Annotated in this window: 210 protein-coding genes, 1 pseudogene, 1 riboswitch and 1 other annotated feature (2 of these 213 cut by a window edge); of the genes and pseudogenes, 116 read left to right on the top strand and 95 right to left on the bottom strand. The window is 55.5% G+C overall.

The features are described 5' to 3' along the window. The 3 genes in view from ACMGG1_RS11355 to ACMGG1_RS11345 are tightly spaced (at most 9 nt apart) and all read right to left on the bottom strand, a layout consistent with a single transcriptional unit that may run on beyond the window. On the bottom strand, window positions 1-856 hold the 5' portion of the coding sequence (locus ACMGG1_RS11355) for a hydroxyacid dehydrogenase (RefSeq protein ID WP_130015776.1). Its footprint begins 125 nt before the window's first position; 856 of the gene's 981 nt are visible here — the first part of the coding sequence; it begins with the start codon at window positions 854-856; its stop codon lies off the left edge, out of view. A gap of 1 nt (window position 857) precedes the next feature. Continuing rightward, a complete protein-coding gene (locus tag ACMGG1_RS11350) occupies window positions 858-1,673 on the bottom strand; it encodes an HpcH/HpaI aldolase family protein (RefSeq protein WP_046373492.1) in 816 nt (271 codons plus the stop codon). Between the two features lie 9 nt (window positions 1,674-1,682). Beyond that, a complete protein-coding gene (locus ACMGG1_RS11345; protein WP_414161395.1) occupies window positions 1,683-3,116 on the bottom strand; it encodes an NAD-dependent succinate-semialdehyde dehydrogenase in 1,434 nt (477 codons plus the stop codon). 355 nt (window positions 3,117-3,471) lie between these two features. Here ACMGG1_RS11345 and ACMGG1_RS11340 point away from each other — a divergent pair, with 355 nt between their 5' ends. The 4 genes from ACMGG1_RS11340 to ACMGG1_RS11325 all read left to right on the top strand — a co-directional run bounded on the left by ACMGG1_RS11340 (window position 3,472) and on the right by ACMGG1_RS11325 (window position 8,144). Continuing rightward, window positions 3,472-4,413: a MurR/RpiR family transcriptional regulator gene (locus ACMGG1_RS11340; RefSeq protein ID WP_046373490.1), complete on the top strand. Its 942-nt coding sequence runs from the start codon at window positions 3,472-3,474 to the stop codon at window positions 4,411-4,413. A 148-nt stretch (window positions 4,414-4,561) separates the two neighbouring features. Next, window positions 4,562-6,406, top strand: coding sequence for a 3D-(3,5/4)-trihydroxycyclohexane-1,2-dione acylhydrolase (decyclizing) (iolD, locus tag ACMGG1_RS11335; RefSeq protein WP_414161394.1), 1,845 nt, complete (start codon window positions 4,562-4,564; stop codon window positions 6,404-6,406). 14 nt (window positions 6,407-6,420) lie between these two features. Beyond that, a complete protein-coding gene (gene iolE / locus ACMGG1_RS11330; RefSeq protein WP_128865241.1) occupies window positions 6,421-7,335 on the top strand; it encodes a myo-inosose-2 dehydratase in 915 nt (304 codons plus the stop codon). After that, the gene (locus ACMGG1_RS11325; RefSeq protein ID WP_170868559.1) at window positions 7,332-8,144 is read left to right on the top strand and encodes an SDR family oxidoreductase; all 813 of its coding nucleotides are present in this window, start codon (window positions 7,332-7,334) and stop codon (window positions 8,142-8,144) included. Before iolE ends, ACMGG1_RS11325 begins: the two co-directional genes overlap by 4 nt. A 42-nt stretch (window positions 8,145-8,186) precedes the next feature. Here ACMGG1_RS11325 and ACMGG1_RS11320 read toward each other — a convergent pair whose 3' ends face one another. The 5 genes from ACMGG1_RS11320 to ACMGG1_RS11300 all read right to left on the bottom strand — a co-directional run bounded on the left by ACMGG1_RS11320 (window position 8,187) and on the right by ACMGG1_RS11300 (window position 13,687). Next, entirely contained in the window at window positions 8,187-9,365 is a 1,179-nt protein-coding gene (locus tag ACMGG1_RS11320; RefSeq protein WP_414161393.1) for a 4-hydroxybenzoate 3-monooxygenase, read from the bottom strand. A gap of 10 nt (window positions 9,366-9,375) precedes the next feature. Further along, a complete protein-coding gene (locus ACMGG1_RS11315; RefSeq protein ID WP_414161392.1) occupies window positions 9,376-10,731 on the bottom strand; it encodes an MFS transporter in 1,356 nt (451 codons plus the stop codon). A 373-nt stretch (window positions 10,732-11,104) separates the two neighbouring features. Next, a complete protein-coding gene (locus ACMGG1_RS11310; RefSeq protein WP_130015781.1) occupies window positions 11,105-11,983 on the bottom strand; it encodes an ATP-grasp fold amidoligase family protein in 879 nt (292 codons plus the stop codon). Between the two features lie 45 nt (window positions 11,984-12,028). Next, the gene (locus ACMGG1_RS11305) at window positions 12,029-13,339 is read right to left on the bottom strand and encodes a lysine N(6)-hydroxylase/L-ornithine N(5)-oxygenase family protein (RefSeq protein ID WP_414161391.1); all 1,311 of its coding nucleotides are present in this window, start codon (window positions 13,337-13,339) and stop codon (window positions 12,029-12,031) included. 120 nt (window positions 13,340-13,459) lie between these two features. Next, window positions 13,460-13,687 (bottom strand): hypothetical protein, encoded by a 228-nt coding sequence (locus tag ACMGG1_RS11300; protein WP_414161390.1) that lies wholly within the window; start codon window positions 13,685-13,687, stop codon window positions 13,460-13,462. 953 nt (window positions 13,688-14,640) lie between these two features. Between ACMGG1_RS11300 and ACMGG1_RS11295 the strand changes: the two genes are divergently transcribed. Both ACMGG1_RS11295 and ACMGG1_RS11290 read left to right on the top strand, forming a co-directional pair. Continuing rightward, complete coding sequence (locus tag ACMGG1_RS11295) at window positions 14,641-15,270, top strand: TetR/AcrR family transcriptional regulator (protein WP_122079422.1); 630 nt, start codon at window positions 14,641-14,643, stop codon at window positions 15,268-15,270. Window positions 15,271-15,293: 23 nt separating this feature from the next. Continuing rightward, window positions 15,294-16,127 carry an IclR family transcriptional regulator C-terminal domain-containing protein gene (locus ACMGG1_RS11290; protein WP_400826589.1) on the top strand — a complete coding sequence of 278 codons (834 nt, stop codon included), beginning with the start codon at window positions 15,294-15,296 and terminating at the stop codon, window positions 16,125-16,127. Here the strand turns inward: ACMGG1_RS11290 and ACMGG1_RS11285 are convergent. The 4 genes from ACMGG1_RS11285 to ACMGG1_RS11270 all read right to left on the bottom strand — a co-directional run bounded on the left by ACMGG1_RS11285 (window position 16,124) and on the right by ACMGG1_RS11270 (window position 20,066). Beyond that, window positions 16,124-17,461 (bottom strand): D-serine ammonia-lyase, encoded by a 1,338-nt coding sequence (locus ACMGG1_RS11285; RefSeq protein ID WP_142815166.1) that lies wholly within the window; start codon window positions 17,459-17,461, stop codon window positions 16,124-16,126. The two genes, ACMGG1_RS11290 and ACMGG1_RS11285, sit on opposite strands and share 4 nt — an antisense overlap. 210 nt (window positions 17,462-17,671) lie before the next feature. Continuing rightward, window positions 17,672-18,142: a VOC family protein gene (locus ACMGG1_RS11280; RefSeq protein ID WP_130015785.1), complete on the bottom strand. Its 471-nt coding sequence runs from the start codon at window positions 18,140-18,142 to the stop codon at window positions 17,672-17,674. A gap of 14 nt (window positions 18,143-18,156) precedes the next feature. After that, entirely contained in the window at window positions 18,157-18,510 is a 354-nt protein-coding gene (locus ACMGG1_RS11275) for a DUF1428 domain-containing protein (protein WP_414161389.1), read from the bottom strand. A gap of 113 nt (window positions 18,511-18,623) precedes the next feature. Beyond that, window positions 18,624-20,066: a diguanylate cyclase gene (locus ACMGG1_RS11270; protein WP_176983540.1), complete on the bottom strand. Its 1,443-nt coding sequence runs from the start codon at window positions 20,064-20,066 to the stop codon at window positions 18,624-18,626. A gap of 495 nt (window positions 20,067-20,561) precedes the next feature. Here ACMGG1_RS11270 and ACMGG1_RS11265 point away from each other — a divergent pair, with 495 nt between their 5' ends. Continuing rightward, window positions 20,562-22,598 (top strand): TonB-dependent siderophore receptor, encoded by a 2,037-nt coding sequence (locus ACMGG1_RS11265; RefSeq protein ID WP_414161388.1) that lies wholly within the window; start codon window positions 20,562-20,564, stop codon window positions 22,596-22,598. Between the two features lie 55 nt (window positions 22,599-22,653). Here the strand turns inward: ACMGG1_RS11265 and ACMGG1_RS11260 are convergent, their stop codons facing one another. The 6 genes from ACMGG1_RS11260 to ACMGG1_RS11235 all read right to left on the bottom strand — a co-directional run bounded on the left by ACMGG1_RS11260 (window position 22,654) and on the right by ACMGG1_RS11235 (window position 30,079). Then, on the bottom strand, window positions 22,654-24,348 hold the full coding sequence (locus ACMGG1_RS11260; RefSeq protein WP_414161387.1) for a glycoside hydrolase family 13 protein: 1,695 nt from the start codon (window positions 24,346-24,348) through the stop codon (window positions 22,654-22,656). Window positions 24,349-24,368: 20 nt separating this feature from the next. Further along, window positions 24,369-25,484, bottom strand: a complete 1,116-nt coding sequence (locus ACMGG1_RS11255; protein WP_046373482.1) for an ABC transporter ATP-binding protein — start codon at window positions 25,482-25,484, stop codon at window positions 24,369-24,371. Window positions 25,485-25,548: 64 nt separating this feature from the next. Next, complete coding sequence (locus ACMGG1_RS11250; protein WP_046373481.1) at window positions 25,549-26,910, bottom strand: alpha-glucosidase; 1,362 nt, start codon at window positions 26,908-26,910, stop codon at window positions 25,549-25,551. A gap of 32 nt (window positions 26,911-26,942) precedes the next feature. Then, window positions 26,943-27,788: a carbohydrate ABC transporter permease gene (locus ACMGG1_RS11245; protein ID WP_261135380.1), complete on the bottom strand. Its 846-nt coding sequence runs from the start codon at window positions 27,786-27,788 to the stop codon at window positions 26,943-26,945. Then, entirely contained in the window at window positions 27,785-28,780 is a 996-nt protein-coding gene (locus ACMGG1_RS11240) for a carbohydrate ABC transporter permease (protein WP_414161386.1), read from the bottom strand. Before ACMGG1_RS11240 ends, ACMGG1_RS11245 begins: the two co-directional genes overlap by 4 nt. Before the next feature lie 33 nt (window positions 28,781-28,813). After that, window positions 28,814-30,079: an ABC transporter substrate-binding protein gene (locus tag ACMGG1_RS11235; RefSeq protein WP_414161385.1), complete on the bottom strand. Its 1,266-nt coding sequence runs from the start codon at window positions 30,077-30,079 to the stop codon at window positions 28,814-28,816. Between the two features lie 123 nt (window positions 30,080-30,202). Here ACMGG1_RS11235 and ACMGG1_RS11230 point away from each other — a divergent pair, with 123 nt between their 5' ends. Beyond that, on the top strand, window positions 30,203-31,138 hold the full coding sequence (locus ACMGG1_RS11230; protein WP_048758812.1) for a LysR family transcriptional regulator: 936 nt from the start codon (window positions 30,203-30,205) through the stop codon (window positions 31,136-31,138). Here the strand turns inward: ACMGG1_RS11230 and ACMGG1_RS11225 are convergent, their stop codons facing one another. Continuing rightward, window positions 31,139-31,408: a PTS transporter subunit EIIB gene (locus ACMGG1_RS11225; protein WP_261158917.1), complete on the bottom strand. Its 270-nt coding sequence runs from the start codon at window positions 31,406-31,408 to the stop codon at window positions 31,139-31,141. 174 nt (window positions 31,409-31,582) lie between these two features. On the opposite strand from ACMGG1_RS11225, the gene ACMGG1_RS11220 reads away from it, so the two are divergent. Next, the gene (locus ACMGG1_RS11220) at window positions 31,583-31,756 is read left to right on the top strand and encodes a hypothetical protein (protein ID WP_020826993.1); all 174 of its coding nucleotides are present in this window, start codon (window positions 31,583-31,585) and stop codon (window positions 31,754-31,756) included. Window positions 31,757-31,777: 21 nt separating this feature from the next. Here the strand turns inward: ACMGG1_RS11220 and ACMGG1_RS11215 are convergent, their stop codons facing one another. Then, the gene (locus tag ACMGG1_RS11215; protein WP_338092921.1) at window positions 31,778-32,065 is read right to left on the bottom strand and encodes a rhodanese-like domain-containing protein; all 288 of its coding nucleotides are present in this window, start codon (window positions 32,063-32,065) and stop codon (window positions 31,778-31,780) included. Between the two features lie 39 nt (window positions 32,066-32,104). Further along, window positions 32,105-34,531, bottom strand: coding sequence for a DUF3772 domain-containing protein (locus tag ACMGG1_RS11210; RefSeq protein ID WP_020826996.1), 2,427 nt, complete (start codon window positions 34,529-34,531; stop codon window positions 32,105-32,107). Between the two features lie 485 nt (window positions 34,532-35,016). Between ACMGG1_RS11210 and ACMGG1_RS11205 the strand changes: the two genes are divergently transcribed. Together ACMGG1_RS11205 and ACMGG1_RS11200 are read left to right on the top strand one after the other, a co-directional pair. Further along, window positions 35,017-36,744 (top strand): ABC-F family ATP-binding cassette domain-containing protein, encoded by a 1,728-nt coding sequence (locus ACMGG1_RS11205; protein ID WP_414161384.1) that lies wholly within the window; start codon window positions 35,017-35,019, stop codon window positions 36,742-36,744. 45 nt (window positions 36,745-36,789) lie between these two features. Further along, window positions 36,790-37,242, top strand: coding sequence for a GNAT family N-acetyltransferase (locus ACMGG1_RS11200; RefSeq protein ID WP_116690421.1), 453 nt, complete (start codon window positions 36,790-36,792; stop codon window positions 37,240-37,242). Between the two features lie 13 nt (window positions 37,243-37,255). On the opposite strand, the gene ACMGG1_RS11195 is transcribed toward ACMGG1_RS11200, so the two are convergent. The 5 genes from ACMGG1_RS11195 to ACMGG1_RS11175 all read right to left on the bottom strand — a co-directional run bounded on the left by ACMGG1_RS11195 (window position 37,256) and on the right by ACMGG1_RS11175 (window position 42,269). Further along, window positions 37,256-38,638, bottom strand: coding sequence for a cation diffusion facilitator family transporter (locus ACMGG1_RS11195; protein ID WP_414161383.1), 1,383 nt, complete (start codon window positions 38,636-38,638; stop codon window positions 37,256-37,258). Window positions 38,639-38,664: 26 nt separating this feature from the next. Beyond that, window positions 38,665-38,844: a hypothetical protein gene (locus ACMGG1_RS11190; protein WP_020827000.1), complete on the bottom strand. Its 180-nt coding sequence runs from the start codon at window positions 38,842-38,844 to the stop codon at window positions 38,665-38,667. A gap of 110 nt (window positions 38,845-38,954) precedes the next feature. After that, on the bottom strand, window positions 38,955-39,047 hold the full coding sequence (gene mgtS, locus ACMGG1_RS11185) for a protein MgtS (protein ID WP_020827001.1): 93 nt from the start codon (window positions 39,045-39,047) through the stop codon (window positions 38,955-38,957). A 142-nt stretch (window positions 39,048-39,189) separates the two neighbouring features. Further along, a complete protein-coding gene (locus ACMGG1_RS11180) occupies window positions 39,190-40,212 on the bottom strand; it encodes a magnesium transporter (protein WP_082144822.1) in 1,023 nt (340 codons plus the stop codon). Window positions 40,213-40,284: 72 nt separating this feature from the next. Then, a riboswitch (M-box (ykoK) riboswitch) is annotated at window positions 40,285-40,458 on the bottom strand. Window positions 40,459-40,604: 146 nt separating this feature from the next. Next, window positions 40,605-42,269: an ABC transporter substrate-binding protein gene (locus tag ACMGG1_RS11175; RefSeq protein ID WP_414161382.1), complete on the bottom strand. Its 1,665-nt coding sequence runs from the start codon at window positions 42,267-42,269 to the stop codon at window positions 40,605-40,607. Window positions 42,270-42,785: 516 nt separating this feature from the next. On the opposite strand from ACMGG1_RS11175, the gene ACMGG1_RS11170 reads away from it, so the two are divergent. From ACMGG1_RS11170 to fusA, 4 genes are all read left to right on the top strand, one after another. Continuing rightward, window positions 42,786-43,802, top strand: a complete 1,017-nt coding sequence (locus tag ACMGG1_RS11170) for an iron ABC transporter substrate-binding protein (protein WP_414161381.1) — start codon at window positions 42,786-42,788, stop codon at window positions 43,800-43,802. Between the two features lie 34 nt (window positions 43,803-43,836). Further along, a complete protein-coding gene (locus ACMGG1_RS11165) occupies window positions 43,837-45,420 on the top strand; it encodes an ABC transporter permease (protein WP_260628672.1) in 1,584 nt (527 codons plus the stop codon). Beyond that, a complete protein-coding gene (locus ACMGG1_RS11160) occupies window positions 45,417-46,454 on the top strand; it encodes an ABC transporter ATP-binding protein (protein WP_046373473.1) in 1,038 nt (345 codons plus the stop codon). The genes ACMGG1_RS11165 and ACMGG1_RS11160 overlap by 4 nt, the downstream gene beginning before the upstream one ends. Window positions 46,455-46,726: 272 nt before the next feature. Then, window positions 46,727-48,832: an elongation factor G gene (gene fusA / locus ACMGG1_RS11155; protein ID WP_115058760.1), complete on the top strand. Its 2,106-nt coding sequence runs from the start codon at window positions 46,727-46,729 to the stop codon at window positions 48,830-48,832. Window positions 48,833-48,863: 31 nt separating this feature from the next. Here fusA and ACMGG1_RS11150 read toward each other — a convergent pair whose 3' ends face one another. Continuing rightward, a complete protein-coding gene (locus tag ACMGG1_RS11150) occupies window positions 48,864-49,829 on the bottom strand; it encodes a DMT family transporter (RefSeq protein ID WP_020827008.1) in 966 nt (321 codons plus the stop codon). A 104-nt stretch (window positions 49,830-49,933) separates the two neighbouring features. Beyond that, a complete protein-coding gene (locus ACMGG1_RS11145) occupies window positions 49,934-50,761 on the bottom strand; it encodes an AraC family transcriptional regulator (RefSeq protein WP_129940646.1) in 828 nt (275 codons plus the stop codon). Between the two features lie 213 nt (window positions 50,762-50,974). Here ACMGG1_RS11145 and ACMGG1_RS11140 point away from each other — a divergent pair, with 213 nt between their 5' ends. Beyond that, window positions 50,975-52,408 (top strand): NAD-dependent succinate-semialdehyde dehydrogenase, encoded by a 1,434-nt coding sequence (locus ACMGG1_RS11140; protein ID WP_048758792.1) that lies wholly within the window; start codon window positions 50,975-50,977, stop codon window positions 52,406-52,408. 52 nt (window positions 52,409-52,460) lie between these two features. Here ACMGG1_RS11140 and ACMGG1_RS11135 read toward each other — a convergent pair whose 3' ends face one another. Genes ACMGG1_RS11135 through ACMGG1_RS11125 form a run of 3 tightly spaced genes read right to left on the bottom strand, consistent with a single transcriptional unit; the run spans window position 52,461 to window position 55,340 of the window. Next, entirely contained in the window at window positions 52,461-53,369 is a 909-nt protein-coding gene (locus tag ACMGG1_RS11135) for an alpha/beta hydrolase (RefSeq protein WP_130015796.1), read from the bottom strand. Continuing rightward, window positions 53,359-54,255, bottom strand: coding sequence for an alpha/beta fold hydrolase (locus ACMGG1_RS11130; RefSeq protein WP_414161380.1), 897 nt, complete (start codon window positions 54,253-54,255; stop codon window positions 53,359-53,361). The genes ACMGG1_RS11135 and ACMGG1_RS11130 overlap by 11 nt, the downstream gene beginning before the upstream one ends. Window positions 54,256-54,284: 29 nt before the next feature. After that, the gene (locus ACMGG1_RS11125; RefSeq protein ID WP_201896354.1) at window positions 54,285-55,340 is read right to left on the bottom strand and encodes a sugar phosphate isomerase/epimerase family protein; all 1,056 of its coding nucleotides are present in this window, start codon (window positions 55,338-55,340) and stop codon (window positions 54,285-54,287) included. Between the two features lie 140 nt (window positions 55,341-55,480). Here ACMGG1_RS11125 and ACMGG1_RS11120 point away from each other — a divergent pair, with 140 nt between their 5' ends. Beyond that, window positions 55,481-56,065, top strand: coding sequence for a TetR/AcrR family transcriptional regulator (locus ACMGG1_RS11120; protein ID WP_116690403.1), 585 nt, complete (start codon window positions 55,481-55,483; stop codon window positions 56,063-56,065). On the opposite strand, the gene ACMGG1_RS11115 is transcribed toward ACMGG1_RS11120, so the two are convergent. The 3 genes from ACMGG1_RS11115 to ACMGG1_RS11105 form a co-directional block, all read right to left on the bottom strand. Further along, window positions 56,066-56,368 (bottom strand): cupin domain-containing protein, encoded by a 303-nt coding sequence (locus ACMGG1_RS11115; RefSeq protein ID WP_414161379.1) that lies wholly within the window; start codon window positions 56,366-56,368, stop codon window positions 56,066-56,068. It abuts the gene before it with no gap. 102 nt (window positions 56,369-56,470) lie between these two features. Further along, window positions 56,471-58,351 carry a potassium transporter Kup gene (locus tag ACMGG1_RS11110; RefSeq protein ID WP_261107212.1) on the bottom strand — a complete coding sequence of 627 codons (1,881 nt, stop codon included), beginning with the start codon at window positions 58,349-58,351 and terminating at the stop codon, window positions 56,471-56,473. A gap of 84 nt (window positions 58,352-58,435) precedes the next feature. Further along, entirely contained in the window at window positions 58,436-59,344 is a 909-nt protein-coding gene (locus ACMGG1_RS11105; RefSeq protein ID WP_116690401.1) for a LysR substrate-binding domain-containing protein, read from the bottom strand. A gap of 172 nt (window positions 59,345-59,516) precedes the next feature. On the opposite strand from ACMGG1_RS11105, the gene ACMGG1_RS11100 reads away from it, so the two are divergent. The 9 genes from ACMGG1_RS11100 (at window position 59,517) to ACMGG1_RS11060 (ending at window position 66,973) form a co-directional block, all read left to right on the top strand. After that, window positions 59,517-60,467, top strand: a complete 951-nt coding sequence (locus ACMGG1_RS11100) for a branched-chain amino acid ABC transporter permease (protein ID WP_046373461.1) — start codon at window positions 59,517-59,519, stop codon at window positions 60,465-60,467. Between the two features lie 9 nt (window positions 60,468-60,476). Continuing rightward, the gene (locus ACMGG1_RS11095; RefSeq protein WP_142815152.1) at window positions 60,477-61,589 is read left to right on the top strand and encodes an ABC transporter permease subunit; all 1,113 of its coding nucleotides are present in this window, start codon (window positions 60,477-60,479) and stop codon (window positions 61,587-61,589) included. After that, a complete protein-coding gene (locus tag ACMGG1_RS11090; RefSeq protein WP_020827020.1) occupies window positions 61,586-62,356 on the top strand; it encodes an ABC transporter ATP-binding protein in 771 nt (256 codons plus the stop codon). The genes ACMGG1_RS11095 and ACMGG1_RS11090 overlap by 4 nt, the downstream gene beginning before the upstream one ends. Then, window positions 62,349-63,062 carry an ABC transporter ATP-binding protein gene (locus tag ACMGG1_RS11085; RefSeq protein WP_128865217.1) on the top strand — a complete coding sequence of 238 codons (714 nt, stop codon included), beginning with the start codon at window positions 62,349-62,351 and terminating at the stop codon, window positions 63,060-63,062. Before ACMGG1_RS11090 ends, ACMGG1_RS11085 begins: the two co-directional genes overlap by 8 nt. 34 nt (window positions 63,063-63,096) lie before the next feature. Further along, window positions 63,097-64,257 (top strand): branched-chain amino acid ABC transporter substrate-binding protein, encoded by a 1,161-nt coding sequence (locus ACMGG1_RS11080; RefSeq protein WP_176983528.1) that lies wholly within the window; start codon window positions 63,097-63,099, stop codon window positions 64,255-64,257. 28 nt (window positions 64,258-64,285) lie between these two features. Further along, a complete protein-coding gene (locus ACMGG1_RS11075) occupies window positions 64,286-64,777 on the top strand; it encodes an L-2-amino-thiazoline-4-carboxylic acid hydrolase (RefSeq protein ID WP_020827023.1) in 492 nt (163 codons plus the stop codon). Beyond that, the gene (locus tag ACMGG1_RS11070; RefSeq protein WP_142815151.1) at window positions 64,774-66,000 is read left to right on the top strand and encodes a Zn-dependent hydrolase; all 1,227 of its coding nucleotides are present in this window, start codon (window positions 64,774-64,776) and stop codon (window positions 65,998-66,000) included. Before ACMGG1_RS11075 ends, ACMGG1_RS11070 begins: the two co-directional genes overlap by 4 nt. An 88-nt stretch (window positions 66,001-66,088) precedes the next feature. Next, window positions 66,089-66,436 carry an ArsR/SmtB family transcription factor gene (locus ACMGG1_RS11065; RefSeq protein WP_020827025.1) on the top strand — a complete coding sequence of 116 codons (348 nt, stop codon included), beginning with the start codon at window positions 66,089-66,091 and terminating at the stop codon, window positions 66,434-66,436. 3 nt (window positions 66,437-66,439) lie between these two features. Then, window positions 66,440-66,973, top strand: a complete 534-nt coding sequence (locus ACMGG1_RS11060; protein ID WP_046373455.1) for an SRPBCC family protein — start codon at window positions 66,440-66,442, stop codon at window positions 66,971-66,973. On the opposite strand, the gene ACMGG1_RS11055 is transcribed toward ACMGG1_RS11060, so the two are convergent. After that, on the bottom strand, window positions 66,974-68,002 hold the full coding sequence (locus ACMGG1_RS11055; RefSeq protein ID WP_020827027.1) for a transporter: 1,029 nt from the start codon (window positions 68,000-68,002) through the stop codon (window positions 66,974-66,976). A 204-nt stretch (window positions 68,003-68,206) separates the two neighbouring features. On the opposite strand from ACMGG1_RS11055, the gene ACMGG1_RS11050 reads away from it, so the two are divergent. The 4 genes from ACMGG1_RS11050 to ACMGG1_RS11035 all read left to right on the top strand — a co-directional run bounded on the left by ACMGG1_RS11050 (window position 68,207) and on the right by ACMGG1_RS11035 (window position 72,895). After that, window positions 68,207-69,817: an inorganic phosphate transporter gene (locus tag ACMGG1_RS11050; RefSeq protein ID WP_261135394.1), complete on the top strand. Its 1,611-nt coding sequence runs from the start codon at window positions 68,207-68,209 to the stop codon at window positions 69,815-69,817. A 26-nt stretch (window positions 69,818-69,843) separates the two neighbouring features. Beyond that, window positions 69,844-70,758: a polyphosphate kinase 2 gene (ppk2, locus tag ACMGG1_RS11045; protein ID WP_048758773.1), complete on the top strand. Its 915-nt coding sequence runs from the start codon at window positions 69,844-69,846 to the stop codon at window positions 70,756-70,758. A gap of 163 nt (window positions 70,759-70,921) precedes the next feature. Continuing rightward, a complete protein-coding gene (gene pbpG / locus ACMGG1_RS11040; RefSeq protein WP_122079452.1) occupies window positions 70,922-71,755 on the top strand; it encodes a D-alanyl-D-alanine endopeptidase in 834 nt (277 codons plus the stop codon). A gap of 156 nt (window positions 71,756-71,911) precedes the next feature. Beyond that, a complete protein-coding gene (locus ACMGG1_RS11035; RefSeq protein WP_414161378.1) occupies window positions 71,912-72,895 on the top strand; it encodes an MsnO8 family LLM class oxidoreductase in 984 nt (327 codons plus the stop codon). 1 nt (window position 72,896) lies between these two features. Here ACMGG1_RS11035 and ACMGG1_RS11030 read toward each other — a convergent pair whose 3' ends face one another. Further along, window positions 72,897-74,201 carry an aminotransferase class I/II-fold pyridoxal phosphate-dependent enzyme gene (locus ACMGG1_RS11030; RefSeq protein ID WP_414161377.1) on the bottom strand — a complete coding sequence of 435 codons (1,305 nt, stop codon included), beginning with the start codon at window positions 74,199-74,201 and terminating at the stop codon, window positions 72,897-72,899. A 68-nt stretch (window positions 74,202-74,269) separates the two neighbouring features. Here ACMGG1_RS11030 and ACMGG1_RS11025 point away from each other — a divergent pair, with 68 nt between their 5' ends. From ACMGG1_RS11025 to pdxY, 3 genes are read left to right on the top strand one after another with little or no spacing between them, the layout of a single operon-like run. Continuing rightward, window positions 74,270-74,527, top strand: a complete 258-nt coding sequence (locus ACMGG1_RS11025) for a hypothetical protein (protein ID WP_020827033.1) — start codon at window positions 74,270-74,272, stop codon at window positions 74,525-74,527. After that, complete coding sequence (locus ACMGG1_RS11020) at window positions 74,524-75,237, top strand: glutamine amidotransferase (protein WP_142815146.1); 714 nt, start codon at window positions 74,524-74,526, stop codon at window positions 75,235-75,237. Before ACMGG1_RS11025 ends, ACMGG1_RS11020 begins: the two co-directional genes overlap by 4 nt. A gap of 3 nt (window positions 75,238-75,240) precedes the next feature. Continuing rightward, window positions 75,241-76,080, top strand: a complete 840-nt coding sequence (gene pdxY / locus ACMGG1_RS11015; RefSeq protein WP_400826620.1) for a pyridoxal kinase — start codon at window positions 75,241-75,243, stop codon at window positions 76,078-76,080. A gap of 41 nt (window positions 76,081-76,121) precedes the next feature. On the opposite strand, the gene ACMGG1_RS11010 is transcribed toward pdxY, so the two are convergent. The 4 genes from ACMGG1_RS11010 to ACMGG1_RS10995 form a co-directional block, all read right to left on the bottom strand. Then, entirely contained in the window at window positions 76,122-76,835 is a 714-nt protein-coding gene (locus tag ACMGG1_RS11010) for a flagellar brake protein (RefSeq protein WP_020827036.1), read from the bottom strand. 73 nt (window positions 76,836-76,908) lie between these two features. Beyond that, entirely contained in the window at window positions 76,909-77,691 is a 783-nt protein-coding gene (locus tag ACMGG1_RS11005; protein WP_201896349.1) for an N-formylglutamate amidohydrolase, read from the bottom strand. A 99-nt stretch (window positions 77,692-77,790) separates the two neighbouring features. Continuing rightward, entirely contained in the window at window positions 77,791-79,512 is a 1,722-nt protein-coding gene (olsF, locus tag ACMGG1_RS11000) for an ornithine lipid synthase OlsF (RefSeq protein WP_020827038.1), read from the bottom strand. A gap of 168 nt (window positions 79,513-79,680) precedes the next feature. Then, on the bottom strand, window positions 79,681-81,342 hold the full coding sequence (locus ACMGG1_RS10995; RefSeq protein WP_414161376.1) for a DUF4091 domain-containing protein: 1,662 nt from the start codon (window positions 81,340-81,342) through the stop codon (window positions 79,681-79,683). A gap of 465 nt (window positions 81,343-81,807) precedes the next feature. Between ACMGG1_RS10995 and ACMGG1_RS10990 the strand changes: the two genes are divergently transcribed. The 11 genes from ACMGG1_RS10990 (at window position 81,808) to ogt (ending at window position 92,811) form a co-directional block, all read left to right on the top strand. Further along, on the top strand, window positions 81,808-83,061 hold the full coding sequence (locus tag ACMGG1_RS10990) for an ABC transporter substrate-binding protein (protein ID WP_176983520.1): 1,254 nt from the start codon (window positions 81,808-81,810) through the stop codon (window positions 83,059-83,061). An 82-nt stretch (window positions 83,062-83,143) separates the two neighbouring features. Beyond that, complete coding sequence (locus ACMGG1_RS10985) at window positions 83,144-84,082, top strand: carbohydrate ABC transporter permease (RefSeq protein WP_020827041.1); 939 nt, start codon at window positions 83,144-83,146, stop codon at window positions 84,080-84,082. A 12-nt stretch (window positions 84,083-84,094) separates the two neighbouring features. Then, window positions 84,095-84,913, top strand: a complete 819-nt coding sequence (locus ACMGG1_RS10980; protein ID WP_044551448.1) for a carbohydrate ABC transporter permease — start codon at window positions 84,095-84,097, stop codon at window positions 84,911-84,913. Between the two features lie 22 nt (window positions 84,914-84,935). After that, entirely contained in the window at window positions 84,936-86,048 is a 1,113-nt protein-coding gene (locus ACMGG1_RS10975) for an ABC transporter ATP-binding protein (protein ID WP_128865208.1), read from the top strand. Window positions 86,049-86,067: 19 nt separating this feature from the next. Further along, the gene (locus ACMGG1_RS10970; protein ID WP_259218649.1) at window positions 86,068-87,351 is read left to right on the top strand and encodes a Gfo/Idh/MocA family protein; all 1,284 of its coding nucleotides are present in this window, start codon (window positions 86,068-86,070) and stop codon (window positions 87,349-87,351) included. A gap of 18 nt (window positions 87,352-87,369) precedes the next feature. Then, complete coding sequence (locus tag ACMGG1_RS10965; RefSeq protein WP_044551454.1) at window positions 87,370-88,278, top strand: ROK family protein; 909 nt, start codon at window positions 87,370-87,372, stop codon at window positions 88,276-88,278. A 332-nt stretch (window positions 88,279-88,610) separates the two neighbouring features. Next, window positions 88,611-89,381 (top strand): transcriptional repressor AgaR, encoded by a 771-nt coding sequence (agaR, locus tag ACMGG1_RS10960; RefSeq protein ID WP_046373443.1) that lies wholly within the window; start codon window positions 88,611-88,613, stop codon window positions 89,379-89,381. Window positions 89,382-89,406: 25 nt separating this feature from the next. Further along, entirely contained in the window at window positions 89,407-90,573 is a 1,167-nt protein-coding gene (locus ACMGG1_RS10955) for an SIS domain-containing protein (RefSeq protein ID WP_128865207.1), read from the top strand. Window positions 90,574-90,582: 9 nt separating this feature from the next. After that, a complete protein-coding gene (locus tag ACMGG1_RS10950) occupies window positions 90,583-91,437 on the top strand; it encodes a tagatose bisphosphate family class II aldolase (protein ID WP_414161375.1) in 855 nt (284 codons plus the stop codon). Window positions 91,438-91,763: 326 nt separating this feature from the next. Then, window positions 91,764-92,075, top strand: a complete 312-nt coding sequence (locus ACMGG1_RS10945; RefSeq protein WP_414161374.1) for a hypothetical protein — start codon at window positions 91,764-91,766, stop codon at window positions 92,073-92,075. A 211-nt stretch (window positions 92,076-92,286) separates the two neighbouring features. Continuing rightward, complete coding sequence (gene ogt, locus ACMGG1_RS10940; RefSeq protein ID WP_046373441.1) at window positions 92,287-92,811, top strand: methylated-DNA--[protein]-cysteine S-methyltransferase; 525 nt, start codon at window positions 92,287-92,289, stop codon at window positions 92,809-92,811. Between the two features lie 50 nt (window positions 92,812-92,861). Here the strand turns inward: ogt and ACMGG1_RS10935 are convergent, their stop codons facing one another. Then, the gene (locus ACMGG1_RS10935) at window positions 92,862-93,398 is read right to left on the bottom strand and encodes a glycine zipper family protein (protein WP_414161373.1); all 537 of its coding nucleotides are present in this window, start codon (window positions 93,396-93,398) and stop codon (window positions 92,862-92,864) included. An 18-nt stretch (window positions 93,399-93,416) separates the two neighbouring features. After that, window positions 93,417-93,788 carry a hypothetical protein gene (locus ACMGG1_RS10930; RefSeq protein ID WP_414161372.1) on the bottom strand — a complete coding sequence of 124 codons (372 nt, stop codon included), beginning with the start codon at window positions 93,786-93,788 and terminating at the stop codon, window positions 93,417-93,419. A gap of 407 nt (window positions 93,789-94,195) precedes the next feature. On the opposite strand from ACMGG1_RS10930, the gene ACMGG1_RS10925 reads away from it, so the two are divergent. Beyond that, window positions 94,196-94,960 carry an FNR family transcription factor gene (locus ACMGG1_RS10925; protein WP_012145310.1) on the top strand — a complete coding sequence of 255 codons (765 nt, stop codon included), beginning with the start codon at window positions 94,196-94,198 and terminating at the stop codon, window positions 94,958-94,960. 127 nt (window positions 94,961-95,087) lie between these two features. After that, window positions 95,088-96,050 carry a universal stress protein UspE gene (uspE, locus tag ACMGG1_RS10920; RefSeq protein WP_020827051.1) on the top strand — a complete coding sequence of 321 codons (963 nt, stop codon included), beginning with the start codon at window positions 95,088-95,090 and terminating at the stop codon, window positions 96,048-96,050. A gap of 53 nt (window positions 96,051-96,103) precedes the next feature. Here uspE and pntB read toward each other — a convergent pair whose 3' ends face one another. Together pntB and pntA are read right to left on the bottom strand one after the other, a co-directional pair. Then, window positions 96,104-97,498: a Re/Si-specific NAD(P)(+) transhydrogenase subunit beta gene (pntB, locus tag ACMGG1_RS10915; RefSeq protein ID WP_041414583.1), complete on the bottom strand. Its 1,395-nt coding sequence runs from the start codon at window positions 97,496-97,498 to the stop codon at window positions 96,104-96,106. 10 nt (window positions 97,499-97,508) lie between these two features. Continuing rightward, window positions 97,509-99,038 carry a Re/Si-specific NAD(P)(+) transhydrogenase subunit alpha gene (gene pntA / locus ACMGG1_RS10910; protein ID WP_044551475.1) on the bottom strand — a complete coding sequence of 510 codons (1,530 nt, stop codon included), beginning with the start codon at window positions 99,036-99,038 and terminating at the stop codon, window positions 97,509-97,511. Window positions 99,039-99,577: 539 nt separating this feature from the next. On the opposite strand from pntA, the gene ydgH reads away from it, so the two are divergent. Together ydgH and ACMGG1_RS10900 are read left to right on the top strand one after the other, a co-directional pair. Then, entirely contained in the window at window positions 99,578-100,528 is a 951-nt protein-coding gene (gene ydgH / locus ACMGG1_RS10905; RefSeq protein WP_048758739.1) for a DUF1471 family protein YdgH, read from the top strand. A gap of 245 nt (window positions 100,529-100,773) precedes the next feature. After that, window positions 100,774-102,165: an amino acid permease gene (locus tag ACMGG1_RS10900; RefSeq protein WP_414161371.1), complete on the top strand. Its 1,392-nt coding sequence runs from the start codon at window positions 100,774-100,776 to the stop codon at window positions 102,163-102,165. Window positions 102,166-102,193: 28 nt separating this feature from the next. Here ACMGG1_RS10900 and ACMGG1_RS10895 read toward each other — a convergent pair whose 3' ends face one another. Beyond that, on the bottom strand, window positions 102,194-102,610 hold the full coding sequence (locus ACMGG1_RS10895; protein WP_020827058.1) for a hypothetical protein: 417 nt from the start codon (window positions 102,608-102,610) through the stop codon (window positions 102,194-102,196). 126 nt (window positions 102,611-102,736) lie between these two features. Here ACMGG1_RS10895 and folM point away from each other — a divergent pair, with 126 nt between their 5' ends. From folM to ACMGG1_RS10865, 6 genes are all read left to right on the top strand, one after another. Next, on the top strand, window positions 102,737-103,459 hold the full coding sequence (gene folM, locus ACMGG1_RS10890; protein ID WP_414161370.1) for a dihydromonapterin reductase: 723 nt from the start codon (window positions 102,737-102,739) through the stop codon (window positions 103,457-103,459). A 73-nt stretch (window positions 103,460-103,532) separates the two neighbouring features. Next, window positions 103,533-104,258 (top strand): two-component system response regulator RstA, encoded by a 726-nt coding sequence (rstA, locus tag ACMGG1_RS10885; protein WP_041415408.1) that lies wholly within the window; start codon window positions 103,533-103,535, stop codon window positions 104,256-104,258. Next, window positions 104,255-105,559 (top strand): two-component system sensor histidine kinase RstB, encoded by a 1,305-nt coding sequence (gene rstB / locus ACMGG1_RS10880; protein WP_128865202.1) that lies wholly within the window; start codon window positions 104,255-104,257, stop codon window positions 105,557-105,559. The genes rstA and rstB overlap by 4 nt, the downstream gene beginning before the upstream one ends. Before the next feature lie 66 nt (window positions 105,560-105,625). Next, complete coding sequence (locus ACMGG1_RS10875; RefSeq protein WP_048758738.1) at window positions 105,626-107,122, top strand: carboxypeptidase M32; 1,497 nt, start codon at window positions 105,626-105,628, stop codon at window positions 107,120-107,122. 347 nt (window positions 107,123-107,469) lie between these two features. Then, on the top strand, window positions 107,470-107,760 hold the full coding sequence (gene asr / locus ACMGG1_RS10870) for an acid resistance repetitive basic protein Asr (protein WP_142815140.1): 291 nt from the start codon (window positions 107,470-107,472) through the stop codon (window positions 107,758-107,760). A 302-nt stretch (window positions 107,761-108,062) separates the two neighbouring features. Continuing rightward, the gene (locus tag ACMGG1_RS10865; protein ID WP_046373433.1) at window positions 108,063-108,884 is read left to right on the top strand and encodes a trypsin-like serine peptidase; all 822 of its coding nucleotides are present in this window, start codon (window positions 108,063-108,065) and stop codon (window positions 108,882-108,884) included. Window positions 108,885-108,887: 3 nt separating this feature from the next. Here the strand turns inward: ACMGG1_RS10865 and ACMGG1_RS10860 are convergent, their stop codons facing one another. After that, the gene (locus tag ACMGG1_RS10860; protein ID WP_221932189.1) at window positions 108,888-109,025 is read right to left on the bottom strand and encodes a hypothetical protein; all 138 of its coding nucleotides are present in this window, start codon (window positions 109,023-109,025) and stop codon (window positions 108,888-108,890) included. Between the two features lie 85 nt (window positions 109,026-109,110). Beyond that, complete coding sequence (hrpA, locus tag ACMGG1_RS10855; protein WP_414161369.1) at window positions 109,111-112,998, bottom strand: ATP-dependent RNA helicase HrpA; 3,888 nt, start codon at window positions 112,996-112,998, stop codon at window positions 109,111-109,113. Window positions 112,999-113,267: 269 nt separating this feature from the next. Between hrpA and azoR the strand changes: the two genes are divergently transcribed. Further along, window positions 113,268-113,873 (top strand): FMN-dependent NADH-azoreductase, encoded by a 606-nt coding sequence (gene azoR / locus ACMGG1_RS10850; RefSeq protein WP_020827068.1) that lies wholly within the window; start codon window positions 113,268-113,270, stop codon window positions 113,871-113,873. Window positions 113,874-113,999: 126 nt separating this feature from the next. On the opposite strand, the gene ACMGG1_RS10845 is transcribed toward azoR, so the two are convergent. From ACMGG1_RS10845 to ACMGG1_RS10835, 3 genes are read right to left on the bottom strand one after another with little or no spacing between them, the layout of a single operon-like run. Continuing rightward, complete coding sequence (locus tag ACMGG1_RS10845) at window positions 114,000-114,323, bottom strand: YdbL family protein (protein WP_128865201.1); 324 nt, start codon at window positions 114,321-114,323, stop codon at window positions 114,000-114,002. A gap of 8 nt (window positions 114,324-114,331) precedes the next feature. After that, the gene (locus ACMGG1_RS10840) at window positions 114,332-114,529 is read right to left on the bottom strand and encodes a YnbE family lipoprotein (protein WP_020827070.1); all 198 of its coding nucleotides are present in this window, start codon (window positions 114,527-114,529) and stop codon (window positions 114,332-114,334) included. After that, on the bottom strand, window positions 114,526-117,138 hold the full coding sequence (locus ACMGG1_RS10835) for a YdbH family protein (protein WP_414161368.1): 2,613 nt from the start codon (window positions 117,136-117,138) through the stop codon (window positions 114,526-114,528). The genes ACMGG1_RS10840 and ACMGG1_RS10835 overlap by 4 nt, the downstream gene beginning before the upstream one ends. Before the next feature lie 551 nt (window positions 117,139-117,689). Between ACMGG1_RS10835 and ACMGG1_RS10830 the strand changes: the two genes are divergently transcribed. Further along, window positions 117,690-118,682, top strand: a complete 993-nt coding sequence (locus tag ACMGG1_RS10830) for a 2-hydroxyacid dehydrogenase (RefSeq protein ID WP_115058732.1) — start codon at window positions 117,690-117,692, stop codon at window positions 118,680-118,682. 19 nt (window positions 118,683-118,701) lie between these two features. Beyond that, window positions 118,702-119,130 (top strand): heat shock protein HslJ, encoded by a 429-nt coding sequence (hslJ, locus tag ACMGG1_RS10825; RefSeq protein WP_122079466.1) that lies wholly within the window; start codon window positions 118,702-118,704, stop codon window positions 119,128-119,130. A gap of 43 nt (window positions 119,131-119,173) precedes the next feature. On the opposite strand, the gene ACMGG1_RS10820 is transcribed toward hslJ, so the two are convergent. Further along, entirely contained in the window at window positions 119,174-119,434 is a 261-nt protein-coding gene (locus ACMGG1_RS10820; protein WP_046373425.1) for a DUF333 domain-containing protein, read from the bottom strand. A 471-nt stretch (window positions 119,435-119,905) separates the two neighbouring features. Then, the gene (locus tag ACMGG1_RS10815; protein ID WP_044551516.1) at window positions 119,906-120,238 is read right to left on the bottom strand and encodes an SMR family transporter; all 333 of its coding nucleotides are present in this window, start codon (window positions 120,236-120,238) and stop codon (window positions 119,906-119,908) included. A 248-nt stretch (window positions 120,239-120,486) separates the two neighbouring features. Here ACMGG1_RS10815 and nifJ point away from each other — a divergent pair, with 248 nt between their 5' ends. The 11 genes from nifJ to ACMGG1_RS10760 all read left to right on the top strand — a co-directional run bounded on the left by nifJ (window position 120,487) and on the right by ACMGG1_RS10760 (window position 135,940). Beyond that, window positions 120,487-124,020, top strand: coding sequence for a pyruvate:ferredoxin (flavodoxin) oxidoreductase (gene nifJ / locus ACMGG1_RS10810; protein WP_414161367.1), 3,534 nt, complete (start codon window positions 120,487-120,489; stop codon window positions 124,018-124,020). 214 nt (window positions 124,021-124,234) lie between these two features. After that, window positions 124,235-125,392, top strand: a complete 1,158-nt coding sequence (locus ACMGG1_RS10805) for an efflux RND transporter periplasmic adaptor subunit (RefSeq protein WP_046373423.1) — start codon at window positions 124,235-124,237, stop codon at window positions 125,390-125,392. Then, a complete protein-coding gene (locus ACMGG1_RS10800) occupies window positions 125,392-128,577 on the top strand; it encodes an efflux RND transporter permease subunit (RefSeq protein WP_414161366.1) in 3,186 nt (1,061 codons plus the stop codon). Before ACMGG1_RS10805 ends, ACMGG1_RS10800 begins: the two co-directional genes overlap by 1 nt. After that, on the top strand, window positions 128,574-130,070 hold the full coding sequence (locus ACMGG1_RS10795) for an efflux transporter outer membrane subunit (RefSeq protein WP_414161365.1): 1,497 nt from the start codon (window positions 128,574-128,576) through the stop codon (window positions 130,068-130,070). Before ACMGG1_RS10800 ends, ACMGG1_RS10795 begins: the two co-directional genes overlap by 4 nt. A gap of 60 nt (window positions 130,071-130,130) precedes the next feature. Continuing rightward, window positions 130,131-132,671 carry a heavy metal translocating P-type ATPase gene (locus ACMGG1_RS10790; protein WP_414161364.1) on the top strand — a complete coding sequence of 847 codons (2,541 nt, stop codon included), beginning with the start codon at window positions 130,131-130,133 and terminating at the stop codon, window positions 132,669-132,671. Between the two features lie 34 nt (window positions 132,672-132,705). Then, window positions 132,706-133,014 (top strand): glutaredoxin family protein, encoded by a 309-nt coding sequence (locus ACMGG1_RS10785; RefSeq protein ID WP_082100016.1) that lies wholly within the window; start codon window positions 132,706-132,708, stop codon window positions 133,012-133,014. A gap of 34 nt (window positions 133,015-133,048) precedes the next feature. Beyond that, window positions 133,049-133,549: a Cu(I)-responsive transcriptional regulator gene (cueR, locus tag ACMGG1_RS10780; protein ID WP_130015820.1), complete on the top strand. Its 501-nt coding sequence runs from the start codon at window positions 133,049-133,051 to the stop codon at window positions 133,547-133,549. Between the two features lie 59 nt (window positions 133,550-133,608). Then, window positions 133,609-133,809, top strand: coding sequence for a heavy-metal-associated domain-containing protein (locus ACMGG1_RS10775; RefSeq protein ID WP_115058725.1), 201 nt, complete (start codon window positions 133,609-133,611; stop codon window positions 133,807-133,809). Between the two features lie 92 nt (window positions 133,810-133,901). After that, window positions 133,902-134,162, top strand: coding sequence for a multiple stress resistance protein BhsA (gene bhsA, locus ACMGG1_RS10770; RefSeq protein ID WP_201896340.1), 261 nt, complete (start codon window positions 133,902-133,904; stop codon window positions 134,160-134,162). Between the two features lie 306 nt (window positions 134,163-134,468). Then, complete coding sequence (ttcA, locus tag ACMGG1_RS10765; RefSeq protein WP_020827084.1) at window positions 134,469-135,401, top strand: tRNA 2-thiocytidine(32) synthetase TtcA; 933 nt, start codon at window positions 134,469-134,471, stop codon at window positions 135,399-135,401. 140 nt (window positions 135,402-135,541) lie between these two features. Then, on the top strand, window positions 135,542-135,940 hold the full coding sequence (locus ACMGG1_RS10760) for a VOC family protein (RefSeq protein ID WP_128865193.1): 399 nt from the start codon (window positions 135,542-135,544) through the stop codon (window positions 135,938-135,940). Window positions 135,941-136,155: 215 nt separating this feature from the next. On the opposite strand, the gene zntB is transcribed toward ACMGG1_RS10760, so the two are convergent. After that, entirely contained in the window at window positions 136,156-137,139 is a 984-nt protein-coding gene (zntB, locus tag ACMGG1_RS10755; protein WP_020827086.1) for a zinc transporter ZntB, read from the bottom strand. A 146-nt stretch (window positions 137,140-137,285) separates the two neighbouring features. Between zntB and ACMGG1_RS10750 the strand changes: the two genes are divergently transcribed. Next, window positions 137,286-138,368, top strand: a complete 1,083-nt coding sequence (locus ACMGG1_RS10750; protein ID WP_130016717.1) for a hypothetical protein — start codon at window positions 137,286-137,288, stop codon at window positions 138,366-138,368. Window positions 138,369-138,561: 193 nt separating this feature from the next. Next, complete coding sequence (locus tag ACMGG1_RS10745) at window positions 138,562-138,810, top strand: hypothetical protein (protein WP_020827088.1); 249 nt, start codon at window positions 138,562-138,564, stop codon at window positions 138,808-138,810. Between the two features lie 174 nt (window positions 138,811-138,984). On the opposite strand, the gene ACMGG1_RS10740 is transcribed toward ACMGG1_RS10745, so the two are convergent. Together ACMGG1_RS10740 and ACMGG1_RS10735 are read right to left on the bottom strand one after the other, a co-directional pair. After that, complete coding sequence (locus ACMGG1_RS10740) at window positions 138,985-140,619, bottom strand: peptide ABC transporter substrate-binding protein (protein WP_130016718.1); 1,635 nt, start codon at window positions 140,617-140,619, stop codon at window positions 138,985-138,987. Window positions 140,620-140,777: 158 nt separating this feature from the next. Further along, on the bottom strand, window positions 140,778-141,128 hold the full coding sequence (locus ACMGG1_RS10735; protein WP_020827090.1) for a hypothetical protein: 351 nt from the start codon (window positions 141,126-141,128) through the stop codon (window positions 140,778-140,780). 207 nt (window positions 141,129-141,335) lie between these two features. On the opposite strand from ACMGG1_RS10735, the gene mpaA reads away from it, so the two are divergent. Then, on the top strand, window positions 141,336-142,043 hold the full coding sequence (gene mpaA, locus ACMGG1_RS10730) for a murein tripeptide amidase MpaA (protein ID WP_046373415.1): 708 nt from the start codon (window positions 141,336-141,338) through the stop codon (window positions 142,041-142,043). Window positions 142,044-142,048: 5 nt separating this feature from the next. Here the strand turns inward: mpaA and ycjG are convergent, their stop codons facing one another. Further along, a complete protein-coding gene (gene ycjG / locus ACMGG1_RS10725) occupies window positions 142,049-143,020 on the bottom strand; it encodes an L-Ala-D/L-Glu epimerase (RefSeq protein WP_414161363.1) in 972 nt (323 codons plus the stop codon). Window positions 143,021-143,244: 224 nt separating this feature from the next. Between ycjG and tpx the strand changes: the two genes are divergently transcribed. Then, window positions 143,245-143,748 (top strand): thiol peroxidase, encoded by a 504-nt coding sequence (gene tpx, locus ACMGG1_RS10720; RefSeq protein ID WP_020827093.1) that lies wholly within the window; start codon window positions 143,245-143,247, stop codon window positions 143,746-143,748. A gap of 72 nt (window positions 143,749-143,820) precedes the next feature. Here tpx and tyrR read toward each other — a convergent pair whose 3' ends face one another. From tyrR to pspA, 7 genes are all read right to left on the bottom strand, one after another. Then, on the bottom strand, window positions 143,821-145,392 hold the full coding sequence (tyrR, locus tag ACMGG1_RS10715; protein ID WP_020827094.1) for a transcriptional regulator TyrR: 1,572 nt from the start codon (window positions 145,390-145,392) through the stop codon (window positions 143,821-143,823). Window positions 145,393-145,720: 328 nt separating this feature from the next. Beyond that, window positions 145,721-146,782 (bottom strand): YcjF family protein, encoded by a 1,062-nt coding sequence (locus ACMGG1_RS10710; protein ID WP_115058718.1) that lies wholly within the window; start codon window positions 146,780-146,782, stop codon window positions 145,721-145,723. Then, window positions 146,779-148,176: a YcjX family protein gene (locus ACMGG1_RS10705; protein WP_020827096.1), complete on the bottom strand. Its 1,398-nt coding sequence runs from the start codon at window positions 148,174-148,176 to the stop codon at window positions 146,779-146,781. Before ACMGG1_RS10705 ends, ACMGG1_RS10710 begins: the two co-directional genes overlap by 4 nt. Before the next feature lie 122 nt (window positions 148,177-148,298). Beyond that, entirely contained in the window at window positions 148,299-148,547 is a 249-nt protein-coding gene (gene pspD, locus ACMGG1_RS10700; protein ID WP_048758703.1) for a phage shock protein PspD, read from the bottom strand. Between the two features lie 96 nt (window positions 148,548-148,643). Further along, entirely contained in the window at window positions 148,644-149,003 is a 360-nt protein-coding gene (pspC, locus tag ACMGG1_RS10695; RefSeq protein ID WP_020827098.1) for an envelope stress response membrane protein PspC, read from the bottom strand. Beyond that, window positions 149,003-149,230 carry an envelope stress response membrane protein PspB gene (pspB, locus tag ACMGG1_RS10690; RefSeq protein ID WP_012145351.1) on the bottom strand — a complete coding sequence of 76 codons (228 nt, stop codon included), beginning with the start codon at window positions 149,228-149,230 and terminating at the stop codon, window positions 149,003-149,005. Before pspB ends, pspC begins: the two co-directional genes overlap by 1 nt. Window positions 149,231-149,390: 160 nt before the next feature. Beyond that, window positions 149,391-150,056 carry a phage shock protein PspA gene (gene pspA, locus ACMGG1_RS10685; protein ID WP_020827099.1) on the bottom strand — a complete coding sequence of 222 codons (666 nt, stop codon included), beginning with the start codon at window positions 150,054-150,056 and terminating at the stop codon, window positions 149,391-149,393. 184 nt (window positions 150,057-150,240) lie between these two features. On the opposite strand from pspA, the gene pspF reads away from it, so the two are divergent. Further along, window positions 150,241-151,248 (top strand): phage shock protein operon transcriptional activator, encoded by a 1,008-nt coding sequence (pspF, locus tag ACMGG1_RS10680; protein ID WP_020827100.1) that lies wholly within the window; start codon window positions 150,241-150,243, stop codon window positions 151,246-151,248. Window positions 151,249-151,441: 193 nt separating this feature from the next. Here the strand turns inward: pspF and zigA are convergent, their stop codons facing one another. From zigA to folE2, 3 genes are read right to left on the bottom strand one after another with little or no spacing between them, the layout of a single operon-like run. Next, entirely contained in the window at window positions 151,442-152,629 is a 1,188-nt protein-coding gene (gene zigA, locus ACMGG1_RS10675; protein WP_129982772.1) for a zinc metallochaperone GTPase ZigA, read from the bottom strand. Window positions 152,630-152,641: 12 nt separating this feature from the next. After that, window positions 152,642-153,202 (bottom strand): carbonate dehydratase, encoded by a 561-nt coding sequence (locus ACMGG1_RS10670; protein WP_046373410.1) that lies wholly within the window; start codon window positions 153,200-153,202, stop codon window positions 152,642-152,644. After that, a complete protein-coding gene (folE2, locus tag ACMGG1_RS10665; protein ID WP_414161362.1) occupies window positions 153,192-154,121 on the bottom strand; it encodes a GTP cyclohydrolase FolE2 in 930 nt (309 codons plus the stop codon). Before folE2 ends, ACMGG1_RS10670 begins: the two co-directional genes overlap by 11 nt. 205 nt (window positions 154,122-154,326) lie before the next feature. On the opposite strand from folE2, the gene sapA reads away from it, so the two are divergent. The 6 genes from sapA (at window position 154,327) to ACMGG1_RS10635 (ending at window position 161,397) form a co-directional block, all read left to right on the top strand. Then, a complete protein-coding gene (gene sapA, locus ACMGG1_RS10660; protein ID WP_020827104.1) occupies window positions 154,327-155,979 on the top strand; it encodes an ABC transporter substrate-binding protein SapA in 1,653 nt (550 codons plus the stop codon). Beyond that, window positions 155,976-156,941 carry a putrescine export ABC transporter permease SapB gene (sapB, locus tag ACMGG1_RS10655; protein ID WP_046373407.1) on the top strand — a complete coding sequence of 322 codons (966 nt, stop codon included), beginning with the start codon at window positions 155,976-155,978 and terminating at the stop codon, window positions 156,939-156,941. Before sapA ends, sapB begins: the two co-directional genes overlap by 4 nt. Beyond that, the gene (gene sapC / locus ACMGG1_RS10650) at window positions 156,928-157,818 is read left to right on the top strand and encodes a putrescine export ABC transporter permease SapC (protein ID WP_020827106.1); all 891 of its coding nucleotides are present in this window, start codon (window positions 156,928-156,930) and stop codon (window positions 157,816-157,818) included. The genes sapB and sapC overlap by 14 nt, the downstream gene beginning before the upstream one ends. Beyond that, on the top strand, window positions 157,818-158,810 hold the full coding sequence (sapD, locus tag ACMGG1_RS10645) for a putrescine export ABC transporter ATP-binding protein SapD (protein ID WP_020827107.1): 993 nt from the start codon (window positions 157,818-157,820) through the stop codon (window positions 158,808-158,810). Before sapC ends, sapD begins: the two co-directional genes overlap by 1 nt. Before the next feature lies 1 nt (window position 158,811). Next, window positions 158,812-159,624, top strand: a complete 813-nt coding sequence (gene sapF / locus ACMGG1_RS10640; protein WP_020827108.1) for a putrescine export ABC transporter ATP-binding protein SapF — start codon at window positions 158,812-158,814, stop codon at window positions 159,622-159,624. 585 nt (window positions 159,625-160,209) lie between these two features. Next, on the top strand, window positions 160,210-161,397 hold the full coding sequence (locus ACMGG1_RS10635) for a CMD domain-containing protein (protein WP_414161361.1): 1,188 nt from the start codon (window positions 160,210-160,212) through the stop codon (window positions 161,395-161,397). Window positions 161,398-161,400: 3 nt separating this feature from the next. Here ACMGG1_RS10635 and ACMGG1_RS10630 read toward each other — a convergent pair whose 3' ends face one another. Further along, window positions 161,401-162,297, bottom strand: coding sequence for a LysR family transcriptional regulator (locus tag ACMGG1_RS10630; RefSeq protein WP_020827110.1), 897 nt, complete (start codon window positions 162,295-162,297; stop codon window positions 161,401-161,403). 81 nt (window positions 162,298-162,378) lie between these two features. Then, window positions 162,379-163,548, bottom strand: a complete 1,170-nt coding sequence (dacD, locus tag ACMGG1_RS10625) for a serine-type D-Ala-D-Ala carboxypeptidase DacD (RefSeq protein ID WP_149573173.1) — start codon at window positions 163,546-163,548, stop codon at window positions 162,379-162,381. Between the two features lie 280 nt (window positions 163,549-163,828). Here dacD and ACMGG1_RS10620 point away from each other — a divergent pair, with 280 nt between their 5' ends. Continuing rightward, the gene (locus ACMGG1_RS10620; protein ID WP_414161360.1) at window positions 163,829-166,135 is read left to right on the top strand and encodes an FdhF/YdeP family oxidoreductase; all 2,307 of its coding nucleotides are present in this window, start codon (window positions 163,829-163,831) and stop codon (window positions 166,133-166,135) included. A gap of 15 nt (window positions 166,136-166,150) precedes the next feature. Here ACMGG1_RS10620 and ACMGG1_RS10615 read toward each other — a convergent pair whose 3' ends face one another. Further along, complete coding sequence (locus tag ACMGG1_RS10615) at window positions 166,151-167,005, bottom strand: LysR family transcriptional regulator (RefSeq protein ID WP_122079488.1); 855 nt, start codon at window positions 167,003-167,005, stop codon at window positions 166,151-166,153. Between the two features lie 99 nt (window positions 167,006-167,104). Between ACMGG1_RS10615 and gloA the strand changes: the two genes are divergently transcribed. The 3 genes from gloA to ACMGG1_RS10600 all read left to right on the top strand — a co-directional run bounded on the left by gloA (window position 167,105) and on the right by ACMGG1_RS10600 (window position 172,039). Continuing rightward, a complete protein-coding gene (gloA, locus tag ACMGG1_RS10610) occupies window positions 167,105-167,632 on the top strand; it encodes a lactoylglutathione lyase (RefSeq protein WP_020827114.1) in 528 nt (175 codons plus the stop codon). A gap of 185 nt (window positions 167,633-167,817) precedes the next feature. Next, window positions 167,818-169,752 carry an exoribonuclease II gene (locus ACMGG1_RS10605; protein WP_414161359.1) on the top strand — a complete coding sequence of 645 codons (1,935 nt, stop codon included), beginning with the start codon at window positions 167,818-167,820 and terminating at the stop codon, window positions 169,750-169,752. Window positions 169,753-169,981: 229 nt separating this feature from the next. Next, window positions 169,982-172,039 (top strand): carbon starvation CstA family protein, encoded by a 2,058-nt coding sequence (locus ACMGG1_RS10600; protein WP_116690360.1) that lies wholly within the window; start codon window positions 169,982-169,984, stop codon window positions 172,037-172,039. 200 nt (window positions 172,040-172,239) lie between these two features. Here ACMGG1_RS10600 and fsa read toward each other — a convergent pair whose 3' ends face one another. Continuing rightward, window positions 172,240-172,905: a fructose-6-phosphate aldolase gene (gene fsa / locus ACMGG1_RS10595; protein WP_187961436.1), complete on the bottom strand. Its 666-nt coding sequence runs from the start codon at window positions 172,903-172,905 to the stop codon at window positions 172,240-172,242. A 147-nt stretch (window positions 172,906-173,052) separates the two neighbouring features. Here fsa and ACMGG1_RS10590 point away from each other — a divergent pair, with 147 nt between their 5' ends. The 3 genes from ACMGG1_RS10590 to ACMGG1_RS10580 are packed head-to-tail and all read left to right on the top strand — an operon-like array spanning window position 173,053 to window position 177,184. After that, on the top strand, window positions 173,053-173,952 hold the full coding sequence (locus ACMGG1_RS10590; RefSeq protein ID WP_128865184.1) for a glycyl-radical enzyme activating protein: 900 nt from the start codon (window positions 173,053-173,055) through the stop codon (window positions 173,950-173,952). A 4-nt stretch (window positions 173,953-173,956) separates the two neighbouring features. Then, window positions 173,957-176,389: a formate C-acetyltransferase/glycerol dehydratase family glycyl radical enzyme gene (locus ACMGG1_RS10585; RefSeq protein ID WP_414161358.1), complete on the top strand. Its 2,433-nt coding sequence runs from the start codon at window positions 173,957-173,959 to the stop codon at window positions 176,387-176,389. A 48-nt stretch (window positions 176,390-176,437) separates the two neighbouring features. Next, on the top strand, window positions 176,438-177,184 hold the full coding sequence (locus ACMGG1_RS10580) for a DNA-binding transcriptional regulator YciT (RefSeq protein WP_115058708.1): 747 nt from the start codon (window positions 176,438-176,440) through the stop codon (window positions 177,182-177,184). 50 nt (window positions 177,185-177,234) lie between these two features. Here ACMGG1_RS10580 and araD read toward each other — a convergent pair whose 3' ends face one another. Then, window positions 177,235-177,930, bottom strand: coding sequence for an L-ribulose-5-phosphate 4-epimerase (gene araD / locus ACMGG1_RS10575; protein ID WP_122079491.1), 696 nt, complete (start codon window positions 177,928-177,930; stop codon window positions 177,235-177,237). A gap of 352 nt (window positions 177,931-178,282) precedes the next feature. Between araD and osmB the strand changes: the two genes are divergently transcribed. Next, on the top strand, window positions 178,283-178,501 hold the full coding sequence (gene osmB / locus ACMGG1_RS10570; RefSeq protein ID WP_004945176.1) for an osmotically-inducible lipoprotein OsmB: 219 nt from the start codon (window positions 178,283-178,285) through the stop codon (window positions 178,499-178,501). 207 nt (window positions 178,502-178,708) lie between these two features. Here the strand turns inward: osmB and yciH are convergent, their stop codons facing one another. Both yciH and pyrF read right to left on the bottom strand, forming a co-directional pair. After that, a complete protein-coding gene (gene yciH / locus ACMGG1_RS10565; RefSeq protein ID WP_020827122.1) occupies window positions 178,709-179,035 on the bottom strand; it encodes a stress response translation initiation inhibitor YciH in 327 nt (108 codons plus the stop codon). Window positions 179,036-179,045: 10 nt separating this feature from the next. Then, window positions 179,046-179,774, bottom strand: coding sequence for an orotidine-5'-phosphate decarboxylase (pyrF, locus tag ACMGG1_RS10560; protein WP_187961439.1), 729 nt, complete (start codon window positions 179,772-179,774; stop codon window positions 179,046-179,048). 328 nt (window positions 179,775-180,102) lie between these two features. Between pyrF and bhsA (ACMGG1_RS10555) the strand changes: the two genes are divergently transcribed. Both bhsA (ACMGG1_RS10555) and ACMGG1_RS10550 read left to right on the top strand, forming a co-directional pair. Then, window positions 180,103-180,363 (top strand): multiple stress resistance protein BhsA, encoded by a 261-nt coding sequence (gene bhsA, locus ACMGG1_RS10555; protein ID WP_048758666.1) that lies wholly within the window; start codon window positions 180,103-180,105, stop codon window positions 180,361-180,363. A 170-nt stretch (window positions 180,364-180,533) separates the two neighbouring features. Continuing rightward, complete coding sequence (locus ACMGG1_RS10550; protein WP_122079493.1) at window positions 180,534-180,830, top strand: Arc family DNA-binding protein; 297 nt, start codon at window positions 180,534-180,536, stop codon at window positions 180,828-180,830. A 57-nt stretch (window positions 180,831-180,887) separates the two neighbouring features. Here ACMGG1_RS10550 and lapB read toward each other — a convergent pair whose 3' ends face one another. The 3 genes from lapB to pgpB form a co-directional block, all read right to left on the bottom strand. Continuing rightward, complete coding sequence (gene lapB, locus ACMGG1_RS10545; RefSeq protein WP_020827126.1) at window positions 180,888-182,057, bottom strand: lipopolysaccharide assembly protein LapB; 1,170 nt, start codon at window positions 182,055-182,057, stop codon at window positions 180,888-180,890. A 6-nt stretch (window positions 182,058-182,063) separates the two neighbouring features. Further along, a complete protein-coding gene (locus ACMGG1_RS10540; RefSeq protein ID WP_020827127.1) occupies window positions 182,064-182,366 on the bottom strand; it encodes a LapA family protein in 303 nt (100 codons plus the stop codon). Window positions 182,367-182,655: 289 nt separating this feature from the next. Beyond that, window positions 182,656-183,426, bottom strand: a complete 771-nt coding sequence (pgpB, locus tag ACMGG1_RS10535; protein WP_130016736.1) for a phosphatidylglycerophosphatase B — start codon at window positions 183,424-183,426, stop codon at window positions 182,656-182,658. 278 nt (window positions 183,427-183,704) lie between these two features. Between pgpB and ribA the strand changes: the two genes are divergently transcribed. Next, window positions 183,705-184,298 carry a GTP cyclohydrolase II gene (gene ribA, locus ACMGG1_RS10530; protein WP_041415420.1) on the top strand — a complete coding sequence of 198 codons (594 nt, stop codon included), beginning with the start codon at window positions 183,705-183,707 and terminating at the stop codon, window positions 184,296-184,298. 48 nt (window positions 184,299-184,346) lie between these two features. Here the strand turns inward: ribA and acnA are convergent, their stop codons facing one another. Then, window positions 184,347-187,019 carry an aconitate hydratase AcnA gene (gene acnA, locus ACMGG1_RS10525; protein WP_128865181.1) on the bottom strand — a complete coding sequence of 891 codons (2,673 nt, stop codon included), beginning with the start codon at window positions 187,017-187,019 and terminating at the stop codon, window positions 184,347-184,349. Window positions 187,020-187,326: 307 nt separating this feature from the next. After that, window positions 187,327-187,428: a YmiA family putative membrane protein gene (locus ACMGG1_RS10520; protein WP_236591409.1), complete on the bottom strand. Its 102-nt coding sequence runs from the start codon at window positions 187,426-187,428 to the stop codon at window positions 187,327-187,329. A 273-nt stretch (window positions 187,429-187,701) separates the two neighbouring features. Here ACMGG1_RS10520 and ACMGG1_RS10515 point away from each other — a divergent pair, with 273 nt between their 5' ends. Further along, complete coding sequence (locus ACMGG1_RS10515; RefSeq protein WP_414161357.1) at window positions 187,702-188,304, top strand: hypothetical protein; 603 nt, start codon at window positions 187,702-187,704, stop codon at window positions 188,302-188,304. Between the two features lie 105 nt (window positions 188,305-188,409). Here ACMGG1_RS10515 and cysB read toward each other — a convergent pair whose 3' ends face one another. Next, the gene (cysB, locus tag ACMGG1_RS10510) at window positions 188,410-189,384 is read right to left on the bottom strand and encodes an HTH-type transcriptional regulator CysB (protein WP_020827132.1); all 975 of its coding nucleotides are present in this window, start codon (window positions 189,382-189,384) and stop codon (window positions 188,410-188,412) included. A 360-nt stretch (window positions 189,385-189,744) separates the two neighbouring features. After that, a complete protein-coding gene (topA, locus tag ACMGG1_RS10505; protein WP_020827133.1) occupies window positions 189,745-192,342 on the bottom strand; it encodes a type I DNA topoisomerase in 2,598 nt (865 codons plus the stop codon). Window positions 192,343-192,768: 426 nt separating this feature from the next. On the opposite strand from topA, the gene ACMGG1_RS10500 reads away from it, so the two are divergent. Then, window positions 192,769-193,020, top strand: a complete 252-nt coding sequence (locus tag ACMGG1_RS10500; RefSeq protein ID WP_128865179.1) for a YciN family protein — start codon at window positions 192,769-192,771, stop codon at window positions 193,018-193,020. 46 nt (window positions 193,021-193,066) lie between these two features. Here ACMGG1_RS10500 and sohB read toward each other — a convergent pair whose 3' ends face one another. Next, entirely contained in the window at window positions 193,067-194,113 is a 1,047-nt protein-coding gene (gene sohB / locus ACMGG1_RS10495) for a protease SohB (RefSeq protein WP_020827135.1), read from the bottom strand. A gap of 358 nt (window positions 194,114-194,471) precedes the next feature. Between sohB and ACMGG1_RS10490 the strand changes: the two genes are divergently transcribed. Beyond that, a complete protein-coding gene (locus ACMGG1_RS10490; RefSeq protein WP_020827136.1) occupies window positions 194,472-195,233 on the top strand; it encodes a YciK family oxidoreductase in 762 nt (253 codons plus the stop codon). A gap of 13 nt (window positions 195,234-195,246) precedes the next feature. Beyond that, the gene (gene cobO / locus ACMGG1_RS10485) at window positions 195,247-195,837 is read left to right on the top strand and encodes a cob(I)yrinic acid a,c-diamide adenosyltransferase (RefSeq protein WP_187961443.1); all 591 of its coding nucleotides are present in this window, start codon (window positions 195,247-195,249) and stop codon (window positions 195,835-195,837) included. 44 nt (window positions 195,838-195,881) lie between these two features. Here cobO and rluB read toward each other — a convergent pair whose 3' ends face one another. The 5 genes from rluB to rnm all read right to left on the bottom strand — a co-directional run bounded on the left by rluB (window position 195,882) and on the right by rnm (window position 199,987). Beyond that, window positions 195,882-196,778 (bottom strand): 23S rRNA pseudouridine(2605) synthase RluB, encoded by an 897-nt coding sequence (gene rluB, locus ACMGG1_RS10480; protein ID WP_020827138.1) that lies wholly within the window; start codon window positions 196,776-196,778, stop codon window positions 195,882-195,884. A gap of 229 nt (window positions 196,779-197,007) precedes the next feature. Next, window positions 197,008-197,805: an alpha/beta fold hydrolase gene (locus ACMGG1_RS10475; RefSeq protein WP_414161356.1), complete on the bottom strand. Its 798-nt coding sequence runs from the start codon at window positions 197,803-197,805 to the stop codon at window positions 197,008-197,010. Between the two features lie 147 nt (window positions 197,806-197,952). Then, window positions 197,953-198,312: a Rap1a/Tai family immunity protein gene (locus ACMGG1_RS10470; RefSeq protein WP_414161355.1), complete on the bottom strand. Its 360-nt coding sequence runs from the start codon at window positions 198,310-198,312 to the stop codon at window positions 197,953-197,955. Between the two features lie 118 nt (window positions 198,313-198,430). Further along, on the bottom strand, window positions 198,431-199,051 hold the full coding sequence (locus ACMGG1_RS10465; protein WP_414161354.1) for an L-threonylcarbamoyladenylate synthase: 621 nt from the start codon (window positions 199,049-199,051) through the stop codon (window positions 198,431-198,433). A gap of 48 nt (window positions 199,052-199,099) precedes the next feature. After that, window positions 199,100-199,987: an RNase RNM gene (rnm, locus tag ACMGG1_RS10460; RefSeq protein WP_020827150.1), complete on the bottom strand. Its 888-nt coding sequence runs from the start codon at window positions 199,985-199,987 to the stop codon at window positions 199,100-199,102. Between the two features lie 243 nt (window positions 199,988-200,230). Beyond that, window positions 200,231-200,334, top strand: a sequence feature (Trp leader region). Between the two features lie 27 nt (window positions 200,335-200,361). Here rnm and ACMGG1_RS10455 point away from each other — a divergent pair. From ACMGG1_RS10455 to ACMGG1_RS10430, 6 genes and pseudogenes are all read left to right on the top strand, one after another. Next, complete coding sequence (locus ACMGG1_RS10455) at window positions 200,362-201,921, top strand: anthranilate synthase component 1 (RefSeq protein WP_414161353.1); 1,560 nt, start codon at window positions 200,362-200,364, stop codon at window positions 201,919-201,921. Then, a pseudogene (gene trpD, locus ACMGG1_RS10450) lies at window positions 201,921-203,516 on the top strand (bifunctional anthranilate synthase glutamate amidotransferase component TrpG/anthranilate phosphoribosyltransferase TrpD). The gene ACMGG1_RS10455 and the pseudogene trpD overlap by 1 nt, the downstream one beginning before the upstream one ends. A gap of 3 nt (window positions 203,517-203,519) precedes the next feature. Then, on the top strand, window positions 203,520-204,881 hold the full coding sequence (gene trpCF / locus ACMGG1_RS10445) for a bifunctional indole-3-glycerol-phosphate synthase TrpC/phosphoribosylanthranilate isomerase TrpF (RefSeq protein ID WP_172958990.1): 1,362 nt from the start codon (window positions 203,520-203,522) through the stop codon (window positions 204,879-204,881). Window positions 204,882-204,912: 31 nt separating this feature from the next. Further along, complete coding sequence (gene trpB, locus ACMGG1_RS10440) at window positions 204,913-206,103, top strand: tryptophan synthase subunit beta (RefSeq protein WP_020827155.1); 1,191 nt, start codon at window positions 204,913-204,915, stop codon at window positions 206,101-206,103. Further along, on the top strand, window positions 206,103-206,909 hold the full coding sequence (trpA, locus tag ACMGG1_RS10435; protein WP_128864675.1) for a tryptophan synthase subunit alpha: 807 nt from the start codon (window positions 206,103-206,105) through the stop codon (window positions 206,907-206,909). The genes trpB and trpA overlap by 1 nt, the downstream gene beginning before the upstream one ends. Before the next feature lie 220 nt (window positions 206,910-207,129). Next, window positions 207,130-207,444 (top strand): BON domain-containing protein, encoded by a 315-nt coding sequence (locus tag ACMGG1_RS10430; RefSeq protein WP_020827157.1) that lies wholly within the window; start codon window positions 207,130-207,132, stop codon window positions 207,442-207,444. Window positions 207,445-207,488: 44 nt separating this feature from the next. On the opposite strand, the gene ompW is transcribed toward ACMGG1_RS10430, so the two are convergent. Then, window positions 207,489-208,133: an outer membrane protein OmpW gene (gene ompW, locus ACMGG1_RS10425; protein WP_414161352.1), complete on the bottom strand. Its 645-nt coding sequence runs from the start codon at window positions 208,131-208,133 to the stop codon at window positions 207,489-207,491. 283 nt (window positions 208,134-208,416) lie between these two features. Here ompW and ACMGG1_RS10420 point away from each other — a divergent pair, with 283 nt between their 5' ends. Further along, window positions 208,417-208,857, top strand: coding sequence for a YkgJ family cysteine cluster protein (locus ACMGG1_RS10420; protein WP_020827159.1), 441 nt, complete (start codon window positions 208,417-208,419; stop codon window positions 208,855-208,857). A 39-nt stretch (window positions 208,858-208,896) separates the two neighbouring features. After that, entirely contained in the window at window positions 208,897-209,649 is a 753-nt protein-coding gene (locus ACMGG1_RS10415; protein WP_044551674.1) for a YciC family protein, read from the top strand. Between the two features lie 47 nt (window positions 209,650-209,696). Here the strand turns inward: ACMGG1_RS10415 and ACMGG1_RS10410 are convergent, their stop codons facing one another. Then, a complete protein-coding gene (locus ACMGG1_RS10410; protein ID WP_122079505.1) occupies window positions 209,697-211,400 on the bottom strand; it encodes a SulP family inorganic anion transporter in 1,704 nt (567 codons plus the stop codon). A 234-nt stretch (window positions 211,401-211,634) separates the two neighbouring features. Here ACMGG1_RS10410 and ACMGG1_RS10405 point away from each other — a divergent pair, with 234 nt between their 5' ends. From ACMGG1_RS10405 to ACMGG1_RS10395, 3 genes are all read left to right on the top strand, one after another. After that, window positions 211,635-212,174 carry a septation protein A gene (locus ACMGG1_RS10405; RefSeq protein WP_020827162.1) on the top strand — a complete coding sequence of 180 codons (540 nt, stop codon included), beginning with the start codon at window positions 211,635-211,637 and terminating at the stop codon, window positions 212,172-212,174. Window positions 212,175-212,249: 75 nt separating this feature from the next. After that, window positions 212,250-212,678, top strand: a complete 429-nt coding sequence (gene yciA / locus ACMGG1_RS10400) for an acyl-CoA thioester hydrolase YciA (RefSeq protein ID WP_020827163.1) — start codon at window positions 212,250-212,252, stop codon at window positions 212,676-212,678. A 247-nt stretch (window positions 212,679-212,925) separates the two neighbouring features. Beyond that, a complete protein-coding gene (locus tag ACMGG1_RS10395; RefSeq protein ID WP_128864676.1) occupies window positions 212,926-213,951 on the top strand; it encodes a LacI family DNA-binding transcriptional regulator in 1,026 nt (341 codons plus the stop codon). 3 nt (window positions 213,952-213,954) lie between these two features. Here the strand turns inward: ACMGG1_RS10395 and ACMGG1_RS10390 are convergent, their stop codons facing one another. The 4 genes from ACMGG1_RS10390 to ACMGG1_RS10375 all read right to left on the bottom strand — a co-directional run bounded on the left by ACMGG1_RS10390 (window position 213,955) and on the right by ACMGG1_RS10375 (window position 218,113). Beyond that, window positions 213,955-214,929 carry a nucleoside hydrolase gene (locus tag ACMGG1_RS10390; RefSeq protein WP_414161351.1) on the bottom strand — a complete coding sequence of 325 codons (975 nt, stop codon included), beginning with the start codon at window positions 214,927-214,929 and terminating at the stop codon, window positions 213,955-213,957. Next, on the bottom strand, window positions 214,926-216,137 hold the full coding sequence (gene tsgA / locus ACMGG1_RS10385) for an MFS transporter TsgA (protein ID WP_410528759.1): 1,212 nt from the start codon (window positions 216,135-216,137) through the stop codon (window positions 214,926-214,928). The genes ACMGG1_RS10390 and tsgA overlap by 4 nt, the downstream gene beginning before the upstream one ends. Before the next feature lie 337 nt (window positions 216,138-216,474). Continuing rightward, window positions 216,475-217,221, bottom strand: a complete 747-nt coding sequence (gene tonB / locus ACMGG1_RS10380; RefSeq protein ID WP_142815109.1) for a TonB system transport protein TonB — start codon at window positions 217,219-217,221, stop codon at window positions 216,475-216,477. A 238-nt stretch (window positions 217,222-217,459) separates the two neighbouring features. After that, a complete protein-coding gene (locus ACMGG1_RS10375) occupies window positions 217,460-218,113 on the bottom strand; it encodes an epoxyqueuosine reductase QueH (RefSeq protein WP_020827168.1) in 654 nt (217 codons plus the stop codon). Between the two features lie 180 nt (window positions 218,114-218,293). On the opposite strand from ACMGG1_RS10375, the gene ACMGG1_RS10370 reads away from it, so the two are divergent. The 4 genes from ACMGG1_RS10370 (at window position 218,294) to ACMGG1_RS10355 (ending at window position 221,321) form a co-directional block, all read left to right on the top strand. Continuing rightward, the gene (locus tag ACMGG1_RS10370) at window positions 218,294-218,590 is read left to right on the top strand and encodes a YciI family protein (protein ID WP_020827169.1); all 297 of its coding nucleotides are present in this window, start codon (window positions 218,294-218,296) and stop codon (window positions 218,588-218,590) included. A gap of 220 nt (window positions 218,591-218,810) precedes the next feature. Then, on the top strand, window positions 218,811-220,781 hold the full coding sequence (locus ACMGG1_RS10365) for a hypothetical protein (RefSeq protein WP_238387464.1): 1,971 nt from the start codon (window positions 218,811-218,813) through the stop codon (window positions 220,779-220,781). A 276-nt stretch (window positions 220,782-221,057) separates the two neighbouring features. Then, window positions 221,058-221,180 carry a hypothetical protein gene (locus ACMGG1_RS10360; RefSeq protein WP_414161350.1) on the top strand — a complete coding sequence of 41 codons (123 nt, stop codon included), beginning with the start codon at window positions 221,058-221,060 and terminating at the stop codon, window positions 221,178-221,180. A gap of 18 nt (window positions 221,181-221,198) precedes the next feature. After that, window positions 221,199-221,321 carry a hypothetical protein gene (locus ACMGG1_RS10355; RefSeq protein ID WP_414161349.1) on the top strand — a complete coding sequence of 41 codons (123 nt, stop codon included), beginning with the start codon at window positions 221,199-221,201 and terminating at the stop codon, window positions 221,319-221,321. Window positions 221,322-221,394: 73 nt separating this feature from the next. Here ACMGG1_RS10355 and ACMGG1_RS10350 read toward each other — a convergent pair whose 3' ends face one another. After that, window positions 221,395-221,949 carry a TetR/AcrR family transcriptional regulator gene (locus ACMGG1_RS10350; protein WP_130016744.1) on the bottom strand — a complete coding sequence of 185 codons (555 nt, stop codon included), beginning with the start codon at window positions 221,947-221,949 and terminating at the stop codon, window positions 221,395-221,397. Between the two features lie 124 nt (window positions 221,950-222,073). Between ACMGG1_RS10350 and ACMGG1_RS10345 the strand changes: the two genes are divergently transcribed. Next, the gene (locus ACMGG1_RS10345) at window positions 222,074-223,546 is read left to right on the top strand and encodes an MFS transporter (protein WP_414161348.1); all 1,473 of its coding nucleotides are present in this window, start codon (window positions 222,074-222,076) and stop codon (window positions 223,544-223,546) included. A gap of 196 nt (window positions 223,547-223,742) precedes the next feature. Next, entirely contained in the window at window positions 223,743-224,234 is a 492-nt protein-coding gene (locus ACMGG1_RS10340; RefSeq protein WP_020827174.1) for a Dps family protein, read from the top strand. Window positions 224,235-224,282: 48 nt separating this feature from the next. Here the strand turns inward: ACMGG1_RS10340 and ACMGG1_RS10335 are convergent, their stop codons facing one another. Continuing rightward, entirely contained in the window at window positions 224,283-224,459 is a 177-nt protein-coding gene (locus ACMGG1_RS10335) for a YciY family protein (protein WP_071827036.1), read from the bottom strand. Window positions 224,460-224,712: 253 nt separating this feature from the next. Here ACMGG1_RS10335 and cls point away from each other — a divergent pair, with 253 nt between their 5' ends. Further along, window positions 224,713-226,173, top strand: coding sequence for a cardiolipin synthase (gene cls, locus ACMGG1_RS10330; RefSeq protein WP_041414608.1), 1,461 nt, complete (start codon window positions 224,713-224,715; stop codon window positions 226,171-226,173). Window positions 226,174-226,229: 56 nt separating this feature from the next. Next, complete coding sequence (locus ACMGG1_RS10325) at window positions 226,230-226,553, top strand: HI1450 family dsDNA-mimic protein (RefSeq protein WP_004945300.1); 324 nt, start codon at window positions 226,230-226,232, stop codon at window positions 226,551-226,553. A 59-nt stretch (window positions 226,554-226,612) separates the two neighbouring features. On the opposite strand, the gene ACMGG1_RS10320 is transcribed toward ACMGG1_RS10325, so the two are convergent. Further along, a complete protein-coding gene (locus ACMGG1_RS10320; RefSeq protein ID WP_020827176.1) occupies window positions 226,613-227,377 on the bottom strand; it encodes a DeoR/GlpR family DNA-binding transcription regulator in 765 nt (254 codons plus the stop codon). Between the two features lie 294 nt (window positions 227,378-227,671). Between ACMGG1_RS10320 and ACMGG1_RS10315 the strand changes: the two genes are divergently transcribed. The 3 genes from ACMGG1_RS10315 to ACMGG1_RS10305 all read left to right on the top strand — a co-directional run. Continuing rightward, complete coding sequence (locus tag ACMGG1_RS10315) at window positions 227,672-229,114, top strand: FGGY family carbohydrate kinase (RefSeq protein ID WP_414161347.1); 1,443 nt, start codon at window positions 227,672-227,674, stop codon at window positions 229,112-229,114. 23 nt (window positions 229,115-229,137) lie between these two features. Then, window positions 229,138-230,385, top strand: coding sequence for an ethanolamine utilization protein EutH (gene eutH / locus ACMGG1_RS10310; RefSeq protein ID WP_020827178.1), 1,248 nt, complete (start codon window positions 229,138-229,140; stop codon window positions 230,383-230,385). 73 nt (window positions 230,386-230,458) lie between these two features. Further along, a protein-coding gene (locus ACMGG1_RS10305; RefSeq protein WP_128864684.1) for a DUF1937 family protein crosses the window boundary here: on the top strand, window positions 230,459-230,686 show its 5' portion. Its footprint extends 129 nt past the window's final position; 228 of the gene's 357 nt are visible here — the first part of the coding sequence; the start codon lies at window positions 230,459-230,461; its stop codon lies beyond the right edge, outside the window.

Genomic DNA, 230,686 nt, shown 5'->3' with positions numbered 1-230,686 from the left:
TGAGCCCGGCAGAGTGTGGCGTGAGGATCAGCCGTTCAGTTTGCGCTAACAGTGTCGAACCCAGGTTTGCCGGCTCCTGTTTCAGCACGTCTAAACCGGCGCCGCCGAGATGTCCGCTTTGCAAGGCTTCCGCGAGCGCCTCTTCATCGACAATTCCCCCTCGTGCGGTGTTGATCAACAGTGCGCCTGGTTTCATCATCGCCAACTGCTGTCGGCCAATCAGCGGTTTCTCGTCACTGAGTGGAAGGTGAACAGTGACCGCATCGGCGGTCTTCAGCCCTGTGCTGATGTCACCCATTCGTTCAACGCCGAGCTGGGTAAACACCTCGTCTGGAAGATAGGGATCGTAGGCAGTAACCCGCATGCGGAAACTTTTAGCCAACCGGGCCACCTCCCTGCCAATACGGCCGAAACCCAGGATGAACAGCGTCCTTCCGGCCATTTCCATCGCGGAAAACCCGTTGCGTCTGTTCCATTCACCTTCACGAATACTGCGGTCGAAGTAACAGAGACGTTTAGCCAAAGCCAACAGCAAGGAGAAGGTATGTTCAGCTACCGACAGTGAATTGACATCGCCGATAATGGTCAGTGGGATCTGTCGTTCGGTCAAAGCCGCCACGTCCACCGAGTCATAGCCCACGCCATGGCGCGAAACGATCCTGAGTCGCCGAGCCGTCTGGATTTCTTTCGCGCTCAAGGGTTGGGTGCGAATCAACAATGCATCGGCCTCGGCAAGATAAGGCGCGTAACTTTCCACGCTCACTTCCGCCACCAGCTGTACCGTAAAGCCAGGTGCGTTGCGTAAGATGGCCAAACCGGCATCGTGGATTTTTCCGGCCACCAGTACATGCGGCATTTCAGTACCCTCCCCGAACGGCGTGCTCTGCGTCTTTGACTTCGCCATTCAACTGACGAAACTGCGCCACGCTGGCTGAAGCCGCGGACCGCAGCAGTTGTACGTCGTTGGATACCGTCACCAGGTCAAAGCCCCATTCAGCGGCTTGCGCGGCATAGGCGGCAGTGCCGTTATGCAACCCTGCCTTCTTGCCTGCACGATGCGCAGTGGCCAGGATATGCTTTATGGCTTCGATGATTTCGGGCTCGTCTCGGTCAAACCCGGTACGGTATTTTCGACCGGTCAAGCCAAGCGTCAGATCCGCCGGGCCGATGTAAACGCCGTCCAGACCTGGCGTAGCCACAATGGATTCGATATTTTCAACGGCCTCGGCCGTCTCGATCATAGCCAGACAGACCACCTGCTCATCGGCGAATTGACCATAGTCCGCGCCGGCAGAAATCACCGCACGGGTCGGGCCGAAACTCCGGCTGCCAGTGGGGGGATAACGCACGCAGGAAACCAGGGTGCGGGCCTGCTCGGCAGTGTTTACCATCGGGCAGATAATGCCCCAGGCCCCGGCATCCAGCGCTTTCATGATCATGCCCGGTTCGAGCCAGGGCACCCTGACCAGCGGGGCTATTCCGCTGGCGCGCATTGCCTGCAGCATATGGGTTGCCTGCTCGTAACCGACAAACCCATGCTGGAGGTCTATCGTGAGCGCATCGTACCCCTGCTCAGCCATAATCTCGGCGGTAAAGGCGCTGGCAACGCTCAGCCAGCCGTTCAACACCGTTTGCCCCTCATCCCAACGCTTTTTGACGTTATTGCGTTTCATTGCGGCTCCTTAAACCACGATCTGTGCAAGTTTGGTGTTCATGTAGTCGTGGATACCTTCTGAACCCCCTTCACGTCCCATACCGCTGGCCTTGATCCCCCCGAACGGCACTTCAGCCGCTGCCAGCGCATAGCTGTTGATCCCCACCATGCCGGACTCGAAGCGAGAAACGGCTTCGCGGATCCGAGCCGGATCTCGCGTAAAGGCATAGGCCGAGAGAGCAAAATTGGAATTGTTAACCCTGTCCCATAAGGCTTCGCTGTCGCTAAAAGAAGTGATTGCCGCAATGGGGCCGAAATTCTCCTCAGCCATTGCGAGCGCATCGTCGGGTAAATCGGCAATCACCGTGGGCGCATAAAAATAGCCCCCGCCAAGTTCAAGACGATGCCCGCCAGTCACCACTCTTCCGCCTTTGGCGCGCGCGTCGGTAACGATGTCTTCGATCGCGTGAAGCCGTTTCATGTTGATAAGCGGCCCCATGGTGGTGCCTTCATCGAGCCCATAACCCACATTCAGCTGGCTGGCTCGCCGAGCAAAGCCTTCCACAAAGGCCTGATAGCAGTGTTCATGAACATAAAAACGATCGCCGGTTACACACACCTGACCACTGTTGGCAAATTTCGTGGCAACTGAGAGATCTAGCGCTTTATCGATATCGGCGTCGTTAAAAATGACTACTGGCGCATTGCCGCCCAACTCCATGCTGAGCCGCTTGATGGTTGATGCAGAATCGCGGATCATCTGCCGACCGATTTGCGTAGAGCCAGTCAGGGAAACCTTCCTGACCGTTGGCGATGACATTAAAGGCCCATAGGTGGTTGCGGTCGGCCCCACCACCAGGTTGGCGACGCCGGCCGGCAGCCCAGCCTGACGCAAACATTCGAAGATCAGCATCGCGGAACCCGGTACTTCACTCGAAGGACGCAACACCACCGTACAGCCTGCGGCAAGTGCGGGGGCCAGTTTGCGAGCCACCAATACCACCGGGAAATTCCAGGCGGTGAACGCCGCCACCACGCCGATCGGCTCATGCAGGACTTCGCAGCGGCCTGCGGGAACGCGACTTTCGACAATTCGCCCATAGATGCGCCGCGCCTCTTCCGCATGCCAAATAAACTGATCGACAGACAGCTCCCATTCACGTTTTGCCTGCGCCAAGGGTTTGCCACTTTCTTTCGAAACCATCACTGCAGCTTCTTGCGTTATCGCCACCATGGCACGCGCTACCGCCTGAAGCAGATCCGCGCGTTGCCAGGCCGGTGTGTTTTTCCAGCCGGGAAATGCTCGATCGGCACAGTCCAACGCAACCAGCGTATCCACCGCAGACGCCGCCTTAATCTGACCCAACTCGCAGCCCTTGCCCGGGTCGATCACCGTTATCCTTTCGGTGCCACGGCCGGTACACCACTCACCGTTGATAAACTGTCCAAAATTTTCATACATGATGGGTTGTCCCTCAGCATTTTGCTTCGGCAGAGTGCCGCTAAAGCATCAATATTTGCAATACTAGACACACAGCAATAAAAGTTGCAACAACATCACCTTGGGCAAAAAATCATTATTAAAATCGATTTAAACTCAAATATATCAAGACATTAAAAATTATTTTGGTTTGAAAATTTCAATGCACACCCGTAATTGAAATAAATATTTTAGAGATGAATCACAAATCTCACGAAGAATTTTTCCCAGCCCAAGGCAAATGAGATAGAAATAATTGCATGTGAGTTTTACTTGCAATTTTTATTGCTGTAGCGTGCTGGAAAATGACTGGCTAATGCCTGGAAAGGAAATTCTGATGGTGAAAAAAACAGACCCAACTCTGGCCGCGCTGAAACCGCTACCTCATGACAATTACGAGCAGGTCGTCAACGAAATCACCCGACGCTATCCGCAGTTGTCGGAGCGCTATCAGCAGGCGGCACGCTACATAACCCAGAACCCCAATACGGTTGCTCTGGAGTCGATTAACGCCGTGGCGGCCAAATGCGGATTACATCCATCGGTGTTGGTGCGTTTTGCCCAGGCTTTTGGTTATAGCGGTTTTAAACAGATGCAGAGCGTTTTCCAGACGCGGTTGGCTACGGCAGCGCCCGGTTACAACGAGCGGATCACCGCACTGGAAAATGATCTGCGAAAAAATGATGAAAAAGGCAGCTTGGGTTTCCTGCAAAGTCTGGTCATTCGTGATATCGCAACGCTGCAGGAGTTATTGAATAACATCACCGAACAGGATCTCGATGAGACCGCCCATCTGCTGAAGGAGGCTGAAACTGTCTATATTGCCGGCCAGTTGCGCTCGGAACCTGTCGCGTCGCTGATGCGGTACCTTTTAACCATGCTCAATCGTCGCGTGATACTGCTGGATGCTGCCGGGGGACTGGCACCGCAAATGGCCAACAATATGCGGGAAAATGATGTGCTTATTGCCATAGCATTTCGCCATTACGCGAAAGAAGTGATCGCCATTGCGGATGATGCCGGTGCGCGTGGCATCCCTATTGTGGCCATTACTGACAGTCAGCTTTCACCACTGGCGAAAAGTGCAAAAGTGCTGTTTACCATACCGGAAGAAGAATACAGTTTTTCGCGATCTCTGGCGGCGCCGGTGTGTCTGGCGCAGAGCATTGCGATGGCATTGGCTGCGGCATTACAGCCGGAAAAAGCCCAGCCCTGCATTGAAACCATTACCGAGCGTGAAAAGCGCACTGAGGGGAACCGCAAGCGTCATCGCAGTTGAGTCACGTTTAAAACAGACTTCTGCCCTGTCGGGATGGGAGTCTTGTCGTTTGAATTTGCAATTTTTATTGCCAAGTAAAATAAACAGCAATTTAAAATGCAAAAAAAATCATGCTGCTTTCAGGCGTCCAATCCGAATGGGGGAAGATATGGCCAAGATTCGTTGTACAGCGGCTCAGGCAGTCGTTCGTTATCTGAGCAACCAGTTTACGGAAATCGAGGGCGAACGCGTCCCGCTTTTTCCCGGCGTGTATGGGATTTTTGGCCATGGCAACGTCACCTGTCTGGGTGAAGCGCTGGAAGCAGTTCAGGATATATTGCCAACCTGGCGCGGCCAAAATGAACAATCGATGGGTTTTGCGGCTATTGGTTTTGCCAAGGCGATGGTTCGCAGGCAGATCATGGTGGTTACCGCGTCGATCGGGCCGGGTACCGCCAACCTGCTAACCGCTGCCGGCGTCGCGCACACCAGTCGTTTGCCCATGCTGATGATTTGCGGCGACAGCTTTGCGCGGCGGCATCCGGATCCGGTAATGCAACAGATCGAGCATTTCAACGATCCGACACAAACCATCAACGATGCTTTCAAAACGGTAAGCCGCTATTGGGACCGCATCACCTATCCTGAACAAATCATGTCCTCGCTGCCGCAGGCCGTGGCCACCATGCTGGATCCGGGCGACTGCGGCCCGGCCTTTATCGGCATGTGTCAGGACGTGCAGGAAATGGCCTGGGATTACCCGAAAGCCTTTTTCGCCCCGCAGTTGCATCTGATGCCTCGTCCACGGCCCGATCGCCTTCAGCTTGCTCACGCAGCACAATGCCTGATGAACGCCAAACGCCCATTGATTATCTCTGGTGGAGGCGTGCGCTACTCTCAGGCGGAAGCTGAACTGGAGGCTTTCGCGGTTCGCCATGGCATACCCGTCGTGGAAACCATTGCCGGTAAAGGCGCTTTTACGCACGACCACCCTATCCATATGGGGCCAATTGGTATCCTTGGTTCCACCTCAGCCAATGAGTTGGCTTCCCGAGCCGATGTCGTGGTCGCCATAGGAACCCGGTTGATGGATTTCGTCACCGGTTCATGGACGGTATTCGATCAACAGGCACAGTTCATTTCACTCAATGCTGCGCGCTTTGATGCGCATAAACACCGCGCTATTCCGCTGGTGTGCGATGCCCGCGAAGGGATCATCGAGCTAAATCATGCACTGGGCGAATGGGTGGCCGCGCCCGCCTGGTTGGCTAAGGGACGAGCGGCTTTTGCTGACTGGAACGCACTGATTGCAAAAACCCAAGAACCTGGGGTCACCACCGATGTCCCCAGCTACGCCCAGGTGATCGGCGTGGTGAATGCAGTGGCGGCGCCGGAAGATTACATCATCAGTGCCGCCGGCGGGCTGCCTGGCGAGTTGGTGAAAGGCTGGCGTGTCAAAGATCCCGGCACCTTCGATTGCGAGTTCGGTTTTTCCTGTATGGGTTATGAGCTCTCTGCAGGCTGGGGAGCCGCCATGGCGGGCAAAAAACAGGATGTCTTCGTCATGATTGGGGACGGCACCTACATGATGATGAACTCAGATATCTATTCGAGCGTACTGTCCGGTCATAAATTTATTTTACTGGTGTGCGACAACGGCGGTTATGCGGTGATCAACCGTTTGCAGAACGCCAAAGGCGGTGCTTCCTTCAATAACCTGCTGAAGGATTGCCGCGTGAAAGAGCCTTTCCCGGTGGATTTCGTCGCCAATGCCGAGTCGATGGGGGCTGATGCCCGCAAGGTGACCTCGCTCGAACAGCTTGAAGACGCCCTTAAATGGGCTAAAGGCAACGATCGTACCACGGTAATTTCCATTGCCACCGACGCCCACCACTGGACGCCCGGAGATGCATGGTGGGATGTCGGCGTGCCGGAGGTGAGCGAGCGCGAGAGCGTTAACCAGGCGTATCGCGAACATCTCGAAGGACGAAAAAATCAGCGTATCGGCATTTAAAGAAGGGGCAGAACATGGTTCTTAAAGCAAAGCTTGGCATCGCGCCTATCGCTTGGTCGAATGACGATCTCCCTCAGCTAGGGGGCGAAACTTCGTTGGCAACCTGCCTGTTTGAAAGCCACCTTGCGGGGTTTCAGGGCGTTGAAACGGGCGGCAAATTCCCAAAAACCAGTGAGGAGCTCAAACCTACCCTGAAATACTTCCAGCTTGAACTGGTCTCGGGATGGTATTCGGGCACGCTGCTTGATAACAGCCTGAACGAAGAAATCAGCCGCTCGCTGCCACAAATGCAACTTTTCCGCGACTGCGGTGCCGCCTGCCTGGTTTACGGAGAGACTGCCGGTACCATCCAGAACCGGCAGAACGTCCCCCTGGCTGAACGACGTCGGTTGTCCGACGCAGAAATCAGCGAGTACGGCGACAAACTGTCTCGATTCGCCGCCTTCTGCAAGGATTTCGGCGTGCCGCTCGCCTTCCATCATCATATGGGCACGGCAATTGAAGATGAACAGGATATTGACCGCTTAATGGCGGCAACCAGTAAAGACGTTGGCCTGTTATTTGATACCGGACATTTGGTGTTCGCCGGCGTGGACCCTGTCAGGGTGCTGGAAAAACATGGCGATCGCATCATCCATGTGCATACCAAAGATGTCCGTTCGGATGTGCTAAACGGTATCGACCGCCATAAAGACTCTTTTCTGGATGCCGTATTGAAGGGGGTTTATACCGTACCGGGTGATGGATCCATCGACTTCACCGCCGTCATTAATAAGCTTGCCGCTATAGGTTATCAGGGATGGTTTGTGGTTGAAGCCGAACAGGATCCGGCCAAAGCGCCGCCCCTTGAGTATGCCCGTCTCGGCTATAACACCCTGTGCAAAGCGCTCAGCGCGGCAGGCTATCGCTATACAGAAGGAGATATATGATGGATCAGTTAGTCGGAAAAGTGGCCGTCATCACCGGTGGCACGCAGGGGCTGGGGGCCGCAATCGCGCGCCATTTTAGCCAGCAAGGGGCTGCTGGAGTGATTATTTGCGGAAGAAACCAGGCAAAAGGCGCAGAAATCGCTGAGAGGTTAAATGCAGAAACTGACACCCCAGTGATTTTTGTACGCGCCGATTTATCTTCCGTGGAAGACTGTCGCCAGGTTATCGCTAAAACAGATGAATTATTTGGCCGCGTCGATGTTCTGGTCAACGCCGGGGGCATGACCGATCGCGGCACCATCATCGATACGGCACCCGAGCTGTTCGACAAGATGTTTGCCACCAATGTTCGCGGGCCGTTTTATCTGATGCAAGAGTCGATAAAAATTATGCGTCGTGAAAATACGGCGGGCAGCATTGTTAACATCTGTTCCATGTCAGCGTTGGCCGGGCAGCCTTTTATCTCCGCCTACTGTTCGTCGAAAGGTGCATTGGCTACGTTGACACGCAACACCGCCTACGCCCTGTTACGCAACCGGATCCGCGTCAATGGTCTGAACATCGGGTGGATGGCATCCGAAGGGGAAGACCGCATAATGAAGCAATATCATGGTGCCGAGGATAATTGGCTGGAAAAAGCCGCCGCCGAGCAGCCTTTTGGTCGTCTGATTCAGCCAGAAGAAGTGGCACGTACCGTCGCTTTCCTGGCCAGCGATGAATCCGGCCTGATGACCGGTTCTATCGTTAACTTCGATCAGTCAGTCTGGGGGGGGTACGATCAAACGGCATCCCCCTCCGCCCCGCTCTGATCCCTTCCACCATGGCGGGCTCCGGCCAGCCATGGTGTTCACTCACATCATCTGAAAGGGCGAACCGACGTAGTTTTCCGCCAGCACCGTCATGGCGCTGCGTGACTTCACGGTGTATTGCAGTTCCGAAAGCTGCAGGCGTTGCTGGAATGCGCTGTCGTCCTGGTGGGTGTGCAGCATATTGGTCATCCACCAGGAAAAATGCTCGGCGCGCCAAACCCGTTGCAGGGCATCATCGCTGTAGCTGTCCAGTCGCCGCCAGCTCTTATGCCGGTAAAATGCCTCAAGCGCCTGCGACAACAGGCAGACGTCCGCCATTGCCAGGTTCAACCCCTTTGCCCCGGTCGGCGGCACGATATGCGCCGAGTCCCCGGCCAGCAGCAGGCGTTTGCAGCGCATAGGCTCAGTGACGAAGCTGCGCATGCCAACCACGTTTTTCTGGAAGATACGTCCCTTTTTCAGCGACCAGCCATCGTGATTTTCCAGCCGGCTTTCCAGTTCGTTCCAGATGCGATCGTCTGACCAGTGGTCAACATTCTCCGCCGGATCACATTGGAAATACATGCGCTGCACGCCCGGCGAACGGGTGCTGATCAGCGCAAATCCGCGTGAATGTCTGGCGTAGATCAGTTCGTCGCTGGACGGCGGCGCGTCCACCAAAATGCCGAACCAGCCGAAGGGATAAACCCGGGTATAGTCCTCACGCAGCCCACCGGGCATCGCGGCCCGGCTGATGCCATGGAACCCGTCGCAACCAATGACAAAATCGCAGTCAAGCCGTCGTTGTTCGCCGTTGTGGCGGTAATGTACCTGCGGCCTTTCGCCGTCCAGCCCCTTCAGTGCCACCTCCTCCACCTCAAAATGGAGTTGCCCCTGCGCGGCCTGCCGTGCGGCAATCATATCTTTCAGCACCTCGTGCTGAGCATAAACGGTGATCGCCCGATCGGTCAGTTCCGTCAAGTCGATCCGGTATTGTTGGCCACCAAATGCCAGCCGGATGCCATGATGTTGCGCCCCTTCTCTGCGCATGCGTTCGCCCAGCCCGGTTTGATTGAGCAAATCCACCGTTCCCTGTTCGAGTACCCCGGCGCGAATGGTCGATTCCACCGCCTGTTGGCTGCGTGACTCCAGCACTACCGACTCGATGCCTTGCAGATGCAGCAGGTGCGACAACATCAATCCGGCTGGACCGGCACCAATAATCGCTATTTGTGTCCGCATGATTATCTCCTTATAAGGCTTTGTTGAGCGAACCGGGCAATGCCGCCGCTTTGCTGGAAAAGTGTTTGGCTACCAGCGCCAGTGCCGCCACCAGTGCAGGGATCGCCAACAGCGTAAAAATGGTGCTGAACGACAGCTGCATTTGCATCAGTACCCCGCCGCTCATGGCCCCCAGAATGCCGCCGAAGCGTCCCAGCCCCAGCATCCAGGCGACACCGGTCGCTCGTCCCTGGGTGGGATAGAAACCGGCGGCCAGTGCAGGCATCGAAGACTGAGCGCCATTCATGCAGGTTCCTGCGATAAAGACTGTCACGGCCATCAGCAACGGATCGGTGTAGACATAACCAATCGCGCAGACGAACACTCCGGTCAGCAGATAGCCCACCGCCACCACCTTGTGCGGGTTCATGCGATCCATTAGCCAACCGATGATCAGCACGCCGATACCGCCGCCCAAAGGAAACAGCGCGGTAATCAGCGATGCCTGACGGATAGAAGCCCCGGTTTCACGGATCAGCAGCGGCAACCAGCTGGTCAACAGGTAGAAAATCATCAGTCCCATAAAATAAGTCAGGCACAGCATCAGCGTCCCCAACAGATAACGAGGGGAGAAAATCACCCCCAGCGCCGACTTGTTCTTTACCTGCCCGTCTTCACTCAGGCTAAAGTGCAGCGGTTCGGCGAGATTGAGCGGTGCAATACGCTTAAGTACGGCAGCGATACGCTGCGCCGGGTAGCCGCGCACCACCATAAATCGCGCGGACTCCGGCAGCGCGACAATCAACACCACCGCCAGCAGCAGCGGCATTACCCCACCCAACACCATCACGCTCTGCCAGCCGAAATGCGGGATCAGCCAGGCGGAGACGAAGCCCCCCATCGACGATCCCAGCGGAAAACCGCAGAACATCAGGTTTACCAACAGTGCCCGTTTACGCTCCGGTGCATATTCCGACATTAAAGTGGCTGCGTTCGGCATCGCTGCGCCCAATCCCAGGCCGGTTAAAAAGCGCAACAGCGTCAGCATCGGCAGCGTGGTGGCAAAGGCCGTCAATAAACTGAAGCCGCCGAACAGGATCAGCGACAGTACCAGCACCTTCTTGCGGCCGATACGATCCGCCAGCGGTCCGGCGGTAAGCGCGCCAACCGCCAGGCCAACCAGGGCGGCACTCATTACCGGCCCCAGCGAGGTTTTCTCAATCCCCCAGTCCTGTACCAGTGAGGTAGCGATAAAACCGACGATTGCGGTGTCGAAACCGTCCAACGCCACGGTCAAAAAGCACAGAACCAGGATCAACCACTGGTAACGTGAGAAAGGGTTTTCATTGATAAACGACTGAATTTCTAACGTGTTTGGCTGGGACATAGAGCGTTTCCTGGGTTGGTCTGGCGAAATAAACCCTGCGGATACGACCAGGCGTTCCCCTGGCAAAGCCGCTAATTGTGCGATTATCGAAACTTGGTTCGTTAATCGCCTAATTATCAAAGCATCGGCAGCTATAAGTTTCAATATTGTTAAATCAATTAGCGTGCGATAACCGAACGAGAAAAGAGGGACATTCACATAACCAGATTAGTTTCAGAAAGATACGTCGCATTCACGTAAGGCGATGGAGCATGGATTCTGTGAGCCGATTAACATTGAAGAAACAAGACTGGCTGCGCACCAATAAAAACACCCTGCGGGGCCACAGGGTGTCGGGGGGACTTCTCTTGCGAGCTATTGAACACACACGCGGTTATTTCAGTTTAAGCATCTCCCCAAGCAGAATATCCGTGGGTTCGAGGATATCCGTATCAATCCCGGCTGAGGGTGTGAAGGTCAACTCGCCAAAGATGACTTTGCCATTGGAGATATAGAAATCGACACGGACAAACTCAAACGGCGCCGAAAGCTTTCTGGCGTAGTCAAAAAGGTCATCGTAACCTTCCGGCTTAACAAAAGCCGCAATCTCTTCTGGGCCTAGGGCCAGACAGTCTTGGCTGTAGCACAGAAACTTGAAGTCCTTATCGAAAAAGTAATATTTCGGCATGCCCTTGTCCCTGCCGACACAAAGTAACGTGCAGTATGGAACGCCATTGAAGCAGTATATTTTGTAGTCTTCGGGGCCATGACCGCCCGCTGACTCTATATACTTCTCACCGATTATCTTTTTATTGATTTTCTTGTAGTTTAATTCCGCGTAGACCTTCCAATAGTCCTCCCGCATCCAGTTATCTATGATTTTAGAGGCGCGCCCGATGTCCAGCTTGCTTTTATCCTGGCAAATCAGGTTGTAACCGGAGCCATGGTTGCCTTTGATGACAAACTTGTCGGGCAAAGAATCCCAAGGGATCTCATCGACCGAGTCGCAGGCGAAGTACAGCTCATTGAGAATCTCTTCGCATCCCTGCGCCTTCAAATACTCGCGCACGGCGTATTTGTCCGCACACTGCGTGACCAGCGCATTTTTGCTGTAACCGTTCAGTTTGAGGTAGTTGATTTTTTCGTTCCACGTCACCGGCGGATTAAGGTTTAATTTTTTTCCAAATGCCTTTTTATAGATAAATTTCGTCTTGAACGTCGGCGTAAATGTCGCCAGTTGATTCATGATAAATTTATTAATGTTTTTTCTCATACGCCCTGTCTCATCATTATGACGAAAATATTAAAACGGTGACGGTTAGACACCAAAGGAAGCTGAAGCGGTGGCTTTTTCTTGCTCACTGCGCCACTGGATCATCGCCGGGGTGGTGCTTAAATCAAACTGGTTGCGGCCTAAGGCGCGATTGAGAATGCAGGCCGAACGCCAAGCCATCAGGCTCAGTTGGGGATCGGCAATGCCGTGGTGGTGCATGCTGGCGTTGACGGCAAACAAACAGTTCCCCTCGGCTCCTGATCGTGCCAGGGTAAAATCAGAGGCAATGCGGTATTGTCCATCAGCGGTGGTTGATAAAACGCCGGCCAGGGAGTCAAGAAAAGCCGGGCGTGCCTGTTGATAGCCGGTCGCAAAAATCACCACGTCGGCGTCAAAGGTTTCCCGACCTTGATCAAGGTGATGCTGCGTCTCCAACCGATAGGCATTGTCTTTGGTGCTGAGGGCGGTCACTGAACGGCTGGGCAACAGTTGGACCCAGCGCTTCTCACGGAGCACATCGAAGCGATGATACATGGCGCGATAAATCGCCAACAGAGACTCGCTGGTAATGCCATCAGAGGTCATTTTTTGCTCGTGCAGCATGTGCCGTTTGGCCTCATTGCCCAGCGTGCAGAACTTCTCGACATACTCAGGCGTAAAATACTCGTTAGCAAATGCCGCTTCATCCAGAGCGTTGTAATTGTTGCGCCGGGACAGCCAACTCAGGTGTTCTGGCTGACCCCATTCCCCTTTAAAAATGTTCAGGAACAGATCGGCACCGCTTTGCCCCCCGCCCACGATGGCCACGCGTTTTCCGGTAAGATTCGGCTGGCGCAGCATCATTTCGCTGGCGTGGAAGCATTGATCATTTTGCTGCGTCACGCAGTCAGGCAGTTTGATCTGCTTGCCAATCCCCACGCACAGGTGTTTGGCGTAGAGCACATCATTCTGGGTGGTGACGACAAAGTGTCGTTGCTGGTCATCAAACGCCACATGCTGGACTTCCTGGTTGAACGCCAGTGAGTCCAAACCCGTTGCCGCCCAGTTCAGGTAGTCGGCGAACTCTTCGCGCGACGCAGTGCGTTGCTCGGTAGTCAGGAAACGGTAGAACTTTTTCCGCTTCACCAGATAATTGAGAAAACTATAAGGGTTGGTAGGGGCAACGGCAGTGACCAGATCCTTTAAAAAATTCGTCTGCATGCTGCTCTCTGCCAGGATCATGCCTGGATGCCAAGAAAAGTGCGGTTTGCGCTCGAGGAATTTGCAACTGAATCCCTCGATTTCGCTAGCAAGCGCAGCAATACTGAGGTTGGACGGACCGATGCCAATACCGATAAAGTCCAAACGCTGGTTCATTGAGTGTGCTCCTGAATAAGTAAAAATATTTACCAGATATATAATATTGGCCCGGTAAAATACCGTAACGAAACTTAACCCCGACATGGGAATGATAGAACCTCTCTTGAACGAGTGTTCCTATCGAAAGTACCCTGCATTATCGCCGTCGAGAATCAGCGCATTAGCCATGACAATAAAAACAACCGAATCACCAGGGAAATTTATTTTTCTGGGGTTTTGAGCGCAATATTTCAGCCGGGCATTCTTCCGTGAAAGTAAAAAACGTTTTACAGCATTATATAAAGAGAGTGTTTTGGGAGAGGCTTTTAAGATAATAAAACCCAATGAATTAACAGAGTAATTCATAACATATCCCTATGTTAATCTGCATACCACGCATGGCATCTTCCTTGATCAGACATTGCCAAATGAGAGTAGCGCTAAAGTTGCACTCTGGCATGTGAAAAAAAATAATATTGAAGTCAAAACCCGCGTTGTTAATGTAAAATTAAAAGTGAAATCGTAAAAAATGCTAAAATTTCACCTTGGTTTAGCTACCGTTGCAGGTGGGCTTTATCAAGTGAAACCCGTGTCAAAGCGGCTCTGGGCCTGATGTTCCCGTTCACCGAGCATACCAAATGGAGCAAGTCAGCCTGAACCAGGACATTACGCTGGCTTTTGCAACCCTCCGGCTTTTTTTGTCTGTCTGGCTTCAATATTTCACCTGCTATTGTGCCATTAACCGCGGATACCCAATTCGACTTGCCGATAATATCCTTGCTTTGGCATCAATGAAGACACTTCCGACATTGAAGTTTCTTGCCCTCTCCTCCACTTTGTTCAGATCGCTTCCTTCTTAATCATCTTCATAACAATGAATATCAAAACCGTAGGAGGCTAGAAAAGACAGTGAAAACGAGCATCAGTACAAATCACCGTCAGCGGCGGGTGGCTTACTTTTTCTCCTCTGAATTAAGATTTTTATGCAAAAATGTCATATCTAAAGAATTAATCAGCTCGCCCACGCGGCGGAAATTAAAAATTAACACCAAGCTTTTGTATTTCCTTTTCGGTACGTTATTTAACCTCCCCTATTCCATGTTCTGTTGCCTAAACTTTAAAAAAACCAGAGGGGATATATCATCACATACAGATATAATCCCGATGCGCCATTATTATTACTGCGTAATCTGACGGTGGTTCAACATGATGAGCTTCGCAAAGCGCTAACGCGCCAGATTGTATTGCCGGCGAACCCCGGTTAATCTTAACCGGTGCCCTCCAAAAGATAAGTGACTGATGTTTTGAAGAATGACGAGATGCCCGCCACCAAGCGCAAAAATGACCCCGTTGGCCTGAAACAGCGCATTTTCGCTGCGGCGCTGAGCGAGTTTGCTGAAGCCGGCCTTAAAGGCGGTCGCATGGAGAACATCGCCGAGCATGCGGCCACCACCAAACGTATGGTGGTATATCATTTCAAGAATAAGGAGTCACTCTACATAGAGGTGTTGGAGCATGTCTATCAGCATATCCGCGCGCATGAATCGGGCCTGGATCTGCACGCATTGCCCCCGGTTGAAGCCATGGCCCGTCTGGCAGAGGAAAGCTTCAATTACCATGCTGAGCATCCTGACTTCATCCGCGTTATCTGTATGGAGAACATGATGCGCGGCCAGTACATTCGCCAGTCGCTCCGCATCAAGGCGCTGAATCAAAGCGCACTGACCTTGCTTGAGGATATTTTGCAGCGAGGTAAACAAGCGCAACTGTTTATTGCGGACGTCAGCGCTACAGATGTGCACCGTTTGATCAGCAGCCTGTGTTTCCACTATGTGGCCAACCGGTATACCTTCAATACGCTGTTCGAAAGCCATGAAGCTGCTGAAGATCAGGTGATCCGTAATCGTCGATTGACCGTCATGGCAACGCTGCGCTATGTAACACTGTAAGTGCCAACCAGGGAGCCTGTGTGATGACCAAAACCGCTGGCGGAGAAGAAATTTCCGCACCTGATGCTTTACTGTCCCCTGCCAGTGGCGATCCTTTCAAGGGCGATCCCAATTTTATGGCGTCGCTGGCGCGCGGTCTTGAGGTGATCCAGGCTTTTACCCCGCAGCGCCGCCTGATGTCCATTTCCCAAATCAGCCAGAAAACCGGTATTCCGCGCGCGGCGGTGCGCCGCTGCCTGTATACGCTTAACAAATTAGGCTTCGTCTACGCGCAGGACGGCAAGAATTTTGAGCTGCGTCCGCGCATTCTGACGCTGGCCCACGCCTATCTTGGCGCCACACCGCTGGCTAAAGCCACCCAGCCGGTGCTGAAACACATCAGCCAGTTGTTGAATGAGTCCTGCTCCATCGCCACGTTGGACGGCGACAATATTCTGTATATCGCTCGCGCCTCTGCCGAGCGTATTATGACAATTGATCTGAACATAGGCAGTCGCCTACCGGCATTCGCCACCTCAATGGGCCGCGTGCTATTAAGCCATTTGCCACCCGATAAGCTTGATGATTACCTGCAGCGCATCAGCCTGGTGCGCTATACGCAATACACTATCGGTTCGATCGACAAACTGCGCGACGAACTGGATAAGGTTCGCGCGCAGGGTTATGCGATAAACGATCAAGAACTGGAGATTGGTCTGCGTTCAATTGCCGTGCCAATCGCCTCGATGGGTGGGCGGGTCACCGCCGCATTAAACGTGGGTGTGCAGGCCGGTCATGTCCCGCTAAGCGAGCTGACCGACCGCATCTTGCCGATCCTGTTGGAAGGCGCGCAGGAGCTTTCGTTACTGAGCCATTAAAGGGATTGCTGAGCCGCAGCCAAATATTTCGCCATCTCCGCTTCCGGCACCATGCCGCCGCCGGTTGCCCACACCAGGTGGGTAGCATGGTTCATCTGCTCCTCATTCAACCCCTGGCTCGCCAACCACTCCGCATCGGCCGCTACGCGCCATGGCCCCGGCATGCCGGCTAATGCCGAAGGCTCAAGCTGAATATGTTCATGTCGATCCAACAGGCCTAACAGCGCAAACATCTCCACATCGCTCAGGGTATAGAACCCCGCAAGCAGACGTTCCATCGCACGGCCGACAAAACCCGAGGCGCGCCCCACCGCCAATCCATCCGCGGCAGTCTGGTTGTCGATACCCAGATCCTGGACCGAGATACCGTCGTGCAGCCCGGTATGCACACCAAGCAGCATGCAAGGCGAATGCGTTGGCTCGGCAAAGATACAGCGTACGTGGTCGCCGAAGGCCAGTTTCAAGCCAAATGCCACTCCGCCAGGACCGCCGCCGACGCCACAGGGCAGATAAACAAACAAAGGATGCTGTGCATCGACCCGAATGCCGCTCTCGGCAAACTGGCGTTTCAGCCGCCCACCGGCCACGGCATAGCCCAGGAACAGCGTTTGCGAATTTTCGTCATCGATGAAGAAGCAGCGTGGATCGCTCGCCGCCTGCAAACGACCCTGTTCAACGGCGACCCCATAATCTTGTTCATATTCCACCACGTTGACGCCGTTATCGCGCAGCTTTTGCTTTTTCCATTCGCGGGCATCCGCCGACATGTGCACGCTGACGCTAAAGCCGAGGCGAGCGCTGATAATGCCGATTGACATGCCTAGGTTACCAGTCGACCCTACGGCAATGCGATAGCCACCGAAAAACTCGCGGAACTCCGGCGAAAACAGCTTGGCGTAGTCATCCGTCAGCTGAAGCAGCCCGGCTTCCAGAGCCAGCTTTTCCGCATGCGCCAGCACCTCGTAAATACCCCCGCGAGCCTTGATCGAACCGGAGATCGGCAGATGGCTGTCTTTTTTAAGCAGTAACCGCCCGCCCAGCGTCAGGCCATAGCGTTGATTCAATGCCGTTTGCATCGCAGGCAGAGCGACAACCTCAGACTCGATTACCCCTTTAGTGGCTTGAGTTTCGGGGAAGGCTACGCTCAGGTAAGGCGCAAAACGCGCCAGCCGCTGTTCTGCCTCAGCGACGTCTTCAGCGCCCAGCCCGACGAAGGGCAGCCCGACCTGCAAAGTTGTCGCTTGCGGGTTGAACCAGGTCACCGGCTTAAGGTCGATCAGCTCCTGCACCAGCGGGAATTGCGTCACTAATTGCTGAATCTGTGTCTTTTCCATTGTTTTTCTCTGCGCTGCAAAAAGGTTAGCCCTAGAGTGCAGCGATTCGCCTGAGCTGACAAATGATAAAAAATCAGCTTTAGATGAGCAGTATTGATGCAATAAGGTGATTTACGTCAATTTATAAACTTTTGGTAGGTTTTGAATGACAGGCAATCATCTAAAACGCCCCGCAGGCGTACCTTCTGCGGGGCATTTGCCAAGGCCATATTACTCACGAGCCGCCGCTTCCAGCCCGGCGATATCCAGCTTGACCATCCGTAGCATCGCTTCGGTGACCCTTTTCACCTTCAGGCTATCGGGGTCAGCCATCAGCTCCGTCAGCCGTTTGGGCACAATCTGCCAGCTCAATCCCCAGCGGTCGCGCAGCCAACCGCACTGTTCAACGCTGCCACCGTCGCTCAGGGCTTCCCACAGCCGATCCACTTCCGCCTGATCCGCACACTCGACCATGATGGAAAAGCTGTGATTGAACGGATCCAGGGGCCCGGCTTCAATCGCCGCATAGCGCTGGTCGCCGAGAACAAAAGTCGCCAGTTTGACGCTGCCAGCCGGGCCGCTGGGAGTATCGGCGGGCAAGCTAGAATGCCAGGTCAGGGAGGAGCCGGGGATCAAATCTATGTAGCACCGCAGCGCCGCATCCATATCTTTTTCAAACCATAAGTGTTGGGTGATTTTCACGATATCCCCCTCCGCTACTGATCCAGGATCGCTTCGAAACCGCCGAAAATCATGCGTTTGCCGTCAAAGGGCATTTGGTCACCCAAGGCTTTCATGCGCGGATCGGCCATCATCTTCTGGTTGGCATCGTCACGCGCCGCCTTGGAGGGGTACTCAATCCAGCTGAAAACCACCACTTCATCGGCTTCGGCCTTCACCGCACCACGAAAATCGGTAAGTTTGCCGTCGGGGACATCATTGCCCCAACACTCAACAACGCGTGTGGCACCGAATTCCTTAAACAGAGGAGCTGCCGCAGCAGCCAGTTTTAGATACGCCTCCTTATTGGCGGCCGGCACCGCCACTACAAAGCCATCAACATATTTCATAGGAGATTCCTCTTGTCGATTCGACAGTCGGGGTGGCGCCGGCGGAGTTGCCGGTGCCCTCTACCATTTTAGACCCCATTAGTGGGGTCAACCATTCACAGGGCGCAGGGGTTTCAGAGGTCGGTATAAGCGCGGGAGAGTAATTCTGGCGTGGCGACCCGATTGCGGCCGCTGTTTTTAGCTTTGTAAACCGCCAGATCGGCGATTTTCAGCAGGTTGTCCAGGTTTTGGCCTGACCCACCAATGCAGGTAACCATGCCGATACTGACGGTAATTTGCAACGAGGTTCCGGCGGGCATGGTGATGGATTCGATTTCCACACGACGGCGCAGCCGCTCGGCCAGTGACAGTGCGTCCTGCTGCTGGGCTATCGGCGCAACAATGGCAAACTCTTCCCCACCCATGCGACCAAACAGGTCCTGATCGCGTAGATCAGCGGTAATGGCTCGCGTAAAGGACAGCAGCGCCGCGTCACCGCCGGCGTGGCCAAAACGATCGTTGATCGACTTAAAGTAGTCGATATCCAGCATCATGATGCAGACGTGTTCCCCTTTCTGGCTGACCAGCTTGGTACCGCGCTGCATAAACGCGCTGCGGGTTAATACGTGGGTCAATGCATCGTGATTCGCCACATGTTCCAGCCTGCGCAACAATGCATTGCGGGCATAGTTCATGCTGGCAACGGCGATCGGGCCCAACGCCAACAAAGCCACGCCAAGCCGCATCGACACCGTATTCTGCAACAGCTTCATGTCGAGATTGGTCGCAATCAGCCCCATGTCGATGGCGAAATGGCACCACAATACATAGGCCAGCACCGCGATCATGGTGCTGAACAAGGAGAAGGTCATTGCCAGCCACAACAGGATCGGCATCGGGAAAATCACCGCACCGGGGCCGCCGATCAGGACGCTGCAAATGCACGCCACCAGCAGCAGGATTAACACCCCCATTTTTCTACAGATGCTGTACCACTGGCTACGGCGGAACACCGCCTGGTTAAGGCTATGCAGGTAGCCTTTCCAGTCGGTGGGGAAAGTCAGGATAAACGGCATCAGGGTAATGTAATGGGTAAACTCCGAAGATAGCCACAGCGCCATGGCGGGCAGGAATTGGCGGTCGAAAAGCAGCACCGAAGCCCCGGCACCGACTAACCCCGTGGCGGTCGCGCTCGTCAGGCAGATGGCGAACAGAAAAATGCTGGACGAGGTGCGTTCCAGCGTTCTGACCTGCGGCGACAAACGCATAAACAGGAAAAAACCGACCGCGACACCGGTAATGTTGGCGCCATTGAGCAATGCGGCTTTCACGACCGTGCTGCCGGTGATCAGATCCGCCGCCATATAGCCCAGAATCGCCATCAGCCAACCCTGAGGGCTGGCCAGCGCCGGATAACGCACCAGCAGCGCCAGCAGCACCGCATTGGCCGGCCAAAACGAGGACAACAGCCCGGTGGGACGGCTCACAATGCCAAACAGGCACAGGCCGAACACCAGCAGGAATACGATTAATGCGTGCTGTAATTTTGTGGCACCAGGTAACTCAGTGGTGTGCATCTTGCTTCCAGAAGCTTGCAAAAAATACGAAAAATCCTGTCTGCATGACGGCGTCCAACCCACTGGCCGACATGCCTGACGTTGCACGCAAAATGTGCTGTCAGACAGATATTATTGCCAGTTTTCACCGGACTGGCATCAGCTAATTGAAAATTTAAAAATATTATTATGTTTCAAGCTGTCACCTCTGCGGCAGCCTGAAGAGCAAGGGAGCGGATATCGCTATCTTGGCGATTAATCTTCAGATAAAAACACCGCCGACCGAATCCAACACGGAACAATGTGGCCAAATTCCCCCACCAGTGCCCGCTTGATAAACATTCACTACACAAACCCTACACATGCAAATTATAATAATAATGATAATCGTTTTTATTTATTAATTTGATATGGAATGGTATGCATCAGGTAGAAAACCCACGTCCGACTAAAACAAAAAAGCATCCGGCGCTTCGTACACTTCCCCTCCTCGTCACCGTTTTACCGGGGCTGGCCATGACCACCGTCTGGGCCGAAGATGACACGCTTACCGTGACCACGCGCTCACTTCCCACTGAGGGTTACAATGCCGACACGGCCTCAACGGGGAGTAAAACAGCCACTCCGCTCAGTGACGTGCCGCAGTCCGTCAGCGTCGTCACGCCTGAGATCATTAACGACTTTCAGGTTAAAAGCGTCAATGATGCGATGAAATTCGTCAGCGGCGTGACTCAAGGTAATACCCTGGGCGGCACGGAGGACGGCTTTGTCAAACGCGGCTTTGGCGTCAACTCTGACGGCTCGGTATTTGTCGACGGTGTCCGCAGCAATCAGGGGTTGAGCATGGATGCCACCACCGATCGCGTTGAGGTGTTGAAAGGCTCTGCCTCTTTGCTGTACGGAATTCTCAATCCCGGCGGCATCATTAATCTGATCAGCAAAAAACCGCAATACGACTGGAATACCCGCATCAGCGGTGCCACCAGCAGCTTTGGTGGCGGCAGTGGTACCCTCGACGTCACCGGCCCTTTGGGAAACGGTTTTGCTTTCCGTTTTATCGCCGAGCGTCAGCATCAGGATTACTGGCGCAATTTTGGCACCAATGAACATACGCTGTTAGCACCCTCACTCAGTTGGTATGGTGATAAAGCGGCCTTCAACATAGCCTACAGTGAGTATAAGTACGATATTCCTTATGATCGCGGCACTGCCTTTATCAATGGCACGCCGGTCGATGTCCCCTATAACCGCAGGCTGGACGACTATGCCAACCACGCCTGGGGCAAAAACAAACGCCTCAATACTCATTATGAGTACGCGCTGGACAGTACCTGGACCACCCGTTTTAACTATGCCTGGATGCAGCGACGCTATGACAGCAACGAAGTGCGCGCCACCGCCATCAACACTACAACCGGTGTGGTTTCACGCAGGGCGGATGCCAACCGCGGCTTCAACCATCAAACCTCTTACTATTCCTGGGACGTAAACGGGTCGCCGGTGGTATTGAGCATGCAGCATGACCTGCTGGTTGGCGTTGACTATGAAAAAAATGAAACGTACAAGGCCTACTCTTACCGCGGCAAGGTGTCGAATACCTTTAATATGTACGATCCGGTCTACGGCGAAACGCCGATAACCAACAGCAGCACTTACAATGATGCGTTAAGTAATCTGCGCAGCCGCTTATATAGCCGCTCGGTCTACGCCAAAGACAGCATTCATTTAACTGACCAGTGGATTGCCGTCCTGGGCGCACGCTACCAGTCGTACTACCAGAACAACAGCAACGGATTCCAAAACCCGCAAAACACACTGAATGACAAAGGCAACAAATTCCTGCCGCAGGCTGGCGTGGTATATAAGTTGACGCCGGGCGTTTCTCTGTACGCCAACTACAGTCAGTCCTTTACCCCCTCGACGGCGGTGGATGACAACGGTAACGTCGCGACGCCTGAAACTGGTACGACCTATGAAATGGGCGGCAAATGGCAAATCACTCCGGCGGTGGATGCCACGTTGGCGCTGTACCGTATAGATGAAGAAAACATGTCGATCTTCATCAACGGCGTGACCCGCAGCATTCCTAAGGCTCGCTCCACCGGCATTGAGCTGGAACTCAACGGTGAAGTGGCCCACGATTGGGATCTTACGGCCAATTACAGTTACGACAAAACCCAGATTGTCGAAGACAACCTCAATCCGGATAACGTCGGTAACCGGTTGGTCAACGCCCCAACCAATATGGGTAGCCTGTACCTCAGCCATCGCATCACTGTGCCGTTAGTGCCTGGTGATGTGCGCCTTGGTGGCGGCGGACGCTATGTCGGACGCCGCGCCGGCGATCCGGAAAACAGTTTTACCATGCCAGCATATACCGTGGCGGATGCGTTTATTGCCTGGGACAGCAAACTGGTGGGTAAACACACCCAGATTAAGCTGAACGTCAAAAACCTGTTCAACCGTGAATATTATGAGTCCAGTGCAGGGAACCTGCGTGTGATCGAGGGCGAACCCCGTAGCCTGAGTTTGCAGGCTACGGTAGATTTCTGATCCTGTCTCCTCGGATGCAGCCAGCTGCATCCGAGGAGAGCGAACACCGCCGGGATTAAATACAGCTGAGATTTTTTTGCCGCTGATAGACTCGAGTTTCATATGGGCGCAGCCTTTGCAGCTCACCGCTGTCCTGATAATTCCCTAATGCCAGCTGCCATTCACCCAGCGCTAATACCTGTGAATTTATCCGTTGCGCCTCGTTGCTCAAATTACAAAGCACCAACCTCCGCTGCGTACCCAGGGTGCGGCTATAAGCGTAAATATGCGGATGTTCCGCCAGTTGTAACTGATAGCGACCTTCGATCCACACTGGATCCTGCTTGCGCAGACAGATTAGCGCCCGATAGAAATTCAGTACCGAATCGGCTTCTTCGCGCTGACGCGCCACGTTGATCTGCGGATAGTTGGCATTGACCGCAAACCAGGGCGCGGCTGAGCTGAAACCGGCGTTGGCGCTGTCGTCCCACTGCATTGGCGTGCGCGAATTATCGCGTCCGCTACGGCCCAGAAACGCCAGGATCTGCGCCTCGTCCATGCCCTGCTCGCGCAGCTTGGCAAAACGGTTTCTGGCGGCAATATCGTTAAAATCGGCCAGGCTATCGAAGCGAGTATTGGTCATCCCCAACTCCTGCCCCTGATAGATAAACGGTGTTCCCTGCATCAGGAAATACATCGCGGCGATGGCAGTGGCGCTTTCGCGCCAATACTGCTTATCGTCGCCCCATTTCGACACCACGCGCGGGATATCGTGGTTTTCAACATACAGAGCATTCCACCCCTTGCCCTCCAGCAGCGTCTGCCAGCGGGTAAAGATGTCTTTCAGGCCCAGCACGTCTGCTCCGGCATGCGGCGAATGCTGGTGGTTGTTTTCCCACAGCTTGACGTGCTCGAACTGGAAGATCATGTTCAAGCGGCCGTGCTGCTCGCCCACCCAGTCTTCACCCTGCTCCGCCGAAGCCCCGTTCATTTCGCCCACCGTCATGATGTCATAGCGATTAAACACCTGTTCGCACAGGTCATCGACATACTCCAGCAGGCCCTCATAGTTCAGATGCCGCTCGAAAGACGGCACGTAACGCAGCCCAAGCGGATTGGGCATGTCGGTCAGCCCCGGCTGCTTTTTCATATGGCAGATGGCGTCGATGCGGAAACCGTCAATGCCCTTGTCCAGCCACCAGCGCATCATGTCGTACAGCGCCGCACGTACCTGCGGGTTTTCCCAGTTCAGGTCCGGTTGACGCTCCGAGAACAGATGAAGGAAGTATTGCTCGCTGCCGGGGTCATATTTCCAGGCCGAGCCGTTGAAAATACTCTCCCAGTTGTTGGGTTCCGCGCCATTTTTACCGTCACGCCAGATATACCAATCGCGTTTGGCGCTGGCTTGAGATGATCGGGACTCAATAAACCACGGATGTTCGTCAGACGTGTGGTTAACCACCAGATCGAGTATCAGCCGCATTCCCCGGGCGTGTACTTCGGCCAGCAGGCAGTCAAAGTCGTCCATGGTGCCAAATTCAGTCATTATGGCCTGATAATCACTGATATCGTAGCCATTGTCGTCGTTCGGCGAGCGGTACATCGGACAGATCCAAATCACGTCGATACCCAGCCACTGCAAGTAATCCAATTTGGCCGTAATGCCATTCAGGTCACCTATACCGTCACCGTTGGAGTCCATAAAGCTGCGCGGGTAGATTTGATACACCACCGCCTGCTTCCACCACTGTACTGTCTGCCCACCGCTCATGGCTGTGCTTCCTTAATAAATTAATGCGCCTGCGCCGAGGTCAAAATGCGCTGAAACGCCCGACCTTGACGGTCAAACAGATAACAACACTCTACCGGCAGCCGCACGCCGACGGTATCGCCGGCCTGGATGCTGGAGCGCTCGGGATTGCGCAGCACCCAGGGTTCACCGGCGTTGCCGTTGTCCAGATAGAGGTAGGTTTCATTCCCCATGTGTTCGACAAACATCACCTCGCCCTGAAACTCGCACTCCGCGCGTTCGCCCCCCCGAATATGCTCCGGGCGGATACCAACGTTGACGCTCTGGCCTTCCGCCTCGGTCGGCGTGGCGATCGGCAGTATCAGCGCCTTGCCGTTGTCCAGCTCGACCACGCTTTGCTGCTCACCGGCACGCCGCAAAATCGCCGGGATCAGGTTCATCTTCGGTGAACCGATAAACTGCGCGACAAATTCATTGGCCGGTTGGTCATAGAGTTCCAGCGGCGTGCCGACCTGCTCGACATGGCCTTGGTTCAGCACCACGATGCGATCCGCCAAGGTCATGGCTTCAACCTGATCGTGGGTAACATAAATGATGGTCGACCCCAGCCGCTTATGCAGCGACGCCACTTCCATACGCATTTGCACCCGCAGTGACGCATCGAGGTTGGACAGCGGTTCGTCGAATAAAAACAGCTTAGGCTCGCGCACGATGGCCCGACCAATCGCCACCCGTTGCCGCTGCCCGCCCGAAAGATCCTTCGGGCGGCGTTCCAATAGCGGCTCGAGCTGCAAAATGCGTGCGCTCTCGCGCACCCGGCTGTCGATTTCAGCCGCGGAATGGCCCGCCAGCTCCAGCGCAAACGCCATGTTTTTATAGACGCTCATATGCGGATAGAGCGCGTAGGACTGGAACACCATGCCAATACCGCGTTCAGCCGGGGTATCGTCGTTAACGTAGTTGCCATCGATATACATGCCGCCGCTGCTGATCTCCTCCAGCCCGGCGATCATCCGCAACAGGGTTGATTTACCGCAGCCGGAAGGTCCGACGATCACCACAAATTCCCCACTGTTGATGTGCAGATCCAGCGATTTAATCACCTCTGCGTTAGCGCCATAGCGTTTTTGCAGTTTTTCAAGCGTAAGTTGCGCCATATTCCCCCCGTTCTCACCCCAGTTGGCAGTCTGCGGGGCGCCAATGTGCGCCCCGCTATCCGGCTTATTTCAGATAATCAAGCCACGGACTCTGGCGTGAGATCATCACGTCGACCAGCTCAGGGATCGCACGGCATTTGTCGTTGACCGAATCCACCAGCAGCGCCTGGATCACCAGATCGCGCGAGCCTTCAATCACCGCATCGGCGGTTAAATCGTGAATGGCGATCTGGTTGCTGAGCAGCCCGCCGATACCGGCCGGCATATCCACTTTAATACCGTGCACGCCTTTGCGATCGATAATCGCCGGCACCTCCACCGCAATAAAGTCCGGCAGCTGTTTGATAAAGCCCAGGTTCGGTATATTGACCGCCGACTCCTCATAGCCGGAATCGGTCAGGATCCCTTCCATGATCGGCACCACGCGCTCTTTCAGCTTCAATTCGATTTTCGGCTGCACGTGCCCCAGGTAATTGCGATAGAAGGTATAAAAATCGAGAATGCCGCGATGATCGCTGACCTCGCTGGCCCAGCGGATATACTCGCCAAAGTGGCTGTCGCCGGTGATTGGCAGGTGGTGGAATTTCTCCAGAATCTCCTTGAACAGCGTGCGGTCAGCCCAGGGATAAGCGCTGTCTTTGCCGCCCAACGCATCACGCTCAGTGCTGCCTTCGGTCTGCACCAGTTTACCGTGGGTGCGGGTATACGCCAGGATATCGCTGTAGCCCGGCAGGCGGGAGAAATAGTCCGGTGCCTTGGCGCGCACGTCGCCATAGGCATCCTTGCCGCTGTCTTTGTAACTGGCCTCCAACAACACGCTGAAGTGGTTAAGCCCAGCGGCGCGCAGGTTTAGATTCTCGAACGACGTGCCGAGCATTTCCGGTAAATAGCGCTCAAGTGAGGCGATTTCATGACACATGCCGACAAAATTGAGCTGCGGAAAGCGACGATGCACGGTGGTGCAAATGCGGCTCATCGGGTTGGAATAGTTAAATATCCAGGCGTTGGGACAGATGTCGGCGACGTCGGCACAAATGTCGAGGATCGGCGGAATAATCCGCAGCGAGTGGAACAGCCCGCCAGGCCCACCGTTTTCTCCGTATACCTGCTGGATGCCGTATTGCTGCGGGATCTGCCAGTCGAGATCCCACAGTGCGAAACGGTCACCCACTTCGATGGAGATAATCACGAACTCCGCCCCTTTCAGCGCAGTTTTACGATCGGTAGTGGCGCTGACGGTAAACGGCAGATCTTCAGCAGCCAGAAAGTCCCGGGCGGTTTTCTCGGTCACTGCCAGTGCAGACGGGTTGATGTCGTGCAGCACAATCTCGCTGCCGTACAGCGTTTTGCTTTGGAAGATATCCCCCAGCGTGCCATAGCCGAATTGCGCACTGCCCGCACCCACTAAAACGATTTTTGTAGCCATTACTTTTCTCCTGCTTCAGGGTTAATCGAAAATCAGCCTTTTACTGCGCCGTTGGTTAATCCGCTGACGATGCGACGCTGGAATATCAGGACCAGTGCGATGATCGGCAGTGTGACAATGACCGAGGCCGCCATGATGGTGCCCCAGGGAAGTTCGAACTGAGAGGCGCCCTGCAGCATGCCGATGGCGACCGGCACGGTGCGCTTGCCGCTGGAAATGACAAACGTCAGGGCGAACATGAATTCATTCCAGGCGCCGATAAAGGCCAGCAGCCCGGTGGTCACCAGCGACGGCCCCATAATTGGCGCGAAGATGCGGGTGATGATGGTCCAGGTGCCGGCACCGTCGACGATCGCCGCCTCTTCCAGCTCCGCCGGGATCGCCTTCATAAAGGTGGTCAGCACCCAGACGGTAAACGGCAGCGAGAAGGTGGTATAGGACAGCACCAGAGCGCCCAGGGAGTCGTACAGCCCCATAAAACGCACCAACTCAAACATGCCGGACAACACCGCCACCTGCGGGAACATCGAGACGCAAAGAATGGTGAACAGCAGATACTTACGGCCGCGAAAACGGATACGCGCCAGAGCAAAAGCGGCGGTGATCGACACCAGCAGGCAAATGCCTACCGTCAGCGTCGCCACGAGAATGGAGTTCAGCAGGCTGCGGGCAATGCCATTTTCCATCAATGCGGTCAGATAATTGCCCCAGTGCAGATTGCCCGGCAGATAAGCAACCTGGAACAGATCCTGCCCGGAACGCAACGAGGTGATCAGCGCGTAGTAGAACGGAAACAGGCAGATCACACTGGCCAAGGCGGCCGCGGCGAAGATCAGCGTTTTATGGCCATATTTCTGCTGTTGGCGGCTCAGTTTCATGCTTGTTTCTCCTTGTCGTTCAGGCGGCCCAGCGTAAGGAAGCAAGCGGCGATCCCCGCCACCATCATAAAGACCAGTACCGATGCGGCCGAGCCGGAGCCCATTTCCTGATAGCTGACCATGCGATCCCGGGCGTAACCGGACACCGATACCGTGGCTTCGCTGTTGGAAGTCAGCACGTAAATCAGATCAAACACCCGTAGCGCATCCATCACCCGGAAAATCAGCGCGACGATCATTGCCGGCATAATCAACGGCAAGGTGATGCGGCGGAACCGTTGCCAGGCATTGGCACCGTCGACGCGGGCGGCCTCATACAGATCGCCGGGGATCAGTTGCAGCGCCGCCAGCAACATCAAGGCCATAAACGGCGTGGTCTTCCACACGTCGGCAATCACCACCGCCCACATTGACAGCCCCGGCTCCGCTACCCAGGCCAAGGGCGTGGCGATAATGCCGGTTTTAAGCAGCAGGTCGTTCACCACGCCGTACTGATCGTGGAACATCCAGCCCCACATTTTGGCGGACACGATGGTCGGAATGGCCCAGGGCACCAAAATGGCGGTGCGCACCAGCCCCTGGCCGCGGAATTTTTGATTCATCAGCAGCGCCAGCAGCACGCCGAACACCAGTTCCAGCGATACCGACAGCAAACTGAAGCGCAGCGTATTGCCTACCGCCAGCCACCAAAGCGGATCCGCCAACACCCCGTAGTGGTGGCCACCCTCGGTCAGATCCAGATAGTTGGCGAAGCCGACAAACCGATAATCGTCCGGCGCGTCCAGCATGGCGTCGGTAAAGCTGTAAAACAGGGTGCGCAGCAGCGGCCAGCCGGCTACCACCGCCAGCAGCAACATCGCCGGCGCCACCAGTAACCAGGCTATGCGGCTGCGCCGCTGCTGGTGATTAAGCTTGCTGCGCCTGGCCGGCAGCACCTGGGCTGACTCATCAGGGGTAGCCGTCAGGGATAAAGCGTGCGTATCGCGTTTCATGCATCAGACTCCGGCGGTTAATGGGGAGATGATTCAGCGCCATCCTCTGGCTTTGATCCGTTCCAGTCGCTGCTGTAAATCCGCCACGGCGGTGACACCGTCACTGTCACCGCGCAATACGTTAAAGGTGGCGTTGTAGATGGCTCGGGAAACCTGCGCGTATTGCCGTTTGGTTTGAGTGGCCGGGCGCGGCATGGCCTGCGCGAATATGCCCTTGAAGTCTGCCAAATAAGGCGCCTGCGCCAATACTTGCGGATCGTCGTACAGCGCGGTGCGCGAAGGAGCCTGACCCAATAACGCCAGCGCCCTTTTTTGCGATTCGGCATCGCTGACGATTTTCAGCAGCGCGATGGCCGCCTCGGGGTGTTTGGTATAGCCGTTGATCGCCCACTGCCAACCGCCCAACGCGCTTACCGAATGGCCGTCAGCCCCTTTCGGCAACGGCATCACACCCACTTTGCCGCGGATCCCGCTGCTACTGTCCTGCGCTAGCACGTAGGCGTAGGGCCAATTGCGCATAAATAACGCATCGCCGTTTTGGAATACTGCCCGCGACTCTTCTTCCATGTAGCCAAGTGTGCCTTTCGGCGTGATTTTGCCAATCCAACCGGCGGCCATATTCAGCGCTTGCGCCGCCTGCGGGTTGTTAATGGTGATATTGCCCTGAGCATCAATAAAACTGCCGCCGTTTTGCGACGCTACCCACTCCAGGGCGTTGCAGGTCAGCCCCTCATAAGATTTTCCCTGAAACACCAGCCCCCAAAAGTTTTTGTGGCCGGCAGCACGCTCTGCTTGCTGAATGTGGGTTGCGACGCGGGTCAGATCGGCCCAGGTCTCAGGCGGTTGTTCACCGTATTTCTCCAGCAGATCCTTGCGGTAGTAGAGCGCACCGCTGTCCAGATAGGCCGGCACCGCTTTGACCCGGCCATTAACCACGTTGTTTTGCCAGGCGGCGGGGAAGAAATCCTGTTTGATGTCGCTCACGCTGTCGGTCAGATCCAGCAGGTGTTTGTTCAATACGCCGATCCATACGGTGTCGGCCTGAAACAGATCGATGGCGCTGGCGTCTTTGGCGGCAAACAGTTGCTGGAACAGCGACAGCTTTTCATCGGAGGCAGGAGGCAGATCGATAAATTCCAGGGTATGGCCAGTCTGAGCCTCAAAGCGCTGTTTGATCTCGTTGCAGTATTGGCGCCCTTCTTTGCTTGGCGCGCATTGCATACGCAACGTGTCGGCCAAGACTTGCCCGGACATCAACGCCAGTGCGACGGCAACCATACTCGGTATCAATCTTCTCATTGCATCCTCTCTGGTGGCGGCTGGGAATACCGGCATAGGAGCAAGCTATCGAAGGCAGGTCATTGGCGGAAATCGTTTTTCACCGCTACGATATAGAAACTTTCTATACCACCAGTGGAAAATATGATCGTGGACAAAATTCTGCGGCAGTTTATCGAAGTGGCGATGTTCAAAAATGTGAGTCATGCAGCAAACAAACTTTGCCTGAGCCAGCCGACGCTGACCCACAACATGAAGAAACTGGAAGAGAACCTCGGAGTACAGCTGCTGGAGCGAACCTCAACCGGGGTAAAAACCACCGAGTACGGCGATCTGCTGTTGGAGCAGGCGCAGATGATGCAGCGTATCTACGACAACACGCTGATCAAACTGGCGTTTATCAAAGCACGTCAGGAGCAGAGCCTGCGTATGGGCACCGGTCATGCCTGGTGGTATATGTTTGTACGCGACAGCTTCAATGCCTACCGCAAGCTGCATCCGATGGTGAATATCCATATCGATCTGGGCAACCACCTGCGCCTGATGGACCTGTTATTGGGCGGGGATATCGACTTGTTTATCGGCCATGAAATTCAGGGGCTGAACCCTAAAGCAGGCATCAGCTTTCTGCCGCTGTTTGGCACCACCGACAGTATGTTCGTGCGGCGCGGACACCCGCTGCTGGGACAAACGGTGGGCCCGGATGCGCTACTGGACTACCCCTGCGTTGAGCTGACCCCGGATGAAAGTCGTTATCATCATATGGTGGAAGATATGCAGCCGAAAAAGCTGGCGCGAAACCGCCTGCATCTGGCGGAGCGGGTAATTTGTTCGACCAATTCCATGATGTCGGCTGTAGACATGATCAACGATTCCGATGCGGTACTGCTGAGCTACCCCTCCTGTATGGCGGGTTATTTTGCGGATTACGGCATTGAACCCCTGCAGCTGATCCAGCCGGGACCACGTTGCACCGTCGGTATCTATCTGATGCGTGAAAAGGCGGATGCCCCGCATGTGGTGCAGATGCAAACACTAATGCAGCAGCACCTGGAACAGATCCGCCCGCTGTTGTCGTAGCTACTTCTCGCCGGTCAGCGCCACCAGCGCCTGGTACAGCGGTCGGGCATTGCCCGGCCCCACCACCAGCTGATATTCGGTAGTCAGGCGTGGGGTCTCGACCTCCAACAGCGCTTTAACACCGTTCAGGTCTTCGATGCCCGGTCGATCCAGCCGCCCGGCATCGCGCAGTTCCACCCTGATACGGCTGGCGCAGTAGCGTATTTTGGTCAGGTTTTCCGCTCCGCCAAAGGCGGCCAGCACCGACGCCGCAAGCTGATGTGTTTCCATTGTGCCTCCAGAAAAAGATTGCCTATGCAACAACAGCATAGAGCCGGCGGCAGGCCGAAGTGAAATTGGTTTCACCCGGTGCAATATAGACCCTGTCTATAACGCATCATTCGGCGCCCTCAATCTGTTACAAGGCATATACTTAACGGAGTGTACAGATAGGAGGTAATTGAGATGAAAGCGATAATTCCCCTGTTTTTGATGCTGATGCTTTCCGGCTGCCTTGGCCGGGGCGGCCCACAGGATGTGCCGCCACCGCCGGTGCATAACGATCCACAAACCTGCAATAATTCCTCCGCCAGCGCCAACAGCGACTGCTCTCAGTCCGTGGTACCGGCGATGCACTAACGCAAGCCATGCGGGCCGCGATCAGATCTCTATACGCAGGCCCGCCGCTTTCCAGTCAGGAAATCCGTCTTCCAGCCTGCGGGCCTCGCGACCTTTGGCGCGCAGCGCAGCAACGGCGTTAACCGAAAGCACGCAGTAAGGGCCGCGGCAATAGGCGACCACTTCACGGCCTTCGGGTAACTCGGCCAATCGACGCTCAAGCTCTTCCAACGGAATGTTCAATGCGCCAGGCAAATGCCCCAGCGCATACTCTTCATGCGGGCGTACGTCGAGCAAAAGGCCCACGCCGTGTTCGGCGTAGGCCTTTATCTCAGCGCTGTCCTTTGCGCCGGGCTGTGGTAATCCCAGCTACGAAGATTGTTCTTCTTCGTTGGCCAGATTTTTCGCCTGCTGTTTCATAAACACCACTTCCTGCGGGCTCGACATGTTGACACGGTGCGCCCGCAGCAATTTGAGAATATTGAACAACAGTTCGCTCTTGGTTGAACCGACCATGCGCGGGCTGGCGACATAACCGGTCACGCTGAGGATAATGCCGTCCGGGCCGAGCTGGCTGAAGCGCACATAGGGCGCCGGGGCATCCAGAATGGCTTCATATTCCTGATAAGCGCTCAGCAGGATGTTGCGAACCTGCTCCGGATCGATATCCGTCGGGAAGGTCAGCGCAATGGTTACCACCCCCTGCGCATTGCCCATGGTGGCATTACGCACGTTTTGCGAGATAAGTTGAGAGTTAGGTACGATCATCGTCGAGCGATCGCTAAGCTGGATCTCGGTGGCGCGCACATTGATACGACGCACGTCCCCCTCTACGCCGCCGATACCGATCATATCGCCGACTTTCACCGGGCGTTCGGTCAACAGAATCAAACCGGAAATAAAGTTCTTCACGATTTCCTGCAAACCAAAACCGATACCCACCGACAAGGCACTGACGATCCAGGCCAGGTTGTTCCACTGAATGCCCAGCGCCGCCAGGGTAATCAGGATCAACAGCACGTAGCCCACGTTGCTGAACAACGTCACCAGCGACGCACGAATACCGATATCTGCAATGGTTTTTGGCAGCAGTTCCTGGCTTAACCAGCGCTGGGTAACTCGCAGAATATAGATGCCAATGGCCAGGCAAATCACCGCATTGATCAGGTTGCCGGGCACAATGTTCAGTTGTTTCAGCCCTTCGCCGCTAAGAATGGCGATGATCTTTTCCAACAGCGAGTTGGGCGTCGTGGTGCCAAACGAGCCGTTAAACAACGAGACAATCATCAACAACAGCAGCGAACACTTGGCGATGGCGGTGAAGATGATCGCCATCTGCTCCAGGTGGCGATCCTTAAAATTAAGCGACTTCTTCAGCATCTTGCCACTGGCGGTTTGCGGCGAGAAGATTGCCGCGCACAGGTCAGTGGCGAACAGCACCAGGAAATAGAACGTCATTAACACCAGCGCGATCCAAATCACCTGATAGGTCAGGAAACGGGCAAAAGCGATATACCCTATCAGCAGCGAAAGCAAGATCACGCTTGAACACACCAGGGTGCTCATATGCAAAAGCCCACTGATGGTGGAGCGCTTCTCTACGTGTTCGCCCTGCTGCTCCAACTGACGGCGGATACGCTGAGAACGCAGTGGCATCGCCAGCAACACCATGCCAATCAAGCCGGCAACCAGGCCGTTACCGAAAATGGTGGTGCTCAAACTGGCGCTGACGGCATTATTAATAAGTTCTACCGTACCAAATGCCAATGCCAGCCCGGCCAACAGCGGCGAGAAATAGCGCAGACCTGAGGCAACGGCATTATCCAGGGTGCCAAGGCGCCACGAAGGGCGATTAAGTGACAGCGTTGCGCGCCCCAGTCCGGCAATCAGCGCGCAGAAAATCCCTAACTGATAAAAACTCCCGGCGAAATCCTCCAGCATCACCGGTAAGGGTTGTACGCGTGTGAAGGTGAGGAACAGCAGGTTCAACGCAATGCTGGTAGTAACAACCGTGACGGTGACGGTCATGATTGCCATAAAACTGCGGCGCAAACGCCCGTCCGGAAGATAACGGATGCTCACCCACGCCAGGAAACGCTCGGAAAAATAGCGCCCCCACGACCAGATAACCACCGCCAATACCAACAGACCCAGGGTGCCGTAACGTGAATCTTCCTGCCAACTGGCGTCCCAGGTCTGTTTCATTGCGGCGTTGAACTGATCCAGGCGCTGCACGTCGTCATCGGCAGGCTTTATCACCGGCGTCCAAAATTTGGTGCCCAACACGCTACCGGTGTTCAACGCCAACTGACTTTTGAACGCGACGCGACGTAAGTCACTGATTTGTTGCCCCAGATCGAGCACGCCAGCTCTCATCGCCTGTGCGCGTTGAACCGCTTCGTCGAGCTGCTTCTTGCTGTTATTCAAGGCATTGCGCTGTTGTACCACTGCCGCGTTTTCCGCCAACGCACCTGCCGCCGGTTGCGGCCCCAACACGTCCAGCTGCGCCTGCAGCTTCTCTTGCGCCGGTTGCAAGTCGGCCGCCAGCTTTTCCAGCTTGGCGGCCAGATCGTCAGTGGTCAATTTCAGCTTGCTGAGCTGGGTATCGTTACTGGCTTTGGAAACCTGCTGTTTGATGCTGTCCAACTGCTTCTGGTAGTTTTTCAGGGCGGTCGCAGGGTCCGGCTGGCTTTCGGCTACCGGGCTGTCATCCTGTGCGGCCACGCTGGTCAGCGGCGCCAACTGCAAGCCAAACAGCAGGAACAGGAAAAGAATAATTTGACGGGGCTTTAACATAAATTCGGGGCTCAGCCTTTACATGATAGACAAACGAAACAGGCGGGCCGGTAGTCACCGACCCGCCTGGCTAATCATAAACTGAGATTATGATAACTGCTTAATCTCCGCTTAAATATCAGTATTACTCCCATTCAGCACGATTCTCATGGTGACAACGTCACTAAAAACAATGAAAAATTACCGCTTACCGCACTGATAACGCTGCGAATTTACACTAGCGCAACCTGCCAAAGCCCCCTATACTCAGCTCATTCATTAACCTACGTTATAAAAGGAGGATTACTATGCCGATGTGTGAATTGTTTTTTTACTCACACTTCTATAGTAATTGCCGCTGCTCAAGCATTACCGGTATCGTGCTGCGATAACCCAGGCTTGAGCGAAGCTTACTAACATTTGAGTCCCTTCCCTCCGGCTTACCGGGTTGTCGTCAGCGATGTTTGACGATAGGCATACGCATGCCTGTAACTCTTGAGTAAGCAATGAGCACATTACTTTCTGCATTATCTGTCGGCTACGACAACAATTTCGGCCCTCTGCTGGTTGAGGTTTCCTTTAGCCTGAAAAAAGGCGATCGCATCGGTTTAATCGGCCACAACGGCTGCGGTAAAAGCACCCTGCTTAAAATCCTCAGTGGCGATCTGCCCGCCAGCGTCGGCAGCGTAACCCCTGCCCACCAGTGCCTGATGGCGCGGGTGGAACAGCACCTGCCCGAAGCTCTGCACGACTGCAGCCTGCTGGATGCGGTCATGGCGCGACTACCGGAAAACCAACGCGTCAGTGAAAGCTGGCAAGGCGAAGTGCTGCTAAGCAGCCTGGGCTTTGCGCCAACGTCATGGACACTGACTGCGGGCACACTGAGCGGCGGCCAGCATACGCGCTTGCTGTTGGCGCGCGCGTTGATTCGCCAACCCGACCTGCTGCTGCTGGATGAGCCGAGCAATCACCTGGACCTGCCGACCCTGCTGTGGCTGGAGCAGTTTCTGCAAAACTGGTCCGGCAGCTTCGTACTGGTATCTCACGATCGGCATTTGCTGGATCAGGTCACCAACTGCACCTGGATCCTGCGCGATAAAACTCTGCAGTTTTTCCGCCTGCCCTGTACCGCCGCACGCAAGGCACTGGAGGAACAGGATGAAGCGGACGCACACCGCCGTCAGGCGGAGCAGAAAGAGATCGACCGGGTGGCGAAAAGCGCCCAGCGGCTGGCCGTGTGGGGTCGGGTTTACGATAACGAAGACCTGGCTCGCAAGGCCAAGCAAATGGAAAAACGCGTTGATCGGCTGAAAGAAGAGCAAACCACGTTGAGCGCAGGCAGCCAATGGCGGCTCAGGTTAAAGGGCGAGGCACTGGATGCCGATCGCCTGCTGGCCTTGCCGCAACTGGACGTGCGCCCGGCGGCGGAGGCTCCGGTTCTGTTCAGGCTTGCATCGTTGCGGGTTAAAAGCGGGGATCGCATCGCCATCGTCGGGCGTAACGGCTGCGGTAAATCTTCGTTGCTACATCATCTGTGGCGCGAATACCAAGACCCAAACCAACGGGAAGCCGTGTTCCACCCGCGAGTCCGCATCGGCTATTACGATCAAAGCCTGCAGCAACTGCGTGACGAGGATACGCTGAGCGAGGCGTTGTCGCATTTCGCGCCGCTGACCGAGGAACAGCGGAAAATGGCGCTGATTGGTGCCGGATTCCCTTACCTGCGCCATCAGCAGCGCATCAGCACCCTGAGCGGCGGCGAGCGTTCGCGCCTGCTGTTTGTTGGGCTGACGCTGGCCAACTACTCTCTGTTATTGCTCGACGAGCCGACCAACCACCTGGATATGGAAGGCAAAGAAGAGCTGGCCGAGACCCTGCGGCAGTTTGAAGGCGCAGTGATGCTGGTCACCCACGACCGGATGCTGATCGAAAATAGCTGTAACCGCTTCTGGTTGATTGACCAGCAAAGGCTGGAAGAGTGGCAGGATCTGGAGCCGGTCTACCACCGATTGGCACAAGCGACGGAGGCCGTGCCAATGACCACCTCGTCCCAGCAGCCTGCCTGTCGCGAATTGCAGCATGCAGACGAGGAGCGACTGTTGGCCGCGCTGTTTGAACTGGAAAGCAAACTGCAAGAGGATCTGGCGCGTAAACCCAAGCATCAAAAAGTGCAGCTGCAGCAGCAATGGCGAAGTGAAATCGCGACCATTACCGCACAGTTAAATCTGGACTAACCTGTACAGGCCGCCTGCGGGCGGCCTTTTTCGTAGGGAGGTGGTATGAATATTCATCTCAGGTTGGCAACCCGTGAGGAGCAACCCTTGCTGGCGGCGATGCTGCCCAACTATTTGCGGGAGCTGGCTGCGGATACTGACTATCCACACCTGGCTCGCTATTGGCATGAAAACGGCAGGTACCCGTATCTGATAGTAAACCAGGCACAACCGGTGGGATTTGCCTTGGTCAGAACGCTGCTGCCAGCTACCACTATGGAAATGGCGGAGTTTTATGTCGCTAAACCCTGGCGAAAATACGGCATAGGTAAAAGTGCCGTGCAGGCACTGTTTGCCCTGCATCCCGGTCGTTGGCAGCTGTCGGTGCTGGCAGACAATCCGGGCGGCCTCGCCTTTTGGCTGTCGGTGGTACCAGCGACGGCTTACCGGGCCTGGGTTGAAAAACCGGGGATCCGACCTCACTGGGCGCTGTCATTTTCCGTCGGCAGCGCCCAGTGATAAGCACCAGAAACTAGATGCCGGGTTTAGGCTTAATCGGCTCCACGTGCCCTACTGCCCGCGATATGCTGGGATAAAGTGCGCGTAACTGGCGTTCGATGCTGTCTACCGCAGCATGCGCGGACACAATAGAGGCCGCCGGGGAAACCCGGCAGTGAAAGTTGACGATAATGCCGTTCGCGGTTTTGCGTGCGCGAATGTTATGCACGTCCTGCACCATTTCACCGTTCTCTACCGCCACATGCAGGATCTGACGAATGTGCGCCAGCTCTTCCGGTGCAACATCTTCACTGGCTATCCAGTGGTGCGTCTGCGGTTCAAGATGAGTTTCAATTTCAGTCTCCTCGCCAATCGCCTCACGCAGCAAGGTTTCAATCTCACTGGCGATATCGTGAGCCTGTGCCACGCTGGCGCTGGCAGGTACGGCCAGATCCAGACTGATCGACATGCGTTCCGGCAGCTGTTGCAGGGCCAAATTTTGCACCACCGCGCCGTGGTTGGCGGCGATCACCCGGATACGGGTCGCCATGTCTTCGTCGCTGCGGGTTTGCGGGTTGGCAATCACCGTGGCTTCGGCATTGGCATATTGCCGTTCCAGACGTTCGGCAATCGACTTTTTCAGCGCGTTGATACGCTCCAGCGGCAAGGTGCGACACACGGCGACGGTGACCTCAATGAACAACATGGCACCGGCGTTGCGGATGCGAATATTCTCGGTGGCCAGTATTGCGGGGAAACTCTGGAGCAAGGCATCGATTTCTTCCTTGGCACCGGCAGGCGCGGTATCCATCAGCGAATCGAATGAACGTTTCCCCAGTTTCACCGCCGCGACCACAATAAAACAGGCTACGATCAACGCCGCGATGGCGTCTGCACGGTTGAAGCCGAGCATGACGAACACCATGCCCAACAGCACCACGGCGGAAGCCAACATATCTGAGAAGAAATGCAGCGCATCGGCCTCTAGCGCCGCACTGTCAGTGGCCTTTGCCACGCGATTCAGCGCCCTGACGCGGAAAAAATCGACCACAATCGAGATCAACAGCACCGCAATGACCACAGGGGCAGCGACAATTTCATGCGCCTCCCCGAGCAGGCTTTTGCCGGCCTCGTAAACAATCCAGACGGCAGCCCCCAACAGCAACAGTACTTCAAACAGCGCGGCCAGATTTTCGACCTTGCCATGACCAAAATGATGGTCGTCATCAGCGGGTTTGTCGCTGATGCGCACCGCCAGCCAGGTAATACTGGTGGCAATAAAATCGGTGAAAGAGTGGATCCCTTCAGAAATAAGACCAATACTGCCGGTAAAAATGCCGGCAATAAATTTCCCGGTCGCCAATAGCCCGCTGGCTATCATCGAATTTCTGGCAACGGATTGTTTTTCATTTTGCATATTACGGCTCACATTCAAAGGGGCATTTATTTCTTTATTTTAGTCGAGTATTGCCAGGCAAAAGCAACCAGCAGCATACTACCCGAGAATGTCAGCATTAAACTAGACAGAAATTCTGATTTTCCGGTTGAATAAAAATAAATCTCATTCACACCCACGGCAATCATCAAAATGGCATAGAGCAGACCAAGAATAGAAATAATCATTATCGTTATACTCCACAAAGCTGCATCAGGCGGTCAGAGTTTAATCGCATCCTCCCCGTCGTAATAAAACACTTCGGGGAGGATGCATCCAGGCGGATCTTTAGCGTTCATTAATCATCCCATTTAGAGCTCATATAGGCGGCGAACAGGCCCAGTGAGCTGATGATGCTCAGGAATCCTACAAAGAAGATCATGTTTCCCATTATTTCGTCCTCGATTAATTATTGTCGATAAAAGCCTCTTTAATTAAAAAGTGGATAATCTCATTATTCATGAATATTTACGCACCTCCTGTTTACTGAGAATTAATTTCCGCTCCGGCAACCACACGGAGCGGAAGCCCATTTATATCCCCAGCACGTGCTGGGCGATTTTGAAGTAGATAATCAGCCCGGTACCATCAATAAAGGTGGCGATAAACGGCGCCGACACTACCGCCGGATCAATGCCCACACGCTTGAGCAGCATCGGGATAATGGATGAAACAATGGCGCTCCAGACGGTAATCGCCACCAGCGACAGGCTGACCACCATAGTAACGTCCATACCCACGCCCATGATCCAGGCGCGCGCCCAGGCTGCGATGCCGATGGTAGCGGCTATCAGCAGCGAGGTAGACACCTCTTTGCGGATCACCGCGCCCAGGTTACGCAGGCTGACCTCTCCCAGCGCCATGGCACGTACCAACGTAGAAGTGATTTGAGTACCGCTGTTACCGCCGGTACCGATCAGCAACGGAATGAAGAATGCCAGTGCTATCGCCGCTTCCAGCTGTTCTTCAAAGGCCTTTAACACATTGCCGGTATAGGCTTCGGCGACAAACAGCATCAGTAACCACACCGAACGCTTGCGCCACAATGCCCAGGGGCTGGTTTCGAGATAAGGCTTGTCCAGCGGCAGGCTGGCGCCCTGGCGTTGCGCATCCTCGGTATTTTCGTCTTCAATCAGCCGGGCGATTTCTTTTTCGCCCAGCACGCCCACCAGCGTTTTATTCACCACCACCGGTACTACGTCCAGCCCGCCCTTACCCAATAAATGGGCAACGTCATTACGGTCGTCATCGGGAGAGACCTGGAAATAGCTGTGATTGATCATCACGCCAACGGGTTTATCATCGTCTTCGCACTGCAATAATTTTTTTACCGACAGCGTACCGCGCAGATGATAATCATCAGCAGTGACAAACAGCTGAGCGGGAATTTCATCCGTTTTTAACTGAGAAAGAAAATATTCCTTGGCTTTGTTGACCGTCATATTGCCGGGAACGGTAATAAAATCGGCGTTCATATAGCTCGCAATCGAAGACTCGTCTTGAGTTTCAGCATGGGCCAGCGCCGGTGAGAGGTAATTTTGATGTGACTTCATTATGTTAGTCCCTATTTCTGTTTAAACTTCAACAGCGAATCGCATAGGGGCGTTAACCACAGAGGGAGTGCAGAAAGCCTATCTCCGCGTCCAGGTTTTAGCACTATACAACGTATCTGATGTGTTAATCAGAAGTTACTTTGGGCTGAACCTTAATCCGATAAAGCCTGTCTTAACCTTGGGCATCTCTCGATGTCGTCAGATCAGTAACCTGTGTTTGTATAGGAGCCTCGCCAAACGAGATACTGCATATAAACTACGGGGGGCAGTATAGGCAGGGTTTTTAATCGATGGGCAAAAATCTGGCTTGCCGTTGATGAAACATTTAGAAAAAACATTTTCGGTAAAAATAATAAAATGTGGGACGGAACAATCCTAACCCACATTATTTACCGTCAATGCGCGAGGATATACACGTTTTTGTCGTACAACGGCCCCTGGCGGGTAAAGTCGATGCCTTTCACATAGGGTTTGACCAGCGTGGCGTTAGCCTCGTAGTACACCGGTGCCACCGGCGTATCCACCGCCAACACATCTTCTGCCTGCTGGAAGGCCTGCTGCACCTGTTCCGGGCTTTGCGCCGCGGTAGCCTGGTGCAGTAGCCGATCGTAATGCTCATTGGCATATTTGGCCGAGTTCTCGCTGCTGGTAGAGCGGAATACATTCAGGAAAGTGGAAGGATCGTTGTAATCCGCCAACCAACGGCTGAACGCCGCACTGTATTGACCGTTGTTGATATTGTCCAATACCACCTTGCGCTCCTGATTTTGCAAAGTGACCTCTGCTCCCAGGTTCTTTTTCCACATCGCGCTAGCGGCGATCACAATTTTCTTGATGGTGGCGTCGTTGCTGTACAGCAAAGTGAAACGTAACGGATGCTGCGCGTTAAAACCGGCTTCCGCCAGCAGCTTTTTCGCTTGGGCAATGCGTTGCTCTTGCGACCACCCCGCCGCCACTCCGGCCTGCAAGGTAAAGCCGCCGGCACCGGTTGGGGTAAAGGTCCAGGCCGGCTGTTGACCATAGCCCAAGACCTTGCCGGCAATCACCTGTTTATCCAGCGCCAGATTCAGCGCCTGACGCACACGCACGTCGTTAAAGGGCGGCTGCCGGTTATTAAAGGCAAAGTAGCTGGTCGACAGCAGCGGATAAGTCACCAGTTGCTCATCGCCCAGGTTTTTTTTCAGCTGTTGGTATAACTCTGGCGGCGCGCTGTAACCCAGTTCGATCTCACCGGCGCGAAAACGCGCCACTTCCGGGAACCCTTGCAGCGGCAGGAATGTCACCTTATTGAGCACCGTGTGGGCGTTATCCCAATACTGGGTATTTCGCTCTAGGACCACTTTTTCATTCACCACCCACTGTGCCAGTTTGAAAGCTCCGTTACCGACGAAGTTTTGCGGTTGGGTCCAGTTTTTGCCGTATTGCTCCACCACTTTCCGATTTACCGGCAGCACCGGAAAATGCACCAGTTGTTTAAGCAAATAGGAGTTAGGTTCAGCCAGCGTCACCTGCAGGGTATGGGCATCCAACGCTTTCACGCCCAGTTCGCTCGGCGGTTTGCCACCGGCGTTAATTTCCGCCGCATTCAATACATAGGCCGACGCCAGATAGCTGCCGTAGGGTGAAGCGGTTTTAGGATCGGTCAAGCGCCGCCAGCTAAAGACGAAGTCATCGGCGGTCACCGGATCGCCATTTGACCATTTCGCTTCTGGACGCAGATGGAAGGTCCAGACAGTCCCCTTAGTTTCCCACTTGGTGGCCAATGCGGGGATCACCTCGCCATTTTTTCCCACCCGCAGCAGCCCTTCAAACAGGTCATTGAAGATATAAAATTCCACGTTGCTTTCCGCCAGGTTCGGATCCAGCGTAGCCGGCTCGTAACCATTGGCCCGCACCAGCTCCTGTTTGGCGGCCAGTTGAACGCCCGCAGGCACCTCGGCGGCCTGCACCGCCACGCCAGCCTGCAAAGACAAGATGATTAGACCAGCCAATCCCTTAAGCTTGAATGAATATGTCACGTCGTTATCCCTTAATGGTGTTTTGTCGACGCCTATATTCATCGAAGCAGTTGAATAAATTAAATCATTAAACGCTATGACTCATAACCAAAATAACTGGGGTGAAACAACATGAATTTCTTTCATTATCAGACTCCTACTCGCCATCCTGATGAGTCTGTTTTTCACCAGGGCTGAAGGAATGTTAACGGCTACCCGGCCAACACTTAATGGCGATGGTTGAATGCATTAAACGACGTCACTCGTGGTTCTGAGGGCAGTTGCACCGACCGCGGAGATGACAGGCCAAACAGCGGGGTTATTGGTTTCATTGCACTGCCAATCGATTAACGCATTATAAATACTGATGAATTAGCGAATAAAAGAATCAATAATACTCAAGCTTAATTTTTCCTTAAGACAAGATAATTAGTGAGCAATTTATAAAAATAAATTAATACGAATCGTTTTCACTATCATTATTAATGTTCTTATATACAATCAGGGCTGCCCGGCATTCGTCAGGCCTTATTCATTCGCTTTTCTTCTCTGCACTCTCTCAATAAAAAGGATGACTGTATGAAGCTGCGTTTCACTTCTCTCGGCCCCATTGCCCTGTTGGCGTCGTCCATGATGCTGGCGTTTTCCGCCAATGCCGCATCTCAGGATGAAGGTATCGTTATTTATAACGCCCAGCATGAAAACCTGGTGAAATCCTGGGTGGAAGGTTTTACTAAAGACACCGGCATTAAAGTGACCCTGCGTAATGGCGGCGACAGTGAGTTGGGTAATCAACTGGTGCAAGAAGGGAGTGCATCCCCTGCCGACGTTTTTCTGACGGAAAACTCCCCGGCGATGGTGTTGGTGGATAACGCCAAACTGTTTGCGCCCCTGGACGCCGCTACCCTGGCCCAGGTTGAACCGCAGTACCGTCCACAGCATGGCCGTTGGATAGGCATTGCTGCCCGCTCAACGGTGTTCGTCTACAACCCGGCTAAGTTGACCGAAGCGCAATTGCCGAAATCACTGCTGGATCTGGCCAAGCCGGAATGGAAAGGCCGCTGGGCAGCCTCACCTTCAGGTGCGGATTTCCAGGCGATCGTCAGCGCCTTGCTGGAGCTAAAAGGCGAGAAAGCCACCCTGGAATGGCTGAAAGCGATGAAAACCAACTTCACCGCTTACAAAGGCAACAGCACCGTGATGAAAGCGGTGAATGCCGGCCAAATCGACAGCGGTGTCATCTATCACTATTATCCCTTTGTCGACGGTGCCAAGACCGGCGAGAACAGTAAAAATATCAAGCTCTACTACTTTAAACACCAGGATCCGGGTGCTTTTGTCAGCATCTCCGGTGGTGGCGTGTTGGCCTCAAGCAAACACCAGCAGCAGGCTCAGGCGTTCGTGAAGTGGATCACCGGTAAAAACGGCCAGGAGATCCTGCGTACCAACAATGCGTTCGAATATGCCGTGGGCGTTAACGCAGCCTCCAACCCGAAACTGGTACCGCTGAAAGAGCTGGACGCGCCTAAAGTCGACGCCTCCGCGCTGAACGGCAAAAAAGTCGTCGAATTGATGACCGAAGCCGGTTTGTTGTAAGCCAGTCTTGTCCGTAAAGAGAGCTTTTAGCCCTATGTCGAATATAGGTTTCAACGCTGCCGGTGCAGCGCCACGTTACGCTTCAGCCCGACGCCATCAGCGGCCGGGGCTGTTTATCGTGGCGGTCGCCATTTTACTCTCCCTGCTGGCACTGTTGCCGTTGGGGTTTGTCATTAGCGTGGCGTTTGAAACCGGTTGGCCGACGGTGAAAGCTCTGGTTTTTCGCCCCCGGGTGGCCGACCTGCTGCTTAATACTCTGTTGCTGGTGGTCTTCACACTGCCTATTTGTGCCGTTCTTGGGGTGGCATTGGCCTGGTTGACCGAGCGTACCACCTTGCCCGGACGTCGCATCTGGTCATTGTTAGCAACCGCACCGCTGGCGGTGCCCGCCTTTGTGCAAAGCTACGCCTGGATAAGCCTGGTACCTTCGATGCATGGCTTGGGCGCAGGGGTCTTTATTTCGGTCATTGCCTACTTCCCGTTTATTTACTTGCCGGCGGCCGCAGTACTGCGCCGGCTTGATCCCGGTATTGAAGACGTCGCCACTTCGCTGGGCACCCGCCCGCTGGCGGTGTTTTTCCGCGTGGTATTGCCCCAGCTGAAATTGGCGATTTGGGGCGGTTCACTGTTGATCGCTTTGCATTTGCTGGCGGAATACGGCCTGTATGCGATGATCCGCTTTGATACCTTCACCACCGCCATTTTCGATCAGTTCCAGTCCACTTTTAACGGCCCGGCGGCCAATATGCTGGCCGGGGTACTGGTGCTTTGCTGCCTGGTGCTGTTGCTGCTGGAAGCCGGCAGTCGAGGCCGAGCGCGCTATGCTCGCGTCGGTTCCGGCAGCGCCCGCAGCCAGAACGCTTACCGTCTTGGGCCTGCCGCTACCCTGTTCGGCCTGCTACTGCCCTTGGTACTCACCGCGCTGGCGCTGGGCGTGCCCTTTATCACGCTGGCCCGCTGGCTGACCTTGGGTGGATTTGAGGTCTGGCGCAATACCGAACTGCTGCCAGCCCTGCTGCAAACGCTGTCGCTGGCGGCCAGCGGAGCGCTGTTGATCACCTTATGCGCCATCCCAATGGCCTGGCTTTCGGTACGCTATCCGGCACGACTGTATCGGATTTTGGAAGGCTGCAATTATGTCACCAGCTCGCTGCCCGGTATCGTCGTGGCGTTGGCGTTGGTCACCATCACCATTCACAGCTTCCGCCCAATTTATCAAACCGAAATTACCCTGCTGCTGGCCTATTTACTGATGTTTATGCCGCGAGCCTTGATCAACCTGCGTGCGGGCATCGCTCAGGCACCGGTAGAGTTGGAAAATGTGGCGCGCAGTCTCGGCCGATCCCCGGCGCAGGCGCTGTGGAGCACCACGCTGCGACTGGCGGCTCCCGGCGCGGCCGCCGGTGCGGCACTGGTGTTTCTGGCCATCTCCAACGAATTGACTGCCACCCTGCTGCTGGCCCCCAACGGCACCCGCACGTTAGCTACCGCTTTCTGGGCGCTGACCAGCGAGATCGACTATGTGGCGGCGGCCCCTTACGCGCTGATTATGGTGGTGTTATCACTGCCACTGACCTGGCTTCTTTATTCTCAATCCAAACGCACGGCGGGATTATGAGCACGCTTGAACTACAAGGCATCGGTAAGTCCTATAACGCGATCAAGGTGCTGGAGCATGTTGATTTGCAGGTTGCCCCGGGAAGCCGCACCGCGATTGTCGGCCCTTCCGGCTCGGGGAAAACTACCCTGCTGCGCATCATCGCCGGCTTCGAAATACCGGACAGCGGTCGGGTGATGTTGCAGGGCCATTCGATGGACAATGGCAGCGGCTGGGTGCCAGCGCACCTGCGGGGCATTGGTTTTGTCCCGCAAGATGGCGCGCTGTTTCCGCACTTCACCGTGGCCGGCAATATCGGTTTTGGCCTGAAGGGCAGCAAGCGCGACAAGCAACTGCGTATAGATGCGCTGATGGACATGGTGGCGCTGGATCGTCGCCTGGGTGCACTGTGGCCCCACGAACTTTCTGGTGGGCAACAGCAACGCGTGGCGTTGGCCCGGGCACTCTCCCAGCAGCCGAAATTGATGTTGCTGGATGAACCCTTCTCCGCGCTGGATACCGGCTTGCGTGCCGCGACCCGCAAAGCGGTGGCAGAGCTGCTGGCCGAAGCCAAAGTGGCGTCTATTTTGGTGACCCACGATCAGACTGAAGCGTTGTCGTTTGCCGATCAGGTGGCGGTGATGCGCAATGGCCGTCTGGCACAGGTTGGGCCGCCGCAGGATCTTTATCTACGGCCGGTCGACGAACCCACCGCCACATTTTTAGGTGAGACGCTGGTGCTCTCCGCCGATCTGGAACAGGGTTGGGCCCAGTGCGCGTTGGGGCGGATTGCCGTGGACGACTGTAGCCGCCGTGGGCCTGCCCGCATCATGCTGCGGCCGGAGCAAATCCAAATCAGTCAGTCCGAGTCGCAACACTCCAGCCAGGCGGTAGTGACCCACATCGATTTCGCCGGTTTTGTCTCCACCCTGAATTTGCGTATGGCCAACAACGACGCCACGATTGAGCTTAAAACCGTCAGCCGCGAAGGCCTTCGCGCCGGTACTCTGGTCAATCTGAATATCATCGGTCAGGCACATATTTTTGCCGGGTAATACCTGCATCTCAGTCAAACCGGTGCCTGCAGAACAGGCATCGGTATCCCCCGAACCTGGCCTTCGCGTTGCAGTACCCTGGCGTCTCACTCAACTCGCTTAACGATAAAACCTATCGCAGCCATCGTTGAGTAAAAACCCTTTCATCAACTACGATTAGTTTGTGGCCGGTGCAAGCATTCACCCGTCCGGAGATAACCCACAGAGGATTATCATAATTATTCATGCTGCTTAAAGCCGCCCTTCTTTGATGCGGCTAAGAAAGGTTAATTATGTCACGTACTACCCCCCTCGAACGCTACCGCAATATCGGCATCTCGGCGCATATCGATGCCGGCAAAACCACCACCACCGAGCGGATTCTGTTTTACACCGGGGTCAGTCACAAGCTGGGCGAAGTGCACGACGGCGCCGCCACCATGGACTGGATGGCGCAGGAGCAGGAACGCGGCATTACCATTACTTCGGCGGCGACGACCTGTTTCTGGAACGGCATGCAGCATAATTATCCGCAGCACCGCATCAATATTATCGACACCCCCGGGCACGTAGACTTTACCATTGAGGTCGAACGTTCGATGCGCGTGCTCGATGGCGCGGTCATGGTCTACGACTCGGTGGGTGGCGTACAGCCGCAGTCGGAAACCGTCTGGCGCCAGGCCAATAAATACAAGGTGCCGCGGCTGGCGTTCGTCAACAAAATGGACCGCGTGGGCGCTGACTTTTTCCGCGTGCGCAAAATGATGATCGAGCGCCTTAAGGCCAATCCGGTACCGATCGTCATACCCATTGGTGCTGAAGACCACTTCACCGGCGTGGTGGACTTGGTAACCATGAAAGCAATCCTGTGGGACGAAGCAACCCAGGGGATGAGTTTCAGCTTTGAAGAGATCCCGGCGGAACTGCGTGAATCGGCACAGGAATGGCGGGATAAAATGGTCGAAGCTGCTGCCGAAGGCTCGGAAGAGCTGATGGACAAGTACCTTAATCAGGTACCGCTAAGCGAAGAAGAGATCGTTCGCGGCCTGCGCCTGCGCACCGTGGCCGGCGAAATTCAGCCGATGCTGTGCGGTTCCGCATTCCGCAACAAAGGGGTGCAACGCATGCTGGACGCGGTGATTGAACTGATGCCCTCGCCGCTTGACGTTCCACCGATGGAAGGCCACGACGAGCGCGACAATATCGTGATCCGCCGCGCGTCTGACGATGAAAAGTTCTCGGCGCTGGCATTCAAGCTGATGACCGATCCCTTCGTCGGCCAATTGACCTTTGTGCGAGTGTATTCCGGCGTATTGGCCAAAGGCAGCAGCGTATACAATCCGGTGAAGGGGAAGAAAGAACGTATTGGCCGCATCGTGCAAATGCACGCCAACGATCGTAAAGATGTCGAAGAGCTGCACGCCGGTGACATCGCCGCCTGCGTGGGGCTAAAAGATGTTACCACCGGCGACACCCTGTGCGATCCCAACGCGATTATCACGCTGGAGAAAATGGTGTTCCCGGAACCGGTCATCGCTCAGGCGATTGAGCCGAAAACCAAAGCCGATCAGGAGAAGATGGGCATCGCGCTGCAACGCCTTTCCTCAGAGGATCCATCATTTCGCGTGCGTACCGACGAAGAGTCGGGCCAGACCATTATTTACGGCATGGGCGAACTGCATTTGGAAATTATCGTCGACCGCATGCGGCGTGAATTTGGCGTGGCGACCACCACCGGCAAACCGCAGGTGTCCTACCGCGAAACTATCCGCAAGCGCGTGACCGACGTGGAAGGCAAGTTCGTGCGCCAGTCCGGCGGTAAAGGCCAGTACGGCCACGTGGTATTGACGGTGGAACCCAATGAGCCGGGCAAGGGCTTTGAATTTTTCGATGAAATCAAAGGCGGCGTGATCCCGGGCGAATTTATCCCGGCGGTGAGAAAAGGCGTGCTGGAAGCCTTGAATAACGGCGTGCTGGCTGGCTATCAGGTGGTCGATGTCAAAGTGCACCTGACCTTTGGCTCTTACCACGACGTCGACTCCTCGGAGCAGGCGTTCCGCATGGCGGCCATCTTCGGTTTTAAAGAGGCCTGCCGTCAGGCGGATCCGGTGATCCTCGAACCCATTATGTCGGTAGAGGTAGAAACGCCGGAAGATTACGCCGGCAGCGTGATGGGCGATCTGTCGTCACGGCGCGGACTGGTGCAAGGGATGGAAGATATTCCGGGCGGCGGCGGCAAGGAGATTCATGCCAAGGTGCCGCTGTCGGAGATGTTTGGCTATTCCACCACCTTGCGCTCGATGTCGCAGGGGCGCGCCACCTACACCATGGAGTTCAGCCACTACGCCGAAGCCCCGCGCAACGTGGCCGAAGAGATCATTCACCACAGCAAAAAGTAAACTTACCGCCTGCCGCGCTCTGCGGCAGGCGTTACTCCTTGGCCCCAATACTGACCACCACCGGCTGCGGCTTAATCCGCATCGCAGACACCACTCCCACGATCAGGCAGGCAATACCGCCCAACGTCAGCAGCGGTGGCCAGGCCTGGCGCAGCATAAAGGTGTAAGCCAACCCCGCCAGAATTTCGAAGACGATCAGCGGCCCGACCAACACCGTCGGCAGGCGCTGACTCGCCTCATTCCAGCACAATGCGCCAATCCACGAACACAACATGCCAATGGCAATCATTAACGGGACAAATACTTCAGGCCTGGGTCCGAAAGGCAACGCAAACTCCGGCTGGGTAAAAGCCAATTGACCGCAAACCACCACGTAACCGATCAGTGCCAGCGGCAGCGTCACCAGCCCCTGAGCCGTTGCCCAGGTCGCGGACCTTTGCCCCGGGTTCTCCCGCAGCCAGCGGGCATTACGCAATGGGAACCAGGTCCAGCACGCCACCGCCAACACCGCCAGGCCCAAGCCGCTGGTATAACGCCAGACGTCAACCGGGGCCGTATTGCCCTGCAGTTCGGCAACGTTGACCAATGCCAGACCGCAGGCAATCAGCACCAGCGCCGGCGTCAGTTTACGCCAGGAAAGTCGGCCATCGTGCTGGCTGTAAAACAGGTTGGCGGTCACCGAAATGACCACCGGCAGCGTACCGATAATCATGGTAGAAACCGGTGCGCCAGTACGTTGAATGGCACTCGCCAGGCACAGGTAATACAGCAGGTTGCCAATCGCCGTCAGCTTTAACGCCTCCAGCCAATCGTGACGATGTAACTTTTTCAGACGATGACGATCAAACCACGCCAACGGCAAGGCAATCAGCCCAAAGGCCAGATAACGCCCGGTCGACTGCAGTGCCGCCGGGTATTCAGGGATTAACACCGGGCCGACAAAAATCAGCCCCCACATCAGTCCGGCAGACAAGGCAAATAACACGCCGACAAACATAATGACTCCATCAACAACCGGGAACGGCAATGCGAACCCGTGATTAATTCTTGGGGGTCAGCCTAACGAACTCGGGCGGGAAAATATTGTAGCAGGTTGCTGTTTTAGCGGTTGGTGACCTGTTTCTGGTAGCGCACTGGCGTGACACCGTAACGATTGGCAAAGGCGCGCGTCAAATGCGCCTGATCGGTCAACCCCGCCGCTGCCGCCACCTGGGCCGCGGGCATACCGCGCCCCAGCATCAGTTTGGCCTGTGACAGACGGATCGCCATCAGCATCTGTTGGGGGGATACGTGATATTGGGCTTTGAATTTACGCAGAAAATGATATGGGCTGAGCGAAACCAGCGCCGCTAACTGCTCCAGCGTAATGACAGAGGCAAAGTTATCGTGCAGGTAGCTTTTGACGATATCGAAACGGTGCGCCGCCTCTGCCTTCAACGGGCGTGCCGCCTGAATGTGTGGGCGGAAAATGCCGATGACCTGCATCAGCAAGTCGTCGATGGTCAAGGGATCTTTGGCTTGCCACAGCGCGGCCAGGGTGGCGGACAATCGCTGCGCCGCCAATGGATCCTCGCGTACCGCTTCGGTAAACCAGAACCCCTGCTCACCCGACAGCAATTCCAGCGTGTCCGGCTCCAGATACAGCATCCGATAATTCCAGCCGCCGGCGGTTTCCGCCTCGCCGGTGTGCAACTCGTCCGGGTTCATCAATACCAACGAACCCGGCGCCGCCAAATGTTGCGCGCCACGGTAGCGGAAACGTTCAGCGCCAAAATCGACGGTGCCAATGGCGAAGGCATTGTGCGTGTGCGGCTCAAAAACATAGCGCTCTATATGGGCGTGATAAAGCTCAACGCCCGGCACCTGCGGCAAATGCCGAAACTGCGCGCTGTCTTTTTCAAAGGGAAACTGTTGTGGAACACCCTGCACCTTGCCACCCTGCTTCAATTTCGCTGGTGCCGATATGATAGTCAACGCGGCAGGTTTTGAGTAGTGCGTAACGCGGTTCTCTGGACGCTGGTACTCATTCAGCGTAGGGTATTTTACTCAGCGCCCGGCGTCAGCAAGCCGGCACCGGCGTCTTGATTATCCCGCCGCAGAACGGGAACCCCGTTTTTAACCCCTTGAAAGTAAGAGGCAACAATGTATCCAGATACTCAACTCTATATCGACGGACAATGGCGTAACGCAGTCGCCGGCAAAACCACGCCGGTCACCAACCCCGCGACCGATGAGGTGATTGGCAGCGTGGCGCATGCCGCCGCAGCCGATCTTGATCTGGCACTGGACGCAACCGAACGCGGTTTTAAAGTCTGGCGCGACACCTCCGCCTATCAGCGTGCAAACCTGATGCGCAAGGCCGCAGCATTGTTGCGTGAGCGTGCCGAGAAGATCGCCGCCATCATGAGTCAGGAACAAGGCAAACCAGTGGCGCAGGCCAAGGTTGAAATTCTCAATTCGGCGGATGTGATCGACTGGTTTGCCGGCGAAGCCAGCCGCACCTACGGCCAGATTATTCCGTCCCGCAGTCGCGATGTGCAGCAGCAAACCCTCAAGCTGCCGGTTGGGCCGGTTGCCGCCTTTACCCCGTGGAACTTCCCGATTAATCAGATCGTACGCAAACTGTCCGCCGCGCTGGCAGCAGGCTGTTCGATCATCGTCAAAGGCCCGGAAGAAACTCCGGCCTCACCGGCGGAGCTGATCAGAGCCTTTGCCGACGCAGGCGTGCCGGCGGGCGTTATCGCGCTGGTATACGGGACTCCGGCGGAGATCTCCGAGTACCTGATCCCGCATCCAACCATTCGCAAAATCTCGTTCACCGGCTCCACCCGCGTGGGTAAACATTTGGCGGCACTGGCCGGCCAGCACATGAAGAAAGCCACCATGGAACTGGGTGGCCACGCGCCGGTGTTGATTTTTGACGATGCCGATCTCGACGCTGCCGCCAAAGAGCTGGCGTTGGCCAAATTCCGCAACGCCGGCCAGGTCTGCATCGCCCCGACCCGTTTCCTGATCCAGCAAGGCGTTTATGAAGCCTTCGTTGAAAAATTCACCGCCGCGGTGCGTGATATCAAGCTGGGCAATGGTCTGGAGGAAGGCGTCACCATGGGCCCGATGGTTCTGCAACGCAGCGTAGAAGCCATTGATGCCTTTGTGAAGGATGCGATTGCCCAGGGTGCTAAAGCCACGACCGGCGGTCACCGGGTGGCGGGCGTCGGCAATTTCTTCGAACCGACGGTATTACGTGACGTGCCGTTGAGTGCGCGCGCGATGTCTGAAGAACCTTTTGGTCCGGTAGCCCTGCTGCGTCCGTTCACCACTTATGAGGAAGCCATTGCCGAGGCTAACCGCCTGCCATACGGTCTGGCGGCTTACGCCTACAGCCGCAGCATCGCCACGGTGACGGCGCTGGGACGCGATGTGGAAAGCGGCATGCTCAGCATTAACCATATCGGTTTTGGCCTGCCAGAAACGCCGTTTGGCGGGGTGAAAGACTCCGGCCACGGTACCGAAGGCGGCAGCGAAGCGATCGAATCCTATCTGGAAACCCGCTTCGTCACCGTCGCCGGCCGTTAAGCCACTCAGGCCGGTACATATGCCCCGTATCATTCATACGGGGCATTTTTTATCAGCCAACCTTGTCGAACAACACCCGCGCCGCCGGGGTCAAGCCCAGCATGTGAATGCAGGCATGCACCATGCCCGGCAGCCGCTCGCAACGCACCGCTACGCCCGCCTCCTGTAACCGCTTGGCATAAAGCTCGGCTTCATCACGCAACGGATCGTATTCGCAGCTGAGAATGGTCGCCGGGGGTAACCGCTTTAACATTGGGGCATGCAGTGGCTCTGCGTAAGGATCCTGCGGCTTGTCCGCTTCGCCCAGATAGGTGTTCCAGCAAAACGCCATCACTTCCCGCGTCAAATAATACCCTTGCGCGTACTCCTCATAGCTTGCGGTATCCATAGCACGACTCAATGCCGGATACAGCAACAGCTGATGCTCAATCTGCGGCCCCTTGCGGTCTCGGGCCAATAACGCCACCGCCGCGGCCAGGTTGCCGCCTGCGCTGTCGCCGCCTACCGCCATGCGGGCAACGTCAACGCCCCACTCATCGGCCCTTTCCACCACGCCGCACAGGGCCTGATACACGTCCTCAAGCGGCCGTGGATAGGGATACTCAGGTGCCAACCGGTAATCAACCGACAGGATCACGCGCCCGGTGGCATTGGCCAGTGCCTGACAAGGCCGGTCATACAGCGCCAGCGATCCCAGACACCAGCCGCCGCCGTGGGCATACAGCATCGCAGGCAGAGGCTCACTCGGCGTCGCTCCTCCCGGCGTATAGGCACGAATGGCGATAGCCCGCCCGTCGTCAGCGGTCACCCAACCATCACGGACGCCACCACTGGCTTCGGCTTCCCCCTGCAGCGCCAACAAGCCGGCCTGGGCGACCTCCCGCATCTCACTGAGCGATGCAGGCGCTGGTGCCTGCGCAGCCTCCGCCAGAAAACGAGCAATCTGAGGATCAAGCGGCATGGTTCTGGCTCCCTGACAGGAAGGGGATCACCAACGCGATAAATTCCTCGTGACACTCTTCGGTGATGAAATGGCCACAGCCGGCCACGGTTTCTCCTCGCAGATCCACCGCGTTGTCACACAGCGTGACGAATGGCGCGTCGCCAGTAGCATGTTCTGCACCAATGGTCATCACCGGCATGGTTAGCCGGGTCTCTGCCCGCCGCTGGTTTTGGCGGATGGTTTCCGGAATGGCGCGGTAGTAGTCAAAACCGGCGCGCAGGCTTCCCGGTGCTGAATAGGCGGCAATATAGGTTTCTGCCGCCACCCGATCCCGACGATAGGACCAGCGGTTAAAGATATAGCTGAGATACTCCCTCTCACGGCCCAGCGTCAACGTCTCCGGCAGATCCGCCAGTTGGTTGAACATGAAGTGCCACAGGAAAATATTTTGATCTGCCGGGACAAAAATCGGTGGTGCCGGTGCCAGGCCGGGAATAACCGCTTCCGTCAGCACCAGCCCCGTCACCGCCTGCGGAAAGTCGCTCGCCATTGCATAGCCAACCCACATGCCGATGTCATGGCCGATCAGTTGGTAACGTTCATGCCCCAGTTGCAGCATGGTCTGGTGCAGCGTCGCGGCAACGCTGCCGGTGTCATATCCCCCGATCGGCTTGTCCGAATCGCCGATGCCCGGCGGGTCTACCGCTATCGCTTTAAAACCGGCCGCCGCCAGCGCTTGCATGACATGACGCCAGGTAAACCAGGTCTGCGGCCAGCCAGGGATAAGCAATACCGGCTGCCCTTCGCCCAGCGTGACGCAGTGGATGCGGTTACCCTTTACCCGCGCATAGACGTGTTCCGGCTCAGCTCCATTGGTCATGGACCCGTGATTTTGCAGTGTCATTGATGTTCTCCGTCGTGGAATTGCGGGGCTCAGCGCAGGCCGAGCAAGGTATTGATTTGCTGTTGATCAACCGGCGCACCGGCGAAGTCATCAAACACCTTGTCGGTCACGTTGATGATGTGTTCACGAATAAAGGCGGCACCTTCGCGGGCCCCATCCTGTGGATGCTTCAGGCAGCACTCCCACTCCAGCGTGGCCCAACCCTCGTAACCGTGCTGCGTCAGCCGGGAGAAGATGCCCTTGAAATCCACCTGGCCATCGCCCAATGAGCGGAAACGTCCGGCGCGCTCGGTCCATGACTGATAACCGCCGTAAATGCCCTGCCGCCCGGTCGGATTGAATTCGGCATCCTTGACGTGGAACATGCGAATGAAATCCTTATAAATATCGATGTAATCCAGATAGTTCAGCTGTTGCAGCACGAAGTGGCTCGGATCGAACAGTATTTGGCAGCGCGGGTGTCCGCCAACACGCTGATGGAACATTTCAAAGGTCACGCCGTCGTGCAGGTCTTCACTGGGGTGGATTTCATAACACAGGTTCACCCCCTGTTCATCGCAGGCGTTGAGCACCGGCAGCCAGCGTTTGGCCAACTCATCAAACGCGGTTTCGATAAGCCCCGCCGGGCGCTGCGGGAACGGGAATAGATAAGGCCAGGCCAGCGAACCGGAAAAGGTGCCCATTTCGGTCAGGCCCAGTCGCGCTGAGGCTTTGGCCGCCAGCAGCAGTTGCTGGTGCGCCCACTCGCTGCGCGCCTGCGGGTTGCCATGCAATGCCGGTGGCGCAAAGCTGTCGCACAATGCGTCATAAGCCGGATGCACCGCCATCAGCTGACCGAAAATGTGGGTGGTCAGTTCGCTGACTACCAGTCCCTGCTCCGCCAGCATGCCGATCAGTTCGTCACAATAAGTCTGGCTTTCCGCCGCGGTGGCCAGATCAAACAGTCGGCTGTCCCAGGCGGGGATCTGCAGGGCTTTAAAACCGGTTTCTGCCGCCCATTGAGCGATAGCCGGCAAGCTGTTGAATGGGGCTGCGTCGTCACTGAATTGGGCGAGATGCAGGCTTGGACCTTTCAGGGTTTTCATCGTAAACTCCTATTATTTGTCGATTGACAAACAATAGGCTTAAACGAATCTCTCAGCAAGCGAATTTTAAAAACTCGTTGGTATTACAATAGATTTAAGCGATCCTGTTTCGCTGAGGGACAGGCAACAGGAATTGATTAATGGCAGGCAGACCGCGCGAATTCGACCGTGAGCAGGCGTTACTGAAAGCACGAGATTTATTTTGGCGTCAGGGGTACGAAGGCACCTCGATGTCGGATTTGGTGACCGAGCTGGGCATCGCTTCCGCCCGTATCTACAAGGCGTTCGGCTCGAAAGAGTTGCTGTTTCGTGAAGCCATCGAAAGTTACGAAAGCCATGAAGGCGGATTTGCCGATCGCGCATTCAGTGAAGAAAGCAGCGTGCGCCTGGCGATAAAACGCATGCTGGACGATGCAGTGGCGCTCTACAGCCGCGCAGACCTGCCGCAGGGGTGTATGGTGGTTTCCTCTGCCGCCAGCGTCAGCGACGAAAACAGCGGGATCAAAGCCTGGCTGGCGGAACATCGTCTGCTTCGCACCCAAGGCATTATTGATCGCCTGCACGCCGCCGTCGCCAGCGGTGAACTGCCGCCCGATACCGATGCCGATGCTCTTGGCGACTATTTTGCCGCCTTCCTGCACGGATTGTCGATTCAGGCGCGCGATGGCGTTAGCCAGGCAAGATTGGAAGCGGCGGTCAAAATTGCGCTCGCCACGCTGGATTGATCACTCCGGCAAATCAAAAATCACCAGGGTGCCCTGGCTGCCCGCCAGCACCCGATGCGGCACGCCAGCGGCGGCCTGATACAGTTGCCCGGCGTTAACCGTGATTTCCTCACCCTGCACTTCAAGCCGCAGTTGCCCGGCGATCACCAGCAATCCTTCATGATAATCGTGGACCTCTTCGGCAATCTCACACTGATCCATCCGCAACACTTTGATATTGGCCGCGCCTACCTGCCCAAGTACGCTGGAGCGCCATGCCTGCGGCAAATCGGCGGCCAGCGCGGTAAGATCGAATAATGACATAAGCCCTTCATCAGCAAGCAGCGCCCTTCGCTGCCACGGCAATTTACTCCCTCGCGCTCCGACGGCTAAATAACCTTTGCTTTTAACCTATAGCCAGACGGATCAAACCGGCACCCGACGGCTGATCTCCACCACCTGATCGCTGGGCAAATAATAATAATCCGTCACGTGCATGCCGTTACGCACCATCAGCGCAAAAATGTTGCGCTGCCAGGCCGGCAATCGGTCACGGGCTTCACGGCGCACCACGCTTTCATGGCCCAGGTAATAGGTAGCATCGTCAAAGTTCAGCCCGGTTTTCTGCGCCTCCGCATGCTGTAATAAACGCGGAATATTGGGTCGTTCCATAAAGCCATAGCTGGCTACCGCGCACCAGAAACCCGGCGACTGTTGCCTCATCACCAAACGTTCGGCGTTTGCCACCCGCGGTTCGTTAACAATCATGATGTGCAGCGCCAGCACATTGGCGTGCAGCGAACCGTTGCGTTTAACCTGCCATCTCATCACCGGCGGTGTACCATTTAACGTTCGGGTCAGAAAAATGGCCGTGCCTGGCACCCTTGGGATGTTACGTTCTTCAAGATGCGCCAGAAAATCCGCCAGCGGCAGGTTCTTTTCCCCCAGCGTGCGGGAAGCCGCCAGCACCCCGCGATGCCAGATTAACATCACGCCATAGACCAGCGTGGCCATCAGCAACGGGACATAACCGCCCTGCATGACTTTGCTGAGGTTAGCCAACAGGAAGCTGAGATCGACGATAAAAAAGCCGCCGGCAACCAACAGGCTGGCGAGCGCTCCCCAACGCCATACTTCGCGCATGGCCACAAACAAAAGCCCGGTGGTCATGATCATGGTGAGAGAAACCGCAATGCCGTAAGCCGCGGCCAGATTGTCGGAAGACTTGAAAAATACCGTCAGAAAAACCGTCACCGCCATCAGCAACCAGTTGATGGCACCGATATAGATTTGCCCGTAGCTCTCCTCAGTGGTCTGTTTCACCCGCAAACGCGGCAACCACCCCAGTTGGATTGCCTGACGGGTCATGGAAAAGGCGCCGCTGATGATCGCCTGACTGGCGATAATGGTGGCCAAGGTCGCCAGGATCACCAGAGGGATCTGCAGCATCGGCGGGCACAGGCGGAAAAAGATGTTTTGGGTGACGTCGGCGCCGGAGAGGATCAACGCGGCCTGGCCGGCGTAGTTCAGCAGCAGGCTGGGGAAGACGATACCAAACCAGGCCAGCCAAATCGGCTTTTTGCCAAAGTGCCCCATGTCGGCATACAGCGCCTCTGCGCCGGTGACGCAGAGAAACACCCCACCCAGCACTAAAAAGCTGGTCAGCCCGTTGGAAAACAGAAAGTGGATGCCGTACAGCGGATTCAATGCCATCAGCACCGCCGGATGCTGAACGATGCCCCAAATACCCAGCACCGCGATAGAGAAAAACCACAGCGCCATGATAGGCCCAAAGACTTTACCGATACGCGCGGTCCCTAACGGCTGAATGGCAAACAAGCTCACCAGGATCAGCACCGCCGCAGGCAAAATATAGGGTTTCGACTCGGGCAGCACGATGTTCAGCCCTTCCAACGCCGACAGCACCGAAATCGCCGGGGTAATGGCCCCGTCGCCGTAGATCAGCGCCGCACCGAACAGGCCGGCAAACAGCACCATCGGCCGGGCCTTTTTCTTGCTGACCAGTAACGACATCAACGCCATAATGCCGCCTTCACCGCGGTTATCGATGCGCATGGCAAACATGGCGTATTTCAGCGAGGTGACGATCACCAGCGTCCAGAAAATCAGCGACAGCAGGCCCAGGATCACCGGCGCGGACGGCGCATCCCCCGAGAGATAGAGCACGGTTTTCAGGGTGTATAACGGGCTGGTACCGATATCACCAAACACTACCCCCAGTGCGCCACCGGCCAACAGCGGCATGCTTATTTTCGGCGTCTGTTCCTGTTCATTCCCTGTGCTCATCGAAGTTTCCTGAATAAGCCATTGCGATTTATTCAGGATAGTCAATTCAGGCGGTTAGCGCGTGCCGATATTGGGTGAGAACCTTCAGTTCCCCGCCTCTTTCAGCAGCCAGCGCTGCAAGTTCAACCCTTCTGGTGACAGTTCATTGTCTTGCCGCACGCACAGGTAGTAATCGCGCCCATCGTCAATCGCCAGATCAAACAACTTAACCAGCTCGCCGCTGTTGAGATAGGGTTCGATCAGGGGTTCACGCATCAGCGCACAGCCCAGGCCCGCCTGCACCGCCGCCAACGTTAGCAGACCGTCTTCAAACATCGGGCCGGTACTGCGCAGCGGTCGTTTGACACCAGCTGACTGAAACCACTGCATCCAGGTAGCGCGCTCTTCGTCGTGCAGCAACGGCAAAGGTGCAAGTTGCTCCGGCGTGTCCAACAGCCCGTGCAGCTTGATAAAGCTGCGGCTGCATACCGGCACCATTTTGCCGGACATCAGTTTTTCACTGCGATAGCCGCTCCATTGCCCCGCACCAAAGCGGATCGAGATATCTGCGGCATCGCTGAGGTAATTGCGATGATTGGCATACACCACGTTGATATCTATCTCGGGATTTTCGCGCAGAAAGCCGCGCAGTCGCGGAATGAACCAGCCCATGCCGAACAACGGGATCAGGCTGATGGTGACCTGCCGGGAAGCCGACTGCTCGCGCACCTGCTCGGTTGCCTGACGCAATACGTTAAATGCCGAGCGGATAGAACGGTAATAGTCCCGTCCTTCGCTGCGCAATATTAACCGGCGTCCCTGGCGTTCGGTCAGCGGCATTTGCAGAAAGGCCTCCAGCGTTTTGAGCTGATGGCTCACCGCCGAAGGCGATATTTCCAGCTCAAGCGCCGCGGCGCTGATGCTTCCCAAACGCGCGATAGCCTCAAATGCCCGCACGGCGCGCAGCGGTGGATCATTGGGTAACGACGCATTGTATTGTTCTGTTTTTTTCATATGTTGACTATTTTGCTGAAAAATCGCCGCTGATTAAAAATTAATATACAAATAAATCAAACAATTAAAAACACACATTTTCTGTATAAGAAATTATTTTTCCGTATTTTACAATTTTTTTTAATTCTCTACTGTGAGCTTCCTGAATCATTATTTTTCGGGACTCCCTCCTATGGATACGCTGGTACAGCAGACCGTCAACGGACTGATGCTTGGCAGCATTTATGCATTGATTGCCCTGGGTTACACCATGGTGTACGGCATTCTGCGCATCATCAATTTTGCCCACGGCGATGTGCTGATGGTCGGCGCGCTGAGCGCGTTGTCCGCCATCGGTGTGTTACAACATCATTTCCCGACGCTATCACCTTACGTCACGCTGTTGCTGGCGGCGCTGATCGCCATGGCGGTCTGCTCGCTGGTATCGATGAGTATTGAGCGTCTGGCCTATCGCCGTCTGCGCAATGCCCCGCGCCTGGCACCGCTGATCAGCGGGATTGGCGTTTCTCTGCTGCTGCAAACGCTGGCGATGCTGATCTGGTCACGCAATCCCTTAATGTTCCCGCAACTGTTGCCCATGGACCCCATCGCCCTGACGTCTGGCAGCGCCAACCACGCGCCGGCAGTGATCACCGGTACCGGTATTGCCACGCTGGCTATCGCGCTGCTGGTGATGGCCGGGCTGCTGCTATTGGTCGAACACTCGCGCTTTGGCCGCGCCATGCGCGCCACGGCGGAAAACCCGCAGGTTGCCGGCCTGATGGGCATAGACCCCAACCGCATCATCGTTCTGACGTTCGCCCTCGGCGGTGCTTTAGCGGCCGTGGCGGGCATCATGATGGCCAGCAACTACGGCAATGCCGGTTTCTCCATGGGGTTCCTGCCGGGCATCAAAGCCTTCACCGCCGCCGTATTGGGCGGTATCGGCAACCTGCGTGGCGCCATGCTCGGCGGCCTGTTGCTGGGGTTGTTCGAGTCGCTGGGCACCGGTTATCTCGGCGAACTGACCGGGGGCACCTTCGGCAGTAATTATCAGGACGTTTTCGCCTTCCTGATATTGATCGCCGTATTGGTATTTCGCCCATCCGGCCTGCTGGGCGAACGCGTCGCCACCCGCGCCTGAGGATACAAGATGACTGTTTTGACTCACCTACAGCAAACCGATTCCCCTGGCCGCGCCAAACTCGGCGTGGCGCTGTTTATGCTCGGCCTGCTGCTTGCCCCCTGGGTAGCCGGTGCCGCCGGTGGTAACTACTGGGTGCGGGTGATTGATTTTGCCTTGCTCTACCTGATGCTGGCGTTAGGGCTGAACATCGTGGTTGGCCTAACCGGCTTGCTGGACATGGGGTTTATCGCTTTTTACGCGGTAGGCGCCTACCTGACCGCTCTGCTGTCGTCACCCCACCTGACCGAGCAGTTTCCAATACTGTTGCAGTGGTTCCCCGATGGGCTGCATTTGTCTATCCTGCTGCTGATCCCGCTGGCGGCAGTATTGGCAGCGTTGTGCGGCATTCTGCTGGGCGCACCGACGCTGCGACTGCGTGGAGACTATTTGGCGATCGTCACCTTGGGCTTCGGCGAGATCGTCCGCATTCTGATGCGCAATCTGGACCGGCCGCTGAACATCACCAACGGCCCCAAAGGGATCTCCGGCATCGATCCGGTTTCACTGTTTGGCCTGAAGTTTTCGGGCATGCATCAGTGGTTCGGTTTCCGCTTTTCGTCACTGTACCTCTATTACTACCTGTTCGCCGCCCTGCTGCTGCTGATCCTGTTTATCTGTCTTCGCCTGCAACATTCACGGGTGGGTCGGGCCTGGACCGCCATCCGCGAAGATGAAGACGCGGCACGGGCGATGGGCATCAATACGCGTAATTTCAAGCTGTTGGCATTCGCCATCGGCGCCACTTTTGGCGGCATCGCCGGCGCTTTATTCGCAGCATTTCAAGGATTTGTCTCACCGGAGTCCTTTACGCTGCAAGAATCCATCGCGGTACTGGCGATGGTGGTATTGGGCGGCATGGGCCATATCCCCGGGGTGATCCTCGGCGCCTTGTTGCTGGCCGCCTTGCCTGAACTGCTGCGCAGCACCATGGGGCCGCTGCAACAGGCCCTGTTCGGCCAGGTGTGGATCGATCCGGAAATCATCCGTCAGCTGTTCTACGGGCTGGCGTTGATTCTGGTGATGCTGTATCGCCCGGCAGGCCTGTGGCCCGCACGTCATCCACAGGGGGCCACTTTATGACGCCGCTTCTCACGCTCAGTCACGTCAGTAAACGCTTTGGCGGATTAACCGCGGTGGACAATGTCAGTATCAGCATCCGTCAGGGAGAGATTTACGGCCTGATTGGCCCCAACGGTGCCGGCAAAACCACCTGCTTCAACCTGATCACCGGTTTGTACCGCGCCGACAGCGGCGAATTCCGCCTGCATGATCAACGCTACAAGCCGCAGGCTATCGATAAGGTGGCCCAGGCCGGTATCGCCCGCACCTTCCAGAACCTGCGCCTGTTCAATGAGATGAGCGTGCTGGAAAACGTGATGGTCGGCTGCCACTTGCGCACCCGCAACGGCCTGTGGGCAGCGATTTCACGCCATCGGCGCGCCCGACAGGAAGAACAGGCCACGCGGGAAAAATCCCACGCGCTGCTCGACTACGTCGGCATCAGTCAGTTCGCGCATTATCGTGCCGGCGATCTTTCCTATGGCCACCAGCGCCGGCTGGAAATCGCCCGGGCATTGGCGACCGAGCCCAAATTGTTGGCGTTGGATGAACCCGCCGCCGGGATGAACGCGGCCGAAAAAGTGGCACTGCGCGATCTGCTGCTACGCATTCGAGACAGTGGCAAAACGCTGTTGCTGATCGAGCATGACGTCAAGCTGGTGATGGGGCTGTGCGACCGCATGACTGTGCTCGACTACGGCAAAGTCATCGCCGAAGGCGAACCGGCACAGGTAAGGCGTGAGCCTGCGGTGATCCGCGCTTATCTGGGAGGCGCTGCCCATGTCTGAGCCCTTACTCAGCGTTAAAAATTTAAAAGTGTCTTACGGCGGGATTCATGCGGTGAAAGGCATTGATTTTACGGTGAACAGCGGCGAACAGGTGACGTTAATCGGCGCCAACGGCGCGGGCAAGACCTCCAGCCTGCGCGCTCTGACCGGCCTGCAGCCGTTTGAAGGAGAAATCCTGTTCGACGGCCTTTCCATTCGTGGCGTACCCCCGCATCGCTTGCTGCAGCAGGGGCTGGTGATGGTGCCTGAAGGCCGCGGGATTTTCGCTCGCATGACGGTATTGGAGAATCTGCAGCTTGGCGCTTATTCACGCTCTGACAAACCGGCGGTTCGACAGGATTTGGAGCTGGTTTGCGCGCTTTTCCCTCGCTTGCGCGAACGGCTGCGCCAACAGGCCGGATTACTTTCCGGGGGTGAGCAGCAGATGGTGGCGATCGGTCGTGCGCTGCTGAGCCGCCCGCGCCTGCTCATACTGGATGAGCCTTCTATGGGCTTGGCGCCTATCGTGGTTGAGGCCATTTTTGAGGTTATCAAACGCCTGTCGCGTGACGGTGTCACGCTACTGTTGGTTGAACAAAACGCCAGGCTGGCGCTGGCGTCGACCGATCGCGCTTATGTGCTGGACAGCGGCAATCTGAACCATAGCGGCCGCTCTGCCGACCTGCTGGACGATGAAAAAATCAAACAAGCCTATTTGGGCGAATAAACGTTTTTACTTTTAACCACACCGGGAGTTTTACATGCACAACATAACTCGCTTCAAGCCGTTGGCGTTGGCCGCCGCAATTCTGGTCAGCCTGGGTGCCGCCTCGTCGGCGCTGGCCGATGAAACCATTCTGATCGGCCTGGCCGGTCCTTTAACCGGCCCTTCCGCCCGTATTGGCAAAGATTTGGAAAACGGCGCTCAGTTGGCGATCGCCGATGCCAACGCCCAGAAACCCACGCTAAACGGTAAAGCGGTCACCTTTAAATTGTTGTCCGAAGACGATCAATCCGATCCGCGCACCGCCGTCGCCGTGGCACAACGTCTGGTCGACGAAGGCGTGGTCGGTGTGGTCGGCCATTGGAACACCGGCACCAGCATTCCTGCGGCGCGTATTTACCACGACGCCGGTATTGCCCAGGTTGCGCCGGTCGCCACCGGCCATGGCTATACTCAACAAGGGTTTGATACCAGCTTCCGCGTCATGGGCCATGACGACGATGGCGGTAACTACGCCGGGATCTATGCCGTCACACAGCTAAAAGCCAAGCGCATTGCGGTGATTGACGACCGCACCGCGTTCGGGCAAGGACTGGCGGATGAATTCATCAAGTCGTTGGCGGCTCAGGGTATCCAGCCGGTGGCGCGTGAATATGTCGACGACAAGACCGTCGACTTCAGCGCGGTGCTGACCACCGTGCGCAGCAAGAACGCCGATTTGATCTTCTTCGGCGGCGTCGACTCACAGGCAGCGCCGCTGGCGCGCCGTATCAAGCAGTTGGGCATGAACACCCCGCTGATGGGGGCCGGTGGCTTCGTTAGCCAGACCTTCCTGACGCTGGCACAGAAAGAAGGCGAAGGCGTTGTGGCCCTGGAACCTGGCTTACCGCTGGAGCAAATGCCCGGCGGCAAAGCCTTTGAGCAGGCCTATCGCGACCGCTATAAAACCCATATCGAATTGCATGCGCCGTTCGCCTACGACGCCACCCGGGTACTGATTGCCGCCATCGAGCAGGCGGGATCCGCCGATCCGGCCGATTATCTGCCGAAGCTGCGAGCCATTCATTATCAAGGCGTCACCGGCACCATTGCATTCGATTTGCAGGGCAACCTGCAACAGCCGAGCTTCACCCTGTATCGGGTGGTTGACGGCAAATGGCAGCCGCAGACCGTATTGGGCGGCGCAAAAAAACAATAAAAATCCGTAAGCAATGAGGAGCAAGGCGATGAGCGATGCAAAAAACGAGTTGGGTATTCTGGCACGGCGCCGCATAGAAGCGGAAATCATCAAACCGATCTACCAGATCCTGGTGCGCGAAATCGGCAAAGAGCGCGCACAGGCGGTGATTGGCGAAGCCATCGAAAATGCCGCCATTGAAGCCGGCAAAAACTTCGCCGCGCAGGAGCCGAATGGCGCGGATTTGCAAAGTTTCGCCGCCTTGCAGTACCTGTGGGAAAAAGACGATGCGCTGCAGGTGAAGGTGATCTACCAGGACGAGCAGCATTTTGACTATGACGTCACCCGCTGTCGCTATGCCGAGATGTACCATCAGATGGGGCTGGGTGAGATCGGCCATCTGCTGTCCTGCGCGCGCGACAGCCAGTTTATCGTCGGCTACGCGCCCGAGGTCGAACTGCAGCGCACCCAGACCATCATGTCCGGCGCGCCCTGCTGCGATTTTCGCTATGCCGCCAAAGCGCAGGGAGAAAAAAAGTGACGCATCGAGTAAACGGAGAACGCCTGTGGCAAAGCCTGCTCGACATGGCGCAGTTCGGGGCTATCCCGAAAGACGGCGTGACCCGGCTGGCCCTGAGCGAAGAAGACCGCATGGCGCGCAACCAACTGCGCGAGTGGGCCCTGGAGGCCGGTTGCAGTCTACGTATCGACCGCATGGGCAATATGTTCCTGCGCCGTGAAGGCACTCGCCCGGATCTGGCCCCGGTGGTCACCGGCTCCCACGTTGACTCCCAGCCCAACGGCGGCCGTTTCGACGGTATTTACGGCGTGCTGGCCGGGCTGGAGGTGATCCGCACCCTGAACGATCGACAAATCGCAACCGAACGTGCGGTGGAAGTCATTAACTGGACGAATGAAGAAGGCGCACGCTTTGCGCCGGCAATGATCTCTTCTGGGGTATTTGCCGGCGTGTTCGAGCTGGAATACGGCCTGTCGCGCCAGGATGCACAGGGCACCAGCATCGGCGAAGCCTTGCAGCAAATCGGCTACGCCGGCGAGCATCCGGTGGGCAACACGCCGATTCACGCCGCCTTTGAGCTGCACATTGAGCAAGGGCCGATCCTCGAAGCGGAAAACATTGAGATTGGCGTGGTGACCGCCGCACAGGGGCAGCGCTGGTATGAACTGGAGATCACCGGGTTCAGCGCCCATGCGGGTACGACGCCGATGGACAGACGGCGCGACGCCCTGCTCGGTTTCGCCGCCATGGTCAAGGCGGTCAATGATATCGGTAACGACTTTATGCCGGATGCCCGTGCCACGGTAGGTATGGCGCAAATCACACCCAACTCCCGCAACGTGGTGCCGGGCAAGGTGTTTTTCAGCGTCGAGTTCCGCCACCCGCAAGAGGCCGTATTGGCGCAGATGGAACAACGTTTGCTGGCTGCGGTGGCCGAAGTGGGCGTCGATGGGCTAAATGCCCATGCCGAGCGTATATTCCAATATCAGCCGATACGTTTTGATCCAGCTTGTATCGACAGCGTGCGGCAGGCCGCCAAGACCCTGGGCTATTCACACCGGGATATGGTTTCCGGTGCCGGTCATGACGCCTGTTACCTGAACCGGGTAGCCCCTACGGCGATGATATTTATCCCCTGCGTGGACGGCATCAGCCACAACGAACTGGAAAACATCTCCCCGGCGTGGTCGACCGCCGGTGCCAACGTGTTGCTCAATGCCATATTGGCGCAAACTCACGCCTGATCCCATGGCTCCGGCCTGTTTGTCGGAGCCAGAAAAAATATTCAACAAACTGGTTGAATATTAGCCCACCTGTTCTATATTCAACCATATGGTTAAATTATCTTCCTCACAGCTGGACGCCATTTTCCATGCGCTCTCCGATCCGACACGCCGCGCAATATTGCGGTCGTTGGCCGGTGGCGAGCACAGCATTGGCGAACTGGCCGCGCCGTTGCAGATGTCGTTTGCCGGCGCTTCCAAGCATATCAAAGCACTGGAGCTTGCTGGGCTGGTGCAGCGTACCGTGCAGGGAAGAAACCATATCTGCCGGCTTGAACCCGAGCCTATGGCGCAGGCCATGCAATGGCTGCAAACCTACGAGCATTTCTGGACTGAGCGGCTGGACGCGCTGGAAATAGCGCTGCTGCAACCGGAACCGAATCCTCCCAAGGAGTGAACCATGAACGACTACGGCATGATTATTGAAACCGGCACGCTGCGTATTCAGCGGCTGCTGCCCGGCCCTATAGAGCGGGTCTGGGCCTATCTGACGGAATCCGACAAACGCGCCACCTGGCTGGCCGCCGGCGAAATGAAGCTGGAAAACGGCGCCCAGGTAGAGCTGGTGTTTCGCAATTCCGATCTGACCGGCGAACACGAGCAAACGCCGGCCAAATATAAGCACCTAAGCTGCAGCGTCAGCAACGTCGGCCATATCACCTGCCTTTTCCCACCGCGGCTGCTGAGTTTTACCTGGGCTGAACAGGGGCAAAGCCGCCCTTCCGAGGTGACCTTCGAACTGACCGAACAGGGCAAAGCCGTGCTGCTGACGGTAACCCACCGTCGCCTGGCCAACCGTGATGAAATGCTCAGCGTGGCCGGGGGCTGGCATACCCACCTGGATATCCTGGTCGATCGTCTGCACAATCGTCAGCCGCAGCCGTTCTGGAGCACTCACACTCGCCTGGAAGAAGAGTACCGGGCCAGACTGTGATCAGCCTTCATCCCGGCGTCTGAAAGCCAGATAGCCGGTAACCAGCGTAAAGCCGCCGACCAGCAACACCAGCAAAACAAAGCCGTGGTGGTTGCTGGCCAGCGGGATCCCCCCCACGTTCATGCCAAAGAAACCGGCGACGATATTGATTGGCAGTGCCAACACGGTGATCACCGTCAGGGTGTAGAGCGTGCGGTTGTTCTGTTCCATCTGCTTGGCGCCTATCTCTTCCTGTAACAAGCGAATGCGTTCGGTCAAGCTGGCGAGATCGTTTAGCACCACCGTGAACTCTTCGGTAAATTGCCGCAGATCCTGTACCACGTCCCGGCTCAGCCAGGTCGGTGGCCGGTTCAGCAAACGAAACAGCGCCGCGGGCTCCGGCGCCAGCAGACGCTGAAAACGCAGCAGCATACGGCGCATTCTGCCCAGTTCGGTACGGTTGCGTTTCACATGGTTGCTCAGCAGGCGATCTTCAATGGTATCGACGTACTGGTTGGCCTGCCGCACCACCTGCTCCAGCACCTCTTCCTGCTCTTCCAGCAAATGCGCCAGCAATTCGGTAGAAGACGCCAACTGCAGCGGCCCCAGCCGGCCCAACAGCCGCTCAATCAAACGCAGCGGTTTGTGCCGCACCGTGACCACCAGGCCGCTACGGCAATACAGCCATAGCGTCGCAATCTCCGGGTTGTTCTCTTTCGGGTGGAAGATTACATCGTTGAGCACCGCGAACAGATCTTCTCCCTGACGCTCTATGCGCGTGGTATGAGAACCGTGGCGGATCTCGTCAAAGAAAAACTCAGAAATCTCGAAGTGGTTTTTTAGCCATTTTTCCGCCGCGGCATGATTCAGGTTGAGATGCAGCCAGATAAATCCCTCCCCCGGCGACAGCGTCTGATAGGCCTGGCAGGCCTGCTGCGAAGAGACCCGCTGCGGTGGCTCTGACGTACGAAAAACGTGGCCGTAAATCAGCCCGGTGACCTCATCGTCAAAATCAAGTTTGTGTAATTTTTCCGCAACCGTTTGAGCCATAAACCTTTGTCCCGAATAACCGCACGCATGAATTAATCAATCTCAGTCTTTATATCAACCTTTAAATGCCAACGTTAATTATTTTCACTGTTCCCGATGATTAATATTAGCGTCATAAAAAAGTCACATTATTTCCCAATACTTTGATGGCAACACCGTACAGCACCGTCAGTAATCTAATGAAGCCTATCGGGAAGGTCCTTTATGAGCGATAACAGCGCCGTTCAAGCGGGTGCGCCATCTGCGTCAAGCCTGCCAAAAATCTACCAAAAGAACAGTCGACTCACTGTTCTTTTTTTTATTTTATTATTAGTGCTGGGGATAGCTTTTGCTGGCGTAAATCTATTTAACGACGTCAGCGATGCCGGCGCGGTTTATACCAGTTACGTTCCGTTTCTTTTATTGGGAATGGCGTTATTGATCGCGCTCGGCTTTGAATTCGTTAATGGTTTCCACGATACCGCCAATGCGGTAGCCACCGTGATTTATACCCATTCTTTGTCGCCGATGGTGGCCGTGGTTTGGTCGGGGTTCTTTAATTTTCTCGGCGTTTTGCTCTCCAGCGGCGTGGTGGCCTTCGGCATCATTTCGCTGCTGCCGGTTGAACTGATCTTGCAGGCCGGTACCGGCAACGGGTTCGCCATGGTCTACGCCCTGCTGTTCTCGGCGATTATCTGGAACCTCGGCACCTGGTGGCTGGGGCTGCCTGCGTCATCATCGCATACCTTGATAGGCTCGATCATCGGCGTAGGGGTGGCTAACGCCCTGATCCACGGCCGCACCGGCACCAGCGGCGTCGACTGGGGGCAAGCCATTAAAGTGGGGTATGCCCTGCTGCTTTCACCGGTGATCGGCTTCGTATTTGCCGCCTTGCTGCTGCTGGCGCTGAAGGTCTTTGTTAAAAACCGTCAGTTGTATACCGCCCCCAAAAATGACTCGCCGCCGCCGTTGTGGATCCGCAGCCTGCTGATCCTCACCTGTACCGGCGTTTCCTTTGCTCATGGCTCCAATGACGGGCAAAAAGGCATGGGCCTGATCATGCTGATCCTGGTCGGTACCATGCCGATTGCCTATGCGCTGAACCGTTCGATGCCGCCGGAGCAAATCCCCCGCGTAGCGGCATTGGCGGAAGTGACAAAAAACCAACTGCTGCAACAGTTCCCAACGGTCAGCCAGGTTCCTGCGCGTGAAGTCCTTACCGGCTATGTTCGCACCAGCGAGTTGACGCCGGAGGTGGTGCCTGCCCTGGCCCAACTGACCGGCGCCATCGGCGATCAAATTCGCCAGTACGGGTCGGTCGACAAAATCCCTGCGCAGGCGGTATCCAACACCCGAAATGATATGTACCTGACGTCGGAGGTCATTAAGCACCTGAAGACGGAAAAACAACTTCAGATCCCCGCTGACTCGCAACGCAATCTGGACGCGCTGAAAGGCGAACTGGACAGCGCCACCCGCTTTATTCCTTTCTGGGTCAAGGTGGTGGTGGCGATAGCGCTTGGGCTGGGCACCATGGTCGGCTGGCGGCGCATCGTGGTCACCGTGGGCGAGAAAATCGGGAAAAGCCACCTCACCTATGCTCAGGGCGCCAGCGCCGAGCTGGTGGCGATGACCACTATCGGGGCGGCGGACGCCTTCGGCCTGCCGGTTTCCACCACCCACGTTCTTTCATCCGGCATTGCCGGGACCATGGCGGCCAACCGCTCCGGCCTGCAAATGTCCACCCTACGCAATCTGCTGATGGCCTGGGTGTTGACGCTGCCAGCCTCGGTGCTGCTTTCCGCCGGGCTCTATTGGATCTTCACCCATTTTTAAAACCGGGCTAACACGGAGAATCAACTATGGCTATGCATGAATTTAATCACGACGACACCTTCAACCAGCGCCTGCTGCAGGAATTCTACGACAGCTATGACGAAGAGCTGGAAATGGAACTGGACGACCTGCGCTTTGACGACGCCGAGGTGGACAGCGACCAGAAAAAAGCCTGGCGCAAACAGTATTTTCGCGAATTGCTGCGGCTGCAGGGTGAATTGGTCAAACTGCAGGACTGGGTGATGCGTACCGGTCACCGTCTGGTGATCATCTTTGAAGGCCGCGATGCCGCCGGCAAGGGCGGTGTGATCAAACGCATCACCCAACGTTTGAACCCGCGCACCTGCCGTGTGGCCGCGCTGCCCGCCCCCAACGATCGCGAACGTACCCAGTGGTACTTCCAGCGCTATATCGCGCACCTGCCGGCCGCCGGCGAAATGGTGTTGTTCGATCGCAGCTGGTACAACCGTGCCGGAGTGGAAAAAGTGATGGGCTTTTGCAACGACGAAGAATACGAAGAGTTTTTCCGCAGCGTGCCGGAGTTCGAGAAGATGCTGACGCGCAGCGGCATTCAAATCGTCAAGTATTGGTTCTCGATCACCGACGATGAGCAGGAGCTGCGTTTCCTCAGTCGCATTCACGATCCGCTCAAGCAGTGGAAGCTCAGCCCAATGGATTTGGAGAGCCGCCGCCGCTGGGAGGATTACACCGAGGCCAAAGAAGTCATGTTAGCGCGCACTAACATTCCTGAGGCGCCATGGTGGGTGGTTCAGGGTGTCGACAAGAAAAAGGCACGGCTGAACTGTATCAGCCATCTGCTTAAGCAAGTGCCCTACGAAGAAGCCGAAGGCAACGTGATCACCTTGCCACCACGCAAACGCAGCCCGGACTACAGTCGCAGCCCGGTGCCGGATAATATGGTCGTGCCAGAAGTGTATTGATGCCCTGCCAGGGAGGCGCATGGCCGCCTCCCTGCCTTCTCCTCACGCCAGAACGCCACCGCTGAGTTTTCAGATCCGGAAGGGTCACCTTATTTTCTCCACATTTGCTGTGCAGACTCTTGCTGATATTTTTTCATCAGTCAGGAACGTAGTCACGGTTGCCATGCATTTATTGAATTCCCTTTTTCGCTTTTCCACCTCAGGCTTCGGCGTCATTTTGATTCTCACGCTGCTGTTGTTTCAGCCCTCTGCGCAGGCTGCTGCGCCGCTGGCGCTTCACTCTGCTTCGGTATTGGTGGTCAATCAGCGTACCGGTAAAACGCTGTATCAGAAACAAGCCAACCGCGTGTTGCCGATAGCCTCGCTGAGCAAATTGATGACCGCCATGGTGGTATTGGACAGCAAACGCCCGCTGGGCAACCCGATAAAAGTCACTCCTGCCGACCGCGATCTGCTCAAGAAGACCCATTCGCGCCTGACCCTGGGCTCCATTCTCAGCCGGCGCGATATGCTGCACATCGCCCTGATGTCATCGGAAAATCGTGCGGCGGCCGCGTTGAGCCGCGGCTATCCCGGGGGACGAAAAGCCTTTGTGGCGAAAATGAATCAGAAAGCACGCAGCCTCGGCATGAAACACGCCCGCTTTTACGATCCGACCGGCCTGACGCCGCGCAACGTTGCCAGCGCCAGGGATCTGCTGAAAATGGTGAATCACGCCTACCGTTATCAGACCATTCGCCGTTTCAGCACCGACAAGCAACAAATCGTCCGTCCTGGTCGGGGCCAGCTGGTTTATCGCAGTTCCAATGGGCTGATCAACAATCCGGCTTGGAAAATTCAGCTGCAAAAGACCGGTTTCACCAACGAAGCCGGCCACTGTCTGGTGATGCGAACCCTGATCAAGGGGCAGCCGGTGGTGATCATCCTCCTCGGGTCAAAGCAGCGCTACGGCCACTACAGCGACGCTATTCGCCTGAAGGCCTGGCTGGAGTCCTGATGTGAATCGGGCGCGTCAACCACGCGCCCCTTTACCACTCCGCGCATATCTAAATCCGTTTTTTATCAATGGAATATCCTATCTCCAATCAATATTACGCCGCTGGTGTTCTGCATGGTATTTGTCATCAATCATCGATGATAAAGGAACAGGAAAATGGCTTATGCCCTGAGCGTGTTGGAAAAAAGTCCGATTGCCGAAGGAGAAAGCGCCGCCGAGGCGCTCAAACGCACGCTGCATCTGGTACAGCAGGCGGAAGTTTGGGGGTACCGCCGTTTTTGGCTGGCGGAGCATCACAATACCCCGCAGCTGGCTTGCCCTTCCCCTGAAGTGCTGATTGCTTACTTGCTCGGACAAACCTCACGGATCCGTATCGGCTCCGGCGGCGTCATGCTGCAGCATTACAGCGCGTATAAGGTGGCGGAAAACTTCAATCTGCTGGCCACGCTGGCACCGGGCCGGGTTGATTTGGGCGTGGGAAAAGCGCCTGGCGGGCTACCGCTCTCGACTCAGGCGCTGCAGGCCGCGCACGATCAGCAGAATAAGCCTGACTTCCCTAAACAGCTCGCGCAGCTAAATGCCTATCTGAACGATGATGCACAGCCCGGCCTGAGCGCAACGCCACAACCGGTTCAGCCGGCGCAACGCTTTCTGCTGGGCGCCAGCAACGAAAGCGCACAACTGGCCGCCCAACACGGCTGGGCCTTCGTGTTTGCCGCTCATCTCAATGGCAACCCGGAGGACATCCGGCGGGCGCTGGCTCATTACAGTGAGCAAAGCGGTGGCCGAAAAGCCCTGTTGGCGGTGGCAGCGATCGTCGCCGACAGCGAAAGCCAGGCCAAGGATCTGGCAGCCGGGATCCAGCAGTATCGTGTCCACGTGACCGGCGGGCAAAGCGTGACCGTCGGCAGTCTGGAGCAGGCGGAAAGCTTTGTGCAACAGGCTGGCGCTACCGATTACCGTATCGAACCGCGCGAAAGCCACATACTGCTGGGGACCGCCCGGCAGGTGCGTCAACAGCTGGATCAGTTACACCAACAGTACGGCGTAGAGGAGTTTGTGATTGATACCCCCATCAGCCAGCCTGCCGCCCGCCTCGCCTCTCTGCAATTGCTGGCGCTAGCGGGTGATGCTGTTTGATTCAGTTAACCACGGTGCCGGCACCGATGGCGACGGCCAGATCCTGAGCCAGCGTTTCCAGCTGCGCCGGCTCAAGGTTAGCCAGGCTGATGCGGATCGCCGGGCCGCTTTTCAGACGGAAGGGCTCGCCGCTCTGCACCAGCCAGCCACGCTGCGCCATCATTTGGCTGGCGGCGGCTTCTGAACGCACCGGCAACCAGATATGCACTCCCTCTCCCGGCGATACCGGCACGCCGGTCAATGCGCGCAGCCGCTCGGACAAATCGTCACGCCGCTGCTGATAAGTTTGCTGCGCCCGTGCAAACAGCCCCTCTTGCTGGGCCTGCGTCCACAGTTTAACGGCAATCTGCTGCAGGATATGGCTGACCCAGCGTTCACGAATGTATTGATCCGCCCGCATGGTCTGCAGCAGCTGCGGCTTGCCGCAGGCCAGCGCAATACGCAGATCCGGGCTGAGGAACTTGCTCAGCGATAACACATACAGGCCATTGTCTGCGGTAAAGGGCAAATGCAGTGGCCGCTGCGACAGCGGTCCCCAGAAGTCATCGACGATCGCCAGACAGCCGGGGTTTTGCGACAGAAATTCCCGCCAACTCGCAGCCCGGCCCGCGCTTAATGACATGCCGGTCGGGTTCTGTGCCCGAGGCGTCAGGATCACTGCGGCTCCCAAAGGTGCGGCCTCTTTTTCCGGCAAGCGGCACCCTTGTTCATCAACCGGTAACGGCAAAGGCTTCAGCCGCAGATGCCGCAACAGCGTCAGTAGCGGTGGCCAGCAGGGATCTTCCACCCACACCGAGGCTCCCGGCGCCGCATGGATACGCAACGCCTTTTCGATAGCGTCCAGCGCGCCGGAAAACACCGCCGATTCCCCCAACTCTGCGCCCTGCTGGCTCAGCCAGTCGCCGGCAAGCCGACATAACGCCGGTAAATCCCCGCTGACGTCATAACCGGTCTGCTGCGGGAAAACGTCTTCGGCGCCCAGCGACAGGGCCGGCAGCAGCGTGGCATCCAGATTACCACTCGCCAAATCCCCCATCCCCTCAGGCACTTGCCGAACATTGCGCACCGTCATTAAAGGTTGCTCAAGTACCTGAGTACCGGCACGCCCGCGGGTAGCCACCAAACCGGCATCACGCAGCTTGGCATAGGCGCTGGCGACGGTATTGGGGTTGACCCCCAACTCGCCGGCCAATTGACGTACCGGCGGCAGCAGGTCACCCGGCTGCAGATCACCCTGCTTTATCTGCGTGCTGATCTGTTCAGCAATCTGGACAGCGCTGCCGCCTTTTGCATACAATGAGCTCATACATAAAACCTTTTTGTATTAGTTCAAAATAGATTACCTGTTTCGAACGGAAAAGTTAAGGGGTAAAGATGGAAAAACATTACGTACTGGATATTAAACAGGGCGGGAAAGCCTTCGGTCGCTTGCAGATGTTCACGCCATGGGCTGCCGATCAGCTTCAGCAGGCTCAGGCGCTGTTCCCTGCCGATCAGGGCTACCAGTTGAGTATCAGCCAGGTCAAAGAGCGCCGGATAGTTTATCAAAGCGGCATTGGCGGCATCACCATCCTGGGCGATACGCTGGAACTGGAACCTTACCCTCATAGCCAAGAGGTACCACAACAATGAAAAAAGTTGTCGCGATCCGACATGTGAATTTTGAAAACCTCGGCATTCTGGGCTCGCTGCTGTCATTGCGTGGCTATCAGATTGATTATTTCGACGCGGGCCGTGACGACATCCGCACCATCGTTAACGAGGATACCGACCTGCTGGTGGTGCTGGGCGGGCCAATCAGCGCCGCTCAACACTTCGCCGGCCAGCAACACTATGCGTTTCTCAACGATGAGTTAGCACTGGTTACCCAGCGTCTCCAGCAAAAACGGCCTACGATCGGTGTCTGTCTCGGCGCGCAGGTGATTGCCCAGGCACTGGGCGCCGAGGTCGTTTCGCTTGGCGTGAAAGAGATCGGTTACGCTCCCTTAACCTTGACGGATAACGAAGACTCGGTGCTGGCGCCACTGGCGTCCACGCCGGTGCTTCACTGGCACGGCGATATGTTTATGATCCCCGAAGGCGCGACCCGCCTGGCGGGTACCGAAATCTGCCCTAATCAGGCATTTGAGTATCAGGATTTCGCCCTTGGGCTACAGTTCCATCTGGAAGCCGATCACCGCGATCTGGAACGGTGGCTGGTGGGACATGCCTGTGAACTTGAGCTGGCCGGCATCGTGCCGCAGCTTTTGCGCCAACAGGCCGCGCGTTACGGCACAGAATTGGAGCAACGCGCCCGCCAGGTATTTACGCGCTGGTTGGATAAAATCGAACCAAGGAAGTGATAGATGCAACAAATTTCTCAATTACAGCCGCCGCAGATTGATGTCATCAGTATTCAATCTCAGGTGGTGTATGGCAGCGTCGGCAACGGGATAGCCTACCGCACGCTGTTGAAAAAGGGGCTGGAAGTGCTGCAGGTGCCCAGCGTGCTGTTCGGTTGCCCCCCTTATTACGGTGCGCCCAGCGGCGGCGTGATCTCCGCCGAATGGTTCGGCGGTTTTCTGGCGGATTTGCTGGCCCGCGGCGTGATGAATCGCACCCGGGCGGTGATTGTCGGTTATCTGGGCAATGTCGACCAATGCCATATTCTGGATACCTGGTTACAGCGCGTGCGCGCGATCAATCCGCAGATAAAGATTTATATCGATCCGGTGATGGGCGATTACGGCGAAGGGGTTTATGTCGATAAGCGCATTGTCGATTGCTACCGCTCCCCCTTCCTGAAATTGGCCAATGGCCTGACCCCTAACGGCTTCGAACTGGAGCAGCTTTGCGGTCACCCTCTGACCACTCAGGAACAGACGCGGCAGGCTGCACAGGCGTTGCTCAATGACACCACCGAGTGGGTGTTGGTGACCAGCGCACCGGGCGTGGCGGAAAACGACGATCAACTGGGGTTACTGCTGGTCAAGCACGACGAAGTGCAAAGCTATACCCACCCCAGAATTCAATCAAAGGTCAAAGGCACCGGGGATATGTTCGCCGCGTTGCTGGTCAGCCATCTGCTGCATGGCAAAAGCCTCGATGAGGCGATCGTGACCGCCGGGGGGGAAGTTTGTGATGTTCTGACGGAAGCGGAGCATTTCGGCCTGGAGGAAATTGGCAGTCTGCGCGCCTTGAAATAGGCCGGGAGTGACGGGGCAGCCAGCTGCCCCTCGCGTCTTGGTTAGCGTTTTTTCTTTTTATTGAAGTCCAATTCAAACGCAAACACCGCACTCTGAATTTTTCTTTCCATGGCCAAACCCAGTTTCATAAAGCGGCACGACAGGCGTGAAAAATGCACCATGTTGTCGTCGTCATCCAGCTCATGATCGTCGTTGATCACCACCAGCTCCATATTGACCTTGAAACTGCCGTAGCTGCCAAGATCCAACAACGCTTTTTTGAACTGGAAGCCGGGTTGTAGGTTTGGCGGTAACGGACCGTCAACGCGCAGCCCTACACCACCGGCGGACAGATCGTGGATCCTCAGCTGATATTCACTGCCATCGGCGTATTCACCACTGCACAAAAACTGGCGCCAGTGAGGGGTAGTGACACGGAACTGACGGCGGCGCTGGATGTAAACCAGCTGCTTCGGCAATTGGGTTGAACAGACATTGACGCCCTGCTGCTCGATGAATTCGGCCCGACCTACGGAGAACTCGATCTTCGCATCATGGCTTTCAATCACGATGGTGTATTCGCCATCAACCGTCGCATCCACCTCATCGCCGCTAAACACGATGTTGTCCGGCCCGACGCTCAATAACAAACTCTGAAACTGCTGCTTCTCATTTACGACCCGTAGCGGCGTGCGTTGTTTACAAATCTCACGCAGAATCGCCAGTACTTCAAAGCGCTCCTGCTTGATAAACAATCCGTTATCATTCTGCTCCACTTGACGCTCCTGGCACTTCCCAATGACGTTGACACTTTCCTTACAGTTATCATCACTGGGAATATTCCTAAAGTCAAATTTGCCAGCGATGCCAGGCTTGCGGTAACAGTCTGGCGAAGCGTTCTGCCCAGGCCTGTTGACCTTGTTGATCGGCAAGCAGATCCTGGCGGATCTCGATACCGACATAGGGCAATTGCCGGCGCTCAGCATGCACCGGCAGGGTGTAGTCCGTCGCGTCGGTCATGGCATAGGGCTCGTTGATGCCCACCTGCAAATCCCCTTCTTCACGCAGCAGCTCAGCCAGCAACAACGCGAACTCCGGCTGACGGTTGAACAACAGTCCGACCTGCCACGGGCGCGCGTTGCCTTTAAACACCGGCGTAAAGCTGTGCATGGCAACGATCGCCGTCGGCAAGCCGCTACGCTGGCGCGCATCCAGGCTGTCGGTTATCGCCTGATGGTAAGGCAGAAAAATTTCATGCTCGCGCGCCAGCGCCTGTTCGGCCACAATGCCCACGTTGCCGGGGATCGGCGTCAACTCGGACAGTTCTGGTATGGAACTGGGGATGCCGGGTGTACGATTACAGTCGATAACCAAACGCGAATAGCGCTGATGAATCAGCGGAGCGTCCAGCTGGCGACTAAGGTGACGTGAAACGTTCAGTGCGCCGATGTCCCAGCCAATATGACGGTCTATTTCGCCGGGCGGCAGCCCAAGATCGCCCAATTGCTGCGGTATTGCCTGCCCAGCGTGATCGCAAAGCAATAAGAAGGGCGCGAGGCCTTTTGGCGTTTCAATCGCGACGGCGGCGGGATCTTCGGCGGACAACAAAAACGGGGCGAACGGCTGTGGCATGAAAAACTCCGGCGGAGGAACAAAGCCTTATCTTAGGCTATTTTCCCCCGCCGGTGCCAAGCTTCGGATTAGATCAAAAACGCATGAGCGCCACGCCAATTACTCTATGCACGCCTCCTGCGGCTGATGCACTGCGATGTAACGTTGGAAACGCGCAGGTTTAAGCCGAGTGAGATCGACCAGCACCAGCCCATCAATACAGTTATTGAAGGCCGGATCGGTGCCAAAATCGATGAACTGCACCCCTCCCGGCTCACACAGCTCGGTATATTGTTTATACAACGTGGGGATCGAACAGCCGATATTGCTCAACAGGCTTTTTAGCCGCACCAGATCTTCCTGATAGTTATCGCCGGCAAACTGCGCCAGCACCTGAGGTAACGAGGCGGGATACGGCTGCCGCGACTGCGCCAGCGCGCTGTCCGGCGAGAAATACAGCCGGTAGAAGGCGATCAGCAGATCGCGCGCCGTTACCGGCATGCCTCCGGATATAGACACCGGGCCAAAAAGATAGCGGTACTGCGGGTACTTCGCCAGGTAGGCGCCAATGCCCAACCACAGGTAGTCCAGCCCGCGTTTGCCCCAGTAGGCCGGCTGAATGAAACTGCGGCCCAGCTCAATCCCCTGCGCCAGAATAGGTGCCATATCGCGGTCATAATGGAACAGGCTGTTGCTGTAAATGCCTTCCAGGCCCTTGCGTTCCAACTGCTCGGCGGTTGGGATAAAGCGATAGGCACCGACTATCTCCAACTCGTCCGCGTCCCACAGCACCAGGTGGTAATAGTCGTCGTCGTAGCTGTCCAGATCGCGGCGGCGACCGGAGCCTTCCCCCACCGCACGGAAAGCGATTTCGCGCAGGCGTCCTAGCTCACGCAGGATAGGCGTACGCGCTTCGTCCTGACGGCGATACAGGAAGATGATTTTTCCGTCCGGGGTAACCCCCAGCCGCTCACAGTTTGCCAGCGCTTTCTTCAGTTCCAGTCGGTCTTCCGGCAAGGCGATCGGAGATTCGCTGGCAAACAATCCTTCTTTACCCTGCCCCAGGCGATAAACGTGACGGCGGAAACGCTCCGCCAGATCTTTCGCGCTGGTATGGCCGTCGTGCCAATTGGCAAAGGGAATACGGCCACCCACGCGGATTTTAATGCGCCCGCCCTGCTGCTGGAACATTTCGCGCACCAGTAATAGCGTGGACAGAGGTCGATAAACCAGGGAGGTGAAGTAGAATAAATTGCTGTTACGGGCGCTGATGTGGATCGGCACAATCGGTGCGCGCGCCTTGGCCGCCAGACGCAAGAAACCAGTATGCCAATGCCCGTCGCGAATGCCTTTCGGGCTCATGCGCGACACTTCGCCAGCGGGGAACAGGATCAGCGCACCCTGCTTGTCCAATTGCGCCTGCATGCCTTCAATTTGCTTGCGGCTGGTCTTATAGGCGACGTTGTCCACCGGTACGAACAGGCTGCGCAGCGGTTCGATGTAGGTCAGCAGTTGGCTGGCCACCACTTTGACATCCGGCCGCACCGCCGCGACCGCACGCAGCAGCACCAGTCCGTCAAGTGACCCTATCGGGTGATTAGCCACCAGCACCACCGGTCCCTGGCTCGGGATGTTTTCCAGATCGCCATCCACCAGTTCACAACTGAGGTTGAAGTAGTCCACCACCTGCTCGATCAGATCCAGACCTTTCAGATGGGGATAATCGGCGGCAAACTGTTTGAATTCTTTTTCGAAGAGTAAAGTTCTCAGCAGGCTACGCTGCCAGGCAGGGGTATTGCGGTGTGGAAATGCATCATGCAACAGAGAGTCCAAGCTAAACATCGCGTTATCTCCTGGCTTAGTCGCTGCAAAATTAAGCCAGCGCTATGACCCTAACATGTCAGTAACATGACAAAAAAATGAAATCCCTCGACCTATCAGGTATAGCAAATTATTGAAAACTTGGTGGCGACACTCTGCTTGCCGCCCCCTCGCCGCATTTTATGCCAATTAAATCAACGCTTCGATCCGCTGATTCACCGCTTCACGCAGCCGCAGCAGCGGTGCTGCCTGATGCGGATAACGTTTAAAAGTGATACGCATCCCCAGTTCCTGTTCAATCAATGCCTCTACCGTGTTGCGATCCGTCAGGCTTTCCAACAGCTGCAGCGCACGCATGTCCTGCAAGCCCTGATGCAGCACCCGTAACCGCAGCGACTCCACCGGCGTCAGGTTTTCGCCGGGGTAAACCACAAAGGCGTCGCCGGAAGGAAACGCATTTCGGCAATCGGTCACCGCGTAGGGGTTAAGTTTTTCTCGCGAATGGCCGCTGTTATAGAAGTTGAACCCCCAGTGCAGAAAACCGCTGATGTTGTACAGGTAAAGCTGGATGCCCAGAATACGATTACGCGCCGAAGGTTGAGCAAAGAAACGGTTGGCCACCTCGGTCTTTTGCACGCAGCAGTAATAGGCCCACAGGCCCGGAACCTGATGCTCAAGGAAAGCGTCTATATGGTCGGTAGCGGCCACTGGCGTTTCCACCAGTCCTTGCCGGTAAAACGCGTAGTCTGACAGCGCGTCAAAAGTGCGGAACCCGGCCAGCAGCGGGCGCAAGGCTGCAACGGCACGCTGATAAACGGCGATGTTCTCCAGCGTTGGCTCATCCGAGATATGGAACCAGACCTGCTGTTGCAACTGGCGATCGCGGAACCATGCGGTCAACGCCGGCAACAGCGCCTGCAAAAACTGTTGATACTCCTGCGCGTGGGCGTCAGTGTGCCAACCGAACAGCGGGCAAAGTGCGCCGTCGATCTCCACCAGAATTTTTGGCGCATGCGCCGCCCCCCACTGGGTGAACAACGGGGCAATCTCAAAATGTTCAATCCCCTCTTCCTGCGCCATATCCACCCACTGGGCCAGCCGCTGGAAATCAAACCGATAACCCTGCGCGGAACGCTGTACGCCAATCAACTGTACCGTGGTGCGCTCGCCGCCGACGGCGGTATCCAGCGGTGGCGTGAAGATCGGCGTCAGCAGCATGTTGACTCCACTGTTGACCGCACAGCGAACAAAGTTGCGTACCGCCAGCCAGTATTCGGGACTGAACACCGGCACGCGGTAATAATCCGCCAGACAATCGGTATGCACCCATTCGGTGTGCAACAGGGTTTGCGGCGGCAGTTCGACCGGGACAATATGCAGCGTCAGGGAGGCGCTGGCCAGGGCTTCGCCGCTGATAACATCAAACAAGGTCAGGTTCAGCGGGCAATCCCCGCCTGGCACAGGCGTCGACGGCGGTGTATAGGTCAGCCAAAGGCAGCCGTAATAATTGTTGGCGACAAAGAAACGCTGCTCGGTCAGCGGCATCAGCGGATCGGGAAATAACCCCGGCTCGGTACGCAGATAGTTCTCATCGGTCTGGGCATAACAGGGAAAGTGGCTGGGTACCGATTGCACCTGCCGCACGCTGATATACTCTGCCAATGATCCCTCAAGACGGTAGCTTAATTCACGCCGAGTTTCGTTATCTGCCCGGTGAAGGCAATAAACCCCCTGCCAGGAAATCATTTCATTGCTCAGGCCACTCAACTTATTTATTTGATCAATCTGTGGTGCATTATGGCTGTGAAATATCTTTTCCAGACTGTGAGTAAAAGTCAATGAAAGGCGCATAGCAATAATCTCGCTCTAATGGGGAAATACCGATGAGTGATTTTCAGGCTAAACCCTTTTATCGATTCAAACAATAGTGGTCATTCAAAAAACGGCGTTTACGTCGAGGCAAAGCCTGCCGATACAATTTTTTTGTTTATTTGCATCACAAAAATGAAAGATACCCAGACATGCACAATAAAAATGTTTTTAATCCCCATTATGGTGCAAGGGTTATCACTTATTCCTATGACCCCAGCAGCCAGTCATTGCCCAACGGCAGGGCCAAAACCGCCGCAAAAGGTTAACGAATTGTGAACAACTTACGCTTTCGGTTTACGCCCCAACCCTTTCGATCTTAACAACATCGAAACATTCGCGCCCCATTTTTGGGCAGATCGGGGTGTATTGACACATTGAAAGTTAAGGGATAGAAAGAATTCACGTTACGAAAATATTTATTCGTCGTCCACCGAGGGGAAAGCAATGTCACCGATAAAAAATACCGGCCGTCTTCTGGCGCACTCTGCCATTGCGACGGCATTATTATTGCCGACCATGTTATATGCCGCCGATCAAATAACTTTGCGTTATGCCGTATGGGACAGAAATCAATTACCGGCCGAGCAGGAAATCGCCAAACGCTTTGAAAAAGAAAACCCAAACATTAAAATAGCCATAGAATTAACGCCGTCGGCACAATACTTCGTTAAATTGGATTCCGCCGCAGCTGGCGGCGTAGCGCCAGATATATTCTGGATAAATATGCCTTATTTTGTTCAATATGCCAAAAACGGCATTATGCAACCTTTAACACCTTATATTAGCGGCAGCAGCGTCAAGCTAAATGACGTGGTCGCCAGTTCGGTAAAAGCCTATCAGTATGACGGCCAACAGATGGCCATCCCGCGCGACGTGGACTCTATTGCGGTGTGGTACAACAAAAAGCTGTTCGATCAGGCCGGTGTCAGCTACCCCACCAGCGATTGGAACTGGGATGACCTGAAAACCAAAGCCGCAGCCTTGAAAACCGGCTTGAAAGGCAGTGCCTTCCCGTTGGTGATGGACCTTAGCATCGACGGCCAGGACAGCTACATGAACCTGCTGTTCCAGAACGGCAACCACATCGTCCCGAAAGACGGCCAGCCGACCGACATCGCCAACGACAAGTCCATCTGGGTATATCAGCAGCTGCAGTCAATGATGAAAGACGGGCTGATGCCCAGCGCCCAGCAAATGAGCGAAGTCAAAACCGAGAACATCTTCCAGTCCAACCGCGCAGCCATGGTGTATGCCGGCTCGTGGTTAGCGGCCCCGTTCGCCAACAACCCGCTGATTAACGACCATATCGGCGTGGTAATGATGCCGAAAATCGAACGTCAATCCGGTGTGGCGCACAGCCTGGCGTTCGCCATGTCCGCCAACAGCACCCACAAACAAGAAGCCTGGAAATACATCGAGTTTATGAGCACCGAAGCTTCGCAAACCGAGTTGGCGAAAGTGGTGATCCCGGCCAATAAAGTGGCGGCGAAAGCCTGGGCGGCGGAAATCAAGAAGGTCGATGTTACGCCTTATATCGACACTCTCAACGTGACCGAGGCCTACCCGACCGCCGGGACCAACACGCCAAAATGGCAGAACATGTGGATAGCCAGTCTGAAGAAAATCTTTATGGGCGCGGATGCCAAACAGGAGATGGATAAGTCGGTCAAGAAGATCGAACGCATCATGGAGCAGTAATCGCCCCGTGCCGGCTGCGCCTGCCCGAAGGCGCGGCCGGCAACGGAACACCGCAAAGCCGTTACTGGTGAGGAATGGCAACATGTCGCTGGCAGATACCTACGGTGCCCTAAAACAACAAAAAAGCATCCCACGTCCTGCGCTCAGCCGCCTGGAGCGCGCCGAGCGTTTTTGGGGTTGGGTGATGATTTTACCGCTGTTGATTGGGTTGACGGTGTTTTACTTCATCCCTTTTTTGCAGAACATCTTTTACAGCTTTACCGACCTCAATCAGTTTATGCGCTGGAGCACCCTCAGCGTCGATAACTACGTCAATCTGTTTGAAGACGACGATTTCTACACCGCCGCCGGCAACACCCTGTTCTATGTGGTGGTGTGTGTACCGGTCAGCCTGAGTCTGTCGCTACTGCTGGCCATTGGCCTCAACCAAAATATCCGAGGCAAGGCGCTGTTGCGCACCCTGCTGTTCCTGCCGGCGGTCACCATGCCCGCCGCGGTGGCGATGGTGTGGCAATGGCTGTTCAACAAGGACTTCGGCCTGATTAACCAGGCGATTGGCCAACTGGGTATTTCACCGGTGGCCTGGCTATCCGATCCGGACGTGGTGCGCATCAGCGTTTCCATCATCATTATCTGGTCGTCGCTGGCGCTGAAAATCATCATTTTACTGGCCGGTTTGCAGAGCATTCCACGCCAGCTGTATGAGGCCGCCGACATCGATGGCATCAGCACCCTGCGTCGCTTCTTCTGTATTACCCTGCCGATGATGGTCCCGACGCTGTTCTTCGTTTCGGTAATGAGTTTTATCGAGATCCTGCAAATCTTTGACGTGGTGTTTTTGATGTTTGACCGCGCGCTGGTGGAAAGCGACGTGATGACCGTCACCAACCTGTTCTACAAATACGCCTTTTACCTGCAGGAGAAAGGTTACGCCTCCGCCATCACCGTGGTGCTGTTCGCCGTCACCCTGCTGATCACCCTGATTCAAATGATGATTGGCAAACGCCTGAAAGTGAGCTGAGGAGCCGCGACGATGAGCATAAGTAAAAGAACGCTGGTGTATCTGTTTATGGTGTTGGCGGCGTTGGCTTCGGTCGTGCCGTTTATCTGGATGCTGGTCACCTCGCTGAAAACTCAGGCCGAGAGTATCCAGATCCCGCTGACGCTGCTGCCGGCCCACCCCAGCCTGCAGGCCTACGGTAAGATCATGCGCGAAATCCCCTTCGCCGATTTTTACCTGAACTCGCTGTTGGCCACTTTTTTCACCGTCACCCTGCAAATGGTGATCGCCACCATGGCCGCCTACGGTTTCTCGCGCCTGCATTTTCGCGGCCGTGATGCGGTGTTTCTGGTGTGTATTTCCATCCTGATGGTGCCCGGGCAAGCCTTTTTGATCCCGCAATTTCTGGTGGTGCAAAAGTTGGGGCTGGTGAACAGCATCACCGGGCTGGTGTTGCCGGGCATCTTCAGTATTTATGCCACTTTCCTGCTGCGCCAGTTCTTCCTCGCGGTACCGAAGGAGATGGAGGAAGCCGCACTGATTGACGGTTACAGCTACTTCGCCATCTTCTGGCGCATCATGCTGCCGCTGATCCGGCCTGGCATTATCGCCTGCATCATCATCAACGGCCTGTGGAGCTGGAACAACCTGATGTGGCCGCTGATCGTCAACACCACCACCGAGAAGCTGACGCTGCCGGTCGGGCTGGCGTCGCTGTCGAGCCGCGCCGGGGTGGAGTATCCGCTACTGATGGCCGGGGCGCTGATGGCAGTGATCCCCATGCTGATGCTGTTCATTCTTTTCCAACGTTACTTCATCCAGGGCATCGCCAGCGCTGGGGTAAAAGGCTAACCGCGAACACAAGGTAAATAACATGGCCGGTATTCAGTTAAACAATGTGAAGAAGGTATACCCCAACGGTTTCAATGCGCTGCACGGGGTCGATCTGGACATTAAAGACGGCGAGTTTATGGTCTTCGTCGGGCCGTCCGGCTGCGCCAAATCTACCCTGCTGCGCATGATCGCCGGGCTGGAGAGCGTCAGCGATGGCCAGATCCTGATCCACGATCGCTGCGTCAACGACACCATGCCAAAAGATCGCGGTATCGCCATGGTGTTCCAGAACTATGCGCTTTACCCGCACATGACGGTCTACAAGAACATGGCGTTCGGCCTGATCGGCAAGGAAAGCAAAGCCGAAATTGACCGTCGGGTGCGTGATGCCGCCGAAAAACTGGAGATCACCAACCTGCTGCAGCGCAAACCAGGTCAGCTGTCCGGCGGACAGTGCCAGCGCGTGGCGGTCGGCCGCGCCATCGTGCGCAAACCCAAGGTGTTTCTGTTCGACGAGCCGCTTTCCAATCTGGACGCCAAGCTGCGCGTCTCAATGCGCGTCCAACTGATCGAACTGCATAACCAACTGAAACAGGAAGGCGCCGCCGCCACCATGGTGTACGTCACCCACGATCAGGTGGAGGCGATGACCATGGGCGACCGCATCTGCGTGATGAACCGTGGCGCCATTATGCAGGTGGATAAACCCATTAACCTGTACCACCAGCCCGCTAACCGCTTCGTCGCCGAGTTTATCGGCAGCCCGTCGATGAACCTGCACGACATGGCGGTGACTCGTAGCGCACAGGGTATTGGGCTGCGCATCGGCAATGAATATCCGCTCGAACTGCCGCCGGCGCTGCAACAACAGCTGGAAAGTTATCCGCACCCGCGTGTGTGTCTGGGCATCCGTCCGGAGTCTCTGCGGCTGTGTGCGCCCGGCAGCAGCAACTGCTTCCCGGCGAAGATTGTCACCATCGAACGCATGGGCAACGAAGAGTTGCTGCACTGTGAACTGGCTGAACTGCGCTTTGTGCTGCGTATGGCGTCGCAACAAGACTGGGAACCACGTCTGGGAGAACAGATCCATCTGGCTTTCGATCTGACCCGTGCGCACCTGTTTGATGAAATCAGCGGCCAAAACCTCAAATAACAAGATCGGAGAACGAGCAATGTCGTCAGCTAAACAAAATGGTTTTGCCGGTCGCCCGGTTCAGGTTCTGGTGATTGGCGCCGGGGCACGCGGTGAAATTTACTCGCGCTACGCGTTGGCGCATCCGGATTTAATGCAGGTAGTCGCGGTAGCCGAACCGCGTGATATTTATCGGCAGCAGTTCGTCGAACAGCACGGTATTTCGGCGGATAAGGTGTTCACCGACTGGCAACAGGCCGCCGACGCCGGAAAACTGGCCGATGCGGTGCTGATCTGCACCCAGGACACCCTGCACCTGGAACCGGCGCTGGCCTTTGCCAAGCAGGGTTATGCCATGCTGTTGGAAAAACCGCTTTCGCCGGTAGCCAGCGAGTGTCGCACCATCGTTGAAGAGGTGGTGCGTCAGAAGCTGATTTTCTCGGTCGGCCACGTACTGCGCTACACGCGCTACACCCAAAAACTCAAGCAACTGCTGCGCGATAACGTGATTGGCGACATCGTCAGCCTGCAGCATCTGGAACCGGTAGGCTACTGGCATCAGGCACACTCCTTTGTTCGCGGCAACTGGCGCAACGACAATGAAGCCGCCTTTATGCTGCTGCAGAAGTCCTGTCACGACATTGACTGGATCCGTTACATCATGGAACTGCCCTGCGAACAGATCAGTTCGTTCGGGGGTTTACGCCATTTTCGCCAGGAGAACCAGCCTGCCGGTGCGGCTGACAACTGCCTTGACTGCGCCGTGGAAGCCAGCTGTCCTTACTCCGCCAAGCGTATTTACCTTGGCGACGATCACAAGGCCACGCCGGGCTTCCTGCGCGTATTAACGCCCGAGGTCAGCCAATCACACCTGCAGGCGGCGCTGCGCGACGGTCAGTATGGCCGCTGCGTCTACCGCTGCGACAATAACGTGGTCGATCACCAGGTGGTCAATATGCAGTTTGCCGGTGGCCGCACCGCCTCCTTCACCATGACCGCCTTTACCCGACTGGAAGATCGCAAAACCCGTATTTTCGGCAGCCACGGTTGCCTTGAGGGCGACGGTCGCTATATCCGGATCACTTCATTCGTTGACGACAGCGAAAAAGTGTACGACGTCGAAGAAGCCGACGATCTGCATGCCATGTCCGGCCACGGCGGCGGCGACTACTACCTGATGCAGCATTTCATTGACGCGATCCGCACTAACGATCCGTCGCAGGTGCTGTCCGGACCGGCGGAAACGCTGGAAAGCCATCTGATGGTCTTCGCTGCGGAACGCGCACGCCGAGAATCTGCGGTAATTACCCTGAGTGGAGCCTGAAACGTGGAAATATCACAGATGCGTTACGGTTTCGACATCGGCGGCACCAAGATTGAAATGGCGGCCTACGATCGCCAATTGCGGCAGGTGCTGTGCCAACGGGTGAGCACGCCTACCGGCGATTACCGCGCATTTTTGTCCTGTATCCAGCAATTGGTCGATCATGCCGATCGCGAGCTGCACACCCAGGGCAGCATCGGCATCGGCTTGCCGGGCGTGACCGATCCCCGCAGCCGTAAGCAGTTGGCGGTTAACGTCCCCTGCCTCACCGGGCACTGCCTGGCGGACGATTTGGCCCATGAACTGGCGCGGCCGGTTGAAATTGAAAACGACTGTCGCTGCTTCGCCCTTTCCGAGGCCAGCACGCCGCAAACCGAGCATCTGGCGCTGGTCTTCGGCGCCATTATCGGCACCGGTGCCGGCGGCGGGCTGGTGATGAACAAGCAATTGCACAAGGGCCGTAACGGGCTGGCCGGTGAATGGGGCCATACGCCGATCTCTGCTCAGTTGGCGCAGCGTTACGATTTACCGTTGTTTACCTGCAATTGCGGCCTGACCGGTTGTTTTGAACGCTACGTTTCCGGCAGCGGTCTGCTGGCGCTAAGCCGTCATTTCGGCCATCGCGCCGACAGCGTACCGGCGCTGATCGCCCATTACCGGCACGGAGATCCGCTGGCACAGCGGCTGATAGCGATGTACGTCGATATTCTGGCCAGCGCCCTGGCAGGGCTGCAATTGCTGCTGGACGTTGACGCCTTCGTGCTCGGCGGCGGACTGTCGAACGTCGGGGAGCTGTACGCCCTGCTACCGCCGGCCATGAGCGCCTGGCTGTTGCCGGGTACCGAACCGGCGGCAGTCTATCCGCCAGTGCACGGTGACAGCAGCGGCGTACGAGGGGCCGCATTATTACGCCAAAGCTGGCAATAAAAAACAGTGAAACGCCAGACGGGAATAAATGAATGTCGTGGCTTTCATCCTGCTTTCGACAAATTACCTCAGGCGGTGAGTTGCCGCCTGATAAATAACGAATTACCGCTTTTCACTTTATTTTTCGGCCGCTTTCGGTTGATCACCAATCGAAAGCAAAAACAAATATAACCAGTTGATACATATAGATTTTTATAAATTTATCGGTTGCATTTCATTGTTTCGTTTGCTGTAATTTGCCACGAACAACTGAAAGCACTCCTGTCAGATTAGCTGCGACGCATTGCGCCGCGGCAGGGTATGACTACAGCTAAATCGGGAGTCACGCGTTAATGATAAATACCGTAAAACGACGGGAATTAATTATCGACCAGCTTTGTCGCGAAGGCTCGGTGCGCGTCGAGCAACTCAGCGCCCAGTTTTCTGTTTCCAGCGTCACCATCCGCAGCGATTTGCGCCAGCTGGAAAAAAGCGGCTGTGCGGTGCGCGCTTACGGCGGCGCAATGCTCAATAAACAGTTTGCCTTCGACCGCCCGCTGCAAGACAAGGGCCGTATCAATCGCGACGTGAAATACGCCATTGCCTGCGCCGCGGCGGAATTGGTCAACGACGGTGATGCCATCATTCTCGACTCCGGCTCCACCACCAGCCAGATGGCGCAGCAACTGGTCGGCAAGAAAGACCTGGTAGTGATGACCAATGCGCTGAACATCGCGTTCGAACTGGCCAACAACGAACAGGTTGATCTGATGGTGGTGGGCGGCAGCGTACGGCGCAAATCCTGGTCGCTGTATGGCCCGGCGGCGGAGCAGCATATGCGGCAATTTCGTTTCGACAAGCTGTTTCTCGGCGTCGACGGTTTTGACCTGCTCAGCGGCATCACCACGCCAGATCCTGGCGAAGCGCAGCTCAACCGCGCGATGTGCGATGTAGCGCGCGAAGTGATCGCCGTTGCAGACGCCAGCAAATTCGGTCGCACCAGCTTTTGCATGATCCGTGAAATTGGCCAAATCCAGCGTTTGGTCACCGACAGCCGCATCCCGGAAAACTACCTGCATGCGCTGAACCATTTAGGTGTCGACGTGATTATCGCCGACCGTTAACCGAGGCTTTCAAGGAGTTTTCAACATGAACGGTTATTTTGCTTACGATGCGGGCTGGCTGGAACAACGGCATGCGCTGCATACCGCACGTGAGATCTGGCAACAGCCTGATTTATGGGACGCCCTGCACCGACAGCTGCAGGAGCAACAAGCCTTGTGGCAACCTTTCCTGGCACCGCTGTTGGCCAATCCTCGCCTGCAGATTGTGCTGTGCGGTGCGGGCAGCTCGGCCTTCGCCGGCCGCGCGTTAGCCCCCTGGCTGCGTGAAAAAACCGGTCGTGACGTGGTGGCCTATGGCACCACCGATATCGTCGCCAACCCACACCAATATCTGGATCTGACGCGCCCAACGCTGCTGGTTTCTTTTGCCCGTTCCGGCAACAGCCCGGAAAGTGTCGCGACAGTCGAACTGGCCGACCAACTGCTGCCGGAAAGTTATCACCTGATGCTGGTTTGTAACCCGGACAGCCAATTGGCGCACTATGCCCATCAGCGCGAGAATGTCTGTTCGTTAGTGATGCCGCAAGGCTCCAACGATCAAAGCTTCGCCATGACTTCCAGTTTCAGCTGCATGATGCTGTCCGCCGCGTTGTTGCTCGGGCCGCACTCCCTTTCCGAGGCCCAACGCCCACTCGCGACCATGGTGGCGCGCTGCCGCGAACTGCGTGAAACGCTGCAACCGCAGGTAAAAGCGCTCGCTGCCAGCGGTTTTCGACGCTACATCACGCTGGGCGGCAGTTGTTTCACCGGGCTGGCGGAAGAGGCTTCGTTGAAAATGCTGGAACTGACCGCCGGGCAGATTGTCACCCGCTACGACTCACCGCTTGGCCTGCGCCATGGGCCCAAATTTATGGTCGATGACCAAACGCTGGTGCTGCTGATGTTCTCCAGCGGTGACTACGCCCGCCAATACGATCGCGATTTGTGGAACGAACTGCATCGCGATGGTCTGGCGATGCAGATGGTCGGCTTGACCGGCAGTGCGCAGCCGGTATCGGACATGATGCTGAACCTGCACCACGCCGAAGACGACGTCTGGCTGCTGTTCCCTTACCTGTTATTCACCCAAATGCTGGCCTTTGAAAGCTCGCTGGCGCTTGGCATGACGCCGGACAACCCATGCCCGACCGGTGAAGTTAACCGGGTGGTTAAAGGCGTCACCATTTACCGTTATCCGTCTTCTGTGGCGTAAGGAATCTCTATGTACCTGATATCCAACCGGGAAATGCTGCAAAAAGCACAACGCCAGGGTTATGCCGTACCGGCGTTCAACGTCCATAATCTGGAAACCGTGCAGGTGGTGGCGGAGACCGCCGCCGAATTGCGCTCGCCGGTGATCATGGCCGGCACGCCCGGCACATTCAGCTATGCCGGCACCGACTATTTGATCGGTATCTGCCAGGCGGCCGCACGCCGTTACGATCTGCCGTTAGCGCTGCATCTGGACCATCACGAAGAGATGGACGATATCGAATACAAGGTCAAAAGCGGCATTCGTTCGGTGATGATCGATGGCTCACATCTGCCGTTCGAACAGAACATCGCCAAAGTGGCTGAGGCCGTCGCATTGTGCCACCGCTACGGTGCCAGCGTTGAGGCAGAGTTGGGCCGCCTCGGGGGCCAGGAGGATGACCTGATTGTCGACTCCACCGACAGCTTCTTCACCGTTCCGGCCGCCGCGCGCGAGTTTGTCACCGCTACCGGCATCGATTCGCTGGCGGTAGCCATCGGATCGGCTCACGGGCTGTACCACGGCGAACCCAAGCTGGACTTCGACCGCCTGGCGCTAATCCGTGAGCAGGTCGACATTCCACTGGTACTGCACGGCGCATCCGGTATTCCAGAAGCCATGGTGAAACGCGCCATTTCTCTAGGGGTGTGCAAGGTCAACGTCGCCACTGAGCTAAAAATCGCTTTTGCCGACGCGGTAAAAAGCTATTTTTCACAACATCCCGATGCCAACGATCCGCGTAAATACATCGTGCCCGGCAAGCTGGCGATGAAAGAAGTGGTGGCAGAGAAAATCCGTATCTGCGGCAGCAGCGGCATGCTGTAACTCAGCATAAATCACCACGGTTGGCCGTAGTTTCAGTTTCAACTGCGGCCACTCCGCATTTTTTAACGTGATGCGCTTCACAGTAAAACCGCCACACTCCCTCGTCATTCATTAAGCCGACTTCACTATGATCTAAATCATGGTTTTGTCAGCCCCCCCTCCCTATTATCAAATTCATCAAGAATAAACATTAAGAATAGTATATAAACCATTCTACAAGGAGGGCGCGACTAATTCGATTTTTGGCGATCATCAACTTGCCTGATTGATTTTTGTTTAATTGGACTGTTTTATTTTCCTGTTTCATTTTTAAAAAGGAATTAATAATGAACCATTCACTCATGGCATTGATGCTATTGGCCCTGCTACCCGCAACCCTGCAGGCGGCTCAACAAACCAGTCACCACGTGGCTTCCGGTACTATACGCTTTATCGGCGAGATCACCTCACCGGCCTGTACTATCCAACATAGAAATGAAGAAATCATTTCTCGCTGTTCAGGTTTGGTATCGGCTCAGGGTCAACGCCCTATCACTAGCTCATTGAACAATATGCCACCAGAATTAGTTTCCAACGTGACCACCGAGATAATTAATAATAACGACCGGTTGAAGAACATCACCATCAGTTATAAGTAATGGGGGCATTTTATTGTTAACCCTGCTTGGTGTGATAAACATTATTGATATATTATAAATTTTTTTTATAAATAAGCCCCTTTGTACCCCACTCATTTTCCAGTCGTCAGTATGGGCAACCTGAGGTTGCCCATCTTCATGTCCGGAATCCGCCATCGTCCCGCCTGGTTTCGTGCAATAATCTGCCCATCAAACGAGAGGAGTGATCAAAATGCAGACTTTTTTTATTGATCGTATGGCGACGCCGGTGGGTGAGCTGGTGTTGATTGCCGATGAGCAGGACCGCTTGCGCGCTATCGACTGGACGGAACACGAAACCCGCCTGATGAAGCTGCTGAATACCCATTACCGAGCCGATCGTTTTCAACTGGTGGACAAGGCTAACCCCGGGGGTCTTACCGATGCCATGCAGCGCTATTTTTCCGGTGAACTGGATGTGATCAACGATCTGCCGGTCATGACGGCCGGCACTGAGTTCCAGCGCAGTGTCTGGCAGCAACTGCGCCAGATCCCGTGCGGCGAGATCATCACCTACGGTGAACTGGCTAAGCGTATTGGGCGCCCAACGGCGTCCCGTGCGGTGGGGATGGCCAACGGCTCCAACCCCATCAGCATCGTAGTGCCCTGCCATCGGGTGATTGGCTCACAGGGCGCATTGACCGGCTATGCCGGTGGCGTTCAGCGTAAACAGTGGCTGTTGAAACACGAAGGCTACCTGCAAAACGATCTGCTTTAATTCAACCCACCGGAATAGCGCAGCTCACTATGGGCTATTCCAGTGGCTTATTAATGAGGAGCATAATCCGGCGGGACCCCGCTGTCCGACGAAGAGGGAACGTAGTCCGGCGGTATAGTTGATGCAGGCTGTACATCCTCAGAGGTGTAACCGTAACCCACTGGTACCTTATTGCCTTTGGCATACATACACTGGCTGTAAACCCTGTCGTAGCGATCCTGCAAATCGGCGCTACTGCCCGAGGCCGAACTTCCGGCCATTGAACTGCCCACCAGCAATCCGCCGCCGGCACCAATAAGCGCACCAGGTCCAGCATCTCCGAATACCGCGCCGATCAACGCCCCTGCTGCCGCGCCAACCACCGTGCCGGCGGCGGCGGTGCCAGCCGCGTTGTCATTCGCCGTCTGAGCACCGTTTCCTACGCTGTTCTGTGCATAGCCGCGGCACAACGCCTCATCACGGTTGAATTGTTCATAGCTCTTGCCGGTACCCGGCAAGCTCATCACTTCCGGTCCAGCAGGCGGCGTCACGCAACCGCACAGCCCTGATACCAAAGCCAGTAAAGTAAAAACAGGGAGTAATTTCATTACCGATCCGCCTCAGATTTACCGGGACGCCGAGCTGTCTGGCACCACTTTCATCCAGCCGTCAGGACAACGCGCCACCTGCGGGTAGTAACCTGCCGGACGTCGGCAGTAATATGCGTAGGCTGGGGCCCTTTCTATGTAATTCTGTGGCGGTGCCACGTAGACCACCGGTGGCGGAGCATAATAGACCGGCGGTGGCCCCCAGGGGATACCTATTACTACCCGCGGGCCATAATAACCGTGCCCATAATAACCGTGCCCATAATAACCGTGCCCATAATAGCCATGGCCGTAATAGCCATGGCCATAGTAGCCGTGTGCAAACGAGGCCGTGCTTGCCGCCATCAATGCCCCTGTTGCCAGCATTAACAACATGACCTTTTTCATCATTGACTCCTCAACCAATGGTCACCTCACCCAATAACAAGATAACGCTCGTCTGGGAGTTCTCTGCGGCAAAGATTGGGATGAATGCGATCGGTTTTCGCCAACAAATGTGTACAAATATTGGTCTGGAACCGCAAAAAGGCGCTCAAAAGGCAGGGTTAAATGCTGCTTACTGAAAAATACGCTGCGCTACCCCGCATTTCTTGCGGATACGGAGAACCAAGCGCGTCGACCGTCCCTTGGCGTAACTAGCAAATAAATCGAAATATTTCAGCCAGCTACAGAACAATCGGCTGCAAGCCTGCTTAATATTCGCACAGAATGCCCCCGTTCTTATTAATGCTACCCTTATCACCTGCCGGAAAAGATGTTAAAATTGACGCATATCAATTATTGAATGAGCGTAATCTATGATCCCGGAAAAACGCGTGATTCGTCGTATCCAGTCTGGTGGTTGTGCGATCCATTGTCAGGATTGCAGTATCAGCCAGCTGTGTATTCCTTTTACTCTTAATGCGCACGAGTTGGACCAGCTCGACAACATTATCGAAAGGAAAAAGCCTATCCAGAAGGGCCAGACCCTGTTCAAGGCCGGCGATGAACTGAAATCGCTGTACGCTATCCGCTCCGGGACCATCAAGAGTTACACCATTACCGAACAGGGTGACGAGCAAATCACCGGCTTCCATCTGGCGGGCGATCTGGTCGGTTTTGATGCTATCGGCGGTCTGAAGCACCCAAGCTTCGCTCAGGCGTTGGAAACCTCGATGGTATGCGAAATCCCATTCGAAACGCTGGATGACCTGTCCGGTAAAATGCCTAATCTGCGCCAACAGATCATGCGTCTGATGAGCGGCGAGATTAAAGGTGACCAGGACATGATCCTGCTGTTGTCGAAGAAAAATGCCGAAGAGCGTCTGGCTGCATTCGTCTACAACCTCTCGCGCCGCTTTGCGGAGCGGGGTTTCTCACCGCGCGAGTTCCGCCTGACCATGACCCGCGGCGATATCGGCAACTACCTCGGCCTGACGGTTGAAACCATCAGTCGCCTGCTGGGCCGCTTCCAGAAAAGCGAAATTCTCAGCGTTAAAGGCAAATACATCACCATCGAAAACGTCGATGCCCTGTCTGTGCTGGCCGGCACGCCACGCATTAACGTCACCGTAAACGCCTGATCCCTATGCTGGGTTAATCATTCGACAGAATTATTGACCCAGCACACCTCTGCCGCTGTTCTGTTTTTCAATGTTGGGTTACTCTGTAAATTGACAGACTGTTGATTTTCAGCTGTAAGGAGGCCCTATGGCGAAGTATCAGAATCTTCTGGTGGCTATTGACCCCAATCAGGACGACCAGCCGGCGCTGCGCCGGGCGGTATACCTGATAAAACGCAATGGCGGGCGCATTAAGGCCTTCCTGCCTATTTATGACTTCTCTTACGAGATGACGACCCTGCTCTCGCCAGACGAAAGAACGGCAATGCGGCAAGGCGTTATCAGTCAACGCGCCGCTTGGATCACCGAGCAATGTCGTTTTTATCTCGACGAAGGCGTGCCCATTGAAATCAAAGTGGTCTGGCATAACCGCCCTTATGAGGCGATTATTCAGGAAGTGATCGCCGGTAAGCACGATCTGCTGCTAAAAATGGCGCACCAACACGATCGTCTTGAATCCGTCATTTTCACCCCAACCGATTGGCATCTGTTACGCAAATGCCCGTGCCCGGTGTGGATGGTCAAAGATCAGCCCTGGCCTGAAGGCAGTAAAGCGGTGGTTGCGGTTAACCTGGCCAGTGAAGAACCCTATCACGATCCCTTGAACATCAAACTGGTGCAGGAGACCGTTGAGTTGGCGCATAACGTCAACCAAACGGAAGTGCATCTGGTCGGCGCTTACCCGGTCACCCCCATCAATATCGCCATTGAACTGCCTGATTTTGACCCCAGCGTATACAACGATGCCATCCGCGGACAGCATCTGATTGCCATGAAGGCGTTAAGACAGAAATTCGGCATTAACGAAGAATTCACCCACGTTGAAAAAGGCCTGCCGGAAGAGGTAATCCCCGACCTGGCTGAGCACCTGCAGGCGGGCGTCGTGGTATTGGGTACCTTGGGCCGTACCGGCATCTCGGCGGCGTTTATCGGCAATACCGCCGAACATGTGATCGACCATCTGAAATGTGACCTGCTGGTGATCAAGCCAGAAAACTTCAACTGTCCGATCGAAGTTGACGAAGATGATGAGCACGACGACGAAGACTGATGTTTGACGCATAAAAAAACGGGCCCAAGGGCCCGTTTTTATTTGCCTGCGCGTTACGCCTGTAGCGCACGCAGAATCGCTTCCACACTCTCTTTGGCGTCACCAAACAGCATCTGGGTGTTCTCCTTGAAGAACAGCGGGTTCTGGACGCCGGCGTAACCGGTGTTCATCGAACGCTTGAAGGCAATCACATTCTGCGCCTTCCACACTTCCAGTACCGGCATGCCGGCGATCGGGCTACGCGGATCTTCCAGCGCGGCCGGGTTCACCGTATCGTTAGCGCCAATCACCAACACGGTGTCGGTATCAGGGAAATCTTCGTTGATTTCATCCATTTCCAACACCACGTCGTAAGGCACCTTGGCTTCAGCCAGCAGTACGTTCATGTGGCCAGGCAAACGCCCGGCAACCGGGTGAATACCGAAACGTACTTTGATGCCACGCGCGCGCAGTTTCTCGGTGATTTCCGCCACCGGATACTGCGCCTGAGCGACCGCCATGCCATAGCCTGGGGTGATGATCACCGAAGTGGAGTTCTTCAACTGCTCGGCAACTTCTTCCGCGGTCGTTTCGCGATACTCACCCATTTCTTCCGCATTACCGGTCGAAGAACCGTCGGTACCGAAGCCGCCGGCGATTACGCTGATAAACGAACGGTTCATCGCCTTACACATAATGTAAGACAGGATGGCACCCGAAGAGCCTACCAGTGCCCCGGTCACGATCAGCAGATCGTTGCTCAGCATGAAGCCCGCCGCTGCCGCTGCCCAGCCCGAATAGGAGTTGAGCATCGACACCACCACCGGCATATCTGCCCCGCCGATGGAAGCCACCAGATGCCAGCCAAACGCCAACGCGATAGCGGTCATCAGCACCAATGCCACTGCCTGCCAGCCCACGCTGTCGGCACGAACAAACACCACCAGCAGCAGGAAGGAGACGACCAGGGCCGCCAAATTCATTTTGTGGCGATTTGGTAGCGCCAAAGGTTTGGACGAGATGATACCGCGCAGTTTACCAAAGGCGACAATCGAACCTGTGAATGTCACCGCACCGATAAAGATACCGAGGAACACTTCGGTCAGATGGATGTTTTCCATCACCGGCTCCATCGGCGCACCGTGATCCAGATAGCTGTTTAAGCCCACCAGTACCGCCGCCAGGCCGACAAAGCTGTGCAGTACCGCCACCAGCTCTGGCATTTCGGTCATTTCGACCTTCTTCGCCAGATAGACCCCAATAGAACCGCCGATAATCATCGCGATGATGATCCAGCCCACGTTGCCGGAATCCGGCCCGAGAATGGTGGCGATCAGCGCAATCGCCATCCCTGCGATACCAAACAGATTGCCCCGCTTGGACGTTTCATGGCGCGATAAACCCGCCAGGCTGCAGATAAACAAAATAGCGGCAACAATGTATGCAGCTGTAACTAATCCTCCAGACATGTGCTACCCCTTAGTTCTTGCGGAACATCTTCAGCATGCGCTGAGTGACGGTGAATCCACCAAAAATGTTGATGCTGGCGATCAGCACGGCGATGAAGGAGAGGAAACTCACCCAACCGCCGTGGCCAATCTGCAATAACGCACCGACCACGATAATCCCTGAGATCGCATTGGTGACCGACATCAACGGGGTATGCAATGCATGGCTGACGTTCCACACCACGTAGTAACCCACCACGCAGGCCAGCGCAAACACGGTAAAGTGAGACAGGAACTCTTTCGGCGCGGCGTCGGCCAACCAGCCAAACAGAATAATCGCCAACGCCATCAGGCCATATTTCAGCCAAGGTGATACCGGTTTTGCCTCCGGCTTGGCGACCGGGGCCGCCGCCTGCGCCTGTTTCGGCTGGGCAGAAACCTGGATTGGCGGTGCCGGCCAGGTGACTTCGCCACTGCGCACCACGGTCACGCCGCGGATCACGGTGTCTTCGAAGTCGACGTCAATTTCGCCATTTTTCTCTTTCGACAGCAGCTTCAGCAGGTTAACCAGGTTGGTACCGTAAAGCTGCGAGGATTGGGTCGGCAAACGGCTTGGCAGATCGGTATAGCCAATGATTTTCACGCCGTTATCGGTAACGGTCACGCGGTCGGCCACGGTTAGCTCGCAGTTACCCCCGTTTTGTGCAGCCAGATCGACGATCACGCTGCCCGGTTTCATCGAAGCCACCATTTCTTTGGTAATCAGCTTCGGTGCCGGTTTGCCCGGGATCAGCGCCGTGGTGACGATAATGTCAACCTCCGCCGCCTGAGCAGCGAACAGCGCCATCTCTGCTTTGATAAAGGCTTCGGACATCACTTTGGCGTAGCCGTCGCCGCTGCCCGCTTCTTCCTCGAAATCCAACTCGAGGAATTCCGCGCCCATGCTCTGCACCTGCTCTTTGACTTCAGGGCGAGTGTCGAAGGCGCGAACAATGGCTCCCAGGCTGCCGGCAGCACCGATGGCCGCCAACCCGGCGACGCCGGCACCGATGATCATCACCTTGGCCGGTGGAACCTTGCCCGCAGCGGTGATCTGACCGGTAAAGAAACGGCCAAACTCATGCGCGGCTTCAACAATTGCCCGGTAGCCGGCGATATTCGCCATAGAACTCAGCGCGTCCATAGACTGTGCGCGTGAGATGCGCGGCACCGAATCCATCGCCATCGCGGTGACGTTGCGTTCGGCCAGCTTCGCAATCAGTTCAGGGTTTTGCGCCGGCCAGATAAAGCTGACCAGGGTGCTGCCCTCACGCATTAACGCGATCTCGTCCTCAAGCGGCGCGTTAACTTTCAAAATCAGATCCGACTGCCAGACATCGGCAGTGTCGGCGATCTCAGCCCCAGCGGCTTGATACGCGCCATCGTCAAAACTTGCCAGTTTACCCGCCCCGCTTTCAATCGCGACGGTAAAGCCCAGCTTCAGCAGTTGTTCCACCGTTTTCGGCGTTGCTGCGACCCGGGCTTCATTGGCCAACCGTTCTCTTGGTACACCAATACGCATAATGTTCCCTTCTCACCTGTCTTTGATGATGTTTATTATCGTCCTGCCCATAGCGATGGCGCCGGCTGACAGGCCTTTGCTTACGCTTGTCGGCATCGAATTAAGGCACCATCTATAACCTACTGAAAATATGATCGATGATCCATAATTGCTTACGCATTCAGGTCTGTTTTTACATAAAAACCCAGCTAACGACATGACAAATCGCAATTTAAAGTTAAAAAGCCCGTTGGAATGGCGCTTTAGCGGCCAGATTGCGATAGCACCCGGTGCGCGGATATCTGGCGCGACGCGGCTGGCACGCATAAAAGTTATAAAATTGTGAATAATTAACACTTATGACATCAAAGGCTTTATTATTGAAACTTATGGTGATGCTGCGCAGAATGACGGACATCATTCTTCCGGGAATTTGTCTCATGAGATGACATAAAATGCTGAGACACTGCTCGAGATTACATGTAATAATCGGCGGCTGAATTACACCTAAACAGTTCAGCACGTTATAAACGTTAATGCGCTAGGCGAAAGGATTTTTTATGAAGCTGAAGAACACGATCATCGCGTCAGCCTTGTTATCACTCACTGCGCTGTCCGCTCATGCGGCGCAAGAGTTAACTCCTGAAAAAGCAGCGGCGCTGAAGCCGTTTGATCGCATCACGATTACCGGCCGCTTTAATGCCATCAATGAAGCTGCTGATGCCATTTCCCGCCGTGCAGACAAACTGGGTGCAGACGCCTTCTACATCCAGGACAGCAACAACAGCAACAATGGCGGCAACTGGCGCGTTACCGCCGATCTTTACCACAAAGATGCGCCGGAAGTGAGCAAAGAACCGAAATACCGCGTGATTAACGGCGTTACCGAGCTGCCGAAAGAACAAGCCTTCCTGCTGGAGCCTTACGATACCGTAAGCGTCAGCGGTTTCTACCGCAGCCAGCCGGACATCAACGATGCCATCACCAAAGAAGCGAAAAAGAAAGGCGCAGCCTCCTTCTTTATCGTACGTCAGGTTGATGCCAACCAGGGCGGCAACCAGTTCATTACCGCCTACATCTATAAAGCCGATGCACCTAAACGTACCGTTCAGAACCCGGATGCCATCCCGGCCGACTCTGAAGCAGGTAAGGCCGCTCTGGCTGCCGGTGGCGCTGCTGCTGCCAATGTGGAAATCCCTGGCGTAGCCTCTTCAGGCTCACCAAGCCGTGACGTAGGCCGTTTCTTCGAAACCCAGTCTTCAACCGGTAAGCGTTATACTGTCACGTTGCCTAACGGCACCAAGATTCAAGAAGTAAACAACGTGACCGCCGCACAGATGGTGCCGTTTGACTCAGTGACCTTTACCGGCCACTTCAACAGCATGACCGACGTTTCTACCGAAGTGGCGAAACGCGCGGCTGAGAAAGGCGCCAAGTACTATCACGTAACCCGTCAGTGGCAGAACAAGAGCGGCGGCAACCTGACCGTCAGCGCTGATCTGTTCAAATAAGTTTCACTTTGCGGTTTACCATCGGGCAGCCATTGAGCTGCCCGTTTTTTTTGCCCCGCCTGTCGCCCGCCAGTTGAATAATTTTTTGCAAAAATCGCATATTCAATCATTGCATCCGCAGAGATCCATCCGTAGAATTTGCGCGAATTTTTAGGGCTATTGTCTATTTGTTCAGTAATTACCATTACGTTGTTACTGCCGAGCAGTTCCCTCCCAGTTGTTTATTCTGTGTTCAGGATCCGTCATTGGAAAAGAAACTAGGTCTTACCGCGTTAACCGCATTGGTGCTCAGCTCAATGCTGGGCGCTGGGGTTTTCAGCCTGCCGCAAAACATGGCGCAAGTCGCCAGTCCGGTTGCCCTGCTATTGGGTTGGGCGATTACCGGCGTCGGCATCCTGTTTCTGGCTTTTGCCATGCTGTTGCTCACCCGCCTGAGGCCCGATCTGGACGGCGGTATTTTCACCTATGCGAAAGAAGGCTTCGGCGAACTGGTGGGTTTCTGCTCCGCCTGGGGGTATTGGCTGTGCGCCGTTATCGCCAATGTTTCTTACCTGGTGATCGTCTTTGCCGCGCTAAGTTTGTTCACCGATCGCGGCGGCGAGGTCATTTTAGGTGACGGCAATACCTGGCAGGCGCTGCTGGCTGAGTCGCTGCTGCTGTGGATTGTGCATGCGCTGGTACTGCGCGGCGTGCAAACCGCGGCCAGCATTAATTTGGTCGCCACCCTGGCCAAACTGTTGCCGCTAGGGATGTTTGCCGTCTTGGCGGCGGTTGCCTTCAAAATGGACGTATTCACGCTGGATTTCCACGGCGTCGCGCTTGGCAAACCGGTGTGGGAACAGGTTAAAAATACCATGCTGATCACCCTGTGGGTGTTTATCGGTGTGGAAGGCGCAGTGGTGGTTTCGGCCCGTGCACGCCATAAAAAAGATGTGGGCCGCGCCACTATGCTGGCCGTGGTTTCCGCACTGGCGGTTTATCTACTGGTAACGCTGCTCTCATTGGGCGTGGTACCGCGCAGCGAATTGGCTGAGATGCGCAATCCGTCAATGGCAGTGTTGATGGTCGATCTTATTGGGCCATGGGGTGATGTGATTATCGCCGCCGGACTGATCGTCTCGGTCTGCGGCGCTTACCTGAGCTGGACGATTATGGCTGCCGAAGTGCCGCTGCTGGCGGCGCAACACGGCGCGTTTCCGAAAATATTCAGCAAGCAGAACAAGAACCACGCGCCTTCGGCTTCGCTGTGGCTGACCAACCTCGCGGTACAGTTCGCTCTGGTGCTGATCTGGCTGACCGGCAGCAACTACAACTCGCTGCTGACTATCGCTTCGGAAATGATCCTGGTGCCCTATTTCCTGGTCGGCGCCTTCCTGTTTAAGATGGCGATCCGTCGTCAGGACAAGCGGCTGATGTTTGCCGCGACGGGCGCTTGCCTGTATGGCATTTGGCTGCTCTATGCGTCAGGCTTGATGCATCTGCTGATGTCGGTGCTGCTGTATGCGCCAGGGCTGTTGGTGTTTATCTATGCAAGGCGCGGACATGGTGATGTCAAATTGCTGAATCAGCTGGAGAAAGGCAGTATTTTTCTGTTGCTGGTGGCCACGGTACCGGCCGGCTGGTTTATGTTGCAGTAGTGAAAAACGGCCGGGTGGAAACACCCGGTCAGTTAGATTGGGACAGGCCCAGGCTGATGCTCATGCGTTCACCCACCTGAGAGATAATCACTCCCTCAACGCACTCCTGTTGGATGGCTGCCAACTGCTGCTTATCGAGCGCATACGGTAGTTTAATGTCGAACACTGCCAGCCCCTGCTGCTGCGCCAGATCGATCAGACGCACAATGTTGGTTTCGTCGCTGACCTGGGTGGAAACCACCTGCAGCGCCAGCGCCTTCAACTGCTCTTTCCGCGTTTGTGATGCGGAAGCCTGCGATTTCAATACCATGCCAAAAAACGGCATCACACCATAGATTGCATCTACAAAGCGCCAGTGCTTCTTGCACGATGCGGACAGAAAATCCATGTAATCAAAACAGATTTTCTCACTGCGGGCGACGGGTGCAAGGTGACTACTGTTCATCCCTTCCTCTCATTGCCAGTGTATTACATCCTGAAATGGATAATCGATGCGAAGCTTTAACGAATTTCCGCCGTATAATGGCATAATTCCCCTATTGTTTGCCAGTCTGTCCAGGAGCTTTAATCAATGGAACTTCACAACTCTGCGCCGGTCCTGATCACCGGCGGCGCACGTCGGATTGGGCTGGCCCTGGCCAGGTCATTCTTACAGCGCGATATCCCGGTGATCATTGCCTTTCGCAGCACTTATCCGGCGCTGAGCGAGCTGAAAAGACTGGGCGCTACCTGTATTCAAGGGGATTTTTCCACCCATGAGGGCATTTACAGTTTTGCCGAACAGGTGCGCCAAACAGCCCCAAAACTGCGCGCGGTGATCCACAACGCCAGCGCCTGGCAGGCCGAATCCCCAGAGGTGCCGCCGGAGCAGGTGATGGCGGCGATGCTGCAAATTCACGTTTATACCCCCTACTTGCTGAATCAGCTGCTGGAACCCTGCCTGCTGGGCCAGGGTCAAGCCGGGGCTGATATCATTCACCTGACAGATTATGTGGTGGAAAAAGGCAGCGACAAACACATTGCCTATGCCGCCAGTAAAGCCGCCCTGGACAATATGACCCGCTCGTTTGCCCGCAAGCTGGCACCGGAAGTCAAGGTCAACGCCATCGCGCCTGCGCTGATTATCTTTAACCCGGGCGACGACGAACATTATCGTCAGCAGGCGTTGGCAAAATCGCTGATGAAAATCGCCCCCGGCGAAAGTGAAGTGGTCAACCTGGTGAACTACTTGCTGGACAGTCGTTACGTCACCGGCCGTACCCATGGCGTGGATGGCGGAAGACCCCTGCGCTAGCGCATGATCTGCATGGCTTATCGCGGTGCCCCGCGCTATGCTGAATTTCGTTATTCTGATAAAACCGCTGAATATGCATAAAATTGTTTTTGTTGAAGACGATCCGGAAGTCGGCAAACTGATTGCCGCCTATCTGGGCAAGCACGATATTGAGGTTCTGATCGAGCCGCGTGGCGACAGCGCACAGGCTCGCATCGAGCTGGAGCAACCGGATCTGGTGCTGCTCGACATTATGTTGCCCGGCAAGGACGGTATGACGCTGTGCCGCGATCTGCGTCCGACCTTCGCAGGCCCGATCGTGCTGCTGACCTCGCTGGACAGCGACATGAACCATATCCTTTCGCTGGAAATGGGTGCCAACGATTACATCCTGAAAACCACGCCCCCGGCGGTGTTGTTGGCGCGGCTACGCCTGCATCTGCGTCAGCATGGCCATCAGCCAAAGGAAGAATCGACCCAGCCGATCACCCAGCACAACGCCTTGCACTTTGGCTTGTTGTGCATCGACCCGGTCAACCGCCAGGTGACGCTGGGCGAAGAGATCATCACCCTTTCCACCTCGGATTTCGATCTGCTGTGGGAACTGGCCACCCATGCCGGTCAAATCATGGATCGCGAAGCCTTGCTGCAAAACCTGCGCGGCGTGAGCTATGACGGCCTGGACCGCAGTATCGACGTCGCGATTTCCCGCCTGCGTCGCAAGTTGTACGACAACGCACTGGAGCCTTTTCGCGTCAAAACCGTGCGCAATAAAGGTTACCTGTTCGCCCCGAACGCCTGGGAGTTCGTGCAGCAATGAGAAAGCTCTTTGTGCAGTTTTTCCTGCTGCTTTTCGTTTGCTTCCTAGTGATGGCGATGCTGGTTGGCCTGGTGTACAAAGTCACCGCTGAACGCGCCGGCCGCCAGTCGATGGACGACCTGATGAAAAGTTCGCTGTACCTGATGCGCAGCGAACTGCGGGAAATCCCGCTGAAAGACTGGAACAAGACCATCGCCACGCTGGATTTGAACCTGTCGTTCAAGCTGCACATTGAACCGCTGGGTAAACAGGATCTGAGTGAAGACCTGAAGAAACGCCTGCGCCTTGGCGAAATTATCGCGCTCGACGATCAATACACCTTTATGCAGCGCATTCCCCGTAGCCACTATGTGTTGGTGGTGGGTCCGATCCCTTATCTGTTCTATCTGCATCAAATGCGGCTGCTGGATTTGGCGCTGCTGGTGTTTATCGGCATGTCGCTGGCGCTGCCGGTGTTTCTGTGGATGCGCCCGCACTGGCAGGATTTGCTGAAGTTGGAAAATGCGGCGCAGCGCCTGGGTGCCGGGCACCTGGATGAACGTACCCATTTCGATCCTACCTCCAGTCTGAACCGGCTTGGGGTGGCCTTTAACCAGATGGCGGATAACGTCAATACGCTGATCGCCAGCAAGAAGCAGCTCATCGACGGCATCGCCCACGAGCTGCGTACGCCACTGGTACGGCTGCGTTATCGGCTGGCGATGAGCGATAATCTGTCCGATAGCGAGCAACAGGCATTGAATCGCGATATCGGCCAGTTGGAGTCACTTATCGATGAACTGCTTACCTACGCGCGGTTGGATCGTCCCCAGGTGGCGCTCAATATAGAGCCGCTCGACTTGCCCAAATGGTTGGAAGACAAGGCGGATGACCTGCGGCTGATCCACCCGGAACGAGAAATTCAACTGGATATCCCCCACGTCGGCGATTTTGGCGGCGTTGATTTGCGTCTGATGGAGCGGGTGCTGGATAACCTGGTAAACAACGCATTGCGTTACTCCGAACAGCGCCTGCGAATCGGCCTGTGGTTTGACGGCGACAGTGCCTGCTTACAGGTAGAAGACGATGGCCCCGGCATTCCGCCGGAAGAGCGTGAACGGGTATTCGAACCCTTTGTCCGCCTCGATCCGAGCCGCGATCGCGCCACCGGCGGTTGCGGCCTGGGCCTGGCCATTGTGCATTCGATTGCCGTGGCCTATCAGGGCCAGGTTTATGTAGACGCCAGTTCGCTCGGCGGTGCCAGCTTCCGTTTCTGTTGGCCAATAAAGCCCACTTTCGATTTAAAAGCAGACCCGGTGTAACCCTGTTCACGCGCAGCATGACTACGCGAAAGAGTGATCCGGATTAAAATAATATGGAGCTAAACGATGACATCTGCACATACCCCATCCTCATACGACGAGCTGCGCGCCCTGTTCACCCGCCTGTCGCGCTTCGGCCACCTTTCCGCTATTGCCGGTTGGGACATGCAAACCATGATGCCACCGGGCGGCAGCAAAGCACGTTCGGAAGCGCTGGCTGAACTGAGCGTACTGCAACACCAAATTTTGACCGCAGAAAAAACCGGCCGCCTGTTTGAACGTGCACAGCAGGAAACCCTGGATGACATTGATCGCGCCAACCTGCTGGAAATGCGTCGCCAATATGACAATGCGGTGCTGGTGCCGGAGTCGCTGGTCGAAGCCAAGTCGCTGGCCGGCGCGCGTTGTGAACATGCCTGGCGCGCTCAGCGTCCAGCCAACGACTGGGAAGGTTTCGCGGAGAACCTGCGTGAAGTGGTCAAGCTTAGCCGACAGGAAGCGCAGATCCGGGCCGAAGCAGCAGGCACCAGCCGCTACGATGCGCTGCTGAATCTGTATGAACCGGGCATGCGCAGCAGCGATATCGACCGCATTTTTGGCGATCTGAAAACCTGGTTGCCTGACCTGCTGCAGAAAGTGGTGACCAAACAGGCTCAGGAACCTTGCCTGATCCCACAAGGGCCGTTCAATGTGGAGACCCAGCGTCAACTGAGTTTGAGCGTAATGAAACTGCTCGGTTTTAACTTTGATGGCGGCCGCGTGGACGTCAGTGCACACCCATTCTGCGGTGGCGTACCTGAAGACGTGCGCATCACCACTCGCTATAACGATAAAGAATTCCTGACGGCACTGCTCGGTATCGTGCATGAAACCGGCCATGCCCGCTACGAGCAAAACCTGCCGCGTGACTGGCTGGGCCAACCTGTAGCTCAGGCGCGCTCAACGGCCATCCACGAATCGCAAAGCCTGCTGTTTGAAATGCAGTTGGCGCGCGGCAGCGACTTCCTGAAGATCCTGCGCCCGTTGGTGACCCAGCAATTTGGCGAGCAGCCGGCGCTGGAAGAAGCTAACTTTATCCGTCTGAATCAGCGTGTAAAACCCGGCCTGATCCGCGTAGATGCTGACGAGGTGAGCTACCCGGCGCACGTAATCTTGCGTTATGAGATCGAGAAAGCCCTGGTTGAAGGCGAGATCGAGGTGGAGGACATTCCGGCACTGTGGAATGAGAAAATGAAGGGTTACCTCGGCCTGGATACCGTCGGCAACTACCGTAATGGCTGCATGCAGGACATTCACTGGACTGACGGTGCCTTCGGTTATTTCCCGACTTACACTCTGGGCGCCATGTATGCCGCGCAGCTGTTCCACAGCGCACGTGAAGCAATGCCATCGTTGAGCAGCGACATTGCCGAAGGCAACCTGAATCCGCTGTTCCACTGGCTGAAACAGAATATCTGGCGCCACGGCAGCCGCTTCCCTACCGATACGCTGATCGCTAACGCGACCGGCGAAGCGCTTAACCCGGCCTATTTCCGCAAGCATTTGGAAAACCGCTACCTGTAATCCTGTCCCCAGGCACAATGTCCCGTGCCTGGGCATTTTCCCCTGCTTTGCCAGCATGATTCCATAGCGCACTTCCCCTTCCTACGACACTTTGGTCGCAGAGAGTGGGTCAGTAACTCCCCATATGTATGTTGTAACTAAAATGGCAAAATTCAGTGCCTATTGGGCATCCGCTCTAACCACGGTTGTCGCTCGCCGGCGCTTTCATCTCCCTTTTCTGTGGGTTCGTACATTAGGTTACACGCCGAAACCAATCACTCACGGAAAGCATTCTGGCGTTTGCCTACTATCTTTACACCGGCCCCGCAGTGGGCTCGATACATGATGAGTCATTTGAGGAATCTACAATGAAAAAAGTATTAGCTCTGGTTGTTGCCGCTGCAATGGGTCTGTCTTCTGTTGCCTTCGCTGCTGACGCTGCCACCACCACGGCAACCCCTGCTGCGACAGCGACTACCACCACCGCAGCTCCGGCTAAAACCACTCACGTGAAGAAACATCACGCGAAGAAAGCGCCAGTACAAAAAGCGCAGGCGGCTAAAAAGCACCACAAAGCTACTGCCAAAAAAGCGCCGGCTCAGAAAGCCCAGGCCGCCAAGAAACACCACAAAAAAGCCACCAGCACGCCAGCGGCATAATCGCAATCTGAAGTGAGGCTCCCCTCACCAGTCCAGGCTTGAGTTGTCCAACACCCGGTTCGCCGGGTGTTTTTTCATCGGGGGTTCTCATCATGCTGCGTCGCTACCTATTTGAGATCATTTTGGCCAGCCTGATCCTTTGCGGGCTCATTGCCGCCTTTTTTTATCTGTAGCCGCTCAGCCCTTCGGGATAAGAAATTATTGAAAAATCAATCACTGCCCATCCACACTGCGACTAAATCAGTCTATAGTTACCATTCAGTGTGTTTATGGATGACCCGTCATTTCCAGGCAAGAAACCTATGCGCATAACCGTTTTGCTGTTGCTGTGCTCATTCCCGCTCGCACTTTCCCTCTCAGCAAGGGCCGACAGCCCTTCCGATGCATCGATCGCTGAGCAAACACGCCTGTTTTTTGGCAAAGATGAACGCATCAAGGTCACCGAAACCGACGGCTGGCCGTGGCAGGCGATTGGCCAGGTAGAAACCGCCAGCGGTAATTTGTGCACCGCCACGCTGATCTCTCCTCATCTGGCACTCACCGCCGGGCACTGCGTGCTGGCACCGCCGGGCCAATTGGACAAGGCGATCGCACTGCGCTTTGTGGCCGGCAACAAGAGTTGGCAATACCAGACCGACAATATCGAGACGCTGGTTGACCGCAAGCTGGGCAAAAAGCTCAAGGCCGACGGCGACGGCTGGATCGTACCGCCAGCAGCCGCGGCGTATGACTTTGCCCTGATCCGCCTAAAGGATAAAAAGCCGCTGCCGATTAAGCCGTTGCCGCTGTGGCAAGGCGACAGCAAGGCTCTGACTCAGGCGCTGAAACAGGCCAAACGGCTGATTACCCAGGCCGGGTATCCGGGAGATCACCTCGACGATCTCTACAGTCACCAAAACTGTAAAGTGACGGGTTGGGCGCAACAAGGCGTACTGTCGCATCAATGCGATACCCTGCCCGGCGACAGCGGCTCGCCGTTATTGCTGAAAACCGCCGCTGGCTGGAAGCTCATCGCCATTCAAAGCTCCGCACCGGCAGCCAAAGATCGTTACCGTGCCGATAACCGCGCACTGGCGGTGACCGGTATCCGCGATGCGCTGGACGCACTGGCCGCGGGGAAATAAGCGTTATAAGCCGGCGTGGGCTTCTGCGCCGGTTTCCCTTGAGACGTTTCCCGCCATAAAGCCCTTGGGCGTGGTGCCGGTGAACTGCCGGAAGAACGCGATAAAAGCGCTGTCGCTGGAAAAGCCCAAATGCTGTGCCACGGTGCTGACCCTGGGCAAAACCTGCCCGCAACGCTGCTGGTGTGCAGCCTGTGCCTGGTCTGCACAGGCTGCCTGTTCGCGTTGCTCAGCCCGAAAGCTGTTCGATAGTCTGCAAGATACGCTTGTCAGAGATCGGGTAAGGCGTGCCGAGTTGCTGAGCGAACAGACTGACGCGCAGTTCTTCGATCATCCAACGCACCTCTTTCACCTCTTCATCCTGCTGTCGCTTCGGCGGCAGTTTGTTCAGCCACTGTTGCCAGACCTGTTGCACCTGTTCCACCCGCAGCATCTGCGCACGATCGCGATGCGGATCGGTCGCCAGCTTCTCCAGACGGCGCTCAATTGCCTGCAGATAGCGCAACGTATCCGACAGACGCTTCCAGCCGTTGTTGGTCACAAAACCGCGATAAACCAGGCCGCCGAGCTGGTTTTTAATATCTGACAGCGCCAGCGCCAGGGAGATGTCCACCCGGCCTTTCAGCCGTTTATTGATGTTGAATACCGCCGTCAGGATCTGCTCGACCTGTTTGGCTACTCCTACCACCGTTTCATTCAGCTCGGCGCGCACTTTTTCCTGCAGGCGGGCAAAATCCTCTTCCTGCCAAACCGGCCCGCCGTGCTCGGCAATCAGCTTATCGATGCCGCACGAGATGCAGTCGTCAATCAAATCCAGCACCCTGCCATAAGGGTTAAAGTACAGCCCCAGCTTGGCTTTGTTAGGCAGTTTTTCATGCAGATACTTGATGGGCGATGGAATGTTCAGCAGCAGCAGGCGGCGCGTTCCCTGCCACATCGCCTGTTGCTGTTCCTGCTCGCTGTCGAACAAACGGATCGCCACGCTGTCTTTTTCATCCACCAGCGCCGGATAGGCCTTCATCGAATAGCCACCGCGTTTCTGCTCATAAAACTCCGGCAGTTTGCCGAAGCTCCAGATATGCAGATTGCTTTGCTCCAGCCCATCGTCCGCCACCGCAGACAGGGTTTCCTGCACCTTGTCTTTCAGTTGCAGCTTCAGCGCGGTCAGATTTTTGCCTTCCAGCAGGGTTTTGTGTTTTTCCCCCACCACCCGGAAAGTCATTTTAAGGTGATCGGGCACCTGTTCCCACTGCCAGTCATCTCGTGACACCGTCACGCCAGTCATACGGCGCAGCTCGCGCTCCAGCGCATCCAACAGCGGTAATTCCAGCGCGGTGACCCGTCCCAGAAAAGCCTCAGCATAGTTCGGTGCCGGCACAAAGTTGCGACGAACCGGCTTGGGCAGCGACTTGATCAGAGCGATCACCAATTCACGGCGAATGCCTGGAATTTGCCACTCAAAACCCTGATCCTCAACCTGATTAAGGATCGGCAGAGGAATATGCACCGTCACGCCGTCGGCGTCGGTACCTGGCTCAAACTGATAGGTCAGGCGCAGCTTAAGGTTGCCCTGATGCCAGGTATTCGGATAGTCCAGCGCACTGACCTTATTGGCACCGTCCTTGATCAGCATCTCTTTTTCAAAGCTGAGCAGATCCGCGTTCTGTTTTGCGGCGTTTTTCCACCAGTTGTCAAAATGACGCCCGGAGATCACCTCGCCAGGGATGCGCTGATCGTAGAAACTGAACAGGGTTTCATCATCAACCAAAATGTCACGACGGCGCGACTTATGCTCCAGCTCCTCCACTTCCGCACGCAGCTTCAGGTTGGCACTGAAGAATGCATGGCGCGTCTGCCAGTCGCCTTCCACCAGCGCATGGCGGATAAACAGTTCCCGGCACAGCAGCGGATCTATGGTGCTGTAATTAACCTGTCGCGCAGCGACGATGGGTAACCCGAACAGCGTCACTTTTTCGGTGGCCATCACCGCACCCTGAGATTTCGACCAATGGGGTTCGCTGTAGCTGTGCTTCACCAGGTGCTGGGCTAACGGCTCAATCCACTCCGGTTCGATACGTGCGGCGATACGCCCCCACAGGCGGCTGGTCTCAACCAGTTCGGCCACCATGGTCCATTTCGGTGGCTTCTTGAACAGACCTGAACCTGGGAAGATAGAAAATCTTGCGTTGCGAGCGCCCGTGTACTCTTGCTTATCAGCATCTTTCTGGCCGATATGCGATAGCAAACCGGTTAATAACGCGGTGTGTACGCTGCGGTAATCGGAAGGTTCGCTGTTGACCGGCAGCCCCAGCTCTTTCACCACCTGACGCAGCTGGGTATAAATGTCCTGCCATTCACGCACCCGCAAATAGTTAAGGAAATCATTTCGGCACAGCCGACGGAACTGACTGGAGGAGTGCTCTTTCTGCTGCTCTTTCAGCCAGTCCCACAGGTTGACGTAAGCCAGGAAATCCGAATCTTTGTCGGCAAAGCGTCGGTGTTTCTCGTCCGAGGCCTGCTGTTTGTCCATTGGCCGTTCGCGCGGATCCTGTATCGACAGCGCAGCGGTGATGATCATCACTTCACGCACGCTGCCGCTTTTCTGCGCCTCCAGCACCATGCGCGCTAAACGCGGGTCGATCGGCAACTGCGCCAATTGACGCCCCTGAGGCGTGAGCTGGTAGTGGCCATTGTCGGCCGTTTTAATCGCGCCCAGCTCTTCGAGCAGGCGCACACCATCGAGAATATTGCGCTTGTCCGGCGCCTCAACGAACGGGAAAGCGGCGATATCCCCTAGCCCAAGCGACGTCATCTGCAAGATAACCGACGCCAGGTTGGTGCGCAGGATCTCCGGATCGGTAAACTCCGGACGCGACAGGAAGTCCTGTTCCGAGTACAGACGAATGCAAATACCGTCGGAGACGCGCCCGCAGCGGCCCTTGCGCTGATTGGCGGAAGCCTGCGAAACCGGTTCGATCGGCAGGCGCTGCACCTTGGTGCGGAAACTGTAACGACTGATACGCGCGGTACCGGGATCAATCACGTACTTGATGCCGGGCACGGTCAGTGAGGTTTCCGCCACGTTGGTCGCCAGCACGATGCGTCGGCCGTGATGCGACTGGAATACCCGGTTCTGTTCGCTGTTCGACAAACGGGCATACAGCGGCAGGACCTCGGTATGCGGCAAATTAAGACGGTTCAGGGCGTCGGCGGTGTCGCGAATTTCGCGCTCGCCGCTCATGAAGATCAGGATATCCCCCGGCCCTTCGCGGCCCAGCTCATCTACCGCATCGAAAATCGCCTGCAGTTGATCGCGATCGGTATCGTCGGCATCGTCCACTACCGGGCGATAACGCACCTCGACCGGATAAGTACGACCAGAGACTTCGATAATCGGCGCGTTATTGAAATGGCGCGAAAAACGCTGCGGATCGATAGTCGCCGAAGTGATGATGACTTTGAGATCCGGGCGCTTTGGCAGCAGTTCACGCAGGTAACCCAGGATGAAATCAATGTTCAGGCTGCGTTCGTGCGCTTCATCAATAATCAACGTGTCGTACTGCATCAGCAGCCGGTCCTGCTGGATTTCCGCCAACAGGATCCCGTCGGTCATCAGCTTGACCAGGGTGTTTTCGCCGACCTGATCGTTAAAGCGCACCTTATAACCGACGCTGCCGCCTAACGGCGTTTCCAGCTCGTCGGCAATGCGGTTGGCTACTGTACGCGCCGCCAGGCGTCGAGGTTGGGTATGGCCGATCAGCCCTTTTACCCCGCGCCCCAGCTCCAGACAGATCTTCGGCAACTGGGTGGTTTTCCCCGAACCGGTTTCACCGGCAACAATCACCACCTGATGGTCGCGGATGGCCTGCAGAATATCCTGTTTTTTCTGACTGACCGGCAGGTTTTCCGGGTAGGTGACTTTCGGACAGGATGCGGCGCGCGACTGCACTTTTTGCAACGCTGCCGTTATGTCACTTTCCAGCTCGGCGGCGACGGCCAGCTGAGCATCGGGATTTTTGATTTTTCGTGCGCCCTGCAGCCGACGTTGCAGACGTTGTTGGTCACGGAGCATCAGCTCGCCCAGTTGGGCAGACAGTGCCGCGAGCGGAGATTTCACGTTCGGTATTCCTTGTTTCATCGCTGCTGTATCAAGCTTTAGCAGCGGTTTGGTAATGGGTTAGCGAGTTTTCAGCTTTAAGTGCGCAGAATAACATAAGCCCCTTTTTCCCCATAATCCCGCCGCTTATGTCCCGGCAGCTTATTCAATAAAATCGAACAAAGGTCTCGAAATATTGCGCTATCACTGCTGAAAAAATGTGAATAGAGTGTACTGCATGCAAAGGACGCGTTGTCCTGATGTCACTGTCATAACGTAAGGAATTACCGATGAGCAAAGTATTGGTTCTTAAATCAAGCATCCTGGCGGGCTACTCGCAGTCTAACCAACTGGCAGATTTCTTCGTTGAGCAGTGGGCAAAGGCTCATGGCAACGACACCATCACCGTGCGTGACTTGGCTGCACAGCCAATCCCGGTACTGGACGGTGAACTGGTTGGCGCCCTGCGTCCTTCCGACACGCCGCTGACCCCGCGTCAAACCGAAGCCCTGGCGTTGTCCGACGAGCTGATCGCCGAACTGCAAGCCAATGACACCATCGTTATGGCGGCCCCGATGTATAACTTCAACATTCCGACCCAGTTGAAGAACTATTTCGACCTGATTGCTCGTGCCGGCGTCACCTTCCGCTACACCGAAAACGGTCCGGAAGGCCTGGTGAAAGGTAAGCGTGCCATCATTCTGACCAGCCGCGGTGGCATTCACAAAGGCACCCCGACTGACCTGGTCGAACCTTACCTGCGCCTGTTCCTGGGCTTTATCGGTATCACCGACGTCGAGTTTGTGTTCGCTGAAGGTATCGCCTACGGGCCGGATGTTGCCACCAAAGCACAGGCCGATGCCAAAGCCACGCTGGCACAGGTTGTTGCCGCCTGATGCCCGTTGCAGGGGTGTGATGCCCCTGCAAAGCTTCAACAGAACAAGCCAAATCCTGTCAAACCCGCTCTACCCTCATAAAAATCCAATGTTATATCGCTATTGCGCGCCTCAGGGCGCGCTTTTTTATTTCTTCAGCCATTGGCCGTTTATGCCGCGTACGTATTCCCCCGCGGGGGCACGGGCGACCAGTTTTTGGCCGGCCATGCGCGCCACATCGTCGATGGCGATATGATTGCTGTCCGCCACCTGTTGGTATTTCTCGGTGCGTCCGGCATTAATATTTTTCACCAGGGTCAAGGTTTCGGCGTCCTGCTTCACCGGCGCAATATAGCCGTTGAGCGTTTCACCGACGCGCCCCTGCTGCTTGGCCTCATCCAGCGTCAATGCCATTGCCATGCTGCTGAACAGCCAGGCGGCGCCAATCAAGCCTAAATAACGTTTTTTCATGTTGGCTCCTAGAACAGACCGCTTTTGTCTTTCAGCAGATTCTCGACGTCTTTATCCACTTTGATGTGAATTTCATGTTCAATCTTGACGTTCATGTTGATGGTGATCGGATCTTTAGGCGTGGCGACCTCGATGCGTGGCACGCAGCCGCTCAGCATTGAGGTACCGAGCACGGCGGCCAGTAATGGCCCGCTGATGATTTTCATGGTTGTTCCCCAGGTTTGGTGAGGGCCTGTTCCAGCCACTCCTGTAAATTGTCGCCAAAGCGCAGGCTGCGCCAAAGCTGAAACACGTTTTCCTGATGGCTATAGTTCAGGATAACCTCTCTTTTAGCGCTTTTTTGCGGGTTAACCCCGTCAATTCGCGCCTTCAGCGTCAGTTCACCGAGGTTGTCGAGATCGACTCTGGCCTTGGAGCGGTTAATCTCCATATAGCGCAGCCAATCTATCGCGGCGCCGGTCGCCATATTGTTACTGCCTATGGCATCGGCCATGTCCTTGTCCAGGCGCAGCGTCAACATGCCGGCGTTGGCAATCCAACCGTTGCGCACCAGCCATTTAGGATGATTCAGGAACAGCGGCAATTCGCCGTCTACCCGTCCTGACATGGCAAACTGTTTTGGCTTCAACGCGGTAAACAAGGCACTGAGGTCCACCTTATCCAGCTTCAATACGGCGGCGTCATGCTGCGGCATACGCAGCGCAGACAGGCTGATGTGGCCGTTCAACGCGTCCATACCGACGTTGCTCAGCGTCAGCGGTGCCTGCTCGCTGTAAGGATAAGCGCCCTGAAGATCGGCGGTAATATTCTGCATTTCGAACAGGTTGCGGAAAGACTTGATGCGCAGCATCATCGGTTGCTTGGCGCCGAGTTGCCAAATGTGATTTTTCAGGCGGTAGGACATGACGAAATCCAGCCCGCTCATCTCACCGTCTTTCAGCCACATGCCGCCCTGCTTCACCACCCAATGGCCACCGGCCTCAAAACCCTGCACCCGGGCGGCAGAGAAGGCCGATTGCGCATAGAATTCACCGTCGCGCAGTTTGATATTGAGATCCGGCGAGATAAGCGGTTGGAACACCTTCAGCGACTGCTTCGGCCACCAGCCCTCTCCGCGTAAACGCTCACCGTCCCAACGGCCACGTAGCGCTATAGGGCCAATCTGTTCCGCCTGCAGTTTGCCCTGCAGCTGGAAATTATCCGGCGTTGTGCCCTTCATTTGAAGCGCCAACACCGGTGCCGGCAGGTAACCGCCGTTAGTAAAGCTGACCTTGCCCGAAACCAGTTGCAGTTCGCCATTAAACGTCGGGTTTTTCTCGTCCCGCTGCCAACGCAGCGGCTGGCTGAGGCTAAGGCGCGGCGCATCCACCGTTACCATGCTGTACTTCAAACGATCAAAACCAGTAGAAAGCCGATCGAGGATCAGCGTGCTGTCCTGCCAACTGCCGCTGCCGGCAACGTCCCAGGCAGCCTGCAACGGCGGTAATTGTCCGTTGCCCCAGTAGCGCCATTGCCAGTTGCCGTGGTCCGGCCAAAAATCTTGCGCCTTGCCGTCCAGATGCAGTTTAAAACGCCCCCAGTAGCTGTCGCTGGCATTAATAATGGCCTGCAACCGACCGGTGATGCCGGCTGCAGTCACTTTCACCCCGGCCAACGGCAAACGCGCCTCTTCCAATTTCATTTCCGGCGTGGCGTTGCCCCACAGTCGCAGCAGTGAACCGGACTGCAAGACCAGCGTCGGGTTGAGGATGGTGCCGCTGACAATACCGGGGATCGAGGCAGTCATTGAAAAGTCGGACAGATTCGCCTGGCCGGTCAGTTGGAAACGCAGATCGCTGTCGGTCAGGCCGACTTTACCCGGTCCCAGCGTCAATACCGCGTTGCCTTTGCCGTTATGGCCGTCGGTGATGACATTCAAACGGGCGCTGATCTGCGTCTCATCAAAACCTTTACTCCAGTCGTGCAGCGCAATGTTCACCCCGCCGTTTAGCGGTTGCTGGCTGTATGGCCAGCGCCATTCGCCCTGTTTAATGCTGACCTGTTGGGCGTTGATCTCCCAGGGTAGCGTCGCCAGGGGTTTGTTTTCACCCTTTTCCGTCAGCGTCAGCACGCCCTGCTGCTGTTGCCAGCGCATGTCCAACAGTAAGGGTTTGTCCAGATAGCCGGTCTGCATTTCGCCCTGCAGCGCCCCTTGTGCCGGAATACTGTCCAAATCGAGCGGAATGGCTATTTTGCCGGTCAGGTGCAGCGGTTGTGGGCTGTCTGGCGCAGTGATCGTCAGGCCGTTGAGCGTCAATTGCTGCTGCGGATCCAACAGCGCATCGACCTGAATATTCGGCCCCTGATATTGCAGGCGCTGGCCCTCTGCAGAGGAATGTATCTGTAATTTACCGGCGTAGTACTGCCACGGCACCACCGCGAAATCCTTGATGGTAACGTCCAGCAGCGGCAGTTGTTTTTGCAATTGGTCCAGCGCCAGTGGTGCACTGCTGGCGTCAGCGGCGGGTAATTTTGATAAGCAGGCAGTATCGACATTCAGCTTATCGCTGATGAGCTCCCACCGCCCCTGCTGATAGGCCAATCGGGTCGGTCCGACGGCGGCAAGCAAACATTCTTGTGCCAGAAAACGCGCGCCATCCAGCTGCAATGCCCCCTGACGCCAATACGGTTTGCCTTGCAAAACCAATTGGCTGCCCTGTGGAAGCCAATGAGAGATCACACGCGGCAACCAGCGCGGCAGAGTTTGCCACAGCGCAAGCAGCAAGATCGCCGTACTGACCACAATCCCTATGAATACTTTCAATCGCTTAGTCATTAAATGATTGCTTCATTCCTGAGTTAGGCCGCTTACCCTGGCCAGAGGGCGTTTTAAGTAAGTCTATGCCTGAATTGGCAATAATGATGGCATGAATTTGACATAGGGTGAAGCCAACGCCGACGAAGATGCCCCGTTTCGGCGCTTTTGCAGCCGTTGATAGGGATACTGTAAATTTTAGTTACATATTCATCACATGAATGCGAACTGTTTCGGACTTTTGTTATTGTCGTTACCTTTGATAATTAATAGTCTTGCAAGCATTCTAACAAAAGTCAGCTGCTAGCTAACTATACTAGAGAAGCCATTCCCCACACCCCCGTGGGGATTTTTTTGCCTGGAACCAACCTCTCTCTCATCTCTCGCGCTTCGCTTTTCAGCCACTCCGTGCCGAATATTCACCCTGTTGTGACGTTGCCAGCTACCCTTAATCAATACCCTTTGCGGCAACGATAACTGCTGCCATTCAACGCGCATCAAACAGGCTAACCAATTGTAGAATTTACTAAAATCTGTTAAATTGATCACAAAATCACGCGGGAGAAACCACGATGAAATTGGCGATATACAGCACCAAACAGTATGACCGTAAATATCTCGAACTGGTGAATCAGCAGTTTGGTTACGAGCTGGAGTTCTTCGACTTCCTGCTCAGTAAAAAAACCGCCAAAAACGCCGCCGGCTGCAAAGCCATCTGCATCTTCGTCAACGACGACGGCAGCCGTGAAGTGCTTGAAGAACTGGCGGCGTTGGGGGTCGAAATTTTGGCTCTGCGCTGCGCCGGCTTTAATAATGTCGATTTGGACGCCGCCAAAGAACTGGGTATCAAGGTGGTGCGCGTACCGGCCTACTCGCCGGAAGCGGTCGCTGAACATGCCGTGGGCATGATGATGTGCCTGAATCGTCGTATTCACCGTGCCTATCAACGCACCCGCGACGCCAATTTCTCGCTTGAGGGTTTGATCGGCTTCAATATGCATAACCGGACTGCCGGGGTGATTGGCACCGGTAAGATCGGCGTCGCCACCATGCGCATCCTGAAAGGCTTCGGCATGAAGCTTCTGGCCTATGACCCGTACCCAAGCGAACAGGCATTGGAGCTGGGCGCGGAATATGTCGATCTGCAAACGCTGTACGCGCAATCTGACGTCATTACCCTGCACTGCCCGCTGACGCCGGAAAACCACCACCTGTTGAATACCGACGCTTTTGCGGCGATGAAAGACGGCGTAATGATCATCAACACCAGCCGCGGCGGTTTGATTGACTCATCAGCCGCGATTGATGCCCTGAAACAACAGAAAATCGGCGCCCTGGGGATGGACGTGTATGAGAATGAACGCGACCTGTTCTTCGAAGATAAATCCAATGACGTGATCCAGGACGATATTTTCCGTCGTCTGTCTGCTTGCCACAACGTGTTGTTCACCGGTCATCAGGCTTTCCTGACCGAAGAGGCGCTGACCAGCATCTCGGAAACCACGTTGCAGAACGTGAGCCAATTGGATCGTGGTGAGCCTTGCCCTAACCAGCTCAATGCCTGATTTGTCCTAAGGAGAGCCGATGAAAAAGTCTATGTTGGTGGCGTTAATGCCGCTGCTGTTAGCCGGGTGTGGAATGAGTCAAAACGGAAAGACGGTAAAGGAAAGCGACCTGTTGCATCATAACTTTATTTTGCAAAGCGTCGACGGCGTAGCGGTGAAAGCGGGCCAGGGCAAGCAGCCCAACATCGAGTTCGGTGAAACCCTGCACGTTTCCGGTGCCATGTGTAACCGTTTCTTTGGCAATGGCCAATTGCAAAATGGCGTGCTGACGGTAAAAGGTCTGGCTTCAACACGCATGCTGTGCGCAGACCCGCAACTCAATCAGTGGGATCGGGTGATCGGCGACGTGCTGGGCAAAGGAGCAAAAGTCACCCTCAGCGCTCAGCAATTAACGCTGAGCGGCGGCGACCATACCCTGGTTTATACACTGCGCGATTGGGTGCAGTGATCCCTGTGCACCAGGCTGCTCTGCGGCCTGGTGTTATTAACCGTTAGCCGGCGCTCGCGCAGGCACCCCGCCCCAGCGTCGATTCTTCGCACTGTTTACCATTCGGCATCTGGCACATTCTGATCGCTTCGCCGTTTAAATTGTGGGTCACCGTAGTAACGCCGCCAACGATGGCACAGTTAGCACTGGTCTGTAAGTTATTGATTCTTGCACTGTTAGCCTGCTGGACTGGTTCTTCGTTGTTGCTGCTGCAGGCGGCCAAAAGCAGTACGGTGCCGGCCAGCAACCCTTTTAATATTGTCATTAATCCACTCCTGAACCCGAAACTGCGCTGTGTAAAATCGCCATTGCCGATAACTCGCATCACTTTATTGCGGACACGTTAGGTTATCTTTGATGCAAACCTGTTTAATCTAGCCTGATATATAAATAATGAAAATATATTCCTGCAATTATTTGCCGTTTATTTGAACAGCGACGAAATTATTATGGTTACTGGATTTTTCCGCTCTGTCCGCGGAGCAAACGTCGAACATCCCTGCCCGACCTGAACAAGGGTCAGTCACAGCAGGGTTAAACAGGCATTTTAGGAGAGGTTAACGCTTTGAGGCGTGGCGAACAGCACTAAAATGCGGTGTCAAAATGGCGCATTTTTTGCCGGTAAAGGGAAGATCCAAGTTTGGGGGTAATCTATTATTTTCCGTTATTTATTAATAAGGTTTTCTGCCAGCGCCACTGAATGTCGCGCTGGCGATTGTTTCGGTTTAAATAAGGATCAGTGCGCTGCGGTTTTCGACAGTAAATTAATCACCAACACGCCGGCAATAATTAATCCCATCCCCAGCACGGCTGGCCAATCCAGCTTTTGTTGATAAACAAATACCGCGGCAATTGACACCAGAACAATGCCCATGCCCGACCAGATGGCGTAAACAATGCCCAGCGGCATGGTTTTCACCACCATCGACAGCCCCCAGAAAGCTACACCATAGCCGACCACGACCACCAGCGACGGCCACAAGCGAGTGAATCCCTCAGAGGCTTTCAGCATGGTGGTGGCGATCACTTCTGCGACTATCGCCATGGTCAAATACATAAATCCGCTCATCGTTTTTTCTTCTGTAAGTTTACCTATTCACCAGTATGACGCGCCGGAAATAAATTGTCGTTAAACAACGATGACAATTTTTCTTCAGGGCCATTTAAAGTCGTGAAATATCTCCTTGTCGCATTTTTTGTCGATTTATCATCCGCCACACAAACGCGATAAAGGGCCAATATATCCCTCTGCTAGACTTTGTTAATTACTGCGAGAGGTGACTTTCGCAGCTTTTTGAGCAATGAAAGGTAAAGTTGATGATTACTACAGATGGTAATAATGCAGTCGCTTCCGTCGCCTACCGCGCCAGCGAAGTGATTGCCATCTACCCAATCACCCCCAGTTCGACCATGGCGGAACAGGCGGATGCCTGGTCCGGCGACGGCCGTCAAAATATCTGGGGCGACGTGCCACGAGTGGTGGAAATGCAGTCGGAAGGCGGTGCGATCGCCACGGTACATGGCGCATTGCAAACCGGCGCGCTGTCGACCTCGTTTACCTCATCGCAGGGCCTGCTGCTGATGATCCCGACGTTGTACAAACTGGCCGGTGAACTGACGCCGTTTGTGCTGCATGTTGCTGCGCGCACCATCGCCACCCATGCGCTGTCGATTTTTGGCGACCATTCCGACGTGATGGCGGTACGCCAAACCGGCTGCGCCATGCTGTGCGCCAGCAACGTCCAGGAAGCACAGGATTTTGCGCTGATTTCCCAAACGGCCAGTCTCAACAGCCGCCTGCCGTTTATTCACTTTTTTGATGGTTTCCGCACCTCGCATGAAATCAACAAAATCGTGCCGCTGAGCGACGATACCCTGCGCCAGATGCTGCCTCAGGACGCGATTGACGCGCACCGCAGCCGCGCACTGTCGCCTGATCATCCCGTGGTACGGGGCACCTCCGCCAACCCGGACACCTATTTCCAATCGCGCGAAGCCACCAACCCCTGGTATAACGCGACCTGCCAGCATGTGATTGACGCGATGGACAAATTCGCCGAGATCACTGGCCGGGCGTATCAGCCCTTCGAATATTACGGCCATCCGCAGGCCGAGCGCGTGGTGATCCTGATGGGATCCGCCATCGGCACCTGCGAAGAAGCGATCGACGCCCTGTTGACCCGTGGTGAAAAAGTCGGCGTGCTGAAAGTGCGGCTGTTTCGGCCGTTTTCCGCGCAGCACCTGCTCAGCGTGTTGCCGGAAAGCGCGAAGAAAATCGCCGTACTGGACCGTACCAAGGAGCCCGGCGCGCTGGCGGAGCCCCTGTATCTGGACGTGATGACCGCACTGGCTGAAGCGTTCAGCCGGGGTGAACGCGCCCATATGCCGATGGTGATCGGCGGCCGTTATGGGCTCTCCTCGAAAGAGTTTGGCCCTGACTGCGCGTTAGCCGTGTTTAACGAGCTGGCTCTGGATCGCCCGCGTCCACGCTTTACCGTCGGCATTTTCGACGATGTGACCGGTCTTTCCCTGCTACTCAGTGAAGAAACCCTGCCGCAGCGCGCGTCGCTGGAGGCGCTGTTCTACGGTCTTGGCAGTGACGGCTCCGTTTCCGCTACCAAGAACAACATCAAAATCATCGGCAACAGTACGTCAATGTATGCCCAGGGCTATTTCGTTTATGACTCGAAAAAGGCCGGAGGCCTGACAGTATCCCACCTGCGCGTCAGCGAACAGCCCATCAACTCGGCCTATCTGGTGAGTCGCGCCGACTTTGTCGGCTGCCACCAACTGCAATTTATCGATACTTACCAGATGGCGGAGCGCCTGAAACCCGGCGGCATTTTCCTGCTCAATACTCCCTATGGTGCCGAAGAGGCCTGGTCGCGGCTGCCGCAGGAAGTGCAAGCCGTCTTGCAGCAACGTCAGGCACGCTTCTATATCATCAACGCGGCGAAACTGGCGCGTGAATGCCGGCTCGGTGCACGTATCAACACCGTAATGCAGATGGCGTTTTTCCATCTGACCCAAATTCTGCCGGGCGACGTGGCACTCCAGCAATTGCGGGATGCTATCGAACGCAGCTACAGCAACAAAGGCCAGGATATTGTTGAGCGCAACTGGCAGGCGCTGGCCGCCACGCTTGACGCGCTGATTGAAATCCCCCTGCAGCCGGTTAACGAAAGCAGCCCAATGCGACCGCCGATTGTCTCGGATGCGGCGCCTGACTTTGTCAAAACCGTGACCGCCGCGATGCTGGCCGGACTGGGGGATGCGTTGCCGGTGTCAGCCTTCCCGCCGGACGGTACCTGGCCGGTGGGGACCACCCAGTGGGAAAAGCGCAATATCGCCGAGGATATCCCCATTTGGCAGCCGGATCTGTGCACCCAGTGCAACCACTGCGTTGCCGCCTGCCCGCACTCCGCCATCCGCGCCAAAGTGGTTCAGCCGGAGGCCATGGAGCACGCCCCTGCCTCGCTGCAATCGCTGGATGTGAAAGCGCGCGACATGCGCGGCCAGAAATACGTACTGCAGGTCGCGCCGGAAGACTGTACCGGCTGCAATCTGTGCGTTGAAGTCTGCCCGGCAAAAGATCGCCAGAACCCGGACATCAAGGCCATCAACATGGCATCGCGCCTTGAGCACCTGACTGAAGAAAAAGCGCATTACGACTTCTTCCTGCAGTTGCCGGAAATTGATCCCTCGCAGATCGAGCGGATCGACATCCGTACCTCGCAGTTGATTTCGCCGCTGTTCGAATACTCCGGTGCCTGTTCCGGCTGTGGGGAAACACCGTACATCAAGCTGCTGACCCAGCTTTATGGCGACCGGTTGCTGATTGCCAACGCCACCGGCTGTTCGTCCATTTACGGCGGCAACCTGCCGACTACACCTTATACCACCAATGCCGAAGGCCGCGGTCCAGCCTGGGCCAACTCGTTGTTCGAGGATAATGCGGAGTTCGGTCTGGGCTTCCGCTTAACGGTCGATCAGCACCGCAGCCGTGTACTGCGTTTGCTGAACACCCTGGCGCCGCAGCTGCCGGCACAGTTGGTCAACGCTCTGCAGATGACGGATATCGCACCAGAGCCGCGTCGCCAACAGATTAAGGAACTGCGCGGCTTGCTGGCGCAGATTGAAGGTCACGACGCGCGCCAACTGGCGACCGACGCCGATTATCTGGTGGATAAATCCATCTGGCTGATTGGCGGCGACGGCTGGGCTTACGATATCGGGTTCGGCGGGTTGGATCACGTCCTCAGCCTGACCGAAAACGTCAACGTGCTGGTGTTGGACACTCAGTGTTACTCCAACACTGGCGGCCAGCAATCGAAGGCCACCCCGCTCGGGGCGGTGACCAAGTTCGGCGAACACGGCAAGCGCAAGGCACGTAAGGATCTGGGCGTCAGCATGATGATGTACGGCCATGTTTACGTGGCGCAAATCTCGCTGGGTGCGCAGCTTAATCAGACGGTGAAAGCCATACAGGAAGCCGAAGCTTATCCAGGGCCATCCCTGATCATTGCCTACAGCCCCTGTGAAGAACACGGTTACGATCTGGCACTCAGTCACGACCAGATGAAACAGCTGACCGCGACCGGATTCTGGCCGCTGTATCGTTTCGATCCACGTCGCGCCGATGAGGGCAAACCGGCGCTGGCGCTGGATTCCCGGCCGCCAAACAGCAATCTGACCGATACGTTGTTGAAAGAACAGCGCTTCCGCCGCCTGAACTCACAGCAGCCGGAAGTCGCCAGCGCGCTGTATCAGGCCGCAGAAAAAGAGCTGAAGGAGAAGTACGACTTCCTCAGCCTGCTGGCCGGCAAGGGGGAAACCTCCTCCGCCGAGTAAACCCACGGGGCGCGACCGGTTCGCGCCCCGCTTTTCTTTTTTGCCACTGCGTAACGCTCTCCACGCCAGACGCCCTTGCGCAACACAGTATCGAATAGCCTGAATCAGCCCTCAAAAACAGCTTGACCTTCCAAACGTGGTAAGTCCGATAAGTGCAATCAGAACCGCTTCGGTTCAATAAATTCCACTGTCGACTTCAGTCGCGAAAGGTCAAATGATGAAAGCCAAACGTGTCACTCTAATCACTGCGGCAATAAGCGTCGCATTCGCTGTCGCCGGTTGCAAAGAGACGGTGTCCGCAGCTGCCCCCGCCAAGCCTCCGAGCGTACCAGTAGCCGAAGTGGTCGTTCGCCCGGTCACGCCTTTTGTCGAGTTCACCGGTTCGCTAACCGCTGTCAAACAGGTTGAACTGCGCCCAAGAGTCGCCGGATATCTGCAAGATGTCAGCGTGCCGGAAGGTCGCTGGGTTGAGAAAGGCCAACGGCTGTTTCTCATTGACTCTCGGGTGTACGAAGCCGCGCTGAGTGCCGCCAAAGCTCGCTTGCGCGAGGCTGAAGCAGCAGCGCGGCTCGCTCAAACGGAATATGCCCGTGCCACACAGCTGTTTGCTCAAAAGGTTTTTGCGCGTGCTCAGCTCGATACGGCAACCGCTTCGTTGAATGCAGGCAAAGCGCAGGTCGATGCCGCGAAAGCCGCCCTGGCTGCGGCAGAGTTGGATATGGAGTTCACGCGCGTCACGGCGCCCATCAGCGGGCGCGTCGGCCAGGTGCTGGTCACCGAGGGCAACTACGTTACCAATGGCGTAACGCCGCTCACGACGATTGTCTCGACCAACCCGCTGCAGGTTTATTTCGACGTCGACGAGCGCACCTATTTGCGTTCGCTCGCCACAGACCGCACTCGTGCCACCCCGCCGGCAACCAAGGTGATGGTCGCGCTGATCACCGACAAAACCTATACCCGAACTGGCCGTGTCGATTTTCTTGCCAACTCCGCCGACCGTGGGACGGGCACCGTGCGTATTCGCGCCGTTGTCGATAACGCCGATGGACAATTGACCCCAGGCCTGTTTGCCAAGGTCAAACTGGAAACCGGTGCACCGCGCGCCCGCGTACTGGTGTCCGATCAATCAATTGGCACCGATCAGGGCCGCCGCTATGTGTTGGTCGTCGGCAAAGGTGACAAAACCGAATATCGGCCAGTCGAGCTGGGCCCGATGGTCGAAGGCATGCGGGTGATCGAACAGGGTCTGCAGCCGGGTGAGCGCATCGTGGTCAAGGGCCTGGTACGCCCCGGTATGCAGATCACGCCGCAAACAACCGCCATTGATGGTGCTCCCATGACGGCGCCGACAACCACGGGGGCCGCGTAATGACTTTTCCTCGTTTCTTCATCGCACGCCCGATATTTGCCATCGTCCTGTCAATTTTGATGGTGCTCGCCGGCAGCGTGGCCTTCTTCCAACTGCCGCTTAGCGAGTATCCGGCAGTCACTCCGCCAACGGTGCAAGTGACCGCGTCTTACCCCGGAGCCAACCCCAAGGTGATCGCTGAAACGGTAGCGGCTCCGCTCGAACAGGCAATCACCGGGGTTGAGGGCATGTTGTACATGTCGTCGCAGTCGGCAACCGATGGCCGAATGATCCTGACCGTCACTTTCGCCCAGGGCACCAATGCCGATATGGCGCAGGTTCAGGTGCAGAACCGGGTTTCGCGCGCGCTGCCGCGGTTACCTGAAGAGGTTCAACGCCAGGGCGTCGTCACGCAGAAAACCTCGCCGGATATCCTGATGGTAGTTCACCTGCTGTCGCCCGATCAGCGTTACGATCCTCTCTACATTTCAAACTACGCTTACCTCCAGGTACGCGATGAGCTGTCCCGCATCCCCGGAGTCAGTGACGTTTTGGTATGGGGTGCCGGCGAGTACAGCATGCGGCTTTGGCTCGATCCTGATTTGATCGCTGCGCGAGGGTTGACGGCCGGTGACGTTATCGCCGCCGTACGCGAACAGAACGTTCAGGTAGCGGCCGGCTCGGTTGGCCAGACACCGAATTCCAACGCCGCATTCCAGGTGACGGTCAATACCCTCGGCCGCCTGACCGACGAGGAACAGTTTGGCGATATCATTATTCGCACCGGTAGCGACGGCCAAATCACTCGCCTGCGAGATGTCGCCCGTATCGAAATGGGAGCTGATGCCTACGCGTTGCGCAGCCTGCTCGACGGTGAGCCGGCCGTCGCGCTGCAAATTATTCAAAGCCCGGGAGCTAACGCGCTAGACGTTTCTAAGGCCGTGAGGGCCACCATGCAACGGCTCGAAACTCACTTTCCGGCAGGACTCACTTCGCGCATAGCTTACGACCCAACGGTCTTCGTCAGTGCTTCTCTGGAGTCGGTAGCCACCACCTTGCTGGAGGCGATCCTGTTGGTGGTGATCGTGGTAGTGCTGTTCCTGCACAACTGGCGCGCGTCGTTGATCCCATTGATGGCGGTGCCGGTATCGCTGATCGGGACCTTTGCCGTCATGCATCTGATGGGTTTTTCGCTCAATACCTTGTCGCTGTTTGGCCTGGTGTTGTCGATCGGGATAGTGGTCGACGACGCGATCGTCGTGGTCGAAAATGTCGAACGTCATATCGAAAATGGCGAGGAGCCTCCCCAAGCCGCAAGACGCGCCATGGACGAAGTGACCGGCCCCATCATCGCCATTACCTCGGTGCTTGCCGCCGTATTCATCCCCACTGCCTTCCTGAGCGGCCTGCAGGGGGAGTTTTATCAACAATTTGCGCTCACCATCGCCATTTCAACCATTCTGTCGGCCATCAACTCCCTGACACTCAGCCCGGCGCTGGCTGGCCTTTTGTTGCGTCCGCGCAAGGCTGCGATCGCCCGAGATCCGCGCACCCTGCGCGGTCGAGCCGATCGGTTGTTCCGTGCGTTTGGCCGGCCTTTCCGACACGCGCCTAACGCTTATGGCAATACGGTCCGCAAAGTGGTCCGGGTTAGCGGTCTGGCGCTTTTGGTCTACGGTGGCTTACTGGCACTGACCTTCTTCGGCTTTAAGGCGGTTCCGCCCGGCTTCGTACCGATGCAGGACAAATACTACCTGGTTGGTATTGCCCAACTGCCCAATTCAGCCTCGCTGGAACGCACCGATGCGGTCGTCAAACAGATGTCAAAAATCGCGCTGGCGGAAGCCGGTGTCGAGAGCGTCGTAGCCTTCCCAGGGCTGTCGATCAACGGTTTCGTCAACGTGCCGAATGCCGCCGTCATGTTCGTTATGCTTGACCCGTTTGAAGCTCGTACAACAGACGATCTTAGCGCGACCGCGATTGCCGGCCGCCTGCAAGCAAAATTCGCCGGCATTCCCGACGGCTTCCTCGGCGTATTTCCACCGCCACCGGTACCGGGTCTGGGCGCCACCGGCGGTTTCAAAATGCAAATTGAGGATCGCAGCGGCGCCGGATTGGATGCTCTGGTTCAGCAAACCCAGATCCTGATGACCAAAGCCACCGAGTCGGGACAGGTGGCCGGACTGATGACCAGCTTTGACGTCAATGCCCCACAACTCGACGTTGCCATCGATCGTACCAAAGCCATGAGTCAGGGCGTCCGTCTGGCGGATATCTTCGAATCGCTGCAGGTCTATCTCGGTTCTCTCTATGTCAACGATTTCAACCGCTTTGGCCGCACCTACAAAGTGACCGCCCAGGCCGATGCAGACCATCGCATGCAGGCAGAAGCCATCGGTCGCCTGCAAGTACGCAATGCTGCCGGGAAAATGCTGCCTTTATCTTCATTTGTTACCGTCACACCGAGCTCAGGCCCAGACCGAGTGATCCACTACAACGGCTATCCTTCCGCCGACATCTCCGGCGGCGCGATGGCCGGCATCAGTTCGGGTCAGGCGGTAGCCGTGATGGAGCGTCTGGCGAAGGAAGTGCTGCCGGAAGGCATGACTTTTGAATGGACCGACCTTACCTACCAGCAAAAGCTGGCCGGGGATTCGGCGTTGTTCATCTTCCCGCTGTGTGTGCTTCTGGCCTATCTCATCCTTGCCGCTCAGTACAACAGCTGGTTGTTGCCGCTGGCCGTCCTGTTGATCGTGCCGATGTGTCTGCTGAGCGCCATTATTGGCGTCTGGATGACCGGCGGTGACAACAACGTCTTTGTGCAAATCGGGCTGATCGTGCTGGTCGGTTTGGCCGCCAAAAATGCCATTCTTATCGTCGAGTTCGCCCGCACTCTCGAGGCCGAGGGCGCAAGCACGCTGGATGCGGTTATTGAGGCTTGTCGGCTGCGACTGCGGCCAATCCTGATGACCTCCCTGGCCTTTATCGCCGGTGTGGTTCCTCTGGTCTTTGCCGGCGGTGCCGGGGCGGAGATGCGCCATGCAATGGGTATCGCCGTCTTCGCCGGCATGCTAGGCGTGACGCTGTTCGGTCTGTTCCTGACGCCGGTGTTTTATGTGGTGATGCGTAACCTGGCCGTTCGTATCGAACGCCGCCGGGCAGAATCGAAGCTGCGCAAACAGCGCATTAAGGAGAGCACCTCATGAAAAGCCTCTATCAATCGCTGTGGTTCCCCCTGAGTGCGCTTACCCTGTTAACCGGGTGTTCATCTGTAGGGCCAGACTATTCACCGCCTTCGCTGTCTTCGGCACGGCTTCCCGCCAGCTTTGGTGAAGCTTCGCCAGGCCTTAATTCCGCTGCCGTGGAGGTTGAGTGGTGGCGTGCCTTCGACGATCCGATATTGAGCGGACTGATCCGGCAGGCGCTTTCGGTTAATCATGATATCGGCATTGCCGCCATGCGGCTCGAAGAAGCAAAAGCCCTGCTGCGCGAGGATCGTCAGAGCTTTCTGCCAAGCGGCGGCCCTGCTTTCAGCTATGAAAACCGTCGCAAGAGCGAGATAGAGACATCGCCTGATCAGTCTCGTCAGCAGGAAACCTATCGCGGTGCCGTAGACACCGCCTGGGAAATCGATCTGTTCGGTCGCGTGCGCCGTTCGGTTGAGGAAGCCCAGGCGCAGGCAGGTTCGCGTGAAGCCCTGCTGCGCGATGTGCAAGCCGGCGTTGCAGCAGCGGTGGCCGCCACCTGGTTTGAACTGCGCGGTATCGAGGCCGAGCTTGCTGTCGTTGAAGATATCACCCGAAGCCAGCGCGAGAGCCTGGCTCAGGTTGAACGTCTGGCGAATGCCGGTTTAGCCAGTGAGTTTGACCGACTGCGCGCCGAGGCGTTATTGCGCAATGTTGAGGTTGTCGCCCCCGAGCTCGAGCGCCGTCGCGCGGTTTCCGTCAATGCGCTGGCGGTATTGCTTGGCGAAACGCCGCAAAGGTTTAGCCCTCCAGTCGCCATACCTGGGCGTGATGAACTGAAGGTTACCTCCCTCGCCGTCGGCAACCCCGAGGCGCTCCTGGCACGACGTGCCGATATTTCGGCGGCCGAACGCACTCTGGCGGCAGCAACCGCGCGGATTGGGATAGAAACGGCAGGTCTCTACCCCGAGATCCAGGTACAAGGCTCAATCGGATTCGTTGCAGGGAACCTCGATGCAGTGAACGGTGCCGGAGCTTTGTCCGGTTTTATCCTTCCGGTCATTCGCTGGTCTCTGCTCGATAACGGTCGCGTCCGCGCGCGGATTGCCGCCAGTGAAGCTCGCGCCCAAGAAGCCCTGCTCCTCTACGATCAAACCCTATTGCGCGCGCTGCAGGAAACCGACGACGCCTTCAAAGCCTATAAAGCAACAGGCAGCACGCTCGAACTGCGCCTGCTTGAATCAGCAGCCAATCGTGAGGCCGCTCGTCTCGCCCGGCTGCAGTTTTCCCAGGGGCGAGGCCTCTATCTGGAAGTCCTTGACGCTGAGCGTTCCGACTTTAACAGCCGGCGAGCGCTGGCGGTCGCACGCACCGAACAACAACTCGCCGTGGTCAGCATCTATAAGGCATTGGGAGGTGGTTGGCAGGTGTGTACTGGTGAGACGACGCTCTGCGGCGGTGCCAAAACGAGGCCGAATCTGCCCCTGGCAAAACAAATCCCTGACAGGTCTTGACCTTCCCACAGTGGGAAGCTTTAAGCTTTTCGATATCCGAATAAGTAAAGGGGTAGTTCAATGACTTCCGTCTCTGTGCAACAAGGTTCTAATTCAGCCCTGCGCACCACTCGTCTGAGTCTGCCGGTCGAAGGTATGACCTGTGCTTCCTGCGTTGGCCGCGTCGAACGTGCGCTAAAAGCCGTTCCCGGCGTGCAAACGGCAACGGTCAATCTGGCCACCGAGCGCGCCGATATCACTTTCGGCGATCGCGCCGATCCGCAGGCAGCCGTTGGTGCCATCGAGAGCGCCGGTTATGCCGTTCGTGAAGAAACCACTGAACTCGGCATCGAAGATATGACCTGCGCGTCCTGTGTCGGTCGGGTTGAGAAAGCGCTTAGGCAAATTCCGGGCGTGATCGAAGCGAATGTCAACCTGGCGACCGAGCGTGCCCGGGTGCGCCATAGTGCCGGGATCGTCACCACGGCCATGCTTGAAGCCGCGGTCGAACAGGCCGGTTATAAGGCCCGCCGCTTGTCTGCCGCCACGGCAAGTTCGGACGATCAAGACAGTGAAAGGCGCGAGAACGAAGCACGTGCACTACGCCGATCTTTACTGATTGCCGCCCTCCTGACCTTGCCAGTATTCGTCCTCGAAATGGGCTCGCACCTGATTCCCGCGATGCATCATTGGGTGTTAGGGGTTCTGGGTGAACAGCGCAATGGGTATCTGCAGTTCGTGCTTACCACGCTGGTGCTGTTTGGGCCCGGCCTGCGCTTCTTCCGCAAGGGCGTGCCGGCGTTGCTGCGCGGTGCCCCTGACATGAACTCGCTGGTGTCGGTGGGTACCGCGGCGGCTTATGGCTATTCGGTGGTGGCCACTTTCATTCCGCAAGTGCTGCCGCAAGGTACCGCCAACATCTATTTCGAAGCCGCCGCGGTGATCGTTACGCTGATTTTGCTTGGGCGCACGCTGGAGGCTCGCGCCAAGGGGCGAACCTCTCAGGCGATAAAACGGTTGGTTGGGCTGCAGGCCAAAACGGCGCGCGTCGAGCGTAACGGTGCAACCCTGGAAATCCCGCTCGACCAGGTGACCACCGGTGATGTCGTGTTCGTTCGCCCGGGCGAGAAGATCCCGGTCGACGGTCAGGTCGTCGAAGGTGCCTCTTATGTGGATGAAAGCATGATCACCGGCGAACCGGTGCCGGTGTCCAAGGGGGTCGGTGCCGAAGTGGTCGGCGGCACCATCAACAAAACCGGGGCATTCAGCTTCCGCGTCACCAAAGTCGGTGCCAATACGGTACTCGCGCAAATTATCCGCTTGGTTGAGGAAGCCCAGGGTTCCAAACTGCCGATCCAGGCGTTGGTCGACAAGGTGACCCTGTGGTTCGTCCCGGCGGTGATGGCGGCGGCAGCGCTGACGTTCCTGATCTGGTTGATCTTCGGACCGACGCCGGCACTGACCTTCGCGCTGGTGAATGCGGTGGCCGTGCTGATTATCGCCTGCCCTTGCGCCATGGGGCTGGCCACCCCCACCTCGATAATGGTCGGCACTGGCCGCGCCGCCGAGCTCGGCGTGCTGTTCCGTAAAGGCGAAGCCTTGCAGGCACTACGAGATGTCAGCGTTATCGCGCTGGACAAAACTGGCACCCTGACCAAAGGTCGCCCTGAGTTGACCGACCTGGTACCGGCCGAGGGCTTCGATTACGACGAGGTTCTGGCGCTGGTTGCCGCCGTGGAGACGCGTTCGGAGCACCCTATCGCCGAAGCCATCGTCGCCGCCGCAAAACAGCGCGACATCAAGATCGCCGCTATTGAAGCCTTCGATGCCACACCGGGCTTCGGTGTATCAGCCAAGGTCAGCGGCCGAACCGTCTCCGTCGGAGCCGACCGCTTCATGACGCAGCTCGGCCTGGACGTGGCCAGTTTCCTGCCGGCCGCCCAGCGTCTCGGAGAGCAAGGCAAGAGCCCGCTTTATGCTGCGATAGACGGTCGTTTGGCGGCGGTGATCGCCGTTGCGGACCCGATTAAAGAGACCACGCCAGAGGCAATCAAGGCGTTGCACGCATTGGGGCTCAAGGTCGCGATGATCACCGGTGATAATGCAGCAACCGCCTCGGCAATCGCCCGACAGCTCGGTATCGATGAGGTCGCGGCTGAGGTTTTACCCGACGGTAAGGTCGCGGCGCTGAAGCAGTTCCGCAGCCATGGTGCACGCGTCGCTTTCGTGGGGGACGGCATCAACGACGCCCCGGCGCTGGCCGAAGCAGATGTTGGGTTGGCCATCGGTACGGGAACCGATGTAGCTATCGAAGCGGCAGACGTGGTGTTGATGTCCGGTGACCTGCGTGGTGTGGCAAATGCCATTGCGCTCAGCCAGGCGACGATCCGCAACATCAAGCAGAACCTGTTCTGGGCCTTTGCCTACAACGCAGTGCTGATCCCGGTTGCGGCAGGCATGCTTTACCCGATAAACGGCACCTTGCTTTCGCCGATCTTCGCCGCTGCAGCGATGGCGCTCTCCAGCGTCTTCGTGCTCGGCAACGCGCTCCGTCTAAAGCGTTTCCAGGCACCGATGGGTATCGAATCCCGCCCTGTCGGGCCGGAAAACGTAAAGGTTTAGGCGGCAACACTACAACACGTTTGAGGAGGCCAGCATGGCCGGTGAATTTCATCCTCAGGTCGTCATCTACACCATGCCGACGTGCTCAGACTGCCAAACGTTGAAATCCTGGCTCGAAAATGAAGGGATCGCTTTCGAAGAACGCGATCTCTCCAACCCCGAGATCAGCGAGGAGGCCAAGGCGCGTGGCGGTGTATGTATCGCGCCAACCACTCAGGTGAACGCGAAAGTGTTCTATCGCACCTATCACCTGGATTGGTTGTGGTACTCGATCTGTCCAATCGCGCCAGCGAGTGCCAGCGATAACGCTACCTGTCGACCCGTAGCCGATCCCCCGCTTTAGGGAAATTTAATGAATCCCCCAGAAGGAGTGAATAATGAACATCGGTCAAGCAGCCAAGTCTTCTGGCGTTTCAGCAAAGATGATCCGCTATTACGAACAAATTGGCCTGATCCCGAAAGCCCTTCGTTCTGATGCCGGCTATCGGCATTACAGCCCACAGGACGTACACAGCCTGCGATTTATTCGTCGTGCACGCGATCTGGGGTTTTCTGTCGAGCAGATCTCGGCCCTGCTGGTCTTGTGGAACGACCGCGATCGTGCCAGCGCCGACGTTAAAGAGATGGCACTTTCCCATGTTGCCAGGTTGAAAGCCAAGATCGCCGAACTGCAAGAGATGGCGCAAACGCTCGAATACCTTGCCGATCACTGCCATGGCAACGATCGCCCAGACTGCCCGATCCTGGCGGATTTGGCTGAGCCTGCCACAACCACGGAGCCCAGCCTGCAACCCCCTCGTGAGGCGCCACGCTTTGGCGCTTATACACCGGTATCGTCATTGAATTCAAAGCAAAAATTTTCACTGAAAAGCGTTTGACCTTGCCACGCTGTCAACCCGCATAGTGACCGGACACCCTAAAGAACCAGGAGATTGATATGCACAGTTTCTACATTCCCAATATGACCTGCGGCGGTTGCGCGAAATCCGTCACCAAGGCACTGCACAGTGTCGATCCGCAGGCCCAGATTGAAACCGACCCGGCCGCGCGTCAGGTTCAGGTCGATAGTACTCAGGACGAAAGTGATTTTCTCGCGGTGCTGCGTGAAGCAGGCTATCCGGCGCGAGAAGACCAATAGCCAACCCACATTGGTCTGAAAAACTCACACTGAGCGAATCAACGTCGTCGCCAGTCTTAATCGATACAGGCCACAGAAAAGGAAATCACAGCATGAAAAACGTCAATCTGGCCCTCACTGCCCTCGCGCTGGCCACCCTGTCGTTCACGACCGTCGCCGCTACCCTGGTTGACTCAGCACCCGCCGATCGGCAAAAAGCCGGGATCATTAGCGCCTGCGCAGCAAGCAATAATCTTTCTAGCCTACAGCGGGAACTGGAAGCCAAGGCGGTCGAAGCCGGCGCCGAGGTTTATCGCATCATCGGCGCCTCCGGCAATAACCGTCTGTGTGGCACAGCTGAAATTTATAAGTAAGATTGAGTCGGTAAGACATGAGGCCCACATGCGGCCTCATGTGGGTTTGGCACCCATTATTTTCCGTTTTCCATCCCCACCACGCAAAACACGCTGGTATTCGTTCTCACAATCCGTACCATACACGCCACATTGATGCATGTTGGGTGCGTTTATCCCCAGACAACCAGGCATGACAGCACGCCAAGGTTCTTCACGGCCCCGAGAGCGAAATGAATAATGACCCAATCAGCCTGTTGAATGCTAAACTTGCTGCCTAAAACGTCATGCCCATAGTGCCCCCAATTGAGAACGAGCACGATTTAAATGTCAGAAAAACAAACCGTTAGTCAAAAAGAGCAATACAACCTCAACAAATTGCACAAGCGTCTGCGCCGCAACGTGGGCGAAGCGATTGCCGACTTCAACATGATTGAAGAAGGCGACCGCATCATGGTCTGCCTGTCCGGCGGTAAAGACAGCTACACCATGCTGGAAATTCTGCGCAACCTGCAGCAGAGTGCACCGGTCAATTTCTCACTGATTGCCGTTAACCTCGATCAGAAACAGCCTGGCTTCCCTGAGCATATCCTGCCAGCCTATCTGGAAAGTTTAGGGGTGGAATACAAGATCGTTGAGGAGAACACCTACAGCATCGTCAAGGACAAGATCCCCGAGGGCAAAACCACCTGTTCCCTGTGTTCGCGTCTGCGCCGCGGTATCCTTTACCGCACCGCCACCGAGCTGGGTGCCACCAAGATTGCGCTCGGCCACCACCGTGATGACATTCTGCAGACCCTGTTCCTCAATATGTTCTACGGCGGCAAACTGAAAGGCATGCCACCTAAACTGATGAGCGACGACGGTAAGCACGTGGTGATCCGTCCGCTGGCTTACTGCCGTGAAAAAGATATTGAGCGTTTCTCGGTGGCGAAAGCATTCCCGATTATTCCGTGCAACCTGTGCGGTTCGCAGCCTAACCTGCAGCGTCAGGTAATTGGCGACATGCTGCGCGACTGGGATAAACGCTATCCAGGCCGCCTGGAAACCATGTTCAGCGCAATGCAAAACGTGGTGCCTTCGCACCTGAGCGACTTTAACCTGTTTGATTTCAAAGGCATTCACCACGGCAGTGAAGTCGTTGACGGTGGCGATCTGGCCTTCGATCGCGAAGACATTCCGATGCAGCCGGTGGGTTGGCAACCGGAAGAGACGGATGAACCTGCCCCGGCACGTTTAGACGTGCTCGAGATCAAGTAAGCCGTTGTTCCGCCCGCACACTGCGGGCGGCTCTTTACCCCCTTCAGTTGGCGATCCCGCTCGCATTTTCAGCAGAATTCACCAGACAGTGCGGTTTTTATCCTATACTGTGTTTTTATACAGTCACCAGGAGATTACCGATGAACATCACCCCCTGCTTGTCTCACGTTTCTCTCGGCAGCAATAATTTTGACGCCGCAGCTGATTTTTACGATCGCACCCTCGCCGCCTTAGGTTGCCGCCGGGTTTTGGAACACCCAGGGGCCATAGGCTACGGTCGCGATTATCCGGAGTTTTGGTTGCAGCTGCCGATCGACGGCAAACCGGCCACCACCGGCAACGGCATTCATGTGGGTTTTTTCGCCACCAGCAAGCAGCAGGTTGATGATTTTTACCAGCAGGCGCTGCTGGCAGGGGCGAAGGATGAAGGTGCCCCCGGTTCACGGCCGCACTATGGTGAAGCCTATTACGGCTGCTTTGTGCGTGATCTGGACGGGCACAAGATTGAAGCCAGTTTCTGGGATGAGAGTGCGGCCTGAGGGCAAATTGCGGACAAAAAAATGCCGGTGATTAAACCGGCATCGTATGAATCAATGTGCTATGCAGTAATTCTAAATATAAGAAAGTAAGACAATTATGGAGCGCAACGCCCATCGCTTGACGTTGCATTCACCTGCGAGATAGATCATGCCTCATTTCCCCCCGACAAAAGTTGATATCGCTCAATGTTAACCGGGGTTTTACCTCTTTTTGGCTACAACCAACGCCGTCGCTTCAGCCACCAGCCCACGCCGAACACCAATCCGGCCAGCATCAGGCAAAATGCCGCAAAGCCGAATGGATTACCGCCCCCAGGGATCCCGCCCAGGTTGACGCCGAACAGCCCGGTCAAAAAGGTCGTAGGCAAAAACACCATCGCCAGGAGCGACATGGTGTAGGTGCGGCGGTTCATGGCATCGGCCATTACCGTGGTGATTTCGTCAGAAAGGATCGCGGTACGTGCAATGCTACCGTCCAGGTCATCCAGCCCGCGCCCCAGCCGATCGGCAATATCCTGCATGCGGCGACGATCGTCGTCATTCATCCAGGGCAAACGATCGCTGGCTAAACGCGAGAACACGTCGCGTTGCGGTGCCATATAACGACGCAGCACAATCAACTGTTTGCGGATCAGCGCCAATTGCCCCCGTTCGGGGACCTGCTGCTCCAGTAACGAATCTTCCAGATCGATGATTTTATCGTGCAGATCTTCGATAAACTCGCTGGCGTGGTCGGTCAGCGCGTCCGATATCTCCACCAGCCAGTTACCGCTGTTGGTTGGCCCACTGCCGCTTTGCAGATCGTTCACCACCTGGTCAATGGAATAGACCTTGCGATGGCGGGTAGAAACGATGAGTTTATCGGTCATGTAAACGCGGATAGTGACCAGCTGATCCGGCCGCGAGTTGGCGTTAAAGTTGATGCTGCGCAGCGTGATCATGGTGCCTTCGCCCACCTTGCTGACGCGCGGCCGGGAACTTTCGCCGGATAAAGCCTCTCTTACCGCATCCGGCAAAAGCGGTGTGGTAGCCAGCCACTCGGCGCTGGCTGGGTGCGCATAATCGAGATGCAGCCAGCACGGCTCATCGCAGGTGACTTTATCATCGTAATCAATCGATGTTACACCGCCCTTACCATCGAGTTGGTAGGCATAGACTGCGTCAGGAACCTGTAACTCGCGCCCCTCAATGACTTCCATTCCTCATCCTCTTTGCTTTTCAGTTACCTCAGAGTCTAGCGTTAATGCCAGGCGGATCAAAGATGAAGCCGTGCGAATGCTACGCTCGAAATGGCCTTATAGGCTAACATGGAGGAATAATGCGCAAACCCTAAAGCTGGTGCTTAATGACCCCCACTCGAACATTGGTATTGGCCTCAGTAGCGGCGGTTATCGCAACCCCGTTTCATCCACTGTTTGCCGCAGATAGCACACTCGACACCCTTGCCGATGCATACCGGGTGAAACTGGGACTAACAGCAGGAAATTTGCCCTACTTTGTCGCGCAACCCCAGATAATCACGCCAGATAGCGCGTTAATCGTGCTGCACGGACATCCCAGAGATGCGGGGAAAACCCTGGCCGCCGCGGTAAAAGCGGCTCAACTTGCAGGCAAAACCGGCCAGGCGCTGTTGGTCGCCCCGCTGTTCCCGGTCAGTAATGCTCAGTCCACACGCTGCCATTCTCCCGGCGTTCCACAAGCGCAGGCCGGGGACGCGCTGTGGAGTTGCAGTTCCTGGATCGAAGGCGGTTTGGACAACCAGGGAAGAACCAGCTCGTTTGCCGCGCTTGATCGCCTGGTTGCCGAATTGAAAGTAAAATGGCCGCAGATACGCTGGGTCACCGTTGCAGGGTTTTCCGCCGGCGCACAGTTTGTACAGCACTATGTCGGTTTCGCCAATCCGCCGCCCGGCGTAAAACTGCGCTTTGTGATATCCGACCCCGGCAGTTGGCTCTATTTTGACAGTCACCGACCGCTGCCGGTAAACAACGAGCGCCCTGTCGATTGGCGAGATTGTGATTCAACAGGGGGCTGCACCTTCGATTGGGTTGAGGTTAACAGTGACGCCTGCCCGAGCGTCAATCGTTGGAAATACGGCATTGAGGCTATTCCGAGCTACCTCGACCAACAGACTGAATCAGTACGCCAACGCTATGCCACGGCGAATATCACCTACATGGTTGGCGCAAAGGACAGCGGCGACGCGCCAGGAAGCTTCTACAAAATACTCGACAAATCTTGTGCGGCACAGGCGCAAGGCCCCGATCGTCTACAACGCGGCATCGCCTATGCGGCTTACGATCGACGTTTTATTGCCCCGCGCGCCAAACGTGATTTAGCGATCGTTCCCGACTGTGCACATGACGTGTCCTGCGTATTTCCCTCACCCATTGGGCGTCAGGTATTATTTAACAAAAATGCAGACTAATAATAACGGAGATGAAATAAAACCCGGCCGATAAATGCGGATATCGTGGAATAAAGCGCTGGCTATCGCGCCATTATTATGACTTAACATATTCACAGCAATCTTAATTCATAATGACAATAAAAAATTAACAAAAAGCTGTTCCAGCTCAAATTTGAGAGGCATATACTTCCCTCACTACGAGGAGGTAGTTATGTTACGCGACCATTTAAAATTAAACGACAGCGATACGCTGGAGAAAATCCGCAGCGTTAATTTTCAAAACCAGGGCCAGGAAGAGATCAGCGAGTTTATCGTTAAGAATGCCAGCGGTGCGCAGGTTGGCAAGGTGTCGGTACACGATCACCTCAGCACCCGACGCTCATACCCAACCAGCTATCGCATTACCCAAACGGACATGAGCGGACGCATCCTGGTTGATGCCATGCGGGACAGCTTATAAAGCATAAATAACGACCTGTTTTACCCACTATTCATTGCCGAATATAAAGGGCTCTCCGGTTATTTCAACGGACAGCATCGCCCTGGCTGAAATAAGCTATTGGGGTTTGTTTTATTATTCGACAAATATTGATAACCAGGCCCCGAATTAACGGAGCCTGGTTAAATGCAGTTATTAATGCTTGATAATATACATCGTCTGGCTGTAGGCCACGTCTTCCGGATTGGTGATCGGGTAACCTTTTACCCAAGGCTTGATCAGACGGCCATTGGTGTATTGGTAAATCGGCGCGATCGGCGCCTGTTCCGCGATGATCTGCTCCAGTTTGTTGTAATCCGCCGTCAGGGCCGTGGCGCTGGTTTCACGGCTGGCCTGCGCCAACAGCTTGTCGTAATCCGCACTCTTGAATTTGGCGATATTGCCGCTGTGGGTGGAGCTCAACAACGACAGGAAGGTCGAGGCTTCATTGTAATCGCCCACCCAGGAAGCGCGCACCACGTCGAAATTGCCGGTGTTGCGGCTGTCGATATAAGTTTTCCATTCCTGATTCTGCAACTTAACATCGATCCCAAGGGTTTTCTTCCACATTGAGGCCACGGCGATGGCTATTTTCTGATGGCTTTCTGAAGTGTTATACAACAGCGTCAGCTTCAAAGGGTTATTAGGGCCATAGCCGGCCGCCTGCATCAGCGCCTTGGCCTGGGCATCCAGTTCGGCCTGCGGCTGCTGTTGCAACAGACTCACTTCCGGTTTAAACCCTGCGGTCACATCCGGCGTAAAGTGATAAGCCGGTTTCTCACCGGTGCCTAACACTTTTTCGGCGATAATTTTGCGATCGATCGCGTAAGACAGCGCCTTGCGCACCCGCACATCGTTGGTCGGCGCCCGTTGGGTGTTGAAAGCATAATAATAGGTGCCGAGTTGGTCCGGGGTATACACCTGATCCGGAATGTCTTTCAGCAGTTTTTGGTACATGTTTTTAGGGAAGGATTCGGTGATATCGATATCGCCGGCCAGGTAGCGTTTAGTGGCGTTAGATTCCTGGTTGATTGGTACAAAGGTCACCTTGGTCAAAACGGTATGCGCATGATCCCAATAGTGTTCGTTGGGCGCCAGCACCAGTTTCTCGTTGACCACACGCTCCTGTAGCTTATACGCACCGTTGCCCACCAGATTGCCGACTTTGGTCCAGTCATTGCCAAATTTCTCCACCACCGCCTTGTTCGCCGGGAACAGGCTGAAGTTGGCCGTCAGGCTGACAAAATAGGGTACCGGCTTATTCAACTGTACTTTTAAGGTGTAATCATCCAGCGCCGTTACGCCCAGCTTGTCCGCTGGCAATTTACCGGTAATGATCTCATCGGCATTCTGGATACCTGCCAGCTGGGCAAACCAGGCAAAGGGAGACAGACTTTTTGGTTCGACCAGGCGTTGCCAGCTATAGACAAAGTCTTTTGCCGTGACAGGGTCACCGTTAGACCAGCGTGCGTCCTTACGCAGTGTGAAAATATAGGTTTGGTTATCCGTGGTTTGCCAACGGGTGGCAACGCCAGGGATCACTTTGCCGTTGGCATCCTGATTCACCAAACCTTCAAACAGATCACGCGCCAATTGTGCTTCCGGCAGCCCGACCGCCTTGATGGGATCGAGCGAAGCAGGCTCATCTTTGATATGGCGAACAATTTCCTGCTTTTCCGCCAGAGTGGTACCCGGGGGAACCTGCGCCGCCATTGCGCTGCTCAATCCTGCGCCGATCGCTACCGCACACAGCGCCAAACGAAAACCCTGTTGAATTATTTTTCTCGTCATTCTGATTCATCCCCGTTAACCATCTGAATTTTTTATCTTATAGCACAAGATTAGTCTCACCTAGAGTTCCAGGCGGACAAGATGTAAAAACTGGGGGCCAGGCAATAAAAAATGCCCGTACGACGAAGTCGACACGGGCATTTTGATCTCGACGAGGATTATTCGTAAAGATGGATGCTGTTGATACGGTAGCTGAATTCTTCACCCTCTTCTTCATCGAAGATAGTGAAGAAGCCTTTCTCCACCAGCGGCTTGGCATGGATATCGGTCTTTTGCATCTGACGTGACTCGGCATCGTCATAGCCATAGTCCAGATAGAAGCTGTTTTTTTGATAGTCGACGTGCAGGGTAAACGGATAGTTGGACTCATCGCCGCGCCCGTCGTCGTTTTTCACCACGCCGAACCATTCACCCTGGCGGATTTGGTTTTCCTCGTCCACGCCGCACAGCAGCGTGATGGTATCTTTTTCATTTTCGCTATAGCTGGCAATAATTCTGGCTACTGGCATGTTAAATCCCCTGTTTGGTTATTGGGTTAGCTTTGCCGATAGTATAACAACAGCGAATTGACCGGCGGGGTTTTATTGTTACCTGCGCTAACGCACAGTTCACATAACGCGCGATAGCTGAACAATAGCTCTGGGAAAGTGCAGCTAAAGCGTAATACACTGAATAAAATGATAATCACTCTCGACCTTTAAATCAGGGAACGCATCATGATCCAGCATCGACCGCGCAGTGAACGTGGCCAATTGGCCGTTGCAGGAGAGAATTACGGCAGTTCGCTGCTGGGCGCACCGCTGCTCTATTTCCCGGCGGCCATCAGTAGCCCGGATGCCGGGCTGATCATCGCCGGTACGCACGGTGACGAAGGTGCCGCTATTGTCACGCTGTCCTGTGCGCTGCGCAGCATCGCCCCAAATCAGTTGCGTCACCATGTGGTGCTGGCCGTCAACCCGGACGGCTGCCAACTGGGGCTGCGCGCCAATGCCAACGGGGTCGACCTGAATCGCAATTTCCCGGCGGCCAACTGGCGCTCTGGCGACACGGTTTATCGCTGGAACAGCGCGGCGGAGGCTCGGGACGTTAAGCTTTCGACCGGTGGTCGTCCGGGTTCCGAGCCGGAGACCCAGGCGCTGTGCCACCTGATCCATCGGCTGAAACCTCGCTGGGTAGTCTCCTTCCATGAACCCTTGGCCTGCATCGAAGATCCTGCCAGCTCTCAGCTTGGCGTCTGGCTTTCGCACAAATTTGCCCTGCCGCTGGTCACCAGCGTCGGTTACGAGACGCCGGGATCGTTCGGCAGTTGGTGCGCCGATCTGTCGCTGCCCTGCATTACCGCAGAGTTCCCACCAATCTCTGCCGATGCCGCCAGCGAAAGCTACCTCGATGCCATGGTGGAATTACTGACCTACCCGGACTGAGTCGGTTACGGGGCGAGGTTGATCGCCCCACATTCGAAATCCAGACCCGGTTCAACGTCCTTCGCCAGCCAGGTTGGCCCGTCCAAATCGACAAATCGCGCCCCCGGAGCCAAGGGTAACGCCGCGCCGATCGCTCGAGAAGTGCAGAGCATGCAGCCCAGCATGATGGCGAACCCTTGCTCTCGCGCCAATGCCGCCAACGCCAACCCTTCCGTCAGACCGCCGGTCTTGTCCAGCTTGATATTGACCATCTGATAGCGACCGGCCAACCGCGGTAGATCGCTACGCGTGTGGCAGCTCTCATCGGCGCAAATCGGTAACGGGTGGATAAAGTTTTCCAGCGCGCTGTCGTCCTTCGCCGGCAGCGGTTGCTCCAGCATCGCCACGTCCAGATCCGCCAACAGCTGACAACGTGCCGCCAACCCCTCCGCCTGCCAGGACTCATTGGCGTCGACGATCAAGGTGGCCGTCGGCACTGCCGCACGGATCGCCACCAGTCGTTCACTGATCAGGTGGTTATCCAGCTTGATTTTCAACAGCCGGGCCCCTTGTTGCTCAAGCTCACGCGCGGCGAACGCCATCGCCTCCGGCGAGCCGATGCTGACGGTTTGCGCCATCACAATGCGTTCCGGCTCTACGACTGCGCTGCGTTGCCACAGGCTCTGGCCGTTCAGGCGACATTCCAGCTCCCACAGTGCAGAATCCACCGCATTACGCGCTGCGCCTGCCGGCATTAGCCGCTGCAGTTGCTCCCGCGTCGCGCCCTGTTCCACAGTCGTTGCCACTTCAGCCAGCTGCGCCATCACCGAGGCTTCACTTTCGCCGTAACGCGCATATGGCGTACATTCGCCGCTGGCACGCACGCCCTGCTGTTCAATTTCGACCACCACGACTTTGGCTTCGGTACGGCTACCGCGAGCTATCACAAAGGCAGTATGCAGCGGCCAGGCTTCTGGGTAAAAACGCATGCTTCTCATAACGGCTCCTGAGGCGAAAATTGCGCATAAACAAGGGCGACCAGAAGGATAAATTCTGGACACAACCTAATATATACAACTATTTAGCAAACTTTATATATCCAACCCGCAATTGTTGACATAAACTGATGCCAGGGTGTGAACCTAATGTTAAGCGCGGCGTAAAGTCCCTTTTCATTAGGCTCATGCCCTTTGTATAAACACCTGTAAAAGGAATCAAGCTAATGACTCAGACAGTACATTTTCAAGGCAACCCGGTTAGCGTTGCAGGCCATCTGCCACAGTCCGGCGAACAAGCCAAAGCCTTCTCTCTGGTTGCCAAAGACCTGTCAGATGTGGCGCTGAGCAGCTTCGCGGGTCAACGCAAAGTTCTGAACATTTTCCCAAGCATCGATACCGGCGTTTGTGCGACTTCGGTGCGTAAATTCAACCAGTTGGCCAGCGGCCTGGATAACACCGTCGTGCTGTGCATTTCATCCGACCTGCCGTTCGCACAGTCACGTTTCTGTGGCGCGGAAGGCCTGAGCAACGTGGTGACCCTGTCCACTCTGCGCGGTGCAGAATTCAAACAAGCCTACGGCGTTGAAATCGCCGAGGGCCCACTGGCCGGTCTGACTGCACGTGCGGTCGTGGTGCTGGATGGCCAGGATAACGTGTTGTACAGCGAGCTGGTGAATGAAATCACCAACGAACCAGACTATGACGCGGCGCTGGCTGCATTGAAGTAATGTCATAAGGCCCGCGAATGCCGGGCTCTGATAGCCAAGTATTAAAATGGGCGCCTTAGGCGCCCATTCTTTTTACTCTTCGCTTTCCCCAGCCGGCTTGCGGCTGCTAAGACCATACTCGCGCAGCTTGTTGGCGATCGCGGTATGTGAAACCCCCAGGCGTTTCGCCAGCTTTCGCGTGCTTGGATAAGTGCGGTACAACCGCGTCAACACCGAGCGTTCAAAACGCTTGCTGATGTCGTCAAGCGAGCCGTCCAACACTTCATCCCCCAATGACATTTCAACTTCAAATTCCGGTAGAACGATATCTTGTGGACGAAGTTCGAAACCTTCCGTTTGCGTCAGCGCGCGATAGATGGCGTTCTTCAACTGCCGCACGTTGCCCGGCCAGCCGTATTTGCTGAGGAAGCTGCCCAGATCGTTGGACAATTTCGGCCGCGCAACGCCCTGCTCATCGGCAAAGCGCGCCACGAACAGTTCGGTCAGCGGCATGATGTCCTGCGGACGCTCACGCAGCGGCGGAAGGGTAATGGTCAGTACGTTAAGGCGATAATACAAGTCCTCACGGAACTCACCGCGTTGCACCAGTTCGGTCAGGTTTTTCTGCGTCGCGCAGATCACACGTACATCGACATGCACTTCGTGTTCTTCGCCAACCCGGCGGAAAGTGCCGTCGTTAATAAAGCGCAGCAGTTTGGTCTGCATGCGCGGCGACATTTCACCGATTTCATCGAGCAATACCGAACCGCCGTGTGCCTGCTCGAAGAAGCCCTTCTTGCCTTCCAGCGCATTGGGGTAAGCGCCCGGCGCATGGCCGAACAGCTCGCTTTCCGCTACGTCGTCCGGCAAAGCGGCACAGTTTAGCGCCAGGAACGGCTGCTTGCCGCGCGGACTGCGCAGGTGACAGGCCCGGGCCAGGATATCTTTACCGGTACCGGTATCCCCGACAATCAACAGCGGCGCATCCAACATCGCCAGCTTGCGCGCCTGATCCAGCACCTGGCGCATTTTCGGGCTGGCGGCGACGATGTGATCAAATTCGGTATCGTCGTTCACCGACAAGTTCTGTAGCTGACGGCCCATGCGCGCCGTGGACTTCAGCATCACAACCGCGCCGACGGTGTCTTTCTGCTGATTTTCGTCTTCCAGATAGATGGGGGTGATATCCATCAGGAAATCCTGACTGCGGATCACCACCCGCTCAGATTGCGGAGTCGCCTGTTCGCTCTCCAGCCAGCGGCTGAAGTTATAACCGCCAATCAACGCAGTGGCGGTCTGGTTGCGGATTTTGTCTTCGCTGAAACCGAACAGCGCCTGAGCCGCCGGGTTAGCCAGCTCGACCTTGCCCTTCATATCTATCGAGAAGACCGGTTCCGGCATCGACTCCAGCAACGCCCGCAGGGCGCGGTGCTCACGCTCGGACGGCATGAAATTCACGGTGCGTACGTCGGTCACGCCGGCGATGCGGCGGATCTCTGCCATCAAGGCACGGAAGGTGTCAAAATCCAGCTGGGAAAAATTGAGGTAAATGCGGCCGATGGGATCGATTTCGATGCCACGTAAATCTATGCTGCGCAATACCAAAAGATCGAGTAACTCTCGAGTCAGACCGATTCGGTCTTCGCAAAAAACTTCCAAACGCATCAGTATTGGCCTTATCTCTGCAGGTGCGGGGATGACTGGCAATGATGATACTCTCTCACCCCGAACGGTAGAAGCAATCTGTCAGCAAAAGTTGACAGAACTCTGATTTATCGCTGTTGTTGATGTTTTTAAACGCAAGTGAATAACACCATCGGCGTCATTTTAGCTGATCGGCAGAGAGTTATCACAACCGCCAATAAATTTGCAGATAAATATAATGTATTTGCAGGGGGATCGTCTTTCGTCAAGTGAAGGTTACGTATTGGCTTTGCACGGCGTGACAGAGGCAGAAAGGAAGCACGGCGCCCAAATGGACGCCGTGAGGAGATTATTTGGCTTTGCTGTCGCCTTTCTTCATGGTTTCTTTCAGTTGGCCGACCAATTGGCTGCGGAAATCACCCAGTTTGGGTTTCTCACCTTCCAGCCAAGGCAGTGGACGGCACAGCTCCATCGCCTTGATGCCTAGCCGCGCGGTCAGCAAACCGGCACCGATCCCCTGTGCTGCACGGGCAGACAAACGAGCCGCCAGATCTTGCGACATCCAGTCCATCCCCACTTCGCGCACCAGTTCGGACGCACCGGCAAAGGCAATGTTCAACAGCACCAGGCGGAATAGCCGCAGACGACTAAAGTAGCCCAGTTCGATGCCATACAGCGCCGCGATGCGGTTGATAAGGCGAATATTGCGCCAGGCGATAAACGCCATATCCACCAGCGCCAGCGGACTGACGGCAATCATTAACGTGGATTCCGCGGCCGAACGGCTGATTTCACGCCGAGCCTGGTTGTCCAGCACCGGCTGCACCAGTTTGGCGTACAGCGCCACCACTTCACGGTCGTTTTGGGTTTCATGCAGCGAGGCCTGCCAGCGCTGCAACGCCGGATGCCCTTGATCCAGACCGGCCTGACGCGCCAACTTCTCGCAGAACTCCCGCCCTTTGCCCAAACCGTGGCTGTGCAGTAGTTCTCGAGCCACATCTCGCTCTTCGGCACGCTGACGCAGACGGTATAACCGGCGCCATTCGGTCACCACCGACCCCACCCCGGCAAAAACGATCAAGCCACCCGCTACGCCACCGCCCATGGCAATCCAATCCTGCTGCACCCAGGCGGTATGTACCCACTGTACGCCCTGCGCCACTACGCTGACGCCAAACAGCGCCAGCCCGGCAGTGACCATTTTGCGCCACAGGCTGCGTTTGGGTTTCAGGGCCGCATTGACGATGCCTTCGGCGCGCCCCTCTTCGTCTTCCTGCTGCAGCTCCGGCGCCGCCGGGAAAAAGCTTTCCGCCTGCTGTTCGTCGAAAGCGACGTTAGCACGCAGCACTGGCTCCTGCGGGGGTTGCAGCGGTTGTTCAAAATCGATACGCGGTTTTATCGGCTCGCTCATCGCAATTTATCTCCCAGTAGAAACTCCATCACCGCGTCCAGGCGAATATGTGGCAACGGGCTGTCCACGCTCATGGCGCGTGGGCGAAACTCATCGAAATGGAAGCCCTGGTTTTGCCAAAACGCCGGCCCAGGCAAGCGCGCCGGCACTTCGCCGGGGAAAACCGTCAGCGGCGCTCCGTCGTTCAGACGATTGCCTTTTAACGCCGGGATGCGCTGCCCCTGATGATCAACGATACCGCTCTCGGTAGCCTGTACCGAGGCCAGCCCAACGCAGTCCATGCTGATGCCTTCAAACGCGGCGTTCTGCCACGCTTCCTGCACCAACTGCTGCAGCAGCGACACCAGATTGGCGTGCTGGTCGGCGGTAATATGGTCGGCTTTGGTGGCGGCGAACATCAGCTTGTCGATGGTCGGCGAAAACAACCGGCGAAACAGCGTGCGCTTGCCATAGTGGAAACTCTGCATCAACTGGGTCAGCGCCAGGCGCATGTCGTTAAACGCCTGCGGGCCACTGTTGAGCGGCTGCAAGCAGTCCACCAACACGATTTGGCGGTCGAAACGGACAAAATGCTCTTTATAAAAGTTTTTGACGATCGACTGGCAGTAATAATTGAAACGCGCACGCAGCATGCCGATATTGCTGTGTTTATCCGCCTGCGCCAGCTTCGACTCACCCTGAGCATCCACATTCGGCCACGGGAAAAACTGCAACGCCGGCGCACCGGCCAGATCCCCCGGCAGGACAAAGCGCCCCGGCTGAATAAAGTGCAGCCCTTCACTTTTGCAACGCAGGAGATAGTCGGTGTAGGCCTGGGCGATAGCCGCCAGTTTGTTTTCATCCGCCGGAGCCAGCGGATCGCAGCTTTTACACAGCGCCAGCCAAGGCTTGGCCCACTCGGCGCGATCGCCCTGTAGCAGGCCGGCCATTTGCCGCGACCAGGCCAGATAGTCCTGTTCCAGCATCGGCAGGTCCAGCAACCACTCGCCGGGATAATCGACGATTTCCAGGTACAGGGTCGACGTGTCTTTGAAATGACGCAGCAGTGAATCGTTGGAGCGGTAACGCAGCGCCAGGCGAATTTCGCTGACGCCACGCGTCGGGGTCGGCCAGCTCGGCGGTGTGCCATACAGCTGCGCCAACCCTTCATCATAGGTAAAACGTTGAATGCCGAGATCGCGCTGCGGAATGCGCTTCACGCCCAGCAGGCGCTCTTCACGCACCGGCGAGAACAGCGGCATGCGCGCACCGCTGTGAACGTGCAGTAATTGGTTGACGAAAGCGGTGATAAAGGCGGTTTTTCCGCTACGGCTCAGACCGGTCACCGCCAGGCGCAGATGGCGATCCATTCCGCGGTTGACCAGCGACGTTAACTCATTTTGCAGTCGTTTCATTGTTCTCCTTGGCATAGGCCCTAAATAATTGGAGTTGCATCGCGGCGGCCAGTTTGTAAGTCCTGGAAGCATAGCGCACTATGTGACCAGGGCGGGCAAGCGCAGCCAACAAAGAGGCAGCTTCAAGTATGACGGGTATAACGCCCAAACACCTTGTTCAGGCCTTTGCGGAACAGAGGTTCCAGCACCAGCGCCAATACAAAGCGAATCGGTTTGCGACCCACAGTCCGCAGCAGCCAGCCGGCCGCCCCTGCCGGGCCGTAATTCAGTAACGCTATGATGATGACTTTAGACACTGTCTTCAACATTGCACCTGCTCCTCGTTTAAATCCACCGGTTTTAGCGGCGCTTGCGGCATAGGTTTTGTTCATTATCAATGCCCTCCGGCACAGTTCGGGTCAATAAAGGATGATGACGGGTGCAATGCCTGACCTGCGCACGGCGCAGGCCATAGCATGCGGGGCGGGTTAAAGCTTGCGGAAACGGCTCTGTACGCCGAAAGTGTCCGACGTGACGTAACGCTCAACCTGTCGCAGCTGTTGTTCGCCGCTGCCCAGTTGATATTCAAGTTGGTCGAGCAACTGACGCGGCGTTTTTTGCTGTTCGCCGTCAAAACGGCTGGCCGGCGCTTCATCCAACACGAACACCAGCGCGAAATAAGCAATCAGGGTGAAGAAAAACAGCCCGAAGAACATCGATAACACCACGATCACCCGGATCAGGCGTACCGGCACGTCGAAATAATGGGCCAGACCGGCGCAGACGCCCTTCACCATCCCTTCTTCAGGTACGCGATAAAGCTTTTTACTGCCCAGAGTGTTGTTCATCAAGACTGTCTCCAGTTCGGGTGTTCTGCATCGAGGATCTCTTCCAGCGCCTGAATGCGTTCACGCATACGCTTGGCATCTTCCGCCAGCTGTGCCAGACGTTGCATTTCCTGATGGCTCAGTTGAATGCCGTTTTGTTGCCGATTGCTGTAATGCAGCCAAAGCCAAATCGGTGCGACAAACAACACAAAGATTGTCAACGGAATGGCAAGTAATAGAGCACTCATTTCTTTTCCTTCTTAATGCGTCTTTGGTGGGCGGCCACCCTACCGTGGCCGCCCAGGTTATTGACAAAGGGGGATAAAAGCGTGGTTTTTCCCCCTTTGTGTTATCAGCCGAAAATCAATAAATTGATTTTCCTGATTTATTTTCAAAACCTTTATTGCCTTACTCGGAACGATTCATTTTCGCTTTCAGCGCCGCCAACTGCTCGCTGATGGCATCGTCGGCTTTCAGCTCGGCAAACTCTTGATCCAGAGACTTCTTTTTACCGATGCTGACGCTTTCCGCTTCGGCTTCCATGTGGTCAATGCGACGTTCGAACTGCTCGAAACGCGCCATTGCCTCATCGAGTTTGCCGCTGTCGAGCTGACGACGCACTTCGCGGGAAGACGACGCCGCCTGATGACGCAATGTCAGTGCTTGTTGGCGTGCGCGTGTTTCGGTCAGTTTGTTTTCCAACTCGCCGATTTCGCTTTTCATGCGGGCCAGGGTTTCTTCTACGGTCGAGACTTCATGAGTCAGCGTAGAGATCAGGTCGGCCACTTTTTGTTTTTCAATCAGCGCCGCACGGGCCAGATCTTCTTTATCTTTACGCAGCGCCAGTTCGGCTTTGTCCTGCCAGTCGCTCAGTTGGTTTTCACCCTGCTCGATACGGCGTAACAGCTGCTTTTTCTCCGCCAGCGCACGCGCTGAGGTAGAACGAACTTCGACCAGCGTGTCTTCCATCTCTTGGATCATCAACCGCACCAGTTTTTGCGGATCTTCTGCCTTATCCAGCAGCGTATTGATGTTGGCGTTCACGATGTCGGCAAAACGAGAAAAAATACCCATAATTCACTTCCTCTTGGTTCTGATGGCGTCTGAAGCGCCGCGTTAAATCATGCAGATTGCCCAAAGACTTAATCAAAACCCGTGCCAACTTTTATTTCGTTGAATAATAACGACTATTTATTTTTGACTCTCTGAACGCATCCTGTAGAGTGATTATTTTCACCAAACATTGGCGAATTTCATCATGAGCGAACAGTTAGAAAACCTGCTGGGCGAAGCAAACGCCTTTGTCGAAGTATTGGAGCAAGTCTCGCAACTGGCAAAGTTGAACAAGCCGGTGTTGGTTATTGGTGAGCGCGGAACCGGTAAGGAGTTGATTGCCCACCGTTTACATTACCTCTCCAACCGTTGGCAAGGGCCATTTATCTCGCTTAACTGCGCGGCTCTGAATGAGAACCTGCTGGATTCGGAACTGTTCGGCCACGAGGCCGGGGCTTTTACCGGTGCGCAGAAGCGCCACCTGGGTCGATTTGAACGCGCCGACGGCGGCACTTTGTTTCTCGATGAACTGGCGACCGCACCGATGCTGGTACAGGAAAAATTGCTGCGGGTGATTGAATATGGCCATCTTGAACGCGTCGGCGGTAGCCAACCGCTGCAGGTCGATGTCCGGCTGGTGTGTGCCACCAACGACGACCTGCCCGCGCTGGCGGCGGCAGGAAAATTCCGCGCCGACCTGCTGGACCGCCTGGCGTTCGACGTGGTGCAGTTGCCGCCGCTGCGCCGGCGCCAGCAAGACATCATGTTGCTGGCCGAACACTTTGCGATCCAGATGTGTCGTGAGCTGTCGTTGCCGCTGTTTCCTGGCTTTACCGAGCGCGCCAGAGATACCCTGCTCGGCTATCACTGGCCAGGCAACGTACGCGAATTGAAAAACGTGGTGGAGCGTTCGGTCTACCGCCACGGCACCAGCGCGGAAGCGCTGGATAACATCGTCATCAACCCGTTCGCCCAGCGGGAAAGTGTGCCATTGCCTGTAGAGGCCGAAGCGCATGATGGCCTGCCGGTACTGCCGCTGGATTTAAAAGCCTGGCAATTGGCGCAGGAGAAGTCTTTGATCGAAGCGGCACTGCAACAGGGAAGGTTTAACCAACGTAAAGCGGCGGAGTTGCTGGGGCTGACCTACCACCAGCTACGCGGCATGCTAAAAAAACATGCGTTACTGCAAAATGGCGAGGCGGACGACGAATAGCGGGCAAAAAAAAAGCCAGCACCCGAGCTGGCTTAAAAAACACTGGAAGCAATGTGAGCAATGTCGTGCCTTTCACAGCAGAACCACAGGGAGTGGCCTTCCGTGAACTGCCAAGCGATGATAATAGTTATCAGTATCATCTGTAAAGTACTTTGTTGAGAATTTTTCTCATTACCACACTGTCATTGTGCAATTACCACTCAGGGAAGGGGTCGGCCATCTCGTGCCAGTAATCCACCCCGGCGGCCATTTCCTCATCGTTTAGCAGGCAAGCGTCCAGCAAACGCGTTATTTTGGCCTGCTGCAGATGCTGGCCGATGAACACCAACTCCTGGCGCATGTCACCAAAGGGCTCCACCCATTTCTCCATAATCTGCGCCCTCGTCTCTTCATCTTCCGGCCATCTATCTTGCGCTATGGCGCGCCAGAAGGTGCCTGCCAGCCCATAATGAGCAATCCCTCCCGCCTGGCTCCACTGCCCGGCCTGACGCGGGCGCGTCGCCAGCCAAAAGAACCCTTTGGAACGCAGTAGCTTGCCACCGCCCCAGTCACCGTTGATCACCCGGTAGAATTTGTCCGGTGCAAAGGGACGGCGCGCCTGATAAACAAAGCTGCTGATCCCGTAGTTTTCGGTTTCGGGCAGGTGCTCGCCGCGTAGCTCCTTCAACCAGCCCGGCGCCTGCTGCGCTTTGTCGAAGCTGAAACTGTTGGTGTTCAATACCGCCTCCAGCGGCAATTTGCCTGGCGATACGGGCAGAATACGGGCATCCGGATTCAAACTGGCCAGCAGCGCCATCACTTCTCCCTGCTGTTCTGGCGTCAGCAGGTCGGTTTTGCTTACCAGCATCACGTCACAGAACTCAATCTGTTCGATCAACAGATCCGCAACGCTGCGCAGATCGTCTTCTCCCAGGCTTTGACCGGCCTCCTGCAGCGTCTGCGCCTGCTGGTACTGCTGGATAAAATTAACCCCGTCCACCACGGTGACCAAGGTATCCAGCCTTGCAAATTGCGACAGGCTTTCCCCCTGTTCGTCCTCAAAGGTAAAGGTTTCCGCCACCGGCAAAGGTTCGGAAATGCCGCTGGATTCGATCAGCAGGTAATCGAAGCGCCCGGCCTGCGCCAGTTCGCGTACCGAAATCAGCAGATCTTCGCGCAGCGTGCAGCAGATGCAGCCATTGCTCATTTCCACCAATTTTTCCTGCTGGCGATCGAGCTGGACTTCGTTCTCGACCAGCGCAGCGTCAATGTTGACTTCGCTCATGTCGTTGACGATAACCGCCACGCGCATGCCCTGACGATTGTTCAAAATATGGTTCAATACCGTCGTTTTACCGGCGCCGAGAAAGCCGGAAAGCACGGTTACGGGTAATGGATTCATGGGGTTCCTCACTCAAAACTCATTGCGTAATGCCTGGTAACCGCGCACCAGTTCAACGTTGGTGGCGGCGACTTCTTCTGAAAATTGCAGTGCGCCGCGATCGACCTGCCGGTAAAGCGACAGATCGCTGTCGGCGCCGACGCGCTCGGTTGACGGGATATACAGGTTCTGCGGCAACGTCACGCCATCCACCACCGCGTTGTAGCGCACCACGCAGCCGGAACCGATGTGACAGTTGAACAACACGCTGTTGAAACCGATAAACACCCGGTCCTCGATGCAGCACGGCCCATGGACAATGGCGCGATGGGCGATGGAGCTGAAGCGGCCGATGGTAACCGCCGCGCCGCTTTTCGAGTGGATCACCACGCCATCCTGAATATTGGAATGAGAGCCGATCACGATCGGTTCCATATCTCCGGCCGCATTGAGTTCGTCGGCACGGATCACCGCGTACGGCCCAACGTAGACAAAATCCTCGATAATCACCCGGCCGCAGATTATCGCGGTAGGATCGATATAGGCCTGCGGTGAGACCTGCGGCAGGTGTCCACTGGGGTTTTTACGCAGCATCCTGATCCTCCCGCCAGCTCAACTCCGCCACGGCATTGTGGGCATGCAGGCTTTCCTGATGTTCGACCCGCAGCGAAAAGGCGCGGTGGCTGCACTGGCTGCGCAGCCTTCGGTATAGGCGGCGAGCGGCATCTTCGCAGAACATCAGGTTCTGGCCGTTAGCCAGGGCAAACGCCTGCTCGTCACTGCGTTTCACCAGCGTCTGCAACGGCGTGCCCAGCGCGTGCTCGATACGATCTATCAGGTTGACCACCGGCAATGCCGTTTCGCGCTCATTGAGCGTCACCGTCACCCAGGCCCAGCTACGCTGACTGTGAGGCGTCCCCGGCATACCGTGATCGCCCAGCCAGTCGATGACCTGCTGCTGGTCGACCTTTTGCGCCGAATGTTCGAAATCAAACTGAAACTGCTGCTGCGCCAATTGACGACTGAGCGCCGCCGAACTCGGACAAGTGGACGAATAGGGCACGCCCACCGTCAGCGTCAGGGTGAGTGTGCTTGCCAGCGAGGCACTAATTTCCAGCGGATAGGCTTTCCAGCCCCGGTGTGGCGAAAGCAGCGCCGGACGCGACAACAGCAGCTCACCGCTGATGTGCAGGCTGGCGCGGTCGCTGTTTTCCGGCTGCGATGCCAAAAAAGCGTGCAGTTGGTCGGCAATGCGTTGCGGCGTCAGTTCGCCCTGGGTTAACTCATCCAGCGCCAGATACAGCCGCGACATGTGTATACCCCGCGCACCTTGGCTGCCGGCGCGCAAATTGATCCCGGCGTTGACCCTTGCCATCAACGGCTTTCCAGCCAACTCCAGCGGCAACGCGATCCCTTGCATCCCGACCCAATCGAGCCCGACATCACTCATTGCGCCCTGCCAGGCCTGCGCGTCCGGCAGCGGCTGGCGTGGTGGAAGTGCAACCTTGTTCATACATCCCCTTGCTGTTATCAGTACATTGCCAGGGAACGGTAACATGATTTTGTTATGTTATAACATATCAATTGTAACTTTTTTGTCTGAAGTGCCGAATTGTTCAATCAAGTAGCAGAAAACTCAGCCATTTTGCTCAATGGATTGGGCTGTTCGCCAGAGTACGATACACTAATGCTATTGCTTATTAACCCATGAAGCCTCTATGCGTGGTTTACCCCTTTGGATATTGTCACTGAGCTGCCTTGCCGGCAGCGCTCTGGCCTCCACACCCCCTGCGCCCACCGCGGCATCGCCATTGCCGGACATCCGCCAAAGCGGATTTGTCTATTGCGTCAGCGGCATACTGAACACCTTCAACCCGCAGATGGCCAGCAGCGGCCTGACGGTCGATACCCTGGCCGCACAGCTTTATGATCGCTTGCTGGACGTCGATCCGTACACCTACCGGCTGATCCCCGAATTGGCGCAAAGCTGGGAAGTGCTGGATAACGGGGCCACTTACCGGTTTCACCTGCGCAAAGACGTGCCGTTCCAGACTACCGACTGGTTCAAACCGACCCGCAAGCTGAATGCCGACGACGTGGTCTTCAGCTTCGAGCGCGTGTTTAACCAAAAGCACCCCTACCATGACGTCAACGGCGGCGAGTACCCGTATTTCGACAGTTTGCAATTTGGCGACTCGGTGCAAAGCGTGAAGAAGCTGGACGAGTACACGGTGGAAATCCGCCTGCAGGCGCCAGACGCTTCATTCTTGTGGCACATCGCCACCCACTATGCGCCGGTGTTGTCGGCAGAATACGCAGACGATCTGACGCGTGAAGGCCGTCAGGAGATGATTGACCGCGAACCGGTCGGTACCGGGCCGTTCATGCTCAATGAATACCGCTCAGGACAATATATCCGCCTGGCGCGCAACGATGTTTACTGGAAAGGTAAACCGCGTATGCCGCAGGTGGTGATCGATCTGGGTGCCGGCGGTACCGGACGGCTATCGAAATTGCTGACCGGTGAGTGCGACGTGCTGGCCTATCCCGCCGCCAGCCAGCTTTCAATTCTGCGCGATGACCCGCGCTTGCGGCTGACGCTGCGCCCTGGCATGAACATCGCCTATCTGGCGTTTAACACCCGCAAACCGCCGCTGAACGATTTGAACGTCCGTCAGGCGATTTCGCTGGCGATCAACAACCAGCGTCTGATGCAGTCGATTTACTATGGCACCGCGGAAACCGCCGCCTCCATCTTGCCGCGCGCCTCCTGGGCCTACGACAATGAAGCGCACGTTACCGAATTCAATCCGGCCAAATCGCGCGAAATGCTCAAGCAAGCGGGTATTGAGTCGCTGAACCTGCGCCTGTGGGTACCGACCGCCTCGCAATCCTACAACCCCAGTCCGTTAAAAACCGCCGAGCTGATCCAGGCCGATTTGGCTCAGGTCGGCATTAACGTGACCATAGTGCCGGTCGAAGGCCGTTTCCAGGAGGCGCGGCTGATGGAGATGAATCACGATCTGACCCTCACCGGCTGGGCCACCGACAGTAACGACCCGGACAGCTTCTTCCGGCCGCTGCTGAGCTGCGCGGCAATCCGCTCACAAACCAACTATGCTCACTGGTGTGACCCGGCGTTTGACGAAGTGCTGCAAAATGCCCTGCTGTCACAACAGCTGGCGCAGCGCATCGAAAACTATCAGAAGGCGCAGAAAATTCTTGAGCAGCAGTTGCCGGTGTTGCCGCTGGCGTCGTCATTGCGCCTGCAGGCCTATCGTTACGACATCAAAGGACTGGTACTGAGCCCGTTCGGCAATGCGTCCTTTGCCGGGGTGTACCGTGAGTCTGCGGAGGGGCCGAAAAAGTGATTATCTTTACCTTACGCCGTTTCTTGCTGCTGCTGATCACCTTGTTCTTCCTGACATTGGTCAGCTTTAGCCTCAGCTATTTCACACCGCGGGCGCCGCTGAACGGCGCTGCCCTGCTGGATGCCTACCAGTTTTACTTTGTCAGCCTGCTGCACTGGGATTTTGGCGTCTCCAGCATTAATGGCCAGGCAATCAGCGAACAGCTGCGCGAAGTGTTTCCTGCCACTATGGAGCTATGCCTACTGGCCTTCACCCTGGCGCTGTTTATCGGCATTCCTCTGGGCATTATTGCCGGCGTGATGCGTGGCAAATGGCAGGACACCGCCATCAGCACCTTTGCGCTGTTGGGCTTTTCGATGCCGGTTTTCTGGCTGGCGCTGCTGCTGATGCTGTTTTTCTCGCTGCACCTTGGCTGGCTGCCGGTCTCCGGACGTTTCGATCTGCTGTATCAGGTCAAGCCCATCACCGGCTTTGCCCTGATTGACGCCTGGTTGTCCGATTCACCCTACCGCACGGAAATGATCGGCAGCGCGCTGCGCCATATGATTTTGCCGATTACCGCACTGGCGGTAGCGCCCACCACCGAGGTGGTGCGTTTGATGCGTATCAGCACCGACGACGTGCTCAATCAGAACTACATCAAAGCCGCCGCAACCCGCGGCTTATCCCGTTTCACCATTATCCGCCGCCACGTGCTGCACAATGCGTTGCCGCCTATCGTGCCCAAGCTGGGGTTGCAGTTTTCCACCATGCTGACGCTGGCGATGATCACCGAAGTGGTGTTCAGTTGGCCGGGCCTCGGGCGTTGGATGATCAATGCCATTCGCCAGCAGGATTATGCGGCGATCTCCGCCGGCGTTATGGTGGTCGGCACGCTGGTGATCACCATTAACGTCCTGGCCGATATTTTAGGCGCTGCCACCAACCCACTGAAACATAAGGAATGGTATGCCCTTAGATAACGTATACCGCGAAAAGAAAATGCCGAGCCCGCTGCTGTATACCTGGCGGATTTTTTACGGCGATGCGCTGGCGATGATCGGCTTCTACGGCGTGATAGCGCTGCTGCTGCTTTCCGTGTTCGGCAGCCTGCTGGCCCCTTATGCGCTCGATCAACAGTTCCTGGGTTATCAACTATTGCCGCCTTCCTGGTCACGTTACGGCAACGTTTCCTTCTTCCTGGGCACCGACGATCTCGGCCGCGACATTCTCAGCCGCCTGCTGACCGGCACCGCCGCCACCTTCGGTTCCGCATTGCTGGTTACCGTTGCCGCCGCCTTTGTCGGGGTGATCCTCGGGGTGTTTGCCGGGGTAACCCGCGGCCTGCGCTCGGCGGTGCTCAATCACATTCTCGACACCCTGCTCTCCATCCCTTCGCTGCTGCTGGCGATCGTGGTGGTGGCGTTCCTTGGGCCAAAACTCGAGCACGCCATGCTGGCCGTCTGGCTGGCGCTGTTGCCTCGCATGGTGCGCACTATCTACAGCGCAGTGCATGACGAGTTGGAAAAAGAATATGTGGTGGCGGTGCGTCTCGATGGCGCGTCAACCTTGCAAATACTGTGGTACGCCGTGATGCCCAACATTGTGGCGGTGCTGGTGACGGAGTTCACCCGAGCGCTGTCGATGGCGATCCTGGACATTGCCGCCCTCGGCTTCCTCGATCTTGGCGCACAGCTGCCGTCCCCTGAATGGGGCGCCATGCTCGGCGATTCACTGGAGCTGGTGTACGTCGCCCCCTGGACAGTGATGCTGCCCGGCGCGGCAATCCTGGTCAGCGTGTTGCTGGTTAACCTGTTGGGCGACGGTATGCGCCGCGCAATCAATACGGGGGTGGAATAATGCCATTACTTGATATCCGCAACCTGACGATTGAATTTATGACCGCCGAAGGCCCGGTAAAGGCAGTCGATCGCGTCAGCATGACCCTGAGTGAGGGGGAAGTCCGCGGCCTGGTGGGCGAGTCCGGTTCCGGTAAAAGCCTGATCGCCAAAGCGATCTGCGGCGTCACCAAAGACAACTGGCGCGTCACCGCCGACCGTTTCCGTTTCGATGATATCGACCTGTTGCAGCTAACACCGCGTGAACGACGCAAGCTGGTCGGGCATAACGTGTCGATGATTTTCCAGGAGCCACAATCCTGTCTGGATCCTTCCGAAAGCATCGGCCGTCAGCTGGTGCAGGCCATTCCGGGTTGGACCTACAAAGGCCGCTGGTGGCAACGCTTTAACTGGCGCAAACGCCGCGCCATAGAGCTGCTGCACCGGGTGGGCATCAAGGATCACAAAGACATCATGGGCAGCTTTCCTTATGAGCTGACCGACGGTGAGTGCCAGAAAGTGATGATCGCCATCGCCCTGGCCAATCAGCCGCGCCTGCTGATCGCCGATGAACCGACCAACGCCATGGAACCGACCACGCAGGCGCAGATTTTCCGTCTGCTGGCGCGTTTGAATCAAAACAACAACACCACCATTTTGCTGATCAGCCACGATCTGCAAATGATGAGCAAATGGGCCGATCGGGTCAACGTGTTGTACTGCGGGCAGACGGTAGAAAGCGCCCAGTGCGAAGACCTGCTGGCCGCACCGCACCACCCTTATACTCAGGCGCTGATCCGCGCAATGCCGGACTTTGGCCGCGCATTGCCGCATAAAAGCCGCCTCAATACCCTGCCGGGAGCCATTCCGTCGCTGGAGCATTTGCCGATAGGTTGTCGGCTGGGGCCGCGCTGCCCCTATGCGCAGAAGAAATGCATTGAGACACCTCGCCTGCGTCCGGTGAAAAACCACCTGTTCGCCTGTCACTTCCCGCTGAACATGGAGGAGCAATAACATGGAAACGCTGTTGGAAGTGCGCAATCTGAGCAAAACCTACCGTTACCGCACCGGGCTGTTTCGCCGCCAGCATGTGGAAGCGGTCAAATCGGTCAGCTTTACCCTGCGTGAACGGCAAACGCTGGCGATCATCGGTGAAAACGGCTCTGGCAAGTCCACCCTGGCCAAGATGCTGTCCGGCATGGTCGAGCCCTCAGCCGGAGAACTGCTGATTGACGACCATCGGCTTAACTATGGCGATTATCGTTACCGCAGCCAGCGTATCCGCATGATATTTCAGGATCCGAGCACCTCTCTCAATCCTCGTCAGCGTATCGGCCAGCTGTTGGACGCCCCGCTGCGGCTCAATACCGAAATGGCCGCCCCTGAACGTGAGCAACAGATCAACCGAACCCTGCGTCAGGTGGGGATGCTGCCGGATCACGCCAATTATTACCCGCATATGCTGGCGTCCGGCCAGAAACAGCGGGTGGCTTTGGCCCGCGCCTTGATCCTGCAACCGAAGGTGATCGTAGCCGATGAGGCGCTGGCCTCGCTGGATATGTCGATGCGTTCGCAAATCATCAACCTGATGCTGGAACTGCAGGAAAAACACGGCATTTCCTACATTTATGTGACTCAACACCTGGGCATGATGAAACACATCAGCGATCAGGTGATGGTGATGCATGAAGGGGAAATCGTCGAACGCGGCAGTACGGCCGAGGTATTGGCTTCACCGCTGCATGAGCTGACCAAACGCCTGATTGCCAGCCACTTTGGCGAGGCGCTTACCGCAGACGCCTGGCGACGTGACGGCGGCAGATTCTGATCGTCAAATCATAAAGAGAACCTGCCTTAAAGCGGGTTCAGACTGCAGATATCCGTGAAAGGCTAAACCTGTAGGGGTCGAACATGTTCGACCCGATTTAACTCATTGATTATGCCATTGGGCGCAGCTTTCAGCGCCCCTACAGAAAAACCACAGAGCACTTCGTCAACGGTATCAACCCGCTTTAAAGCGGGTTTTTTATCGCCCCGATTCAGTGAGCGCTTAGCCAAAAACCGCAAATACAAATTACAATCTTGCTATATATCATTATATTTTATTCCATTCAGTTATTGATTAGTCCTTAACATTATTTTATCTCGCCAATCGAATCGGTGAGGATATCCCCTACGTTGAGCTTATTAAACGACAGGATATCGCACTGATGAACAGCCATCGCAATCGCCGACTCTCGCAGTTTCTACTCGCTTTAGCCGCAGGTTTCTCTGTTTATGGTCACGCGCTGTGTTGTGATGACCAAGGCTGATACTGTCATTCCATGTCCCTCTGCGGGCATGTTGCCATTTTGTCTTGCCGCCGTTGCCTGCTGCACCGGTGGCTGTTGCTCATGATTAAGGATCATCCCCTATGGAACTACTACGTCGACAACATAATGCCCAGTGGTATCACGAAACCCAAAGCAGCGTGCGCGGTGAGCAGCCGTTGGAGCCGCAGGCGGCCGGCATCCGCGATCGATTTTTGCTGGGGCTGGGCGCTTTTGCCGACGAAGCGCTGAACACCGCGCTGACTGCACGCGCCGGGGTATTTAACGCCTCCCTGGCCGGATATCACGTGCTGTTTCCCGATCGGGTCGAATTGTCACGCACAGTGACATTGTCACCTTATGATCGCCTCAGCACCGCATTAACCGTGGCACAGGTGACCGGCGTTCAGTCTCTTTGTAGCCACTACGCCGCCCGCCTCGCCCCCCTGTACAGCCCCGACGCCTCACGTGAAAGTAATATCCGCCTGGCCCAAATCACCCAGTATGCCCGCCAGCTCGCCAGTCAACCGACGTTGATTTGCAGCAAGGCGTTGCAGCAGCTGAGCGACGTCGGGTTAAGCCCGGCGGATATCGTGACCTTTTCGCAGATTATCGGTTTTGTTAGCTACCAGGCACGCGTGGTCGCCGGCGTGGCTGCCTTGGCCGGGCGGCCAACGGGAGTGGTGCCCGGTTTCCCGAACATCGCTGACGCCGAAGGCATTGTGTTCACCGAGGAAGAACTGGCATGGCAAGCGCGTCTTCCCGTGGTGGTGCCGGAAGAGGCCCGTGCCGAACAGCTCGACGTGCTTGATCAAAGCCATCCCGACGCTCGCAGCGAATCCTATTATCTGTTGCTGGCCCACGATGCGCCCGCGCTGCGTGAACGCAATGGCGTGTTCAACAGTATCAATGCCGACGGTTATGGCCTGTCGGCGCGGCTGAAAGCGCTGGCGACGCTGGCAGTTTCCCGCATTAACGGCAGCCGCTACTGCGCAGCGACCGTCGCACAGGATATTCAACAAGAAGAACTGGTCGGCGCCCTGTTCAATAGCATTGAGCAGGGGCTGGAGAGTACCAATGACCCGGTTAACCAGGCTGTGATCCGCGTAGTAACCGACCTGACCCGCACGCCTGAAAAGTTCACGCCGCGCAGCGTGCAGCCGCTGTTTAACAGTGGGTTGAATCAGGCGCAGGCGCTGGACGTGATCCTCACCGGCGCGCTGTATGCCTGGGAGAACCGCCTGCGTCAAACGCTCGGCGACACCCAACATCTCAGTGAAAACCTGGCGTAATCGCTAGCGCAGCAACCAACCTCGTGCGGCATCAAAGAAATGCTGCGCCAACGGCGATGCGCGTCCCGGCTCGGCGACCACGACCGCAGCATGACGTGACATCGCCGCGATCGCTATCGGTCGGTGTTGCAACTCCGGCATCATTGCCGGTAACAGGTTGCCATGCGGGAAAAGCCCACAGCCCAGACCGACGAAAATGCCCTGCAACAGTTGGAATATTGAGGTGGTTTCCATTCGAACGTGCAGCGTCAGTCCGGCTTCACGGAAGTTTTGATCAAGATAACGGCGGAAGTAACGCGTCGGCTCAGCCAGGCACAGTGGCAGCGTGGCTACATCCTCCAGCGTCAGGGGGGTATCTCCTACCAACTCAGGAAAATGCTGCGGGTGGAAAACCAGCTCGACCCCTGCGTCCGCCAATGGCTGGGACTGAAAGTGCAGCTCTTGCAGCGTGGAAAGCTCGAAGAAACCGATGCCGACATCTACGGTATGTGCCGTCAACGCCTCCAGCAACTGATCGGCACTCAGCACCGCTACCCGATAATCCAGCTGAGGGTAACGCTCACTGACGTCCTTTAACATTTGCGCCAGCGAGATGCTGCATTGCGGTACCACTCCGATGCGCAACGTGCCGTTAAGCCCGTGTTTAAGCGACTCGACCTCTAGCTTCAGCCCCTGATAAACCGACACGATCTCACGCGCCCACGACAGCACCCGCTCGCCTTCGGCAGTAAAACCTTCGAAGTTGTTACCGCGGTTGATTAAGGATACGCCCAGCTCTTTTTCCAAATTTTTCAGCCGCATAGACAATGTCGGCTGACTGACAAAGCTGGCCTCTGCCGCACGGCCGAAGTGGCGCTCGCGTTCGAGATTACACAGGTAGATCAGTTGCTTAATATCCATAAAACGGCTCAATAAGTCATGACTGACCTGAGTATACCATCGCTGTAGGGTTTCGGGCGCAGCTGGCTACGCCCGGAGGGGTCAAATCTTCAGTTTTACGTAGTCCATCAATCGTGAGAACGCGCCGCCTTGCTGGACCGGTTGCAATGCCACCAGCGGCAAGGTTTTGAGCAGCTTGCCGTTATCGCTGATACGGATTTCGCCAATCGTCTGCCCTTGGGTCAACGGGGCATCCAGGCGCGGAACGCTGACCACATACTGCGCCTTCAGTTTGTCGGCTTCACTTTTCGGCAGGCTGAGATATTCCTCTTTTGCACTGCCCACCGCGACCTCATGACGGTCGCCATACCACACTTTTTCCTGCCCCAGATTTTGCCCGGCGCTGAACAGATGCACGGTGGTGAAATCACGCAGGCCCCAGGTCAGCAATTTGCGCGCCTGCTCTTCACGCCCTTTCGAACTTTTACCGCCCATCACCACCGCAATCAGCCGCCGGTCTCCTTCAGTGGCCGAGGCAATAATGTTAAAGCCGGCCGAGGCGGTATGCCCGGTTTTCAACCCGTCGACGTGCAGGTTTTTATCCCACAGCAGCCCATTGCGATTTTGCTGGGTGATGCCGTTCCAGGTCAGCGATTTCTCGCTGTACATGTGATACTCCGCCGGTTCGCTCATGATGATAGCGCGTGAAATCACCGCCAAATCGCCCGCCGTAGTGAATTGCCCCGGCGCATCCAGCCCATGCACGGTTTCGAAATGGGTATTCTGCAGGCCAAGCTGGGCACTCTTTTCATTCATCAACTTAACGAATGCCGCCTGGCTACCTGCCACATAATCCGCCATCGCGACACAGGCATCGTTGCCCGAATCAATGATGATACCGCGGCTGAGATCGCGAACCGTGACCCTGTCACCTGGCTTTAAGAACATCAATGATGATCCCTTAAACACCGGGTTGCCCTGAGCCCAGGCGTCATTGCCCACCGTCACCACGTCATCCAGGCCAATTTTGTGCTGATCGAGCGCGTGATCAATCACCAATCCGGTCATCAGCTTGGTCAGGCTGGCTGGGTTGCGGCGCTGATCTGCGTTTGCCTGCGCCAACACCTGTCCAGTGGTGTAATCCATCAATACGTAAGAGGCGGCGTCTATCGCCGGCGGTGTGTTTTGCGCAATACTGAAGGGAATATCTGCTGCCTGTACCGCCAGCGGCACTAACATGCCGGCGATCATCACCCATACTGAACGCTTCAATCACTGTTCCTCAGGCCCTGCGGGCTAAATAAAATGCCAATATAATCCGTGATATAGACTGCATTAATTATCGGGAAAGCGGAATCGTTACTCTTTTTCAGCAGATGTCATAATGCAACGATTTGTTTGCCCGGTACCGCTACGCGATAAATCTGCTCTATGCCGCCATTGTCCCATTCGATTAGACGCTCACACCGCCCCAACCTAAACTTGTGACATAAACACTGAAAGCGCTTAAAAAAGCGTTCACTTATTAGCTACATCACCTGCGAAGAACAATATGAAATTTAAACCGTCAATAAAGCCGTATACCGGCGCGGCGGGCGGCTGGGGTTCACTCGAAGCCACTACCCGCTATGTGCTCGACAGTAAACAGACGCTGCAAAACCTGCGTAACCTGATGCGCGTGAATAAGGCTCGCGGCTTCGACTGCCCAGGTTGTGCCTGGGGCGACGACAACCACAGCACCTTCAGTTTCTGCGAAAACGGCGCCAAAGCGGTCAGTTGGGAAGCCACGCGTAACGCGGTCGAGCCGGAGTTTTTCGCGGCTCACAGCGTCAGCACCCTGCTGCAGCAAAGTGATTATTTCCTGGAATACCAGGGCCGTCTCACCCACCCCATGCGCTATAACGCCGAAACAGACCACTACCAGCCGATCAGTTGGCCGGACGCACTGGCGTTAATCGCCCAGCATATTAACCAGATGGATAACCCGAACCAGATCGAGTTGTATACTTCGGGCCGCGCCAGCAATGAAGCTTCTTATCTGTATCAATTGTTTGGTCGTATGCTCGGCACCAGCAATTTCCCTGACTGCTCCAATATGTGCCACGAAGCCAGCGGCGTGGGCCTCAAACAAAGTATCGGCGTAGGGAAAGGCACCATTCGCATGGACGACTTTGAAAAAGCCGATGCCATCTTCGTGTTTGGCCAGAATCCTGGCACCAACCACCCGCGCATGCTGCATAGCCTGAAAAATGCCGCCAACCGCGGTGCGCGCATCGTCAGTTTTAACACCCTGCGCGAACGTGGCCTCGAGCGTTTTGCCGATCCGCAAAGCCCGATTCAAATGCTGACGCCCAAGTCGTCGCCGATCAGTTCATCCTATTACCAACCCAACCTCGGCGGGGATATGGCGGCCGTGCGCGGCATGGTGAAAGCGCTGCTGGAAAGTCATCGTGAGCGCCTGGCGGCCGGTGAACCCGGCCTGTTCGATCAGGCATTCATCAGTCAACACAGCGTCGGCGTCGAGGCGTATCTGGCGCAGGTCGATGCTACGACCTGGCAACAAATCACCCAGCAGTCCGGCCTCAGCGAGGAACAATTGCGTCAGGCGGCGGCGATTTATCAGGGTGCCGAACGCGTGATCTGCACCTGGGCGATGGGCGTCACCCAGCATAAGCATTCTGTGCCAACGGTACGTGAGATCACCAACCTGCAGCTGCTGTTCGGTCAGTTGGGTAAACCGGGCGCCGGCCTGTGTCCGGTACGTGGCCACAGCAACGTGCAAGGCAACCGCACCATGGGCATTGATGAGAAGTCCCCCAAGGCACTGCTCGACAGCCTGGAGCAGCACTTTGACTTCTCGCCGCGACGCGAGCCGGGCCATAACACCGTAGAGGCCATTGAGGCGATGCTGCGCGGTGAGGTTAAGGTCTTGCTGGCGTTGGGCGGCAATCTGGCCGCGGCTGCGCCGGACACCGAACGCACTGCCCGTGCCCTGCGCTGTTGTGATCTGACTGTGCATATCAGCACCAAGCTCAACCGCAGTCATCTGGTCACCGGCAAAGACGCGCTGATCCTGCCGACCCTGGGCCGTACCGAACAGGATATGCAGGCCAGCGGCCCACAGTACATTACGGTTGAAGACTCTTTCAGCATGGTGCACGCGTCGGAAGGCGTCGGTAAACCACTTGCGGAGACCCAGCGTTCAGAAACCGCCATCGTATGCGGCATCGCCGATGCGGTGTTGGGCAACCAGCAGCTCGACTGGCTGGAGCTGGCAGACGATTATTCGTTGATCCGCGACCATATCGCCGCCACCATTCCCGGTTTCGAAGATTTCAACCGGCGCTGCGACCAGCCCGGTGGTTTCTACCTGGGTAATGCCGCCGCAGAACTGCGCTTTGACACCCCAAGCGGCAAGGCCGAGTTTAGCGCTGCGCCTCTGCCAACCAGCCTGTTCCCGCAGTTGGATGGCCGACAGGCGCCCTTCACGCTGCAAACACTGCGTTCGCACGATCAGTACAACACCACTATCTACGGACTGGATGACCGTTACCGCGGCGTCTACGGCCAACGAGAGGTGCTGTTTATACACCCTGAAGATCTGGCGGCGTTGGATATGCAAGACGGTGAGCTGGTAGAGATTGAAACACTGTGGAATGACGGCATTACACGTAAGGTCAGTGGCTTCAAACTGGTAAGCTACGATATCCCACGCGGTAATCTGGCGGCTTACTATCCAGAGACTAACCCGTTGGTTCCGCTTGCCAGCTTTGGTGACGGCACCGGCACGCCAACGTCGAAGTCGATACCGGTGGAGATCCGCCGTTGTGTGGCGCAACCGACGCTGCGTATTGCCTGAATGGATGCGCCCGGTTCACGCCGGGTGCATTAACAGATCGAGCGCCGTCTGCAACTCGTCAGAGAGCTGATGGCGGCGCCACACGAAGTACAAATTGCTGACCCCTTCCGCCCCCATTTCCACCACTTTTAACGCCTGCTCAGGCAGGATCATCGGCAGCAAAGACCCCGGAACACAGGCGACGCCACAACCCGCTTTTACGCAGGCTGCCATCGCCGTGTACGACTCCATCTCCAGCGTCATCCGCGGCTTTAGCTGGCGTGAGGCCAACCAGCGATCGATTTTCAGGCGGAAAGAACACTCGCGGCTGAAAGTATAAAACTCTAACTGTGCCAGGGTTGCGGCGTCCAGCTGCGGCACCGAGGCCGGCATCAACAGCACCAGGCGCTCATCAAACGCCGCGCGACTGGCCAGCAGCGGGTGCTCTATCGGCCCGTCGGTCAACGCCAGATCGATCTCGCTGTCAATCAGCATCCGTTCCAGCACCAGCGAGTCTCGACTCAGCACGTTGACCTGCATGTGGGGCTGGCTGCGGCGCAAGTGAGCGATGCGTGACGGCAGGTGACTGATCAGAGAAAAATCCAGCGCCCCCAGATTCAGCAGGCCCTGCGGTTGACGACCGGCGAACAATTGTTGGCTGCGGTCTGCCAGCGTCAGGATGTCGACGGCCTGTTGATAGAACTGTCGGCCTTTCGGCGTGACATAGAGCCGGTTTTTATCGCGAAAAAACAACTCGCCGCCAAGTGAGTCTTCTAACTCTTTGATGCGCAACGTGACGTTGGAGGGGACACAGTGCAATTCCCGCGCGGCGGCGGCAATGGTTTTATACTCCACCACGGCGCAGAAAAATCTAAGCTGACTCAGCTTCATGATTCATTCACTTTTAGTTAGTGTTTTGGTTAGAAACAATCACTTTAGATTAGCATTTATTTGCCATAGAGTCGTATCGACAACCTAAGAGGGATCCCTATGCCACTGAATGATTTACTGAACCTGCCGGGCGTAACCGCGCAGCCGGAAACCGTCACCGACGGCTACGTGTTCAATCACACCATGATCCGCGTGAAGGACTTAACCCAAGCGCTGGACTTTTATACCCGCGTGCTGGGCTTTACCCCGGTGTATCTGGAAACCTTCAATGAAGCCGCGTTTACCATTTGCTACCTGACCCGCAGCCCGCGCGACCAGATCCCACAGGATGACGATGCCCGTAAACGCTGGGTCCTGAGTCAACCGGGTATTTTGGAGCTCACCCATAACCATGGCACCGAGCAGCAGGCTGATTTTCATTACCACAACGGCAACAGTGAGCCGCGTGGCTTTGGCCACCTCTGTGTGACGGTGCCTGACGTGCACGCTGCCTGCGAGCGTTTTGAGCGCCTTGGCGTGAACTTCCAGAAACGTCTGCATGAAGGTCGCATGAATTACGTGGCCTTTATCAAGGATCCCGACGACTACTGGATTGAAATCCTGCAGCCTACGCCGCTACAGAACTGATTTACTCCCCGTTTCCCCCCGGCGTTTCGAGCCGGGGTTTTCTTCCCGCCTTTTGAACGCCCAATATTCCATAAAATCGCGCCCCAACGCGGGAAAACCGTGACGTTTGGCTTGCCCGCAGCGGGTGATTCGCGTAAAACTGTCAGCCGCAAATCTTGCCACTCACAACCCATTCACTGGACGATATGTTTCAAGATAACCCGCTGCTGGCGCAGCTTAAACAGCAACTTCACTCTCAGACCCCGCGCGTTGAAGGCGTAGTAAAAGGGACTGAGAAAGGCTTTGGCTTTCTTGAGGTCGACGGTCAAAAAAGCTATTTCATTCCGCCACCGTACATGAAGAAAGTCATGCACGGGGACCGAGTGACCGCAACCCTGCATACCGAGAAAGAACGTGAAATCGCCGAGCCGGAAACCCTGATCGAGCCCTTCCTGTCGCGCTTTGTCGGCCGTGTGCAAAAGCGTGATGACCGTCTGTCCATCGTACCCGATCATCCGTTGCTGAAAGATGCGATCCCTTGCCGTCCGGTGCGTGAACTGAAGCATAACTTCCAGGCCGGTGACTGGGCGGTAGCGGAAATGTGCCGCCACCCGCTGAAAGGCGATCGCGGCTTCAACGCCGATCTGACCCAATTTATTACTGACGGTGAAGATCACCTTGCGCCGTGGTGGGTCACGCTGGCCCGTCACAGCCTGGAAAAAGAAGCGCCGGAGATGATCGCTATCGATGAGCCGGATGCTTCCGTGCCGCGTGAAGATCTGACCGCTCTGAATTTTGTCACCATCGACAGCGCCAGCACCGAAGATATGGACGATGCGCTGTTTGTGCAGGACAACGGCGACGGCTCGCTGCAATTGACCATCGCCATTGCCGATCCGACCGCCTACGTCGCGCAAGGCAGCGCGCTGGATGAAATCGCCCGCAAGCGCGCCTTTACCAACTACCTGCCAGGTTTCAACATCCCTATGTTGCCGCGCGATCTGTCAGACAACCTGTGTTCACTGCGTCCGAACCAACGCCGTCCGGTGCTGGCTTGCCGCGTGACCATCGGTGCAGACGGCGCATTGGGTGACGATATTCGCTTCTTCGGCGCCGAGATCGAATCAAAAGCCAAACTGGTTTATGACGAAGTCTCCGACTGGCTGGAAGGCATTGCCGGCTGGCAGCCGCCGAGCGATGAAATCGCACAGCAAATCACCCTGCTCAAGCGCGTGTGCGATGCACGTAACGCCTGGCGCCACCAGCATGCTCTGGTATTCAAAGATCGCCCAGACTACCGCTTTGTGCTGGGTGAAAAAGGCGTAGTGCTGGAGATCATCACCGAACAGCGCCGCACCGCCAACCGCATCGTTGAAGAGTGCATGATTGCTTCCAACGTCTGCGCCGCCATTGTGCTGCGCGACAGTCTGGGCTTTGGCATTTACAACGTGCACACCGGTTTCGATCCACTGCTGGTTGAGCAAGCCGTAACCGTGCTGCAAGCCAACGGCGTTGAAGCCGAAGCCGAGAAGCTGCTGACGCTGGAAGGTTTCTGCGAACTGCGTCGTCACCTGGATTCGCAACCGACCCAGTTCCTCGACAGCCGTATTCGCCGCTCTCAGACGTATGCCGAAATCAGCACTACGCCGGGGCCACATTTCGGTCTGGGCCTGGAAGCTTACGCCACCTGGACCTCTCCGATCCGTAAATACGGTGATATGGTCAACCACCGCTTGCTGAAAGCCGTTATCACCGGGCAGTCCGCAGAGAAACCGCTGGACGAAGTGACAATCCAACTGGCCGAACGTCGTCGTCTGAACCGGATGGCGGAACGTGACGTTGGCGATTGGCTCTACGCGCGCTACCTCAAGGATAAAGCAGGCACCGATGAACGCTTCAACGCGGAAATCATCGACGTAACCCGCGGCGGCCTGCGCGTTCGTCTGCTGGACAATGGCGCAGTGGCCTTTATCCCGGCGCCCTTCATTCACGCGGTACGTGATGAAATGGTATGCAGCCAGGATACCGGCACGGTGCAGATCAAAGGCGAAGTCGTTTATCGCCAGGGGGATACCCTGCAGGTCACCATCGCCGAAGTGCGTATGGAAACCCGCAGCGTGATCGCCAGACCGGCGGCTTAACCCGCAACATAAACGTTATGCCAGACAAACACCGGACGGGTCTCCCTCCGGTGTTTTTTTATTCCCAGTAACATCCTCATCACCTTGTTTTTACGCTATTACTCAACCGGCTTCACATTTCTCATCCGACCTGCTTCTCTTCGCCTGCAAAACTCCTACTTTTAATTTGTAGCCATTCTCCCTAAGAACACTTCTTTCTTTTTTTCTGCACACCAAGGAGTTGTTGAACATGAAAAACGTCAAGTCCGGGATCATCTGGCTGGTGGTGGCGTTGGTCGGTGCATTCGCCTTCGCCATGCTGGCGCTAAGCCGCGGTGAACACGTCAATGCGGTTTGGCTGGTGGTAGCGGCGGTCGCCTGTTACAGCATCGCTTACCGCTTCTACAGCCTGTTTATCGCCAAAAAAGTCTTTGAGCTCGACGACCGCCGCATGACCCCGGCCGAACGTCGCAACGACGGGTTGGACTATGTCCCCACCAACAAGTGGGTGTTGTTTGGCCACCACTTTGCCGCCATCGCCGGGGCCGGGCCGCTGGTTGGCCCTATTCTGGCAGCGCAAATGGGCTTTCTGCCCGGCACTATCTGGATCCTGGTCGGGGTAATGCTGGCCGGCGCCGTGCAGGACTTCCTGATCCTGTTCATCTCTACCCGTCGTGACGGTCGTTCGCTGGGTGAAATGGCCAAGCAGGAACTGGGTGCCTTCGCCGGAGTGATCACCATGCTGGGCGCGCTGGGGGTGATGATTATCATTCTGTCCGCGCTGGCGCTGGTGGTGGTTAAAGCCCTGGCCGACAGCCCCTGGGGCTTGTTCACCATCGCTGCAACCATCCCAATCGCACTGTTTATGGGCGTGTATATGCGTTTTATCCGGCCGGGTAAAATCGCTGAAATCTCGGTGATCGGTTTTGCGCTGATGCTGCTGGCGATCATCTACGGCGGCAACGTGGCGCAAGACCCCTACTGGGGGCCCTTCTTCACGCTGCACGGCACCACGCTGACCTGGGTGTTGGTGGTTTACGGCTTTGTCGCTTCGGTGTTGCCAGTGTGGCTGCTGTTGGCACCGCGTGACTATTTGTCCACCTTTATGAAGATTGGCGTCATTATCGGGTTGGCTGTAGGTATCGTCTTCGCCATGCCGGAAATGAAAATGCCGGCGGTATCGCGCTTTATCGACGGCAGCGGCCCGGTGTTCGCCGGCTCGCTGTTCCCGTTCCTGTTTATCACCATCGCCTGTGGTTCGATTTCCGGTTTCCATGCGCTGGTCTCCAGCGGTACCACGCCAAAGCTGGTGGAGCGCGAGAGCCATATTCGCTTTATCGGCTACGGCGCTATGCTGATGGAGTCCTTCGTGGCTATCATGGCGTTGATTTGCGCGTCGGTGATCGACCCAGGCGTTTACTTCGCCATGAACTCGCCGGCGGCGCTGATCGGCACCACGGTGGAAAATGCCTCTCAGGTGATTAACAGCTGGGGCTTTATGATCACCCCGGAAACCCTGACGATGATTGCCAAAGACGTCGGGGAACATTCCATCCTGTCGCGCGCCGGCGGCGCCCCGACCTTCGCCGTGGGCATGGCACATATCATTACCGAGGTGTTTAACAGCCGCGCAATGATGGCCTTCTGGTACCACTTCGCCATTCTGTTCGAGGCGCTGTTTATTCTGACCGCCGTCGATGCCGGGACCCGTGCCTGTCGCTTTATGGTGCAGGATCTGGTCGGCGTGGCGATCCCAAGGTTAGCTAACAACCGTTCTTGGTTCGGTAATCTGGCGGGAACCACCGTGGCCGTCGCCGGCTGGGGCTTCTTTGTCTATCAGGGGGTGGTCGATCCGCTCGGCGGCATCAATACGCTGTGGCCGCTGTTCGGAATCGGCAACCAGATGCTGGCCTCGATGGCCTTGATCCTCGGTACCGTGGTGCTGTTCAAAATGAAAAAACAGCGCTATGCCTGGGTGACCATTTTGCCGACCGTCTGGTTGTTTATTACCTCAATGACCGCCGGCTGGCAGAAAATATTCCACGAGAAACCGAGCATTGGCTTCCTGGCGCAGGCGAAGAAATTCTCTGCCGGTATTGAACAAGGCACGCTGATCGCACCGGCCAAGACGCTGAAGGATATGGAGACCATCGTTTTCAGTAACCAGATTAACGCCGCACTGTGCGCTTTCTTTATGCTGGTGGCGGTAACCATGCTGGTCTCCGCCTTCTTTGTGATCCGTCGCGCGCTGAATGCTAGCCAGCCTACGGCGCAGGAGTCGCCGATTGTCCTGCGTGAAAATGTATAAATTCTGTTGGTTATAATCAGGGCGCTGCGGCGCCCTCAGACTGCTGACAAACCTGCGTAAAGGCTAAACCGGTAGGGGTCGAACATGTTCGACCCGATTTAACCCATTGATTATGCTATTGGGCACAGCATGCAGCGCCCCTACCATTAAACAACAGAGCACTTTGTCAACGGGCGCCCTTTTCTTTGCTTATGTGGTTCTCAGTTCAGCAGATTGGTGCCGAATGCCCCCTGCCAATCTTGCTCGAATTTCTCTACCGCGGCCTGAACCGCCGGTGCCGCGAGGAACTGCTCAGCCACGTCGACCGGCAGAGTGATGGCCTGACAACCCGCCAGCAAGCATTCCAGCGCCTGACGCGGCGTTTTGAAACTGGCCGCCAGCACACGGGCTCCCGGCGCGTGCAGCGTCAGCAATTGCTGCAGCTCGTGAACCATTTCAATGCCGTCACCGCCCTGCGCGTCCAGGCGGTTCACGTATGGGGCCACATACTCAGCCCCCGCCAGCGCCGCCAGCAGTCCCTGACCCGCACCATAAACCGCCGTCCCCAGCGTAGGAATCGACATCGACTTCAGTTTTTTAATCGCTGCCAGGCCTTCTGCGGTCGCCGGTATCTTAACCACCAGCCCAGGCACTCGCTGATGAAGCAACGCCGCTTCCGCCACCATGCGCTCGGCGTCGTTAGCCATCACCTGAGCAAAGAGTTTGCCGGTGCCCCCCAGCGCATCGCGCAGCGCCGGTAACACTTCCCAAATCGGTTTTCCCTCTTTGGCAACAATGCTCGGATTGGTGGTCACACCGTGCAGAGGCAGGATGCGCGCCAGTCGTTTTACTGCGTTCACATCGGCGGTATCGAGATAAAGCTCCATTACGGACTCCTGAATCTTTTGTGGACGAATTCAAACTCTCATCATAGTAGGAACATGCAACGCATTTATATTTGATCGAAATCAAATCAACTTTCATTCGAAACAACTTTAATGGCAAAAGAAAAGCAACCGAATGACAGGTGACTCGTGATCTTCAATCTGCAGCGCTATTCCACCCATGATGGTCCAGGCATCCGCAGCGTAGTGTTCCTGAAGGGCTGCTCGTTGGGCTGTCTCTGGTGCCAGAATCCGGAAAGCCGCTCGCGAAAAGCGGATTTGCTGTTCGATCCGCGTTTATGCCTCAGCGGCTGTACCCTGTGCGCCGAAGGCCATCCTCAGGCGATTCAACGAATAGACGACAACCTGCTGATCCAGCGCGAGTTACTCAGCCACGAAGAGTATGCCGCATTAGCCGCCCGTTGCCCAACCGACGCACTCAGCCTGTGCGGCAGCGCAGTAAATATCGACGATATCATGACCGAGGTGCTGCGCGATCGGCCTTTTTATCTGCGCACCGGTGGCGGCCTGACACTTTCCGGCGGTGAACCCTTCATGCAGCCTGCCGTGGCGGCAGAACTGCTGAAGCGCGGCCGTGAGGCCGGCATTCATACCGCGGTGGAATCTTGCCTGCATACGCCCTGGTCGCACATAGCACCTTCGCTGCCCTGGCTCGATCTGATGCTGGCGGATTTGAAACACGTCGATGAAAAACGTTTCAAGCAGTGGACCGGCGGCTCCGCCAAACGGGTAATGGAAAACTTCCGCCGCCTGGCAGCCCACGGTACCCGAATGACCGTGCGCGTCCCGCTGATCCCCGACTTTAACGCCGATCGCCGCTCAATTCGCGCGATTGTCGATTTCGCCGCCGATGAGGCCGGCGTTACAGAGATTCATTTCTTGCCGTACCACACGTTGGGTATCAACAAATATAACCTGCTCGGCGAGCCTTATCACGCGGCCCGCACCCCACTAGATGCCCCTGAACTGCTGGCCTATGCCGAACAGTACGCCGAGGCCAAAGGGCTGACTGCCATTTTGCGAGGATAACACCATGACTAAGCTGGATCTGACCACCCTGTCCGAACGCACCCAGGCTCACAAGAACGCGCTGATCCATATCGTCAAACCGCCGGTTTGCACCGAACGCGCCCAGCACTACACCGAAGCCTATCAGCAGCATCAGGACAAACCCTTGCCGGTTCGTCGGGCATTGGCATTGGCTAACCATTTGGCTAAGCGAACTTTGCGAATCGATAACGACGAGTTGATTATCGGCAACCAGGCCAGCGAATTACGCGCTGCGCCGATTTTCCCCGAATATACCGTCAGTTGGATCGAAGACGAGATTGACCAACTGGCCGACCGTCCGGGCGCCGGTTTCTCAGTCAGTGAAGAGAACAAGGCCATTTTGCATCGGCTATGCCCGTGGTGGCGCGGCCAGACGGTGCAAGATCGCTGCTACGGCATGTTTACCGACGAACAAAAGGCCCTGCTGGCCACCGGTATCATCAAGGCTGAAGGCAATATGACCTCAGGGGATGCCCATCTCGCGGTGAATTTCCCACTACTGTTGGAAAAAGGCCTCGACGGGCTGCGTGAGAAGGTCGATGAACGTCGCAGTCGTATCCGGCTTACCGACTGGGAAGAGTTGCATCAGGAGCAATTCCTTAAGGCAATCGATCTGACCCTGGAAGCGCTGAGCGCGCATATCTTGCGCTTTGCCCAGTTGGCGCGCGACATGGCGCAGACGGAAAACCGTTTGTGGCGGCGTGAAGAGCTGCTGGCCATCGCGGAAAACTGTGAGCTGATTGCCCATCGGCCACCACAAACCTTCTGGCAGGCCCTGCAACTGTGCTACTTCATTCAACTGACGCTACAGATTGAATCCAACGGCCATTCGGTGTCTTTTGGCCGCCTCGACCAATATCTCTACCCCTGGTACCGTCGTGACGTAGAGTTGGAACAGACGTTGCCACGCGAGCGTGCGATTGAAATGCTGCACAGTTGTTGGTTGAAGCTGTTGGAGATCAACAAGATCCGTTCCGGCTCACATTCCAAGGCCTCGGCAGGCAGTCCTCTTTATCAGAACGTCACTATTGGCGGACAGCAACTGATCAACGGCAAACCCTGCGATGCGGTTAACCCCTTGTCCTATGCCATTCTGGAGTCCTGCGGGCGCTTACGCTCCACCCAGCCTAATCTCAGCGTGCGTTACCATGCAGGAGTGAGTAACGACTTCCTCGACGCCTGCGTGCAAGTGATCCGCTGTGGGTTCGGCATGCCGGCCTTCAACAACGATGAAATCGTTATCCCTGAGTTTATCAAACTGGGCGTGGAGCCGCAGGATGCCTATGACTACGCGGCGATCGGCTGTATCGAAACCGCCGTGGGCGGGAAATGGGGTTACCGCTGCACCGGCATGAGCTTTATCAACTTCGCTCGCGTCATGCTGGCGGCACTGGAACAAGGGCGCGATGCCACCTCCGGCAAAATTTTCCTGCCACAAGCAGAGGCGCTCTCGAAGGAAAACTTCGCCGACTTTGAGCAGGTGCTGGGCGCTTGGGACAGCCAGATCCGCTATTACACGCGCAAGTCGATTGAAATTGAATGCGTGGTCGATACCGTATTAGAAGAGAACGCGCACGATATCCTCTGCTCAGCGCTGGTGGATGACTGCATCGAACGCGGCAAAAGTATCAAGCAAGGTGGCGCAAAATACGATTGGGTTTCTGGTCTGCAGGTCGGCATAGCCAACCTGGGCAACAGCCTGGCGGCGGTGCGCAAGCTGGTCTTCGAACAAGGGGTTATTGGCCAACGGCAATTGGCGGCAGCGCTGGAAAATGACTTCGACGGATTGAGCGGCGAACAGTTACGCCAGCGTCTGCTCAACGCCGCTCCAAAATACGGTAACGACGAGGATGAGGTCGATCAACTGCTGGTGCGTGCTTATCAGACTTATATCGACGAACTGAAGCAGTACCACAATACCCGCTTTGGTCGTGGCCCGATAGGCGGCACCTACTACGCTGGAACGTCGTCGATTTCAGCTAACGTGCCGTTTGGCGCGGCTACCCTGGCCACGCCAGACGGCCGTAAAGCGCATACGCCGTTGGCGGAAGGTGCCAGCCCGGCTTCCGGTACGGATCATCTGGGACCGACCGCCGTGTTCAATTCGTTGTCCAAACTGCCCACCGCTTCTATCCTCGGCGGCGTGTTGCTGAATCAGAAACTGAACCCGGCGACGTTGGAGGATCCGCGGGACCGAGAAAAACTGATGTTGATGCTGCGCACCTTCTTTGAGGACTACCAGGGTTGGCATGTGCAATACAACATCGTGTCGCGGGAAACGCTGCTGAAAGCGAAGCAACATCCTGACCAATATCGTGATTTAGTGGTCCGCGTTGCTGGATATTCCGCTTTCTTTACCGCATTATCCCCTGACGCGCAGGATGATATTATTGCGCGAACAGAACATACTATTTAAACAATAAATATTAGCGGCCGCACATTGGTGGCCGCACATCAGGTTGATATGAATTCAAGACAACAGACAATACTTCAATTGGTAAACGATCGCCGGCGTATCAGCGTCAGCGATTTGGCCGCGGCCACCGGCGTTTCAGAGGTGACGATCCGCCAGGATTTGAACCTGCTGGAGAAACGCAGCTACCTGAAACGGGTGCACGGTTCCGCGCTGGCATTAGAAAGCGACGACGTCGATGCGCGCATGATGTCCAACTTCACCCTCAAGCAAAAGCTGGCGCAGTATGCCGCCTCGCTGGTTAACGACGATGAGACCATTTTTATCGAAAGCGGCAGCGCCAACGCGCTGCTGGCGCGTTATATCGCCGAGCGTAAACGCATCACGCTGATCACCGTCAGCCACTATATCGCCCATCTGCTAAAAGAAACGGATTGCGAAGTGATCGTGCTGGGCGGCATGTACCAGAAAAAGAGCGAGACCGTGGTCGGGCCATTAACCCGCCAATGCATTCAGCAAGTGCATTTCAGCAAGGCGTTTATTGGCATCGATGGCTATCATGCGGATACTGGCTTCACCGGCCGCGATATGATGCGCGCCGACGTGGTCAACGCCGTGCTGGCGAAGGGCGTAGAAAATATTGTCCTGACCGACTCGTCAAAATTCGGTCAAATTCAGCCCAATCCGCTGGCCCAGCAGGGCAAGGTTCAGAGGGTAATCACCGATTCGCGGCTGTCGTTGGAGTATCAACACCTGTTGAAGCGCCAGGGAATACAGTTGGATATGGTGAACGACTAGCCTTCAGACGAAACAACGGGAGAGCCGCCGACAGGCGGACCTCCTGATGCTCACTGGCCGTAGTAGGCGTTTTTACCGTGCTTGCGCAGGTAATGTTTGTCCAGCAGGGTTTGCTGCATATTCGCCAGGCCCGGCGACAACTGGCGCGAAAAAATCCCCATATAGGCAATTTCTTCCAGTACCACCGCATTATGAACCGCGGTTTCTGCGTTTTCCCCCCAGGTAAAGGGGCCATGAGAATGCACCAGCACGCCCGGCACCGCCGCCGGATTTAACCGACGCTGACCAAAGGTTTCGACAATCACTCTGCCGGTCTCCCATTCATAGCGGCCATTAATTTCCTCATCCTGCATCCGTCGGGTACAGGGAATGTCGCCGTAGAAATAGTCGGCGTGCGTTGTGCCCCAGGCCGGAATATCCAACCCTGCCTGCGCCCAAATGGTGGCATGCCGCGAATGGGTGTGCACTATGCCCCCGGCATCGCCAAATTCCAGGTACAACGCGCGGTGGGTATCGCTGTCTGAAGAGGGCTTTTTGTCCCCCTCCACCACCTTGCCGCTTTCCAGTTCCAGCACCACCATATCGTCACGAGTCATCACCCCGTATTCCACCCCCGAGGGTTTGATCACCATCAATCCCTCACGCCGATCGACAGCGCTGACATTCCCCCAGGTGAAGGTCACCAGATGATGACGTGGCAGCGCCAGATTGGCCTCCAATACCTGCTGCTTGAGATCGTTAAGCATGTTTCTTTCCCGGTTAACCCTGTTGGGAATATTGTCGGCAGGCAGGCTTGGGGGCGGTATGGCGTAAATCGCTAAAGACCGCGTAGTCTTCTGCTGGAAACGGCAATTTGCGCGTTGGGGATTAAATAGCGCGCAATGGACTTTAAGATTATTTACCTGTTTATCGTTCAGCAGAAGCTTATAGTGAATATTGGCGGAGGGAGCGCTCTTGGCGTTTCAATTATTCTGCCTTTAACAAAAAATGCCATTTTTTATAGCGATACTTACTGGGAGCCACTAGCAGGCCGAAATTCGGGTTCATGCCTATACTTAATAGGCACTCCCAGATAGCCAATGCTAAGGAGAAGTCATTATGATGATTATCAATAAACGTTTTGCCACCGCCGCTCTGGCGCTTACTCTGGCGTTTTCACTCAGCGCTTGTTCAAACATGTCCAAACGTGACCGTAACACCGCCATTGGTGCCGGTGCGGGGGCCGTAGGCGGCGCGGTGCTGACCGATGGTAGCGCACTGGGTACGCTCGGCGGGGCTGCGGTGGGGGGCATCATTGGTCATCAGGTAGGTAAATAACCTGTTCGGCCAGTATTCAGATACCTCTGCCGACAGGCTGGCAAAAGCGATATCGCTTTGACGTATTACGCATAATAAAGATTATTTCAGGTCTGTTTTACCTTTCATCGATGGCGGGTTGCCATCAACGGGTTAACGCCCGGCAGCAGTATCCCAGCCATGCCGCAGTATTGCACCGCGGCATGGCCATTCGCTCAGGCGATTCGATTAGCCGCCCGCCAGCTTGACCTTCATCCCTTTGGCTTCCAACAGCTGTTTAAGCAGATCCCGCTTATCGCCCTGGATCTCGATCACGCCCTCTTTCACCGAACCGCCGCAGCCGCATTTTTTCTTGAGCTCTGCCGCCAGCTTGTCCAATGCGGCATCATCCAGATCAACGCCGGTGATCAGGCAAACGCCCTTTCCCTTGCGCCCGCTGGTCTGGCGCTGAATACGCACGATACCGTCGCCCTTTTCACGCGGCGGTTTGACGTCTTCCTGCTTGATACGCCCGCTATCGGTGGAATACACCAGCCGGCTGTTATCGTTGTTCATTGTCGTCTCCTTAAGCCAGAGAAGCGCGGATCGCACTTAGCGTAGCGGCCGGATCCGCGGATTGGGTGATCGGGCGCCCAATCACCATATAATCAACGCCAGCCGCTTGCGCCTGTACCGGCGTCATGATGCGTCGCTGATCGCCGGCGTCGCTGCCTTCAGGACGGATGCCCGGCGTCACCAGTTGGAATTGTTGGCCACAGGCAGCTTTGAGACGCTCGGCTTCGTGCGCTGAACAAACTACGCCATCCAACCCACAATCGCGGGTCAGACGTGCCAAGCGCTCCGCATGCTCGGCCGGAGAAAGTTCGATACCGATACCACGCAGATCTTCTGCTTCCATGCTGGTCAGCACGGTGACGGCGATCAGCAACGGGGCCTGAGCGCCATAGGGCTGCAATGCTTCTTTCGCTGCGGTCATCATGCGTGCACCACCGCTGGCATGAACATTCACCATCCATACACCCAACTCGGCCGCAGCAGCAACGGCACGGGCGGTGGTGTTGGGAATGTCATGGAATTTCAAATCCAGGAACACGTCGAAACCACGCGAGTGTAAATCGCGCACCAGCTGCGGCCCAAACAGGGTGAACATTTCCTTGCCCACTTTTAACCGGCAGTCCTGCGGATCAATACGATCGGCAAATGCCAGTGCCGCGCCAATATCTGCGTAATCCAGCGCAACGATGATCGGAGATGATTTTAAGTCATTGTTATTGATGTTATTTTCAGACTTCATTTCTTCTACCTTCTGTAAAATGGACATAAATAGGTAATAACCCGCCAAACTGACCGCCGCATTCTACATGCCGGCCGACAGAAATCCCAGCCGCAGCGCGCTCTGCGCTTAAGTAATGTTATCCCCTCGTACGTCATCAAGCGTCAATAACCCCTGACCGCCCTTAACCCAGCCTGCGTAAACCGCCGTAAAGATGCGTAAATTATAAATCAAATAATTTGAACAACATGCTCAGCATTATCAGATTTTAAATCCCTTCGGATGCTTTATTATTCAACACATCGGAAGCATACGCCTTCCAACCTAAACAAACAGACTGGAGTCTCTCATGAAAAGCATCAAATATTTTGCAGCAGCAGCCGTTATCGCCATGACCTCTTTCGCTACCTTCGCCGCTGAGCCGGTGGATCAGCAACAGGCCAGCAGCCTGACCGCTTCAGGCGTCGTTTCCGCCGGTCATGCCACTACCCTGAGTGGCCTGGAAGCCAAACTGGCCGCTAAAGCCGACGCCCAAGGCGCCAGCAGCTACCGCATCATTTCTGCCGGTGGTAACAACATGCTGAGTGGTACCGCAGTTATCTACAAATAAGCTATTAGGTATAGGGCCCGGCACGCCGGGCTTTACTTTATTTCCCCCGCCAGATCGTTCGCTATTCCCGCACCGTAATGTTACAAAAATATTAAATTTTTATTACACACTAGACTCTCTCCCCATAGTGGCTTAGCTTGAAGGCAATCCTCCCGCAGAAAGGCTTCAAAATGAGCGAGATATCTACATTAACCATTAAAATTCCTCTGGAACTCAAAGAAAAAATTCGTGCCATTGCTGCCGATAATCAACTCTCTCTGAGTGCCGAGGTTTGCCAGCGTCTAGAAAGCAGCTTCGATCTTCCGACCAAAGCGGAAAAACCGGCTAAAAAAGCAGCCGAGTTGCATCATGGCGAAATCGATAATCAGGGGATTGAAGAAGAAGTTGAGCAACCGCTGAATCAGAAAGAGTTGAAGAAGCTGCGTCAGCTGTTGAAAGGTAGCGCGAAGGCCGGCAAGAAAAAATAAGTCGGTTTAGTGATCATAAGAAAACGGGGCCTGATTAGGCCCCGTTTTTTATTGTCGCTATTGTCCATCCAACCCGCGGATCGGTTTAACCGATGACCAGGCCCGGCATGACGGGCAATGCCAATACAGAGAGTGAGCGGTAAAACCGCATTTATGACAGCGATAACGCGGCTTGGTCCGAATTTGCTCGCCGACCATATCGCGTAGCAATAACAGGCTCTCCTTCGCACGGCCGTCCTCTGCGTCCGCCAGGTGGTAATCCATCAGGCGGTAAAATACTCGCATGGTCGGGTGGCGCTGTAGCTGGCGGTTGATATACACCTGCACCACGTCACGCCCTTCATGCTGCTCAATTATTTCCGCCAGCATCAGTTCCGCAGTAGCGCCGGTATTCTCTTCCACGCAGCGTTTGAGGAAGTCCGCCCAACCCTGCTGCTGTTCCAGATGCTGGTAACACTCTTGCAGCATCGGCAGGGTTTCGCTCACCAGTTCTTTATCCTGATTCAGTACGCGCTGTAGCGACTCAACCGCCTTGGCGTACTCACCCTGGGCCATATAAATACGTCCCACCATGATAGATACACGCGCACACTGATTATCTGCCGAAGCCGCGCGTTTCAATAATCCCATCGCTTTATCGAGATCGTCGCTGCCCATCGCCTGCAAGGCCAGTTCGCAATAAAAATGTGCGATCTCGACGCGCTGTTTGTCTTTGCCTAATTTGACCAGTTTTTCCGCCACGTCGATGGCTTTCAGCCAGTCGCTGGTGGCCTGATGGATCGCCAACAGCTGCTGTAGCGCAGAAAGACGGAAATCCTCTTCGCCAACCAGTTGGCCAAACATGTCTTCGGCACGATCGTACATGCCAGCGGCCATGTAGTCGCGGCCCAGCTGTTGCACGGCCAGCAAACGTTGTTCGAAGGTCAGGGAAGCGCTTTCCATCAGCGCCTGATGGATGCGGATAGCGCGGTCGACTTCACCACGCGAACGGAACAGGTTACCCAGCGTCAGATGGGCTTCAACGGTGTTGCTGTCCTCTTTCAACATATCAAGGAACAGATCGACCGCTTTATCCTGCTGGTTGGAGAGCAGGAAGTTAACCCCGGCCACGTACTCGCGCGACAGACGGTTGGCTTCCTGTTGTTTATCCTGTTGAGCACTTCTGCGCCCCATGTACCATCCGTACGCGGCAGCCACGGGCAGCAACAGAAACAGCAGCTCTAACATAGAAGATTATTCCTTGCTGACAACGGACTGAGCTGCCGGCTCAGCAGGTTGTTCAAGCTGCAGTTCCAGCCTTTTGATTTTGCGTTCGGCACGCCCCAGCGCAATACGGGTGCGCAGATAAAACAGGCCGCAAATGACCCAACCGAGAACAAAACCGGCGCCAAACAACGCCGCCAACAGAGTCGATACGCGATAGTCGCCCTGCGCAACCAGATAGTTAAAACTCACCACCTGATCGTTATGCGCGCCCAACGTGACAGAAATCACGAAGATCACCAGAACTAACAAAAAAATCAGCAAATATTTCACATTCTTTCCCGCGATGCCGAGTTAATCGGATGAACTATGCCAATACGTGGCGTCCCTAACTAATAAGTTAGCATTTCCCGTCGTAGCAGGGAAACCCTGAGGCACGATAAAACCATATATATGCTGGCATATTCGACAGTAAACGGCACTCCCGGACAAATTTATGAGAGAGCGTCTCAAAATAATAGATTAATCAAGATATGGGGGCATTAGTGCGAATTGCAATGAAGGTCTTATGTAAGCGGTTAATACGGCGCCATGTTGACGCCGTTAAAAGTGACGCGGTCACCTAATGCTTATGGGTCAGGGTTCTTTCCGCAATTTCCTGTTGCTCCTGCGGAGGCGGTGTCAAAGGCCCGAACCAGCGTTGCACCAGCCAACAGGCCAAGGTGACCAGCAACCAGCTAATCAAGGTCGCCACCGCCAGATCACGCGGCCAATGCATCCCCAGCAACAAACGGCTCCCCATCACCCCTACTGCCCAAACCATCAGTATCGCCACGGTCTTGTAATGCCTACGCGGCCACAGCAACCCCACGCCCAGCAGCGCCCAACTGGCGGCAAACATGGTATGGCCCGAAGGAAACGCAAAACCGGTCTCAAACTGCCAATGTTCGCGCAACCATACGGGCACCAGCGGCTGGTCCTGCAGTTGCTCTTTGACCAACGCCCCCCGCTCTTTGCGCTTGAGTGAGTAGAAGTACTTTTCATCAATCTGATGGGCTGATTCCAGCCACAGCACGAAAGGCCGTGGCTCTTGTACCCGGTCCTTGATAAAGGACTTCACGCCCTGGCCAATCATTATCGACGCGCTGAGCAGCACCAGCAGGCCAATGGCCGGCTTGATGCGAAAACGCAGGCACCACAGGAACCAGGCGCAAAGAATGATATTGGTGATAATGCCCCAGGGGGAAGTGACCGTTTCGGTCAGCCAGTACAGACCTTTCAGAAGACGTCCGTCGCCCCCCGGTTGCCATTGCCAGCCGGAAAGCCACACCGCCAAAGGCATCAGCAACAGAACTATTGCCCCTGCGGCCGTACGTTTTGCTATCTCAAACATTCCTATCGTCCTTTGCTTAAGCCAATTTGCAGTGTAACAATCTTGCAATATCGATAACACTCTAAAAATTAAACAGATAAAAAACCTATCGCAATAATAGTTGGCTGAAAACGCCGGATGCTGGTTTGCTGAGCACCGCAGGGCAAGAAGTTATGGCAAAATAGCCGATAATTAACGAAATGCCGATCGTCGTTGCGCATTTTAATACTGGTCAGTTCACCGAACCGGAAGTAGGATGCGCAACCATGATTGAATCGGATGTATTTGTGGAGAGCAACATGCAGCTTAAACGGGTGGCAGAGGCCAAATTGCCAACACCTTGGGGCGATTTCCTGATGGTAGGATTCGAAGAACTGGCTACCGGACACGACCATTTGGCGCTGGTGTTCGGTGATATCTCTGGCGCGACGCCGGTACTCTCACGCGTACATTCTGAGTGTCTGACCGGTGATGCATTATTCAGCCTGCGCTGCGACTGCGGTTTTCAGTTGGAAGCGGCGCTGGAGCATATCGCAGAAGAAGGTCGCGGTATCCTGCTCTACCATCGTCAGGAAGGTCGCAATATCGGTTTGCTGAATAAAATCCGCGCTTATGCATTGCAGGACAAAGGCGCTGATACGGTAGAGGCCAATCATCAGTTGGGCTTTGCCGCCGATGAGCGCGACTTCACCCTGTGCGCCGACATGTTCAAGCTGTTGGGCGTGGATGCGGTACGCTTGCTGACCAACAACCCGAAAAAGGTTGAGATCCTGACGGAAGCCGGCATCAACATCACCGAGCGCGTGCCGCTGATCGTTGGCCGCAATCCGAAGAACGAACGTTACCTGGCCACCAAGGCAGCCAAAATGGGCCATTTGCTGGACCAGAAGTAATTTCCCTGCGGGAAAAAATCAGGGCGCCGAATAAGGCGCCCTTTTTTATTACAGCATTTTCCTGATCACATAGTGCAGGATACCGTCGTTTTCATAGTAAGTGAGCTCGTTGCCAGTATCGATACGACAACGGGTATTCACCACTTCCTTGCGCCCGTCGGCATAGGTGATATGTACCGGCACCGTCTGCCCCGGCTGCAGCGTTTGCAGCCCGCTGACGCTGATCTGCTCGTCACCGCTCAGCCCCAGCGTTTTGCGCGTCACGCCTGCCGGGAATTCCAGCGGCAGAATGCCCATCCCAATCAGGTTAGAACGGTGAATACGTTCAAAGGATTCGGCAATAACCACCCGAACACCCAGCAACCGCGGCCCCTTCGCCGCCCAGTCACGGCTGGAGCCTGAACCGTATTCTTTACCGGCAATCACCGCCAACGGCACGCCTTCTTGTTGATACTGCATGGCGGCGTCATAGATCGACAACTGATTCTGCGACGGAATATGGCGCGTGTAGCCCCCTTCGACACCCGGCACCATTTCGTTACGGATACGAATATTGGCAAAGGTGCCACGCATCATCACTTCATGGTTACCACGGCGAGAGCCGTAGGAGTTAAAATCCTGCGCCGCAACGCCATGATCGCTCAGATAACGTCCCGCCGGGCTGTCACGCTTGATATTCCCCGCTGGAGAGATATGGTCGGTGGTCACCGAGTCGGCCAGGATCGCCAGAATGCGCGCATCCTTGATATCCTGCACCGGATCCGGCTTCACCTTCATGGTGCTGAAGAATGGCGGATGCCGAATATAGGTAGAATCGCCCTGCCATTGGTAGGTGGCCGAGCCGGCAACCTGAATCGACTGCCAGTTGGCGTCACCGTCAAATACCGCGCCGTATTCCTTATGGAACATCTCAGTGCGAACTTCTTCCACCGCCTGGGCAATATCTTTGCTGCTCGGCCAGATATCCTTCAGATAGACCGGCTGCCCGTCGTGACCTTCGCCCAGAGGCTCTTTGGTCAGATCAATCTTCATGCTGCCAGCCAGCGCATAAGCGACCACCAGCGGCGGTGAAGCCAACCAGTTGGTTTTAACCAGTGGATGGATACGGCCTTCAAAGTTACGGTTGCCGGATAGCACCGCCCCTACGGTCAAATCACCCTCTTTAATCGCCTGCTCGATCGGATCAGGCAATGGCCCGGAGTTACCGATACAGGTGGTACAGCCGTAACCGACCAGATTAAAACCGAGTTCCTCTAGGTAGGAGGTCAGTTTGGCGCTGTCAAAATAGTCAGTCACCACTTTGGACCCCGGTGCCAACGAGGTTTTCACCCAAGGCTTGGTTCGCAAACCTTTGTTAACCGCGTTCTTCGCCAACAGGCCGGCTGCCATCATTACGCTGGGGTTCGAGGTGTTGGTGCAAGAAGTAATGGCCGCGATAACCACCGCGCCGTTATGCAGCTCATGCTGCTGTTGGTTCAAAGTGAAGGTTTTGAATTCGGACTTGCGATGCTGATTGCCGATCTCGAGTTCGGTCGCGGCGTTGAACGCCTTAGGCACGTCCGGCAGCGCCACGCGATCCTGAGGGCGCTTCGGCCCTGCCAGGCTGGCGACCACCGTCGACATATCCAACGCCAACGTGCTGGTAAACACCGGTTCATCGCCCGGGTTACGCCACATGCCTTGCGCTTTGGCATAGGCTTCTACCAGTGCGATTTGCTCGTCGCTACGGCCACTGAGTTTCATGTAACCCAGCGTCACTTCGTCCACCGGGAAGAAGCCGCAGGTCGCGCCAAACTCTGGCGACATGTTGGCAATGGTTGCCCGGTCGGCCAACGGCAGGTCTGCCAGGCCGTCACCGTAAAACTCGACAAATTTCCCCACCACGCCGTGTTTTCGCAGCATTTGGGTCACGGTCAACACCAGATCGGTGGCGGTAATGCCTTCGCTCAGCTTACCGGTCAGTTTAAAGCCCACCACGTCAGGGATCAGCATAGACACCGGTTGACCCAACATCGCCGCTTCGGCTTCAATACCGCCCACACCCCAGCCCAGAATGCCCAGACCGTTGATCATGGTGGTGTGAGAATCGGTACCGACCAGGGTATCCGGGTAAGCGATACGCTGCCCGCTCTCGTCCGTGTGCCATACGGTTTGGCCGAGATACTCCAGGTTGACCTGGTGGCAGATACCGGTGCCCGGCGGCACAACGCGGAAGCGGTTAAAGGCTTTTTGCCCCCAACGCAGGAAGGTGTAACGCTCGTGGTTGCGCTCCATTTCAATGCGCACGTTTTCTTCAAAAGCGTCGTCATCGCCGAACTCATCAACGGTGACCGAGTGGTCAATCACCAAATCGACCGGTGACAGCGGGTTGACCTGGTCAACGTTCCCGCCTAACCGCTGCACCGCTTCACGCATCGCAGCCAAATCTACGACCGCAGGCACTCCGGTAAAATCCTGCATCAGCACGCGGGCCGGACGGTAGGCAATCTCACGATCGGCATGGCCCGTTTGCAACCAGCCAACAATAGCTTTCAGATCGTCAACCTGCACGGTGTCGCCATCCACATGGCGCAGCAAGTTTTCCAACAGTACTTTCATTGATTTTGGCAGTCGGTCGATGTTGCCCAACTGTTTTGCCGCCAATGGCAGGCTGAAATAGCCATACTCAGTATTGAGCGCCACCAGCTTATCCATACTCGTTTCACGAAGATCGGACGACATAGCTCCTCCATTTCTTATTATGTCTAAAACAGGGTAATCACTGAGGTCTTATTTAAAGATAACACAAAGATGACGTAACGTTTTGATAACAACACGTTTTGATCATAACGATAGGCAAGAACAATCAACGGAGGTAAGTACTTGTTCGGGCAGCGGATTAACGCGGAAACGACGCTAAACTGGTCGGATATGTGGCACAGGCAAGGCCAAAGGAAGGGATTACCCTCCCGTCTTGGCAAACACGGCGAGTCAGGAAAGGTCAAAAAATGAAGGTTTCTACGGGATGGGATTTATTTAGGCCAGGGGCTTAGATCAACCAGCAGACCAATGAACCCACCAACAGCCAGAACAAACCACTGATCATGAACACGGCTTGCCAAGCTTTACGTCTAATGTCCTTATCGTTCACACCAACATCCCTGTATCCAAACAAACAGAGGGGGATTATGGATCACATTGAACGACGGCCATATCAGGGAAATCTCATGCCAGGTATTTCCACCTCAATATGGCGCTCGTACCAACACTGGAAAAGGCTTAATATTCAGCAGGTTTAAATCTCGTCGGGACATGGCATAAAATGCAAACTGTTTGCCGGCCGAGATCCAACGGCAATACTCCCGCGTCCAGGTCTACACTTTTCGACGGTGGTGGAGGCATAATTTAAGCTTAAGGAGACGCAGTGGCATTTTTGGGATTCGTCAGTGAACAAGAGTGTCGAGGCTGGCAAGATGCTTCGGCTTATCTTCCCGCGTTCAGTTTTTATGAAAAACACCAGTCAGAACCTATCGACGCTGCACCCGAAGCCATTATTCAAGCGGTGTTATCGCTGGATATGGCGGAAGACCCGATCATCCGCAGGCTGCTGATGCTACGCCAACTGCCGGGTACGGTGCGCCAACGGCTCTTCAAAACCGAGCTCACCACGCCGCCAGCGGCCTTTGGCTTCGACACCTTTACCCTGCTCCATCAGGACAGCCATGAAGTCTCGCTGGGGCTGGCCGGGCGTTTTTGGCGGCCTATGTTGGGCGTCAATAAACTGGCAACTGCAGAGGATTTTCACCAATTTAACGACCAGAAAGCCGCAAAACTGGTGCTGCGTTTTAAGGTTATCCCGGAGGCTCCCGGGCTCGCTATGCTGCGTACCGAAACCTTTATCTGGTGCCCGACACCGCAGGTTAAAGCGCGGCTTGCCGGCTATTGGGCGATGATCCGTCCCGCCAGCGGGTGGATCCGACGGCGCACCCTGCTTTCAGTACAGCGTAAACTGGCAAAAGGCGGTTAACTGAGCGCTAAAGCCTGAATGGAGGAAGTCAGTAAGAGGGGAAAGCAGGAGAGAACGTGCCTCTCCTGCTGCATAAATCTTTTTGCTAGTCGTTAGATTACCGGCTTATTTTTCCGGCAGCTTGATGTCCTTGAACATCGCTTCGATCTCTTCGTTGGAACGCAGTGCAACCGCGTTGTCGACCACGTCACGCGTCAGGTGTGGCGCAAAACGCTGGATAAAATCGTACATATAGCTGCGCAGGAAGGTGCTGCGACGGAAGCCGATTTTGGTGGTGCTGTAGGTGAAGATATCACGAGCATCCACCGTCACCAGATCCGGGTCTTGTATCGGGTCCACCGCCATGCTGGCGATCACACCCACCCCAAGGCCCAGACGCACGTATGTTTTAATCACGTCGGCATCGGTAGCCGTAAATACGATGCGCGGTGTCAGTCCGGCACGGTTGAATGCCGTATCCAACTCAGAGCGGCCGGTGAAGCCGAAGGTATAGGTCACGATCGGGTAAGCTGCCAGTTCTTCGATGGTAATGTGGCTTTTACCGGCTAAAGGATGATCGGGTTTCACCACTACCGCGCGGTTCCAGTGATAGCACGGCAGCATGATTAAATCGTCGTAGAGGTGCAGCGCTTCAGTGGCAATGGCGAAATCTGCCGTGCCTTTGGAGACGGCTTCCGCAATTTGCGTCGGCGATCCCTGATGCATGTGCAGAGAGACTCGCGGATAGCGCTCAATAAAGCCTTTAATGACGTTGGGCAGCGCGTAGCGCGCCTGGGTGTGGGTGGTCGCCACGTACAACGAGCCTTTGTCCGGGTAGGTATGCTCGCCGGCGACGGCTTTGATCGCATCCACTTTGGACAAAACTTCACGCGCAATACGGATGATTTCCAATCCTGCCGGGGTGACCTGAGTCAGGTGCTTGCCACTGCGGGCGAAAATCTGGATACCCAGCTCATCCTCCAGCATCCGTACCTGCTTGCTGATGCCGGGCTGTGAGGTGTAAAGCCCTTCTGCCGTCGAGGAGACATTCAGGTTGTGGTTAACCACTTCCACGATGTAACGAAGCTGCTGCAATTTCATATCTTATACCATCCTAGGTTAAACACTGCGTTGAGCCGCAGCCAGGTATATCGGTGTCGCCCCGGTATGCTGAAAACGAATAAGCCATGAACACAGTGTTTCACTCAGAGGCTGAAGAAACCGCCGTTGCTAATAAGCTTTAATCATAAAAAAACTTTTTATATAACCACTATATCACGCCACAGCTTCAAGTATAGATCCGCGTCACACTATGGTAACGATTATTTTGCATTGCGATCAACGCGAAACCCCAGCGCCAGGATGGAAAAAACAGCAAAGAATAGATCTGTTCACCGGCTTTAGCCAATAAAAAACCAGCCACGGGGGCTGGTTTTTTCATGTTGCATTCAGGCTGTAAATTTACTTTTTGCCTTCAACCCACTTGCCATCGATGTAGAAAGCGGACCATCCGGTGGCTTTGCCGTCTTTCTCCGAAGAGACATACTGCTGTTTGGTTTTACGGCTGAAACGCACCATGGTTTTGTTGCCTTCCGCATCCGTTACCGGCGCATCTGCCAGATAACGCAGTTTTTCAGGCAGGCGATCCTTGAAGCGAGCCAGTTCTTCCACCAATGGCGCACGGGTTTCGCGCGATTTAGGGAAGGTATTGGCCGCCAGGAACACCCCGGCTGCGCCGTCACGCAGAACAAAGTAAGCATCCGACTTTTCGCACGGCAGTTCCGGCAATGGAACCGGATCTTCCTTCGGCGGTGCAACATCACCGTTACGCAGGATCTTGCGGGTGTTTTTGCAGTTCTCGTTGGTGCATCCCATGTACTTGCCGAAGCGCCCCATTTTCAGGTGCATTTCGGAACCACATTTATCGCACTCCACTACCGGGCCGTCATAGCCTTTCAGGCGGAATTCGCCCTCTTCGATCTCGTAGCCGTCACACGCCGGGTTATTACCGCACACGTGCAGCTTGCGCTGGTTATCGATCAGGTAGCTGTCCATCGCCGTGCCGCATTTCTGGCAACGACGGCGGGCACGCAATGCGTTGGTTTCCGCATCATCCCCTTCGAGAACGTTCAGCACTTCCGTTTCCGGCACCAGGTTAATGGTGGTTTTGCAGCGTTCTTTCGGCGTCAGCGCATAGCCGGAACAGCCCAGGAACACGCCGGTGCTGGCGGTACGAATGCCCATCTTGCGACCGCAGGTCGGGCAGTCAATGCTGGTCATCACCATCTGATTCGGGCGCATACCGCCTTCTTCAGGATCTTTTTCCGCCGTTTCCAGCTGTTCGCTGAATTCGGCAAAGAATTCATCCAGCACCGCTTTCCACTCGGCGTGGTTGTTCGCTACCTGGTCCAGACCATCTTCCATGCGGGCGGTGAAGTCATAGTTCATCAGCTCGCGGAAGTTTTCTTCCAGACGGTCAGTAACGATCTCGCCCATTTTTTCGGCGTAGAAACGGCGGCTTTCGACCCGCACATAGCCACGATCCTGAATGGTTGAGATAATCGAAGCGTAGGTAGATGGGCGGCCGATACCGCGTTTTTCCAGCTCTTTTACCAACGAGGCTTCACTGTAACGTGCAGGTGGTTTGGTAAAGTGCTGGCTTGGGATCAGCTTTTGCAGTTCCAGCTCGCTGCCCACTTCTACATACGGCAAGGTGCGGTCTTCATCGCCCTTGCGCAGCGCAGGCATCACTTTGGTCCAGCCATCGAAACGCAGCGTACGGCCTTTGGCGCGCAACAGGTAATCAGCGGCTTTAACCGACAGCGTGGTGGAGTCGTACTGCGCCGGGGTCATCTGGCAGGCGACGAACTGGCGCCAAATCAGCTGATACAGTTTCTGCGCATCCGCTTCCATGTCTTTCAACTGTTCGGCCAGCACGTTCACATCCGAAGGTCGGATAGCTTCATGCGCTTCCTGCGAGTTTTCTTTGCTGCTGTACTGGTTCGGCGCTTTCGGCAGGTACTTGTCACCGAAGTTTTCGCCGATGTAACCCCGCACCATGTTGAGCGCATCCTGGCTCAGGTTGGTGGAGTCGGTACGCATATAGGTAATGTGACCGGCTTCATACAGACGCTGGGCCATCATCATGGTTTTCTTCACGCCAAAGCTCAGACGGGTACTGGCTGCCTGCTGCAACGTGGAAGTAATGTAAGGCGCACCCGGTTTGCTGCTGGTCGGTTTGTCTTCGCGATCCAGTACCGTATAGCGGGCTTTTTCCAGCAGTTTAAGCGCGGCGTGAGTCTGCTCGCGGTTAACCGGCTTGAAAGGTTTGTCGTGGGCATGCGTAACTTCCATTTGCAGCGCGGTATCGCCCTTCGCTAACAAATCGGCGTGCAATTCCCAATATTCTTCCGGCACGAAGGCTTTGATATCGCGTTCACGCTCTACCACCAGCCGTACCGCAACGGATTGCACACGCCCAGCCGACAGGCCACGGGCAATTTTCTTCCACAGCAGTGGCGAAACCATGTAACCCACAACGCGGTCCATAAAACGACGCGCCTGCTGTGCGTTAACACGATCGATATTCAGCTCACCCGGCTGTTTGAACGCATTTTGGATCGCGTTCTTGGTAATTTCGTTAAACACCACGCGGCTAAAGCGTTTGTCGTCACCCCCAATCACTTCCCGCAGGTGCCAGGCAATGGCTTCCCCTTCGCGGTCAAGGTCGGTTGCGAGATAAATGTGGTCAGCGTTTTCCGCTAACGACTTTAACTCGGCGACAACTTTTTCTTTACCCGGCAGAATTTCATATTGCGCTTCCCAGCCATGGTAAGGATCGACGCCCATCCGATTTACCAGCGCCGTCTTCTCATCTTTTTTAACTTTCTTCTTGGCTTTGTTTTCGGTTGAGTCAGCGCTCTTTTTGCTGGCTGAGCCACTGGTCGGCAAATCACGGATATGACCGACGCTGGACTTCACCACGTAGTCATTACCTAAGTATTTATTAATAGTTTTGGCTTTTGCCGGGGACTCAACTATTACGAGAGCTTTACCCATATTTACCTTTACCTAATTTTATTTCTTCTAAAAAGAAGTCTTTTATCTCGCCGTGCCGCAGCGATTCATATCTCTTTTTTATATTGCGGCAGTCTGGCAAGAGATCAACATGTTTTTTTCTGTTGGCTGCTTAACTGCTCAACCTGAACGCAAGTTGTTGATCCTGCCTGCTATTCACCCATGCCCCAGAAGTATGGCTGTGTGAGACTCATTTATGGCGTAAACAAAACCTTCCACCCGACGCCGCAAAATCCCACACTGTACCTGATAAAAAGCGTCACGCAACCTAATTAGCACGGAAAGGCAGATTTCGCCAATCGGCAGATACCGCTAGCCATCCAGACGGCAAATAAACCTTAGTCTGTTTGCGGATAAATGCGAACTGACGTTAGAATATGAGCAGAATTTATGTTTGGAGTGTAATAAATGCGCGCTAATACCTTACCCATTGATCGTGAAACCTTACTGCAAGAAGCAAATAACCTGATTCGCCAGCACGATGATTATCTGCATGGCATGGTTGCCACCGAAGTTGAACAAAAAGGCAGCGTTTTAGTTTTTCGCGGAGAATTCTTTTTAGATCCGGATGGATTGCCAACGGCAAAAACGACCGCAGTATTTAATATGTTTAAACACCTGGCTCACGTGTTTTCTGAGAAATACCATTTGGTCGATTAAGCATAAAAAAGGGGGGCTAAGCCCCCCTGCTATTTAATCGCTACGCTTAAAGCAGCGGTTTTTCCCCGCGCTGCCACCAACGTAACAGCAGACGATCGACACTTTCGGCCGCGCTGCCGGTAAAACGGTCCATCAGGCGTTTACGACGTGCATAGCGCACCCCCACCACCTCGTGATTTTCCATTTCAGCAATCAGCAGATCGTCACTGGTGCCAATTGCATCAACCAACCCTTTTTCTTTCGCCTGGGTCCCGAACCAGTGTTCACCGGTCGCCACGCTGTCGATATCCAGCGATGGGCGCTGCTGATGCACAAACTCTTTAAACAGTTCGTGGGTTTCATTCAGATCTTCACGGAACTTCTCACGCCCCTGCTCGGTGTTTTCACCAAACAGCGTCAATGTGCGTTTGAACTCGCCGGCGGTGTGCAACTCCACATCAATATCATTCTTTTTCAGCAAGCGGTGGAAGTTCGGGATTTGCGCCACGACGCCGATCGAACCAATGATGGCAAAGGGCGCGGCCACAATGCGATCCGCCACGCAGGCCATCATGTAACCGCCGCTGGCGGCGACTTTGTCTACCGCGACCGTCAGGCGAATGCCGCCGGCACGCAAACGGGCCAACTGCGATGAAGCCAGCCCGTAGCCATGAACCACCCCGCCCGGGCTTTCCAACCGCAGCAGAACTTCATCTTGCGGCGTCGCCACGGCCAGCACCGCGGAAACTTCCTCGCGCAGTGAAGTCACTTCATGGGCATCCATGCTGCCTTTGAAATCCAGCACGTAAAGACAAGGTTTGGTGGCTTCCACCGCCCCGGCTTTGGCACGTTGCTTCTTCAGTTTATCGTCGGCTTTGGTCTGCTTTTTAAACTGCTTGCTCCAGGCCTTTTGTTCCGCCTCGCCCATCCGCGCCAAACGCATATCGCGCTGCATGTCCCGGTATTGTTCTCCGAGGTCGGTAAGCTGCAGTTCCCCTTTGTGTCGGGCTTTGCGTTGCCCAAGGCTGACCGCCAGCAACGCCAGCGCGGCGATGGCAATCACAACCGTCGCGACTTTGGCCAGAAACAGGCCGTAAACAGATATAAACTCCACAGATTCCGCCTTTATTAACAGGTTGTTAGTACTATCTCATTCATTCTAGCCAACCGAAGCGGTGGCTGTCGCGACTAAATAAAAATTCCTTGTGCGGCCTCTTTACTATGTGGGCGGATTTTGGCTTAACCAAGCCAGCCCCCTGCCATTTTTGTTACAAAAGAATGCCGTTTCTGCCGCCTAATCATTGAAAATACGATCCATTTAAGGCATATAACACGGATTATTCATCAAGATGATGATCCAAATTCGCTGCGGGGCCTGCATGCGGTCGAGCCTTTGCTCCTGTCATGGCCCCTCAATCCACCCCCTCCCCGATGCAAGCGGGAGACCAGCCACCAAGGCGCGAGGAATTATTGTGCATTACCAACCCAAGCAGGATCTGTTGCAACAACGTATTATTCTGGTCACCGGCGCCGGTGACGGCATCGGCCGCGAAGCCGCACTCACCTATGCCAAATTTGGCGCACAATTAGTGCTGTTGGGCCGCACCGAAAGCAAACTAAAGGCGGTACAGGCCGAAATCGCCAAACTCAGTGACGCCCCCACTTACACCATCACGCTGGACCTGCTGCATACTACGCAAGAGCAGTGCCAACAGGTGGCGAATGAGCTGGCAACCCGCGTCCCGCGTCTCGACGGCGTGTTGCACAATGCCGGCCTGCTGGGTGACATCGCCCCGATGGCCGAGCTGTCAATGACGATGTGGAACGAGGTGATGCAAGTGAACGTCAATGCGACCTTTATGCTCACCCAGGCGCTGCTGCCTCTGCTGTTGAAATCCCCCGCCGGATCGCTGGTGTTTACCAGTTCCAGCGTTGGCCGCACCGGGCGTGCCAACTGGGGCGCCTACGCCGTGTCAAAATTCGCCACCGAAGGCATGATGCAGGTGCTGGCCGATGAATACAAAAATCGCAATCTGCGGGTAAATTGCATCAATCCGGGCGGAACTCGCACCCAAATGCGCGCATCTGCGTTTCCTGACGAAGACAAAAGCAAGCTGAAAACCCCGGCTGACATCATGCCGCTTTACCTCTATTTGATGGGGGATGACAGCCGCCGTAAAACCGGTATGAGTTTCGATGCTCAACCTAACCGTAAACCCGGCGCGGCCGAATAAAAGGGGCTTTATCATGGCTGAAGATCGCCACCAACAACGACAACAGCGCCTTAAAGAGCAGGTGGATGCGCGCATTGCTGCTGCTCAGGTAGCGCGGGGGCTGCTGCTGGTATTCACCGGCAACGGTAAAGGTAAAACCACTGCGGCGTTTGGCACCGTGACCCGGGCCGTTGGCCACGGGATGAAAGCTGGCGTCATTCAGTTCATCAAGGGTGAATGGCCGAACGGTGAGAAAAATCTGCTGCAACAGCACGGCGTCGAGTTTCAGGTGATGGCGACCGGCTTTACCTGGGAAACACAGGATAAGGCCAGCGATACCGCCGCCTGTCAGGCCGTATGGCAACACGGCAAACGTATGCTGGCAGACAGCAGCCTGGATCTGGTGCTGCTGGACGAACTGACCTATATGGTCAGCTACGGCTACCTTGAACTGGATGAGCTACTGGAAGCGCTACGACAACGTCCTGCGCACCAGACGGTGATCATCACCGGGCGTGGCTGCCATCGTGATTTGTTGGAGCTGGCGGATACGGTGACCGAGATGCGGCCGGTGAAGCACGCGTTTGACGCGGGTATCAAGGCACAACAGGGGATTGACTGGTAACGAAAAGAAAAACGCCGCAGCCCGAATGGGCTACGGCGTGATAATCAGCTGCGTTTGCTTGGTTTGCCCGGCTTGCTGCCCGCAGCACTGCGGCGACCGCTTCCTGCCACCTGGGTGTGACGCTTAACGGCACGACGGATCTGGTTAGCCTTCACACGGCGACGCTCGCGCTCAACAGGCATCTTGCTGACGGTTTCAGGCTTGAGGTCAACCAGTTCGCGCAGGTAGTTGATCGCCGGCAATTCCAGTTCGGTCCAACCGCCACGAGGAATGCCTTTTGGCAGGTCGATATCGCCGTAACGCACGCGGATCAGGCGGCTAACCTGAACGCCAACGGCTTCCCACAGACGACGAACCTCACGGTTACGCCCTTCGGTCAGGGTCACGTTGTACCACTGGTTTATGCCTTCGCCACCCTGGAAAGTGATGGTGCGGAAAGCCGCCGGGCCATCTTCCAGTTGAACGCCTTTGCTTAGCTGCTTCACTTTTTCGTCGTCAATCTGGCCAAATACGCGCACGGCATATTCACGCTCAACTTCACGACTTGGGTGCATCAGGCGGTTAGCCAGTTCACCGTCGGTGGTGAACAACAGCAGGCCTGAGGTGTTGACGTCCAGGCGCCCTACCGCTACCCAGCGCGAACCACGCAGCTTGGGCAAGCGATCGAAGACCGTCGGGCGACCTTCTGGGTCGCTGCGAGTACACAATTCGCCTTCCGGCTTGTAATAAGCCAGCACGCGGCAAACCGCTTCTTCAGATTCTTTAACCGAAACGACGTGACCATCCAGACGGATTTTCATTGAAGGGGTTACTTCAACGCGATCACCCAGTTTGGCAATTTTACCGTCGACGCTGACGCGCCCGGCCTCAATAATGGTTTCGATTTCACGACGCGAGCCATGACCGGCGCGCGCTAAAACTTTCTGTAACTTTTCGCTCATTGAGCAACCTCTAGTGTCGCCTTCACAGGCGTCGGGGGGATGACCGTCGCGGCGTCAGGCGCCACAGCGGTAACAATACGTTTACTTGGATCGAACCGCGCATTATACAGGCTTTCAATAGGGTTGAAACCCACTTTGTTGTCTGGTCGATTATCGAAAGCTATCGATTGCGTGAGAACTCGCTGAAAAGCGGGTCTGCCCCCGCTTTATAACCTACTCGGAAAACGGATTAATCATCGAGGAAATCGACTACCGCCCGATACACTGCCGCTGGCTGCTCAAGAATACCAAGGTGAGTTCGGGCATTCTCCAGCCGCACGACCGAGAAAAATGGATGGTTGGCGGCAAAGCTCTGCTGTTGCCGCAAATAGTCTTCGCCACGATCCAGTGAGTAAATATGCCGGCAAGCAGGCGGTGAGGTTAATTCCCCCAGCCGGTTTAGCGGCGAACCGTATTGCCTGTAAGCTTGCTCAATCGCCACGCCGGCGGCCTGCCAAACGCGATAATCCTCCTGCGCCATTTCAACGGTCAAATGCTGTTTTACCTGTGGGTGTTCAATACCGCCCTGCCAGAATGTGAATAAATCATCCCGCGCCGCCAGCCAGTGTTCAGGCCGCTGCATTTGCTGAACGGAATCGAAAAATGCAGGCTCAGGCTGGGTCATGATCCAATCGAGAAACACCATTCCCTGCATCTGCTGCGGCATGTTCTCGGCCAACGCCACCGCTATCCAACTGGCGTGCGCTACCGACAGCGTCACAAACCGCTCCACTTGCAACTCAAGCAGCAATTGCTGGAGATCTGCCAGCAGATCCTGTGCGCCAAGGGAGAATCCGGCATCACGATCAGACAGGGCGTGCCCCCGCCAGTCGAGGCTGATCACCCGATACTTTTGCGACGCCAGTGCGGTAAAGGGGGCAAATACGGTTTTTGGTTCACACCAACCGGGCAGCAGGACCAACGTCAGCGGGCCTGAACCGGAATCATGATAATCGAGAGAAAGGGTGCCATGGCGAAACGCTGTCATTTTGTCTCCTAAACGTCATATCCCCCACGATAAGGGGATTTGTGCATTAGCAGTAAAATGACAGCCTTCGTCAGTTTCATCTATTGGAATAGATGCTAAATAAGGGGCTTCGCACCTAATGAAAAAATACGCACTAAAAAAACGCGATTAATGCCGTTCACAGGGATAAGCGGCGGTTAATGCCAGCATAATCACCGAAGGCGCGGAATAGTGAAGCTGTTCCGGGTGTTCATTTAAATACTGCATCACCGCGTCCGCCGCCATCCCCACGCTCATCCCGGCATCCGGACAAATGCTACGATTGCCCTGCATTGAGAAGGTATCGAATACGCCGGCCACATAGCCCATAAACATCCCGCCATCGAGCGCTTCGGTGACGGTAGCCGCTCCGTTCTTATTTTTCACATAGCCGCTGGTTTCCGACAGCAAAGCGCTGCCGGAATAAAACCCCGCGCTGGCCGCAGAGGAAAACAATATGGCCACCAAAAGAGAAATCCGCTTAATCATTGCTACGCATCCTGCCTATTATCAGTTTTTGATATTGTAGAATAGCGGCTTTACCGGCAAATGACGCCGTTACCGCCACTTTTCAGAAAATGAGCAAAAGCGGCAGCGTAATTATGCATCAATGGAAAGGCGTTGCGTCGCCTGCCCCTTCACGCACCACTTCCGGCGCGGACTCGGTCAGATCAATCACCGTGGTCGGTTGCTGGCCCAGGAAGCCGCCGTGGATCACCAGATCCACCTGCTTGCCCAGATGATCGTTGATCTCTTCCGGATCGGATTCGGCAAAATCATTGCCTGGCAGCATCAACGTGGTCGACATCATCGGCTCATTCAGCACTTCCAGCAACGCCAACGCAATCGGGTTAGACGGCACGCGCAGACCGATGGTTTTGCGCTTGTCGTTCATCAGGCGACGCGGGACTTCTTTGGTCGCTTTCAAAATGAACGTGTAGTTGCCGGGGGTGTTGTTCTTGATCAGTCGAAACGCGGTATTGTCGACATAAGCGTAAGTAGACAGCTCGGACAGATCGCGGCACATCAAGGTAAAATTATGATTGCTGTCCAATTGACGGATACGGCAGATGCGTTCCATGGCCGTCTTGTCTTCCAGCTTGCAACCCAACGCGTAGCCGGAATCGGTAGGATAGACGATCACCCCACCTTTACGCAGCACATCCACCGCCTGGTTGATCAGGCGCGGTTGCGGGTTATCTGGATGGATATAAAAAAGCTGACTCATGACTTGCTCCTAAAAATGATGCACGCGGGCGGCATCGCCCACGTTAAATCAACTGACCTTGCCCTGCTGCGGTTGTGGCCAGTCACGCCACACGGGTTCAACCCCGCCGGGTAACCACAGTTTGCGGCCCAGTTCGATCCACGAGCAGGGCTGATGAAAGTCAGAGCCCTGCGACGCCAATAATTGATATTCCTGCGCATACTTTGCCAGTTGCGAACGCTCATGCGGTGCCTGCTGACACTGGGCAACCTCCATGGCATCCCCCCCTTGTTCGGCAAAGTGCGCCAACAACCGTTTCAGCCATTTGGCCGTCAGGTCGTAACGGCCCGGGTGCGCTATCACCGCCTGACCGCCGGATTGATGAATCACATCAATGGCTTGTTTTATTGTACACCACTGTGGCGGAACGTAGCCGGTTTTGCCTTTGGCCAGGTATTTCTTGAACACCTGAGCCATATTGTCAGCGATGCCAATCTGCACCAGATAACGGGCGAAGTGACCACGCGTCACCGCCCCACCGTCCGCCAACTTTTGCGCGCCTTCAAATGCACCGTCAATACGCGCTTTCGCCAGCCGGATGCCAATTTCCTGTGCGCGCAGGTTGCGACGCTCAGTCTGCTCGGCCAACAATTGCACCATCGCCGGATGTGCAGTTTCAATCCCCAGACCCACGATATGAATCTCATGATTTTCCCACAGCGTGGAGATCTCCACCCCGTTCACCAACTGCAGCGGTAACGACAGCTCGGCAATGGTTGCGGCTGCGGCGGCTAAACCTTCGGTGGTGTCGTGGTCGGTAATCGCCAATACGCCTACCCGCATCTCAACGGCCCGTTGCACCAACTGCGCCGGCGTCAAATAGCCGTCAGAGGCGGTGGTATGGCTGTGGAGATCGTACAGGGTAAAGGCGGAAGGCTGGGGGCTGCTGTCTGTCAAAAGAAATATCCGTCAAAGGTTTGGCCTTCTATCATACCCGCGTTCGCCCGCAGGACGGAAATCTATTCTGGCCGACGGCCTGTTCCGCTCGATGAAAATTATTCACGCTTGCGGCTAAAACATTGTGTGAAAAGAGGGTTGACTTTATTCTCGCGAACCAGTTAACTAGTACACAAGTTCAGGGCGATACCCTGGTTGGATGATAAACAAGAGAGCACAGAAATGAATAAGCAAACTTCTCTTCTTCGTTGGTGGCGTACCTCCCTTTCGCGGGCGGTGTAATCACGCATACCTGTCATCTGACACTGCAGATTCCCTAAGCCCGCTGGTAACGCGGGCTTTTTTATGGACAAATTTTAACTGGAAGACCCAAGATGAACATCAAACCACAGCTTAAATTACTGAAGGCGGAGGCCAGTTACCGGGGCGATCCGACCACTATTTTCCACCAGTTGTGTGGCGCGCGTCCGGCAACCCTGCTGTTGGAATCTGCTGAAATCAACAGCAAGCAAAACCTGCAAAGCCTGCTGGTGATCGACAGTGCCCTGCGTATCACCGCACTGGGTCGTATCGTCACCCTGCAGGCGCTGACCGCCAACGGTGCGGCAATGCTGCCGCTGCTGGATGAGGCGCTGCCGCCTGAAGTACAGATTCAGGTGCGCCCTAACGGCCGGGAACTGACTTTCCCGCCGATTGACGCTATCCAGGATGAAGACGCTCGCCTGCGGTCGCTGTCGGTATTTGACGCGCTGCGCACCCTGCTAACATTGGTGGATTCTCCCGCCGACGAACGTGAAGCCGTCATGCTTGGTGGCCTGTTTGCTTACGATTTGGTCGCCGGCTTCGAAGACCTGCCGACACTGCGTCAGGATCAGCGCTGCCCGGACTTCTGCTTCTATTTGGCGGAAACCCTGTTGGTGCTGGATCACCAACGCGGCGTCGCCCGTCTGCAGGCCAGCGTATTCACGGCCGACCCGGCCGAGGAACAACGCCTGCAACTGCGCCTGGAACAGCTGCAGGTGCAATTGAAACAGACGCCGCAGCCCATTCCTCACCAGAAGCTGGAAAACATGCAGCTGAGCTGCAACCAGACCGATGAAGAATACGGTGCCGTGGTCAGCGAGCTGCAACAGGCCATTCGTCAGGGTGAAATTTTTCAGGTGGTGCCGTCGCGTCGTTTCTCGCTGCCCTGCCCGGCCCCGCTGGCCGCGTATCAGACGCTGAAAGACAACAACCCAAGCCCCTATATGTTCTTTATGCAGGATGACGAGTTCACCCTGTTCGGCGCGTCGCCGGAAAGTGCCTTGAAATACGACGCCAACAACCGCCAGATTGAAATCTACCCGATTGCCGGTACCCGCCCACGCGGTCGTCGTGCCGACGGTTCACTGGACCTGGATCTGGACAGCCGTATCGAGCTGGAAATGCGTACTGACCATAAAGAGCTGGCCGAGCACCTGATGCTGGTCGATCTGGCGCGAAACGATCTGGCGCGCATCTGCCAGGCCGGCAGCCGCTACGTGGCCGATCTGACCAAAGTGGACCGCTACTCTTTCGTAATGCACCTGGTTTCCCGTGTGATCGGCACCTTGCGCGCCGACCTTGACGTGCTGCACGCCTATCAGGCCTGTATGAACATGGGCACGCTGAGCGGTGCACCTAAAGTGCGCGCCATGCAGCTGATTGCCGCTTCCGAAGGCACCCGTCGTGGCAGCTACGGCGGCGCAGTGGGTTACTTCACCGCCACCGGTGATTTGGATACCTGTATTGTCATCCGTTCCGCGTATGTTGAAGACGGCATTGCCACCGTGCAAGCCGGTGCCGGCGTAGTGCTGGATTCTGTACCACAGGCGGAAGCCGATGAAACCCGTAATAAGGCACGTGCCGTGCTGCGCGCCATTGCCAGTGCGCACCAGGCCAAGGAGGTGTTCTGATGGCCGATATCTTACTGCTCGATAACGTTGATTCCTTTACCTACAACCTGGTCGATCAGCTGCGCGCCAGCGGCCATCAGGTGGTGATCTATCGCAACCAAATTTCTGCCGAGGTGATTATCGAGCGCCTGCAGCAACTGACCCAGCCGGTGCTGATGCTGTCTCCTGGCCCGGGCACACCGGCCGAAGCCGGCTGCATGCCGGAGCTGTTGCAGCGCCTGCGCGGCCAGTTACCCATTATCGGCATCTGTCTCGGCCATCAGGCAATCGTCGAAGCCTATGGCGGGCACGTCGGCCAGGCCGGGGAAATCCTGCATGGCAAGGCGTCGGCCATCAGCCACGATGGCGAAGGGATGTTTGCCGGTATGGTGAACCCACTGCCGGTGGCCCGTTATCATTCCCTGGTCGGCAGCAATATCCCGGCCGAACTCACCGTTAACGCCCACTTCGGCGACATGGTGATGGCAGTACGTCATGACAAGCATCGCGTATGCGGTTTCCAGTTCCATCCGGAATCTATCCTGACCACTCACGGCGCGCGTTTGCTTGAGCAAACTCTGGCCTGGGCGCTGGCGAAATAACGAGAGGAAACGACGATGCAAACTATTCTTGAAAAACTGTACCGCTCAGAGTCGATGAATCAGCAGGAAAGCCAGCAGTTGTTCAGCGCCATTGTTCGCGGTGAGCTGGAGCCAAGCCAGTTGGCCGCGGCGCTGATCAGCATGAAAATTCGCGGCGAACGTCCGGAAGAGATCGCCGGCGCGGCTAAAGCGCTGCTGGCCGATGCCCTGCCGTTCCCGCGCCCGGACTACCCGTTTGCCGATATCGTCGGCACCGGCGGTGACGGCACCAACAGCATTAATATTTCCACCGCCAGCGCCTTTGTGGCGGCCGCGTGCGGCGCCAAAGTGGCAAAACACGGTAACCGCAGCGTTTCCAGCCGGTCAGGATCATCCGATCTGCTGGCGGCGTTCGGCATTCGTCTGGATCTGCCAGCGGAACAAGCGCGCCAAGCGCTGGATGACCTGGGCGTATGCTTCCTGTTCGCGCCGCAGTATCACACCGGTTTCCGCCATGCGATGCCGGTACGTCAGCAGTTGAAAACCCGTACGGTATTCAACGTACTCGGTCCGCTGATCAACCCGGCGCGTCCGCCACTGGCGCTGATCGGCGTTTATAGCCCGGAATTGGTGCTGCCGATTGCCGAAACCCTGCGCGTGCTGGGTTATCAACGAGCCGCTGTCGTGCACGGCGGTGGCATGGATGAAGTGGCGATCCACACCGCGACCCACGTGGCCGAGCTGAACAACGGCGAAATTGAAAGCTATCAGCTGACGCCAGAATCCTTCGGGCTGCAACGCTACCCGCTGGAGGCCCTGCTGGGCGGTTCGCCGGAAGAAAATCGTGACATTCTGGCAAGGTTGTTACAAGGTAAAGGTGACCCGGCGCACGCCGCTGCGGTGGCCGCTAACGTGGCGCTGCTGCTGAAGTTATTCGGGCATGAAGACCTGCGCCAAAACGCGCAGCAGGCACTGGACATGATTCACAGCGGGAAAGCTTACGAGCGCGTAACCGCACTGGCAGCAAGAGGATAAATGATGCAGGAAACCGTGCTCAACAAGATTGTTCGTGATAAAGCGCAATGGGTCGCAGCACGACAGCAACAACAGCCACTGGCCAGTTTTCAAAATGAAATCGTCCCCAGCGAGCGTGGCTTTTATCACGCGCTGCAGGGTGCCAGAACGGCGTTTATTCTTGAATGTAAAAAGGCATCCCCTTCCAAAGGATTAATCCGCGAGAATTTCGATCCCGTGGAAATTGCTTCGGTCTACAAGGATTTCGCCTCGGCGATCTCGGTGTTGACCGATGAAAAATACTTCCAGGGCAGCTTCGACTTTCTGCCGCTGGTCAGCAAGACGGTGACACAGCCGGTGCTGTGCAAAGACTTTATTATCGACCCGTATCAGATCTATCTGGCGCGCTTCTATCAGGCCGACGCCATTCTGCTGATGCTGTCCGTGCTGAACGACGATCAGTACCGTCAATTGGCTGCGGTTGCGCACAGCCTGAACATGGGCGTGCTGACCGAAGTGATCAGCGAAGAAGAGCTGCAACGGGCCATTGCTTTGGAAGCGCGCGTGGTCGGTATCAATAACCGCGATCTGCGCGACCTGAGTATCGATCTGGATCGCACTCGCCAGTTGGCGCCTCGCGTCCCACACGGGGTGACGGTGATCAGCGAGTCCGGCATCAACAATTACGGTCAGATCCGCGAACTGAGCCACTTTGCCAACGGTTTCCTGATTGGCAGCGCATTAATGTCGGAAACCGATCTCCGTGCCGCCGTGCGCCGGGTGATCCTGGGCGACAACAAAGTCTGCGGGCTGACCCGTCCGCAGGATGCCAGCGCGGCCTATCAGGCAGGTGCGGTGTATGGCGGACTGATTTTCGTCGGGCGTTCACCGCGCTATGTTGATATCAACCGCGCCCGTGAAGTTATCTCGGGTGCCCCCCTGAAATATGTCGGCGTATTCTGCGACGCGCAGGTAGAGACCCTGGTTAAAACCGTCGAACGCCTGGGGCTGAAAGCGGTGCAACTGCACGGTTCGGAAGATCAGGCCTATATCAGCGCCCTGCGCGCCGAACTGCCTGCCGAGTGCCAGATTTGGAAAGCACTGAGCGTAAAAGACCATTTACCGCAGCGCGATTTGCAGCACGTTGATCGTTATCTGCTGGATAACGGCGCGGGTGGCACCGGGCAGCGTTTCGACTGGTCGGTATTGCACGGCGAAAACCTGGAAAACGTGATGCTGGCCGGTGGCCTGAGCGCAGACAACTGCGTTGACGCAGCCAAACTCGGCTGTGCCGGGTTGGACTTTAACTCCGGCGTAGAGAGCCAGCCCGGCATTAAGGATCCTGCCCGCCTGGCGGCGGTGTTCCAGACCCTGCGCGCTTACTAATTATGATTAACGGATAATAACGGGAACTAAAATGACGCTGCTTAACCCCTACTTCGGCGAATTTGGTGGCCAATATGTGCCGCAGATTCTGATGCCGGCCTTAAAACAACTGGAAGAAGCCTTTGTCAGCGCCCAGCGCGATCCAGAATTCCAGGCTGAATTTATCGACCTGTTGAAAAACTACGCCGGTCGCCCGACGGCTTTGACACTGTGCAAAAACCTCACTGCCGGTACCAAAACCAAGCTGTATCTGAAGCGTGAAGATCTGCTGCACGGTGGCGCGCACAAAACTAACCAGGTATTGGGTCAGGCGCTGTTGGCCAAGCGCATGGGCAAAACCGAAATCATCGCCGAGACCGGTGCCGGTCAACACGGCGTTGCCTCCGCACTGGCCTGTGCCCTGCTCGGCCTGAAGTGCCGCATTTATATGGGCGCCAAAGATATCGAGCGCCAGTCACCCAACGTCTTCCGCATGCGCCTGATGGGAGCGGAAGTGATCCCGGTGCACAGCGGTTCCTCCACGCTGAAAGATGCCTGTAACGAAGCGCTGCGCGACTGGTCTGGCAGCTACAAAACCGCCCACTATATGCTGGGTACCGCTGCAGGTCCGCACCCGTATCCGACGATTGTGCGTGAATTCCAGCGCATGATCGGCGAAGAAACCAAAGCACAAATGCTGGAACGTGAAGGCCGCCTGCCGGATGCCGTACTGGCCTGCGTTGGCGGTGGCTCGAACGCCATCGGTATGTTTGCCGACTTTATCGACGATACCAGCGTTGGGTTGATCGGCGTTGAACCTGCAGGTTTAGGGATTGAAACCGGCCAGCACGGCGCACCGCTCAAACACGGCCACGTGGGCATCTATTTCGGCATGAAGGCGCCGATGATGCAGACTTCCGAAGGTCAGATCGAAGAGTCCTACTCGATTTCCGCCGGCTTGGACTTCCCTTCAGTCGGGCCGCAACACGCCTATCTGAACAGCATCGGTCGGGCTGAATACGTGTCTATTACCGATGACGAAGCGCTGGACGCTTTCAAAGCGCTGTCGCGTAGCGAAGGGATTATCCCGGCGCTGGAGTCTTCCCATGCTCTGGCGCACGCGCTGAAAATGATCCGTGAAACGCCGCAAAAAGAACAGATTTTGGTGGTTAACCTGTCCGGCCGCGGTGACAAAGACATATTTACCGTTCACGACATTCTGAAAGCTCGAGGAGAAATCTGATGGAACGTTATCAACAACTGTTCAACCGCCTGGCAGATAAGAAAGAAGGCGCGTTCGTCCCGTTCGTTACCCTCGGCGATCCGAACCCGGCGCTTTCGTTGCAGATCGTCGATACCCTGGTTGAAGCCGGTGCCGACGCGCTGGAACTGGGCATTCCATTCTCCGATCCGCTGGCCGATGGCCCTACGATTCAAAGTGCTGCGCTGCGCGCCTTCGCCTCAGGCGTGACGCCAACCCAGTGCTTCGAAATGCTGGCGGCGATCCGCCAGAAACACCCGAACATTCCTATCGGCCTGCTGATGTACGCCAACCTGGTATTCCATAAAGGCATCGATGCGTTTTACCAACGCTGTGCCGAAGTCGGCGTTGATTCGGTGCTGATTGCCGACGTGCCGTATGAAGAATCTGCGCCCTTCCGTGCTGCGGCAACGCGCCATGGCATTGCACCTATCTTTATCTGCCCACCCAATGCAGACGACGATTTACTGCGTGAAATATCCTCACACGGCCGCGGCTACACCTACCTGTTGTCCCGTGCGGGCGTCACCGGCACCGAAAGTCGCGCTGAATTGCCACTTCATCACCTGGTGAATAAATTGCGCGAATACCATGCGGCACCGCCGCTGCAAGGATTTGGCATTTCCGAGCCGGCACAGGTTCGCGATGCGCTGCAGGCCGGTGCTGCCGGGGCGATATCCGGTTCGGCTATCGTTAAAATTATCGAGCAGAATCAAGCTAATCCGACAGAAATGCTGACGAAACTGGCGAATTTTACGCGTGAAATGAAAGCGGCTACCCGGGCATAAGGCTTCAACGGTGGGCGCAGCAGATTGCGCCCGCCGATAACATCTTGTTTACCCTCAAAGTTGTGCGATTTTTTTTACATCTAAAGTTTGAACAAACCCAATTCTTGTCTCACACTTAGCGTTGCGCGTCGGGCATTTCTTTATTTTTTAGGGGTGCACTACGTCTTCAGGTGAAAACCCGAATGTAGTTTCAACAATAACATTGCATGGAGAGTAATTTATGAAGCTATTTAAAACCCTTTCGGTCTTGTGCATGGCTGCCGTTGTGGCATTCGCAGTGAGTGCCTGCGCGCCAACAGCGAAATCTGAAGGGACTGGCGGTTATATTGATGACACGGTAGTGACGACCAAGGTGAAGTCAGCGCTGCTGGCGGATAAAACCATCAAATCTACCGAAATCAGCGTCGAGACCTTTAAAGGTCGTGTGCAATTGAGCGGCTTTGTCACTTCGAGCGCCGATGCCAACCGTGCAGTGCAGGTAACTCGTGGCGTAGCGGGTGTGAAATCCGTCGAGAACGTCATGCAGATCAAGTAAAAATAAAACGGAGGCGCTGTATGCGCCTCCCTGTTTCACCGCTATCAGAAACGATAACCTGCCCCGAACATAAATACCCACGGATCCAAACGCGTATCTATGCTGTGATGATTACCGGCCGCATCGTCAAAGCGTGTTTTGGTTTCGATGTTCATCCACCAGACTGACATGTTCAGCATCCAGTGCTCATCCAGGTTGTAATCCAGGCCCGCCTGCGCGGCCACACCCCAGGAGTCTTTCAAACTCAGGTTGCTCAACCCGGCATCTTTGCCGTTGTCGTTGAATTTTTCATCGAAGAAGGTGGTGTAGTTCACGCCCACGCCCAGATACGGACGCAGTTTGTCCTGCTTGTCGCCAAAGTAATACTGCGCCATCAGGCTCGGCGGTAAATCGTGCACCGTAGCGATATCACCGTTCACGGCGGAACCGTTCAAGCCTACCTTGTGGCGAAACGGCGTTGCGGCCAGCAGTTCGACACCAATATTGTCCGTAACCATATAGCCGAAGGTCAGGCCAAGCTGGGTGTTATTATTGGCGCTGAATGAGCCCTGCCCAAGTACATCATCCGATCCGGCATTTGGTCGTACGGTCGCAGAACCTGCACGGAAAAGAAAATCGCCTGCCTGATGCGCACTTGCCAACATAGGGGCCATCATCGCCGCCAATACCATCAGAGTTGTCTTTTTCATTATCCATTCCATTTGTGTGGTTATCATCCAGGGGGAATATACCTACTTACGGGTATTTATGATCCCATCGAGATCACATCTTATGTGTAAAAATTTTAATTCCTACTAAAAACAAGGTTACCTAAGAGACTAATAAATCGAGAATTGATCTGAATCAAAAAACGCTTTTTGTTGCAAATTGTTTACATGTTCAAATTTCAGTTGCTAAAAAAAACGCCGCTGCGTAATTTCATCTTCCGTGTTGGTTTTGGTTGGTGTCGTAAGGAGTCGGCGGGCAATCAAGATGAGCGAAATTCAAAATCCCTGTGTCAGTTGCGGCGCATGCTGCGGCTATTTTCGAGTGTCATTCTATTGGGCCGAAGCGGAAGATGGCGGCGGCGTGGTTCCTTTATCCCTAACAGAGCCGTTAACCCCCTTCCTGCGCTGTATGCAGGGGACCAACAGCAAGTCCCCACGCTGCACCGCACTCGACGGCGAAATCGGCAAAGCGGTTTCCTGTTCTATTTATCTTAATCGCCCCAGCCCCTGCCGTGAGTTCGATCAGTCGGGAGAGAATGGCCTGCGTAACGAAGCGTGCGACCGCGCTCGCGAACGTTATGGCCTGCCGCCATTGCCGGTTCCGTTGCCACTTTCTTTACCGATCGCCAAGATCGACGAAGAAATAGCCGTAGTGCAATTCGCGGGGTGCCACAGCGACGTGGAACAGGGTACAATCGCCCACTGATTTTGATTTATCTCTGTTTCTCGATGCCAAGGAGTCTGCATGCCTATCACGGCCAACACGTTGTACCGTGACAGTTTTAATTTTTTCCGTAACCAACTGGCCAGTATTCTGATACTGGCGTTGTTGACCGCGTTCATTTCTGTGCTGCTCAATCAGGTTTTCAGCCCTGACATCGAGCAGTTGAAGATCCTGAGCGCAACGGAAGGTGACTTTGCTGCGTCCGCCGGTATGGGGATCCAGGAAATCATTCAACAAATGACGCCTGAGCAGCAGATGGTGTTATTGAAGGTCTCAGCCGCCGCCACTTTCTCTGCGTTAGTGGGTAACGTGCTGCTGGTAGGCGGGATGTTGACGCTGGTTCGCCTGGTTTCTCAGGGGCAACGCCTGAGCGCCCTGCGCGCTATCGGGGCTTCGGCGCCGGAACTGCCGCGTTTGCTGCTGCTGCTGTTTATTTGCACGCTGCTGATCCAACTGGGGCTGACGCTGTTTGTCGTGCCGGGTGTGATTATGGCGATCGCCTTCTCGCTGGCCCCGGTAATCACCACCGCCGACAAGAAAGGCGTGTTCGCGTCGATCAAACTGAGCTGCAAACTGGCTTTCGCCAATGCGCGCGTGATTGTTCCAGCAATGATGCTGTGGCTGGCAGCCAAGCTGCTGGTGCTGTTTATGGTGAGCCACCTGTCGGTGCTGACCCCGAACGTCGCCAGCGTGGTGCTGACGGCTCTGAGCAACCTGGTTTCCGCCCTGTTGCTGATTTACCTGTTCCGCCTGTATATGCTGCTGCGCAGCTGATCTTGCGACAGGATGCAAAAAAGGCACGCTTCTGCGTGCCTTTTTGTTTATGGGGCCGCGGCTGGTTCCGCCTGCTCCTTGCTTTGAATCAGCTTCAGTGCCAGGTACAAATCCGGTACCAGTATTAATTCCCGATCGCGTCCTACCCGGTTGATGCGGAACCAGCGCGTCAATTCGGTGCGTCGTCCTGCCAACACCAACTTAACGTTACGCTGTAACAAATCGCGTTTCAGCTCATCAATTGCCGCCAGGACGCTGATATCGGCATGGGTAAAGCTGGCCACGGCGTCCACCACCACCCAGCGCGGTTGAAACGGCGTGCTATCCACCAGGTTCAGGATCCGTCGTTTGAAATACGCCACGTTGAAATAGGTCAACGGCGAGTTGAAGCGATACATCATCACTCCAGGCACCGGCTTAATGCCGTTATTGTTGCCCATCGAGTGGATCATGCCTTCGTCATTGACGCCCAACAGCTGCTCCGTCGGGCGGAATACCGTGCGCAAGAACTGCATCAACCCCAGTAATACCGCCAGGCCAATACCGCTGATTACCCCCACCAGCAGTACACAAAGGAAGGTAAACATCGCCAACCTGAAGGCCTGCGCATTTCGGCGCCGCATGATCCAGATACCGCGAATATCCAACAGCGACCAGGCGGCATACATCAGTACCACCCCCAGTCCTGCCACCGGAATAAACTGCAACGGAGCCATCAGAAACAGCAACACGAAGGCAATCACCCCTGCCGCAATGATCGACACCAGTTGGCTCTTGCCACCGTTGGCGTCATTGACAGCCGTGCGCGAATCCGCCCCGCTGATGGCGAAACCCTGCGATAACGCCGAGACGATGTTCACCAGCCCCAGTGCGCGAAACTCCGCGTCCGCATTGACCTCATAGCCGTTCTTGGCCGCAAAGCTGCGGGCGGTCAGCATCATGCTGACGAAGCTCACGACCGCCAGGTTAAGCGCCGGGATCACCATATCGCGCAGCAAGCCTGGCTGAAAATCCGGCCACTGCACGATCGGCAATACGTCGCTAAAACCGCCTACCGTCACTACGCCGTGCTGCTGCAGCCCACCGGCCCAGGTAACAAAGGCCGCCAAAACGATGGCAAACAGCGGCGCCGGCCAGTTAGGCCGCCATTTTTTGAACCCGATCAGCGTAACCAGGGTCAGCAGCGAAACCGCCATGGTCAATACATCGCTGTGCATCAGATTGCCCGGTAAAGCGTAGATTCGCTCGATCAACTGCGCCGGATGCATGCCGAAACCCAGTACCTTGCCAATCTGATCGACCATGATGGTAATAGCCACCCCGTTGAGCAGCCCGCTGAGTATCGGTCTGGAGAGCAAGTCAGCAAGTGCGCCCAGCTTGAAACGGCTGGCTAACAGACACCAGGCGCCCATCATCGCCGTCATCATGATGGTAAGCTGCCAGTGGCGCTCCATGTTGCCCGCCGCCAGCGGCGTCACCACGGCGGCAATGACCGCACAGGTTGCTGCATCCGGCCCGACAATGAGCTGGCGTGAGGAACCGAAGAAGGCATAGGCAACCATCGGCAAAATACAGGAATAAAGCCCCACCACCGGACTAACCCCGGCCAATTCGGCATAAGCGATCGCCACCGGCAAGGCAACGGCAGCCACGGAAAGCCCGGCGCGAATGTCCGGTTTAAGCCAACTGCGTTGATACCCTAATAAATGCGTCAAACCGGGCGTTAGCGCCTGGAGAGATTTCCACTGCATAACCTGTTTTCCGTTATAAATTATCCGGCTATTATTGGGCGTATCATGCGATGCCAATGCCGCGCTGGCAATCCACACGCCGCGAACTCGCGACTTCAATCGTAAGTTTATGCAAATTCCTGCTTTCATGGCGGAAATCCGTTGGCCAAACGCCGATAATCAGCGCTTCCCAGCGGTACACAGAACCCGCCAAATCCGGTATAGTCGGCCGATGAACAGATGATGGATTGATTTATGAAGCAGTTTCTTGATTTCCTCCCGCTAATTGTCTTTTTCGCCTTTTATAAGCTCTACGATATTTACGTGGCCTCTGGCGCGCTGATTGTCGCCACCGCCCTGGCGCTGGTGTTCACCTGGTTCAAGTACCGCAAAATCGAGAAGATGACGCTGATCACCTTCCTGATGGTGCTGGTGTTCGGCACCCTGACGTTGGTGTTCCATAACGATTTGTTTATCAAATGGAAAGTGACCATCATCTACACGCTGTTCGCGCTGGCGCTGCTGATCAGCCAACTGGTGCTCAAGAAGCCGTTGGTGCAGCGCATGCTGGGGAAAGAGCTGACGCTGCCGGATAAAGTCTGGAACAACCTCAATCTGGCCTGGGCGGTGTTCTTCCTGGTCTGCGGTCTGGCGAACATCTACGTCGCGTTCTGGCTGCCTCAAAGCGTTTGGGTCAATTTTAAGGTGTTCGGCCTGACCGCGCTGACGCTGGTATTTACCCTGCTAAGCGGTATTTATATTTATCGGCACATGCCGGAAGAACAGAAAAAATAGTTACAAAATTGTTAATGCCCGTAGCCTTTGCTACGGGCAGTATAGTGAAATCCCTTCTTTGATAAGCAGACAGCTATGACTCAACAACGACCTTTACCCAGTGGCGAAATGGTGCTGCGCACGCTGGCGATGCCGGCTGATACCAACGCCAACGGTGATATTTTTGGCGGCTGGCTGATGTCGCAGATGGACATCGGCGGCGCTATTCAGGCAAAAGAAATTGCCGAGGGACGCGTAGTAACAGTACGCGTCGATGGTATGACCTTCCTGAAACCTGTCGCCGTGGGTGATGTGGTATGTTGCTATGCGCACTGTATCCGTACCGGGCGCAGTTCTATCACCATCAATATCGAAGTGTGGGTCAAGAAAGTGTCCTCCGCCCCGATAGGCCAGCGTTATCGCGCAACCGAGGCAGTATTTACCTATGTCGCGGTGGACGATGAGGGCAATTCACGGGCCCTGCCCGACGGAAAAATGAATTTCCGTGTGGGTTTCGATGAATAACCCGTAGCGACAAAATTCGTTTTCAATCAGCCCGATGCACCCCATCGGGCTTTTTTATTGCTGCAGGTTAATCAACGCGTTTCAATAACGCCTTTTGGCGGTTAAAGGCCTGTATCTTGATTTTGCTTGTGTATAATCAACCGGGTACCCCACGACGTGGGACGCCAGAGTCGGCCTATCGCTATCTTGGTCAGTGCTCCGCCTATCAATTCATCTTGTGGCATAAAACTGAGGTTATAAGTAGAGAATGGCTACCCTTAAAGACGTTGCACGCCATGCCGGTGTCTCTGTAACAACCGTATCTAACTTTATTAATAATAAAAAAAAGCTCAAAGATGATACCCGGCAGAACATTCTGGAAGCCATTCAGGCTACCGGCTACCGACACAATGCCTTGGCCGCCTCACTCAAGAAAAACTCTGCCAGTTTAAAAAGCATTGGCATTATTTCGATCGTCGACCAAAACCCCTTTTTCTCCGAGCTGTTCTTCAAGCTTGAAAATGAATGCTTCAAGCAGGACTTTACCGTGATCTCCTGCTTCCGCCATGCCGATAAAGAGGATTTGCACACCTACATTAATTTAATGTCGGGCCGCGTGGACGGCATCATCCTCATATCGTTGAAGCGCGACAAAATTGATACCGTAATCAAACAGATCCATGCGGTGCCGGTGGTGGCTATCGCTTTCGACATCGGTGATGTGATGAGTTTGTGCGGGGGTACAGAATTCAATTTACATAATGAGACTGGCGGCTACATAGCAGGACGGTTCTTGCTGTCCAAAGGGCACAAAAAAATTGCCTGTGTGACCGGGCCCAAAGCGTTAAAGACCACAACAAACCGTATCGCGGGTCTGAAAAAAGCACTGGGGGAATTTAACCTGCCTGAAGACGCCGTCGACTATATCGAAGGAAACTACACCTATCAGAGCGGCGTTGACGCCATGTATCAACTTTTTTCCTCCGCAGCGTTACCAACGGCCATTATCTGTCATAACGATTTAATGGCCATTGGCGTGCAGAATGCGGCGAATGAACTGGGCTTGAAGATCCCCAGGGAGCTTTCAGTCATGGGTTACGATGATATAGAAATGTCCAAATTGTCTTTCCCGTCACTCTCCACGGTTAGAATTCCTTTGGACGACATGGCTTACCAAGCCCTGGAAGGCCTGACCATGAAAATGTCTCATCCAGGGAGTAAAGCCATAATATCAATAACACCTAGCCTGGTCGTCCGGGGATCGGTCAGTGAACCCGTCGATTTTGGAAAATGACGTTCAGAAACTAAACCGTCGCCTTTTCCACCATGGTCGCCATATAGAGATCAAGCACCCCCTGGTGATCAACCTGAACGCAAACACGTTGCTTCGGTTTCCTGCTCCACTCATCAATCGGGTAACGTTTCCCCCCTCTTTAAGCAGGGTATGCCCGATGGCCGGCCCTTCAGTAATCACCCGTATAGCGCCGACTTTGACGTCGAACAGCTCAGGGGCAATCGCATAGACAATGGCCGAAGAGTCGTGCACATAAAACCCTTCCATACCCATTTCCCGTTGATGAAAGTCCGCATAAAAACGCGTTATGCGATAAATGAACTCACCGTATCGGGCTGAATCCAGACGTAGTCGATCAATATATTCGCCAGTCATTACCGTTTGCTGAGTAACGTCCAGCCCAACGACAGTCACCGGCCAGTCAGTGGTCATCACCCTGTCGGCCGCATGCGGGTCGCCGATGATATTGGCTTCCGCGAAGGGAGTCACATTGCCCGTATGGCCGTTATGGCCAAATGCTCCGCCCATCACAATCACCTCTTTGACCAGGCCGGCAATGCTGGGATCCTTTTCAACCGCCAAAGCCAGATTGGTTAACCTGCCGACGGCGATTAAGGTAATCTCGCCCGGATGGGCTTTTACGCTATCGATAATGTAGTCATGAGCCGCTCGCTTATCGATGCCGTGATACTCCGCCGCAGGAATATCTATATCTCCCAATCCATTTAACCCATGGACAAAAGTGGTTGGCTCACCCGCCGCGACGACCAGCGGGGTATCTGCACCCATCGCAACATCCGCAGTCAGACCAAACCGCTGCTTGATATACAGCGCATTTCTGGTGGCATTCTCGATAGTCGCATTGCCAAAAACGGTGGTAATCCCCATCAGCTCTATCTCTGAACTGGCATGTGCCAGCAGCATCGCCATGCTGTCGTCAATGCCGGGATCCGTATCAAAAATGACTTTTCTCTTCATGAATATATTTCCTTTGTGGATTTGGTGTTTTCAATCTTCTCGAGTATCAGACAGGCAACAATGGCGATACAGACGGCGGTAAAGCCCAGGACGGTCATGACCATCGCGCTGGCCACCCCGAACCGATCAACGATGGCGGCAGACAAAGCCGGAGAGATCGTGCTGCCCACGGTTCCGCACGTCAGTAAAAAGGTAACCAGCACGGCCGGAGAATTTTTCACCTGTTGAGAGCCAACGGAAATGCCTAATTTATAGACGCACGAGGTCAGAAAACCGAAGCCGAGTGTGAGAGTCAGGAATACCCTTGGGTTGTGAGTTATGCTCAAGTAAAAGGTCACCAGGATCGCAATGATAGAGACCGCCACTAACATGACCCGTGCGGGGATTTTATTCACCAGTATGGCTGCGGTGATTAAACCAAACACGGATGGCCCCCAATAGTTGCCCACTGCCGCCCCGGACTCCGCCGCAGACAAACCAAACGTCTGCTGCAAGTAACTGGGCGACCAGGTCAGGAAAGTACTCTGAGCAAACAGGTAAACACCGAGCGCAAACCCCATTAAAACCACTCTGGGGGTCATCACCTCTTTCCAGTTAAACCTGGCGCCTGGGGTGTTTGCTTTATCGGCTTCGGCCAAATCCCCTTTCGGATATTTCAATATAAAGGTGCTGATAAACACCAGCGCGGCAATCACGCCCGCCAGTCCGTAGGCGGCAGTCCATTGCATATTGGCCGCAATGATCATTGTCGCCATCGAGGGAAAGATAAAACCGGAAGCGCTAAAGGCACAATCAGTGGCTATAAAGGCGGAAGCACGTTTGTTTTCGTTGAAAACTTTGGAGATAAGCACTGCGCCGCCCGACAAACCGGTGCCGCAGCAGGTGCCCAAAACAAAAAGATAGAACGAAACAACGAACGGATTTCTGACATCCAGAAACACCAATGCGGCCAGAACAACCAGGAAAATGGCATAGGTGACGCGCAGGATGTGACGGATCTCAAATCGAGAATACACCGCCATCGAGATGAACGTTCCCAAAAGCGTGCCACCGGTCAGGTAAGAAAACATCGCCGCGGCGTCCGTGATGCCCATACCCAGATAAACAGACATCGGTTTAATAACAATGCCTATCTGAGTGAGGAGACCCGCCATCACCATATAGGTCATAAATGAGACAGACAGTAAGCTGGCTTGGTAAGAACTCATGGTTTTCCCCGAAAAGGTTTAACGTTACACCATTTCATTTTGTTTTATGTGCCGAGAAGTTGAAGTGATCGGGTTCACAATTAAGTTAAATGAGCGTTAATGTTGCGTGAAGTGAGAGAGAGATCGGCTTTTGTTCAATAAATCAGGTTGAGGTGCGTGTTTCACTGTCAGGCGCAGTGAGGCAGGTTTTCTATAGCAGGACTTAATAAAGGTTTATCGTTACACCATTTAGCTTCAATAAGACGTATTGCAGGATTAAGGCAACGCATAGCGAATTTCAGGCAGCAAAAAGGGCCGCCGAAGCGACCCTTGTCTTTAATTAACCCTAACCTGTCGGTCAGTTCATTTCCGTGGTGCCGTTAATTTTAAAGCGAATATTCACGGTACGATCTTTCGCTTCTTTGGCTTCATAACGCCACTTACGCATTGCCTGCTTCACTTCACGTTCGAACATATTGCGCGGTTCCGCAGACAGAATACGCACGTTGCTCACACGGCCGTCGCTGTCGATATCGAACTGTACCCGTACATTGCCTTCAATCTGCAATGCTCTGGCACGCGGCGGATAAATCGGATCGACACGGCTGAGCGCCCTCGGTGCCACATCACGCGAATTACCCGCAACCGGGGCTGACGGTGCCTGCTTAACTGGCGCTTTGTCGATAGGCTTGGCCGGCTGGTTATTTTCAAACGGCGAAGGCTCACGCGGCTCAGTTTTCTGCGGTTCACGCTTGACCGTTTTTTCGACCTTCGGCTTAGGTTTTGGCTTCGGTTTGGGTTTTACCGGCTCAGGCTTCAATATCGCCTTCGGCGGCGGCTCCGGGATCGGTTCTGGTTCCGGCTCGGGTTCAGGCTCCACCTGCGGTTCTGGCTCCGGCTCGGACGGCGCAGGAGGTGGCGGCTCCGCCATCGCGGCGGTATTGACCATCATGACGCTGATTGGCGCATCTTCAGGTTTCGGCAACTCCATCACTTCTTTGACAGAAGCATAGAGCAGACCCGCCACCAGGGCGCTATGTAAGCCAACGGACAGGACAATCGGCACGGACAAACGGCGATTAAGGAACATCTTTTTTAGCGGCATAATGATTCTGTTTCCTCTGGTTCGCCAAGTTTAAATGCAAATAGCAATCATATTCAATAACGAATGGCAAACTATCGCTCTAATCGTCGTTATTCATCGCTAAAACCTGCAAACTCATGGGGATATTAACCTTTCATTTGCCTTTTCACCGAGGCTTTTACACGCTTCATTAACCTGATTTACCGCCGCCAAGAAGCAAAAAACCCGCCGTAGCGGGTTATTAGTTATCAATGCGGCGTTATTCTTCATCGCCGTAATACAGCACGCCCAGTTTGATCAGCGGCCGGCCCTGTGCTTTGCGGTGCAGGTTGGTGTCACGAAGTGAATAAACGCAACCGCAATACTCCTGTTGATAGAAGCGCTCGCGCTTGCTGATGTCGATCATCCGCGAAGCACCGCCTTTTTTACGCCAGTTGTAATCCCAGTACTCAAGATCCGGGTATTTTTCTGCCGCACGCACGCCGCAGTCGGTGATTTGCTGCATGTTCTTCCAGCGGGAGATGCCCAGCGAACTGGAAATGGTATCGTAGCCATTTTCGTGCGCATACAGCGCGGTACGTTCGAAACGCATGTCGAAGCACATGGTGCAACGGATGCCGCGCTCGGGTTCATGCTCCATCCCTTTGGCGCGAGCAAACCAGTTATCGGTATCGTAATCGGCGTCAATAATCGGTACGCCATGCTGCTCGGCAAAACGGATGTTCTCGTCTTTACGCAGCAGGTATTCCTTTTGCGGATGGATGTTCGGGTTATAGAAGAAAATGGCGTACTCGATGCCGGAGGCCTGAATGGCTTCCATCACCTCACCGGAACAGGGAGCACAGCAGGAGTGCAGCAGCAGCTTGCTTTTGCCCTCAGGCAAGTTGAGTTTCTCTCTAACCAGTTCCGTCATTTCTCTACCTCACAAACCTTGTCCGATGAATCGCGCGGCCGCACTATACGAATAAACACTAGCGGCTTCAAGGCATAAGCGCCAGCCATGGCTAAATTCCAGCGGGCGGGCATTCCCTTGTCTCGTCTTTTGCGCTACTTTAAATTTACCGTTCTATAGCAATGATTTTAAAGGTGAAACATGCTTTATCTGATCTACGCGCAAGACGTCCCCAACTCATTGGAAAACCGCCTGTCAGTACGCCCCGCGCACCTGGCGCGCCTGCAGGCACTGCGTGATGCGGGCCGTTTGGTGGTTGCCGGCCCCAACCCCGCCATCGACAGTAACGATCCGGGTAGCGCAGGTTTCAGTGGATCTACGGTCATTGCGGAATTTGCTTCACTGGCAGACGCACAAGCCTGGGCTGAACAAGATCCCTACGTCGCAGCTGGGGTTTATGGTGACGTAACGGTCAAACCGTTCAAACAGGTGTTCTAGCGCGAAGACAGCCCACTGAACTCCCCCTCAGTGGGTTGTGACCACAAAGCATGGCCGGCTACGCCGACGATTGGCCTTACGTATATATCTCCTTCTTGGTTTAGCCTTGACTGGCACAACGTCCTTCACCTTTCACGCTATTGTGCATGATGCGATGCGCTCATAGACTCTGAGTGCTGTATATAAATACAGTAACTCCAATTTTCCCTATGAGGATCAAATGATGAACACCTGCCCTGATATTGCCACATTGAGAAGCACCGTACCTACCCTTGCCGGTGAGCTGATCGCAGTAACCGCCTATGATTCAAGCTGGAGCAGCAGTAACGGCCAACCTGCAGGCGGTGGCATCTTTGTCGCTAAAGCACAATCGACACCGGCAGACGACGGTGGCATGTTTATTCGCCCTAACTCGTCGTGGGTTTGGCTGCGTATATTGGAGGTGGCAGGTACAGTTTCACCTTATCTGTACGGTGCTAAAGGCGATGGTCTTGCTGACGATACGGATGCGATCCAAAAAGCGCATGACTACGCGAGTTCGCTGCATGAACACACTACTAAACAATATATTGTTGATGGCGTTGTTTATACGACCATCGAGCAAGTATTGAAAAACGGTATCCTGACTTTTGGGAATGGTCGCTTTAAGTGCACAAAAACACTAAAGTTTGATACAAAAACCGTCGATTATGATTTCTCTGGAGCCTTACTGGACTTCCGCTCCTTTGCCAGCGGCACAGCAGTTGCACACGCAACCGCGATCCATTGGATGAATACCGATGGCTATCCACAAGGCAATATGACCGTGAAAAATTTGCGGATGATTGGCCCTGGGGCAGATAGATTTGTTGACGGCATGACTTTCCGCAACGATATCATTCCTGCCACCGAGACCAAGCCCGCAACCGATGCTAAGACCACGTATTCACGTAACTCTCTAACATTTATTGATGGTGGCCTCGAAAACTTCGCTTACGGTGTTACCGGTAATAACAACTTTTACTTCCTCCGCATGTACAGTTTTATGTTTAACCACTGCCATACCTGCTATTACTTCCCCAACACCGCGACGAACTCCGGGGAGGAGATGAATTTCCATAGCTGTGTCTTTGCGCAGAGCAACTGCGGCGTTAACCTGCAGGGAGGTTACAGTTATTTCTTCAATTGTTCCTTCGATTATATATACGGTGATAACGGCACTCAGGACCCTCAGGTAAGCCTGGGAAAATATATTCATATTGAAGGTGGTCAGCACATTTTCCGCGATTGCCACATTGAAGGCTTTGGCCCGCGGAATTATATCGTTAACGTCCCTGATGCCAAGAAATGCAAAATCAATTTTATCGGTGGCTTATTTACCTTTAAGGCCGGCAATCCTGCACTTGCGGACCAAGCCACCATTTGTAATCCGTTCTACTTTGGTGATCAGGCACGCGTAGTATTTCAAGCCGTTAATCTCGGGAAACTACAACAGGCAGGTGATGTTGGCGTCAGTGGCTGGATTGATGGCACCGGTTCGGTCTCATTTCGCGACATGCAATTGCCGATGAACTGGCCATATTTGCTGACTAAGGTACGTACGGCCCCCAATGTACAGGATAACTGGCTCGACAGCACAACCTATACCAGTGGCGGCAGCAATGATAAATGGACCGAAGAGGCCTGGGTATTGCCGCCAGGGGGGATTAACTCCGTGCGTAAATCCCGCTACGGATGGGGAACGGTAAATAGCACCAATTTCAGCATGATCCGCCAACCAGGGTTGGTCTCTATTGGGCGTAATGCTGCCGCAGGTGAAGGTGTTTACCAAGCCGTACTCGGCACTATCGCCTTGAAAGGCTATGGCAGCGTGATACATAATTTTCAGGCTGCCACTTATGCAGGCGACGGGCAAAGTTGCCAGGTAAAAATCGTCTGGGCCAAACTGTTGCAATATGGTGCGGCTCAGGATATAGAGCCTAAGATCCTAATGCAGGCGACTGGACACACTTATACCTACAACTTCAGTGGTAGCGAATCGCAACTTAAGACCGCGATTATTCCAGGGCAAATGCAAGGCTCAGATACCCAAACACCTATGGTCGATAGAGCCCCTGACTGGGCAACTCATGCTTTTCTGCTGATTGATGTGTCAAAAATGAAAAGTAACTTCGACTTGCGCATCACCGATGTTTATATGCGCCAAGTATAAAGAATTTAACATTGACTACAGCCGCGGAGGATCGCGGCTTTTCGTTGCGGAAAAAAAAAGCCAGCACGGAGTGGCTGGCTAAAGGGTTCTTCGAGGGAATATCTTGTTCGATAAACATACTCCCTTCCCCGCTGAATTCGCCATCTATCGGTGCGATAGGCACCGCCTGTACCGCTTATTTTTACCACTGCATGGAAAACCTACAGCTGCGACCTACACTTAAGCCGTAGTCATGTTCGAACTTATCCATTCGTTCTCTACGTAAAAGGAATAGTGATGAAAGCAACTAAATATCTGTTGGCTGTACTGGCATTCGCCTCCTTCTCTTCCATGGCCGCCATTGAAATCACCAAGGAAGAAGCCGCAAAACATACCGAAATTGGCCCGGTGACCATCTAACAAGATGGCGATGATACCGTGGGCATCGATCACGCAAGATTGTCTAAAGCGGTCGATGAAAAAGGCGGGAAATACTATGTGATTATCGGCCGCGAGGGGAAAACCTCCTTCGAAACCATCAATGCCGTGGCCTACAAATAACGCCTGAAGACTCAAATGGCGTATTAACGCGGCGGTGACTCGGGCCGCGTTAATCCTGATCCACTAAAAATCTTCAGCGACTCTGCACATCTTGCAAAATCAATGTCTGCATATCCGCAAACATGGCATCCCACTCCGCCGGATCAATCTCCATCAAGCCAAAGTAGCGCAGCATAAATGCTCCTTCGGTGGCCAAAAACGCCAGCCGCGCACGCTTGCCTTCCTCAGTGGCTAAATCCAGTTCGGCAATCCGACTGCGGTACCATTCACGCGTACTGTCCAGATGCTCCGGGGTTTGGATCAGGGTCGCCATCAGCCCGGCAGCCTTGGCGCTGGAGGCCTGATCGGAGCTTCGGGTCGCCTGCAGATGCGCTTGCACACTCGTCGTGGCCGAGGGATTTTCGCCGGCAATCTCGTCGAATACCCGTTCATAAGCTTTACCCCAGCGATCGAACATCGCATCGATCATCGCGTCTTTGCTGCCAAAGCAATATTGCACGCCACCTTTGGAAATCCCCATAGCTCTGGCAACAGAATCAATGGTCAGCCCGGCGGCACCCTGCGTGGCGACAATCTCTTCCGCCACGTCCAGAACCTTGTCACGATCGATGCTGCGTTGACGTCCCATTGAGAAACCCTCTTTTCAATACATACGTATGGATATATATTACGCCAGTATACCACCCGGCAATCCTGAGTGGTGACGATCTTATAGCTACGCCCCCGCGTAGCTTGTTTTTTGGAATAATATTATGCACGTAAACAACCGCTGGTTGATCCTGGCAATGATTTCCAGCGCGCTATTTTTGATTATTATCGACATGACGGTACTTTACACCGCTTTGCCACGGCTGACCCTGGCGCTGGATGCCAGCGCTTCGCAAAAATTATGGATCGTAAATGCCTATCCACTGGTGGTAGCGGGTTTACTGCCTGGTGCAGGCATGTTGAGCGATCGTATTGGCCATAAACGATTGTTTATAGCTGGGTTGCCGGTGTTTGCCGTCGCCTCGCTTTGCGCGGCCTTTTCCCCGTCGGCCGAATGGCTGATCGCTGCCCGGGTATTCCTTGCGGTAGGTGCCGCGATGATGATGCCGGCTACCCTGTCCATTGTCCGCCATATCTTTACTGATGAGCGTGAACGCGCCTTGGCCATAGGCATCTGGGCAGCGGTGGCCTCTGGCGGCGCGGCTATTGGGCCAGTAGTTGGCGGCGTGCTGCTGGAGTATTTCTGGTGGGGCTCGGTGTTTTTGATCAACGTCCCTGTGGTGTTGGCAGTACTGCCGTTTGCATGGCGTTTAATTCCACACTGCGGCGGCGAAAACAAAAGCCCTTACGATATCATCGGCTCGGTACAGATCATGGCCGGTCTGGTTGGTTGTATCTATGCGTTAAAGGAACTAAGCAAAGCGGCCCCCTCCTTTACCGCGTTGGCGATTGCCGCCGCGATCGGCGTTGTATCGCTCTGGCTGTTCGTTCGCCGCCAACGGCGGGCACGCTATCCGATGATCGACTTCTCGTTGTTCCAGAATCGGCTGTTTGCCGGTGGCGTCGGGGTAGCGTTAGTGTCGATGATTGCGTTAGTCGGCGTAGAGCTGGTATTGACTCAACGGCTGCAACTGGTGCTTGAACTTAGCCCTTTGCAGGCCGCGCTGTTTATTCTGCCGATCCCGCTGGCGTCAGCACTGGCAGGCCCGTTAACCGGCTTACTGCTGCCGCGCTTCGGTGAGCGCAGCATGATACTCGGCGGATTTATTCTGACCGGCTTGGGTATCGCAGGCCTGGCTCTGCTTTACCAAAGCAGCCTGGTGTTGCAGCTGATTTGCCTGTTCATCGCCGGTTTTGGTCTTGGCGGCGTGATCACAGCAGCCTCAACCGCCATCATGCTTAACGCGCCGGAAGAGAAGTCAGGTATGGCAGCGTCGATCGAAGACGTTTCCTATGAATTGGGCGGGGTTCTGGGCATCACCTTGCTTGGCGGATTGATGACCGCCATCTATAGCCACAGCCTGGCTCTGCCTGACAGCCTGCCGGTAAGTGATATCGCCTACGACAGCATCGACGAGGCATTGAGGCTGGCCGCCAATCTGGCAGCCGATCAGGCCGAACAGCTTAAACAGCTGGCGCGCCTGGCATTCGACCGCGCATTTATCGTCGTGCTGATTGCAGCCGCTACGCTGATGGCACTGGGCGCCGGCGTGGCAAAAATGGCCTTGCGCAAGTAATGGTCGAAAGCTGCTGTTGTTGTTAACGCATTCTGCTTAAACTGATTTGGCAATTTGCTTCGCGGATTTATCGATATTGGTTTTGACGATTGCATTGATGCTTTTGAACGTCTTTAACCCTGCGATAAATCCGGTTACTGTGTTTGTTATGGATATTGTGTAAATCATCGAATCAAATAATCAGGAGAAGATTATTATGGCAACGACGAAGAAAGCAGCAAAAAACCATATCGGCCTGGACAGCAAACAATCGGCGAAGCTCTCGGAAGCCTTGAATGCGCTGCTGGCGAATTATCAGGTGCTGTATATGAACGTACGCGGCTACCACTGGAACATTTCAGGCCCGCACTTCTTCGAGCTGCACGTCAAATTTGAAGAAACCTATAACGACCTGCTGACCAAAGTCGATGAATTGGCAGAGCGTATTTTGACCCTGGGTTCACAACCGCGTCATGCTTTTAGCGATTACCTGAAAACTTCCGACATCAAGGAAGACACCAACGTCACCGACGATAAAGGAACGCTAAGCGGTTTGCTGCACGGCTATTCGGTGCTGCTGCAACAACAGCGTGAACTGCTGACGCTGGCCGCAGATGCCGGTGATGAAGGGACTGCTTCCCTGATGAGCGACTACATCAAAGAGCAGGAAAAACAGGTGTGGATGCTTAACGCCTATCTGGGTAAATAACCCCCAGTCTCCGCTAACAAAACAGTCCCCTCAGGGACTGTTTTCGTTTTACCACTCGTATGACACCACAAACAGCAACGAACGTCGGTGCTGATCGTCCAGGCGACGCCGCACCCGAATGATATGCCGATTGCTGCATGACTGGCGTTCCAACCAGCGATGCCTGCGGCGCTGGCTCTGCCTCAACATCCGCCAGCGGCCCACTTCGTTTCTACTGCGTCTCATCGTTTCGTCACTCATTCGTCAAAAGCCAACGGCGGGCATTATAGCCCTTTCACCGTGCGATCCAAGCCTCAGTTTTTCGTATTTTACTCTGGCCCGACAACGCGGTAGTTAGCCCAAAATGTCCTTTTCGTTTACAGCAAGTGCCTTAAGACAATCATATTTTTGCAACATAAGCGCGGAGAAAAGGTTTCCCCTTTACCATTCTGTGCGTACACTCATCGTTGGTGGTTTGCGAACGGGATTTTTCGCCTTTATGACAACATTTTATACCGTAATCAGTTGGCTCATGGTGTTTGGTTACTGGCTGCTTATCGCCGGTGTGACCCTGCGTATTCTGATGAAACGCCGTGCCGTACCGTCAGCGATGGCCTGGCTGCTGGTTATCTACATTCTGCCGCTGTTTGGTATTGTGGCTTATTTATCTTTTGGCGAATTGCACCTGGGCAAACGCCGGGCCGAACGCGCCAAGGCCATGTGGCCCTCTACCGCACGCTGGCTGAGCGAATTAAAAGAGAGCCAGCGGATCTTCGCTACGGAGTACAGCGAGGTTGCCAGACCTCTGTTCCAACTTTGCGATCGCCGTCAGGGGATTGATGGTGTCAAAGGCAACCAACTTCAGCTGCTGACCACGACGGATTCAACGCTGGAAGCGCTTATCCGCGATATTGAGCTGGCTCGCCATAATATAGAGATGGTGTTTTATATCTGGCAGCCCGGCGGATTGGTGGATCAGGTCGCCGAGTCGCTGATGGCGGCCGCGCGCCGGGGCGTACACTGCCGCCTGATGCTGGATTCTGCCGGTAGCCTGCAATTCTTCCGTAGTCCCTATCCCGGCATGATGCGTAATGCCGGTATCGAAGTCGTGGAAGCACTCAAGGTCAACCTGTTCCGTGTGTTCCTTCGTCGAATGGATTTGCGTCAACACCGTAAAGTGGTACTGATCGACAACTATATTGCCTATACCGGCAGCATGAACATGGTGGACCCACGCTATTTCAAACAGGATGCCGGCGTCGGCCAATGGATCGATTTAATGGCACGCATGGAGGGCCCGGTCGCCAGCACCATGGGGATTGTTTATGCCTGCGATTGGGAGATTGAAACCGGTAAACGCATCCTGCCGCCGCCGCCGGACGTCAATATCATGCCGTTCGAACAGGAAAGCGGCCACACGATCCAGGTTATCGCCTCCGGCCCCGGCTTCCCTGAAGAGATGATCCACCAGGCGCTGCTGACGGCCGTTTACTCTGCGCGCGAACAGCTGATCATGACCACGCCTTACTTTGTGCCAAGCGATGACCTGCTGCATGCTATCTGCACCGCTGCCCTGCGCGGGGTGGAGGTCAGCATTATTGTCCCACGCGACAACGACTCGACGATGGTACGCTGGGCCAGCCGCTCCTTCTTCTCCGAACTGCTGGAAGCGGGCGTGCGGATTTATCAGTTCGAAGGCGGTCTGCTGCATACCAAGAGCGTGTTGGTCGACGGTCAGCTCAGCCTGGTGGGTACGGTGAACCTGGACATGCGCAGCCTGTGGCTGAACTTCGAAATCACGCTGGTGATCGACGATGACGGTTTCGGCAGCGATCTGGCCTGTGTGCAGGATGATTATATTGCCCGATCGCAGTTGCTGAACGCACAGGAGTGGCAGAAACGGCCGTTCTGGCATCGGATTGTCGAGCGCCTGTTCTACTTTTTCAGCCCGCTGCTATAAATGCCGTAGCGGGCATGGTTTAATAACGCCAAATCATTTGTGATCGGGATTTAATTATGGATTTGAATAACCGCCTTACTGAAGACGAAACGCTGGAACAGGCTTACGACATCTTTCTGGAACTGGCCGGCGACAATCTGGATCCGGCGGATATTCTGCTGTTCAATCTGCAGTTTGAGGAGCGCGGTGGCGCAGAACTGTATGACCCTGCGGAAGACTGGTCGGAACATGTGGATTTTGACCTGAACCCGGATTTCTTTGCCGAGGTAGTGATTGGTCTGGCAGACAGCGATGGCGAGCCAATCAACGACGTTTTTGCCCGCGTGCTGCTGTGCCGCGAGAAAGACCACAAGCTTTGCCACATCCTGTGGAAAGAGTAACCTTCTGATACTCATATAACCCTGTCGGTCATCGTGACCGGCAGGGTTGCTTACCCTCCTCAGGCCACAATCACCTGAAGATTCGCCGGGAAAACCAGATTCTTCAGTTTCTTCTCCGGATCGCTGGTCACCAACCACGAGATATCTTTTAACTCTGCCACCAGCCCTGTCGCATGGTTATTCAACTTGTGCCCATCGGCAAGGACAATGGTTTTGTTGCTGTTTTTGATCATCTGACGGGCAATGGCGGCCTCGTTCAAATCCTGATCCATCACCCCTGCCTTTGGGCTCACCGCCCCGGCACCGATGACCGCGTAATCCGCATAGAAAGCGCTGATCCCCTGCAATGCCACCGGGCCAATGCACTCCATTTTCGACAGGCCAAACTGGCCACCAATCAGGATCAGGTTAATCGTTGAATTGTCATGGAACAGATTGGCGATCACCGGAGAATTGGTGATGACGGTAAGCTGATTAATACCGGCAATCTGCTTGGCAAACTCCAGCGTCGTAGTCCCGAAGTCGATAAACAGCGAGTCCCCGGGCTTGATCAATTCGGCCGCCTTAATGGCAATGGCCTTTTTATCGTCTTCAGCCAATTTGGCCCGCTGATTAAATTCCAGCTCAAACCCAAACTGAGCGATAACCGCCCCACCATGGATTTTCTTGATGTGTTTCAGCTCTTCAAGCTTATTCAGATCTCTGCGAATGGTTTCCTGAGAAACATTAAAGTCATCAGCCAATTCATTGACGAACACCTGCCCACTATTTTTCAACTTATCGAGAATGATGTTCCTTCGTTCTAATGCGTTTGAGTAATCCATCTTCTGATCCATTATGCTGTTTTTAACATTATAAAAAGTGTGGGTTTGCGGGGCATTTTATTGCTTGGTCGACAATTGTTTACCAACTCCTCACGTGAAGCAACTGCCCATTTCACTTTTCACAGGGCTAAAACCACAGCATAACCACACTGCCAGAAGTCAAAACCAAGATGTTGGTCACAATTAAATCGAAAATTGTGAGTTTGATGTTGATTTAATGTGTAGTGATGATACTAAATAATATAAACGGGCACAATGACAACATATAAACCACAAAATAGACCTGAGGGCTTTATGCTGAACCAACGCTATGCAGCCATTGACCAAGGAACAACAGGAACACGCGTCGTGGTGTTCGGCGAGGACGGAAAACATTTTTCCCCCGCCGCCATCGCGCACAAACAATTAACGCCCAATCCTGGTTGGGTTGAACATGATCCCATGGAGATCCTGCGCAATATTCGCACCTGTCTTAGCCAGTGTGGGGTGGTGGATGCCATTGGCCTGGCGCATCAGGGCGAAAGCGTCGTCGCCTGGGATGCCCAGAGCGGCCTGCCGCTCTATAACGCCATTATTTGGCAAGACCAGCGTACCGAATCCGTTATCCGTCAACTGCGCAATGAAGGTTTTGAAGAGACCATCAGGGCGAAGACCGGCCTGCCGCTGGATACGTATTTTTCCGGGAGCAAGCTGGGATGGATCATGCGCAATGTGCCCGGTGCCCGTGAGCTTTCACGCCGCGGCCATTTGCGACTCGGTACGATGGACAGTTTTTTTATGTTCCACCTGTGCGGGACACATATCACCGATTACAACTCGGCTTCCCGAACCTCGTTATTCAATATTCATACCCTGCAATGGGACGAAGAACTGTGTCGGTTATTTGGCGTTCCAATCGAAGCATTGCCAAACATTCGCGACAATACCGGCCATTTTGGCGACGTGACCTATGCCGGCAATACCACGCCGCTGACGGCCTGCATCGTCGATCAGTTTGCCGGCACTTATGGTCATGGCTGCCTGCAGCCCGGTCAGATGAAAATCACTTTCGGCACCGGCGCGTTTTTGCAATCGATTACCGGACCCAAGGTTCCCGACGCGCAAGGCTCAGGGCTGCTCCCGACATTATGCTGGAAATTACCGGGCGAGCCTCCGCTCTACGGCCTGGATGGCGGCGTCTATAACGCGGCATCGGCCATTAACTGGGCTAAAAAGATCGGCTTGTACAGCGATATCGAGGAGTTCTCCGATTTCCCGGATCAACCGGCCATCGCTCGCGGCTTGGCTTTTATCCCTGCACTCTCCGGCTTGGGTTGCCCCTATTGGGATCGCTCGGCAGCCGGATTATGGGCTGGGATGTCGCTGGAAACCGAACGCAAAGACATGCTGCAGTCCATTCTTGAAGGGATCGCCATGCGCTCGGCCGAGGTGATCTACGCCATGGACAAAGTTCGGCCCATTGGCGACACCATTTCGGTGGACGGTGGCTTATCGGCCAACCTCTACTTTAAGCAGTTCCTTGCCAGCCTGATCCAAAAACGCATCGTTACCCCTGCCAACCGGGAAATTACCGCGCAGGGTGTCGCTTTGCTGGCTCGCAAGGGCTTAGGCAACACCCACCCGATGAACGTCAGAACACAACACGTCACCACTGAGCCTGCAGAACGCGATCTGTCTCCTTATTTTGCAAAATATAAGGACATTATTTCCCGTTCCCGCAACCTGCGCGGCGAATAAATAATAAGAAAACGGAGGCAATTATGTCTGAGATTGGCAACATCATTATCTATATCATTATGGCCGGGACCCTGCTCGGCGCCATGGCTTCGGTGATCAAACCCGAAAGCGGATTGGGCAAAGAATTCGTCAATGGTATTCATTCCATTGGCCCGGTATTTCTGGCCCAGGCCGGTATTATGGCGGCGATCCCGATTCTTTCTTACGCTATTACCTACACCGTCGGCCCTCTGTTCCAATCAATGGGATCGGATGCGTCCATTGCCGCCCTGTCGATTATCGCCGTTGATATGGGCGGCTATCAGTTGGCAGACGCGATCGCGGCTAATCGTGATCAATGGATCACAGCCATGTTGGTTGGCTACACCTCCGGTGCCAGTATCGTCTATTTAATTCCGGTCGGCCTGGTCATGCTGCAGCAAAAAGACCACAAATATCTGGCGCTGGGCGCCATGGCAGGCTTAATCAGCATTCCGTTTGGCGTACTGATTTCATTGATGATCATCACGCTTAATAATATTCCGGTACGGGATATCATTTCTACAGCGTCCCCCGCCAACCACTATTTAAGCATCGACTTCTTCAATGCCTTGCAACTGCTTTCCCCCCTGTTCGTTTTTTGCATCCTGCTGGCGTTAGGGCTGAAATACCGAACCCTATGGATGGTCAAATGCTTTCTGTTCTTTGGCAAGATTATGGATGCCTTTATCAAAATGGTGCTGGCAGCCTGTATTATTCAGCACTTCACCGGGGTCTTTAGCAAAGTTTTTGGCGGTTGGGTGTTCGATCCTCTTTTCGCCGACGAAAAAGAACTTTACCGGGCGATTGAGATTGCCGGCTATATCGGCATCATGCTGGCGGGCACCTTCCCGATTTGCTACCTGTTCCAGAAGTACTGCCAGCGCCCGATGAAGTTTATCGGCCGACAACTTCGGCTCACGGATGCCGGGGCCATTGGCATGGTCATGGTGCTGGCCAACATCATCGCCGTTTATCACCTGTTCAAAGATATGCGTGCCCGTGACAAAGTGCTGTGCGTGGCCTTTGGCATCTGTGCTCAAGCGACCTTAGGCGACCATTTGGCCTTTACCGCCAACTTCCAGCCCACCCTGGTCCTGCCGATTATGGTCGGTAAATTCCTTGCCGGTGCCATTGCCGTGACCATCGCAATCTTTATTTCCGTCCCGGAGGCGCAACGGATGGAGCAGCGCGACGCACGCGAAGAGGCGGCAGCGCAAAACGATCGGCCGACCGTTCCCCTGGCCGTTTAATTTCCCGCTTAATTCCCCAGCAGTGCCTGGTAACCAGGCACTGCTTTCTTTATGTAATCCTATGAGGTTCACCATGCGTAAGATATTCCTTGCCTGCCCCTACAGCCATGCCGATGAGAACGTGGTGCAGGAGCGATTTCTCGCCTGCAATAAAGTGGCAGCCAACATCATCGAGGCCGGTCATGCGGTTTTCAGCCAGGTCACCATGTCGCACCCAATTAATTTGCAGTTGCAAAACACCGATAAAGCAGAGATTGGCAAAATGTGGGCGCCGGTGGATGCGCTGTTTTTAGCCATGATG

Source organism: Serratia sp. BNK-12, assembly GCF_047456085.1.
Lineage (GTDB): Bacteria > Pseudomonadota > Gammaproteobacteria > Enterobacterales > Enterobacteriaceae > Serratia > Serratia liquefaciens.
Note: the sequence above shows the minus strand (reverse complement) of the source record. Positions and strands in the feature narration are given on the sequence as shown.

Excerpts from the sequence above, each read along its gene's own strand:
- ACMGG1_RS11345 (WP_414161395.1), bottom strand. The coding sequence starts at position 3,116 with ATGTATGAAAATTTTGGACAGTTTATCAACGGTGAGTGGTGTACCGGC.
- ACMGG1_RS10365 (WP_238387464.1), top strand. The coding sequence starts at position 218,811 with ATGATGAACACCTGCCCTGATATTGCCACATTGAGAAGCACCGTACCT.
- nifJ (WP_414161367.1), top strand. The coding sequence starts at position 120,487 with ATGATTACTACAGATGGTAATAATGCAGTCGCTTCCGTCGCCTACCGC.
- ACMGG1_RS11140 (WP_048758792.1), top strand. The coding sequence starts at position 50,975 with ATGTATCCAGATACTCAACTCTATATCGACGGACAATGGCGTAACGCA.
- ACMGG1_RS11170 (WP_414161381.1), top strand. The coding sequence starts at position 42,786 with ATGAAGCTGCGTTTCACTTCTCTCGGCCCCATTGCCCTGTTGGCGTCG.
- ACMGG1_RS11100 (WP_046373461.1), top strand. The coding sequence starts at position 59,517 with ATGGATACGCTGGTACAGCAGACCGTCAACGGACTGATGCTTGGCAGC.
- ACMGG1_RS11250 (WP_046373481.1), bottom strand. The coding sequence starts at position 26,910 with ATGGCTACAAAAATCGTTTTAGTGGGTGCGGGCAGTGCGCAATTCGGC.
- ACMGG1_RS10635 (WP_414161361.1), top strand. The coding sequence starts at position 160,210 with ATGGAACTACTACGTCGACAACATAATGCCCAGTGGTATCACGAAACC.
- ACMGG1_RS10955 (WP_128865207.1), top strand. The coding sequence starts at position 89,407 with ATGAACGGTTATTTTGCTTACGATGCGGGCTGGCTGGAACAACGGCAT.
- ACMGG1_RS10705 (WP_020827096.1), bottom strand. The coding sequence starts at position 148,176 with ATGAAACGACTGCAAAATGAGTTAACGTCGCTGGTCAACCGCGGAATG.
- ACMGG1_RS10325 (WP_004945300.1), top strand. The coding sequence starts at position 226,230 with ATGGATTTGAATAACCGCCTTACTGAAGACGAAACGCTGGAACAGGCT.
- ACMGG1_RS11150 (WP_020827008.1), bottom strand. The coding sequence starts at position 49,829 with ATGTTTGTCGGCGTGTTATTTGCCTTGTCTGCCGGACTGATGTGGGGG.
- ACMGG1_RS11275 (WP_414161389.1), bottom strand. The coding sequence starts at position 18,510 with ATGAAATATGTTGATGGCTTTGTAGTGGCGGTGCCGGCCGCCAATAAG.
- ACMGG1_RS11240 (WP_414161386.1), bottom strand. The coding sequence starts at position 28,780 with ATGAAACGCGATACGCACGCTTTATCCCTGACGGCTACCCCTGATGAG.
- ACMGG1_RS10600 (WP_116690360.1), top strand. The coding sequence starts at position 169,982 with ATGAAAAACGTCAAGTCCGGGATCATCTGGCTGGTGGTGGCGTTGGTC.
- asr (WP_142815140.1), top strand. The coding sequence starts at position 107,470 with ATGAAAAAAGTATTAGCTCTGGTTGTTGCCGCTGCAATGGGTCTGTCT.
- ACMGG1_RS11235 (WP_414161385.1), bottom strand. The coding sequence starts at position 30,079 with ATGAGAAGATTGATACCGAGTATGGTTGCCGTCGCACTGGCGTTGATG.
- ACMGG1_RS11255 (WP_046373482.1), bottom strand. The coding sequence starts at position 25,484 with ATGGCGCAACTTACGCTTGAAAAACTGCAAAAACGCTATGGCGCTAAC.
- ACMGG1_RS11160 (WP_046373473.1), top strand. The coding sequence starts at position 45,417 with ATGAGCACGCTTGAACTACAAGGCATCGGTAAGTCCTATAACGCGATC.
- ACMGG1_RS11285 (WP_142815166.1), bottom strand. The coding sequence starts at position 17,461 with ATGGAAAAGACACAGATTCAGCAATTAGTGACGCAATTCCCGCTGGTG.
- ACMGG1_RS11125 (WP_201896354.1), bottom strand. The coding sequence starts at position 55,340 with ATGAAAACCCTGAAAGGTCCAAGCCTGCATCTCGCCCAATTCAGTGAC.
- osmB (WP_004945176.1), top strand. The coding sequence starts at position 178,283 with ATGATGATTATCAATAAACGTTTTGCCACCGCCGCTCTGGCGCTTACT.
- ompW (WP_414161352.1), bottom strand. The coding sequence starts at position 208,133 with ATGAAAAAGACAACTCTGATGGTATTGGCGGCGATGATGGCCCCTATG.
- ACMGG1_RS11295 (WP_122079422.1), top strand. The coding sequence starts at position 14,641 with ATGCCCGCCACCAAGCGCAAAAATGACCCCGTTGGCCTGAAACAGCGC.
- ACMGG1_RS11085 (WP_128865217.1), top strand. The coding sequence starts at position 62,349 with ATGTCTGAGCCCTTACTCAGCGTTAAAAATTTAAAAGTGTCTTACGGC.
- tyrR (WP_020827094.1), bottom strand. The coding sequence starts at position 145,392 with ATGCGTTTGGAAGTTTTTTGCGAAGACCGAATCGGTCTGACTCGAGAG.
- ACMGG1_RS11115 (WP_414161379.1), bottom strand. The coding sequence starts at position 56,368 with ATGTCATTATTCGATCTTACCGCGCTGGCCGCCGATTTGCCGCAGGCA.
- ACMGG1_RS10410 (WP_122079505.1), bottom strand. The coding sequence starts at position 211,400 with ATGCAGTGGAAATCTCTCCAGGCGCTAACGCCCGGTTTGACGCATTTA.
- ACMGG1_RS11260 (WP_414161387.1), bottom strand. The coding sequence starts at position 24,348 with ATGAGCGGTGGGCAGACAGTACAGTGGTGGAAGCAGGCGGTGGTGTAT.
- ACMGG1_RS10430 (WP_020827157.1), top strand. The coding sequence starts at position 207,130 with ATGAAGCTATTTAAAACCCTTTCGGTCTTGTGCATGGCTGCCGTTGTG.
- ACMGG1_RS11315 (WP_414161392.1), bottom strand. The coding sequence starts at position 10,731 with ATGTCCCAGCCAAACACGTTAGAAATTCAGTCGTTTATCAATGAAAAC.
- ACMGG1_RS11245 (WP_261135380.1), bottom strand. The coding sequence starts at position 27,788 with ATGAAACTGAGCCGCCAACAGCAGAAATATGGCCATAAAACGCTGATC.
- ACMGG1_RS10980 (WP_044551448.1), top strand. The coding sequence starts at position 84,095 with ATGAGCATAAGTAAAAGAACGCTGGTGTATCTGTTTATGGTGTTGGCG.
- ACMGG1_RS10415 (WP_044551674.1), top strand. The coding sequence starts at position 208,897 with ATGCCTATCACGGCCAACACGTTGTACCGTGACAGTTTTAATTTTTTC.
- ACMGG1_RS10830 (WP_115058732.1), top strand. The coding sequence starts at position 117,690 with ATGAAATTGGCGATATACAGCACCAAACAGTATGACCGTAAATATCTC.
- pyrF (WP_187961439.1), bottom strand. The coding sequence starts at position 179,774 with ATGAAGTCTGAAAATAACATCAATAACAATGACTTAAAATCATCTCCG.
- ACMGG1_RS10995 (WP_414161376.1), bottom strand. The coding sequence starts at position 81,342 with ATGCGCCTTTCATTGACTTTTACTCACAGTCTGGAAAAGATATTTCAC.
- pbpG (WP_122079452.1), top strand. The coding sequence starts at position 70,922 with ATGCATTTATTGAATTCCCTTTTTCGCTTTTCCACCTCAGGCTTCGGC.
- ACMGG1_RS11230 (WP_048758812.1), top strand. The coding sequence starts at position 30,203 with ATGATCGTGGACAAAATTCTGCGGCAGTTTATCGAAGTGGCGATGTTC.
- iolE (WP_128865241.1), top strand. The coding sequence starts at position 6,421 with ATGGTTCTTAAAGCAAAGCTTGGCATCGCGCCTATCGCTTGGTCGAAT.
- ACMGG1_RS10630 (WP_020827110.1), bottom strand. The coding sequence starts at position 162,297 with ATGGATATTAAGCAACTGATCTACCTGTGTAATCTCGAACGCGAGCGC.
- ACMGG1_RS10865 (WP_046373433.1), top strand. The coding sequence starts at position 108,063 with ATGCGCATAACCGTTTTGCTGTTGCTGTGCTCATTCCCGCTCGCACTT.
- ogt (WP_046373441.1), top strand. The coding sequence starts at position 92,287 with ATGCAGACTTTTTTTATTGATCGTATGGCGACGCCGGTGGGTGAGCTG.
- ACMGG1_RS10800 (WP_414161366.1), top strand. The coding sequence starts at position 125,392 with ATGACTTTTCCTCGTTTCTTCATCGCACGCCCGATATTTGCCATCGTC.
- sapC (WP_020827106.1), top strand. The coding sequence starts at position 156,928 with ATGCCCTTAGATAACGTATACCGCGAAAAGAAAATGCCGAGCCCGCTG.
- ACMGG1_RS11050 (WP_261135394.1), top strand. The coding sequence starts at position 68,207 with ATGAGCGATAACAGCGCCGTTCAAGCGGGTGCGCCATCTGCGTCAAGC.
- pspA (WP_020827099.1), bottom strand. The coding sequence starts at position 150,056 with ATGGGTATTTTTTCTCGTTTTGCCGACATCGTGAACGCCAACATCAAT.
- pdxY (WP_400826620.1), top strand. The coding sequence starts at position 75,241 with ATGCAACAAATTTCTCAATTACAGCCGCCGCAGATTGATGTCATCAGT.
- ACMGG1_RS11080 (WP_176983528.1), top strand. The coding sequence starts at position 63,097 with ATGCACAACATAACTCGCTTCAAGCCGTTGGCGTTGGCCGCCGCAATT.
- tonB (WP_142815109.1), bottom strand. The coding sequence starts at position 217,221 with ATGCCGCTAAAAAAGATGTTCCTTAATCGCCGTTTGTCCGTGCCGATT.
- ACMGG1_RS11305 (WP_414161391.1), bottom strand. The coding sequence starts at position 13,339 with ATGAACCAGCGTTTGGACTTTATCGGTATTGGCATCGGTCCGTCCAAC.
- bhsA (WP_201896340.1), top strand. The coding sequence starts at position 133,902 with ATGAAAAACGTCAATCTGGCCCTCACTGCCCTCGCGCTGGCCACCCTG.
- ACMGG1_RS10390 (WP_414161351.1), bottom strand. The coding sequence starts at position 214,929 with ATGAAGAGAAAAGTCATTTTTGATACGGATCCCGGCATTGACGACAGC.
- yciA (WP_020827163.1), top strand. The coding sequence starts at position 212,250 with ATGACTCAACAACGACCTTTACCCAGTGGCGAAATGGTGCTGCGCACG.
- ACMGG1_RS10785 (WP_082100016.1), top strand. The coding sequence starts at position 132,706 with ATGGCCGGTGAATTTCATCCTCAGGTCGTCATCTACACCATGCCGACG.
- trpCF (WP_172958990.1), top strand. The coding sequence starts at position 203,520 with ATGCAGGAAACCGTGCTCAACAAGATTGTTCGTGATAAAGCGCAATGG.
- ACMGG1_RS11095 (WP_142815152.1), top strand. The coding sequence starts at position 60,477 with ATGACTGTTTTGACTCACCTACAGCAAACCGATTCCCCTGGCCGCGCC.
- tsgA (WP_410528759.1), bottom strand. The coding sequence starts at position 216,137 with ATGAGTTCTTACCAAGCCAGCTTACTGTCTGTCTCATTTATGACCTAT.
- ycjG (WP_414161363.1), bottom strand. The coding sequence starts at position 143,020 with ATGAGAAGCATGCGTTTTTACCCAGAAGCCTGGCCGCTGCATACTGCC.
- ACMGG1_RS11350 (WP_046373492.1), bottom strand. The coding sequence starts at position 1,673 with ATGAAACGCAATAACGTCAAAAAGCGTTGGGATGAGGGGCAAACGGTG.
- ACMGG1_RS10840 (WP_020827070.1), bottom strand. The coding sequence starts at position 114,529 with ATGAAAATCATCAGCGGGCCATTACTGGCCGCCGTGCTCGGTACCTCA.
- ACMGG1_RS10985 (WP_020827041.1), top strand. The coding sequence starts at position 83,144 with ATGTCGCTGGCAGATACCTACGGTGCCCTAAAACAACAAAAAAGCATC.
- ACMGG1_RS10790 (WP_414161364.1), top strand. The coding sequence starts at position 130,131 with ATGACTTCCGTCTCTGTGCAACAAGGTTCTAATTCAGCCCTGCGCACC.
- ACMGG1_RS10815 (WP_044551516.1), bottom strand. The coding sequence starts at position 120,238 with ATGAGCGGATTTATGTATTTGACCATGGCGATAGTCGCAGAAGTGATC.
- ACMGG1_RS10740 (WP_130016718.1), bottom strand. The coding sequence starts at position 140,619 with ATGACGAGAAAAATAATTCAACAGGGTTTTCGTTTGGCGCTGTGTGCG.
- ACMGG1_RS10945 (WP_414161374.1), top strand. The coding sequence starts at position 91,764 with ATGAACCATTCACTCATGGCATTGATGCTATTGGCCCTGCTACCCGCA.
- ACMGG1_RS11135 (WP_130015796.1), bottom strand. The coding sequence starts at position 53,369 with ATGCCGCTTGATCCTCAGATTGCTCGTTTTCTGGCGGAGGCTGCGCAG.
- ACMGG1_RS10615 (WP_122079488.1), bottom strand. The coding sequence starts at position 167,005 with ATGAAGCTGAGTCAGCTTAGATTTTTCTGCGCCGTGGTGGAGTATAAA.
- cueR (WP_130015820.1), top strand. The coding sequence starts at position 133,049 with ATGAACATCGGTCAAGCAGCCAAGTCTTCTGGCGTTTCAGCAAAGATG.
- ACMGG1_RS10620 (WP_414161360.1), top strand. The coding sequence starts at position 163,829 with ATGAAATTTAAACCGTCAATAAAGCCGTATACCGGCGCGGCGGGCGGC.
- ACMGG1_RS10775 (WP_115058725.1), top strand. The coding sequence starts at position 133,609 with ATGCACAGTTTCTACATTCCCAATATGACCTGCGGCGGTTGCGCGAAA.
- ACMGG1_RS11290 (WP_400826589.1), top strand. The coding sequence starts at position 15,294 with ATGACCAAAACCGCTGGCGGAGAAGAAATTTCCGCACCTGATGCTTTA.
- cls (WP_041414608.1), top strand. The coding sequence starts at position 224,713 with ATGACAACATTTTATACCGTAATCAGTTGGCTCATGGTGTTTGGTTAC.
- acnA (WP_128865181.1), bottom strand. The coding sequence starts at position 187,019 with ATGTCGTCCGATCTTCGTGAAACGAGTATGGATAAGCTGGTGGCGCTC.
- ACMGG1_RS10965 (WP_044551454.1), top strand. The coding sequence starts at position 87,370 with ATGCGTTACGGTTTCGACATCGGCGGCACCAAGATTGAAATGGCGGCC.
- ACMGG1_RS11060 (WP_046373455.1), top strand. The coding sequence starts at position 66,440 with ATGAACGACTACGGCATGATTATTGAAACCGGCACGCTGCGTATTCAG.
- pntA (WP_044551475.1), bottom strand. The coding sequence starts at position 99,038 with ATGCGTATTGGTGTACCAAGAGAACGGTTGGCCAATGAAGCCCGGGTC.
- ACMGG1_RS11220 (WP_020826993.1), top strand. The coding sequence starts at position 31,583 with ATGAAAGCGATAATTCCCCTGTTTTTGATGCTGATGCTTTCCGGCTGC.
- ACMGG1_RS10950 (WP_414161375.1), top strand. The coding sequence starts at position 90,583 with ATGTACCTGATATCCAACCGGGAAATGCTGCAAAAAGCACAACGCCAG.
- ACMGG1_RS11270 (WP_176983540.1), bottom strand. The coding sequence starts at position 20,066 with ATGCACACCACTGAGTTACCTGGTGCCACAAAATTACAGCACGCATTA.
- zntB (WP_020827086.1), bottom strand. The coding sequence starts at position 137,139 with ATGGAAGTCATTGAGGGGCGCGAGTTACAGGTTCCTGACGCAGTCTAT.
- ACMGG1_RS11075 (WP_020827023.1), top strand. The coding sequence starts at position 64,286 with ATGAGCGATGCAAAAAACGAGTTGGGTATTCTGGCACGGCGCCGCATA.
- pspB (WP_012145351.1), bottom strand. The coding sequence starts at position 149,230 with ATGAGTGCTCTATTACTTGCCATTCCGTTGACAATCTTTGTGTTGTTT.
- ACMGG1_RS10670 (WP_046373410.1), bottom strand. The coding sequence starts at position 153,202 with ATGCTGCGTAAAAACCCCAGTGGACACCTGCCGCAGGTCTCACCGCAG.
- ACMGG1_RS11165 (WP_260628672.1), top strand. The coding sequence starts at position 43,837 with ATGTCGAATATAGGTTTCAACGCTGCCGGTGCAGCGCCACGTTACGCT.
- ACMGG1_RS10315 (WP_414161347.1), top strand. The coding sequence starts at position 227,672 with ATGCTGAACCAACGCTATGCAGCCATTGACCAAGGAACAACAGGAACA.
- ACMGG1_RS10735 (WP_020827090.1), bottom strand. The coding sequence starts at position 141,128 with ATGCCAGTAGCCAGAATTATTGCCAGCTATAGCGAAAATGAAAAAGAT.
- zigA (WP_129982772.1), bottom strand. The coding sequence starts at position 152,629 with ATGAATCCATTACCCGTAACCGTGCTTTCCGGCTTTCTCGGCGCCGGT.
- araD (WP_122079491.1), bottom strand. The coding sequence starts at position 177,930 with ATGCTTAACGATCTCAAGCAGCAGGTATTGGAGGCCAATCTGGCGCTG.
- cysB (WP_020827132.1), bottom strand. The coding sequence starts at position 189,384 with ATGAAATTGCAGCAGCTTCGTTACATCGTGGAAGTGGTTAACCACAAC.
- ACMGG1_RS10405 (WP_020827162.1), top strand. The coding sequence starts at position 211,635 with ATGAAGCAGTTTCTTGATTTCCTCCCGCTAATTGTCTTTTTCGCCTTT.
- ACMGG1_RS10835 (WP_414161368.1), bottom strand. The coding sequence starts at position 117,138 with ATGACTAAGCGATTGAAAGTATTCATAGGGATTGTGGTCAGTACGGCG.
- ACMGG1_RS10845 (WP_128865201.1), bottom strand. The coding sequence starts at position 114,323 with ATGAAAAAACGTTATTTAGGCTTGATTGGCGCCGCCTGGCTGTTCAGC.
- gloA (WP_020827114.1), top strand. The coding sequence starts at position 167,105 with ATGCCACTGAATGATTTACTGAACCTGCCGGGCGTAACCGCGCAGCCG.
- bhsA (WP_048758666.1), top strand. The coding sequence starts at position 180,103 with ATGAAAAGCATCAAATATTTTGCAGCAGCAGCCGTTATCGCCATGACC.
- ACMGG1_RS11035 (WP_414161378.1), top strand. The coding sequence starts at position 71,912 with ATGGCTTATGCCCTGAGCGTGTTGGAAAAAAGTCCGATTGCCGAAGGA.
- ACMGG1_RS11030 (WP_414161377.1), bottom strand. The coding sequence starts at position 74,201 with ATGAGCTCATTGTATGCAAAAGGCGGCAGCGCTGTCCAGATTGCTGAA.
- trpA (WP_128864675.1), top strand. The coding sequence starts at position 206,103 with ATGGAACGTTATCAACAACTGTTCAACCGCCTGGCAGATAAGAAAGAA.
- ACMGG1_RS10750 (WP_130016717.1), top strand. The coding sequence starts at position 137,286 with ATGACCCCCACTCGAACATTGGTATTGGCCTCAGTAGCGGCGGTTATC.
- ACMGG1_RS11325 (WP_170868559.1), top strand. The coding sequence starts at position 7,332 with ATGATGGATCAGTTAGTCGGAAAAGTGGCCGTCATCACCGGTGGCACG.
- ACMGG1_RS11320 (WP_414161393.1), bottom strand. The coding sequence starts at position 9,365 with ATGCGGACACAAATAGCGATTATTGGTGCCGGTCCAGCCGGATTGATG.
- ACMGG1_RS11225 (WP_261158917.1), bottom strand. The coding sequence starts at position 31,408 with ATGGAAACACATCAGCTTGCGGCGTCGGTGCTGGCCGCCTTTGGCGGA.
- ACMGG1_RS10895 (WP_020827058.1), bottom strand. The coding sequence starts at position 102,610 with ATGAACAGTAGTCACCTTGCACCCGTCGCCCGCAGTGAGAAAATCTGT.
- ACMGG1_RS11020 (WP_142815146.1), top strand. The coding sequence starts at position 74,524 with ATGAAAAAAGTTGTCGCGATCCGACATGTGAATTTTGAAAACCTCGGC.
- ACMGG1_RS10585 (WP_414161358.1), top strand. The coding sequence starts at position 173,957 with ATGACTAAGCTGGATCTGACCACCCTGTCCGAACGCACCCAGGCTCAC.
- ACMGG1_RS10925 (WP_012145310.1), top strand. The coding sequence starts at position 94,196 with ATGATCCCGGAAAAACGCGTGATTCGTCGTATCCAGTCTGGTGGTTGT.
- ACMGG1_RS10360 (WP_414161350.1), top strand. The coding sequence starts at position 221,058 with ATGAAAGCAACTAAATATCTGTTGGCTGTACTGGCATTCGCCTCCTTC.
- fusA (WP_115058760.1), top strand. The coding sequence starts at position 46,727 with ATGTCACGTACTACCCCCCTCGAACGCTACCGCAATATCGGCATCTCG.
- ACMGG1_RS10875 (WP_048758738.1), top strand. The coding sequence starts at position 105,626 with ATGACATCTGCACATACCCCATCCTCATACGACGAGCTGCGCGCCCTG.
- ACMGG1_RS10455 (WP_414161353.1), top strand. The coding sequence starts at position 200,362 with ATGAACATCAAACCACAGCTTAAATTACTGAAGGCGGAGGCCAGTTAC.
- ACMGG1_RS10320 (WP_020827176.1), bottom strand. The coding sequence starts at position 227,377 with ATGGATTACTCAAACGCATTAGAACGAAGGAACATCATTCTCGATAAG.
- ACMGG1_RS10820 (WP_046373425.1), bottom strand. The coding sequence starts at position 119,434 with ATGACAATATTAAAAGGGTTGCTGGCCGGCACCGTACTGCTTTTGGCC.
- folE2 (WP_414161362.1), bottom strand. The coding sequence starts at position 154,121 with ATGAACAAGGTTGCACTTCCACCACGCCAGCCGCTGCCGGACGCGCAG.
- ACMGG1_RS10375 (WP_020827168.1), bottom strand. The coding sequence starts at position 218,113 with ATGACGGAACTGGTTAGAGAGAAACTCAACTTGCCTGAGGGCAAAAGC.
- ACMGG1_RS11110 (WP_261107212.1), bottom strand. The coding sequence starts at position 58,351 with ATGAGCACAGGGAATGAACAGGAACAGACGCCGAAAATAAGCATGCCG.
- ttcA (WP_020827084.1), top strand. The coding sequence starts at position 134,469 with ATGTCAGAAAAACAAACCGTTAGTCAAAAAGAGCAATACAACCTCAAC.
- iolD (WP_414161394.1), top strand. The coding sequence starts at position 4,562 with ATGGCCAAGATTCGTTGTACAGCGGCTCAGGCAGTCGTTCGTTATCTG.
- ACMGG1_RS10930 (WP_414161372.1), bottom strand. The coding sequence starts at position 93,788 with ATGATGAAAAAGGTCATGTTGTTAATGCTGGCAACAGGGGCATTGATG.
- ACMGG1_RS10500 (WP_128865179.1), top strand. The coding sequence starts at position 192,769 with ATGCGCGCTAATACCTTACCCATTGATCGTGAAACCTTACTGCAAGAA.
- ACMGG1_RS10465 (WP_414161354.1), bottom strand. The coding sequence starts at position 199,051 with ATGAGTCAGCTTTTTTATATCCATCCAGATAACCCGCAACCGCGCCTG.
- rstB (WP_128865202.1), top strand. The coding sequence starts at position 104,255 with ATGAGAAAGCTCTTTGTGCAGTTTTTCCTGCTGCTTTTCGTTTGCTTC.
- sapD (WP_020827107.1), top strand. The coding sequence starts at position 157,818 with ATGCCATTACTTGATATCCGCAACCTGACGATTGAATTTATGACCGCC.
- rstA (WP_041415408.1), top strand. The coding sequence starts at position 103,533 with ATGCATAAAATTGTTTTTGTTGAAGACGATCCGGAAGTCGGCAAACTG.
- ACMGG1_RS10605 (WP_414161359.1), top strand. The coding sequence starts at position 167,818 with ATGTTTCAAGATAACCCGCTGCTGGCGCAGCTTAAACAGCAACTTCAC.
- ribA (WP_041415420.1), top strand. The coding sequence starts at position 183,705 with ATGCAGCTTAAACGGGTGGCAGAGGCCAAATTGCCAACACCTTGGGGC.
- hslJ (WP_122079466.1), top strand. The coding sequence starts at position 118,702 with ATGAAAAAGTCTATGTTGGTGGCGTTAATGCCGCTGCTGTTAGCCGGG.
- ACMGG1_RS10550 (WP_122079493.1), top strand. The coding sequence starts at position 180,534 with ATGAGCGAGATATCTACATTAACCATTAAAATTCCTCTGGAACTCAAA.
- mgtS (WP_020827001.1), bottom strand. The coding sequence starts at position 39,047 with ATGGGAAACATGATCTTCTTTGTAGGATTCCTGAGCATCATCAGCTCA.
- ACMGG1_RS11105 (WP_116690401.1), bottom strand. The coding sequence starts at position 59,344 with ATGAAAAAAACAGAACAATACAATGCGTCGTTACCCAATGATCCACCG.
- trpB (WP_020827155.1), top strand. The coding sequence starts at position 204,913 with ATGACGCTGCTTAACCCCTACTTCGGCGAATTTGGTGGCCAATATGTG.
- ACMGG1_RS10475 (WP_414161356.1), bottom strand. The coding sequence starts at position 197,805 with ATGACAGCGTTTCGCCATGGCACCCTTTCTCTCGATTATCATGATTCC.
- ACMGG1_RS11265 (WP_414161388.1), top strand. The coding sequence starts at position 20,562 with ATGACCACCGTCTGGGCCGAAGATGACACGCTTACCGTGACCACGCGC.
- ACMGG1_RS10345 (WP_414161348.1), top strand. The coding sequence starts at position 222,074 with ATGCACGTAAACAACCGCTGGTTGATCCTGGCAATGATTTCCAGCGCG.
- topA (WP_020827133.1), bottom strand. The coding sequence starts at position 192,342 with ATGGGTAAAGCTCTCGTAATAGTTGAGTCCCCGGCAAAAGCCAAAACT.
- yciH (WP_020827122.1), bottom strand. The coding sequence starts at position 179,035 with ATGAACAACGATAACAGCCGGCTGGTGTATTCCACCGATAGCGGGCGT.
- fsa (WP_187961436.1), bottom strand. The coding sequence starts at position 172,905 with ATGGAGCTTTATCTCGATACCGCCGATGTGAACGCAGTAAAACGACTG.
- sapA (WP_020827104.1), top strand. The coding sequence starts at position 154,327 with ATGCGTGGTTTACCCCTTTGGATATTGTCACTGAGCTGCCTTGCCGGC.
- ACMGG1_RS10580 (WP_115058708.1), top strand. The coding sequence starts at position 176,438 with ATGAATTCAAGACAACAGACAATACTTCAATTGGTAAACGATCGCCGG.
- lapB (WP_020827126.1), bottom strand. The coding sequence starts at position 182,057 with ATGTTAGAGCTGCTGTTTCTGTTGCTGCCCGTGGCTGCCGCGTACGGA.
- ACMGG1_RS10710 (WP_115058718.1), bottom strand. The coding sequence starts at position 146,782 with ATGAGCGAGCCGATAAAACCGCGTATCGATTTTGAACAACCGCTGCAA.
- ACMGG1_RS11300 (WP_414161390.1), bottom strand. The coding sequence starts at position 13,687 with ATGAATTACTCTGTTAATTCATTGGGTTTTATTATCTTAAAAGCCTCT.
- ACMGG1_RS11340 (WP_046373490.1), top strand. The coding sequence starts at position 3,472 with ATGGTGAAAAAAACAGACCCAACTCTGGCCGCGCTGAAACCGCTACCT.
- azoR (WP_020827068.1), top strand. The coding sequence starts at position 113,268 with ATGAGCAAAGTATTGGTTCTTAAATCAAGCATCCTGGCGGGCTACTCG.
- pspF (WP_020827100.1), top strand. The coding sequence starts at position 150,241 with ATGAGCGAACAGTTAGAAAACCTGCTGGGCGAAGCAAACGCCTTTGTC.
- ACMGG1_RS10935 (WP_414161373.1), bottom strand. The coding sequence starts at position 93,398 with ATGAAATTACTCCCTGTTTTTACTTTACTGGCTTTGGTATCAGGGCTG.
- ACMGG1_RS11065 (WP_020827025.1), top strand. The coding sequence starts at position 66,089 with ATGGTTAAATTATCTTCCTCACAGCTGGACGCCATTTTCCATGCGCTC.
- ACMGG1_RS11310 (WP_130015781.1), bottom strand. The coding sequence starts at position 11,983 with ATGAGAAAAAACATTAATAAATTTATCATGAATCAACTGGCGACATTT.
- pspD (WP_048758703.1), bottom strand. The coding sequence starts at position 148,547 with ATGAACAAAACCTATGCCGCAAGCGCCGCTAAAACCGGTGGATTTAAA.
- mpaA (WP_046373415.1), top strand. The coding sequence starts at position 141,336 with ATGATCCAGCATCGACCGCGCAGTGAACGTGGCCAATTGGCCGTTGCA.
- sapF (WP_020827108.1), top strand. The coding sequence starts at position 158,812 with ATGGAAACGCTGTTGGAAGTGCGCAATCTGAGCAAAACCTACCGTTAC.
- ACMGG1_RS10970 (WP_259218649.1), top strand. The coding sequence starts at position 86,068 with ATGTCGTCAGCTAAACAAAATGGTTTTGCCGGTCGCCCGGTTCAGGTT.
- rluB (WP_020827138.1), bottom strand. The coding sequence starts at position 196,778 with ATGAGCGAAAAGTTACAGAAAGTTTTAGCGCGCGCCGGTCATGGCTCG.
- ACMGG1_RS10395 (WP_128864676.1), top strand. The coding sequence starts at position 212,926 with ATGGCTACCCTTAAAGACGTTGCACGCCATGCCGGTGTCTCTGTAACA.
- pntB (WP_041414583.1), bottom strand. The coding sequence starts at position 97,498 with ATGTCTGGAGGATTAGTTACAGCTGCATACATTGTTGCCGCTATTTTG.
- pgpB (WP_130016736.1), bottom strand. The coding sequence starts at position 183,426 with ATGTTTGAGATAGCAAAACGTACGGCCGCAGGGGCAATAGTTCTGTTG.
- ACMGG1_RS10795 (WP_414161365.1), top strand. The coding sequence starts at position 128,574 with ATGAAAAGCCTCTATCAATCGCTGTGGTTCCCCCTGAGTGCGCTTACC.
- ACMGG1_RS10350 (WP_130016744.1), bottom strand. The coding sequence starts at position 221,949 with ATGGGACGTCAACGCAGCATCGATCGTGACAAGGTTCTGGACGTGGCG.
- ACMGG1_RS11190 (WP_020827000.1), bottom strand. The coding sequence starts at position 38,844 with ATGATTATTTCTATTCTTGGTCTGCTCTATGCCATTTTGATGATTGCC.
- ACMGG1_RS10990 (WP_176983520.1), top strand. The coding sequence starts at position 81,808 with ATGTCACCGATAAAAAATACCGGCCGTCTTCTGGCGCACTCTGCCATT.
- ACMGG1_RS10370 (WP_020827169.1), top strand. The coding sequence starts at position 218,294 with ATGCTTTATCTGATCTACGCGCAAGACGTCCCCAACTCATTGGAAAAC.
- ACMGG1_RS10805 (WP_046373423.1), top strand. The coding sequence starts at position 124,235 with ATGATGAAAGCCAAACGTGTCACTCTAATCACTGCGGCAATAAGCGTC.
- ACMGG1_RS10420 (WP_020827159.1), top strand. The coding sequence starts at position 208,417 with ATGAGCGAAATTCAAAATCCCTGTGTCAGTTGCGGCGCATGCTGCGGC.
- ACMGG1_RS11200 (WP_116690421.1), top strand. The coding sequence starts at position 36,790 with ATGAATATTCATCTCAGGTTGGCAACCCGTGAGGAGCAACCCTTGCTG.
- tpx (WP_020827093.1), top strand. The coding sequence starts at position 143,245 with ATGACTCAGACAGTACATTTTCAAGGCAACCCGGTTAGCGTTGCAGGC.
- cobO (WP_187961443.1), top strand. The coding sequence starts at position 195,247 with ATGGCTGAAGATCGCCACCAACAACGACAACAGCGCCTTAAAGAGCAG.
- ACMGG1_RS11130 (WP_414161380.1), bottom strand. The coding sequence starts at position 54,255 with ATGACACTGCAAAATCACGGGTCCATGACCAATGGAGCTGAGCCGGAA.
- ACMGG1_RS11025 (WP_020827033.1), top strand. The coding sequence starts at position 74,270 with ATGGAAAAACATTACGTACTGGATATTAAACAGGGCGGGAAAGCCTTC.
- ACMGG1_RS11005 (WP_201896349.1), bottom strand. The coding sequence starts at position 77,691 with ATGCCACAGCCGTTCGCCCCGTTTTTGTTGTCCGCCGAAGATCCCGCC.
- ppk2 (WP_048758773.1), top strand. The coding sequence starts at position 69,844 with ATGGCTATGCATGAATTTAATCACGACGACACCTTCAACCAGCGCCTG.
- olsF (WP_020827038.1), bottom strand. The coding sequence starts at position 79,512 with ATGTTTAGCTTGGACTCTCTGTTGCATGATGCATTTCCACACCGCAAT.
- ydgH (WP_048758739.1), top strand. The coding sequence starts at position 99,578 with ATGAAGCTGAAGAACACGATCATCGCGTCAGCCTTGTTATCACTCACT.
- ACMGG1_RS11175 (WP_414161382.1), bottom strand. The coding sequence starts at position 42,269 with ATGAATATAGGCGTCGACAAAACACCATTAAGGGATAACGACGTGACA.
- folM (WP_414161370.1), top strand. The coding sequence starts at position 102,737 with ATGGAACTTCACAACTCTGCGCCGGTCCTGATCACCGGCGGCGCACGT.
- eutH (WP_020827178.1), top strand. The coding sequence starts at position 229,138 with ATGTCTGAGATTGGCAACATCATTATCTATATCATTATGGCCGGGACC.
- ACMGG1_RS11090 (WP_020827020.1), top strand. The coding sequence starts at position 61,586 with ATGACGCCGCTTCTCACGCTCAGTCACGTCAGTAAACGCTTTGGCGGA.
- ACMGG1_RS10975 (WP_128865208.1), top strand. The coding sequence starts at position 84,936 with ATGGCCGGTATTCAGTTAAACAATGTGAAGAAGGTATACCCCAACGGT.
- ACMGG1_RS11055 (WP_020827027.1), bottom strand. The coding sequence starts at position 68,002 with ATGGCTCAAACGGTTGCGGAAAAATTACACAAACTTGATTTTGACGAT.
- ACMGG1_RS11205 (WP_414161384.1), top strand. The coding sequence starts at position 35,017 with ATGAGCACATTACTTTCTGCATTATCTGTCGGCTACGACAACAATTTC.
- uspE (WP_020827051.1), top strand. The coding sequence starts at position 95,088 with ATGGCGAAGTATCAGAATCTTCTGGTGGCTATTGACCCCAATCAGGAC.
- ACMGG1_RS10340 (WP_020827174.1), top strand. The coding sequence starts at position 223,743 with ATGGCAACGACGAAGAAAGCAGCAAAAAACCATATCGGCCTGGACAGC.
- ACMGG1_RS11210 (WP_020826996.1), bottom strand. The coding sequence starts at position 34,531 with ATGTTAAAGCCCCGTCAAATTATTCTTTTCCTGTTCCTGCTGTTTGGC.
- ACMGG1_RS11195 (WP_414161383.1), bottom strand. The coding sequence starts at position 38,638 with ATGCAAAATGAAAAACAATCCGTTGCCAGAAATTCGATGATAGCCAGC.
- ACMGG1_RS10335 (WP_071827036.1), bottom strand. The coding sequence starts at position 224,459 with ATGAGACGCAGTAGAAACGAAGTGGGCCGCTGGCGGATGTTGAGGCAG.
- pspC (WP_020827098.1), bottom strand. The coding sequence starts at position 149,003 with ATGAACAACACTCTGGGCAGTAAAAAGCTTTATCGCGTACCTGAAGAA.
- agaR (WP_046373443.1), top strand. The coding sequence starts at position 88,611 with ATGATAAATACCGTAAAACGACGGGAATTAATTATCGACCAGCTTTGT.
- ACMGG1_RS10470 (WP_414161355.1), bottom strand. The coding sequence starts at position 198,312 with ATGATTAAGCGGATTTCTCTTTTGGTGGCCATATTGTTTTCCTCTGCG.
- ACMGG1_RS10745 (WP_020827088.1), top strand. The coding sequence starts at position 138,562 with ATGTTACGCGACCATTTAAAATTAAACGACAGCGATACGCTGGAGAAA.
- ACMGG1_RS10760 (WP_128865193.1), top strand. The coding sequence starts at position 135,542 with ATGAACATCACCCCCTGCTTGTCTCACGTTTCTCTCGGCAGCAATAAT.
- ACMGG1_RS11120 (WP_116690403.1), top strand. The coding sequence starts at position 55,481 with ATGGCAGGCAGACCGCGCGAATTCGACCGTGAGCAGGCGTTACTGAAA.